The sequence below is a fragment of the Variovorax sp. LjRoot290 genome (genome assembly GCF_964253985.1).
In the GTDB taxonomy this organism is placed as follows: Bacteria; Pseudomonadota; Gammaproteobacteria; order Burkholderiales; family Burkholderiaceae_C; genus Variovorax.
Genome location: NZ_CAXURW020000001.1, coordinates 650840 through 862500, shown reverse-complemented (window position 1 = coordinate 862500; position 211661 = coordinate 650840). Strand labels below are relative to the sequence as shown.

The 211661-nt window shown below is 68.3% G+C and carries 184 protein-coding genes, 5 tRNA genes and 1 pseudogene (2 of these 190 running past the window's edge); 65 read left to right on the top strand and 125 right to left on the bottom strand.

Features of this window, described 5'->3' with window-relative positions; all coding sequences use genetic code 11:
* Both ACSQ9A_RS04385 and ACSQ9A_RS04380 read left to right on the top strand, forming a co-directional pair.
* On the top strand, positions 1 to 1791 hold the 3' portion of the coding sequence (locus ACSQ9A_RS04385; RefSeq protein WP_093111389.1) for an ATP-binding cassette domain-containing protein. Its footprint begins 117 nt before the window's first position; 1791 of the gene's 1908 nt are visible here — the last part of the coding sequence; its start codon lies beyond the left edge, outside the window; the stop codon is at positions 1789 to 1791.
* Positions 1792 to 1865: 74 nt separating this feature from the next.
* Positions 1866 to 3590 carry a phospholipase D family protein gene (locus ACSQ9A_RS04380; RefSeq protein WP_436302812.1) on the top strand — a complete coding sequence of 575 codons (1725 nt, stop codon included), beginning with the start codon at positions 1866 to 1868 and terminating at the stop codon, positions 3588 to 3590.
* Between the two features lie 11 nt (positions 3591 to 3601).
* On the opposite strand, the gene ACSQ9A_RS04375 is transcribed toward ACSQ9A_RS04380, so the two are convergent.
* Positions 3602 to 5029: a PLP-dependent aminotransferase family protein gene (locus ACSQ9A_RS04375; RefSeq protein ID WP_436302811.1), complete on the bottom strand. Its 1428-nt coding sequence runs from the start codon at positions 5027 to 5029 to the stop codon at positions 3602 to 3604.
* 102 nt (positions 5030 to 5131) lie between these two features.
* Here ACSQ9A_RS04375 and ACSQ9A_RS04370 point away from each other — a divergent pair, with 102 nt between their 5' ends.
* Genes ACSQ9A_RS04370 through ACSQ9A_RS04325 form a run of 10 tightly spaced genes read left to right on the top strand, consistent with a single transcriptional unit; the run spans position 5132 to position 13030 of the window.
* Complete coding sequence (locus tag ACSQ9A_RS04370) at positions 5132 to 5731, top strand: LysE family translocator (protein ID WP_093111383.1); 600 nt, start codon at positions 5132 to 5134, stop codon at positions 5729 to 5731.
* Positions 5728 to 6657 (top strand): DMT family transporter, encoded by a 930-nt coding sequence (locus ACSQ9A_RS04365; RefSeq protein WP_093111381.1) that lies wholly within the window; start codon positions 5728 to 5730, stop codon positions 6655 to 6657. Before ACSQ9A_RS04370 ends, ACSQ9A_RS04365 begins: the two co-directional genes overlap by 4 nt.
* Before the next feature lie 25 nt (positions 6658 to 6682).
* Positions 6683 to 7897 (top strand): PLP-dependent aminotransferase family protein, encoded by a 1215-nt coding sequence (locus tag ACSQ9A_RS04360; protein ID WP_093111379.1) that lies wholly within the window; start codon positions 6683 to 6685, stop codon positions 7895 to 7897.
* A 24-nt stretch (positions 7898 to 7921) separates the two neighbouring features.
* Positions 7922 to 8533, top strand: a complete 612-nt coding sequence (locus tag ACSQ9A_RS04355; protein ID WP_093111377.1) for a DJ-1/PfpI family protein — start codon at positions 7922 to 7924, stop codon at positions 8531 to 8533.
* Positions 8530 to 9168 carry a LysE family translocator gene (locus ACSQ9A_RS04350; RefSeq protein ID WP_436302810.1) on the top strand — a complete coding sequence of 213 codons (639 nt, stop codon included), beginning with the start codon at positions 8530 to 8532 and terminating at the stop codon, positions 9166 to 9168. Before ACSQ9A_RS04355 ends, ACSQ9A_RS04350 begins: the two co-directional genes overlap by 4 nt.
* Positions 9169 to 9170: 2 nt before the next feature.
* Positions 9171 to 9812 carry a glutathione S-transferase family protein gene (locus ACSQ9A_RS04345; protein ID WP_436295442.1) on the top strand — a complete coding sequence of 214 codons (642 nt, stop codon included), beginning with the start codon at positions 9171 to 9173 and terminating at the stop codon, positions 9810 to 9812.
* Between the two features lie 5 nt (positions 9813 to 9817).
* Positions 9818 to 10729 carry a PhzF family phenazine biosynthesis protein gene (locus ACSQ9A_RS04340; protein WP_436302809.1) on the top strand — a complete coding sequence of 304 codons (912 nt, stop codon included), beginning with the start codon at positions 9818 to 9820 and terminating at the stop codon, positions 10727 to 10729.
* A gap of 8 nt (positions 10730 to 10737) precedes the next feature.
* A complete protein-coding gene (locus ACSQ9A_RS04335) occupies positions 10738 to 11424 on the top strand; it encodes a VOC family protein (protein WP_436302808.1) in 687 nt (228 codons plus the stop codon).
* Between the two features lies 1 nt (position 11425).
* Complete coding sequence (locus tag ACSQ9A_RS04330; protein WP_436302807.1) at positions 11426 to 12061, top strand: LysE family translocator; 636 nt, start codon at positions 11426 to 11428, stop codon at positions 12059 to 12061.
* 3 nt (positions 12062 to 12064) lie between these two features.
* Complete coding sequence (locus ACSQ9A_RS04325) at positions 12065 to 13030, top strand: threonine dehydratase (RefSeq protein WP_436302806.1); 966 nt, start codon at positions 12065 to 12067, stop codon at positions 13028 to 13030.
* A gap of 12 nt (positions 13031 to 13042) precedes the next feature.
* On the opposite strand, the gene ACSQ9A_RS04320 is transcribed toward ACSQ9A_RS04325, so the two are convergent.
* Complete coding sequence (locus ACSQ9A_RS04320) at positions 13043 to 13681, bottom strand: protocatechuate 3,4-dioxygenase (RefSeq protein ID WP_093111363.1); 639 nt, start codon at positions 13679 to 13681, stop codon at positions 13043 to 13045.
* A 52-nt stretch (positions 13682 to 13733) separates the two neighbouring features.
* On the bottom strand, positions 13734 to 17645 hold the full coding sequence (locus tag ACSQ9A_RS04315; protein WP_436302805.1) for an autotransporter outer membrane beta-barrel domain-containing protein: 3912 nt from the start codon (positions 17643 to 17645) through the stop codon (positions 13734 to 13736).
* Positions 17646 to 17869: 224 nt separating this feature from the next.
* Here ACSQ9A_RS04315 and ACSQ9A_RS04310 point away from each other — a divergent pair, with 224 nt between their 5' ends.
* Positions 17870 to 18544: a histidine phosphatase family protein gene (locus ACSQ9A_RS04310; RefSeq protein WP_436295438.1), complete on the top strand. Its 675-nt coding sequence runs from the start codon at positions 17870 to 17872 to the stop codon at positions 18542 to 18544.
* Here the strand turns inward: ACSQ9A_RS04310 and cutA are convergent.
* From cutA to ACSQ9A_RS04295, 3 genes are all read right to left on the bottom strand, one after another.
* On the bottom strand, positions 18535 to 18867 hold the full coding sequence (cutA, locus tag ACSQ9A_RS04305) for a divalent-cation tolerance protein CutA (RefSeq protein ID WP_093111357.1): 333 nt from the start codon (positions 18865 to 18867) through the stop codon (positions 18535 to 18537). The two genes, ACSQ9A_RS04310 and cutA, sit on opposite strands and share 10 nt — an antisense overlap.
* 148 nt (positions 18868 to 19015) lie before the next feature.
* Positions 19016 to 19348, bottom strand: a complete 333-nt coding sequence (locus ACSQ9A_RS04300; RefSeq protein WP_093111355.1) for a hypothetical protein — start codon at positions 19346 to 19348, stop codon at positions 19016 to 19018.
* A gap of 15 nt (positions 19349 to 19363) precedes the next feature.
* Complete coding sequence (locus tag ACSQ9A_RS04295; RefSeq protein ID WP_093111353.1) at positions 19364 to 19609, bottom strand: GlsB/YeaQ/YmgE family stress response membrane protein; 246 nt, start codon at positions 19607 to 19609, stop codon at positions 19364 to 19366.
* Between the two features lie 115 nt (positions 19610 to 19724).
* Here ACSQ9A_RS04295 and ACSQ9A_RS04290 point away from each other — a divergent pair, with 115 nt between their 5' ends.
* Positions 19725 to 20354, top strand: a complete 630-nt coding sequence (locus ACSQ9A_RS04290) for a YbhB/YbcL family Raf kinase inhibitor-like protein (RefSeq protein WP_436302804.1) — start codon at positions 19725 to 19727, stop codon at positions 20352 to 20354.
* 6 nt (positions 20355 to 20360) lie between these two features.
* Here ACSQ9A_RS04290 and ACSQ9A_RS04285 read toward each other — a convergent pair whose 3' ends face one another.
* Positions 20361 to 21179 (bottom strand): creatininase family protein, encoded by an 819-nt coding sequence (locus ACSQ9A_RS04285; protein WP_436302803.1) that lies wholly within the window; start codon positions 21177 to 21179, stop codon positions 20361 to 20363.
* Positions 21180 to 21202: 23 nt separating this feature from the next.
* Positions 21203 to 22111: a LysR family transcriptional regulator gene (locus ACSQ9A_RS04280; RefSeq protein ID WP_436295436.1), complete on the bottom strand. Its 909-nt coding sequence runs from the start codon at positions 22109 to 22111 to the stop codon at positions 21203 to 21205.
* A 91-nt stretch (positions 22112 to 22202) separates the two neighbouring features.
* Between ACSQ9A_RS04280 and ACSQ9A_RS04275 the strand changes: the two genes are divergently transcribed.
* The gene (locus ACSQ9A_RS04275; protein WP_436302802.1) at positions 22203 to 23213 is read left to right on the top strand and encodes a zinc-binding alcohol dehydrogenase family protein; all 1011 of its coding nucleotides are present in this window, start codon (positions 22203 to 22205) and stop codon (positions 23211 to 23213) included.
* Positions 23214 to 23219: 6 nt separating this feature from the next.
* On the opposite strand, the gene ACSQ9A_RS04270 is transcribed toward ACSQ9A_RS04275, so the two are convergent.
* Complete coding sequence (locus ACSQ9A_RS04270) at positions 23220 to 24557, bottom strand: PQQ-dependent sugar dehydrogenase (protein WP_436302800.1); 1338 nt, start codon at positions 24555 to 24557, stop codon at positions 23220 to 23222.
* 134 nt (positions 24558 to 24691) lie between these two features.
* Here ACSQ9A_RS04270 and ACSQ9A_RS04265 point away from each other — a divergent pair, with 134 nt between their 5' ends.
* From ACSQ9A_RS04265 to ACSQ9A_RS04250, 4 genes are all read left to right on the top strand, one after another.
* A complete protein-coding gene (locus ACSQ9A_RS04265; RefSeq protein WP_436302799.1) occupies positions 24692 to 25435 on the top strand; it encodes an alanyl-tRNA editing protein in 744 nt (247 codons plus the stop codon).
* Between the two features lie 46 nt (positions 25436 to 25481).
* Entirely contained in the window at positions 25482 to 27662 is a 2181-nt protein-coding gene (locus ACSQ9A_RS04260; RefSeq protein ID WP_436302798.1) for a protein-disulfide reductase DsbD family protein, read from the top strand.
* Between the two features lie 93 nt (positions 27663 to 27755).
* Positions 27756 to 28448 carry a redoxin domain-containing protein gene (locus ACSQ9A_RS04255; protein ID WP_436302796.1) on the top strand — a complete coding sequence of 231 codons (693 nt, stop codon included), beginning with the start codon at positions 27756 to 27758 and terminating at the stop codon, positions 28446 to 28448.
* Positions 28449 to 28486: 38 nt separating this feature from the next.
* Complete coding sequence (locus ACSQ9A_RS04250) at positions 28487 to 28924, top strand: CoA-binding protein (protein WP_436302795.1); 438 nt, start codon at positions 28487 to 28489, stop codon at positions 28922 to 28924.
* Between the two features lie 15 nt (positions 28925 to 28939).
* Here the strand turns inward: ACSQ9A_RS04250 and ACSQ9A_RS04245 are convergent, their stop codons facing one another.
* Positions 28940 to 29944 (bottom strand): Bug family tripartite tricarboxylate transporter substrate binding protein, encoded by a 1005-nt coding sequence (locus ACSQ9A_RS04245; protein WP_093111335.1) that lies wholly within the window; start codon positions 29942 to 29944, stop codon positions 28940 to 28942.
* Between the two features lie 35 nt (positions 29945 to 29979).
* Complete coding sequence (locus ACSQ9A_RS04240) at positions 29980 to 31074, bottom strand: tartrate dehydrogenase (protein ID WP_436302794.1); 1095 nt, start codon at positions 31072 to 31074, stop codon at positions 29980 to 29982.
* A 106-nt stretch (positions 31075 to 31180) separates the two neighbouring features.
* Between ACSQ9A_RS04240 and ACSQ9A_RS04235 the strand changes: the two genes are divergently transcribed.
* The 3 genes from ACSQ9A_RS04235 to ACSQ9A_RS04225 all read left to right on the top strand — a co-directional run bounded on the left by ACSQ9A_RS04235 (position 31181) and on the right by ACSQ9A_RS04225 (position 35703).
* Entirely contained in the window at positions 31181 to 32107 is a 927-nt protein-coding gene (locus tag ACSQ9A_RS04235; protein ID WP_436295428.1) for a LysR family transcriptional regulator, read from the top strand.
* 23 nt (positions 32108 to 32130) lie between these two features.
* The gene (gene hemE, locus ACSQ9A_RS04230) at positions 32131 to 33234 is read left to right on the top strand and encodes a uroporphyrinogen decarboxylase (protein ID WP_436302793.1); all 1104 of its coding nucleotides are present in this window, start codon (positions 32131 to 32133) and stop codon (positions 33232 to 33234) included.
* A 369-nt stretch (positions 33235 to 33603) separates the two neighbouring features.
* Positions 33604 to 35703: a primosomal protein N' gene (locus tag ACSQ9A_RS04225; protein WP_436302792.1), complete on the top strand. Its 2100-nt coding sequence runs from the start codon at positions 33604 to 33606 to the stop codon at positions 35701 to 35703.
* A gap of 7 nt (positions 35704 to 35710) precedes the next feature.
* On the opposite strand, the gene ACSQ9A_RS04220 is transcribed toward ACSQ9A_RS04225, so the two are convergent.
* The 3 genes and pseudogenes from ACSQ9A_RS04220 to ACSQ9A_RS04210 form a co-directional block, all read right to left on the bottom strand.
* Positions 35711 to 35920 (bottom strand): hypothetical protein, encoded by a 210-nt coding sequence (locus ACSQ9A_RS04220; RefSeq protein WP_093111325.1) that lies wholly within the window; start codon positions 35918 to 35920, stop codon positions 35711 to 35713.
* A gap of 154 nt (positions 35921 to 36074) precedes the next feature.
* A complete protein-coding gene (locus tag ACSQ9A_RS04215; protein ID WP_436302791.1) occupies positions 36075 to 37094 on the bottom strand; it encodes an AEC family transporter in 1020 nt (339 codons plus the stop codon).
* A gap of 26 nt (positions 37095 to 37120) precedes the next feature.
* Positions 37121 to 38060: pseudogene (locus ACSQ9A_RS04210) on the bottom strand (phospholipase D-like domain-containing protein).
* 136 nt (positions 38061 to 38196) lie between these two features.
* On the opposite strand from ACSQ9A_RS04210, the gene ACSQ9A_RS04205 reads away from it, so the two are divergent.
* The 4 genes from ACSQ9A_RS04205 (at position 38197) to ACSQ9A_RS04190 (ending at position 43302) form a co-directional block, all read left to right on the top strand.
* A complete protein-coding gene (locus ACSQ9A_RS04205; protein ID WP_093111321.1) occupies positions 38197 to 40296 on the top strand; it encodes an ATP-dependent helicase in 2100 nt (699 codons plus the stop codon).
* Positions 40293 to 40724, top strand: a complete 432-nt coding sequence (locus ACSQ9A_RS04200) for a hypothetical protein (RefSeq protein WP_436302790.1) — start codon at positions 40293 to 40295, stop codon at positions 40722 to 40724. The genes ACSQ9A_RS04205 and ACSQ9A_RS04200 overlap by 4 nt, the downstream gene beginning before the upstream one ends.
* On the top strand, positions 40724 to 41881 hold the full coding sequence (locus ACSQ9A_RS04195) for a phospholipase A (protein WP_436295424.1): 1158 nt from the start codon (positions 40724 to 40726) through the stop codon (positions 41879 to 41881). Before ACSQ9A_RS04200 ends, ACSQ9A_RS04195 begins: the two co-directional genes overlap by 1 nt.
* Positions 41882 to 41970: 89 nt before the next feature.
* Positions 41971 to 43302 (top strand): MFS family transporter, encoded by a 1332-nt coding sequence (locus ACSQ9A_RS04190; RefSeq protein WP_436302789.1) that lies wholly within the window; start codon positions 41971 to 41973, stop codon positions 43300 to 43302.
* Between the two features lie 16 nt (positions 43303 to 43318).
* Here ACSQ9A_RS04190 and ACSQ9A_RS04185 read toward each other — a convergent pair whose 3' ends face one another.
* The 3 genes from ACSQ9A_RS04185 to araD are packed head-to-tail and all read right to left on the bottom strand — an operon-like array spanning position 43319 to position 46817.
* Positions 43319 to 44299, bottom strand: coding sequence for a Bug family tripartite tricarboxylate transporter substrate binding protein (locus ACSQ9A_RS04185; protein ID WP_436295422.1), 981 nt, complete (start codon positions 44297 to 44299; stop codon positions 43319 to 43321).
* Positions 44300 to 44335: 36 nt separating this feature from the next.
* Complete coding sequence (locus ACSQ9A_RS04180) at positions 44336 to 45046, bottom strand: ribonuclease activity regulator RraA (protein ID WP_436302788.1); 711 nt, start codon at positions 45044 to 45046, stop codon at positions 44336 to 44338.
* Positions 45047 to 45089: 43 nt separating this feature from the next.
* Complete coding sequence (araD, locus tag ACSQ9A_RS04175) at positions 45090 to 46817, bottom strand: L-arabinonate dehydratase (protein WP_436302787.1); 1728 nt, start codon at positions 46815 to 46817, stop codon at positions 45090 to 45092.
* Between the two features lie 85 nt (positions 46818 to 46902).
* On the opposite strand from araD, the gene ACSQ9A_RS04170 reads away from it, so the two are divergent.
* The 3 genes from ACSQ9A_RS04170 (at position 46903) to ACSQ9A_RS04160 (ending at position 50640) form a co-directional block, all read left to right on the top strand.
* Positions 46903 to 47595 (top strand): GntR family transcriptional regulator, encoded by a 693-nt coding sequence (locus ACSQ9A_RS04170; protein WP_436302786.1) that lies wholly within the window; start codon positions 46903 to 46905, stop codon positions 47593 to 47595.
* A 182-nt stretch (positions 47596 to 47777) separates the two neighbouring features.
* Positions 47778 to 48416 (top strand): LysE family translocator, encoded by a 639-nt coding sequence (locus tag ACSQ9A_RS04165; RefSeq protein WP_436302785.1) that lies wholly within the window; start codon positions 47778 to 47780, stop codon positions 48414 to 48416.
* A gap of 442 nt (positions 48417 to 48858) precedes the next feature.
* Positions 48859 to 50640, top strand: a complete 1782-nt coding sequence (locus tag ACSQ9A_RS04160) for an IS1634 family transposase (RefSeq protein ID WP_436302784.1) — start codon at positions 48859 to 48861, stop codon at positions 50638 to 50640.
* A gap of 292 nt (positions 50641 to 50932) precedes the next feature.
* On the opposite strand, the gene ACSQ9A_RS04155 is transcribed toward ACSQ9A_RS04160, so the two are convergent.
* From ACSQ9A_RS04155 to trpE, 28 genes are all read right to left on the bottom strand, one after another.
* A tRNA-Phe gene (locus ACSQ9A_RS04155) sits at positions 50933 to 51008 on the bottom strand.
* Between the two features lie 80 nt (positions 51009 to 51088).
* The gene (locus ACSQ9A_RS04150; protein ID WP_436302783.1) at positions 51089 to 51787 is read right to left on the bottom strand and encodes a response regulator; all 699 of its coding nucleotides are present in this window, start codon (positions 51785 to 51787) and stop codon (positions 51089 to 51091) included.
* A 71-nt stretch (positions 51788 to 51858) separates the two neighbouring features.
* Entirely contained in the window at positions 51859 to 54126 is a 2268-nt protein-coding gene (locus ACSQ9A_RS04145) for an ATP-binding protein (RefSeq protein ID WP_436306253.1), read from the bottom strand.
* 59 nt (positions 54127 to 54185) lie between these two features.
* Positions 54186 to 54731, bottom strand: a complete 546-nt coding sequence (locus ACSQ9A_RS04140) for a DUF4390 domain-containing protein (protein ID WP_436295420.1) — start codon at positions 54729 to 54731, stop codon at positions 54186 to 54188.
* A gap of 58 nt (positions 54732 to 54789) precedes the next feature.
* The gene (gene rsmB, locus ACSQ9A_RS04135; protein WP_244504094.1) at positions 54790 to 56148 is read right to left on the bottom strand and encodes a 16S rRNA (cytosine(967)-C(5))-methyltransferase RsmB; all 1359 of its coding nucleotides are present in this window, start codon (positions 56146 to 56148) and stop codon (positions 54790 to 54792) included.
* Between the two features lie 29 nt (positions 56149 to 56177).
* Positions 56178 to 56780, bottom strand: coding sequence for a lema family protein (locus tag ACSQ9A_RS04130; RefSeq protein ID WP_436302782.1), 603 nt, complete (start codon positions 56778 to 56780; stop codon positions 56178 to 56180).
* A gap of 72 nt (positions 56781 to 56852) precedes the next feature.
* On the bottom strand, positions 56853 to 61085 hold the full coding sequence (gene rpoC, locus ACSQ9A_RS04125) for a DNA-directed RNA polymerase subunit beta' (RefSeq protein WP_436302781.1): 4233 nt from the start codon (positions 61083 to 61085) through the stop codon (positions 56853 to 56855).
* Between the two features lie 19 nt (positions 61086 to 61104).
* Positions 61105 to 65229 carry a DNA-directed RNA polymerase subunit beta gene (gene rpoB / locus ACSQ9A_RS04120; protein ID WP_093111391.1) on the bottom strand — a complete coding sequence of 1375 codons (4125 nt, stop codon included), beginning with the start codon at positions 65227 to 65229 and terminating at the stop codon, positions 61105 to 61107.
* Positions 65230 to 65522: 293 nt separating this feature from the next.
* Entirely contained in the window at positions 65523 to 65900 is a 378-nt protein-coding gene (rplL, locus tag ACSQ9A_RS04115) for a 50S ribosomal protein L7/L12 (RefSeq protein WP_093111297.1), read from the bottom strand.
* Positions 65901 to 65938: 38 nt separating this feature from the next.
* Positions 65939 to 66472, bottom strand: a complete 534-nt coding sequence (rplJ, locus tag ACSQ9A_RS04110; protein WP_093111295.1) for a 50S ribosomal protein L10 — start codon at positions 66470 to 66472, stop codon at positions 65939 to 65941.
* A 3-nt stretch (positions 66473 to 66475) separates the two neighbouring features.
* On the bottom strand, positions 66476 to 66709 hold the full coding sequence (locus ACSQ9A_RS04105; RefSeq protein ID WP_139191792.1) for a hypothetical protein: 234 nt from the start codon (positions 66707 to 66709) through the stop codon (positions 66476 to 66478).
* Positions 66710 to 66716: 7 nt separating this feature from the next.
* Complete coding sequence (gene rplA / locus ACSQ9A_RS04100) at positions 66717 to 67418, bottom strand: 50S ribosomal protein L1 (RefSeq protein WP_093111293.1); 702 nt, start codon at positions 67416 to 67418, stop codon at positions 66717 to 66719.
* Entirely contained in the window at positions 67418 to 67849 is a 432-nt protein-coding gene (gene rplK, locus ACSQ9A_RS04095; protein ID WP_028252759.1) for a 50S ribosomal protein L11, read from the bottom strand. Before rplK ends, rplA begins: the two co-directional genes overlap by 1 nt.
* A 116-nt stretch (positions 67850 to 67965) precedes the next feature.
* Positions 67966 to 68562 carry a transcription termination/antitermination protein NusG gene (gene nusG, locus ACSQ9A_RS04090; RefSeq protein ID WP_093111291.1) on the bottom strand — a complete coding sequence of 199 codons (597 nt, stop codon included), beginning with the start codon at positions 68560 to 68562 and terminating at the stop codon, positions 67966 to 67968.
* On the bottom strand, positions 68562 to 68945 hold the full coding sequence (gene secE / locus ACSQ9A_RS04085) for a preprotein translocase subunit SecE (protein WP_436295417.1): 384 nt from the start codon (positions 68943 to 68945) through the stop codon (positions 68562 to 68564). Before secE ends, nusG begins: the two co-directional genes overlap by 1 nt.
* A gap of 144 nt (positions 68946 to 69089) precedes the next feature.
* Positions 69090 to 69165 (bottom strand) — tRNA-Trp (locus tag ACSQ9A_RS04080).
* A 10-nt stretch (positions 69166 to 69175) separates the two neighbouring features.
* The gene (gene tuf / locus ACSQ9A_RS04075) at positions 69176 to 70369 is read right to left on the bottom strand and encodes an elongation factor Tu (RefSeq protein WP_436296086.1); all 1194 of its coding nucleotides are present in this window, start codon (positions 70367 to 70369) and stop codon (positions 69176 to 69178) included.
* Between the two features lie 76 nt (positions 70370 to 70445).
* Positions 70446 to 70520 (bottom strand) — tRNA-Thr (locus ACSQ9A_RS04070).
* A gap of 40 nt (positions 70521 to 70560) precedes the next feature.
* Positions 70561 to 70634 (bottom strand) — tRNA-Gly (locus ACSQ9A_RS04065).
* Between the two features lie 54 nt (positions 70635 to 70688).
* Positions 70689 to 70774: transfer RNA gene (locus ACSQ9A_RS04060), tRNA-Tyr, on the bottom strand.
* A 102-nt stretch (positions 70775 to 70876) separates the two neighbouring features.
* On the bottom strand, positions 70877 to 71581 hold the full coding sequence (locus ACSQ9A_RS04055) for a uracil-DNA glycosylase (protein ID WP_436295935.1): 705 nt from the start codon (positions 71579 to 71581) through the stop codon (positions 70877 to 70879).
* A complete protein-coding gene (trpC, locus tag ACSQ9A_RS04050) occupies positions 71578 to 72378 on the bottom strand; it encodes an indole-3-glycerol phosphate synthase TrpC (RefSeq protein ID WP_436302780.1) in 801 nt (266 codons plus the stop codon). The genes ACSQ9A_RS04055 and trpC overlap by 4 nt, the downstream gene beginning before the upstream one ends.
* 16 nt (positions 72379 to 72394) lie before the next feature.
* Positions 72395 to 73420 carry an anthranilate phosphoribosyltransferase gene (gene trpD / locus ACSQ9A_RS04045; protein ID WP_093110870.1) on the bottom strand — a complete coding sequence of 342 codons (1026 nt, stop codon included), beginning with the start codon at positions 73418 to 73420 and terminating at the stop codon, positions 72395 to 72397.
* A 22-nt stretch (positions 73421 to 73442) separates the two neighbouring features.
* Complete coding sequence (locus tag ACSQ9A_RS04040; RefSeq protein WP_436302779.1) at positions 73443 to 74114, bottom strand: LysE family translocator; 672 nt, start codon at positions 74112 to 74114, stop codon at positions 73443 to 73445.
* On the bottom strand, positions 74107 to 75159 hold the full coding sequence (ltaE, locus tag ACSQ9A_RS04035) for a low-specificity L-threonine aldolase (protein WP_436302778.1): 1053 nt from the start codon (positions 75157 to 75159) through the stop codon (positions 74107 to 74109). The genes ACSQ9A_RS04040 and ltaE overlap by 8 nt, the downstream gene beginning before the upstream one ends.
* A gap of 5 nt (positions 75160 to 75164) precedes the next feature.
* Positions 75165 to 75749, bottom strand: coding sequence for an aminodeoxychorismate/anthranilate synthase component II (locus ACSQ9A_RS04030; protein ID WP_093110864.1), 585 nt, complete (start codon positions 75747 to 75749; stop codon positions 75165 to 75167).
* Entirely contained in the window at positions 75746 to 76135 is a 390-nt protein-coding gene (locus ACSQ9A_RS04025) for a GxxExxY protein (RefSeq protein ID WP_436302777.1), read from the bottom strand. The genes ACSQ9A_RS04030 and ACSQ9A_RS04025 overlap by 4 nt, the downstream gene beginning before the upstream one ends.
* Positions 76135 to 77637 carry an anthranilate synthase component I gene (gene trpE, locus ACSQ9A_RS04020; protein WP_093110860.1) on the bottom strand — a complete coding sequence of 501 codons (1503 nt, stop codon included), beginning with the start codon at positions 77635 to 77637 and terminating at the stop codon, positions 76135 to 76137. The genes ACSQ9A_RS04025 and trpE overlap by 1 nt, the downstream gene beginning before the upstream one ends.
* Positions 77638 to 77919: 282 nt before the next feature.
* Between trpE and ACSQ9A_RS04015 the strand changes: the two genes are divergently transcribed.
* Positions 77920 to 78510 carry a chalcone isomerase family protein gene (locus ACSQ9A_RS04015; protein WP_093110858.1) on the top strand — a complete coding sequence of 197 codons (591 nt, stop codon included), beginning with the start codon at positions 77920 to 77922 and terminating at the stop codon, positions 78508 to 78510.
* A gap of 98 nt (positions 78511 to 78608) precedes the next feature.
* On the opposite strand, the gene ACSQ9A_RS04010 is transcribed toward ACSQ9A_RS04015, so the two are convergent.
* From ACSQ9A_RS04010 to ACSQ9A_RS03905, 22 genes are all read right to left on the bottom strand, one after another.
* Positions 78609 to 79115 carry a MarR family winged helix-turn-helix transcriptional regulator gene (locus ACSQ9A_RS04010; RefSeq protein WP_436302776.1) on the bottom strand — a complete coding sequence of 169 codons (507 nt, stop codon included), beginning with the start codon at positions 79113 to 79115 and terminating at the stop codon, positions 78609 to 78611.
* Positions 79112 to 79888 carry an SDR family NAD(P)-dependent oxidoreductase gene (locus ACSQ9A_RS04005; RefSeq protein ID WP_436302775.1) on the bottom strand — a complete coding sequence of 259 codons (777 nt, stop codon included), beginning with the start codon at positions 79886 to 79888 and terminating at the stop codon, positions 79112 to 79114. Before ACSQ9A_RS04005 ends, ACSQ9A_RS04010 begins: the two co-directional genes overlap by 4 nt.
* Before the next feature lie 50 nt (positions 79889 to 79938).
* Positions 79939 to 80709, bottom strand: a complete 771-nt coding sequence (locus ACSQ9A_RS04000) for an SDR family NAD(P)-dependent oxidoreductase (RefSeq protein ID WP_436302774.1) — start codon at positions 80707 to 80709, stop codon at positions 79939 to 79941.
* Positions 80710 to 80714: 5 nt separating this feature from the next.
* Entirely contained in the window at positions 80715 to 82322 is a 1608-nt protein-coding gene (locus tag ACSQ9A_RS03995) for an ATP-dependent acyl-CoA ligase (protein WP_436302772.1), read from the bottom strand.
* Positions 82309 to 83040: an ABC transporter ATP-binding protein gene (locus ACSQ9A_RS03990; protein WP_093110848.1), complete on the bottom strand. Its 732-nt coding sequence runs from the start codon at positions 83038 to 83040 to the stop codon at positions 82309 to 82311. The genes ACSQ9A_RS03995 and ACSQ9A_RS03990 overlap by 14 nt, the downstream gene beginning before the upstream one ends.
* Complete coding sequence (locus tag ACSQ9A_RS03985; RefSeq protein WP_436306252.1) at positions 83037 to 84821, bottom strand: branched-chain amino acid ABC transporter ATP-binding protein/permease; 1785 nt, start codon at positions 84819 to 84821, stop codon at positions 83037 to 83039. The genes ACSQ9A_RS03990 and ACSQ9A_RS03985 overlap by 4 nt, the downstream gene beginning before the upstream one ends.
* Positions 84822 to 84904: 83 nt before the next feature.
* Complete coding sequence (locus ACSQ9A_RS03980) at positions 84905 to 85960, bottom strand: branched-chain amino acid ABC transporter permease (protein WP_436302771.1); 1056 nt, start codon at positions 85958 to 85960, stop codon at positions 84905 to 84907.
* 41 nt (positions 85961 to 86001) lie between these two features.
* Positions 86002 to 87159, bottom strand: coding sequence for an ABC transporter substrate-binding protein (locus tag ACSQ9A_RS03975; protein WP_436295337.1), 1158 nt, complete (start codon positions 87157 to 87159; stop codon positions 86002 to 86004).
* A 38-nt stretch (positions 87160 to 87197) separates the two neighbouring features.
* Positions 87198 to 87668: an aromatic-ring-hydroxylating dioxygenase subunit beta gene (locus tag ACSQ9A_RS03970; protein ID WP_436302770.1), complete on the bottom strand. Its 471-nt coding sequence runs from the start codon at positions 87666 to 87668 to the stop codon at positions 87198 to 87200.
* Entirely contained in the window at positions 87665 to 88981 is a 1317-nt protein-coding gene (locus tag ACSQ9A_RS03965; protein WP_436302768.1) for an aromatic ring-hydroxylating dioxygenase subunit alpha, read from the bottom strand. Before ACSQ9A_RS03965 ends, ACSQ9A_RS03970 begins: the two co-directional genes overlap by 4 nt.
* A gap of 7 nt (positions 88982 to 88988) precedes the next feature.
* Positions 88989 to 90131, bottom strand: a complete 1143-nt coding sequence (locus ACSQ9A_RS03960; RefSeq protein ID WP_436302767.1) for an ABC transporter substrate-binding protein — start codon at positions 90129 to 90131, stop codon at positions 88989 to 88991.
* Between the two features lies 1 nt (position 90132).
* Entirely contained in the window at positions 90133 to 91290 is a 1158-nt protein-coding gene (locus ACSQ9A_RS03955; RefSeq protein WP_093110839.1) for an ABC transporter substrate-binding protein, read from the bottom strand.
* 133 nt (positions 91291 to 91423) lie between these two features.
* Complete coding sequence (locus ACSQ9A_RS03950) at positions 91424 to 92155, bottom strand: SDR family NAD(P)-dependent oxidoreductase (protein ID WP_436302766.1); 732 nt, start codon at positions 92153 to 92155, stop codon at positions 91424 to 91426.
* Positions 92152 to 92964 carry a cyclase family protein gene (locus ACSQ9A_RS03945; RefSeq protein WP_093110835.1) on the bottom strand — a complete coding sequence of 271 codons (813 nt, stop codon included), beginning with the start codon at positions 92962 to 92964 and terminating at the stop codon, positions 92152 to 92154. The genes ACSQ9A_RS03950 and ACSQ9A_RS03945 overlap by 4 nt, the downstream gene beginning before the upstream one ends.
* Position 92965: 1 nt before the next feature.
* Complete coding sequence (locus tag ACSQ9A_RS03940) at positions 92966 to 94216, bottom strand: SDR family NAD(P)-dependent oxidoreductase (RefSeq protein WP_436302765.1); 1251 nt, start codon at positions 94214 to 94216, stop codon at positions 92966 to 92968.
* The gene (locus ACSQ9A_RS03935; protein ID WP_436302764.1) at positions 94213 to 95382 is read right to left on the bottom strand and encodes a thiolase family protein; all 1170 of its coding nucleotides are present in this window, start codon (positions 95380 to 95382) and stop codon (positions 94213 to 94215) included. The genes ACSQ9A_RS03940 and ACSQ9A_RS03935 overlap by 4 nt, the downstream gene beginning before the upstream one ends.
* On the bottom strand, positions 95379 to 97001 hold the full coding sequence (locus ACSQ9A_RS03930) for an AMP-binding protein (RefSeq protein WP_436302763.1): 1623 nt from the start codon (positions 96999 to 97001) through the stop codon (positions 95379 to 95381). Before ACSQ9A_RS03930 ends, ACSQ9A_RS03935 begins: the two co-directional genes overlap by 4 nt.
* A 7-nt stretch (positions 97002 to 97008) precedes the next feature.
* A complete protein-coding gene (locus ACSQ9A_RS03925) occupies positions 97009 to 97488 on the bottom strand; it encodes an aromatic-ring-hydroxylating dioxygenase subunit beta (protein ID WP_436295331.1) in 480 nt (159 codons plus the stop codon).
* Positions 97488 to 98801 carry an aromatic ring-hydroxylating dioxygenase subunit alpha gene (locus ACSQ9A_RS03920; RefSeq protein ID WP_436302762.1) on the bottom strand — a complete coding sequence of 438 codons (1314 nt, stop codon included), beginning with the start codon at positions 98799 to 98801 and terminating at the stop codon, positions 97488 to 97490. Before ACSQ9A_RS03920 ends, ACSQ9A_RS03925 begins: the two co-directional genes overlap by 1 nt.
* Positions 98802 to 98816: 15 nt before the next feature.
* Positions 98817 to 99800 (bottom strand): PDR/VanB family oxidoreductase, encoded by a 984-nt coding sequence (locus ACSQ9A_RS03915; RefSeq protein WP_436302761.1) that lies wholly within the window; start codon positions 99798 to 99800, stop codon positions 98817 to 98819.
* 18 nt (positions 99801 to 99818) lie between these two features.
* A complete protein-coding gene (locus ACSQ9A_RS03910; protein ID WP_436302759.1) occupies positions 99819 to 101318 on the bottom strand; it encodes an indolepyruvate oxidoreductase subunit beta family protein in 1500 nt (499 codons plus the stop codon).
* A 10-nt stretch (positions 101319 to 101328) separates the two neighbouring features.
* Positions 101329 to 103512, bottom strand: a complete 2184-nt coding sequence (locus ACSQ9A_RS03905) for a thiamine pyrophosphate-dependent enzyme (RefSeq protein WP_436302758.1) — start codon at positions 103510 to 103512, stop codon at positions 101329 to 101331.
* A 137-nt stretch (positions 103513 to 103649) separates the two neighbouring features.
* On the opposite strand from ACSQ9A_RS03905, the gene ACSQ9A_RS03900 reads away from it, so the two are divergent.
* Positions 103650 to 104129, top strand: a complete 480-nt coding sequence (locus ACSQ9A_RS03900; RefSeq protein ID WP_436306251.1) for a MarR family winged helix-turn-helix transcriptional regulator — start codon at positions 103650 to 103652, stop codon at positions 104127 to 104129.
* A gap of 91 nt (positions 104130 to 104220) precedes the next feature.
* On the opposite strand, the gene ACSQ9A_RS03895 is transcribed toward ACSQ9A_RS03900, so the two are convergent.
* The 9 genes from ACSQ9A_RS03895 to ACSQ9A_RS03855 all read right to left on the bottom strand — a co-directional run bounded on the left by ACSQ9A_RS03895 (position 104221) and on the right by ACSQ9A_RS03855 (position 111093).
* Positions 104221 to 105078 carry a quinone oxidoreductase family protein gene (locus tag ACSQ9A_RS03895; protein WP_436302756.1) on the bottom strand — a complete coding sequence of 286 codons (858 nt, stop codon included), beginning with the start codon at positions 105076 to 105078 and terminating at the stop codon, positions 104221 to 104223.
* Complete coding sequence (locus tag ACSQ9A_RS03890) at positions 105075 to 105875, bottom strand: alpha/beta fold hydrolase (protein WP_436295340.1); 801 nt, start codon at positions 105873 to 105875, stop codon at positions 105075 to 105077. Before ACSQ9A_RS03890 ends, ACSQ9A_RS03895 begins: the two co-directional genes overlap by 4 nt.
* Positions 105875 to 106879, bottom strand: a complete 1005-nt coding sequence (locus ACSQ9A_RS03885) for a 3-hydroxybutyryl-CoA dehydrogenase (RefSeq protein ID WP_436306250.1) — start codon at positions 106877 to 106879, stop codon at positions 105875 to 105877. The genes ACSQ9A_RS03890 and ACSQ9A_RS03885 overlap by 1 nt, the downstream gene beginning before the upstream one ends.
* The gene (locus ACSQ9A_RS03880; RefSeq protein ID WP_436302755.1) at positions 106869 to 107942 is read right to left on the bottom strand and encodes an NAD/NADP octopine/nopaline dehydrogenase family protein; all 1074 of its coding nucleotides are present in this window, start codon (positions 107940 to 107942) and stop codon (positions 106869 to 106871) included. The genes ACSQ9A_RS03885 and ACSQ9A_RS03880 overlap by 11 nt, the downstream gene beginning before the upstream one ends.
* An 84-nt stretch (positions 107943 to 108026) precedes the next feature.
* Positions 108027 to 108704 carry a phosphoglycolate phosphatase gene (locus tag ACSQ9A_RS03875; RefSeq protein ID WP_436302753.1) on the bottom strand — a complete coding sequence of 226 codons (678 nt, stop codon included), beginning with the start codon at positions 108702 to 108704 and terminating at the stop codon, positions 108027 to 108029.
* 91 nt (positions 108705 to 108795) lie between these two features.
* Positions 108796 to 109386, bottom strand: a complete 591-nt coding sequence (locus tag ACSQ9A_RS03870) for a DUF1266 domain-containing protein (RefSeq protein WP_436302752.1) — start codon at positions 109384 to 109386, stop codon at positions 108796 to 108798.
* A 183-nt stretch (positions 109387 to 109569) separates the two neighbouring features.
* Positions 109570 to 109947, bottom strand: coding sequence for a hypothetical protein (locus ACSQ9A_RS03865; RefSeq protein WP_436302750.1), 378 nt, complete (start codon positions 109945 to 109947; stop codon positions 109570 to 109572).
* 9 nt (positions 109948 to 109956) lie between these two features.
* Positions 109957 to 110268 carry a hypothetical protein gene (locus ACSQ9A_RS03860; protein WP_436302749.1) on the bottom strand — a complete coding sequence of 104 codons (312 nt, stop codon included), beginning with the start codon at positions 110266 to 110268 and terminating at the stop codon, positions 109957 to 109959.
* A 150-nt stretch (positions 110269 to 110418) separates the two neighbouring features.
* The gene (locus ACSQ9A_RS03855; protein WP_093110804.1) at positions 110419 to 111093 is read right to left on the bottom strand and encodes a response regulator transcription factor; all 675 of its coding nucleotides are present in this window, start codon (positions 111091 to 111093) and stop codon (positions 110419 to 110421) included.
* A gap of 237 nt (positions 111094 to 111330) precedes the next feature.
* Here ACSQ9A_RS03855 and ACSQ9A_RS03850 point away from each other — a divergent pair, with 237 nt between their 5' ends.
* Positions 111331 to 112656, top strand: a complete 1326-nt coding sequence (locus tag ACSQ9A_RS03850; protein WP_436302747.1) for a DotU family type IV/VI secretion system protein — start codon at positions 111331 to 111333, stop codon at positions 112654 to 112656.
* A gap of 24 nt (positions 112657 to 112680) precedes the next feature.
* Positions 112681 to 113772: a type VI secretion protein IcmF/TssM N-terminal domain-containing protein gene (locus tag ACSQ9A_RS03845; RefSeq protein ID WP_436302746.1), complete on the top strand. Its 1092-nt coding sequence runs from the start codon at positions 112681 to 112683 to the stop codon at positions 113770 to 113772.
* Between the two features lie 6 nt (positions 113773 to 113778).
* Here the strand turns inward: ACSQ9A_RS03845 and tssJ are convergent, their stop codons facing one another.
* A complete protein-coding gene (gene tssJ / locus ACSQ9A_RS03840) occupies positions 113779 to 114336 on the bottom strand; it encodes a type VI secretion system lipoprotein TssJ (RefSeq protein WP_093110798.1) in 558 nt (185 codons plus the stop codon).
* Between the two features lie 71 nt (positions 114337 to 114407).
* On the opposite strand from tssJ, the gene tssA reads away from it, so the two are divergent.
* From tssA to ACSQ9A_RS03820, 4 genes are all read left to right on the top strand, one after another.
* Positions 114408 to 115439: a type VI secretion system protein TssA gene (tssA, locus tag ACSQ9A_RS03835; RefSeq protein ID WP_436302745.1), complete on the top strand. Its 1032-nt coding sequence runs from the start codon at positions 114408 to 114410 to the stop codon at positions 115437 to 115439.
* A 33-nt stretch (positions 115440 to 115472) separates the two neighbouring features.
* Entirely contained in the window at positions 115473 to 115994 is a 522-nt protein-coding gene (gene tssB / locus ACSQ9A_RS03830; protein WP_212733719.1) for a type VI secretion system contractile sheath small subunit, read from the top strand.
* A 33-nt stretch (positions 115995 to 116027) separates the two neighbouring features.
* Complete coding sequence (gene tssC / locus ACSQ9A_RS03825) at positions 116028 to 117524, top strand: type VI secretion system contractile sheath large subunit (protein ID WP_093110792.1); 1497 nt, start codon at positions 116028 to 116030, stop codon at positions 117522 to 117524.
* Between the two features lie 126 nt (positions 117525 to 117650).
* Positions 117651 to 118133, top strand: coding sequence for an Hcp family type VI secretion system effector (locus ACSQ9A_RS03820; protein WP_436302743.1), 483 nt, complete (start codon positions 117651 to 117653; stop codon positions 118131 to 118133).
* A 45-nt stretch (positions 118134 to 118178) separates the two neighbouring features.
* Here ACSQ9A_RS03820 and ACSQ9A_RS03815 read toward each other — a convergent pair whose 3' ends face one another.
* The 24 genes from ACSQ9A_RS03815 to tssK form a co-directional block, all read right to left on the bottom strand.
* On the bottom strand, positions 118179 to 118955 hold the full coding sequence (locus ACSQ9A_RS03815) for a PP2C family protein-serine/threonine phosphatase (protein ID WP_436302742.1): 777 nt from the start codon (positions 118953 to 118955) through the stop codon (positions 118179 to 118181).
* Between the two features lie 22 nt (positions 118956 to 118977).
* Complete coding sequence (gene tagH / locus ACSQ9A_RS03810) at positions 118978 to 120588, bottom strand: type VI secretion system-associated FHA domain protein TagH (protein WP_436302741.1); 1611 nt, start codon at positions 120586 to 120588, stop codon at positions 118978 to 118980.
* A 23-nt stretch (positions 120589 to 120611) separates the two neighbouring features.
* On the bottom strand, positions 120612 to 121007 hold the full coding sequence (locus ACSQ9A_RS03805; RefSeq protein ID WP_093110786.1) for a DUF4150 domain-containing protein: 396 nt from the start codon (positions 121005 to 121007) through the stop codon (positions 120612 to 120614).
* A gap of 10 nt (positions 121008 to 121017) precedes the next feature.
* Positions 121018 to 121656, bottom strand: a complete 639-nt coding sequence (locus ACSQ9A_RS03800; protein WP_436302739.1) for a DUF3540 domain-containing protein — start codon at positions 121654 to 121656, stop codon at positions 121018 to 121020.
* Between the two features lie 5 nt (positions 121657 to 121661).
* The gene (locus ACSQ9A_RS03795; RefSeq protein ID WP_436302738.1) at positions 121662 to 122711 is read right to left on the bottom strand and encodes a pentapeptide repeat-containing protein; all 1050 of its coding nucleotides are present in this window, start codon (positions 122709 to 122711) and stop codon (positions 121662 to 121664) included.
* A 23-nt stretch (positions 122712 to 122734) separates the two neighbouring features.
* The gene (locus tag ACSQ9A_RS03790) at positions 122735 to 125386 is read right to left on the bottom strand and encodes a DUF2169 family type VI secretion system accessory protein (RefSeq protein ID WP_436302737.1); all 2652 of its coding nucleotides are present in this window, start codon (positions 125384 to 125386) and stop codon (positions 122735 to 122737) included.
* A gap of 18 nt (positions 125387 to 125404) precedes the next feature.
* Positions 125405 to 127777, bottom strand: coding sequence for a type VI secretion system Vgr family protein (locus ACSQ9A_RS03785; protein ID WP_436302736.1), 2373 nt, complete (start codon positions 127775 to 127777; stop codon positions 125405 to 125407).
* A gap of 20 nt (positions 127778 to 127797) precedes the next feature.
* Positions 127798 to 129165: a tetratricopeptide repeat protein gene (locus tag ACSQ9A_RS03780; RefSeq protein WP_436302735.1), complete on the bottom strand. Its 1368-nt coding sequence runs from the start codon at positions 129163 to 129165 to the stop codon at positions 127798 to 127800.
* 3 nt (positions 129166 to 129168) lie between these two features.
* Positions 129169 to 129978 carry a hypothetical protein gene (locus ACSQ9A_RS03775; RefSeq protein WP_436302734.1) on the bottom strand — a complete coding sequence of 270 codons (810 nt, stop codon included), beginning with the start codon at positions 129976 to 129978 and terminating at the stop codon, positions 129169 to 129171.
* Between the two features lie 20 nt (positions 129979 to 129998).
* Positions 129999 to 132671 (bottom strand): type VI secretion system ATPase TssH, encoded by a 2673-nt coding sequence (gene tssH, locus ACSQ9A_RS03770; protein ID WP_436302733.1) that lies wholly within the window; start codon positions 132669 to 132671, stop codon positions 129999 to 130001.
* Between the two features lie 43 nt (positions 132672 to 132714).
* On the bottom strand, positions 132715 to 133806 hold the full coding sequence (tssG, locus tag ACSQ9A_RS03765) for a type VI secretion system baseplate subunit TssG (protein ID WP_436302732.1): 1092 nt from the start codon (positions 133804 to 133806) through the stop codon (positions 132715 to 132717).
* Positions 133770 to 135674: a type VI secretion system baseplate subunit TssF gene (tssF, locus tag ACSQ9A_RS03760; RefSeq protein WP_436302731.1), complete on the bottom strand. Its 1905-nt coding sequence runs from the start codon at positions 135672 to 135674 to the stop codon at positions 133770 to 133772. The genes tssG and tssF overlap by 37 nt, the downstream gene beginning before the upstream one ends.
* Before the next feature lie 7 nt (positions 135675 to 135681).
* Entirely contained in the window at positions 135682 to 136197 is a 516-nt protein-coding gene (tssE, locus tag ACSQ9A_RS03755; RefSeq protein ID WP_093110766.1) for a type VI secretion system baseplate subunit TssE, read from the bottom strand.
* Positions 136190 to 136993, bottom strand: coding sequence for a type VI secretion system accessory protein TagJ (locus tag ACSQ9A_RS03750; protein ID WP_093110764.1), 804 nt, complete (start codon positions 136991 to 136993; stop codon positions 136190 to 136192). The genes tssE and ACSQ9A_RS03750 overlap by 8 nt, the downstream gene beginning before the upstream one ends.
* Before the next feature lie 8 nt (positions 136994 to 137001).
* Positions 137002 to 137556, bottom strand: a complete 555-nt coding sequence (locus ACSQ9A_RS03745; RefSeq protein ID WP_436302730.1) for a hypothetical protein — start codon at positions 137554 to 137556, stop codon at positions 137002 to 137004.
* A 9-nt stretch (positions 137557 to 137565) separates the two neighbouring features.
* Positions 137566 to 139536 carry a caspase family protein gene (locus ACSQ9A_RS03740; RefSeq protein WP_436302729.1) on the bottom strand — a complete coding sequence of 657 codons (1971 nt, stop codon included), beginning with the start codon at positions 139534 to 139536 and terminating at the stop codon, positions 137566 to 137568.
* Complete coding sequence (locus ACSQ9A_RS03735; RefSeq protein ID WP_436302728.1) at positions 139533 to 140624, bottom strand: hypothetical protein; 1092 nt, start codon at positions 140622 to 140624, stop codon at positions 139533 to 139535. The genes ACSQ9A_RS03740 and ACSQ9A_RS03735 overlap by 4 nt, the downstream gene beginning before the upstream one ends.
* A 28-nt stretch (positions 140625 to 140652) precedes the next feature.
* Positions 140653 to 141417 (bottom strand): hypothetical protein, encoded by a 765-nt coding sequence (locus ACSQ9A_RS03730; protein WP_436302727.1) that lies wholly within the window; start codon positions 141415 to 141417, stop codon positions 140653 to 140655.
* A 249-nt stretch (positions 141418 to 141666) separates the two neighbouring features.
* Entirely contained in the window at positions 141667 to 143301 is a 1635-nt protein-coding gene (mltA, locus tag ACSQ9A_RS03725) for a murein transglycosylase A (protein WP_436302726.1), read from the bottom strand.
* 54 nt (positions 143302 to 143355) lie between these two features.
* Positions 143356 to 145230 (bottom strand): serine/threonine protein kinase, encoded by a 1875-nt coding sequence (locus ACSQ9A_RS03720; protein WP_436302725.1) that lies wholly within the window; start codon positions 145228 to 145230, stop codon positions 143356 to 143358.
* A gap of 55 nt (positions 145231 to 145285) precedes the next feature.
* The gene (gene tagF / locus ACSQ9A_RS03715) at positions 145286 to 145936 is read right to left on the bottom strand and encodes a type VI secretion system-associated protein TagF (RefSeq protein ID WP_436302724.1); all 651 of its coding nucleotides are present in this window, start codon (positions 145934 to 145936) and stop codon (positions 145286 to 145288) included.
* Positions 145933 to 149532, bottom strand: coding sequence for a type VI secretion system membrane subunit TssM (gene tssM, locus ACSQ9A_RS03710; RefSeq protein ID WP_436302723.1), 3600 nt, complete (start codon positions 149530 to 149532; stop codon positions 145933 to 145935). Before tssM ends, tagF begins: the two co-directional genes overlap by 4 nt.
* Entirely contained in the window at positions 149529 to 150857 is a 1329-nt protein-coding gene (locus tag ACSQ9A_RS03705) for a DotU family type VI secretion system protein (protein ID WP_436302722.1), read from the bottom strand. The genes tssM and ACSQ9A_RS03705 overlap by 4 nt, the downstream gene beginning before the upstream one ends.
* Before the next feature lie 33 nt (positions 150858 to 150890).
* Positions 150891 to 152222, bottom strand: coding sequence for a type VI secretion system baseplate subunit TssK (tssK, locus tag ACSQ9A_RS03700; RefSeq protein ID WP_436302721.1), 1332 nt, complete (start codon positions 152220 to 152222; stop codon positions 150891 to 150893).
* A 195-nt stretch (positions 152223 to 152417) separates the two neighbouring features.
* On the opposite strand from tssK, the gene ACSQ9A_RS03695 reads away from it, so the two are divergent.
* Positions 152418 to 153875: a caspase family protein gene (locus ACSQ9A_RS03695; protein ID WP_436302720.1), complete on the top strand. Its 1458-nt coding sequence runs from the start codon at positions 152418 to 152420 to the stop codon at positions 153873 to 153875.
* 10 nt (positions 153876 to 153885) lie between these two features.
* Here ACSQ9A_RS03695 and ACSQ9A_RS03690 read toward each other — a convergent pair whose 3' ends face one another.
* The gene (locus ACSQ9A_RS03690; RefSeq protein ID WP_436295301.1) at positions 153886 to 154905 is read right to left on the bottom strand and encodes a Bug family tripartite tricarboxylate transporter substrate binding protein; all 1020 of its coding nucleotides are present in this window, start codon (positions 154903 to 154905) and stop codon (positions 153886 to 153888) included.
* A 68-nt stretch (positions 154906 to 154973) separates the two neighbouring features.
* Positions 154974 to 156059: a CAP domain-containing protein gene (locus ACSQ9A_RS03685; RefSeq protein WP_436302719.1), complete on the bottom strand. Its 1086-nt coding sequence runs from the start codon at positions 156057 to 156059 to the stop codon at positions 154974 to 154976.
* Positions 156060 to 156241: 182 nt separating this feature from the next.
* On the opposite strand from ACSQ9A_RS03685, the gene ACSQ9A_RS03680 reads away from it, so the two are divergent.
* Positions 156242 to 156517 (top strand): DUF4242 domain-containing protein, encoded by a 276-nt coding sequence (locus tag ACSQ9A_RS03680; protein ID WP_093110740.1) that lies wholly within the window; start codon positions 156242 to 156244, stop codon positions 156515 to 156517.
* A gap of 17 nt (positions 156518 to 156534) precedes the next feature.
* Here ACSQ9A_RS03680 and ACSQ9A_RS03675 read toward each other — a convergent pair whose 3' ends face one another.
* Entirely contained in the window at positions 156535 to 157170 is a 636-nt protein-coding gene (locus tag ACSQ9A_RS03675) for a LysE family translocator (protein ID WP_436295300.1), read from the bottom strand.
* A gap of 71 nt (positions 157171 to 157241) precedes the next feature.
* On the opposite strand from ACSQ9A_RS03675, the gene ACSQ9A_RS03670 reads away from it, so the two are divergent.
* A complete protein-coding gene (locus ACSQ9A_RS03670) occupies positions 157242 to 157616 on the top strand; it encodes a VOC family protein (RefSeq protein ID WP_436302718.1) in 375 nt (124 codons plus the stop codon).
* Positions 157617 to 157709: 93 nt separating this feature from the next.
* On the opposite strand, the gene ACSQ9A_RS03665 is transcribed toward ACSQ9A_RS03670, so the two are convergent.
* The 5 genes from ACSQ9A_RS03665 to phnD form a co-directional block, all read right to left on the bottom strand.
* On the bottom strand, positions 157710 to 158192 hold the full coding sequence (locus ACSQ9A_RS03665; RefSeq protein WP_436302717.1) for a DUF2846 domain-containing protein: 483 nt from the start codon (positions 158190 to 158192) through the stop codon (positions 157710 to 157712).
* A 143-nt stretch (positions 158193 to 158335) separates the two neighbouring features.
* Entirely contained in the window at positions 158336 to 158893 is a 558-nt protein-coding gene (locus ACSQ9A_RS03660) for a hypothetical protein (protein WP_436302716.1), read from the bottom strand.
* Between the two features lie 30 nt (positions 158894 to 158923).
* Entirely contained in the window at positions 158924 to 159349 is a 426-nt protein-coding gene (locus ACSQ9A_RS03655) for a hypothetical protein (RefSeq protein ID WP_436302715.1), read from the bottom strand.
* 185 nt (positions 159350 to 159534) lie between these two features.
* Positions 159535 to 160560: a phosphate/phosphite/phosphonate ABC transporter substrate-binding protein gene (locus ACSQ9A_RS03650; protein ID WP_436302714.1), complete on the bottom strand. Its 1026-nt coding sequence runs from the start codon at positions 160558 to 160560 to the stop codon at positions 159535 to 159537.
* 7 nt (positions 160561 to 160567) lie between these two features.
* On the bottom strand, positions 160568 to 161599 hold the full coding sequence (phnD, locus tag ACSQ9A_RS03645) for a phosphate/phosphite/phosphonate ABC transporter substrate-binding protein (protein ID WP_093105489.1): 1032 nt from the start codon (positions 161597 to 161599) through the stop codon (positions 160568 to 160570).
* Between the two features lie 236 nt (positions 161600 to 161835).
* Here phnD and ACSQ9A_RS03640 point away from each other — a divergent pair, with 236 nt between their 5' ends.
* The 4 genes from ACSQ9A_RS03640 (at position 161836) to ACSQ9A_RS03625 (ending at position 167679) form a co-directional block, all read left to right on the top strand.
* On the top strand, positions 161836 to 163728 hold the full coding sequence (locus tag ACSQ9A_RS03640; RefSeq protein WP_436302713.1) for an ATP-binding protein: 1893 nt from the start codon (positions 161836 to 161838) through the stop codon (positions 163726 to 163728).
* A gap of 168 nt (positions 163729 to 163896) precedes the next feature.
* On the top strand, positions 163897 to 164901 hold the full coding sequence (locus tag ACSQ9A_RS03635; protein WP_436302712.1) for an ABC transporter substrate binding protein: 1005 nt from the start codon (positions 163897 to 163899) through the stop codon (positions 164899 to 164901).
* Positions 164898 to 166883: an ATP-binding response regulator gene (locus tag ACSQ9A_RS03630; RefSeq protein ID WP_436302711.1), complete on the top strand. Its 1986-nt coding sequence runs from the start codon at positions 164898 to 164900 to the stop codon at positions 166881 to 166883. Before ACSQ9A_RS03635 ends, ACSQ9A_RS03630 begins: the two co-directional genes overlap by 4 nt.
* Before the next feature lie 16 nt (positions 166884 to 166899).
* On the top strand, positions 166900 to 167679 hold the full coding sequence (locus ACSQ9A_RS03625; RefSeq protein WP_436302710.1) for a hypothetical protein: 780 nt from the start codon (positions 166900 to 166902) through the stop codon (positions 167677 to 167679).
* Between the two features lie 73 nt (positions 167680 to 167752).
* Here the strand turns inward: ACSQ9A_RS03625 and ACSQ9A_RS03620 are convergent, their stop codons facing one another.
* Positions 167753 to 168133 (bottom strand): tautomerase family protein, encoded by a 381-nt coding sequence (locus ACSQ9A_RS03620; RefSeq protein ID WP_436302709.1) that lies wholly within the window; start codon positions 168131 to 168133, stop codon positions 167753 to 167755.
* Between the two features lie 83 nt (positions 168134 to 168216).
* Between ACSQ9A_RS03620 and ACSQ9A_RS03615 the strand changes: the two genes are divergently transcribed.
* Positions 168217 to 169074, top strand: coding sequence for a LysR family transcriptional regulator (locus ACSQ9A_RS03615; RefSeq protein ID WP_436302708.1), 858 nt, complete (start codon positions 168217 to 168219; stop codon positions 169072 to 169074).
* Between the two features lie 114 nt (positions 169075 to 169188).
* Here ACSQ9A_RS03615 and ACSQ9A_RS03610 read toward each other — a convergent pair whose 3' ends face one another.
* The 4 genes from ACSQ9A_RS03610 to ACSQ9A_RS03595 all read right to left on the bottom strand — a co-directional run bounded on the left by ACSQ9A_RS03610 (position 169189) and on the right by ACSQ9A_RS03595 (position 177777).
* Positions 169189 to 172905 carry a two-partner secretion domain-containing protein gene (locus ACSQ9A_RS03610; protein ID WP_436302707.1) on the bottom strand — a complete coding sequence of 1239 codons (3717 nt, stop codon included), beginning with the start codon at positions 172903 to 172905 and terminating at the stop codon, positions 169189 to 169191.
* A 1-nt stretch (position 172906) separates the two neighbouring features.
* Positions 172907 to 174577, bottom strand: coding sequence for a ShlB/FhaC/HecB family hemolysin secretion/activation protein (locus tag ACSQ9A_RS03605; protein ID WP_436302706.1), 1671 nt, complete (start codon positions 174575 to 174577; stop codon positions 172907 to 172909).
* Entirely contained in the window at positions 174574 to 176685 is a 2112-nt protein-coding gene (locus ACSQ9A_RS03600; protein ID WP_436302705.1) for a CHAT domain-containing protein, read from the bottom strand. The genes ACSQ9A_RS03605 and ACSQ9A_RS03600 overlap by 4 nt, the downstream gene beginning before the upstream one ends.
* Before the next feature lie 195 nt (positions 176686 to 176880).
* Complete coding sequence (locus ACSQ9A_RS03595; RefSeq protein WP_436302704.1) at positions 176881 to 177777, bottom strand: LysR family transcriptional regulator; 897 nt, start codon at positions 177775 to 177777, stop codon at positions 176881 to 176883.
* Between the two features lie 96 nt (positions 177778 to 177873).
* Between ACSQ9A_RS03595 and ACSQ9A_RS03590 the strand changes: the two genes are divergently transcribed.
* Positions 177874 to 179334, top strand: a complete 1461-nt coding sequence (locus ACSQ9A_RS03590) for an amino acid racemase (RefSeq protein WP_436302703.1) — start codon at positions 177874 to 177876, stop codon at positions 179332 to 179334.
* Positions 179335 to 179370: 36 nt separating this feature from the next.
* Here ACSQ9A_RS03590 and ACSQ9A_RS03585 read toward each other — a convergent pair whose 3' ends face one another.
* A complete protein-coding gene (locus ACSQ9A_RS03585) occupies positions 179371 to 180339 on the bottom strand; it encodes a 2-hydroxyacid dehydrogenase (RefSeq protein WP_436302702.1) in 969 nt (322 codons plus the stop codon).
* 121 nt (positions 180340 to 180460) lie between these two features.
* Between ACSQ9A_RS03585 and speB the strand changes: the two genes are divergently transcribed.
* Entirely contained in the window at positions 180461 to 181438 is a 978-nt protein-coding gene (speB, locus tag ACSQ9A_RS03580) for an agmatinase (protein WP_436302701.1), read from the top strand.
* Positions 181439 to 181456: 18 nt separating this feature from the next.
* Here speB and gcvA read toward each other — a convergent pair whose 3' ends face one another.
* The gene (gene gcvA / locus ACSQ9A_RS03575) at positions 181457 to 182398 is read right to left on the bottom strand and encodes a transcriptional regulator GcvA (RefSeq protein ID WP_436294481.1); all 942 of its coding nucleotides are present in this window, start codon (positions 182396 to 182398) and stop codon (positions 181457 to 181459) included.
* A gap of 175 nt (positions 182399 to 182573) precedes the next feature.
* Between gcvA and argH the strand changes: the two genes are divergently transcribed.
* The 10 genes from argH to ACSQ9A_RS03525 are packed head-to-tail and all read left to right on the top strand — an operon-like array spanning position 182574 to position 192418.
* A complete protein-coding gene (argH, locus tag ACSQ9A_RS03570; RefSeq protein WP_436302700.1) occupies positions 182574 to 184013 on the top strand; it encodes an argininosuccinate lyase in 1440 nt (479 codons plus the stop codon).
* Positions 184007 to 184882, top strand: coding sequence for an amino acid ABC transporter permease (locus ACSQ9A_RS03565; RefSeq protein WP_436302699.1), 876 nt, complete (start codon positions 184007 to 184009; stop codon positions 184880 to 184882). The genes argH and ACSQ9A_RS03565 overlap by 7 nt, the downstream gene beginning before the upstream one ends.
* Positions 184883 to 184884: 2 nt before the next feature.
* Complete coding sequence (locus tag ACSQ9A_RS03560; RefSeq protein ID WP_436302697.1) at positions 184885 to 185658, top strand: amino acid ABC transporter ATP-binding protein; 774 nt, start codon at positions 184885 to 184887, stop codon at positions 185656 to 185658.
* Between the two features lie 33 nt (positions 185659 to 185691).
* On the top strand, positions 185692 to 186522 hold the full coding sequence (locus ACSQ9A_RS03555) for an ABC transporter substrate-binding protein (protein ID WP_436302696.1): 831 nt from the start codon (positions 185692 to 185694) through the stop codon (positions 186520 to 186522).
* Positions 186523 to 186533: 11 nt separating this feature from the next.
* Positions 186534 to 187406, top strand: a complete 873-nt coding sequence (locus ACSQ9A_RS03550; protein ID WP_436302695.1) for a polysaccharide deacetylase family protein — start codon at positions 186534 to 186536, stop codon at positions 187404 to 187406.
* On the top strand, positions 187403 to 188311 hold the full coding sequence (locus ACSQ9A_RS03545) for a polysaccharide deacetylase family protein (RefSeq protein ID WP_436302694.1): 909 nt from the start codon (positions 187403 to 187405) through the stop codon (positions 188309 to 188311). The genes ACSQ9A_RS03550 and ACSQ9A_RS03545 overlap by 4 nt, the downstream gene beginning before the upstream one ends.
* On the top strand, positions 188308 to 189711 hold the full coding sequence (locus ACSQ9A_RS03540; protein ID WP_436302693.1) for an MmgE/PrpD family protein: 1404 nt from the start codon (positions 188308 to 188310) through the stop codon (positions 189709 to 189711). Before ACSQ9A_RS03545 ends, ACSQ9A_RS03540 begins: the two co-directional genes overlap by 4 nt.
* 12 nt (positions 189712 to 189723) lie before the next feature.
* Entirely contained in the window at positions 189724 to 190497 is a 774-nt protein-coding gene (locus tag ACSQ9A_RS03535; protein ID WP_436302692.1) for a class II aldolase/adducin family protein, read from the top strand.
* Positions 190498 to 190542: 45 nt separating this feature from the next.
* The gene (locus tag ACSQ9A_RS03530) at positions 190543 to 191412 is read left to right on the top strand and encodes a transporter substrate-binding domain-containing protein (protein WP_093105366.1); all 870 of its coding nucleotides are present in this window, start codon (positions 190543 to 190545) and stop codon (positions 191410 to 191412) included.
* A gap of 22 nt (positions 191413 to 191434) precedes the next feature.
* Positions 191435 to 192418, top strand: coding sequence for an NAD(P)H-quinone oxidoreductase (locus tag ACSQ9A_RS03525; RefSeq protein WP_436302690.1), 984 nt, complete (start codon positions 191435 to 191437; stop codon positions 192416 to 192418).
* 1 nt (position 192419) lies between these two features.
* Here ACSQ9A_RS03525 and ACSQ9A_RS03520 read toward each other — a convergent pair whose 3' ends face one another.
* Positions 192420 to 193880 (bottom strand): NAD-dependent succinate-semialdehyde dehydrogenase, encoded by a 1461-nt coding sequence (locus ACSQ9A_RS03520; RefSeq protein ID WP_436294474.1) that lies wholly within the window; start codon positions 193878 to 193880, stop codon positions 192420 to 192422.
* Positions 193881 to 194041: 161 nt separating this feature from the next.
* Between ACSQ9A_RS03520 and ACSQ9A_RS03515 the strand changes: the two genes are divergently transcribed.
* Positions 194042 to 195019 carry a tripartite tricarboxylate transporter substrate-binding protein gene (locus tag ACSQ9A_RS03515; RefSeq protein ID WP_093105484.1) on the top strand — a complete coding sequence of 326 codons (978 nt, stop codon included), beginning with the start codon at positions 194042 to 194044 and terminating at the stop codon, positions 195017 to 195019.
* Here ACSQ9A_RS03515 and ACSQ9A_RS03510 read toward each other — a convergent pair.
* From ACSQ9A_RS03510 to ACSQ9A_RS03490, 5 genes are all read right to left on the bottom strand, one after another.
* Positions 195007 to 196170, bottom strand: a complete 1164-nt coding sequence (locus ACSQ9A_RS03510; RefSeq protein WP_093105358.1) for an ROK family transcriptional regulator — start codon at positions 196168 to 196170, stop codon at positions 195007 to 195009. The two genes, ACSQ9A_RS03515 and ACSQ9A_RS03510, sit on opposite strands and share 13 nt — an antisense overlap.
* Positions 196171 to 196231: 61 nt before the next feature.
* Positions 196232 to 197008: an ATP-binding cassette domain-containing protein gene (locus tag ACSQ9A_RS03505; RefSeq protein ID WP_436302689.1), complete on the bottom strand. Its 777-nt coding sequence runs from the start codon at positions 197006 to 197008 to the stop codon at positions 196232 to 196234.
* Positions 197008 to 198195 (bottom strand): sugar ABC transporter permease, encoded by a 1188-nt coding sequence (locus ACSQ9A_RS03500; RefSeq protein WP_093105352.1) that lies wholly within the window; start codon positions 198193 to 198195, stop codon positions 197008 to 197010. The genes ACSQ9A_RS03505 and ACSQ9A_RS03500 overlap by 1 nt, the downstream gene beginning before the upstream one ends.
* Before the next feature lie 4 nt (positions 198196 to 198199).
* Positions 198200 to 199222: a D-xylose ABC transporter substrate-binding protein gene (xylF, locus tag ACSQ9A_RS03495; RefSeq protein ID WP_436302687.1), complete on the bottom strand. Its 1023-nt coding sequence runs from the start codon at positions 199220 to 199222 to the stop codon at positions 198200 to 198202.
* Between the two features lie 102 nt (positions 199223 to 199324).
* Complete coding sequence (locus ACSQ9A_RS03490; RefSeq protein WP_436294471.1) at positions 199325 to 201430, bottom strand: PQQ-dependent dehydrogenase, methanol/ethanol family; 2106 nt, start codon at positions 201428 to 201430, stop codon at positions 199325 to 199327.
* 129 nt (positions 201431 to 201559) lie between these two features.
* Here ACSQ9A_RS03490 and ACSQ9A_RS03485 point away from each other — a divergent pair, with 129 nt between their 5' ends.
* The 4 genes from ACSQ9A_RS03485 (at position 201560) to ACSQ9A_RS03470 (ending at position 205371) form a co-directional block, all read left to right on the top strand.
* Complete coding sequence (locus ACSQ9A_RS03485; RefSeq protein ID WP_436302686.1) at positions 201560 to 202747, top strand: helix-turn-helix domain-containing protein; 1188 nt, start codon at positions 201560 to 201562, stop codon at positions 202745 to 202747.
* Positions 202748 to 202844: 97 nt separating this feature from the next.
* Positions 202845 to 203864, top strand: a complete 1020-nt coding sequence (locus tag ACSQ9A_RS03480; protein ID WP_436302685.1) for a thiamine pyrophosphate-dependent dehydrogenase E1 component subunit alpha — start codon at positions 202845 to 202847, stop codon at positions 203862 to 203864.
* Entirely contained in the window at positions 203855 to 204859 is a 1005-nt protein-coding gene (locus tag ACSQ9A_RS03475) for an alpha-ketoacid dehydrogenase subunit beta (protein ID WP_436302684.1), read from the top strand. Before ACSQ9A_RS03480 ends, ACSQ9A_RS03475 begins: the two co-directional genes overlap by 10 nt.
* Complete coding sequence (locus ACSQ9A_RS03470; protein ID WP_436302683.1) at positions 204856 to 205371, top strand: MarR family winged helix-turn-helix transcriptional regulator; 516 nt, start codon at positions 204856 to 204858, stop codon at positions 205369 to 205371. Before ACSQ9A_RS03475 ends, ACSQ9A_RS03470 begins: the two co-directional genes overlap by 4 nt.
* Here ACSQ9A_RS03470 and ACSQ9A_RS03465 read toward each other — a convergent pair.
* Positions 205299 to 206060, bottom strand: coding sequence for an SDR family oxidoreductase (locus ACSQ9A_RS03465; RefSeq protein ID WP_093105334.1), 762 nt, complete (start codon positions 206058 to 206060; stop codon positions 205299 to 205301). The two genes, ACSQ9A_RS03470 and ACSQ9A_RS03465, sit on opposite strands and share 73 nt — an antisense overlap.
* A 110-nt stretch (positions 206061 to 206170) precedes the next feature.
* Here ACSQ9A_RS03465 and ACSQ9A_RS03460 point away from each other — a divergent pair, with 110 nt between their 5' ends.
* Positions 206171 to 207094 (top strand): LysR family transcriptional regulator, encoded by a 924-nt coding sequence (locus tag ACSQ9A_RS03460; RefSeq protein WP_436302682.1) that lies wholly within the window; start codon positions 206171 to 206173, stop codon positions 207092 to 207094.
* A gap of 77 nt (positions 207095 to 207171) precedes the next feature.
* On the top strand, positions 207172 to 208188 hold the full coding sequence (locus tag ACSQ9A_RS03455; RefSeq protein ID WP_436302681.1) for a Bug family tripartite tricarboxylate transporter substrate binding protein: 1017 nt from the start codon (positions 207172 to 207174) through the stop codon (positions 208186 to 208188).
* 174 nt (positions 208189 to 208362) lie between these two features.
* Here the strand turns inward: ACSQ9A_RS03455 and ACSQ9A_RS03450 are convergent, their stop codons facing one another.
* Both ACSQ9A_RS03450 and ACSQ9A_RS03445 read right to left on the bottom strand, forming a co-directional pair.
* Complete coding sequence (locus ACSQ9A_RS03450; RefSeq protein ID WP_436302680.1) at positions 208363 to 208686, bottom strand: DUF1840 domain-containing protein; 324 nt, start codon at positions 208684 to 208686, stop codon at positions 208363 to 208365.
* A 14-nt stretch (positions 208687 to 208700) separates the two neighbouring features.
* Complete coding sequence (locus ACSQ9A_RS03445; RefSeq protein ID WP_436302679.1) at positions 208701 to 209969, bottom strand: class I SAM-dependent methyltransferase; 1269 nt, start codon at positions 209967 to 209969, stop codon at positions 208701 to 208703.
* Between the two features lie 98 nt (positions 209970 to 210067).
* Here ACSQ9A_RS03445 and ACSQ9A_RS03440 point away from each other — a divergent pair, with 98 nt between their 5' ends.
* Positions 210068 to 211661 carry the 5' portion of a bifunctional salicylyl-CoA 5-hydroxylase/oxidoreductase gene (locus ACSQ9A_RS03440; RefSeq protein WP_436302678.1) on the top strand. It continues 770 nt past the right edge of the window, so only the first 1594 of its 2364 coding nucleotides appear in the window; the start codon lies at positions 210068 to 210070; the stop codon falls past the right edge of the window.

Genomic DNA, 211661 nt, shown 5'->3' with positions numbered 1-211661 from the left:
GCCGGCAAGTCCTCTCTTCTCAAGATCCTGGGCGGGCTGGAAAAGCCCGACGACGGCACGCTGCAGCTTCAACAAGGTCTGCGCGTCGCCTATGTTGCGCAGGAGCCCCTGCTGGACATGGACGCCGACGTCTTCACGGCGGCGAGCGCAGGGCTGGCAGAAGTGATCGCCATTCGCGACCAATACCTGTCCGGCGCCGCGGGACTCGACCTCGACGCGCTGCAGTCGCAGATCGAGGCCTTCGATGCCTGGAACTGGGAGCAGCGCGTCGACGAGACGCTCCATCGCCTGCATCTGGACGGCAGCGCGCGCATCGGCGCACTGTCGGGCGGAACCCGCAAGCGTGTGGCACTGGCGCAAGCGCTCGTGGCCGCTCCCCACGTGCTGCTGCTCGACGAACCCACCAACCACCTCGACCTCGATTCGATCGAATGGCTCGAACAGCTGCTGATCGACTTCAAGGGCAGCGTCGTCACCATCACGCACGACCGCAGCTTCCTGAACCGCGTGGCCACGCGCATCGTGGAGCTCGATCGGGGAAAGCTCGGCTCCTACCCGGGCAATTTCGAGCAATACCTGATCCAGAAGGAAGAGCAGCTGGCCCAGGAAGCGGTCATCAACGCCAAGGCCGACAAGCTGCTCGCACAGGAAGAGGTATGGATCCGCAAGGGCGTGGAAGCTCGCCGAACGCGCAGCCAGAGCCGCATCAGCCGCCTCGAGGCGCTGCGCTCCAACCGCGCGGCCAGGCGCGAAGTGATCGGCAGCGTGAACATGGACGTCGCCTCCGGCCAGTCGAGCGGAAAGATCGTCGCGGAACTCACGGGAGCCTCCAAGGCCTTCGGTGAGAACACCGTCATCCGGAACTTCACCGGCACCATCCTGCGCGGCGACAAGGTCGGCCTGATCGGCCCGAACGGCGCCGGCAAGACCACGTTGCTGAAGCTGATCCTCGGCGAACTCGAGCCCGACAGCGGCAAGATCCGCCGCGGCGCCAACCTGCAGGTGGCGTACTTCGATCAGATGCGCGATGCGCTCGATCTCGACGCCACGCTGGAAGACTTCATCAGCCCCGGAAGCGAGTGGATCGAGATCGGCAACCAGCGCAAGCACGTCAAGAGCTACCTCGCAGACTTCCTGTTCTCGCCCGCGCGCGCGCATTCACCGGTGCGCTCGCTCAGCGGCGGGGAACGCAACCGCCTGCTGCTCGCGCGGTTGTTCGCGCGGCCGGCCAATGTGCTGGTGCTCGACGAGCCGACCAACGACCTCGACATCGACACGCTGGAGCTGCTCGAAGACTTGCTGCAGAACTACGACGGCACGGTCTTCCTCGTGAGCCACGACCGCACCTTCCTCGACAACGTGGTGACCAGCACCATCGCCTTCGAAGGCGGCGGCCACTGGCGCGAGTACGAAGGCAGCGTGCAGGACTGGCTGATCCAGTCGAAGCGCGCACGAGAGTTCGCCGCCCAAAGAGCGGCCGCATCTGCGCCCGCTCCAGCCCCTGCGGCGGCCGCCGCGGCGCCCGCCGCCGAAGCCGCCCCGCGCGCGACGCCCCGCAAGAAGCTCAGCTACAAGGAGCAGCGCGAACTCGAGACACTGCCCACGCAGATCGCAGCCCTGGAAGAAGAACAGAAGCGCATCACCGAGATGCTCGAACTCGACGGCGGCGCCATCTACGCCAACGAGGCATCGCGCGCAGCTGAACTGGGCGAGCGCCATGCGCAGATCGACGACGAACTGCTGGCCGCGCTCGAGCGCTGGGAAGAACTCGGCGCGGCGCGCCAGGGATAGCCGGGCTTTCGTCCGACGCGCGGCGTGGCGCGGCTGCGCTATACATGTAGTTACCCAAACTCATCAATTGCTGCATGTTCGCATTCCGCGCTCTCGGACGATCCGCCCGCCGCTGGTGCGTGGCAGTGGGCATTGCGCTGGTACTGCCGGCTTGCGCCGAACTGCCCAAGGATGTGCAACGGCCGGTTTCGACTTCGCTGGCCTCGCCCGCCGGGACCCCGCTCGCAGCCTTGGTGCAGCAACGCCGAACCGCCGCCGGCGCCCGCTCCGAATCCGGCTTTCTGCTGCTCAACGGTCCGCCGGCCGCCTACGGCAGCCGGCTCGCGCTGGCCGAAGGCGCACAGAAGACCCTCGACCTGCAGTACTACGCCATTCATGCCGACGCCAGCACCGACCGGTTGCTCCAGGCGGTACGCGATGCGGCACAGCGCGGCGTGCGCGTGCGCATCCTTCTCGACGACTTTCACAGCACGGGGCGAAACGCGCTGGTGATGCGCCTGGCCTTCGTTCCGAGCATCGAGATGCGGATGTTCAACCCGCTGGCGGGGGCGAGGGGCTCGAGCCTGGGCCGCCTCTTCAATGCGCTCGACGATGCGTCGCGCATCCAGCAGCGCATGCACAACAAGCTCTTCATCGCCGACAACGTGCTCGGCGTGACCGGGGGGCGCAACCTGGGCGATGCTTATTTCGGCAATGGCGAAGCGGGCAATTTCGTCGACCTCGATGTGCTGGCCGCGGGGCCGGTCGTGCAAGACCTTTCGCGAAGCTTCGACGCCTACTGGAACAACGAACGCGCCTATCCGGTGCAGTCGCTGGTGACGCGTGAAGAACTCGAGGCGATTCGCAACGAGACCCGCGCCGAGCCCAAGACGCAAGAGAACGATAGCGAGCCACGCCCTCCCAATGCTGCGCCTGCGACCGAACGGCGCGCTCGCGCCTGGGACGAGAAGCCGATGGACCTGACGAGCGCGACCTTCGTCTGGGCACCCGCGGCGGTGCTGGTCGACAAGCCAGCCAAGATCCCGGCGGATGTGCCGCGCGGCAGTCCCGGCAATGAGAAGGCACCGGGCCTCGTCGTGACGCAGCAAGGCCGACGGCCTTCTTCGGCCGCAACGCGCGGCGGCAGCTCGCTCGCGGCCGCGGCCGATACGGCTGCCGACGGCGAAACGGTGGTCGAGGGCCTGCTGCAGCTGATCGGCCAGGCGAAGAGCGAGCTGCTCATCATCTCGCCCTACTTCGTGCCTGGGCAGGACATGAAGCAGGCTTTCGCGGCGGCACTCGCGCGCGGCGTCCGGATCCGCGTGCTGACGAACTCGCTGGCTTCCAACGATGCGCCGGTCGCCCATGTGGGCTATGCGCGGCACCGCGAAGAGCTGCTGTCGATGGGCGTCGGCCTGTACGAGATGCGCAGCGAACAGGCTGGGCTCGGCAGTGCTTTCGGCTCCGCGGGCGGCAGCGAGCCCGGCGAATCACGCTCGATGCTGCATTCCAAGGCGCTGGTGATGGACGGCCGGCTGCTGGTGGTCGGTTCGATGAACCTCGATCTGCGCTCGCAACTGCAGAACACCGAGATCGCGCTCCTGATCCGCAGCGACGAACTCTGCCGCGTCGCGAGTGGCCAGATCGAGATTGCCATGCGCGACGGCGCATGGCATGTGGAGCGCGGCGACAACGGCCTCGTATGGCGCGCCCCGCAGAACAGCGGACTGAAGGACAGCGCCACCGAGCCCGACGCCAGTGTCGGCTTGCGGCTGTTGTTGAAGCTGTTCGGCCCGTTCGCGCCGGACCGGCTACTCTGAGGCGCCCGGCTTCAGAGCTGCGTCTTCACCCGCGCGAACACCTTCCAAAAAGTCGCGTCCTGCGCCGTCGCGAAGTTGATCCGCATCAGGGTGCTCGGCGGACGACGCGCATGGAACAGCGAGCCCGGCGCCAGCAGATAGCCCTCGTCGAGCATGCGCTGGGTCAGCGCATCGGTGTCGACACCGGTGTCGACCCAGCCGAACAGCCCCGCCGGCTCCGAGGCCAGCGTGCAGCCGGCTGCGAGCGCCAGCTTGACAGTACGTCCACGTGCGCCGTCAAGCCGCAGCCGGATGCGCTCGGCATGCCGGCGCAACTGCCCCTGGTCGATACACCACGCCAGCGCGCGCTCGAACAGCGAGGGCGTGGTCAAGGTCGTGAGCAGCTTGGTTTCGAGCATGCGCCCCACCAAGGCCGGCGAGGCAGCGAGAAAGCCGATACGCCAGTTGGGCGCCAGGATCTTCGCGAAGCCGCTCACGTAGATGGTGCGCTGTAGTCCGTCGAGCGCGCTGAGCCGGGTGGCATGCTCGGGCGCGAGATGGCTGTAGGTGTCGTCCTCGACGATGTGGAAGTTGTGCTTGTTCGCCAGCTGCAGCACGCGGTGCGCGCTGCCCGGGGTGAGGCTGTAGCCGGTCGGGTTGTGCAGCACGCTCACGCTCACGAAGAGCTTGGGCTTGTGGCCGTTCCCAGCATCGCAGTAACGCTCCATCACTTCGAGATCCGGCCCTTCGGCCTTGCGCGGCACGGGCAGGATGCGCATGCCGAGCGCCTCGAGCCGCGCGAATTCCAGCGCCCAGCCGGGCTCCTCGACCATCACCGCGTCGCCGGCGCGCAGCAGCGTGCGGCTCACGATGTCGAGCGCGTGCGTCGCCCCGACGGTGGTCACGATCTGTTCCGGCCCGGCCGGCACGTTGATGTTCGCCAGCTTGGTCGCCAGGCTGCGGCGCAGGCCGCTGTCGCCCGCGGGCTCGCCGTACTGCAGCGAAAAATCCTTGAGCGCCCGGGTGCTCGTCACGCGGCGCACCGCAGCGGCCGTGAAGGGCGAGTCCAGCCATTCGGACGGGAACACGCCCATGCCAGGCTGCGGCTTGTCGCTGGGACGATGGAACATCCCGCGGATGAGGGTGCTCGCATCGGCGGGCACGGGCTTGGCGGCGGGCTGCTCGGAGATCGGGCCCATGGTCGACAAGGCCGGCCCGGCCTGTGCCGCGATCGAGTCGCGCACATAGAAGCCACGCTGGCGCCGGGCTTCGACCAGGCCCTGCGCGAGCAACTGGTCATAGGCCGCGACCACCGTGTGCGGGCTCACGCCCTGCTGCCGCGCGCACTCGCGCACCGAGGGCAGGCGCGCGCCGGGCGCCAGCAGGCGCGTGCGAATGCGCTCGGAAAAACGGTCGGCGAGTTGCTCCGTCAGCGACTGGGTCGAGGTCCGTGTCAGCATGCGCGTCTGTGTTCTGTGTCGATCGTTGGACCGATACAGGCTCGACTCTTGTCCGGCGATCTGTATCGGTACTGTAATGGTCCTCAGTTTAGAGTGTGTCCCATGAACTGGCAAGAATTCACCGCGCTGCTGGTGTTGGCCACGGCGATGAGTTTCTCGCCCGGACCGAACACCACGCTGTCGACCACGCTCGCCGCCAACGGCGGCCTGCCGCGCGCGATGCGTTTCGTCTTTGCAGTACCGGTGGGTTGGACCCTGCTGCTGTTGCTGTGCGCGGCCGGCATCGGCGCGCTGGTGCTCGCCGCGCCGTCGCTGCGCTGGGCCATCAAGGCGCTCGGCGTCGCCTATCTGCTGTGGCTGGCGTGGAAACTCAGCGGCAGCGCGACGATGGGCCAGGCCGACGGCCGGCGCCTCTCGGTCGGCTTCAAGCAGGGCGTGCTGCTGCAGTTCCTCAACATCAAGGCCTGGCTGCTGGCGCTGACGCTGGTGGCGGGCTGGATCGCCGGCCATGCCGATGCGCTGCAGCGTCTTGCGATCGTGGCGCCGGTGATGCTGGTCTATGCCTTCACCAGCAACTTCATCTATGCGCTGGCCGGCGCGCTGCTGCGCAACTGGCTGGCCCAGGGAAAGCGGCTGCTCTGGTTCAACCGCGCCATGGCCGCCGTGCTGGTGCTCACGGCCTGGTGGATGGCGAGCGTATGAAGATCAAGGACGAGACTCTGGGCATGTGGCTCGGCGTGCTGGGCGTCGCCTTCTTCGCGGTCACGCTGCCGATGACGCGGCTCGCCACCGGCACGCAGGACGCGCCGCAACTCTCGCCCTGGTTCGTGACGCTGGGCCGCGCGGCGCTGGCCGGCGTGCTGTCGGCGATCTTCCTGCTCGTCACGCGGCCACCCTTGCCGCAGCGCCATCAGTGGAAGCCGCTTGGCATGGCCGTGCTGGGCAACGCGATCGGCTACCCGCTGCTGCTGGCCTATGCGCTGCGCGTGGTCAGCGCGAGCCATGCGGCGGTGGTCACGGCGTTGCTGCCGCTGGTCACGGCAGCCTGCGCGGCCTGGGTGCTCCACCAGCGCGCGCGGCTCGGCTTCTGGCTCTGCGCGCTGGCAGGCAGCGCGCTGGTGATCGTGTTCTCCGTGCTGCGCGCGGGCGACCAGGGCGCCGCCTTCGGCTTCGCCTGGGGCGACCTGCTGCTGGTCGGCGCGGTGTTCGCCGCCTCGCTGGGCTACATCTACGGCGCGCAGGTCACTACAGCCCTGGGCGCGGAGCGCGTGATCTGCTGGGTCTGCGTGATGGCGCTGCCCGTCACGCTGCCGGGCACGCTGTGGTTGTGGCCCGAGCAGCCGGTGGCCGTCTCGGCCTGGATCGGCTTCGTCTACGTCGGCGTATTCTCGATGTGGATGGGCTTCTTCGCCTGGTACCGCGGCCTCGCGATGGGCGGTGCGCTGCGCGTGAGCCAGACCCAGCTGCTGCAACCCTTTCTCTCGATCCTCGCCGCGGTGCCGCTGCTCGGCGAGCCGATCGACATCGTCACCCTCGGCTTCGCGGGGGCGGTGGTGGCCACCGTGGTGGCCGGCAAGAAGCTCTCGCAACCGCGCACGCCCGCCGTGCTCGCAGCGGCATCACGATAACGACTCGCACATCCAAGGAAACGACATGAACTGGAAACTCGCCGCCCGCGCCGAAAAGATGAACCCTTCGGTGATCCGTGAAATCCTCAAGGTCACCGAGCGCCCCGGCATCATCAGCCTGGCCGGCGGCCTGCCCTCGCCCAAGACCTTCCCGATCAGCGCCTTCGCCGAGGCCTGCGCCGAAGTGCTGCACAAGGACGGCCAGGCCGCGCTGCAGTACGCCGCCAGCGAAGGCTACGCCCCGCTGCGCGAAGCGGTCGCGGCGATGCTGCCCTGGCCGGTCGATCCGGCGCAGGTGCTGATCACCACCGGCTCGCAGCAGGGCCTGGACCTGATCGCCAAGGTGCTGCTCGATCCGGGCAGCCGCGTGCTGGTCGAGACGCCCACCTACCTGGGCGCGCTACAGGCTTTCTCGCCGATGGAGCCCGAGCCCGTGAGCGTGGCCAGCGACGACGAGGGCGTGTCGGTCGACGACCTCGTGGCAAAAGCGAAGGACGCGCGTTTCGTCTACCTGCTGCCCAACTTCCAGAACCCCACCGGCCGCACGATGACCGAGGAGCGCCGAGCCGCAGTATCGGCCGCGGCCGCGAAGGCCGGGCTTCCGATCGTCGAGGACAACCCCTACGGCGACCTCTGGTTCGACGAAGCCCCGCCGTTGCCGCTGACCGCGCGCAACCCCGAAGGCTGCGTCTACCTCGGCTCCTTCTCGAAGGTGCTGGCGCCGGGCCTGCGGCTGGGCTTCATGGTGGCGCCCAAGGCCATCTTCCCGAAGCTGCTGCAGGCCAAGCAGGCGGCCGACCTGCACAGCCCCGGCTTCAACCAGCGCATGGTGGCCGAAGTGATGAAAGAGGGCTTCCTCGATCGCCACGTGCCGACCATCCGCGCGCTCTACAAGCGCCAGCGCGATGCGATGCTGACCGCACTGGCGCGCGAGATGAAGGGCCTGGGCGTGGAGTTCAACAAGCCGGCCGGCGGCATGTTCCTGTGGCTGCGCCTGCCCGAGGGCATGGACGCGGTGGCGCTGCTGCCGAAGGCGGTGGAACGCGGCGTGGCCTTCGTGCCGGGGGCGCCCTTCTATGCGGGAGCCAGCGATCCGCGTACGCTGCGCCTGTCCTTCGTGACCGCGAGCGTCGAGGAGATCGACACCGCGATCACCGCGCTGGGCGAGGCCGTGCGCGAGCAGCTGGCGCACAACGCGGCTGCCGAGGTCGAGCGCCAACTCGCCGCCAGTCCCGTGTAACGGGCATCGAATCAAGGCACGACGATGCACATCGCCATCCTCACCTTCGAAGGGTTCAACGAGCTCGACTCGCTGATCGCGCTCGGCGTCCTCAACCGGATCAAGAAGCCGGGCTGGCGCGTCAGCCTGGCCGGACCGAGCGCCTCAGTCACGTCCATGAACGGCGTGACGGTGAAGCTCAGCGCATCCCTGGCGGATGCCTGCGAGGCCGAGGCCGTGATCGTCGGCAGCGGCATCCGAACGCGCGAGATCGCGGCCGATCCGGCCATCCTCTCGGCGCTCACGCTCGACCCGTCGCGCCAGCTGATCGGCGCGCAGTGTTCGGGCACCTTGCTGCTGGCCAAGCTGGGCCTGCTGGGCGCCGTGCCGGCCTGCACCGACCTGACGACCAAGCCCTGGGTGCAGGAGGCCGGCATCGAGGTGCTGAACCAGCCCTTCTTCGCGGCCGGCAACGTGGCGACCGCGGGCGGCTGCCTCGCGTCGCCCTATCTCGCTGCGTGGATCATCGCGCGCACCGAGGGCCCCGAGGCCGCGGCCGATGCGCTCCACTACGTCGCGCCGGTGGGCGAAAAAGAAGCCTATGTCGCGCGCGCCATGAAGAACATCACGCCCTACCTCGAGACGCGCACGCCATGATCGACCTCGCGACCCTCTCGCTCTTCCTGGTGGCGGTGCTGGCGCTGTTCCTCTCGCCCGGGCCCAACATGGCTTTCGTGCTCTCGCACGGCGTCGCACTGGGGCCGCGCGCCGGCTTCGCGGCCGGGCTCGGCATCGCGGCGGCGGACCTGGTCCACACCCTGTGCGCCGCGACCGGCGTCACCGCGCTGGTGGCGGCATGGCCGCCCTCCTTCGACCTGCTGCGCTATGCGGGCGCGCTCTACCTGCTGTGGCTCGCCTGGCAGGCGCTCCGCTCGGGCGATGCACGCCTGCAGGCGCACGCCGATCGCGCCGGCTTCGCGCGCGTGCTGCGCATGGCCTGGCTCAACAACCTGGTGAATCCGAAGGCGCTGCTGTTCTTCATGGTCTTCCTGCCGCAGTTCGTCGACCCGGCGCGCGGCAGCGTGCCGATGCAGCTGGTGTTGCTGGGTGTCGCGCTCTCGCTGGCCGGGCTCGTCTTCAACACCGTGCTGAGTGCCTGCGGCGGACAGATCGGCCGCTGGCTGCAGCGCCGGCGCGGCTCCGCCGGCTTCCAGCGCGGCCTGCTCGCCACGGTGATGATCGCGATGGCCGTTCGTCTTCTCTTGATCGACCGCCCCTCGAAGGGATTCTGACCATGCTCAATATCTGGGGGCGCATCAGCTCCATCAACGTCCGCAAGGTGGTGTGGTGCGCGCAGGAGATCGGGCTCGATTTCCAGCGCACCGAGGCCGGCGGCAAGTTCGGCATCGTCCAGACGCCCGAATACCTGAGGCTCAATCCGAACGCGCTGGTGCCGGCCATCGACGACGGCGAGGGCGAGGGCCGCGTCACGCTCTGGGAATCGAACGTGATCGTGCGCTACCTCTGCGCCAAGCACTCGCCCGGCAAGCTCTATCCCGAGCCGCTGGCCGCACGCTTCGACGCCGAGCGCTGGATGGACTGGCAGCAGACCACGCTGAATCCGGTGAGCGCCGGTGCCTTCAGGCAGTGGGTCCGCGTGCCTTCGGGCCAGCGCGACCCGGCCGTGATCGCGCATTCGGTGCATGCCACCGAGCCGCTGTTCGCGCTACTCGACGCGCACCTCGCCACGCGCGCCTTCATGCTCGGCGATGCATTCACGATGGCCGACATCCCGGTGGGCTGTGAAGCGCACCGCTGGTTCGGCCTGCCGCAGACCGAATACACGCGGCCCGCCTGGCCGCATGTCGAGCGCTGGTTCGCCGATCTGCGCAGCCGCGCCGGCGCACGCGGCGTGCTCGACCTCGCACTGGAATGAAGCTCATGAAAACCCGCCCCTTCAAGCAAGTCGACGTCTTCACGGCGAAGCCCTATCTCGGCAATCCCCTCGCGGTGGTGCTCGACGCCACCGGCCTCGACGATGCCGCGATGCAGAGCTTCGCGAAGTGGACCAACCTTTCAGAGACCACCTTCCTGCTGCCGCCCAGCGAACCGTCGGCCGACTACCGCGTGCGCATCTTCACGCCGGGCGGCGAGCTGCCCTTTGCCGGCCACCCGACGCTGGGAAGCTGCCATGCCTGGCTGCAGGCCGGCGGCCGGCCCAAGGCGGCAGGCCGCATCGTCCAGCAGTGCGCCGCAGGCCTGGTGCCGATCCGGCACGAGGGCGAACGCCTCGTTTTCGCCGCGCCGCCGCTCAGGCGCAGCGCGCCGAGCCCCTCGCTGCTGGCCAAGGTGGCCGCCGCGCTGGGCCTCAAGTCGCAGCAGATCGTGGCTGCGCAGCAGCTCGACAACGGTCCGGTGTGGCTGGGCCTGCTGCTCGACGACGCGGACACCGTGCTCGCGCTCAAGCCCGACCACCGCATGCTCAAGGAGCTCGGCCAGAAGGTCGGCGTGGCGGGCGTCCCTGCGGCGGAAGACGATGCAGCCTCGCCCCTGATCTCGCGTTCCAACCGCGAGGCGCGCGCCTTCGCGCGCTCGAACGACGAAGGCATCGGCCTCGAGGTGCGCGCCTTCGCGGCGCCGATCGGCGTCGAGGAAGATCCGGTCACGGGCAGCCTCAACGCCAGCCTCGCGCAATGGCTGATCGCCGATGGGCACCTGCCCGAACGCTACCTCGCGGCGCAAGGCCAGTGCCTGGGCCGCGCAGGACGCGTCCATGTGTCGCGCGACGCGGAAAGCCAGGTCTGGATCGGCGGCGACTCGGTCACCTGCATCGACGGCAAGGTCACGCTCTAGGAGGCCTCGTGCAAGCGCGCATCGACCACCTTGTGATCGCCGCCGGCGACCTCGACGAAGGCGTCCAGTGGTGCGAAGCCACTTTCGGCATCGCGCCCGGCCCAGGCGGCGCGCATCCGCTGATGGGCACACACAACCGCCTGATGAAGATCGCAACCGTCGAATTCCCGCGCGCCTATCTCGAGATCATCGCGATCGACCCCAAGGCCAGGCCGACGCGGGCCGCCGGCACCCATCGCTGGTTCGACCTCGACGATGCCGAGCTGCAGGCCGGCCTGGCACGCGGCGGGCCGCGGCTGGTGCACTTCGTGGCCGAGGTGCCCGATGCCGGCGCGGCCGTGCAGGCCCTGGCGCGGCAGCGCATCGACCGCGGCCGCGTGCTCGAAGCCTCGCGCGAGACGCCGGCCGGCCGGCTCGCATGGCAGATCACGGTGCGCGACGACGGCCAACGCCTGATGTACGGCACGCTGCCCACGCTGATCGAATGGGGCCCGGTGCATCCGAGCGACGGCATGGCCGATTCCGGCGTCAGGCTGCGTTCGCTGACCGTCGCGCATCCGCGCGCCGGCGACCTGGACGCGGCGATGGAAGCCATCGGGCTTTCGAACGTGCCGGTGAGCACCGGCGCGCCCAAGCTCCGCGCGGTGTTCGATACGCCGCGCGGCACCGTCACGCTCGACTCCGAGGGGATCTGACATGCCGATGAGCTTCACCGAACTCGCTTTGTTCGCGCTCGCCGCGCTGGTGCTGGTGCTGACGCCCGGCCCGAACATGATCTATTGCGTCTCGCGCGCGCTGTGCCAGGGCCGCGCGGCCGGACTGATGTCGCTGGCCGGCGTGCTGCTGGGCTTCGTGGTGCACCTGATGGCCGCGGCGCTGGGGCTGACGGCGCTGCTGATCGCCGTGCCCTTCGCCTTCGACGCCATCCGTTTGGCCGGCGGGGCCTACCTGATGTGGCTTGCCTGGCAGGCGGTCAAGCCGGGCGGCAGCGCGCCTTTCGAGGCCCGGCTGCTGCCCGACGATCCGCCGGCCAAGCTCTTCAGCATGGGCTTCGTCACCAACCTGCTGAATCCCAAGGTGGCGATGTTCTACCTCTCCTTCTTCCCGCAGTTCCTGCATCCCGAGCGCGGCTCGGTGCTGCTGCAGAGCCTGATGCTGGGCGCGGTGCAGATCGGCGTCAGCGGTGCCGTCAACGTGCTGCTGGTGCTGAGTGCCGCGCGCCTGACGGCCTTCCTGTCGCGAAGCGAAGGCTGGCTGCGCGCCCAGCGCTATGTGATGGGCAGCGTGCTGGCCGCGCTCGCGGTGCGCATCGCGCTGCCGGAACGCAAGTAGCCGATGCGATTCACACGCGAAGAGATCGCCGCCGCGCGCCGCACCGTCTACGCGGCGATGCCGCCGACGCCGCAGTATGCCTGGCCGCTGCTGGCCGGGCGCCTGGGCTGCACGGTGTGGACCAAGCATGAAAACCACACGCCGGCCGGCGCCTTCAAGCTGCGCGGCGGGCTCACCTACTTCGAGACGCTGGCGCGCGACGAGCCCGGGGTGCGCCATGTGATCAGCGCCACGCGCGGCAACCACGGCCAGTCGGTCGGCTTCGCCGCGCGGCGCCACGGCCTGGCGGCGACCATCGTGGTGCCGCACGGCAACTCGGTCGAGAAGAACGCAGCCATGCGCGCGCTCGGCGTCACGCTGGTCGAGCACGGCGACGAGTTCCAGACCGCGAGCGAGCATGCCGCGCACCTGGCCGAGCGCGACGGGCTGCATCGCGTGCCCTCCTTCCATCGCGAGCTGGTGCGCGGCGTCGCGACCGCCTATGTGGAATTCTTCGAAGCGCTGGCCGATGCGCCGCCCGAGGTGCTGTTCGTGCCGATCGGACTGGGCTCCGGCTTCGCGGCCGCGGCGGCGGCGCGTGCGCATTGCGGCGTCAAGACGCGGCTCGTCGGCGTGGTGTCGGCGCATGCGACCGCGTACCTCGATTCATTCCGTGCCGGCCGTCCGATCGAAGCGCCCGTCAGCACGCGGCTGGCCGACGGCATGGCCTGCCGCACACCGGTGCCGGAGGCGCTGGCAGTGATCCGGCGCGAGGCCGACGAGGTGGTCGCGGTGAGCGACGAGGAAGTGGCCGTGGCGATGCGCGCGCTGTTCACCGACACCCACAACGTGGCCGAAGGCGCAGGCGCGGCGGCCTTGGCGGGCGCGATGCAGCAGCGCTCGCGCTGGCAGGACAAGACGATCGGCATTGCGCTGACCGGCGGCAACGTCGATGCCGCGATGTTCGCCGGGGTGCTGTCGCAGCGTTGAGAGCGGCCCGCCTCAGGCCGCGATGACGATCGGAAAACGCGCCCGCACGCCATCCGCCGCCGGCTCGAAAGGCACGGTGATCGCGGCACGCGAGGCCTCCGGCAGGTTGCGCCAGAGGAAGTCGCGCGCGTTCCCGGGGTCGCCCTCCACATAGAGCTGCGTCGTCAGCAACTCGCGTGCGCCCAACTTCACCTTCACATGGATGTGGGGCGTGCGGCCGCTGTAGGCCACGGGCCGGATGGTGCGAAAGCGATAGCGGCCGTCGGCATCGACCGCCACTCGGCCGAAGCCCTGGAACGCGGCATCGGCGCGGTCGCCGTCGCCGGGGTGGTGATAGTGGCCGTCCTGGTCGCACTGCCAGATCTCGACCTGGGCGCCGCGCAGCGGCCGGCCAGCCAGGTCGGTCACGCTGCCCTCGACCCAGGCCGGCTGGCCGCTGCGGTAGTTCAGCGTGCCGTTGCGCAGCAGGTCGTTGTCCACGTCCTGCGGCAGGCGCACGGGGTAGAACGGCCCTTCGGTCTGCGACGGCGTGGCGAGGCGCGCCGCCTGCGGCTGCGCGCGCGCGCCGAGCCAGAGGGCGGGCGCTGCGACCAGCGCGGCGGCGACCGTGCGCCGGGGAAGAGAACCGGGGGAGGTGGTCAGGACACGCATGGCGGTACGAGCCGCCCGGCGCACGCGAGTTCCACCCGCCGCGTTTTCTTTGCTACCAGCGCACGCGCACGCCGATCGCGCCCTGGATCGACGATTTCACCTTGGTGTCGCCGCCGGCGCTGAAGACCTTGCCGACTTCGCCGTACAGGCTCACGGTCTTGCTCAGCGACAGCGTGGCGCCGCCCGCCAGTTCCACCGAGGTGTAGTTGCCCGTGCTACCGATGGGCGTGACGAAAGGGCCGTTGACGAAGCGCGCGACATCGCTGCCGCCGCTGCCGCGAACCACGCCGACGCGTGCATAGGGCTGCAGCCGCCCGGCCGCGGTGGAAATGTCCCCCTTCACGCGCACGCCGAGGCCGGCGGTCCAGTTGCCGGAATCGTCCTGCTGCACCAGGGCGCCTGCGATCGCCAGGTCGTCGACACGCGCCTTGCGGTAGCTCAGCTGCGCCTGCGGCTCGATCGTCCAGCCGCCGCCGAGCGCAAAGGCCTGCCCGACTTCGACCGAGGCCGTCAGGCTGTTGCCCTTGCCCGAGGCCGCGAGGCCGCCGAGCGGACGGATGGTGTAGCGATGCGAGCCGTACTGCAGCACGGTGTCGACGTAGAAGCCGGTCGCGTTGGCATACGAGGCGTAGGCGCCGAGGTAGCGGGCGCGCAGATCGGTACTGCCGACCGGGCGATAGACGCCGCTGGCGAAGCCGCTCAGGTCGGCATCGCCGTCGAGGGTGCCGACATACACGCCGGCGTGCCAATCCCCGAGCTGTGAGACGTAGAGATCGGTGCCCGCCTGGACGCCGGCGACGTGGCCCTGCGTCGATGGGCTGACGACACCCGACTGGCGGATGTCGACATCGCTATAGACGGCACGTGCCCAGGCGCGGCGCTCGGCCGAGAGCGCACCGCCCACCGGCGTCAGGCTGGCGATCGCGCGCGCGCTCGCATCGTCGTCGCCGAGGCGGCTGCGCAGGCTGCCGATCATCGCGAGGTCGGTGCGGCGCAGCTGCGACGGCAGGGCCGCGAGCATCGGGGCCTCGGCGCGGTAGGCCGTGACCGGTACCGGCGCGGGCGCCGGAGCGGGTGGCGCCGGGGGAGCCGGCGGAGCCGGAGGCGCCGGCGGGCCGGGAGGCGGCGGGGGCGGTGGCGGGGGCGGAGGGGGCGGCGGAATCACTTCCGAGCGCAGATACCAGTTCTCCCCGGCGCCGCTCGCATCGGCGGCGTACAGGCGGTACTCGAAGGCGCCGGCATCGACGTGGCCCGCTCCGCCGAGCGCAAAGGCGCTCTTGGTCGTCTGCGCCGTGGTGGCGGCGCCGTTCAGCGCGGTGATCACCTCGATGCCGCTGCCCACGGTCTGGCCGCCGAGGCCGCCGAGGTTGGTGATCTGCAAGGTGGTGCTGCCGCTGGCGACGGCGGTGGCGCCGTCGAGCACCAGCCGGTCGGACGGGCCGCTGGCGCCGAGCATGGTGCCCAGGCGCAAGGTGCCGTTGTTGCCGACGTAGGGGCCGTTCACCGTCAGCGTGGTTCCGGGCGTGGCGCCGACCAGCGAGACGGTGCCATCGTTGTTGAGCGAGGCCATGCTCTGGCTGAAGCCCGCCAGGTCGAGCGTGGCGCCGGCTGCCACGCTGTGCGCCGACACGGCGCTCAGGGTGTTGGTCGCGCCGGCACGCAAGGTGCCGCCGCTGACGGCGGTGCTGCCGGTGTAGGTGTTGGCGCCTGAGAGCGTCAGGGTACCGGTGCCGGCCTTGACCAGCGAACCAGCGCCGGGGGGCGGCCCTGGCATGAAGACGCCGTTCGACATCGCGCCGCTGAAATTGCCGGCGCCGACCGTCAGCTCGCTGCCGTTCAGCCCGACCGTGCCGCTGCCGTTCAGCAGGGCGATGGTCTGGGTCGCGTTGAGCAATTCGACGCCGGACACGGGCTGCCCCGCGACGACATTGCCGGTGGAATTGACCGTGAGGTTCGCGGTCGGCGCCAGGCGGCCGTTGCCGTTCACGAGCACGCTGCCGTTGCCGTTGACGACGAGGTCGCCCGGCACGGTGCCCGCGGCTGCCAGCAGCAGGTTGGCGTTGCCCTGCACCGTGGTCGTGCCGCTGTAGGTATTGACGGCGTTGTACGCGTAGCCGCTCCAGCCGCCGCCGACCCCGTCGAGCGTGATGCCGTGCGCACCGCCGATGCTGCCCGCGAACACGATCGAGCCCAGCGGCGCGACGTGGGTCAGCGTGGCGTCTGCATTCAGCGTCACCGGGCCGGTCCAGGTGGAGGAGGCGACCGGCGCGACATTGAAGCTGTTGTTCACGACGACGGCGTTGTCCAGCTGGACCTGCGTGCCGAAAGTGCCGCCGTTGATCGTCACGGCGCCAGTGCCCAGCGCGCCAACGGCCGTGATGGTGAGCCCGCCGGCATTGAGCGTGGTGCCGCCGCTGTAGGTGTTGGCCGTGCCGATGGTCGTGGTGCCGGGGCCGCTCTGCGCCAGCGAGCCACTGCCGCTGAGCGCGTTGGTCAGTGTGATGTTGTCCGAGCGATTGACGATCAGCGAAGCGCCGCTGCCGATGGCGATGTTGCCTTGCACGCTGCCGCTGGCGGTGCCCGCCCCCAGCTGCAGGGCACCGCCGCTGATGGTGGTGCCGCCGGTGTAGGTGTTGTCGCCCGTCAGGGTCAGGGTGCCGGCGCCGACCTTGACCACGGCGCCGTTGCCGAGCATCACGGGATTGATGTAGAGCGACCCGTTCTTGTCCTGCGAGCCCGGGCCCGTGTTCGAGATCACCCCGCTGATGGTGTCGTTCTTGTTCAGCGCCCCCACTTGCAGCGTGGCGGTGCCGAGTACGACACTGCCCGAGCCCGACAGGGAACCTATCGCCGCCGCCGGCGCGCTGATGTCGTTGACGTAGACCTGGCCGGTATTGACGACGGTGGCACCGCTCAGGTCCGCCGTGTTCGCCATCTGGAGCGTGCCGCCGTTGTTGAGGGTGGCGGTGCCGCCGTTGCTGTTCTCCTGGAAGATCAGCCGGCCGCCGTTGTTGTTGAGGGTCGCCTGCTGCGCGCTGGCTCCTCCGCCGCCGAACAGCACATAGGTGCCTGCACCGTTGTTGGTGATCGTCGCCGTGCCGGCGTTCGCGCCGTTCTGGAACTGGAGGCCGCTGTTGCTGCCGTTGACGTTGGTGTTGACGCCGACCGGCACCGTGATGGCGAGGTTGCCGGCGCTCGCGGTGGCGTCCTGGAAGCGCAACTCGGCGTTCTCAAGGATGGTGATCGGGCCGCTGCCGAAGGAGCCCGTCGTGTGCGTCCAGACATTGAGGCGGCCGGCCGTCCCGTTGCCCTGCAGGACGGTTCCGCCCGTGTAGTTGTTCGCGGCGTTGTCGATGCTCAGGCGCTGGGTCTCGCTGCCTAGCGCATTGGTGCCGGTGTTGCGCAGCGTGAGCACGCCGCTGCCCGTGATCTGGCCGCTCAGCGTATTGGTTTGGGTGCCGGCCACATCGACGGTGCCGCCGGCGGCGCCGAGCACGATCGCGCGGCCGCTCGAGAAGTTGTCGGCGCCCAGGCGCAGCGTGCCGCCACCGAAAGCGATGGCTCCGCCGGTGCCGAGGTTGGCATCGGAATTCACCTGCAAGGCGCCCGCATTGATCGTCGTGGTGCCCTGGTACGTGTTGGAAGCGCCCAGGACGATGATGCCGGCGCCGGTCTTGACGATGCCGTTGGTACCGCTGACGACGCCGCTCTGCGTGGCCGTGCCCGCACCGAGGCTGTTGAGGGTCACGCCCGACGGCGTCGTGTCGATCGCAGCCGCCAGGTTGTCGCCGTCGTTGTAGTCGACGGTCTGCGCGGCGCCGGATGCCGCCAGGACGCTCAGGCCCGCCGCGACCAGCAGGCTGCCCAGGCCGCCGGAGCGCTTGCCGCGCGCGGCCGTGATCTCCGACACCGCGACCCATGCCCCGAGTGCGGGATTCCAGACGCTCCGATATGACTTGTTCATGCTCTGCTGTCCTCTTGTTATGAAAGCGGCGTCCCTGGACCGGCAGCTCTCGATCGGTGTTAACGAAAGTTTGCATTCTTACAGAATGAGAACTTTGTGATTCAACTCATTACATGATTTGTATGAAAAAGTTCACACTTCAGCGCCCATCACCCCACCCGTCCAGCGCAGAAAGGTCGCAGCAGTGACCCGCTTTTCCGGCGCGCGCCGGCAGAATTCCGCGCATGGGAACCCTCTATCTCGTACGCCACGGACAAGCCAGCTTCGGCGCGGCCGACTACGACCAGCTGAGCGAACTGGGCCATCGGCAGTCGCGGCGCCTGGGCGAGTACTGGCGCGAGCGCGGCATGCAGTTCGATGCCGTCATCACCGGCACCCTGAAACGCCATCGCCAGACCTGGGAAGGCATCGCCGAAGGATTGGGCCTCGCGCGCGACGACGTGCTGCCCTGGCCGGGACTCGACGAGTACGACGCCGAAGCGGTCATTGCGACCATCCATCCCGAGAAGCTCGAGAAGCCCGATTCACCCGAGAAGTACCGCCACCACTTCCGGCTGCTGCGCGACGGGCTGGGTGCCTGGATGCAGGGCCGGACGGCACCGGCCGGGATGCCGAGCTACGTCGACTTCCTGGCCGGGGTGACGAGCGCGCTGGACCACGTGCGCGGCAAGCACCACGGCGCCCGGGTCCTCGTGGTGTCGAGCGGCGGCCCGATCAGCACCGCGGTCGGCCACGTGCTGGGCACCAGCCCCGAGACCACCATCGAGCTGAACCTGCGCATCCGCAACACCGCCGTCACCGAATTCGCCTTCACGCCCAAGCGCCACATGCTGGTGACCTACAACACGCTGCCGCACCTCGACGGCCCGGCCTGGGCGGACTGGGTGACCTACGCCTGAGCGACGCCCGCGCTGCCGTCAGCGAGCCAGCGCAGGTAGTCCGCGGACCCGGCCGTGATCGGCAGCTGCACGATCTCCGGCATTTCGTAGCTGTGGCGTTCCCGGATGAAGGCTTCCAGCACCACATAGCGCGCGGCGAGGGTCTTGATGAAAAGCAGCCATTCGGGCTCGCGGTGCAGCGTGCCCTGCCAGACATAGAAGCTGCGCACGCGCTGCACCTGCACGCAGGCCGCGAGGCCCGCCTCGACGATCGCGGCGGCGAGCGCTTCCGCCTCGTCCTCGGTGCTGGCGGTGGTCATCACGATGCAGGCCGTACCGTCCATAGCGCCTCCTGTCGTTGCACGTCAAAGCGTTCCCGAGCTCCCTTCCAGGAACACCGCGGAACCGGCTTTGCCGGCCCGCTGGTGTTGCCCCCGGTGAGGGGGTTGGCGTAGCGACACAAAGTGCGCGAAGCCTGGGGGAGAGCTTATTTCAAGCTTGCCAGACGCCATAGCCGGCTTCGCGTAACGCGATGCCGAGTTCGACCTCCATCTCGCGCGCGGCCTCGTAGGGCATCGGGTTGTAGACCGCATAAAGGGCCGGCAACAGCCTGAGCCCATAGTCACGCACGAAGGCGTTGGCCTGGATGCCAGCCTTGTGCTTGTCGAAGCGTACGTCGGGATCAAGCCCCGTCATGCCGACGTAGACGAAGGGCTGGCCGAGCCGATAGTCGGGGTTGGCGCGCCGGAAGCGGGCGATGTTCCAGACCCGGTCGTCGAGTTCGACGACGTAGACATGGTGGTGCGCCCTGGATTTGCGGGCCATCGCTGCCCGGCACGCTCACTTGCGTTTGACGAGGCCCCAGATGAAGAGCAGCACGATCGCGCCGACCACCGAGGCGATGAAGCCGGCCCCCTGGCCCGCGGTGTACCAGCCCATCGCCTGCCCCAGGTAGGTCGCGATCAGCGAACCGGCGATGCCGATCAAGGTGGTCACGATGAAGCCGGCCGAGTCGTCGCCGGGCTTGATGGCGCGCGCCACGAGGCCCGCGACGAAACCGATCAGGATGGTCCAGACGATGCTCATACGCTTCCTTGGTATTGGAATGGGAGGGAAGAGGCGACCGCGGGAGCGCAGCGCCGTTTCATGATAGCGGAGCCTGCCTACACGCCTGCTGCCGCCCGCGAGCTATACAGGCGGGATGCTCGAAAAGCTTCCCGAAGCCATCGGCCACGCCCTCCACGGCGTGCGCGCCGGCCTCGACGAGATCGCCTTCAACACCCTGGGGCTGCGCCAGGGCATGGCCTCGATCTCGGTCGCCAGCCTGGCCTTCGTCGACCATGCGCCGCTGCCGCCGCGCTACACGGCCGACGGCGAGGGCCTGTCGCCGCCCCTGCAATGGACCGGCGTGCCGGCCGGCGCCGCTTCGCTGGTGCTGCTGGTCGAGGATGCCGATTCGCCGACGCCCCATCCGCTGGTGCATGCGATCGTGGTCGACCTTCCGGCGGAGGACGGCAACCTGCCCGAGGCCGCGATCGCCAGTGCCGGCAACGAGGGAACCGGCGTTCACACCGGCCGCAATTCCTACCTCCAGGCCGCCTGGCTGCCGCCCGATCCGCCGCCGGGACACGGCGTGCACCGCTATGCCTTCCAGCTCTTCGCGCTGGCCAGCGCGCCCGCGTTCTCGGCCAGCCCGGGGCGCGATGAGGTGGTAGATGCGCTGCGCGCGCATGCGGTCGCCAGCGGCTTGCTCATCGGCACCTGCGAGCGGCCCGACGGCACGATCAAGATCAAGGAAGCCGCGCCGGGCGGGCCGGCGGTGGCCGGCTGAGGCTGTTCAGCCCAACGGCCCGGTGTGCGCGGTCGACAGCGGCAGGCGCGATGCTTCTGCCAGCAGCGCCGCGAGCTGGCGCGCCGCGGCGTCGATCACCGCGCGGCCTTTCTCTGCGGTCGCCGCGGCGGCGTTGCCGGCGGCACCTGCGGGGTTGTAGTCCTCCATGGCCCAGCCCAGCCTGGCGCTCCTGCCGTTGCCGAGCACCGGGTAATCGGCCGCGCGCTGGCGCGAGCTGGAGCCGAAATCGCGCGCCGCCTGCATCGCCACCTGGCCCGGCGCCAGGGCCAGCATCATCGAGGTCTCGATCTCGCCGGCGTGCACGCCGAAACGGTGTTCGTCGGCGCTGAACTGCGCGCCCGCATCGCCCAGCGGCAGGTTGAACCAGCTCGCGCTGTAGACGATGAGACCGTGCGCCGCACGCAGCTCGCGCGCGACGATGTCCATCGCGCCGGTGTGTCCGCCGTGCGCATTGAAAAGCACCAGCTTCCTGACGCCCGCACGCGCGACGCCGGCGCCGATCTCGTTCCAGACCCGGATCAGCGTCTCAGCCGACAGGGTGAGCGTGCCCGCAAAGCGCGCGTGCTCGGGGCTCAGGCCGATCTGCTGGGTCGGCAGGAACAGCACCGGCAGCTCGGCCGGCAGCAGCGGCAGCGCGGCGGCGACGATGCCGTCGACCAGGGTCGAGTCCACGCCCAGCGGCAGATGCGGGCCGTGCTGCTCGGTCGCGCCCAGGGGCAGCACCGCGACGGTCGCGGCCGGATCGAGCGCGGCGAAATCGCGTGTCGTGAGTTGGGACCAGAAGCGGCTGGCAAGGGCAGTCATGAGGCAATCTTAGTGGTGCGAGCTTAGTGGTGCGAGGGCAGCGCCGCGAACTTGGCCGCCAGGAAATCGATGAGCGAACGCACCCGCGCCGGCACGAAGCGGCCGCTGGGCAGCAGGGCGTGCAGCGGATAGGGCTCGGTGTCCCAGTCGGGCAGAAGCCGCACCAGCGCACCCGAGGCCTCGTCCTGCTGCACGTCGAGCGCCGACTTGAGCGTGATGCCGCGGCCCGCGAGCGCCCACTGGCGCGCGAGCGAGGCGTCGTCGACGATGCGGTCGCCGTCGACGCGCACCTCGGTCCACTGGCCGTTGCGCGCAAAGCGCCAGACGCGCTGGCGCCGGCCACTGCGATGGAAGGTCAGGCAGTTGTGCTGCAGCAGGTCCTGCGGCACCTGCGGCGCTGGGTGCCGGCGAAGGTAGGCGGGCGAAGCGCACGGCACTGGACGCGAATCGGCCAGCTTGCGCGCCACCAGCCGCGAATCGGCCAGCGCGCCGTAGCGCAGCGCCACGTCGACCTCGTCGCGCGTGACGTCGAGCGGCCGGTCGCCGACCGAGAGCGCGAGCTGCAGGCCCGGATGCGCATCGAGGAAGTCGTCGAACCACGGCAGGAGCGCACTGCGCGTGAGGTCCGAAGGCGCGGCGACGCGCACCGTGCCGACCAGCGCGCCGCGATCGGCCGCCACCAGCGACTCGCCTTCGGCCAGCAGCTCGAAGGCGCGGCTGGCGTAGTCGAGCAGCGTCTGGCCCTGCGGCGTGAGCCGCATCGCGCGGGTCGAGCGCTCGAACAGGCGTGCGCCGAGCTGTGCCTCGAGCCGCTTCAAGGTCGCACTGGCCGCCGCGGGCGTGATGCCCAGCGCGCGCGCCGCCGCCGTGAGGGTGCCGCCGCGCGCCGTGTGCACCAGCACGTGGAGGTCCGCGATATTTTCAATTTTCATTTGAAACTGATGCGCTTTGCGGGCAGCTTATCAAAGCCGGCCGCGATGCCTACATTCGACCGCATCGATTCCATTCCTCCAAGGACACACCATGAAAGCCGTCGGCTACCGCCAATCCCTTCCCATCGACGATCCCGCCTCGCTCGAAGACCTCAGCCTGCCCGAGCCCACGCCCGGCGCGCGCGACCTGCTGGTGCGGGTGAAGGCGATTTCCGTGAACCCGGTCGACACCAAGGTGCGCAAGGGCGCGCGGCCGGGGGCGGCCGACGCGAAGGTGCTGGGCTGGGACGCGGCCGGCACGGTCGAGGCCGTCGGTGCGGCGGTCCAAGGCTTCAAGCCGGGCGACCGCGTGTACTACGCAGGCTCGATCACCCGGCCCGGCACCAACAGCGAACTGCATGTGGTAGACGAACGCATCGCAGCGCTCGCGCCGAAGCGCCTGGACGACGCGCAGGCCGCAGCCCTGCCGCTGACCACGATCACCGCCTACGAGCTGCTGTTCGACCGGCTCCGGGTGCCGAAGAACGGCGGCGCCGGGCAGACGCTCCTGATCGTCGGCGGCGCCGGCGGCGTCGGCTCGATCCTCATCCAGCTGGCGCGCCAGCTCACGCAGCTGCGCATCATCGCGACCGCCTCGCGCGCCGAAACGCGCGCCTGGTGCCTGGCGCTGGGCGCACACGCGGTGATCGACCACTCGAAGCCGCTCGCCGGCGAACTCAAGGCTGCCGGCATCGGCGAAGTCGACATGGTCGCCAGCCTGACGCAGACCGGGCAGCACTACGCGCAGATCGTCGAAAGCCTGAAGCCCCAGGGCCAGCTCGCGGTGATCGACGACATGGCGGTGTTCGATGCCATGCCGCTCAAGGGCAAGGCGATCTCGCTGCACTGGGAGTCGATGTTCACGCGCTCGAAGTTCGAGACCCCCGACGTCGCGCGCCAGGGCGAGCTGCTGGCCGAAGTCGCCGCGCTGGTCGATGCGGGCCGCATCCGCACCACGGCCAACGAAAGCTTCGGCACGATCAATGCGGCGAACCTGCGCCGCGCCCATGCGCTGATCGAGAGCGGCAAGGCGCAGGGCAAGGTGGTGCTGCAGGGCTTCTAGAGGCAGCTACTTCGCTCGCGCGACGCGCCAGACGGCGTTGCCCACATCGTCGGCCACCAGCAGCGCGCCGCTCTTGTCGAGCGCCACGCCGACCGGACGGCCCTGCGCCTTCTCGTCGGCGCTCAGGAAGCCGGTGACGAAATCGACCGGCGGCCCGCTGGGCCGGCCGCCGCTGAAGGGCACGAACACCACCTTGTAGCCCGACAGCGGCCTGCGGTTCCACGAGCCGTGCTCGCCGATGAACACGCCGTTGGCGAACTCGGGCGGCATGCCACGCGGGTTGGAGAAGGCCAAGCCCAGCGCTGCGACGTGCGAGCCCAGCGCATAGTCGGGCACCACGGCCTTGGCCACCATCTCGGGCCGGGGCGGCGTCACCCGCACATCGACATGGCGGCCGTAATAACTCCAGGGCCAGCCGTAGAAGGCGCCATCCTTCACCGAGGTCAGGTAGTCGGGCACCAGGTCGCTGCCGATCTCGTCGCGCTCGTTCACCACCGTCCACAGCACGTTGGTCTCCGGTTCCCAGGCCATGCCGTTGGGATTGCGCAGACCCGTGGCGAACAACCGCTTCTCGCCGCTCTTCACGTCGACCTCCCAGATCGCGGCCCGGCCCTCTTCGGCCGCCAAGCTGTTCTCGCCGATGTTGCTGTTGGAGCCGACCGTTACGTAGAGCTTGGTGCCCTCGCGGTTGGCGATCACGTTCTTGGTCCAGTGGTGGTTGATGCCGGCCGGCAGATCGGTCACCTTGGTCGGGGCGGCCGTGATCGAGGTCTGACCCTCGGCGTAGGGCACCTTGACCAGCGCGTCGGCGTTGGCGATTAAGAGCTCGTTGCCGACCAGCGCGACCCCGAAAGGAGACACCAGGTTCTGCATGAACACCTGGCGCACCTCCGCCGCGCCGTCGCCGTCGGCATCGCGCAGCAGAGTGATGCGGTTGGCGCTCGGCACTTGGGCACCGGCGCGCTTCATGATCTGACCCATCACCGCGCCCCTGATCATGTCCATCAGGCCGCCGCCGTTCGCGCCTTCCGGCTTCGGCGGCTTGTTGCTCTCGACCACCAGCACGTCGCCGTTGGGCAGCGGGTAGACCCAGCGCGGATGGTCCAGCCCGCGGGCCAGCGCCGTCACGGTGAAGCCGCTGGGCACGCTCGGGCCGGCGGTGTCGGTCCAGCCGGTGGCCGGGGCGATGTTGACGGTCGGGATCAGCGTCTTGTTGGGCGCGGGCAGTTGCGGCGTGGGGCCGATGCCGGCTTCGGGCGGCAGCTTGGCCGTTTCCCCGCAAGCCGCGAGCAGCATGACGGCGACCAGCAGCGCAGCGGCCGAAGAAAGCTTGAAATGCTTCATGGGTCGGATGTCCTTCAGGCGACTACAGGCCATGCAGCCACGAATCATCCGGATCGCGCAAGCTCCCGCTGTCGGTTGTGGGCGCTTTCTGGCGTGGGTGCACCCCGGCGCGGTGGCGCCGCTACCATCGGGCGATGACCGACGACCTGTTCCGCTCCGACGCCTACCTGCGCGAATGCCGGGCCCGCGTCGTGCGCGCCGACGAAGCCGGCATCGTGCTCGACCGCACGGTGTTCTATCCGCAGGGCGGCGGCCAGGCCGGCGACAGCGGCCACCTGCTGGTGGCCGACGGGCGCGAACTGACGATCGCCGACACGCGCAAGGGCAAAGACGCCGAGGGCCGGGCGACCAACGAGATCGTCCATCTGCCGGCGCCCGGCCAGTCCGAACTGCTGGGCACGCTGAAGCCGGACGATACCGTGACGGCCCGAATCGACTGGGAGCGCCGCCACAAGCTCATGCGCTTCCACACCGCGACCCACCTGCTGTGCCACCTGGTGCCGCAGCCGGTCAACGGCTGCTCGATCACCCCCGAGTACGCGCGGCTGGACTTCCACATGACCGATCCGCTGGACAAGGAAGCGCTCACGACCGGCCTGGCGCGCCTGGTCGCGGCCGGCCATCCGCTGGCCGTGAGCGCCATCACCGATGCCGAGCTCGACGCCAATCCCGCGCTGGTCAAGAGCATGAGCGTGCAGCCGCCGCGCGGCACGGGCACGGTCCGCACCATCCGGATCGGGGATGCCGAACAGATCGATTTCCAACCCTGCGGCGGCACCCACGTGGCGAACACACGCGAGATCGGCCAGGTCATCGTGACCAAGATCGAAAAGAAGAGCGCCACCACCCGCAGGGTGGTGCTGGGGTGGGCCGCATGAGGGCCACCCGGAACTTCGCCCCGCGCGGGCGCTCCGACTGACCGGCATGGCATTTCTCCCCTCCCTTCGTCTTGCGGCCTTCCTGGCCGCCACTCTCGCGGCCTGCCTGCCGGCTGCGGGCCAGCTGGCTTCCAAGGTCGGACCCGTCGTCACCACGCCCCATGTGCGGGCGGAACTGATCGCCCATGCGTCGCAGGGCGTCGTCGCCGGCGCGCCGGTCTGGGTCGGCCTGCAGATCACGCACCAGCCCGAGTGGCACACCTACTGGAAGAACGCCGGCGACTCCGGCCTGCCGACCGCGCTCGCCTGGTCGCTGCCGGCCGGCATCTCCAACGGCGACATCGCGTGGCCGGTGCCGAAGAAGATCCCGATCGGCACCCTGGCCAACTACGGCTACGAAGGCACGGTGCTGCTGCCGGTGCCACTGACCGTGGCGTCCGACTTCAAGCCCACCGCAAGCCTCGCCGGCGCCAACGGGCTCGACATCAAACTCAAGGCCTCCTGGCTGGTTTGCCGCAAGGAATGCATTCCAGAAGACGGCGAGTTCCTGCTCAAGCTGCCGCTGCAGGGCTCGACCGCACTGCACAAGAGCGCCTTCGACGCCGCTCTGGCCGCCCAGCCGGCCGCGCTCGCGAAGCCGGGCACGATCGCCATCGAGGGCGACAAGCTGCAGGTCCGCCTCGAAGGCCTGCCGGCGGCGGCGCGCGGCAAGACCCTGGAGTTCTTCCCCGAGACCGGCGAGGTGATCCACACGGCGGCCGTGCAGGGCAAGGACTGGACGCAGGCCTGGCAGGGCGACGCCTGGACCGCCACCGTGCCGCTCTCCGATCAGCGCAGCGCCAGCCCGACGACGATGCCGGTGGTGGTCGCCCTGGCCGAGGCCGATCGGCAAGCCGGCCAGCCCATTGCCTGGCGCGCCGAAGCGCCGGTTGCCGGCACCTGGCCGGCCACGGCCCCGCGGGCGGAGGTCTCGCCGGCTTTGCAGGCCGCGCTCGAAGCCAACACCGCGGCGCCCCTGCCGCAACCGGCAGGCAGCTTTGTCGCCGCGCTGCTGGGCGCGCTGCTCGGCGGCCTGCTGCTCAACCTGATGCCTTGCGTGTTCCCGGTGCTCGCGATCAAGGTGCTGGGCTTCACGCGCCAGGCCGAAGACCACAGCGGCCACCGGATGGCCGCCGTCGCCTACACGGCCGGCGTGATGCTGTCCTTCCTGGCGCTGGGCGGCGCGATGCTCGCGCTGCGCGCGGCCGGCGCCGAACTGGGCTGGGGCTTCCAACTCCAGTCGCCGGCGGTGGTGGCCGTGCTGGCCGCGCTTTTCACGCTGATCGGGCTCAACCTCGCGGGCGTCTACGAGTTCCGCATGCTGGCGCCGGCTTCGCTGTGCGGCGCCCAGGCCCGGCACCCGGTGGTCAACGACTTCCTGTCGGGCGTGCTCGCGGTGGTGATCGCCTCGCCTTGCTCGGCGCCTTTCATGGGCGCCTCGCTGGGCTTCGCGATCGGGCTGCCGGCCACGCAGGCCCTGCTGATGTTCGCGGTGCTCGGCTTCGGCCTCGCCCTGCCCTACCTGGCGGCGGGCTTCGTGCCGGCGGTGGCGCGCTTGCTGCCGCGACCCGGACCGTGGATGAACACGCTGCGCCGGCTGCTCGCTTTTCCGATGTTCGCCACGGTCGCCTGGCTGGTCTGGGTGCTGGGCCAGCAAAGCGGTATCGACGGCGCGGGCGCGCTGCTCGGCCTCCTGGTGTGCCTGGCGGCGATCGTCTGGGCGTTCACGCTGCGCGGGCGCACGCGCATCGTGGTGGCCAGCCTGCTGATCGCGGCCACCGCGGTGCTGGCGGGCGCCATCGGCGGCAACGTGATGCGCAGCGCGGCGCCGGCCGTGGCCGCGACCGGCGACCGCTGGCAGCCCTGGTCTGCGACGCGCGTGAGCGAACTCGCGGCCGCCGGTCGGCCGGTGTTCATCGACTTCACGGCCGCCTGGTGCGTGACCTGCCAGTACAACAAGCGCAGCACGTTGGCCGATGCGGCGCTCCTGGCCGAGTTCGATGCCAGGCAGGTCGCCATGCTGCGCGCCGACTGGACGCGCCGCGATCCGGCGATCACCGCCGCGCTGACCGCGCTGGGGCGCAGCGGCGTGCCGGTCTACGTGCTGCAGGCGCCGGGCAAGGCGCCCGTGGTGCTGACCGAAATCCTTAGCAAAGAAGAGGTACGCTCGGCCTTGGCGACGCTTTGACCCCGAGTCTCTACGGGTTGTCACAAGCAGGTGAGAAAACCGCTCTAAGCTGTGGCGGTTGTTGAATATATTGATTGGGAGTTCAAGCTGACCATGCCTTCATCGTCATCCTCCGACTCGCGTTCCTACCGTGCCGCGCGCAATGCCCGCGCGGCCCTGAGCCGGGCCTCGCGCCGCGCCGTGGTGGCCGCCGCGGTGGCGCTCGGCGCCACTTTCCTCATGGGCACCCACGCCATGGCCGCGCCGGCCGTGGGCCAGAAGGCGCCCGATTTCGTCGCCGTCGACACCAGCGGCAAGCAGCACCGGCTGTCGGATTTCGCCGGCAAGTTCGTGGTGCTCGAATGGACCAATCCGGGCTGCCCGTTCGTGCGCAAGCACTACGGCAGCGGCAACATGCCTGCCACCCAGAAGGCGGCCACCGACAAGGGCGTGGTCTGGCTATCGGTCAACTCGACCGAGCGCGCCGCCAGCGACTACCTGAAACCGGCCGCACTCGATGCCTGGATGAAGGAGCAGTCGGCCGCGCCCACGGCCGTGCTGATGGACGAAGACGGCGTGATCGGCCGCGCCTACGCCGCGCGCACCACGCCGCATCTCTTCATCATCGATCCCAAGGGCGTGCTGGTGTACGCGGGCGGCATCGACAGCATTGCGTCGGCGCGCGCCGAGGACATCAAGAGCGCCACCAACTACGTGAACCAGGCGCTCGGCGAAGCCGTCGGCGGCAAGCCGATCAGCGCGGCGGCCACCAAGCCCTACGGCTGCTCGATCAAGTACAAGGCCTGAGCACGGTACGGTTGCGCGCCGCGCCGCAAAATGGCGCGATGAAAGACGCAACCCCACCCACCGACATCGGAGCGCTGCTCGCGCGCACGCGCACCATCGCCGTCGTCGGCCTCTCGCCGAGCCCGCATCGCACCAGCTACGGCGTCTCGCAATACATGAAGGCGCGCGGCTTCCGGATCGTGCCGGTCAACCCGAACACCCGCGAGGTCTTCGGCGAGAAGGCCTATCCGACGCTGAGAGAGGCCGCGAAGCACGAGAAGATCGACCTGGTGAACGTGTTTCGCCAGGCCGAAGACGTGCCGCCGGTGATGGGCGAAGCCATCGCCATCGGCGCACCGGCGCTCTGGATGCAGCTCGGCATCATCAATCAGGCAGCAGCGGCCAAGGGTCGCTCGGCCGGGCTGGAAGTGGTGCAGGACCGCTGCATCATGGTCGAGCATTCGCGGCTCACCAGGGGCGCAACGCCCTGGCGCTAAGGGCCTGCTCAGGCCCTAATCGATCGCGACCTTTCCTTCTTTCACCAGCTTCGCGAACTTCGCCGTCTCCTCGCGGATCCGGCCTGCCATTTCCTGCGAGCTGCCGCCCAGCGGCTCCGCGCCGATGGCCTGCATGCGCTCGGCGAAGTCCGGCGACTGGATGATCTTCACCATCTCCGCGTTGAGGCGCGCCACCACCTCCTTCGGCGTGGCCGCCGGCGCCAGCACGCCGAACCAGGTGCCGATGTCGAAGCCCTTGAGTCCGGCCTCCTCGAGGGTGGGCACCTCCGGCAGCACCGACGAGCGCTTCGCCGTGGTCACGGCCAGCGCGCGCAGCTTGCCGCTCTTGATGTGCTGCAGCACCGGCGTGATGGTGTCGAAGGACATCGCCACCTGGCCGCCGAGCAGGTCGGTGGTGAGCGGGCCGCTGCCCTTGTAGGGCACGTGCAGCAGTTCGGCGCCGGTGCTGGCCTGGAACTGCGTGCCGATCAGGTGCTGCGCGGTGCCGTTGCCGTTGGAGCCGTAGGCCAGCTTGTCCTTCGCGGACTTGGCGAGCGCCACCAGTTCGGCGACGTTTTTGGCCGGCGTGTTGGCGGCGTTGACCACCAGCACGTTGGGCACCATGGCCACGACGGTGATGGGCGCCAGGTCTTTCTGGAAATCGTAGGGCAGCTTCTTGTAGACGCTGGTCGCGATGGTGTGGTGCACCGCGCCCATCAGCAGCGTGTAGCCGTCGGGCTTGGCCTTGGCCACGAAGTCGGCGCCCAGCGTCGCACCGGCGCCGGGCTTGCTCTCGACCACCACGGGCTGGCCGAGGCTTTGCGAGAGTCGGTCGGCCAGCGCGCGGGCCAGCACGTCGGTGGTGCCGCCCGAGGGGAAGGGCACGATCAGACTGATGGGCTTGGCGGGCCAGGGCTGCTGCGCAAAAGCCTGCGTGGACCCCAGCGTGGAGGCCAGGCCGAATGCGAGGGCGCCGGCTTGCACGAAGCGACGGCGGCGGGGCTCGAAGAGGAAGTTCATGCTGTCTCCATGTCGTTGTGTTCGGCGGCGCTCTCTCAGGCCGCGCGGCGCTGCGCCTGCGCGGCGGCGATGTGGCCGCAGACGGCGCGGGTCACGTCGTCGGTCGTCGCGCTGCCGCCGAGATCGCGGGTATGGAGCGCAGGGTTGGCGGTCACATGCTCCACCGCCTCCATCAGGCGCGCGGCGGTCGCGGCCTCGCCCAGGTGTTCGAGCAGCATCACGACCGACCAGAAGGTGCCGACCGGATTGGCCAGGCCCTTGCCCATGATGTCGAAGGCGGAGCCGTGGATCGGCTCGAACATCGAGGGGTAGCGGCGCTCGGGATCGATGTTGCCGGTGGGCGCGATGCCCAGGCTGCCGGCCAGCGCGGCCGCCAGGTCGCTCAGGATGTCGGCATGCAGGTTGGTAGCGACGATGGTGTCGAGCGTGGCGGGGCGGTTGACCATGCGCGCGGTGGCGGCGTCGACCAGTTCCTTGTCCCAGGTGACATCGGGAAACTCCTTCGCGATCTGCACCGCGATCTCGTCCCACATCACCATCGCATGGCGCTGCGCGTTCGACTTGGTGACCACGGTCAGCAGCTTGCGCGGGCGCGATTGGGCGAGCCGGAAGGCGAAACGCATGATGCGCTCGACGCCGGCGCGGGTCATCATGCTGACGTCGGTCGCGGCCTCGATCGGATGGCCCTGGTGCACGCGGCCGCCGACGCCGGCGTACTCGCCCTCGGAGTTCTCGCGCACGATCACCCAGTTCAACTGCTCGGGCGTGCAGCGCTTGAGCGGCCCGTCGATGCCCGGCAGGATGCGCGTCGGCCGCACGTTGGCGTACTGGTCGAAGCCCTGGCAGATCTTCAGGCGCAGGCCCCACAGCGTGACGTGGTCGGGGATGTGCGGGTCGCCGGCAGAGCCGAACAGGATGGCGTCCTTGTCGCGCAGTGCGGCCAAGCCGTCGTCCGGCATCATCACGCCGTGCTGGCGGAACCAGTCGCCGCCCCAGCCGAAATCCTCGAACTCGAAGTTCAGCTGGCCGCCCGAGGCGGCGGCCAGCGCTTCCATCACCTGACGGCCGGCCGGGATCACTTCCTTGCCGATGCCGTCGCCGGGAATGGTGGCGATGCGGTATGTCTTCATGAGTCAGCCCCTGTTGAAAAGATGGGCTGACTGTAGGAGCCGGACAGCTCTACGATGCGGGCCTGGATTCAAGCCATCGTTAACCTGCGTTCAACAATCGATACCCATGACCAGCGGCATCCAACCGGCCGAGCTCGGCTTCTTCTCGGCGCTGGCGAGCGCCCCCAGCCTGAGCGCTGCCGGCCGCGACCTGGGGATCAGCACGGCCGCCGTCAGCAAGCGGCTGGCGCAGATGGAAGGCCGCCTGGGCGTGACGCTGGTCAACCGCACCACGCGCCGCATGAGCCTCACGCCCGAGGGCGAGGTGCTGCTCGAACGCGCACGCAGCATCCTCGACGAGATCGCCGACCTGGACGAACTGCTGAGCCAGTCGAAAGGCAGCCCCAAGGGCCTGCTGCGCGTGAACGCGACCCTGGGCTTCGGGCGCACGCATGTGGCGCCGGTGATCTCGCGCTTCGTGCGCAGCCATCCGGAGGTCGACGTGCAGCTGCAGCTGTCGGTGAATCCGCCGCCCTTCAGCGACGATGCCTTCGACGTCTGCATCCGCTTCGGCGAGCCGCCGGACGCACGCGTCATCGCGCGGCGCATCGCGGCCAACCAGCGCCTGCTCTGCGCCTCGCCCGCCTACCTGGCGCGCTGCGGCCAGCCGAAAGTGCCGCGCGACCTGATGCGTCACAACTGCATCGGCATCCGGCAGGGCGACGAGGCCTACGGCCTGTGGCGCCTGAGCACCGGCCGCGGCGCGCGCCAGCGCACCGAGGCCATCAAGACGCGCGGCAGCCTCACGACCAACGACGGCGAGATCGCGGTCAGGTGGGCGCTCGACGGGCATGGCATCGTGATGCGCGCGGAATGGGACATCAACCGCTACCTGCGCAGCGGCCGCCTGGTGCAGGTGCTGCCCCAGTACCGCACGCCCGGGGCCGACATCTACGCGGTCTATCCACAGCGCTACCAGCTGTCGACGCGCGTGCGCGCCTTCGTCGACTTCCTCGCACAGGCATTGGGGCAGGCCGGGCGCGCCGCCGAATGAGCCTGCCCTGCGACAATCGCAGGATGCCTTTCGCGCCACTTCAGAACGACACTTTCCTGCGCGCCTGCTGGCGCCAGGCCACCGATCGCACCCCCGTCTGGCTGATGCGCCAGGCCGGGCGCTACCTGCCCGAATACGTGGCGACGCGGGCCCGCGCCGGCAGCTTCATGGGCTTGGCCACCAACGTGGACTACGCCACCGAGGTCACGCTGCAGCCGCTCGAGCGCTATCCGCTCGATGCCGCGATCCTGTTCTCCGACATCCTCACGGTGCCCGATGCGATGGGCCTGGGCCTCTCCTTCGAGGCCGGCGAAGGGCCGCGTTTCGCACGGCCGGTGCGCGACGAAGCCGCGATCGGCGCGCTCGCAGTGCCCGACATGGCCAAGCTGCGCTACGTGTTCGACGCGGTCGCATCGATCCGCCGCGCACTCGATGGCCGGGTGCCGCTGATCGGCTTCTCGGGCAGCCCCTGGACGCTGGCCTGCTACATGGTCGAGGGGGCAGGATCGAGCGACTATCGGCAGGTCAAGACCCTGCTCTACAGCCGCCCCGATCTCATGCACCGCCTGCTCGCGGTGAATGCCGATGCCGTGGCCGCGTATCTCAACGCGCAGATCGACGCCGGCGCGCAGGCCGTGATGGTGTTCGACAGCTGGGGCGGCGTGCTGGCCGACGGCGCCTTCCAGGATTTCAGCCTGGCCTACACCGCGCGCGTGCTCGCGCAGCTGAAGCGCGAAGGTGCCGACGGCCTGCCGGTGCCGCGCATCGTCTTCACCAAGGGCGGCGGACTCTGGCTCGAAGACATGCGCGCGCTCGACTGCGAGGTGCTGGGCCTGGACTGGACCGTCAACCTCGGCCACGCACGCGCACTCGTGGGCGAAGGTGCAGGGGCCAAGGCGCTGCAGGGCAACATCGATCCCAACGTGCTGTTCGCCGCGCCCGCGCAGATCGAGGCCGAGGTGGCGAAGGTGCTGCAGAGCTTCGGACGGCCGCACACCGATCGCGCTTCGACCGGGCCGACCCACATCTTCAACCTGGGCCACGGCATCAGCCAGTTCACGCCACCCGATCACGTTGCGGCGCTGGTCGCTGCGGTGCATGCGCAATCGCGCGCGCTGCGTGTCTGAAGCGACTGTTATAGGTTGTAAGTACCTAAGAACGACCGATTCGCATTTGTCAAGTCGAAAGGGTGAGGACCGACTGACTTATGCACAAAACACTTGCTGCGCTGCGCAAAAATATCTTTGGACCGCAAATCCCTGCTCCTAAAGCGATAGCGTCGCTAAGTCATTGATTTATATGGACTTTGAACTTTGCTTTTTTTGCGGGCATTCCAGCCGGAGCCTTGATTTTCAAGGGCTGGCGGCGAGTCGGGCCCGGATATCAACAAAGTTATCCACACAAACTCTGGATGGCTTCCAAAGCGCAGGCAAATCAACGACTTAAGCCGCATTGCTACAACTTGCTTTAACCAACGGCCGTAACAGGACCACGCCTTGAACTGGCGCATCGACGTCGCGGTCCAGACTCCTGCGCACAGCGCATTAGGGGATGTACTGAGCTACGCCAGCGCCGAAACGCCGGCCATCGGGTCCTTGCTGCGGGTGCCGCTGGGTCGTCGCGAGGTGCTGGGCGTGGCATGGGCGGTCCATGCGCTCGAGGACGGCGCGGCGCCCGCCATGGAACTCAAGCCCGTCGCCGCCGTGCTCGATGGGTTGCCGCCGCTGAACGATGCCTGGCGCGACCTGGTGGCCTTTGCCGCCCGCTACTACCAGCGCTCGCTCGGCGAGATTGCGCTGGCCGCGCTGCCGCCCCAGCTGCGCGACCTGAGCGCGGTGCAGCTGGCGCGGCGGCTCAAGCGCCAAGCCGTGCCGGCGCACTCCCCTGCCGCCGGCACGGCGCCCGACGGCCTGGCACTGTCTGCCGAGCAAGCCGACGCACTGGCCCGCTTCGATGCCGAGACCGGCCCCTTCCTGCTGTTCGGCAGCACCGGCAGCGGCAAGACCGAGATCTACCTGCAGGCCGTGGCGGCGCTGCTGGCGCGCGAGCCCTCCGCGCAAGCGCTGGTGATGGTGCCCGAGATCAACCTCACGCCGCAGCTCGAAGCACGCTTCAAGGAGCGCTTCGGCGACGGCACCGTGGTCTCGTTGCACAGCGGCATGACGAATCCGCAGCGCCTGGCCAGCTGGCTCGCGGCGCACAACGGCGCAGCGCGCATCGTGCTCGGCACGCGCATGGCAGTGTTCGCGTCGATGCCGGCGCTGAAGTTGATCGTGGTCGACGAGGAGCACGACCCCAGCTACAAGCAGCAGGAAGGCGCGCGCTACTCGGCGCGCGACCTGGCGGTGTGGCGCGGCCAGCGCGAAGGCGCGAAGGTGATGCTCGGCTCGGCCACGCCCTCGCTCGAAAGCTGGCACCAGAGCCGGCCGGCCGCGGGCGAGGATGCCGGCGGGCGCTATCTGCGGCTGGCGATGCCCTCGCGCATCGGCGCCGTGGCGCTGCCCGCCGTTCGGCTGGTCGACATGAACCTGCAGCCGCCCAGGACCGTGCTTTCGGCCGCGCTGCTCGATGCCATCGGCCAGCGCATCGCGCGCGGCGAGCAAAGCATGGTGTTCCTCAATCGGCGCGGCTATGCGCCGGTGCTGGCCTGCGGCGACTGCGGCTGGAAGAGCGAATGCCCGCACTGCAGCGCCTACCGCGTGTTCCACAAGATCGACCGCACGCTGCGCTGCCACCACTGCGGCTTCACCGAGCGCGTGCCGCGCGCCTGCCCGGCCTGCGGCAACCCCGACATCGCGCCGGTGGGCCGCGGCACGGAACGTCTCGAGGAGCACCTGGGCGAGCTGTTCGCGAGCGTGAAGCGGCCCGATGGCAGCGCGGTGCGCATCGCGCGCATCGACGCCGACAGTACGCGCCGCCAAGGCGCGCTCGAATCGCAGCTCGCCGCCGTGCATGCGGGCGAGGTCGACGTGCTGGTGGGCACGCAAATGATCGCCAAGGGCCACGACTTCCGGCGCATCACGCTGGTGGCCGCGGTCAATCCCGACGGCGCGCTCTTCTCGAGTGATTTCCGCGCGCCGGAACGGCTGTTCAGCCTGCTGATGCAGTCGGCGGGACGCGCGGGACGCGACGCCGCCTATCTTTCAGCGCAGGGCGCGACCGCCGAGATGTGGATCCAGACCCACCATCCGCAGCATGCGCTGTTCGCGGCGCTGCGCCGGCATGACTACCCGGCTTTCGCCCAGCGCGAACTCGAAGAGCGCGCCGCTGCCGGCATGCCGCCCTACGCCTTCCAGGCGTTGCTGCGGGCCGACGCCCGTACGCAGGAGGCGGCACAGGCTTTTCTGAATGCCGCCAGCGAGGCGGCCGATGCGCTGGAAGGGGCCGAGCGCGTGACCCGCTACCCGGCCGTGCCGCTGGCGATCCAGCGCGTGGCGAATGTGGAGCGGGCGCAGATGCTGGTCGAAAGCGCGTCGCGCGCGGCGCTTCAGCGCCTGCTGGCGGCCTGGCAGCCGCTGTTGCACGAACTGCGACGGCAGCCCGAGGGCAAGGGCGTGATCCGCTGGCTGGTCGACGTGGACCCGCACAGCATCTGAGTGCGGCTCAGGGCAGGCCCACGGGCTGCTTGCCCATCTCGATATAGCGCAGTTCCGACCGGCGCCGCCGGTGCGAATGACCCGGCCATGCGAACAGCAAAAGGCTCGCTGCGCCCGTCGCGAGCGCACTACCGATGCCCAGCGCACCCACGAGCCAAAGCCAACTGACGGTAGCGAGCCACGCTACCCAAAGCACCCAGCGCGTCAAAGTCGTCATGCCGTTCCCCCGGTATCTGGCGCCACTTTAGCAGCGCGAATGCAAACCTAAGCATTAGTCAAAAGCAATAGTTCACACTATCCACCGAGGAGTGACGGCTTCTTGTAGGAAATATTCTGAAACAGAGATTGCCGACGGCAATGGGCTTCCGAAGTTAGCCCCGACTAGCCATCCATCTCACCGCCAGGGGAAAGCTGAAGAAGGCTGCCACGGTGGTCCACAGAATGACGCGCGCAATGCGCCCGTTGTCGGCGCCGAAGCGCTCGGCCAGCATCGACACGTTGCTTGCGCTCGGCAGCGCGGCCACCAGAACGATCGCCATCAGCGCCGGTTGGCCGAGCGGCAGGCCCAGCGCGATCGCGCCTCGCGCGAGGCCATAGACCAGCAAGGGATGCAGCAGCAGCTTGATCGCCGCGACGCAGAGCACGTCGGCAAGCGGCGCCTTTCGCAGCGGCTGGGAGGCGCTGCCCATCGCGGCGGCGACGAGCGCGCTCGCCCGGTGCTTGCGCGCCAGCAGCGACGAGCGCGCCAGCACCGCGCCGATGGTGAACAGCGCCACCGGCGAGGCGGCATCGGCCAGCATCGCGATCGTGCGTTCGACCGGCGCCGGGAGCCCAAGGCGCGTGGCCGATGCCAGCCCGCCGAGCACGATGGCCCATGGCATCGGGTTCTGCACGATGCCGCGCAAGGCCTGTCGGGCTGCCTTGGCCGCACCGTGCTCGTCGGCGCCGGCCAGGCGCGACAGCGCGATGCACAGCGAAGAGGTCACGACCAGATCGAAAGCGATCGTGATGATCATCGGAGACGCCGCCTGCGTGCCGAGGATCGCGACCAGCAGTGGCACGCCCATGAAGCCCGTGTTCGGAAACGCCGCCACCAGCGCACCGAAGGCCGCATCGTTCCAACCGATGCGCTGCCTGCGCGCCAGGGCCACCGTGGCTGCAACCACGATCAACGCGCTCGCCCCCCACACCAGCGCCACGCCGGCATCGAGCAGCTGCGCGATCGGCGCTGCAGCGCCGAAGCGAAACAGCATGCACGGCAGCGCGAAATAGAGCACGAAGGCATTGAGCCCCGGAATTGCCGCGAGCGGCAGCGCACCGGTGCGAGCCGCTGCGTAGCCGGCCGCGATCAAGGCGAAGAAGGGGATGGTGACGAAGAGGATCTGCAGCACGCGGGCGATTGTCGTTGTCGCGGTACTCAGAGCTGCGGCCCCAGCAGCGCGGCCAGGTGCTCCATCAACTTCTCGCGCCATGGCCGGTCCTGCCACTGGGCGAAGCTCACCGCCTTGCTCTTCGCGAGATCGTCCTCGAACACCGCCACCTGCGCCCGGGCGAAGGCCTCGTCGTAGATATTGAGGTTGGCCTCGTCGTTGAGGCGCAAGGAACGGTTGTCGAAGTTGGTCGAGCCGACAGACACCAACAGGTCGTCGACCACCATCACCTTGCAGTGGTACATGGTCGGCTGGTATTCGCTCATCTGCACGCCGGCTTCGAGCAGCGGACCCCATCCGGCGCGCGACGCGCGGCGCACGGTCTGCGCGTCCCACCTTGTAGCGCGAGTCGCGCCAATGGTCGGGGTCCTGCGCGTTGCCGGTCCACTCGGGCGCGATGCCCACGCCGCCGGTGAAGCCCACCACGCCGTCGACCACCAGCAGCTTGCGGTGCGTGCGGTTGTTGAAACGCGCGATGTCGTACCAGCTCGGCTTGTGGAACCCGCGGATCTCCACGCCTGCTTTTTCCATCGATTGCAGAAGCTTCTCCTCGATCTTCTGGCTGCCTACCCAGTCGAGCAGCACATGCACCTTGATGCCGGCGCGGGCGCGTTCCGACAGCGCATCGGCAAAGGCGCGGCCGATGTCGCCGGACCAGTAGATCTAGGTCTCGAAGGTGACTCTCTTCTTCGCGCCGCGGATGGCCGCGAGCATCGGCGGCAAGATCCGGTCGCCGTTGATCAGCGCCTCGAACCGGTTGCCCTCCGTGACCAGCGGCCCGAGCAGGACGCCCATCGCACGGCGGAATTGCGCATCGTGCAGGCTGTACTCGCGCTCGATGTGCTGCTCGATCTTCTTTTCGCCGGGCAGGAAGTTCAGCACGACCAGCGTTGCCGCCACCGTGGCGAGCGCGGACCAGAAGGCGATGGTGAGCGGATGTCTTGTTTTCTACATGCGGCGGCGCCGATCACAAATGCGAACGGGTTTAACACCGCCATACATCTGAGGTCGTCCGACGGCGCCCCGTATCATTGCCCGCTTTGCGCCCCCTTCCCCTCGCCTCATGTCCTCCGGTCTCAACCTCGCGCAACAAGAAGCCGTCAACTACATGCACGGTCCCTGCCTCGTGCTCGCGGGTGCGGGTTCGGGCAAGACGCGCGTCATCACGCACAAGATCGCGCGCCTGATCCAGGCGGGGCTGGAGCCCAAGCGCATCGCGGCCATCACCTTCACCAACAAGGCAGCAGCCGAGATGCGCGAGCGCGCCAAGGGGCTGATCGGACGCGACGCGAAGCATGTGGTGGTGTGCACCTTCCACGCGCTGGGCGTGCGCATGATGCGCGAAGACGGCGCCGTGCTGGGCCTGAAGCCGGCCTTCAGCATCCTCGACAGCGACGACGTGACGAAGATCCTGAAGGACGCCGGCGGCACCACCGACGCCGCGACCGCGCGCATCTGGCAGTGGACCATCAGCAAGTGGAAGAACATGGGGCTCAATGCCGCCCAGGCCGAGGCCCAGGCTGCCGACGACAACGAGCGCATCACGGCGCGCATCATGGGGCGCTACGAAGAGCGGCTCGCTGCCTACCAGAGCGTGGATTTCGATGACCTCATCGGCATGCCGCTCAAGCTTCTGCAGCAGCATGACGAGGTGCGCGCCAAGTGGCAGGCCGCGCTCGGCCACGTGCTGGTCGACGAATACCAGGACACCAACGCCACGCAGTACGAGGTGCTGAAGGCGCTGGTAGGAGAGCGCGGGCGCTTCACCGCGGTGGGCGACGACGACCAGTCGATCTACGGCTGGCGCGGCGCGACGCTCGACAACCTGAAGAAGCTGCCGATCGACTACCCGAATCTCAAGGTCATCAAGCTCGAGCAGAACTACCGCAGCACCAGCGCGATCCTGCGCGCGGCCAACAACGTGATCGGACCGAACCCCAAGCTCTTTCCGAAGACGCTGTTCAGCGAACTCGGCGAGGGCGAGCCGGTGCGCGTGGTCGATGCCGACAGCGAGGCGCACGAGGCCGAACGCACGGTGGCGCGCATCCAGAGCCTGCGCGGCGGCGACGCCACCACGCAAGGCCAGCAGTACAAGGAGTTCCGCGATTTCGCGATCCTCTACCGCGCCAACCACCAGGCCCGGGTGTTCGAGCAGGCCTTGCGCAAAGCGCAGATCCCCTACAAGGTTTCGGGCGGCCAGAGCTTCTTCGACCGCGCCGAGATCAAGGACCTGTGCGGCTGGTTCCGGCTCTGGGTCAACAACGACGACGACCCGGCCTTCCTGCGCGCCGTGACCACGCCCAAGCGCGGCATCGGCCACACCACGCTGGCCAGCCTGGGCACCTTCGCGAGCCAGTACAAGCTGAGCCTGTTCGAGGCCCTGTTCTCGCCCTCGCTGCCGAGCGTGATGCCGAAGCGCGCGCAGGAAGGCCTGCACGAGTTCGGCCGCTACATCAACGACCTCGAATACCGCGCGCGCCGCACCATGGGCGCCGAGGACGCGCGCAGCTTCCTGGCCGACTGGCTGAAAGAGATCGACTACGAGAAGCACCTCTACGACGGCGAGGACAGCGAACAGGCCGCGGCCAGCCGCTGGACCAATGTGCTCGAGTTCTGCGACTGGATGTCGCAGCGCTGCGGCGGGCAGATCGACGATGCCTCCGGAGCGACGGTCGAGAGCGAACGCAAGAGCCTGCTCGAAGTCGCGCAGACCATCTCGCTGCTCTCCACCATCAGCGAACGGGAGAAGGACCAGAACGTGGTCACGCTCTCCACGCTGCATGCGGCCAAGGGCCTCGAATGGCCGCACGTGATGCTGATCGGCGTGACCGAGGGGCTCTTGCCCTTCAAGCTCGACGACGACGGCGGCCGGCAGGAGAAGGTCAGCGAGGACACGCTGCAGCGCCTGCAGGAAGAGCGCCGCCTGATGTACGTGGGCATCACGCGCGCGCAGCGCAGCCTGGCGGTGAGCTGGACCAAGCGACGCAAGCAGGGCCGCGAGATGGTGCCGGCGCAGCCGAGCCGCTTCATCGCCGAGATGGCGCTCGACAAGAAGACCATCAAGGAAGACCCGCGCGAGAAACTCAAGGCACTGCGCGCCGAATTCGCGCGCAAGGTCCAGGACAACGCTGCCGCAGCGGCGGCCGCCGCGGCAGCCCCATGAAGTGCCACGCGCTGCTCACTGCTTTGTGCATTGCCGCCGGCAGCGCCGGAGCCCAGCCGGCATGCCCCGCCAGCGGCCGCGACCTGCCGGTCGAGGCGCTCTATGGCCAATGGGAGGCACGCTTCGAAGGCGTGCCGGGCATCGCGCGGCTGCAACTCGCCAAGCATCCTGAATACGCCGGCGTGCGCGGCACCATCACGCGTGACGGCGGCGCGGCAAGCCGCTCGGTCGCGCAGCTCGCGGGCGACATCGACGACGAGGGCCAACTCAACATCGACGAATCGATGGACGGCCGCGCGATCAGCGGCGTCTGGCTCGGCGAGCTGCAGGCCGGATCCTGCGGCAAGGAGTTCAAAGGAACCTGGCGAAACGCCGCCGACGACAGCACACGTCCTTTTGTACTAACCAAGACGGGCAGTTGGCAATGATGAACACACGCACCACCACTTTCGCGGCGCTCTTTGCCGGCCTCGGCATCGCAGGCGCGCACGCGCAACCTGCAGAGAGACCGCAGAGCCCGCTGGCCGAAGCGCAGCTGACCTGGCAGCAGTGCCAGCGCCTCGCCGACAGTAAGGAGGCGCGGCTGGCCTGCTTCGACCGCTGGGCCCAGCAGCAGACCTTGCCTGCGGCCTCGGTACCGGCGGCGCCGCCCGTGCTCGCCAACACGCAGCCGCCCGCGCCGGTGGACGCCGCCGTGCCCGCCACGCGCGTGGTCTCCGTCGCCACCGAAGAAGGCTGCCGCGACCGCCAGTACTCCGCGCTCTCGCGTTTCTGGGAACTCGAGAATGGCACCGACTGCGGCACCTTCAGCTTCCGCGCCTACCGGCCGCTCAACGTGTCCGCCTCGGCGGCCAAGGACAAGCCGCAGACGCCGACCTCGCCCTCTGCCGGCCACAACGGCAGCGACATCGCCTACCAGGCCAACGAGATGCGCATCGGGCTTTCGGTGCGCACCAAGCTGATCCAGGGCATGCTGACGCTGAACGATCCGGTCAAGAAGGATTCGCTGTGGTTCGGCTACAGCCAGCAGTCCACCTGGCAGCTCTTCAACGGCGCGATCTCGCGGCCCTTCCGCACCACCGACCACGAGCCGGAACTGATGTATGTCTATCCCACCGACGTGCAGCTGGCGGGCGGCTGGCGCTGGCGCTATGCGGGCCTCGGCCTGGTGCACCAGTCGAACGGCCAGAGCCTGCCTTATTCGCGCAGCTGGAACCGCGTCTACCTGATGGGCGGCATGGAGCTGGACGACCGCTTCACCCTCACCGGCCGCGTGTGGCAGCGCCTGCATGAGGATGCTGCGAAGGACGACAACCCCGACATCTCCAACTACATCGGCCGCGCCGAGCTCACGGGCCGCTGGAATCTGAACCCCTACAACACGCTCGGGCTGACGGTGCGCAACAACCTGCGCGAGAGCGGGCGCGGTTCGATGCGGCTCGAATGGCTCAAGGACCTCGGCAACTCGAGCAGGAGCAACCTGCGCTTCCACACGCAGCTGTTTCACGGCTATGGCGACACGCTGGTCGACTACAACCGCAAGCGCACCGTGCTGAGCATCGGCCTGAGCCTGGTCGATTTCTAGGGACATCGCGGCGTCTGGCCGATGCCGGGTGGCCGGCGGCCTTAGCATGAGGGTTCTCCCGTACAACACACCAAGACACGGAGGCTCGCATGAGCGCAGTCACGCCCGTTTCGGGCATCGCCGCGGACGCCACGGTGCCGCAGCACTACACCGCCGAAGAAAAGCGCCACCGCATCTTCGCCATCGTCGGGGCCTCTTCAGGCAATCTGGTCGAGTGGTTCGACTTCTACGTCTACGCGTTCTCGTCGATCTACTTCGCGGCATCGTTCTTCCCGAAATCCGACCCCACCGCGCAACTGCTCAACACCGCGGGCGTTTTCGCGGCCGGCTTCCTGATGCGGCCGATCGGCGGCTGGCTGTTCGGCCGCATCGCGGACCGCAAGGGTCGCAAGACCTCGATGGTGATCTCCGTCACGATGATGTGCGCGGGCTCGCTGGCGATCGCCTGTCTGCCGACCTATGACAGCATCGGCGCCTGGGCGCCAGCGCTGCTGCTGGTCGCGCGTCTGTTTCAGGGACTTTCGGTCGGCGGCGAGTACGGCACCACCGCCACCTACATGAGCGAGGTGGCGCTGCGCGGCCAGCGCGGCTTCTTCTCGTCCTTCCAGTACGTCACGCTGATCGGCGGCCAGCTGCTCGCGGTGCTGGTGATCGTGGTTCTCGAACAGCTGCTGAGCGAGGCCGAACTCAAGGCCTGGGGCTGGCGTATTCCCTTCGTGATCGGCGCCATCACCGCCGTGGTCGCGATGCAGCTGCGCCGGCAGTTGCACGAGACTTCGAGCACCGAGAGCCGCAGCAACAAGGAGGCCGGCACGCTCGCGGGCCTGTTCCGCCACCACAAGGCGGCCTTCTTCACGGTGCTGGGCTTCACCGCGGGCGGCTCGCTGATCTTCTACACCTTCACCACCTACATGCAGAAGTACCTGGTCAACACGGTCGGCCTGCCGATCAAGACCACCAGCTACGTGATGACCTGCGCCCTCTTCGTCTACATGTGCATGCAGCCGGTCTTCGGCGCGCTGTCGGACCGCATCGGCCGGCGCAACAACATGCTGCTGTTCGGTGGACTCGGCGCGCTGGCCACCGTGCCGATCCTCACTGCGCTGCAAAGCGTGACGAGCCCGGGGCTCGCCTTTGTGCTGATCATCGTGGCGCTGGCGATCGTGAGCTTCTACACATCGATCAGCGGCATCGTGAAGGCCGAGATGTTCCCGCCCGAAGTGCGCGCCCTCGGAGTCGGCCTGGCCTACGCGGTGGCCAACGCGATCTTCGGCGGCTCGGCCGAATACGTGGCCCTGGGCCTCAAGTCGCTGGGCCACGAATCGAGCTTCTTCTGGTACGTGACAGCGATGATGGCGATCGCCTTCTTCGTGAGCTGGCGGCTGCCGCGGCAGGCGGCCTACCTGCACCACGATCACTGATCGCGGTTGATTCGGATCAGTCCGCCGTCGCGCCGGACTTCTTCACCAGTTCGGCCCAGCGCGGGATCTCGCGGGCCATGTGCTCGCGCAGTTCTTCGGGCGTGCTGCCCACGATTTCCATCGCCAGTTGGTCCGAGAGCTTGGCCTGCACGTCGGGCTGCTTGAGCGCCTTGACGATCTCGGCGTTGAGGCGCTGCACGATCGGTTTGGGTGTGCCCTTGGGCGCGTACACCGCCTGCCACGACGACATCTCGAAGCCGGGAATGCCCGATTCGATCATGGTCGGCAGCTCGGGCGCGAGCGCGATGCGCTTGCCGGTGGTCACGGCCAGCAGCTTGAGCTTGCCGCTCTTGACCAGCGGCAGCGCCGCCGTCACCTGATCGAACATGAAGGGCACCAGCCCCGCGGCCACGTCGGTCATGGCCGGCGGCGTGCCCTTATACGGCACATGGGTGAGCTTCACGCCGATCAGGTCGGCGAACATCTCGCCGGCCAGGTGGGTGGAGGTGCCGGCGCCGGATGACGCGAAGCTGCGCTTGCTCTCGTCCTTTTTCAAGAGCGCCACCAGTTCGGCCACCGAGTTCACGCCGAGCTGGCTGTTGACGATCAGCACGTTGGGCAGGCGCGCGACCAGCGAGACCGGCTCGAAGTCCTTCATCGGGTCGTAGGGCAGCTTCTTGTAGAGGCTGGCGTTGATGGCATGCGTGCTGATGGTGCCGCCGAAGAGGGTGTAGCCGTCGGGCGCGGCCTTGGCCACGTAGGCAGCACCGATGCCGCCGGCCTGGCCGGGCTTGTTCTCGACCACCACCGATTGCTTGAGGCTTTCGCTCAGCTTCTGGGCCAGCGTGCGGCCGACGATGTCGGTGGAGCCGCCGGCCGTGAAGGGCACGACGTAGACGATGGGCTTGGCGCCCGGCCATTCGGGTGCCTGGGCCCAGGCGGCCACAGGGGCGAGCGCGGCCAGAAGCAGCGCGGCGGCGCGGCGGGTGAAGCGCATGGTTTGTCTCCTCGGGGGTGAAAAAAGGAAAAGACCTCAGCGGCCTTTGGCCTGGCGCCAGGCTGCGAAGTCGGCGCGGCTCTGTTCGTCGGTGGGCGGGTACAGGCCGAGGATGGAGCGGCCTTCGAGCACCTTTTCCTGCACGAAGTCTTCGAAGGCCGTCATCTCGATCGCTTCGGCGGCGATCTCGTCGGCCAGGTGGGCCGGGATGACGATCACGCCTTCGGCATCGCCCACGATCACGTCACCGGGAAACACCGGCGCGTCGCCGCAGCCGATGGGCACGTTGATGTCGATGGCCTGGTGCACCGTGAGGTTGGTCGGCGCGCTGGGGCGGCAGTGGTAGGCCGGGAAGCCGAGCTTCGCAATGTCGGGGCTGTCGCGGAAGCCGCCGTCGGTCACCACGCCGGCGGTGCCGCGCTTCATCAGCCGCGTGACCAGGATGCCGCCGGCCGAGGCGGCGCGCGCGTCCTTGCGGCTGTCGATCACCAGCACGGCGCCTTCGGGACATTGCTCCACCGCCTGGCGCTGCGGATGGTTGCGGTCGAGGAAGACGCTGATCGGGTTCAGGTCTTCGCGCGCCGGCATGTAGCGCAGCGTGAAGGCCTCGCCCACCATGTTGGGCAAGGCCGGGTTGAGCGGTCGCACGTCCTGGATGAATTGGTTGCGCAGGCCGCGTTTGAACAGGGCCGTGCACAGGGTGGCGGTGCTCACCTTCATGAGCTGCTCGCGGGTGGCGGGATTCACGTAGGGTCTCCGTTCTCGAAAGAAGGTGGGGTTTAAAGGCTGATCAGAAGATGTCGGGCTCGGGCACCGGCTTGCCGAAGCCGGTTTCCAGGAAGTCGAAGTCGCAGCCTTCATTGGCCTGCTTGATGTGGCGGCCGAACATCCAGCCGTAGCCGCGCTCGTAGCGCGGCGGCGGCGGCGTCCATCCGGCCTTGCGGAGCGCGAGTTCCTCGTCGCTGACCTCAAGGTGGATGCGCCGCGCCGGCACGTCCACGCTGATGCGGTCGCCGGTCTTCACCAGCGCCAGCGGGCCGCCGATGGCCGCCTCGGGCGAGCAGTGCAGCAGGCAGCCGCCGTAGCTGGTGCCGCTCATGCGCGCATCGGACAAGCGCAGCATGTCCTTGACGCCCTGCTTGAGCAGCTTGGTCGGGATCGGCAGCATGCCCCACTCCGGCATGCCGGCACCGCGCGGGCCGGCGTTGCGCAGCACCAGGATGTCGTCGCCCGTCACGTCGAGTTCGGGGTCCTCCACCGCCTTCTTGAGCGCCGGGTAGTCGTCGAACACCAGCGCGCGGCCGCTGTGCTGCAGGAGGTGCGGCGCGCAGGCGCTGGGCTTGATCACCACACCGTCGGGCGCCAGGTTGCCGCGCAGCACGGCGAGTGCGCCTTCCGCATAGATGGGGTTGGCGAGCGGACGGATGACATCGTCGTCATAGACCTCGGCGCCTTCGATGTTCTCGCCGAGGGTGCGGCCGTTGACGGTGAGCGCCTCGGTGTGCAGGTGGCCGCGGATGCGCTCCAGCATCGCGGGCAGGCCGCCGGCGTAGAAGAAGTCCTCCATCAGGTAGGCGTCGCCGCTGGGCCGGATGTTGGCGATGACGGGCACGCGGCGGCTGAAGGCATCGAAGTCATCCAGGCTCACCGCATGGCCGGCGCGGCGCGACATCGCGATCAGGTGCACGATGGCGTTGGTGCTGCAGCCCATGGCCATCGCGCAGGCGATGCCGTTCTCGAAGCTGGCGCGCGTGAGCATCTTCGCGGGCGTGAGGTCTTCCCACACCATCTCGACGATGCGGCGGCCGCAGTCGGCGCTCATGCGGATGTGGTTGGCGTCGGCCGCGGGAATGCTGGAGGCGCCCGGCAGGCTCAGGCCCACCGCCTCGGCGATGCCCATCATGGTGGCGGCCGTGCCCATGGTCATGCAGGTGCCATGGCTGCGGGCGATGCCGGCTTCCATCTCGGCCCAGGCCTGCTCGCCGAGCCGGCCGGCGCGGCGCTCGTCCCAGTACTTGAAGGCGTCGGAGCCCGAGCCCAACACCTTGCCCTTCCAGTTGCCGCGCAGCATGGGCCCGGCCGGCAGGTAGATGAAGGGGATGCCCATGCTGAGGGCCCCCATCGTGAGGCCGGGCGTGGTCTTGTCGCAGCCGCCCATCAGCACCGCGCCGTCGACCGGGTGGCTGCGCAGCAGCTCTTCGGTTTCCATCGCCAGGAAGTTGCGGTAGAGCATGGTGGTGGGCTTGACCATGCTTTCCGACAGCGAGATGGCCGGCAGTTCCAGCGGGAAGCCGCCCGCCTGCAGAATGCCGCGCTTGACGTCCTCCACCCGCTGCTTGAAATGCGCGTGGCACTGGTTGGCATCGCTCCAGGTGTTGACGATGGCGATCACCGGCTTGCCCATCCAGTCGGCATAGCTGTAGCCCATCTGCAGCACGCGCGAGCGGTGGCCGAAGGAGCGGAAGTCGTCGGGCGCGAACCAGCGGGCGCTGCGCAGCGATTCGTAGGGGCGTTTCATTGGGGGTTGTCTCTTGGACCGCAGGTCGCGTCGACGGGATTAAAACATTAATATATTAGTACGTCAATGCCACAATCCGACCCCGATGAGTGCCCTCCCCAAGATCCGACTCGACCGCACCCGCCTGGCCGCGCCCCAGGTGCTGGAGCAACTGCGCGACGCCATCCTCTCTCTGGAACTGGCACCCGGCACCGTGCTGGCGCGGCAGGAACTGGCCGACCACTTCGGCGTGAGCCAGACGCCGGTGCGCGAGGCGCTGCTGCGCCTCAGCGAAGAAGGACTGGTGGACGTGTTCCCGCAGCACGCCACGCTGGTCAGCCGCATCGACATCGCGGCGGCGCGCCAGGCGCATTTCCTGCGCCGCTCCATCGAGCTGGAGTTGGTACACCAGCTCGCGCTGGACGCGCCCGCGGGGCTGGTCGAGCAGATGAAGGCCACCATCGCCCGGCAGGCAGCGCTGTCGGCGGCACAGCGCTACGGCGACTTCGTCGGCGCCGACCGCGCCTTCCATCGCCTGATGTACGAAGCCGGCGGCGTGCCCGACCTGTGGGAGCTGGTGGGCCGCGTCTCGGGCCACGTGGACCGGCTGCGCCTCCTGCACTTGCCCACTGCCGGCAAGACCGAGGCGATCCTGCGCGACCACCGCGCCATCGTGCGCGGCATCGAAGCGAAGGACCCGACCGCCGCCCAGGCCGCGTTACGCAAGCACCTGTCGGGCACGCTCAGCGCGGTGGACGAGATCTGCCGTCAGTACCCGGACTATGTCGCGGCCGAGTAGACCTCGCAGCCTTGGCCAGCTCCTGCGCCGCGCGGTAGATCTGCAACAGCAGCCCGCTGAAATTTCCCGGTTCGGTCTTAGGAGGCGAGAATTCGCACGTCGCATCGCGGCACTTCGATGCCGGTTGCCGCATCGCGGCCAGTTCGGGACGGAGAAGTCCTCTTCATTCGCTAGGAATCTGCATGTCCCTCCAAACATGGTTGCTGTATGTCGCAGCTGTCTTTGTTCTGACCGTAACGCCCGGCCCCAGCGTCCTGATGTGCGTCACCAACGCAGTCAACCATGGTGCGCGACGCACATTCTTTTCGGCCATCGGCAGCGTCACAGCGGTGGTCGGCATCATGACGTGCTCTGCCGTCGGCGTAGGCGCGGCGCTTGCCGCGTCCGAGACGCTGTTCCACGCGATCAAGTGGTTTGGCGTCGGCTACCTCCTCTACATCGGCATCGGCACGCTGCGGTCCACGACATCGAGTTTTGACCTTCCGTCCCAGGTCGCTAGCCGAGCAAGCCGCCTGGCGCTCTACGTCAAGGGTTTGCTGGTCGGCGCGAGCAATCCGAAGGCATTGCTGTTCTTCACGGCGTTCTTCCCTCAGTTCATCGATCCGGCCGCGCCTCAGCTTCCGCAGTTCCTGCTTCTCGGGGGCACATTCGTGTGCTTCGAGCTGTTCTGGCTCATGTTCTACGCCACGTTTGCCTCGCGTGTTGCGCCATGGTTGCGGGTCAAAGGGCGAGCCAAGCTCTTCAACCGACTATCAGGTCTCACCTTCATGGGTGCCGGGGCTCTTCTGGCTACTGTCAAACGCGCGGCCAAAGACGCCTGACTGAAAACGCTGGCCGCAGCGCCGAGTCGTCCAACGATTGGGGATCGTCAAACGGGTTGCGGGCCACCGACACCGCGACGCTTTCGTACTTCTTCGGCTGCGCGGGGCCTTGCGCTACACCTGTGGGGCGAGGAGACGCATCCGCGGCTTAACGCCGCCAATGCAATCCGTGTCGCATCCTTCCCAGGTAGCCGGCCCGTTGCAATGACGCTTTGAGCCAGCCAATTTCGATGGCTGACCGACGGCAGTGGGCCCAGGAATCGCGACGGCCCTCTACGGTCCGAACCCTAGCCCATCTTTCTCAACCCAACCCCGATTTCGACGATTTTGGGGGTGTTGAGCGACGCAAGTGCTTGATGCGTATAGGGGTGACGCCGCAAAACGCTTGTGGTGGAGACCTTGGTCCTTGGCGTGCAGGCGAGGGGTTCCTAAACTGCGGCGCATGTTTCTGCGCTGCAACCGACGCCTGAAGGACGGCAAGACGCACGATTACTGGAGCGTGGTGGAGAACCGCCGACTGGCCGATGGGCGCGTGGTGCAAAGGCAGGTGCTCTACCTGGGCGAGATCAACGCGAGCCAGCGCGAAGCCTGGCGCAAGACCATCGAAGTGCACGACGAGGGAACGAGGCGCCAGGTGGCGCTGTTCCCGGCCGGCTCGATGCCCGCGGACGACGCGAATGCGATTGGCATCCGTCTGGACGAACTGCGCCTCGAACGCCCGCGCCAGTGGGGCGCGTGCTGGCTGTCATGCGTGCTGTGGCAGCAACTCGAACTCGACGCCTTCTGGAGCGCTCGGCTGCCGCCCTCGCGCGAAGGCACCCCCTGGCTGCAGGTGCTGCAAACGCTGGTGGCCTACCGTCTCATCGACCCCGGCAGCGAATGGCGCCTGCACCGCCACTGGTTCGACGCCAGCGCGATGGCCGACCTGCTGCACGCCGACTTCGCGCTGGCCGAGAAGAACACGCTGTACCGCTGCCTGGACAGGCTCGCAGCGCACAAGGACGAACTGTTCAAGTTCCTGTGCCGGCGCTGGGGCGAACTCTTCGGGGCGAAGTTCGACGTGCTGCTGTACGACCTGACCAGCACCTACTTCGAGAGCGATGTGGAGCGCAGCGAACACGACAAGCGCCAGTACGGCTACAGCCGCGACAAGCGAGGCGACTGCCGCCAGGTGGTCATCGCGCTGATCGTCACCCCTGAAGGCTTCCCGCTGAGCTACGAGGTGCTCTCGGGCAACACGGCCGACGCCACGACGCTTGGCGACTTCCTCGATCGCATCGAGCAGCGCTACGGCCGAGCCAACCGGATCTGGGTGATGGACCGCGGCGTGCCCACCGAAGACAGCCTGGCGCAGATGCGCCGCATGGGAGCGTCCTATCTCGTGGGCACACCCAAGGGGCGGCTGACCAAGCTTGAGCAAGGCTTCCTCGCACAGCCGTGGCAGCGCGTGCGCGAAGGCGTCGCTGTCAAGCGCCTGGGCGCTGACGAAGACACCTACGTGCTCGCGCAAAGTGCGGCACGCATCGACAAGGAGCGTGCGATGCGGCAACGCCGCCTGCGCCGCTACGTGCAGCGCCTGCAGGCCTTGCAGGGCCAGATGCTCACGCGCGATCAACTGCTCATGAAGCTCGGCGCAGCCAAGCACGACGCCGGGCGAAGCGCCCAGCTGATCAAGGTTCATCTGCCCGAGGCCAGCAGCAGCGCCAAGACAGCGTCCTTCGAGTTCGAGCTCGATCGCGCCCGGCTGCGCCAGGTGCGCCGCCGTGAAGGGCGCTATCTGCTGCGCACCAACCTCGCAGCGCACGATCCCGCGCAGCTGTGGACGTTCTATATCCAGCTCACCGAGGTCGAGCAGGCGTTCAAGGAACTCAAGCACGACCTGGCCGTACGCCCGATCTTCCACTCCAGCGAGAAGCGCATCGAGGCCCACATCTTCGTGGCCTTCCTCGCCTACTGCCTGCAGGTCACCTTGAAGGCCCAACTCAAGCGCCTGGCGCACGGCATCACGCCTGCGGAGGTCATCGCCAAGTTCAAGACCATGCAGATGGTGGACGTGCACCTGCCCACCACCGACGGCAGAGAACTCGTGCTGTCGCGATACACCCAGCCCGAGGCCGATCACCGCATGCTGCTGGACCTGCTGCGGCTGAAGCTGCCCGATCAACCCCCGCCGAAGATCACCGCCAAACACGCCCGCATCACTGCCCAACCCATCCCGCTGTAGTGGAGACCTTCGAGGTCGTGCTGAATCAAATCAAGCACTTAGCCGGCTTCACACCTGTCAGTTGAGAAAGATGGGCTAGCTGCTGCGCTCAGCCAGCCGCAGCGACGTCAACTGCTCTCCAATGCGCGTTCACGTCGGCGCTTCGCAAGACAACATTGATGCTTTAGGCTCTCGCTGCGCAAGAAACGGGACGCTGTGGGATTTGACGATACCGCCTGAGCCGCCTTTTCAGGCTAAGTCCTCGATTTACAAGGACTCTTGAGCTGTCTTGGGATCGTACGAGAAGAGGGGGTGGTGGCCTGGGGCGGAATCGAACCACCGACACGCGGATTTTCAATCCGCTGCTCTACCAACTGAGCTACCGGGCCATGTACGCCTCGACTTGCGGCTGATCAGCTGGTCTTGTGTGACTCAACTGAGCTACCGGGCCTTGGTGTGCAGCCCGCAATTATACAGTGCCTCGGCGGCCTCTCGACAGGTCGACGCCAAGTTGCTTGAGCTTGCGGTAGAGGTGGGTGCGTTCGAGGCCCGTCTTCTCGGCCACGCGCGTCATCGAGCCGTTCTCCATCGCGAGATGGAATTCGAAGTACGCTTTCTCGAATCCGTCGCGCGCGTCGCGCAGCGGACGGTCGAGGTCGAAGCTCTGCGTGGATTGCGGGCCGGTGTCGACCGCAGGTATTTGCGGCGCCGATGGAACCAGCGCGTTCTCGCCGATCGTGGTGACCACCGCGGAGAGATTGTTGGCGGCGGCCGGCACCACGCTCGCCGCGGCGCGGCGTGCGCTTTCGCGCGCAAGTCCCTGCTCGACCGCTTTCAGCAGCTTCTGCAAGGTGATGGGTTTTTCGAGGAAGGCAAAGGCGCCGATGCGCGTGGCGTCGACCGCGGTGTCGATGGTGGCGTGCCCGCTCATCATGACGACCGGCATGCTCAGCAGACCGGCGGTGGACCATTCCTTGAGCAGCGTGACGCCGTCGGTGTCGGGCATCCAGATGTCGAGCAGGACCAGGTCCGGGCGCGCGCGCTGCCGTGCTGCGCGCGCTTCGGCCGCGTTCTCGGCGAGTTCCACGTTGTGGCCTTCGTCATTGAGAATTTCGAAGAGCAGGTCCCGAATGCCCAGCTCGTCGTCGACCACGAGGATGTTTGCCATGAATGCTTGTGTTGTGCGCCTGTGTAGATAGAGAGGGCTCGCTTGCCGGCCCGCGCGCACTGCAGGAGCGCTCAGGCGGACGGCGACCTCGAATCTTCGGTGTGTGCGAGCGCTCCCTGCGCCTCGCCTGCCAGCGCGAATGATAACGAGACTTGTGCGCCAGCCACAGCCCCATCAACGATGCGATTCGAAAGTTCGATGCGGGCGCCGTGCTCGTCGGCGATTTTCTTGACCACCGCGAGGCCGAGCCCGGTGCCCTTGGTCTTGGTCGTGACGTAGGGCTCGAAGGCCCGCTTGAGGATGTTCTCGGCGAAACCCGGCCCGTTGTCCTGCACCGTGAGGCGCACGCGCTGGCCCGAGTCGCCGAGCCGCGTGCGGATGACGACCTCGCCGGCCCGCTCGCTGCCGCTGGCGGCAGCCTCGGCCGCGTCCTGCGCGTTTTGCAACAGGTTGTGAACGACCTGCCGGATCTGCTGCGCATCGCCGCGGATCGGCGGGCAGCGCTCGTCCAGTTCGGAGCGCAGCGCGATGGGCGCGTTCTCCCCGCCATAGAGCTGCAACACGTCGGCCACCAGCGCATTGAGGTCCACCGGCTTCAGGTCGGCCGCGGGCAGGCGCGCATAGTCGCGGAATTCGTTGACCAGGCGCTTCATCGCGTCCACCTGGTCGACGATGGTCTTGACCGACTTGGCGAGCACCGCTTCCTCGGCCGGCGGGACCTTGCCGGTGAGCTTCATTTCGAGGCGCTCGGCCGAGAGCTGGATCGGCGTCAGCGGGTTCTTGATCTCGTGCGCCAGGCGCCGCGCCACCTCGCCCCAGGCCTGGGCACGCTGGGCCGACACGATCTCGGAGATGTCGTCGAACACCAAGAGCCTGGCATCGCCCGGCAGCTCCGCGCCGCGCGCGACGATGTTGATGGCGTCCTGCGACATGCCCTCCCCGCTCGCATGCAGCTCGAAGGCATGCTGCCAGTGGTCGAGGCCGTGCTGCAGGCGCTCGACCTGGAACTCGTCGAACTGCTGCTGCACGCTCTGCCCGAACTCGGCGAGGCCGGGCACGTCGGCCAGCAACTGGCCTTCGTAGGCCGCGAGCGGCGCGCGCAGCACGCGCGTGGCGCCCGGGTTGGTCGACAGGATGGTGCCCTGGGGATCGAGCACGATCACGCCCGAGGTCAGGTTGTCGAGGATGGTCTGCAGGTTGGCGCGCGCCGCATCGAGTTCGCCCATGGTCTTTTCGACCGCACCGCGCGCATCGGCCAGCTGCTGCGTCATGACGGCGAAGGAGCGCGTGAGGCCGCCCAGCTCGTCCTTGCCCTGCAGTACCGCGGTGGGGCGCAGATCGCCACCGGCCACCTGCCGCACGCCCTCGGCCAGCACCAGGAGCGGGCGGGCGAGCTGGTTGCCGAACAGCACCGCGAGCAGCACCGCGCCGAACACGGCGAGGAACAGCGTCAGCGTGAGCGTGCCGATGTACATGCGGCGTAGCCCTTCGCGCGCCAGCGCTCTTTCCTGGTACTCGCGGTTGGCTTCCTGCACGGCCAGCGCGTTGGCCACCACCGCCGGCGGCAGCGGCTGCGTGACCTGCAGGAAGCGCGGCTCGGTGTTGAATTCGAAGCCCGGCCTTTGCACCAGCGCGAGCGCCCGCACGCTGGCGGGCGGGGGCGGCGCGGCGCCGGGCGCGGGCGTCTCGTCGAGGCCTTCGATGTGCGCGATCGCGCGGTCGGCGCGCACCTGACGGAACTGCTGCGGCGTGGGCCGTTCGGGATTGAGCTGGAAGCGGGAAGCGCCCGCGCCGGCCACCAGTTGGCCGTTGCCGGTCCAGAGCACCACGTCGGTGGCGCCGAGCTGGTCGCGGATGCGTTCGAGCACCAGGCCCGCTGTCGCGTCGGGCACTTCGGCCAGCTGGTTGCTCGCGCTGCGCACCTTGCTCACCAGGTCGTCGGACAGCGAATCCAGCGTGGCGCGGCCCAGGTTCAGGCCGGCGTCGAGCGCACCTTCGACCTTGACGTCGAACCAGCTCTCGATCGAGCGCGCAACGAACTGGTAGGAGACGAGGTACACCAGCGCGCCGGGCACCACGCCCACGAGCGCGAAGATGGCGGCCAGCTTGATCAGGAGGCGGCTGCCGAACTTGCCCTGGCGCAGGCGCCGCAGCAGCCGGAACGCGACCCATCCGAGCACCAGCAGCAGCACCACCGCGACCACCACGTTGATGCCGAACAGACGCGCGTAGTTCTCCTCGTAGAAGGCACGGTTGTTGGTGGACTGCGCGAGCAGGAACATCAGCACCAGGCCGATGGCAGTGACCAGGAAGGCGCCGACCCCGATCGCCCAGCGCATGGCGCGGGAACGGCGGCGCGGTGGCGGCGCCCCTGCTGCGCCGCCGCGTGGATCGGTACTCACTTGGCCTTCTCCAGCGGCAGGCGTGCGCTGCGCTCGGCCGAGATGTTCCAGTCGGCCTGGCCGACCACGCCGATCTGGAAGGGCCGCGGCAGCTGCGAGGTGTCGAGCCGGAAGCGGAAGCTCACGGGATGCACGTGATCGTCACCGATCTCGGCGATGTCGCCCAGCCGCAGCCGGCCCACACGCCGCACGCCTTCGAGCGCGTCCTCGAGGGTGTCGAAATTCTGGTTCAGCGAAACGCCGAAGCCCGCGTTCGTGATCGGCACCGGAGAGACGTTGAGCCGCCAGCGGCGCGTGAGCGGCTGGTAGGCGAGCCGCATGTGGCGCGTGGCCTGCGCCACCTTGAGGTCGGTCCAGTACCAGCGCTCCCGGTAGAGCTCGGCGTCGGCCACGAAATAGATCGCGATCCCCTTGTCGAGCACCTCCTCGACCAGTCCCGGCAGTTCGAACTGCACCTGAGCGCTGAGGTAGACACCGTCGTCGGCCTGCTCGAGCCGGAGCTGGCTGACCGTGGCGCTGCGCGACTGCGCCAGGGCCGGCATCCACGCCAGAAGGAGGGCGAGGACCGCCAGCGCGGCGAGCCAGACCGAACCCCGCCGTTCAGCGCGGCTGCTTTTCGAGCAAGGCGTAGAAAAATCCGTCGTGGTCACCCAAGGCATTGTCCGGGACGCCACGGGCAATCCCCCCGCTTTGCGGCAGCAAATGCCCCGGCGAGGGCAGCAAACGGGCGTCGGTGTTGTGTGCAAGGAACGCATCGATCTGGTGCGTCCCCTCTTCGCGGAAGACCGAACAGGTGCAGTACAACAAACGTCCGCCCGACCGGACCAGGGGCCACAGGGCGGCCAGCAGCATCGCCTGCTGGAGCGCCAGCTGCTCGGTATCGCTCTCGCGCCGCAGCCAGCGCACGTCGGGATGGCGCCGCACGATGCCCGAGGCGGTACAAGGCGCGTCGAGCAGGATGGCGTCGAAGGCTTGGCCGTCCCACCACTGCTTCGGCCGCGCGGCATCGGCGACGAGGACCTTGGCAGCCAGGCCGAGCCTGGCCAGCGTCTCGTCGATGCGCCGGCTGCGCCCGGCATCGATTTCGAGTGCCGTGAGCTCGATCGCATCCGGTCCCGCCACTTCGAGCAGGTGGGCGGTCTTGCCGCCCGGCGCCGCACAGGCGTCGAGCACCCGCAGCGGCGCGGCGCCTTGCAGTCCTTCGAGCAGAAGGGGCGCGGCCAGCTGGGCCGCCGCATCCTGCACCGAGCATTCGCCCTCGGCAAAGCCCGGCAGCGCCTGGACCGGCCGCGCGCCCAGCAACTGCAGGCCGCTGGCCGCCACGGGAACGGCCTGCAGGTTCACGGCTTCCAGGGCGCGCCGGTAGGCGGCCACATCGGTCTTGCGCGTGTTGACGCGCAGCGTCATCGGCCCCTGGGTGTTGTCGGCCGCCAGCACGCGTTGCCAGTCGCGCGGATGGTCGCGCCGCAGGCGCTCGATCCACCAGCGCGGATGGTTCCATTGCGCGACCGGCTCGCGCTCGGTGGCCGCAACCAGCTCATCGCGTTCGCGCAGAAAGCGGCGCAGGCAGGCATTGATGAAGCTGGCCTGGGCACGCGTGCCGGGGTTGCGCTTGGCGGCCTCGACCGCCTGATCGACAAGCGTGAACGGCTCGTAGGGCGACAGCGCGGCATCCCAGGCCAGCGCGAGCGCGGTGCAGAGCAAGGCATCGGCCGCCGGCGGCGGCGTGCGCTTGGCCAGCTGGCGTCGCAGGGCCTCGGCCCGGCCGAGCCAGCGCAGCACCTGGAAGCCCAGCGCCTGGACGCCCGGCCGCAAGGCCGGATCGACGGCCTCGAAGGCCACCGAGCCCGAGACGCCGCTGCGGATCGAGGCGAGCGCGACGGCGGTGAGCTGCAACTGGCGCCACAACGGCGGCGAAACGGGCGACGGAGCGCGGATGGGGTCTGGAAGGTCTGCCAACTTGGTGTCGATGAGGAAAGAACGCAGGATCAGCGCAAGGGCGCTGCCGGTCGCAGCTGCATGATCCACGCCACCAGCAGCGCCGGGAACTGGGCGATGGCCGCGTTGTACTGCGTCACGGCCAGGTTGAACTGGTTGCGGGCGATTTCGGCCGCAGCCGAGGGCTCGGGCCAGGCGATCGGCGCCGAGCCGGCGGCCGCGTCTTCCCTGGCCGCGAGCGGCGCGGGTCGCGACAGGGTACCGTCGGCCTCGAAACTGACCACCGCATCGGGATGCAGCCGCTGCCAGGCGCCGAGCATGACATGCAAGGCGGTGGCCAGCGCGCCGATGCCGGCCGGATCGAGCGGCTTGAGGCGCGTGGCGGCAAGCAGGGTCACCAGCTGGCTGGCGGCCGCCTGCAGCGAGGCGTCGGCCGTCGCGCCCTTGGGCACTGCCGGCGCAGGCGCAGGCACCGCTTCGGCCACGCGCGCCTGCACGAAATCGAGCTGCCGCACCAGCGCCGCGTCGAGCGCCGCATAGGCCTGCAGCGCCGCCGAACGCAGGCGCACGATGCGGTTGTAGGCGCCGACGAACCAGAACAGCGCCACCGCGCCGACGATCCAATACGGCAGCGAATCGGGCATGTCGCTCATGAAAAAGCCCCCCATCCGCGGGCGGAAGGGGGGCGATGGGTACCGGTCATGCCGGTGATGCTAACCAGTTATTTATTCGGTCGCGGCGCCTTCGCTGGCGTCGGCCGTGGTCGCATCGTCGGTCGAAGGGCTGGCGGCCAGGTCGGCGGCTTCCGCCTCGGCGATCGCGCGGCGCTCGGCCTCGTCCATCGCGTCCTTGACCTTGCGTGCCTGGTGATACGCCATGCCGGTGCCCGCGGGAATCAGGCGGCCGACGATGACGTTTTCCTTCAAGCCGCGCAGCTCGTCGCGCTTGCCCATGATCGCGGCTTCGGTCAGCACGCGCGTCGTTTCCTGGAACGATGCGGCGCTGATGAAGCTGTCGGTCGAGAGCGATGCCTTCGTGATACCGAGCAACAGGTTGGTGAACGTGGCGGGCAGCTTGTCAGCGGCGCGCAGGGCGTCGTTGGTGTTGAGCATTTCGCTGCGTTCGACCTGTTCGCCGGCGATGTAGTTGGTGTCGCCCGGGTTCTCGACCACGACGCGGCGCAGCATCTGGCGAACGATCACCTCAATGTGCTTGTCGTTGATCTTCACGCCCTGCAAACGGTACACGTCCTGCACTTCGTCCACGATGTAGCGCGCGAGTTCTTCGGAACCCAGCAGGCGCAGGATGTCCTGCGGATCCGCCGGGCCGTCGACCACGCTTTCGCCCTTGTTCACCACCTGGCCTTCGTGCACCAGGATGTTCTTCTCCTTCGGCACCAGGTCTTCCCAGACCTTGCCTTCGGGGTCGGTGATCTGCAGGCGGATCTTGCCCTTGGTCTCCTTGCCGAACGACACGGTACCGGTCATCTCGGCCAGCATGCCCTTGTCCTTCGGCGAACGCGCCTCGAACAGCTCGGCCACGCGCGGCAGACCGCCGGTGATGTCGCGGGTCTTCTGGCCTTCGACCGGAATGCGCGCCAGCACCTCGCCGGGGCCCACGTCCTGGCCGTCGCGGATCTGCACCAGCGAACCGATCGGGAAGCCGATGGTCACCGAGTGGTCGGTGCCGGGGATCTTGACCTCGTTGCCCGTGGCGTCGACCAGCTTCACCTGCGGACGCACGACCTTGGCCGCGCCGCGGCGCTTCGGATCGATCACCACCAGCGTCGACAGGCCCGTGACCTCGTCGACCTGCTTCGCGACCGTGAGGCCTTCCTCGACGTTCTCGAACTTGGTCTTGCCGGCGAACTCCGTGATGATCGGGCGCGTCAGCGGATCCCAGTTGGCCAGCACCTGGCCGGCCTTGACCTGCTGGTCGGCCTTGACCGCCAGCGTGGCGCCGTACGGCACCTTGTGGCGTTCGCGCTCGCGGCCGTGCTCGTCATGGATGACGATCTCGCCCGAACGCGCGATCACGACCAGCTCGTTCTTGCTGTTGGTCACGTAGCGCATCGTGGCGTTGAAGCCGATCACGCCGTTGGACTTGGCCTCGACGCTCGAAGCCACCGCCGCACGCGAAGCCGCACCACCGATGTGGAAGGTGCGCATCGTGAGCTGCGTGCCGGGTTCGCCGATCGACTGGGCCGCGATCACGCCGACCGCCTCGCCGTTGTTGACCAGGCCGCCGCGGCCGAGGTCGCGGCCGTAGCACTTGGCGCAGATGCCGAAGCGGGTCGCGCAGGTGAGTGCCGTGCGCACCTTGACTTCGTCGACGCCTTCGGCTTCGAGCACCTCGATCACGTCCTCGTCGAGCATGTCGCCGGCCTTGGCCAGCACGGCACGCGTTTCGGGATGCAGCACGTCTTCGGCCGCAGTACGGCCGAGGATGCGCTCGCGCAGCGACTCGATGACTTCACCGCCTTCGACGATCGCGCGCATCGCTGCGCCTTCGTGCGTGCCGCAATCCTGCTCGATCACGACCAGGTCCTGGGTCACGTCGACCAGTCGGCGCGTCAGGTAGCCGGAGTTCGCGGTCTTCAGCGCGGTGTCGGCCAGACCCTTTCGGGCACCGTGGGTGGAGATGAAGTACTCCAGCACGTTCAGGCCTTCGCGGAAGTTCGCGGTGATCGGCGTCTCGATGATGGAGCCGTCGGGCTTGGCCATCAGGCCCCGCATGCCGGCGACCTGGCGGATCTGCGCGGCGGAACCGCGGGCGCCCGAGTCGGCCATCATGTAGATGGAGTTGAAGGACTCCTGCTCCACTTCCTTGCCGTGGCGGTCGGTGACCTTCTCTTTCGAGAGCTTGGCCATCATGACCTTCGACACCTCGTCGCCGGCCTTGCCCCAGATGTCCACCACCTTGTTGTAGCGTTCGCCGGAAGTCACCAGGCCCGAGACGTACTGCTGCTCGATCTCCTTCACTTCCTTGGCCGAGCGCTCGATGATGCCGTGCTTCTCGGCCGGCACCAGCATGTCGTCGATGGCGATCGAGATGCCGGCCTTGGTCGCCAGGCGGAAGCCGTTCTGCAGCAGCTTGTCGGCGAAGACCACGGTCTCCTTCAGGCCGCACTTGCGGAACGAGACGTTGATGAGCTTGGAGATTTCCTTCTTCTTCAGCGCCTTGTTGATGTTCGAGAACGGCAGGCCCTTGGGCAGGATCTCGGACAGCAGCGCGCGGCCCACGGTCGTATCGACGAGTTCGGTCTTGGGCGTGAACTCGCCCGATTCCTTGTCCTTCGTGTACTCGGTGATGCGCACGCTGACCTTGGCGGTGAGCTCGACCACGTTGGCGTCGAGCGCGCGCTGCACTTCACCGATGTCGGAGAAGATCAGGCCCTCGCCCTTGCCGTTGATGCGCTCGCGGGTCGTGTAGTAGAGGCCCAGCACCACGTCCTGCGACGGCACGATCGAGGGCTCGCCGCTGGCCGGGAACAGCACGTTGTTGGAGGCCAGCATCAGCGTGCGGGCTTCCATCTGCGCTTCCACCGACAGCGGCACGTGGACGGCCATCTGGTCGCCGTCGAAGTCGGCGTTGAAGGCCGCACAAACCAGCGGGTGCAGCTGGATCGCCTTGCCTTCGATCAGGATCGGCTCGAAGGCCTGGATGCCGAGGCGGTGCAGGGTCGGTGCGCGGTTGAGCATCACCGGGTGCTCCTTGATCACCTCTTCCAGGATGTCCCACACCACCGGCGTGCCGGATTCGACTTCCTTCTTCGCCGCCTTGATGGTGGTGGCGATGCCCATGGCTTCGAGGCGCGAGAAGATGAAGGGCTTGAAGAGCTCGAGCGCCATCAGCTTCGGCAGGCCGCACTGGTGCAGCTTGAGCGTCGGGCCGACCACGATGACCGAACGGCCCGAGTAGTCGACGCGCTTGCCCAGCAGGTTCTGGCGGAAGCGACCGCTCTTGCCCTTGATCATGTCGGCCAGCGACTTGAGCGCGCGCTTGTTGGCGCCCGTCATGGCCTTGCCGCGGCGGCCGTTGTCCAGCAGGCTGTCGACGGCTTCCTGCAGCATCCGCTTTTCGTTGCGCGCGATGATCTCCGGCGCCTTCAGCTCGAGCAGGCGGCGCAGGCGGGAATTGCGGTTGATGACGCGGCGGTACAGGTCGTTCAGGTCGGAGGTCGCGAAGCGGCCGCCGTCCAGCGGCACCAGCGGACGCAGGTCCGGCGGCAGCACGGGCAGCACGTCGAGCACCATCCACTCGGGCTTGATGCCCGACTTGCGGAAGGCTTCCAGCACCTTGAGGCGCTTGGAGTTCTTCTTGACCTTGACTTCGGAGCCGGTCAGGTCGCCGCGCAGCTTCTCGATCTCGCTGTCGAGCTCGATGCCCATCAGCAGGTCCTTGATGCCTTCGGCGCCCATCTTGGCGATGAACTCGTCGCCGTATTCCTTGCGCTTCGCGTCGTAGTCGTCCTCGGACATGATGCCGAACTTCTTCAGCGGGGTCATGCCGGGGTCGGTGATCACGTAGGCTTCGAAGTACAGCACGCGCTCGATGTCGCGCAGCGTCATGTCGAGCACGAGGCCCAGGCGCGAGGGCAGCGACTTCAGGAACCAGATGTGGGCGCAGGGCGCGGCCAGGTCGATGTGACCCATGCGCTCGCGGCGCACCTTGGTCTGAGTGACTTCAACGCCGCACTTCTCGCAGATCACGCCGCGGTGCTTCAGGCGCTTGTACTTGCCGCACAGGCACTCGTAGTCCTTGATTGGCCCGAAGATCTTGGCGCAGAACAGGCCGTCGCGCTCGGGCTTGAAGGTCCGGTAGTTGATGGTCTCTGGCTTCTTCACCTCGCCGAAGGACCACGAACGGATCTTCTCGGGCGAAGCCATGCCGATGCGGATGGCATCGAAATGCTCATCGGGCGTGAATTGCTTGAACAGGTCGAGTAGCGATTTCATTTGACTCTTTCCCTCTCAATTAAGAACGTTCCAGTTCAATGTCGAGGCCCAAGGAACGAATTTCCTTGACCAGCACATTGAACGATTCCGGCATGCCGGCTTCGATCGAGTGTTCGCCCTTGACGATGCTCTCGTAGACCTTGGTACGACCCTGCACGTCGTCGGACTTCACCGTCAGCATTTCCTGCAGCACGTAGGCGGCGCCGTAGGCTTCGAGCGCCCACACTTCCATTTCGCCGAAACGCTGGCCGCCGAACTGTGCCTTGCCGCCCAGCGGCTGCTGGGTGACCAGGCTGTACGGGCCGGTCGAGCGGGCGTGCATCTTGTCGTCCACCAGGTGGTGCAGCTTGAGCACGTGCATGTAGCCGACCGTGACCGGACGCTCGAACTGGTCGCCGGTGCGGCCGTCGAACAGGTAGGCCTGCGTGCGGGTGTCGGTCAGGCCCTTGGCCTTGGCGATCTCTTCCGGATAAGCCAGCTTGAGCATGCCGCGGATCTCTTCTTCCGAAGCGCCGTCGAACACGGGGGTCGCGAAGGGCACGCCGGTCGACAGGTTTCCGGCCATCTCGAGCACGTCGGCATCGCTCAGCTTGCTGAGGTCTTCCTTGCGGCCCGAGCCGTTGTAGAGCTGGTCCATGAACTTGCGCAGCTCGGCCACCTTGGCCTCGGCCTGCAGCATGTCGCCGATGCGCTGGCCGATGCCCTTGCCGGCCCAGCCCAGATGCACTTCGAGCACCTGGCCCACGTTCATCCGCGAAGGCACGCCCAGCGGGTTCAGGCAGATGTCGCACGGCGTGCCGTCGGCCATGTGAGGCATGTCTTCGACCGGAACGATCTTCGACACCACACCCTTGTTGCCGTGGCGGCCGGCCATCTTGTCGCCGGGCTGCAGGCGGCGCTTGACGGCCAGGTAGACCTTGACCATCTTGAGCACGCCCGCGGGCAGCTCGTCGCCCTGCGTGAGCTTCTTGCGCTTTTCTTCGAAGGCGAGGTCGAAGCTGTGGCGCGTCTGCTCGAGCGAGTTCTTGATCGACTCGAGCTGCGACGCCACGTCGTCGTCCGCCGGGCGGATGTCGAACCAGTGGAACTTCTCGATCGACGAGAGGTAGGCCTTGTCCAGCTTGGTGCCCTTGGCCAGCTTGTTCGGGCCGCCGTTGGCGGCCTTGCCGACCAGCAGCTTCTCGATCCGGTCGAAGGCGTCGGCTTCGACGATGCGAAGCTGGTCGTTCAGGTCGAGGCGGAAGCGCTTGAGCTCGTCGTCGATGATCTGCTGGGCGCGCTTGTCGCGCGTGATGCCTTCGCGGGTGAACACCTGGACGTCGATCACGGTGCCTTGCGAGCCCTGGTCGACGCGCAGCGAAGTGTCCTTCACGTCGGAAGCCTTCTCGCCGAAGATCGCGCGCAGCAGCTTCTCTTCAGGCGTCAGCGTGGTTTCGCCCTTGGGCGTGACCTTGCCGACCAGCGTGTCGCCCGGCTGCACTTCGGCGCCGACGTAGATGATCCCCGACTCGTCCAGGCGGTTGAGCTGCTGCTCGGCCAGGTTCGGGATGTCGCGCGTGATTTCCTCGGCACCGAGCTTGGTGTCGCGGGCCATCACCACCAGTTCCTCGATGTGGATCGAGGTGTAGCGGTCTTCGGCCACCACGCGTTCGCTGATCAGGATCGAGTCTTCGAAGTTGTAGCCGTTCCAGGGCATGAACGCGACCAGCATGTTCTGGCCCAGGGCCAGCTCGCCGAGGTCGGTGGATGCGCCGTCGGCCACCACGTCGCCCTTGGCGATCTTGTCGCCGCGCTTGACGATCGGACGCTGGTGGATGTTGGTGTTCTGGTTCGAACGCTGATACTTGATCAGGTTGTAGATGTCGACACCGACTTCACCGGCCGCCGCTTCGGCATCGTTCACGCGCACCACGATGCGGGTGGCGTCGACATAGTCGACGATGCCGCCGCGGGTGGCCGTGACCACGGTGCCCGAGTCGACCGCGGAGACGCGCTCGATGCCGGTACCGACGAAGGCCTTTTCGGGACGCAGCACCGGCACGGCCTGGCGCTGCATGTTGGCGCCCATGAGCGCGCGGTTCGCATCGTCGTGCTCGAGGAAGGGCACCAGCGACGCGGCCACCGACACGATCTGCGCCGGCGACACGTCCATGTACTGCACGCGCTCGGCGCTGACCAGGATCGATTCGCCGGTTTCGCGCGCCGACACCAGGTCGCCCGTGAGGCGGCCGTCCTTGTCGAGCGCGGCGTTGGCCTGCGCGATCACATACTTGCCTTCTTCGATGGCCGACAGGTAGTCGATCTCGTTCGTGACCTTGCCGTCGATCACGCGGCGGTACGGCGTCTCGATGAAGCCGTATTCGTTCAAGCGCGCGTAGAGCGCCAGCGAATTGATCAGGCCGATGTTCGGACCTTCAGGCGTTTCGATCGGGCACACGCGGCCGTAATGCGTGACGTGCACGTCGCGCACTTCGAAGCCGGCGCGTTCGCGCGTCAGGCCGCCCGGGCCGAGGGCCGAGACGCGGCGCTTGTGCGTGATCTCGGACAGCGGGTTGGTCTGGTCCATGAACTGCGACAGCTGCGAGGCGCCGAAGAATTCCTTCAGCGCGGCGGAGATCGGCTTGCTGTTGATCAGGTCGTGCGGCATGAGCGGCTCTTGCTCGGCCTGGCCCAGGCGTTCCTTCACGGCCTTCTCGATGCGGGCGAGGCCGGTGCGGTACTGGTTCTCGGCCAGTTCGCCGACGCAGCGCACGCGGCGGTTGCCGAGGTGGTCGATGTCGTCCACTTCGCCGCGGCCGTTGCGCAGGTCCACCAGGATCTTGACCACGGCGAGGATGTCCTCGTTGGTCAGCACCATCGGGCCGGTCGACTCGTCGCGGCCGACCTTGGCGTTGAACTTCATGCGGCCGACGCGCGACAGGTCGTAGGTGTCGGGGTTGTAGAACAGACGCTGGAACAGGGCCTGCACCGCGTCTTCCGTCGGCGGCTCGCCGGGGCGCATCATGCGGTAGATCGCCACGCGGGCGGCGAACTCGTCCACCGTCTCGTCGATGCGCAGGGTCTGCGAGATGTACGCGCCCTGGTCGAGTTCGTTGGTGTAGATGGCCTGCACGTCCTGCACGCCGGCGGCGCGCAGCTTCTTCAGGAGCGCTTCGGTCAGCTCGTCGTTGGCTTTGGCCAGGATCTCGCCGGAGTCGGCGTCGACGATGTTGCGCGCGATCACGCGGCCGACCAGGAAGTCTTCCGGCACACTGATGTGCGTGGTGCCCGTCTGCTCGAGTTCGCGCGTGTGGCGCGCGGTGACGCGCTTGTCCTTGGCGACCACGACCTTGCCGGACTTGTCGGTGATGTCGAAACGCGCGACTTCACCGCGCAGGCGCTCGGAGACGAACTCCATCTGCGCGCCGCTGTCCATCAGACGGAAGTTGTCGTTCACGAAGAAGTTCGCGAGGATCGATTCCGGGTTCAGGCCGATGGCCTTCAGCAGGATCGTGACCGGCATCTTGCGGCGGCGGTCGACGCGGAAGTACAGCATGTCCTTCGGGTCGAACTCGAAGTCCAGCCACGAACCGCGATAGGGAATCACGCGGGCCGAGAACAGGAGCTTGCCGGAGCTGTGCGTCTTGCCCTTGTCGTGCTCGAAGAACACGCCGGGCGAACGGTGCAGCTGCGACACGATGACGCGCTCGGTGCCGTTGATGATGAAGGAGCCCTTGTCGGTCATGAGCGGCACTTCGCCCATGTAGACCTCTTGCTCCTTCACTTCCTTGACCACCTTCGACTGCGAGGTCGACGATTCGCGGTCATAGATGATCAGTTGCACCTTGGCGCGCACGGCCGAGGCGAAAGTCAGCCCGCGGGTCTGGCACTCGCGCACGTCGAAGGCAGGCTTCGCGAGGTTGTACTCGAGGAACTTCATCTCGACGAAACCGTTGTGCGAGACGATCGGGAAGGCAGCGTCGAATGCAGCCTGCAGGCCTTCCACGGTGCGCTTCTGGGGTGCAATGCCGGCCTGCAGGAACGCGGTGTACGCGTCTTTCTGCATCTGCAGCAGGTAGGGGATTTCGACGACGCTGTCGCGATTGCCGAAATTCTTTCGGATGCGCTTGCGTTCGGTGTAACTGTACGTGGACGTTTGGGCCATGAGAGCTCCGGAGCTTGAGATCTTCAGCGACTTGGTCGGGTGCTTGAGCACCACTCTCCTTGGTGGCTGGCCACTACCAGCCCTGGCGGACGGTGATGCGTTGCACATCACCCGAACCAAGGGGTCTTCTGCAGTCGGGGTCAGAAGACACTCAAAAATCGTCTCGGTTTGGCTTTTCCGTCGACCTGAAGGTCTCCGGGAAAGCCGGCGCCAAGCCGGCTTTTGGGTGCGCTCTGAAAGCGGCAAAGGCTGGAGGGCCTTTCGGCACACTCCAGCCCTCCGGAAGAACCGAATTACTTCAGTTCCACCTTGGCGCCGGCGTCTTCCAGCTTCTTCTTGGCCGCTTCGGCGTCTGCCTTCGGCAGGCCTTCCTTGACGGCCTTGGGAGCGGCTTCCACCAGGTCCTTGGCTTCCTTGAGGCCCAGGCCGGTGATTTCGCGCACGGCCTTGATCGCCGACACCTTGTTCGCGCCTGCGTCGAGCAGAACGACGTTGAACTCGGTCTTCTCTTCGACGACGGCTGCAGCAGCGCCACCGCCGGCGCCGGCGGGAGCGGCCATTGCTGCGGCGCTCACGCCGAACTTCTCTTCGATGGCTTTCACCAGGTCGTTGAGTTCCAGGACCGTCATGCTGTCGAGCGCGGTCAGAAATGCGTCTTTATCGAATGCCATTTTTGATTCCTAAATAAGTTGGGTGAAAAGTCGCGCGCTTAGGCAGCGACTCCTTCTGCGGCGGGAGCTTCCGCCTGTGCTTCGCCACCACCACGCTTCTCGGCGAGCGCGGCCAGGACACGGGCCGTGCGCGAGATCGGGGATTGCATCAAGCCCAGCAGCTGCGACAACAGCACTTCCTTCGAAGGGATGTTGGCCAGTTGCTTCACGCCCTCGACGTCCAGGGCCTTGCCACCGAAAGCACCGCCGCGAATCACCAGCTTGTCGTTGGTCTTCGCGAAATCGGCCACCACTTTCGCGGCAGCCACGGCGTCTTCGGAGAAGCCATAGATCAACGGACCGGTCATCTGGTCGGACACGATCTCAAACGAGCTACCTGCGACAGCGCGGCGTGCCAGCGTGTTCTTGAGAACACTCAGGGTCACAGCCTTGCTGCGCGCATCGTTGCGCAGTTTGGTCATGTCGGCGACCGTGATGCCACGGTACTCCGCCATCACGAGCGTTTGAGCTTTTGCGGCGAGGCTGGTCACATCACTGATGACCGCTTCTTTCTCACTGCGATTCAGACTCAAGGTCTACTCCTTTTCAATGCGCCCCTCGGCCAGAGCCTCGAGACGCGCTTCATGCAGCGACCAACTGTTTTCGGAACCAGGTTCCTCTGCAGCGGGATCGCCATCTGCGCTGGCGATTAAGTGCGGGTTGCCCTGCACACCAGCGGTCTTGGATGGCCCGGGGAAGCGCTTGAACGCCGCCCCGACCCACCACATCGCCTCGCCGCCGTTTGACCGGCGATGAGGCAAATCCTTCACGACAAACTCAACCTTGCGCGGCGATGGTTTGCGTGTCCACGCGGACACCCACACCCATCGTCGACGACACGGCCACCTTGCGCAGGTACACACCCTTGCTGGTGGCCGGCTTCGCCTTGACAAGCGCCTCGATCAGCGCCGCCAGGTTGCCCTGCAGCTTGTCGGTGTCGAACGAACGACGGCCGATGGTGCCGTGCACGATGCCGGCCTTGTCGACGCGGAACTGCACCTGGCCGGCCTTGGCGTTCTTGACGGCGGTCGCGACGTCGGGCGTCACGGTGCCGACCTTCGGGTTCGGCATCAGGCCGCGCGGGCCGAGGATCTGACCCAGCGTACCGACCACGCGCATCGCGTCCGGTGCAGCGATCACGACGTCGAAGGGCATGTCGCCAGCCTTCACCATCGCAGCCAGGTCGTCCATGCCGACGATGTCGGCGCCGGCGGCCTTGGCTTCCTCAGCCTTTGCGCCCTGGGCGAACACCGCCACGCGCTTGGTCTTGCCGGTGCCGTTGGGCAGCACGACGGCGCCGCGCACGACCTGGTCAGACTTCTTGGCATCGATGCCGAGCTGCACGGCCACGTCGATCGACTCATCGAACTTCGCGGTGGCGGCTTCCTTGATGATGCCGATCGCGTCGACGAGCGGGTACAGCTTGTTGCTGTCGACCTTGCCCACGAGCGCTTTTTGCTTCTTGGTGATCTTGGCCATTACACGCCCTCCACATTCACGCCCATCGAACGGGCGGAGCCGGCGATGGTGCGAACCGCGGCGTCCAGATCGGCTGCCGTCAGGTCCTTCATCTTGGTCTTGGCGATCTCTTCGAGCTGGGCGCGCGTGATCTTGCCGACCTTGTCGGTATGCGGACGGGCGGAACCCTTCTCGAGCTTGATGGCCTTCTTGATCAAGGTGATCGCCGGCGGCGTCTTGATGATGAAGGTGAAGCTCTTGTCGGCGAACGCGGTGATGACCACCGGCAGCGGCAGGCCCGGCTCGACGCCTTGGGTCTGCGCGTTGAACGCCTTGCAGAATTCCATGATGTTCAAACCGCGCTGGCCCAGTGCGGGACCGATCGGCGGCGACGGATTGGCTTTACCAGCTGGCACTTGCAGCTTGATGAAGCCGACGATTTTTTTCGCCATGCTTTTCTCCTTGCGGGTGATGACGCCTTGGCTTGTTCAGCCGCAGCTCCCCGGGGTTGACGACTCTTCGAATAAAACCCAGCGCCGAGTCGGGAAGCGCCAGGCCGAAACTGTCTTCAGGTCTTTTCCACCTGGCTGAACTCGAGTTCGACAGGCGTCGCGCGGCCGAAAATCATGACCGACACGCGCACCTTGCTCTTCTCGTAGTTGACTTCCTCGACCGTGCCGTTGAAGTCGGTGAACGGGCCTTCCTTGACGCGCACGAATTCGCCCACGACGAACTCGACCTTGTGGCGCGGCTTCTCGGTGCCCTGTTGCATCTGGCTGACGATGTCCTCGACCTCTTTCTGCGAGATCGGGGCCGGCCGGTTCTTCGCGCCGCCGACGAAGCCCGTCACCTTGTTGGTGTGCTTCACCAGGTGCCAGCTTTCGTCGTCCATGATCATCTCGACCAGCACGTAGCCCGGGAAGAAGCGGCGCTCGGTGGTGCGCTTCTGGCCGTTCTTGATCTCGACCACTTCTTCGGTCGGCACCAGGATGCGGCCGAACTTGCTCTGCATGCCGGCGCGGTTGATGCGCTCGAGGATGTTGCGCTCCACGGCCTTTTCCATGCCCGAGTACGCGTGCACCACGTACCAGCGCAGATCGGGGTTGGCGGGAGGTGCCAGCAGGGAAGTGCTTTCCGGCGTGGTTTCGACAGCGTCGTCAGTCATTATTTTCTCCAGCCCAGAATGAGGTCGAAGAACACCCATTCGAGCGTCTTGTCGGTGAGCCAAAGGAAGACGGACATGATCGCGACGAAGCCAAACACGTAGGCCGTCATCTGGATCGTTTCCTTGCGCGAAGGCCACACGACTTTCTTGACCTCGCGCCACGAATCGCGGCCGAAAGCCCACAGCTGACGACCGCTCTCCGAGCTCGCGAACGCGCCGACAGCGGCGGCAAGGCCCACCAGCAGGGCGGCCCACTGCACGATCGCACCTTGGCGCGAGAGCAGATAGAACGCCACGATGGCGCCCACCGCGAGCACGACAGCCACGGCCAGCTTGGCCTTGTCTGCGCCCGTACTCACGGTTTCGATTTGAGAAGTGGCCATCTTGCGGCTTTATTCCTGCGGCCTTTCGGCCTTCAATTCAATACGTCTTCTTGAGACGCCGAAGCCCGTCAGGCTATGACGGGCTTTTTCTGCCTTTCCGTCAGGCTATGACGGGCTTATTTGTTCGAGAGCACCACCCTCAGGTGGCAGGGGCAGTAGGAATCGAACCTACAACCTTCGGTTTTGGAGACCGACGCTCTGCCAATTGAGCTATACCCCTGTGCAATCCTTTATACGTCGAGGATCTTCGCCACCACGCCCGAGCCCACGGTGCGGCCGCCTTCGCGGATCGCGAAGCGCAGGCCTTCTTCCATGGCGATCGGGTTGATCAGCTTCACGGTGATGCTGACGTTGTCGCCGGGCATGACCATTTCCTTGTCCTTGGGCAGCTCGATCGCGCCGGTCACGTCCGTCGTGCGGAAGTAGAACTGCGGGCGATAGTTGTTGAAGAACGGCGTGTGACGCCCGCCTTCGTCCTTGCTCAGCACATACACCTCGGCGGTGAAGTGCGTGTGCGGCTTGATCGAGCCGGGCTTGCACAGCACCTGGCCGCGCTCGACTTCTTCGCGCTTGGTGCCGCGCAGCAGCACGCCGACGTTGTCGCCGGCCTGGCCCTGGTCCAGCAGCTTGCGGAACATTTCCACGCCGGTACAGGTGGTCTTCACCGTCGGGCGGATGCCCACGATCTCGATTTCCTCGCCGACCTTGATGACGCCGCGCTCCACAGCGCCGGTCACCACCGTGCCGCGGCCGGAGATGGAGAACACGTCTTCCACGGGCATCAGGAAGGTGCCATCGACCGCGCGCTCGGGCGTGGGGATGTAGGTGTCCAGCGCGTCAGCCAGCTTCATGATGGCTTCCTCGCCCAGCTTGCCCTTGTCGCCTTCCAGGGCGAGCTTGGCCGAGCCATGGATGATGGGGGTGTCGTCGCCGGGGAATTCGTACTTGTCCAGCAGCTCGCGCACTTCCATTTCGACGAGCTCCAGCAGCTCGGCGTCGTCCACCATGTCGCACTTGTTCAGGAAGACGATGATGTAGCCCACACCGACCTGACGGGCCAGCAGGATGTGCTCGCGGGTCTGGGGCATGGGGCCGTCGGCGGCCGAGCACACGAGGATGGCGCCGTCCATCTGGGCGGCACCGGTGATCATGTTCTTGACGTAGTCGGCGTGGCCGGGGCAGTCGACGTGGGCGTAGTGGCGGTTGGCCGTTTCGTATTCGACGTGGGCGGTGTTGATGGTGATGCCGCGCGCTTTTTCTTCAGGCGCCGCGTCGATCTGGTCGTAGGCCTTGGCTTCGCCGCCGAACTTCGTCGACAGCACCGTCGCAATCGCCGCCGTCAGCGTGGTCTTGCCATGGTCCACGTGACCGATCGTGCCCACGTTCACGTGCGGCTTCGTGCGGGTGAATTTTCCTTTTGCCATTTTCTCGACTCCGAAAAATAACTAGATCAACACACTGATATGGGGTTGCAACCCGAAGACTGCAACCCCAAAAACCTGGTGCCCATTGCGGGAATCGGACCCGCGACCTCTCCCTTACCAAGGGAGTGCTCTACCACTGAGCCAAATGGGCGAAATTCAAAAAAACTGTGCCTTGCGTCGAACTGGACTTCTGGAGCGGGAGACGGGAATCGAACCCGCGTCATTAGCTTGGAAGGCTAGGGTTCTACCATTGAACTACTCCCGCATTCGCGGCGCGCCAACGCTTCGAGTTTTCGCTCTGCTTTGTCCTTTTCTTCGCTGGTGGAGAGGGCTGGATTCGAACCAGCGTACTCGTAAGAGGGCAGATTTACAGTCTGCTGCCATTAACCACTCGGCCACCTCTCCGGCGAACCTCGGAATATAGCACGGTTGGGAGGGCAGGTCGATGACAGCCCCCGCCAAAAGTTGCTGCGTCGCAGGTTGCGTCGCGCATTTTACCCGGGCTAATCAAAGGCCCTGCGATTCACGCCAGGCGCGTGCCTGGCCGAAGTGGCCGCAACCGATGAAGGGCACGGGCGGGCGCAGCGCCGAGAGCGGCGAGGGATGGTTCGCGGTCAGCACCTTGTGCCGACGGGTGTCGATCAGCGCCCGCTTGCTCTGCGCGTGCGAGCCCCAGAGCATGAACACGACCGAGCGCTCGCCCTCTGCCACGTGGCGAATCACCGCGTCGGTCAGCACTTCCCAGCCGCGGCCCGCATGGCTGGCCGGCTGGGCCTCCTCCACGGTGAGGCAGGTGTTGAGTAGCAGCACGCCGTGCGTCGCCCACTTGACCAAGCTGCCGCCCGGATCCGGGAACCTGGGCGGAGAGGTGCCCAGATCGCGTTCGAGCTCCTTGAAGATGTTGCGCAGCGAAGGCGGCAGCGCAACGCCCGGCGCCACCGAGAAGGCCAGCCCCTCGGCTTGGCCGCGGCCGTGGTACGGGTCCTGGCCCAGGATCACCACGCGCACCGTCTCGGGCGGCGTGAGCTCCAGCGCGCGCAGCGGCTGCGGCGGGAAGATCACCGCACCGGCGTCCAGCCTCTCGCGCAGGAAGCCGAGCAGCTTCTGCCCGACCGGCCCACCGAAAAAGCCGTCGACCAGCGGCTGCCAGCCTGGCGCGACGGGCCAATCGGCCGGATCGCAGCTCGCCAGCTGATTGGCCAACGCGCTCATTGGAAGAGTTCGGCGAGCGCCTCGCCCGGTTCGTCGGCGCGCATGAAAGCCTCGCCGACCAGGAAGGCATGCACCCCCGCCGCGCGCAGCTTCGCGACCTCGTCGCGCGTCGAAATGCCCGATTCGGTGACCAGCAGGCGCCCGGCCGGCACCTTGGGCATGAGGTCGATGGTGGTTTGCACCGACACCTCGAAAGTGCGCAGGTTGCGGTTGTTGACGCCGATCAACGGCGTCTTGAGCGTCAGCGCACGATCGAGCTCGGCGCCATCGTGCACCTCGACCAGTACCGCCATGCCGAGCCCCATGGCGATCGCTTCAAAGTCGCGCATCTGCGTATCGTCGAGGCAGGCGGCGATCAGCAGGATCGCGTCGGCACCCATCGCGCGCGATTCGTAGACCTGGTAGGCATCGACGATGAAATCCTTGCGCAGCACCGGCAGATCGCAGGAGGCGCGCGCCTGCTTGAGGTAGTCGACGCCGCCCTGGAAGAACTGGCGGTCGGTCAGCACCGAGAGGCAGGCCGCGCTGACCTTGCCGTCGCCTTCGGCATAGCTCTGCGCGATATCGGCCGGGATGAACTCTTCGCGCAGCACGCCCTTGCTCGGGCTGGCTTTCTTGATCTCGGCGATCACCGCCGCCTGGCCGGCCGCGATCTTGGCCCGCAAGGCGCCGACGAAGTCGCGCGTGAGCACCCGGCTTTCGGCATCGAAGCGCACGGCTTCGAGCGAGCTTCTCTTCTGCGCTGCTGCGACCTCTTCGCGCTTGACGGCAACGATCTTCTCGAGGATGTCGGACATGGTTCTCTGCTCTCCCTCAACTGGCGGCGGTCGCCTTGATCAGCTCGGCCAGCTTGGCCTTGGCCGCGCCGGAGTCGATGGCGGCGCGCGCGCGCGCCACGCCCGCGCCGATCGAATCCACCAGATTGGCCGCATAGAGCGCCGCGCCGGCATTGAGCACGACGATGTCGCGCGCCGCGCCGGGCTGGTTGTCGAGCACGCCGAGCAGCATCGCTTTCGACTGCTCCGGCGTCTCGACGCGCAGCGCGCGGTTGCTCGACATCTGGAAGCCGAAGTCCTCGGGATGCAGCTCGTACTCGAGGATCTCGCCGTTCTTCAACTCACCGACCATGGTGGCGGCCCCGAGCGAGATCTCGTCCATGCCGTCGCGCCCATAGACCACCAGCGCATGCTCCGCGCCCAGCCGCTGCAGCGCGCGCACCTGGATGCCGACCAGGTCGGGATGGAACACGCCCATCAGGATGTTGGGCGCGCCGGCCGGATTGGTGAGCGGCCCCAGGATGTTGAAGATGGTCTTGATGCCGAGTTCCTTGCGCACCGGCGCCACGTTCTTCATGGCCGGATGATGGTTCGGCGCGAACATGAAGCCGATGCCGACATCGGCGATGCATTGCGCGATCTGCTCGGGCTTAAGGTTGATGTTGATGCCCAACGACTCCAGCACGTCGGCGCTGCCCGACTTGCTGCTCACGCTGCGCCCGCCGTGCTTGCTGACCTTGGCACCCGCAGCGGCGGCGACGAACATCGAGCAGGTCGAGATGTTGAAGGTGTGCGAGCCGTCGCCGCCGGTGCCGACGATGTCCACCAAATTCGTGGTGTCGGCCACCTGCACCTTGGTCGACACCTCGCGCATCACCTGCGCGGCGGCGGTGATCTCGCCGATGGTTTCCTTCTTGACGCGCAGGCCGGTGATGAGCGCCGCCATCATCACCGGCGAGCATTCGCCGCTCATGATGAGGCGCACGATGTGCAGCATCTCGTCGTGGAACACCTCGCGGTGTTCGATGGTGCGCTGCAGGGCTTCCTGGGGGGTGATGGGCATGATGAAGTCTCCCTCGGTTGTTTCAGTGAGCGTGAGCTGCCGCGAGCGGATTCTCGGACAGTGCGAGCTTGATGCCAAAGCCGACAAACAGGGCGCCCGCGCCGCGCTCCAGCCAGTGCATGCCGCGCTGCACCGCGCCGACGCGGCGCGCCGTCCAGCCGGCCAGCAATGCCCAGGCGAAGTTCACGAAGATCGCGTTGAAGTTGAACAGTGCGCCCAGCAGGAAGAACACCAGCGGCTTGTTCGCGGCATCGGGCGCGATGAACTGCGGCACGAAGGCCAGGAAGAACAGCGCCACCTTGGGGTTGAGCACATTGGTCCAGAAGCCGCCGAGGAACACGCTCTTCATGCTGGCGGGGCCCGCCGCATCTGCATCGGCGCGCACCAGCGCCGACGGGTCTTTGTCCGGCCGCGACAGCAGCATGCGCACGCCGACCCACAGCAGGTAGGCCGCGCCCAGCCACTTGAGGGCGGTGAACAGGGTGGTCGATGCCGCCATCAGCGCGCTCACGCCCACCGCGGCGGCGGTGATGTGCACGAAGCAGCCGGCCGTGATGCCGATGCCCGCCACGATGCCGGCGCGCGTGCCCGAGCGCAGCGCGCGGCTCACGATGTAGAGCACATCGGGGCCCGGCGTGAGATTCAGCAGCAGGCCGGCGGCGATGAACAGCAGCAGGGAATGGAGTTCAGGCATGGAAGAAGCTCCGGATCGCGCCGATGGCGCGGTCGATGCCGGCTGCGTCGACATCGAGATGGGTCGCGAAGCGCAGCCGATACAAGCCGGTGGCAAGCACGCCGTTTTGCTTCAGGTGCGCCAGCAGCTCGGCCGAGCGCGCCTGCGCCTCGCCCCTCAGCTCGACGAACAGCAGGTTGGTCTGCGGCGTCTCGACCTGCAGCCCGGGAATCCCGGCCAGGCCGTCGGCCAGCCGGCGCGCGAGCGCGTGGTCCTGCTCGAGGCGGTCGATGTGGTGTTGCAGTGCATGAGAAGCAGCGGCCGCCAGCATGCCGGACTGCCGCATGCCGCCGCCGGCCATTTTGCGGATGCGGTGGGCGCGCGCGATCAGCTCGCGCGAGCCGCACAGTGCCGAACCCACCGGGGCGCCGAGGCCCTTGCTGAAGCAGACCGAGACGCTGTCGAAGCACTGTGCGATGCGGCGCGCTTCGGCGCGCGCCTCGGTGCCGCGCTGGGCGGCCTGTGCAACGGCGGCATTGAAGAGCCGTGCGCCGTCCAGATGGCGGCCCAGGCCCTTGCGCTGCGCCAGTTGCGTCGCCTCTTCGACATAGCTGAAGGGCAGCAGCTTGCCGCCGATCGTGTTTTCCAGCGCCAGCAACCGGGTGCGCGCGAAATGCGCGTCGTCGGGCTTGATGGCAGCCTCGATGTCTTTCAGCGCCAGCGAGCCGTCCGGCTGGTGCTCGAGCGGCTGCGGCTGCACGCTGCCGAACACTGCGGCGCCGCCGCCTTCCCAGCGGTAGCAATGCGCCAGCTGGCCGACGATGTATTCGTCGCCGCGCTGGCAATGGGCCAGGATCGCGCAGAAGTTGCTCTGGGTGCCGGTCGGCACGAACAGCGCCGCTTCGAAGCCCAGCATCTCGGCGATCTGCGACTGCAGCGCGTTGACGCTCGGGTCGTCGCCGAACACGTCGTCGCCCAGCGGCGCTTCGAGCATGGCCTGGCGCATCGCGGCGGTCGGCCGGGTGACGGTGTCGCTGCGCAGGTCCACCAGGGTCGTCGTGCTCATGCGGGTCACTCCAGAAAGTTCTTGAGCATGGCATGGCCGTGCTCGGTCAGGATCGATTCGGGGTGGAACTGAACGCCCTCGATGCGCACCGCGGGCGCAAAGCCCGTGTGGCGCACGCCCATGATCTCGCCATCGTCGGTCCAGGCGGTGATCTTGAGCTCGCGCGGGCAGGAGTCGCGCTCGATGGACAGCGAGTGGTAGCGATTGACGCTGAATTTCTCGGGCAGCCCGGCGAACACGCCCTCGCGCGTGGTCGTGATCTCGCTGGTTTTGCCGTGCATCAGTTGCTGCGCGCGAACGATCCTGCCGCCGAAGGCCGCGCCGATCGCCTGGTGCCCGAGGCAGACGCCGAGGATCGGCAGCTGGCCTGCGAACTCCTTGATGGCCGCCACCGACACCCCCGCTTCGGCCGGCGAGCACGGCCCCGGCGAAACCACCAACCGCGCGACGCCGGCGGCAACGCGCTCGCGCAGACCTTCGATCGTGATCTCGTCGTTGCGAAACACCTCGACCTCGGCGCCGAGTTCGCCGAAATACTGCACCAGGTTGTAGGTGAAGCTGTCGTAGTTGTCGATCATCAGGAGTTTCATGGCTTGGCTCCGATCCGATGCACGCCCTTGACCACCGGGAACACGTTGAAATTGATGAGCAGGCCCAGCGGCAGCCCCGACAGCCGCACCGCCGCCTGCGCCTGCGCGCGATGCAGGTCGGTCAATGCATCGACCGCTTTCACCTCGACGATGAGCGATTGCTCGACCACGAAGCCCGCACGGCAGACCTCACCGAGCGAGCGGCCCTTGTAGCTGGCCGACACCGGCACGTCCCGCACGAAGCCGATCTCGCGTTCGGCGAGTTCGATCTCCAGCGCGGCGGCGTAGACCTCTGCGGGCAGGCCGATGCCGAGCACCCGCTGCACCTCGACCGCGGCGCCGATGATCTCGTGCGAGAAGTCGTTGTTCTGAAATTCGTCGGCCATCACTCGAGCCCTTCCTCGACCAGTTCGGCGGCGCGCAGCAGCGCCCGCGCCTTGGCCTCGGTTTCCTTCCACTCCAATTCGGGCACCGAGTCGGCCACCACGCCAGCCGCTGCCTGCACATGCAGCATCTGGTCCTTCACGATCCCGGTGCGGATCGCGATCGCGACGTCCATGTCGCCCGCATAGCTGATGTAGCCGCAGGCGCCGCCGTAGAGGCCGCGCTTGGTCGGCTCCAGCTGGTCGATGAGCTCCATCGCGTGCACCTTGGGCGCACCGGTCAGCGTGCCTGCCGGGAAGGTGGCCTTGAGCACGTCGATCGCGGTCATGCCGTCTTTCAGCGTGCCTTCGACGTTGCTCACGATATGCATCACATGGCTGTAGCGCTCGACGGCGAAGGCCTCCGTCACCTTGACGCTGCCGGTCTTGGCGATGCGGCCGATGTCGTTGCGCGCCAGGTCGATCAGCATCACGTGCTCGGCGCGCTCCTTGGGGTCGTTGATCAGCTCGGCCTCGGCCGCGCGGTCGAGCTCGGGCGAGGCGCCGCGCGGGCGCGTGCCGGCCAGCGGGCGAATGGTGATCTTCTGCTCGCCCTCGCCGGTGTGCTCCTGCCGCACCAGGATCTCGGGCGAGGCGCCGACCACGTGGAAATCGCCCAGGTGGTAGTAGTACATATAGGGCGACGGGTTGAGCGAGCGCAGCGCGCGGTACAGCGACAGCGGCGACTCGGTATAGCGCTTGCTGATGCGCTGGCCCACCTGCACCTGCATGAAGTCGCCGGCCGCGATCAGCTCCTTGGCGCGCTCGACCGCCGCCAGGTAGTCGGCCTTGGCGAAGCTGCGTTCGGGCGGGTGTGCCTGCGTCGGCCTCACCTGCGGCGCGCTCACGGAGTACTTGAGCTGCTCGCGCAGTTCGCGCAGCCGCCGCTTGGCATTGGCGTACGCCTCGGGCTGGGCAGGGTCGGCATAGACGATCAGGTAGAGCTTGCCGGAGAGGTTGTCGATGACCGCCAGTTCCTCGCATTGCAAGAGGAGGATGTCGGGGCAGCCCAGCGTGTCCGGCGGGCAGCTCTGCTCGAGCTTCTTCTCGATATGGCGCACCGTGTCGTAGCCGAAGTAGCCGGCCAGGCCGCCGCAGAAGCGCGGCAACCCGGGCCTGAGCGCCACCTTGAAGCGCTTCTGGTAGGCCGCGACGAAATCGAGCGGATTCCCCTTGGCCGTCTCGACGACCTTGCCGCCGGTTACGACCTCGGTCAGCGCGTCGTCGCCGAAGCCGCTCGCGCGCAGCAGGGTGCGCGCCGGCAGCCCGATGAAGCTGTAGCGGCCGAAGCGCTCGCCGCCCACCACCGATTCGAGCAGGAAGCTGTGCTTGCCGCCCTCCTTGGTATGGGCGAGCTTCAGGTAGAGGGAAAGCGGGGTTTCGAGGTCGGCAAAGGCCTCGACCATCAGCGGGATGCGGTTGTAGCCCTGCGCGCTGAGGCTCTTGAATTCGAGTTCGGTGATCACGGTGGGGTCTCCGTCGGCCAGTGACGCTTCGAGGTCGCTGGCGGGGTCATTCAGGTGAGTGGCCGGGTCGGGATGACCGCGGGCCGCGGGCGCACGGCGTGCGCCATGCAATCAAACAGGCAACGACGATGGCGTGCGCCAAGGCCAGGCTCCCCGGCTGCCTTGACCTGTCTGAATGACGTGATGAATGAACATGGAAGCGTGAGTTTAGCCCAGCGACAAGGCCTGTACAAAAAGATACATTGAGGCACTTTAAATTTTTCGCTGACGGAGACAACCCCGATGACCCAGCCTGCCCTGCGGCGCGCGCTCGCGCTGACCACCCTCGCCCTCGCCTCGCTCGCTGCCTCGGCCGCCCCGGTCGAGATGGCCGGCGTCAAGCTCGACGATGCGCTCGATCTCAAGGGCAGCAAGCTGCAGCTCAACGGGGCCGGCGTGCGCTACAAGGCCGTGTTCAAGGTCTACACCGCCGGCCTCTACCTGGGCAAGAAGGCCTCGACCACCGAGGAAGTGCTGGCCGTGCCCGGCGCCAAGCGCATGGCGATCACCATGCTGCGCGACATCGATGCCAACGAACTGGGCAAGCTGTTCACGCGCGGCGTGGAAGACAACTCGCCCAAGACCGAGATGCTGCAGCTGATTCCCGGCCTGGTGCGCATGGGCCAGATGTTCGCCGACCAGAAGCAGTTGAAGGCCGGGGACGCCTTCACCGTCGACTGGGTGCCCGGCACCGGGACCGTGATTTCGGTCAAGGGCGTGGCCCAGGGCGAGCCGATCAAGGAGCAGGCCTTCTTCAATGCGCTGATGCGCATCTGGCTCGGCCCGAACCCGGCCGATTGGAAGCTGAAGGACGCGCTGCTCGGCAAGGGCTAGGGGGCGGCTTCGACAGGCTCAGCCCGAACGGGGTGGGGGTCCGTGGTCCTCGTTACCTCCCATTCGCCCTGAGCTTGTCGAAGGGCTCGCCTCGCCGGCTAGCGCACAAGGTGCACGCGCAGCGCCCCCAGCTGCGCGTACAGCTGCTGCACCGCTTTCGCGTCCAGGCCCGAGAACATCTCGAGCAGCCATTCCTCGTGCTCCTTGGCCATGGCCTCGAAGCTGCGGCGGCCCTTCGGCGTCAGGCTCACGATCCAGGCCCTGCGGTCTTCCGGGCTGGCCGAGCGCTGCACCACGCCTTCGCGCTCCAGCTCGTCGGTCAGGCCGGTGACGTTGCCGCCGGTCACCATCAGGTAGCGCGAGAGCACGCGCATCTTGAGACCGTCGCTGTAGCGGTAGAGCTGCGCCATGTAGTCGAAGCGGGCCAGCGAGATGTCGAAGCGCTCACGCAGCCGCTTGCGGATCTCGGCCTCGATCTGGGTGGTGCTGGCCAGCATTCGCAGCCAGAGCTTGAGCACCGCATGGTCGCCGGTGCCGGCCCGCGCTTCGTGGCCCAGCTCCTGAGCGTCGCTGAGCAGCGCGTGCGAGGCGTCGTTCTGCTTCATGTGACTTCGCCTCCAGACACCGAGATGGACTGGCCGTTGACCGAAGCCGCGCCATCGCCGCAGAGCCAGCGCACCGCATCGGCCACCTCCGCAGGCTGCACGATGCGCCGCTGCGGATTGACGACCGCGAACTCGGCCAGCGCATCGTCGGCGCTGCGGCCGGTCTTCTGGACCACGTTGGCCACGCTGTCGCGCAGGATGTCGGTGTCGGTGTAGCCGGGGCATACCGCATTGACGGTGACGCCCTTCCTCGCCATCTCCAGCGCCAGCGAACGCGTCAAGCCGATCACGCCGTGCTTGGCGGCCGTGTAGGCCGAGACGTAGGCATAGCCCTTCTGCCCGGCCGTGCTCGCGATGTTGACGATGCGGCCCCAGCCGGCCCCGAGCATGTCGGGCAGCGCGGCCTGGGCGCACAGGAAGCTGCCGGTCAGGTTGACGGACAGCATGCGCTGCCAGAGCTCGACCGAAGTTTTCAGGAACGGCGCGCTCTCCGCCGCACCGGCGTTGTTGACGAGGATGGCGATCGGGCCCCGCGCCGCGCGCGCCTGGGCGAACGCGCCTTGCACGGCCTGTACATCGGCCACGTCGGCCGCGACCACGCCGTGGCCGCTGCCCGCGAGCGAATCGACGACGCGCTGGAGCGCGTCACGGTCGCGTCCGAGCAAAGTCAGCACCGCGCCCTCGGCGGCCAGCGTGCGCGCGATCTCCGCGCCGATGCCGCGCGCGGCGCCGGTCACGAGGGCATGGCGCCCGGTCAGTGAATTTGTTTGCATGCCTGAATGGTTTAGTTCTGAATCATTCTAGTGGCGCGCCGTGTCATGCCTCAGCGCATGAGCCGCCCGCCGTTGAGGTCCAGCGTCGCGCCCGTCATGAAGGCCGCGGCCGGCGATGCGAGGTAGACCACGGCCGCGGCCACCTCCTCCGGCTCGCCGAAGCGGCCGAGCGGAATGCCGGCCGACACCGTGCGCTGCTGCATCCGGCTCATCGCATCGAGCACCGGACTGCGCACCGCAGCCGGCGCCAGCGCGTTCACCGTGACGCCGTGCGGCGCCAGTTCCTGCGCGAATGAACGGGTCAGCGCCACGATGCCCGCCTTGGACGCGGCGTAGTGAACGCCGGTCGCCGCGCTGGCCTGCTGCCCGGCGATCGACGACAGGTTGATGATCCGGCCCGCGCCCCGCTCGCGCATGTGGCGCCCGGCGATGCGGCAGCCGAAGAAACTGCCGCGCAGGTTCACGGCCAGCACCTCGTCCCACTCCTCGGTTGTGATCTCCCAGATCGAGGAGTACAGCGTGCGGGCGGCGTTGTTCACCATCACATCGATGCCGCCGAAGTGCTGCACGCCCGCATCGAAGCACAGCCAGAAGGCAGCCTCGTCGCGCACATCGAGCTGCATGGCGATGCAGTCATGGCCGTCTGCGCGCAGCGCCGCCGCGGCCGCATCGACCGCGCCGTCGACATCGGCGAGCACGACGCGCGCGCCCGCCTCGGCCAGGCCGCGCGCGATCGCGGCACCCAGGCCTTGCGCTGCGCCGGTCACGAAGGCGCCCTGCCCGGCCAGCGAGAACAGCGGTGCGTCCGGGTGCGCAGCCATGCGATTCAGCCCTTGGCCGGCGGGCGCGCCGCGGGTCCGCGGTCCCAGGTGATCGCGCTCACGCCGCGCTCGCGCAGCTTGTACTTCTGCACCTTGCCGTTCTCGGTGCGCGGCAGGTCGGGCAGCAGGTCGACATAGCGCGGCAGCGCGAAGTAAGGCAGGCGCGATTCGCAGTACGCCAGCAGCTCGACCGGATCGATGCGCTGCCCGTCACGCGCCACCAGTGCGGCCATCACCTCGTCCTCGGCCAGTTCGGAACGCACGGGGTAGACCGCGCAGCCCGCCACGGCCGGGTGGCTCAGCAGCACCTGCTCGACCTCGAAGGAGGAGATGTTCTCGCCGCGCCGGCGGATCGCGTCCTTGATGCGGTCGACGAAGCGGAAGGCGCCGTCGGCATCGCGCACCACGCGGTCGCCGGTATGGAACCAGAGGTTGCGCCAGGCCTCGACGGTTTTCTCGGGCATGTTGAGGTAGCCGCTCGCGAAGGCGTAGGGTTCATGAGCGCGCAACAGCAGCTCGCCTGCCTCGCCGTTCGGGAGTTCGACATCGTCCTCGTCCGCCACGCGCGCCTGGAAGCCGGGTCGCAGCCACCCCATCACGCCGCCGCGCGGCGAATCGGGCGCGGTGGCGATTGCGAAATTTGTTTCGGTGGAGCCGTAGCCTTCCAGCAGCCGGACGCCGGTGCGCTCGAAGAAGGCCTGGCCCGCCGCGGCCGGCACGCCGGGGCCGAGCCCGGTGCGCACGCGGTGCTCACGCTCGCCGGACCCCTCGGGCTGCGCGAGCAGTATCGGCACCATCGCGCCGAGCAGGTAGACCACCGTCGCACCCGAGGCGCGCATCGTGGGCCAGAAGCCCGAGGCCGAGAAGCGCGCCTCGAACACCACCTCGCAACCCGTGATCGCGGCCTGCGCGAAGGTGTTGAGTGCGTTGATGTGAAAGAGCGGCAGCGTGGTGCACAGCACGTCCTCCGCCTCGACGCCCAGCACGTCGGCACTGTTGACGCCCCACCAGTGGTACTGCGCATGCGGGCAGACCACGCCCTTGGCCGGCCCGGTGGTGCCGGAGGTGTAGAGGATGGCGAGCGGATCGCCGGGTTGCACCTTCGCCGGCGCGAGCGAAGCGGTTGCGGCGGGATACGGCAGCACGCGAATGCCCGGCCACGCAGCGCGATCGGCGTCCTCGCCCAGCACCCAGATCTCGCGCAGCGAAGTGCGCGCGAGGTCGGCCGCCTGCAAGCGCTCTACGAAAGCCTCTTCGATCACCAGCAGCTTCGCCTCGCTGTTGGAAAGGAAGTACTCGATCTGCGGCCCCATCGACGCGGTGTTGATCGGCACCGTCGAGGCGCCGAGCCAGCCGCAGCCGAGGAACACTTCGAGAAACTCGATGCGGTTGCCGCTCATCACGGCCACCCGGTCGCCGCGCTGCACGCCCGCCTCGGCCAATGCCGCAGCGCGAAGGCCCGCGGCCTGCGCCGCATCGCGGTGCGACCACGACCGCCCCGCGATGCGCAGCAATGGACGTTCGCCGAACAGCACCGCCTGCCGCTGCAGCATCGCGGGCAGCGTACGCTGGCCCGGAGGCAGCGGACTCGCCGCTCGCTCATCCGTCGCCATTGGTACCTCCGCCAAGGTAGGTGGCCTGCACGCGCGGATCGCTGGCAAGCTCCTGCGAGGCGCCCGAGAGCGCGATCTCGCCGGTCTCCAGCACGTAGCCGTGGTCCGAGCTCTCCAGCGCGGCGCGCGCGTTCTGCTCCACCAGCAGGATCGACACGCCGTCTTCGCGCAGCTTGCGCACGATGGCCAGGATGTCGCGCACGATCAGCGGCGCCAGCCCGAGGCTGGGCTCGTCCAGCATCAAGAGGCGCGGCGCCGACATCAGCGCGCGGCCCACGGCCAGCATCTGCCGCTCGCCGCCCGAGAGCGTGTCGGCGCGCTGCGCGCGGCGCTCGGCCAGGCGCGGGAAGCGGTCGTACACCGACTGCAGCCGGCGCTTCAGGGCATCGCTGCGGAGCCGGCTGCCGAAGGCGCCGAGCTGCAGGTTGTCGAGCACGGTCAGCTCGCCGAAGAGCTCGCGCTTCTCGGGCACCAGGCACAGGCCGCGCTCCACGCGCGCCTCGACGTCGAGCCCGTGCAGGTCTTCGCCCTCGAAGCGCAGCAGGCCCTTGCAGGGCAGCAAGCCCATCGCAGCAGCCAGCAGCGTGGTCTTGCCGGCGCCGTTGGGGCCGATCACCGAGATGATCTGGCCGTGCTCCAGGTTGAGCGACACGCCGCGCACGGCATCGACCTGGCCGTACGAAACGTGAAGGTCCCCGATCTCGAGCATCGCAGTCATACGACGCTCCCGAGATACGCTGCCTGCACGCGCTCGTCCGCGCGCACCGCCGAGGGCACGCCCTCGACCAGCTTGGAGCCGAAGTTCATCACCACCAGGCGATCCACCAGTTTCATGACGAAGTCCATGTCGTGCTCGACGATGAGGATGGTCACGCCCTCCTCGCGCAGCTTGCGCAGCAGGTCGCCGAGCGCCATCTTCTCCTTGCGGCGCAAGCCGGCGGCCGGCTCGTCGAGCACCAGCAGCACCGGGTCGGCCGCGAGCGCGCGCGCGATCTCCAGGATGCGCTGCGTGCCCAGCGGCAGGCTGCCCGCGAGTTCGTGCGCGCGGTCGCCCAGGCCGATGCGGTCGAGCTGCCGCTGCGCCTCCTGCAGGATCTGGCGTTCCTCGGTGCGGTCGAGCCGCAGCCCCGCCTTCAGCACGCCCGAACGCGTGCGCGAATGGGCGCCGAGCGCGACGTTGTCCAGCAGGCTCATGTGCGGCCTGAGCTTCACGTGCTGGAAGGTGCGCGCCAAGCCGAGCCGCGCGACCTTGCGCTGCGGCATGCCCGCGATGTCCTGGCCCAGAAAGCGCACCTGCCCGGCCGTCATCGGCAGCGTGCAGGTCAGCAGGTTGAACATGGTCGACTTGCCGGCGCCATTGGGGCCGATCAGGCCCATGATCTCGCCGGCCTTCACGTCGAAGCTGACATCGTTGACGGCCACCAGCCCGCCGAAGCGCTTGACCGCGCCGGTGACCGACAGGATCGGCGCGCCGCGATCGGGCAGCGTGCGATGCGTCAGCGGCGAAACGGGCGGCATGGGCTCGCGAGGCGCCTGCGATCCCGAAAACCGGTGCGTCCAGCGCCGCACGAAGCCCATCAGCCCGCCGCGCGCGAAGTGCAGCAGCAGGATGAAGAGCGTCGCGAAGGCCACCGCCTCGAGCTGCCCGGCGCGCTGGGTCAGCAGGGGCAGCACGTCCTGCAGCCCGTTCTTGAGGATGAGCACCAGCGCCGCTCCGACCAGCGCGCCCGTCAGTTGCCCAAGCCCGCCGGCCACGGCCATCAGCAGGTACTCGATGCTGGCGCGCACGTCGAAGGGCGAGGGGCTGACGAAGCGGTTCATGTGCGCATAGAGCCAGCCCGCGAGGCCGGCGAAGAGGGCAGCCGTCACGAAGAGCGTGAGCCGCACGCGATAGGCATCCGCGCCGACGCTGGCCAGCAGGATCGCACCGCCGCGCAGGCTGCGGATCGCGCGGCCCGGCCGCGACTGCAGCAGGTTGCGACTGAACAGGAAGGCCAACCCGACCAGGCCCCAGATCAGGTAGTAGATCGCGCGAGGATCGGCCAGCGACCAGGTGCCGATGGTCAGCGCCGGAATGTTCGACAGACCGGTGTGGCGCCCCAGCGCATCGACGTTGCCGAAGAGCATCGCGATCGACAAGCCCCACGCGATAGTGGACAGCGGCAGGAAGTGCCCGCCCAGCCGCAAGGTGAGCAGGCCGATGGCCAGCGCCGAGAGACCGGTCAGCAGCAGCGAGAACGCCAGCCCCAGCCAGGGCGACATCCCCTGCGTGGTGCTGAGCCAGGCCGTGGCATAGGCGGCGATGCCGACGAAGGCCGCCTGCCCGAAGGAGGTCGCGCCGCCGATGCCGGTGAGCAGCACCAGGCCCAGCGCGACCAGCGCGCCGATGCCGATGTCGTTCAACAGCGAAACCGTGAAGTTGCCGGCGAGCAGCGGCACCACGGCCAGCGCGACGACGACGAGGCCGATCCAGAGCAGGCGCTTGGAAGCAGCGTTCATCGACCTTCTCTCTGCGGGCTTGCGCGCGGCACCCGCGGCTTCATCGAACACGGGACGCACGACTTCGGGTGTGGGCGCGGCGCTCATTGGTCCACCTCCTCTTCTTCCTCTTCCGCATGCACGCTCAGGAAAGACCGCAGCATCAGCACCGGGATCAGCAGGCTGAAGACGATCACGTCCTTCAGCGCGCCGCTCCAGAAGGAGGCGAAGCTCTCGACCACCCCTACCGCCAGCGCGCCGATGGCGGTCATCGGATAGCTCACCAGCCCGCCGATGATCGCCGCCACGAAGGCCTTCAAGCCGATGATGAAGCCCGAGTCGTAGTACATGGTGGTGACCGGCGCGATCAGCACGCCGATCAGCCCGGCCAGCAGCGAGGCGCAGCCATAGGCCAGCAGCGCCGTGCGCGCCGGCCGGATGCCGACCAGCCGTGCGCCCACGCGGTTGACGGCGGTGGCGCGCAGCGCCTTGCCGGCCACCGTGCGCTCGAACACCAGGAAGAACATGCCGCTGAGCACGATCGCCGCGCCGACCATCAAGATCACCTGTCCGCTCACCGCGAAGCCGTCGCCCAGGGGCACAGAGCCGCCGGCCAGCGGCTGGGTGCGCGAGCCTTCGGGGCCGAAGAACAACAGGCCCAGGCCCGAGAGCAGGAAGTGCAGCGCGAGCGACACGATCAGGAGCACCAGCACCGACGCATCGGCGATCGGCTGGAACACCACGCGCGAGAGCAGCGGCGCGATCGGCACCACCAGCAGCACCGCGACCGCGATGTGCACCGGCGCCGGCACGCCGGGCCGGCTTGCCAGCCAGGCCAGCAGGCAGGGAATGAGCGGCAGCACGCCCCAGCCCAGCAGGGCCTTGGGGATGCGCGCCGTTTCGCCGCGGCGCACCAGGCTGCCGACCTCGGTCGCCAGCGCGAGCGCGGTGAGCACCACCACCATGCCGATGGTGGGCGGCACGCGCCCGGTTTCGAATGCGGCCAGCGACAGCGCGGCAAAGGCCGCGACGTCGCCGAAGGGCACGAAGACCACGCGGGTGACCGAGAAGATCAGCACCAGCCCCAGCCCGGCCAGAAGATAAACAGCGCCATTCGCCAGGCCATCGATGCCCAGGATCAGTGCCACGTCCGGTGTCATTGAACAGTCCTCCGCTTTGTCTCGCTCTTGCTAGTGCCGGCTCAGTTGGCGAGCTTCCACTGGCCGTTCTCCAGCTTGACGATCACGCGCGCGCGCTCGTCCACGCCGTAGAGGTTGCCGGGCTTGAAGTTGTAGACGCCGTGCGTGCCCACCACTTCCTTGGTGCTGGCGATCGCGTCGCGCAGGGACAGCCTGAACTCGGGCGTGCCCGGCTCGCCCTTGGCGCGCGCCGCGGCATCGGCGAACACCAGCCAGCCGTCGAAGGAATAGGCCGAGTAGGCGTCGCTGGTCGGCGCGTTGTTGACCTTCTGGAAGGCGGCACGGAAGTCCATGGCGATCTTCTTGGTCGGGTAGTTGGCCGGCAGCTGCTCGGCCACGATCACCGGGCCGGTCGGCATCAGCGCACCCTGCCCCGAGGCGCCGACGACGCGCACGAAGTCGGGGTTGATGAGCCCGTGCTGGCCGTACACCGGCCCCTTGAAGCCGCGCTCGGCCAGCGCCAGGAAAGGCAGCGCGCCCGGCGTGCCGGCGCCGCCCGTCATCACGGCATCCGGACGCATGGCGACCAGCTTCAGCACCTGGCCGGTGACCGAGGCGTCGGCGCGCGCATAGCGCTCGTTGCCCAACACCTTGATGCCGGCCGCGGGCGCAGCCTTCATCAGGGCGTTGTAGACCAGGTCGCCCCAGGCATCGGAGAAGCCGATGTAGCCCACGGTCTTGATGCCGTCCTTCTTCATGCGCTCGACCACGGCGTCGATCATCAGCTGCGTGGGCTGCGCGACCGTGAAGACCCAGCCGTTCTCGGCCGGGTCGAGCTGGATCGGCGTGAGCCCGATCATCGGCACCTTGGCATCGCGCCCCACCTGCGCCATCGCGATCGCGGCGGGCACGCCGGAGGTGCCCATCAGCACGTCGACCTTCTCCTCCTCGACCAGCTTGCGCGCATTGCGGCCCGCGGTGGTCGGGTCGGAGCCGTCGTCGAGCACGATCAGCTGGATCTTGCGGCCGTTGACCTCCGGCTTGTAGGCCAGCGCGGCCTGCATGCCCTTGGCGTAGGGCACGCCGAGCGAGGAGTTGGGGCCCGAGAGCGACACGCTCAGGCCGACCTTGAGGTCGGCCGCGAGCGCGGTCATCGCGAATCCGGCGGCAAGGGCCGTGGCCAGCGCGCTGTGCGCCAAGGTCTTCATCAAGCTCTTCATGTCGTGGCTCCTGGTGGGTGGAAGGGTGAGCAACTCGCTCAAATGAACAACTGGATGGCCGGCAGCGCGCGGCCGGCGTTGAGAAGGTCGATGCGCTTCTGCCGGATCGCGAAGCCCTCGGGCGTGCGCGCGAGCAGGTGGTGGCAGGTGCCGGCGAGCATCAATTGCTCCTCGCCGCGCGACTCGACGTAGATGAAGGGCGTGGCGAGCGCGACTTCGCCGGTGGCCTCGTCCTCGCGCTCCACGATCGAGCGCTGCAGCACGTGCTGGCAATGGCTCTTCGGATGCTGCGAGTGGGCGCGCGGGTTCTTCAGGCGGTCCACGCGCAGCTGCAGCAGCAGCCGGTCTTCGTAGGCCAGCGAGTTGTGCAGATGCGGATCGGCCTGCGCGGCGCCCTGCAGCGGCACCCAGTAATGGCCGTCCTCGGCGAACAGCGCGAGCCAGTCGTCGAAGCGGCCGGCGTCGAGCAGCGCGGCCTCGGCGGCGATGAAGTCTGCGGGGTCGGTCATGATGCGGGCTCCGCCATGTACTTCGCCCACGCGCGGAACTGGTTGCGCATCAGCAGCTCGTTGGTGCCGTTCGTGGTGATCGTGTCCTGCCCGAGCTCTGCGGAATCGAAGTTGCGATGCAGGCTCACCCATTCGTTGCCCTCGGCCTTCAGGCCCTGCTGAATGCTTTCGAACAGGTGCACGTCGTCGTGCGCCACCACCGACATGGGCGAGAAGACCAGCCGGTTGTAGGTCATCGCGCGCTCGAGCAGCAGGTCCGGCGCACCGGCGGCGCGGAAGCTCCAGGCCTCGATCAGCGTGCGGTTCGCGGCCAGCGGGCGGATCACGCGGATCGCCTGCGGCGAGCCCTTGACCGACAGGCTGGGGAAGAGCACCGAGTTCTGCGGCGAGCGCTGCAGGATCTCCATCGCCCGCTCGGCGCCGTGCGCCTCGCGCATCGCCGCCTCGTAGTCGGGCAGCTGCGCGTAATTCGAGTGGATGCTGAAGTTCACGCCCAGCACGCTGTGGCCGTTGGCGAACACGCGCCCGCCCATCTTGTCGAAGAAGTCGTAGCCCGAGCCGAAGGGCAGGATCTGCTCCATCGCCATCGGCTTGGGCTCGTCGGGCGCACGCCCTTGCCACAGCGCACCGGCCGCCTGCGTGGCCGACTCGTGGGTCGACATCGGATGCACCGTGTCGTTGATGTTCTCGAGGTACATCTTCCAGTTGCAATGGACGATGTTGCGCATCACGCCGCCGCCCGCCGTGAGCCGGCCCTCGGGCGAGCGATCGACCATGTTGTCGATGGCCTGCAGCACCTCGCCGAAGTAGGCCTCGAAGTCCGGTCCGCGATCGGCGATGCGCGTGAAGACGAAGTCGCGGTAGACGACCGTGTGCTTCAGTTCGGTCAGGCCCTGCCCTGATTCGCATTCCTTCAGTCGCGTGCCTTCGTAGCCGGTCTTGAGCGGGATCGCGAGCGGCGCGCCGTCGAGCTTGTAGGTCCAGGCGTGGTAGGGGCAGCGGAAGAACTTGCCGGTGTTGCCGCTCTCGTCGGTCACGAGTCGAGTGCCCTTGTGCGCGCAGCGGTTGTAGAACACACGCACCGCGCCGTCGGGCTGGCGCACCATCATCACCGGGCGGCCGGCAAGTTCGAGCGACCAGAAGTCGCCGGTGTTCGGCACCTGGCTCGCGTGGCCGACGTAGAGCCAGGTGTTGGCGAAGAAGCGCTCCTGCTCGAGCGCGAACAGCTCCTCGCTCAGGTAGAGATCGCGGTGCACGCGGTCGTCCTGGACGAGCGCGCGGATCGCTTCGGGCCGGTCGCGGTAGCTGGTCATCGTCGTACTAGGGAACCAGCTTCCACTGGCCCTTTTCCATCCGCACCACGACCACTGCGCGCTGGTCGGAGCCATAGCGGTTGTCGGGCTTGAAGTTGTAGACGCCGTGCGTGCCCACCAGCTCCTTGGTACCGACAATCGCATCGCGCAGCGCCGTGCGGTAGGCTGTAGTGCCGGGTTCGCCCTTGGTGCGCGAGGCGGCGTCGGCCAGCAGCAGGTAGGCGTCGTAGGTGTAGGAGGAGAAGGCATCGGTGGGCATCACGCCGTGCGCCTTCTGGTAGGCGCTGCGGAAGTTCATCGACACCTTCTTGATCGGGTTGTCCGCAGCGAGCTGGTCGGCCACCAGCACCGGGCCGCTGGGCACCTGCAGGCCTTCGATCGATGCGCCGCCGACGCGCACGAAGTCGGCATTGATCAGGCCGTGCGTGCCGTAGATCTGGCCCTTGTAGCCACGCTCGGCGAGTGCGAGGTAGGGCAGCGCGCCCGGCGTGCCGGAGTTGCCGGCGAACACCGCATCGGGGCGGCCCGAGACGATCTTCAGCACCTGGCCCGCCACCGACGAATCGCTGCGTGCGTAGCGTTCGTTGGCCACCACCTTGATGCCGGCGGCGTCTGCGCTCTTCACGAGCGAGTCGTAGGCCAGGTCGCCCAGCGCGTCGGAGAAGCCGATGAAGGCCACCGTCTTCACGCCCGACTTCTTCATGCGCTCGACCACGCCCGCCACCATCAGCGGGAAGGGCTGCGACACGGTCACGGTCCACGCGCCTTCGGCACCGGGAATGGTGACCGGCGTGGGCGAGATCAGCGGCGTGTTGAGTTCGCGCGCCACGGCCGCGATGGCCATCGCGCTGGGCACGCCCGAGGTGCCGATCAGCACGTCAACCTTGTCCTCCACCACCAGCTTGCGCGCATTGCGCCCGGCGGTGGTGGGGTCCGACGCATCGTCGAGCACGATCAGCTCGACCTTGCGGCCGGCCAGCATCGGATGCTCGGCGATGGCGGCGCGGATGCCCTTCTCGTAGGGGATGCCGAGCGCCGAGACCGGGCCCGAGAGCGAGCTGATGAAGCCGATCTTGAGATCGGCGGCCGCGGCATGCGCGGCAGCCAGGGCGATGGCCGTGAGGCCGGCAAGACGTGCGATGTTCTTCATCTCAGGGGACCAGCTTCCATTGACCCTTTTCGAGCTTGACGACCACGCGCGAGCGCTCGTCCGAGCCGTAGCGGTTGTCGGGCTTGAAGTTGTAGACGCTGTGCGTGCCCACCAGCTCCTTGGTGCTGACGATGGCATCGCGCAGCGCCACGCGGTAGGCCGGCGTGCCGGGCTCGCCCTTGGCGCGCTGCGCCGCGTCGAGGAAGAGCAGCCAGGCGTCGAAGGTGTAGGCCGAGAAGGCATCGGTCGGCGCCGCGCCGTTGGCCTTCTGGTAGGCCGCACGGAAGTCCATCGAGACCTTGCGGATCGGGTTGGAGTCGGGCAGCTGCTCGGCCACGATCACTGGGCCGGTGGGCGCCAGGAGCCCTTCGACCGAGGTGCCGCCCACGCGCACGAAGTCGGGGTTGATCAACGCATGCATGCCGTAGATCTGGCCCTTGTAGCCGCGCTCCGAGAGCGCGAGGTAGGGCAGCGCGCCCGGCGTGCCCGAGGTGCCGGTGATCACCGCATCGGGACGCAGCGCGACGATCTTCAGCACCTGGCCGGTGACCGAGGCGTCTGCGCGCGCATAGCGCTCGTTCGACACGACCTTGATGCCGGCCGGCTCCGCGCTCTTCGTCAGCGCGTCGTAGACCAGGTCGCCCCACGCGTCGGAGAAGCCGATGTAGCCGACCGTCTTCACGCCCGACTTCTTCATGCGCTCGACCACCGCGCTCACCATCAACGGCGCGGGCTGCGGCAGCGTGACCATCCAGGCGCCCTCCTCGCCGGGCAGGTTGGCGTTGGCGATCGAGATCAGCGGCGTCTTGGTTTCGCGCGCCACGGCCGCGATGGCCAGCGCGCCGGGCGAACCGGCCGTGCCGATGATGACGTCGACCTTGTCCTCGTCGATCATCTTGCGCGCATTGCGCGCCGCGGTGGACGGATCCGACGCATCGTCGAGCTGCACCAGCTGGATCTTGCGACCGCCCACTTCGGACTTGTACGCCAGCGCGGCCTTCATCCCCTTCTCGTAGGGAATGCCCAGCGAAGACACCGGCCCCGAGAGCGAGGTGATGAAGCCGACCTTGTAGTCGGCAGCCCAGGCACTCGCGGCGCTCAATGCACCGATGCCGAGGACGATGCCCGCCAGGGCGCGGATGGGGCTTGGAACTTTCATGACGATCCTCCAGGGGTTGAGCTGAGCCTTAACATGATTTATGAAATGTTTAGACCTAAACAATACTAGCGAGACGATGGTGCAATGACAAGGGAGACAACGAGAGGTTTTGCGTTTGGCGCGCGATGCACCGCTACAGCGCGAGACTGCCCACACTGGTGCCGCCGCACACATAAAGAACCTGGCCGGTGACGAAGCTGTTGGCCGGGTCGACGAAGAAACGCACGGCCCGTGCCACGTCGGAGGATTCGCCGAGGCGCTGCACCGGCACCGAGGCCGCGAGCGCGCGTTCCTTCTCGCTGCCGGCCTCCACCACGTCGTAGAACATGTCGGTGCGGATCGGCCCCGGCGCCACCACGTTCACCGTGATGCCGTCGGCCGCAAGCTCCAGCGCCCAGGTGCGCGCCATGCCCAGCATGCCGGCCTTGGTGGCCGAATAGTTCGTTCGCGTGGCCAGGCCGACCGCCGCGCGCGAGGACAGCAGCACCACGCGGCCGAAGCGTTCCGCGCGCATCGCGGGCAAGGCCGCCTGCACCAGCTGGATCGCGCAGCCCAGATGCAACTCGGCCAGCGCGTCCAGGTCATCGAGCTTCACGTCCGCGAGCAGCGCGGGCCGGATCACGCCGGCGTTGTGGACCACGGTCGTCACCTCGAAGCGACGCGCCATCTCGCGCGCGGCTTCGGCGGTGGCGGCACGGTCCATCAGGTCGACCTCGATGCTGTGCAGCTTGGGATGGTCGATCTCGCAGCGGCGCCGCGCCAGCGACACCACCTCGTAGCCCTGCGCGAGCAGGTCCGCACAGATGGCCTTGCCGATGCCGGCACTGCCGCCGGTCACGGCGGCGACGGGATGCGTGAGATTCATGGTGCCGCCCCCACCAGCGCCAGCACGCGCAAGGGGCTGCCGCTGCCCTTCTCGATCTTGAGCGGCGGGCAGATCAGCACCGCGCCGGCCGGCGGCAGCAGGTCGAGATTGCTGAGGCACTGCAGCCCGTAGCGCCCGGCGCCGTGCATGTAGTAGTGGCAGGGATAGGGCGGGCGCAGGTGGTAGCCCTGGCCGGCATCGGTGCCGATGGCTTCGGAGCCGAAGCCCAGCACATCGCGCTGCTCGACCAGGAAGCGCACGGCCTCGGTGCTCGGACCCGGCGTGTGCTGCCCGGTCTCGTCGAAGTTCTGGTACGCCTCGGGGTCCTGGCGCTTCGACCAGTCGGTGCGCATCAGCGCCCAGGCGCCTTTCGGGATGCGGCCGTGCTTGGCCTCGTAGCGCTCGATGTCTTCCACCGTCAGCAGGTAATCGGGATCGGTAGCCGATTGGGCGGAACAGTCGATCACGCAGGCCGGCGCCACGAAGTGCTGCACCGGAATCGTGTCGACCGAGTTGTTCGGCAGGTCGCGGCCCGAGATCCAGTGGATCGGCGCATCGAAGTGCGTGCCCGTGTGCTCGCCGCAGGAGAAGTTGTTCCAGTACCAGCCGGGTCCGCGCTCGTCGTACTTCGACACCTCCTCGATGCGGAAGGGCCAGCACTGGCCCATCTCGGGCGGCAGCGCGATCTGCGGGAACTCGGGCGAAAGCGTCTGCGTGAGGTCGATCACGCGGATGCGGCCTGTGGCCATCGCGCTCACGAGGCCGCCGAGGATCTCAGCGGTGGACATCAGTTCGGTGGTGGTCGTCATCTCATCCTCCAGCTGCGAGTTCGCGTTCGAGCACCTTGGGGTTGTCGCGCCAGCGCTCCAGCCACTCCTGCGCCACGTCGCCCGGGTAGACGTCCTCGACGCCGTCGCGCAGCGCCTTGACGATCGCATTGGCCAGCGCACTCGGCGCTAGCTTCGGCGGCGGCATGTGCTGGTTCCACTCGTCGTCGATCGGCCCGGGGAACAGGTTGATCACGCGGATGCCGGCCGGCCGCATCTCGGCGCGCAGGCATTGGGCGAGCGAGTAGGCCGCGGCCTTGGATGCGCTGAAGGTGCCGTGCGGCGGGAAGTTGGACAGCGCATAGATCGACAGCAGGTTGACCCAGGCCGTCGCACCGCTCACGCCGTCCGCCGAGCGCCCCTTGAGCGCCGGGCCGAACTCCTGCGCCAGCCGCAGCAGGCCGAAGTAGTTGATGTCCATCTCGGCCTTGGCGACGTCGGTGCCACGGCGCGCGCCGATGCCGAAGTTGCGATGCACCTCGGCGTTGTTGATCACGATGTCGACCTTGCCGCCGATCTCGCCGGCCAGCTCGCTCACCGAGCGGCCGTTGGTCAGGTCCAGCGGCACCAGCGTGACCTGCGGCAGCGCCGTGATGTCTTCCAGGCCGCCCATCTTCTTCCACGGTTCGGCATGGCCGACCCACACGATGTCGGCACCGGCCTTGACCAGCGCACGCACGATGGCCTGCCCCACTTCGGTCTTGCCGTCGGTGACCAGCGCCTTGCGGAACTTCGGGTCGCTGGTCATCTCGCGCAGCATCTTGTCGTCGGCCATATGGGCACTCCCTTCGTTCGGAAAACCAATGAGGACGGCCTGCCCCGCGCGGTCGAGCCGGGCGCCGACGCGCACGCGCGCCGGCGCCTCGCCGACCTCGCCGTGCAGGTGGACCATCAGCGTCGGGCCGGCATCGAGATGCACCAGGCCCAGCCGCCAGGGCAGGCGCTCGCGGAAGAACAGGTCGTTGCTGTGATGCAGCGTGGTGCTGCTGATGAGTTCGCCCTCTCCGCTCTGCTCGCGCCAGTGCAGGCGCGGCGAGAGGCACTTGTGGCAGGCCTCGCGCGGCGGGTACTGCACCGTGCCGCAGTCCTCGCAGGTCTGCAGCTCGAAGCGGCCCTCGGCCGCCGCGGCCGTGATGCCCAGCGCGACGCGGCCGCGCGCCCAGGGCGGCAGGTTCATCTGCCGCGTGCGCAGGACCGGGTTCTTGCGCTTGGGGCGCATCAGGGGCATGGTCATTCCGATCTCCCCAGGATCACGGCGCCGGTGCAAAGGCAGCGGTCGTAGGTCACCATGCCGAAGCCCGCGACCAGGCCGAGCTGCGCATCGGGCACCGTGCGCGGCCCGGCCGTGTCGGTCAGCTGGCGGATCGCTTCCACCATGCCGAGGAAGCCTCCCGCCGCGCCTGCCTGGCCGGCCGACAGCTGCCCGCCGCTGGTGTTGTTGGGAAAGCTGCCGTCGAAGGTCATCGTGTTTGCGCGCACGAAGGCGGGGCCCTCGCCCTTCTCGCAAAAACCCAGGTCCTCGAACTGCATCATCACGATGACGGGATAGTCGTCGTAGGTCTGGACGAAATCGAGCGCGGCGGGCCGCACGCCGGCCTGCGCATAGAGATCGTCGCGGTCCTTCAGCCAGCCGCCGCGCACCATCACCGGATCGTCGGCAAAGGCGTTGTGCCGCTCGATCGCGCCGCGGATCACGGCGTGCGCCAGCCCGAGGTCGCGCGCGCGCTCTTCGCTCATCACGAGGAAGGCCTCGGCGCCCGCACAGGGCATCACGCAGTCGAACAGGTGGATCGGGTCGGAAATCGGCCGCGCCGCCATGTACTCGTCGAGCGTGAGCGGCTTCTTGAACATCGCATCCGGGTTGCCCAGTGCGTTGGTGCGCTGGTCCACCGCGATGCGGCCGAAGTCCTCGCGCTTCGCGCCGAAGGTGCGCATGTAGTTGGCGGTGATCATCGCGAAGATGGAATTCGGCCCGCCCGAGCCGTAGGGGTAGCTCGCGTCGCGCGCGAAGTTGCTGAAGCTGCCCAGCGTCTGGCGGAAAGAGTCGACGTGGTTGGTGTCGGCGCCGACGCAGGCCACGATGTCGGCATCGCCGGCCTGCACCGCACGCGCCGCGCGGCGCAGGCACATCACCCCGGATGCGCCGCCGGTCGGCATGTGGTCGAGCCAGCGCGGCGAGAGGCCCAGGTGCTGCGTCACACCCACCGCCGTGTCCGGCACAAGCGAGAAACTGCTGAGGCACAAGCCGTCGATCTGCTCCTTCGGCACGCCGCTGGCTTGCACCAGCGCCTCGAGCGCCTGCCCGATGAACCAGTGCGCGGTGCGCGTCGAGTAGCGCACATAGGGCACGGTGATGGGCACGGCCACCGCGACGCCTTCGTAGGACTGCCGGCGCGTCATGCCTGCCTCTTTTTCATGGCGCGGGTGTCGATGCAATGGCCCTGCCCCGGCAGCGCCTGCGCCAGTTCACGCAACTGCCCGCGCTGGATCTTCTGCGAAGCCGTGAGCGGCAGCGCGTCGACGAAAGCCACGTAGCCCGGTGCCTTGTAGTAGGCCAGCTGCGCCAGCGCATGCTCGACGATGCTGGCCGCGATCTGCGCGCGCTCCGATGCGTCGACCTGCTCGCGCACCACGATGCAGGCCAGCACCTCGTCGCCGCGCACCGCATCGGGCGTCGCGGCGACGGCCGAGGTCTTCACGGCCGGATGCTGGTTCAGCACGCTCTCGACCTCGACCGCCGAGATGTTCTCGCCGCTGCGGCGGATCACGTTCTTCTTGCGATCGACGAAGAAGAAGTTGCCGTCCGCATCGCGCCGCACGAGATCGCCGGTATGGAACCAGCCGCCGGCCCAGGCCTCGCGTGTGGCTTCCTCGTCCTTCAGGTAGCCGGAGAAGAAATAGCGCCTCGGGTCTTCGCCGGCGGAGCGCACCAGTAGTTCGCCCGGCGCGTCGGCAGCCACGTCCTGGCCTTCGTCGTCGACCAGACGGATCTCAACGTAGTCCTGCTGGCGCCCGAAGCAGCTCGTGCCCACCAGCCGCGGCTCGCGATTCGCCATCACGCAGGCGGCGGCGCCGGTTTCGGTCATGGCCCAGGCCTCGACCAGCGGGAAACCGAAGCGGGCCTCGAAGGGCGCGTGGTTCTTGCGGTCGACGCCGGCGCCGAAGCCCCAGCGAATCGCGTGGTCCTTGTCGGCTGCCGACTCGGGTGCCGACAGCAGCATGGCCGGCATCACGCCCAGGTAGTGCGCGATGGTGGCGCCGCTTTCGCGCACGCTCGCCAGCCAGGTCTTCGGATGGAAGCGATCGAGCTGCACCAGGCAGCCGCCGGCGACCAGCACCACCATGGTCGAGAAGGCCATCGCGTTCATGTGATTGAGCGGCAGCGGCGTGATGACGCGCTCCGCATCGCGCCGGATGCCGCACACGCCGTCGAGCGCGGCATACCATTCGCCGGCGCGCAGGAAGTAGGCATTGCTCAGGATGCAGCCCTTGGGCCGGCCGGTGGTGCCCGAGGTGTAGAGCAGGCCGCATTCGGTCTCGGGGCCGATCGCTTCGTCGACACGCGGCGCAGCCGTCCGCGCGGGCGGCACTTCGTCGTCGGGCCCCATGGTTGCGAAAGCGACGCCGGTCTGCGCCGCTGCGGCGCGCAGATCGGCCGCGCGCTCGGGCAGGGTCACGGCCAGGCCGATCTCGCTGTGGCCGATCAGGTAGACCAGCTCGGCGGAGCGCATCTCGGCGTTGATCGGCACCACGCTCACACCCAGTGCGTTGAGCGCGAACCAGTGGAACAGGAAGGCCGGCCGGTTCTCCAGCAGCAGGCCGACGCGGTGGCCATGGCCATAGCCCGCCTCTGCATAGGCCACGCGCAGGCGTTCGACCGCTGCCGCGGCCTCGCCCCAGCGGATGGCACCGGCGGCGATGCCGTAGGCCTTGGCGGTCACCGATTCGGTGAACAGGAACTCGGCCTCCGGCGTGCGCGCCGCGGTGGCAGAGAAGACGTTGTGGACGGTGGCGTGCATCGCGTCCCTAGATGAAGAGCTGCACGGCCGGCAGGGCCGCGTCGCAGTTGAGCAGGTTGACGCGCTTCTGCGTCATGCGCAAGGCGCCGTCTACCACGCTGAGGTGATGGAAGAAGGTGCCGACGTAGAACTGCAGTTCGTCGCCCTGCGATTCGGTGTAGTGGAACTCGGTGCGCAGCACATAGCGATTGCCGGCCTCGTCGAACTCCTCGACCGTGGGCGTCTGCAGCAGGTGATGGCAGCGGCTCGGCGGCTGCTGAGAGAACGCACGCGGGCTCTTGAGACGCTCGACGCGCAGGTCGCGTAGAAGCTTGTCTTCGTAGAGATGCGATGTGTGGTTGATGCCGTCTTCCTGGTCTGGCACCAGCGGCACCCAGTAGTAGGCATCGTCGGTGAAGAGCGCATTCCACTCGTCGAAGCGCTTGGCGTCGAGCATGCGCGACTCGTGGACGACGAAGTCGATCAGGTCCTGGTGGGTGACGGCCATCACATGGTCTCCGTCATGTAGCGCGCCCAGCTTCTGTACTGGTTGCGCATCGGCAGTTCGTTGGTTCCGCCTGTCGTGATCTCGCCACCGGCCAGCTCGGCAGGGTCGTAGTTGCGGTGCAAGCTGACCCACTCGTTGCCGCTCGCATGCAGCCCGGCCTGGATGCCGCGGTAGGCCTGCAGGTCGTCGTGGCCGACGACCGAGAAGGGCGAGTTGATGAGCCGGTTGTACATGGTGGTGCGCGCGAGCAGCTCGGGCGGCGCGCCCTTCAGGCGGAAGGTCCAGCTCTCGATCAGCGTCTTGTCGACCGCGATCGGCTTCACCACGCGGATCGCCTGGATCGCGCCCTTGATCGTGAGGTTCGGGTAGTACACAGTGTTGTGCCGCGCCATGCCGAGGATCTGCGCGGTGCGCTCCTCGCCGTACTTCGCCTTCATCGCATCGTCGTAGGCGGGAATCGCCTTGTACTTGCTGTGAATGCTGAAGTGCACGCCCGTGAAACTGTGACCGTTGTCGTAGATGCGGATGCCCATGTCCTCGAAGAACTTGTAGTCCGACATGAAGGGCACGAACTGCTCGACGGCCATCGGCTTCGGCTCGTCGGCCGGCTTGTCGGCCCACATGCGCTTGGCGGTGCCGGCCGATGACTCGTGCGCCACCATCGGGTGCATGGTGTCGTTGAGGTTCTCGACGAACATCTTCCAGTTGCACTGGTGCATGAAGCGCAGGCAGCCGCCGGCGATCTCGAGCTCTCCCTCGGGCGAACGGTCGGCCATGTTGTCGATGGAGCTCAGCGAGTCGCCGAAGTAGTCCTCGAAATCCGGCCCCACGTCGTTGATCTTGACGAAGATGAAGCCGCGGTAGCTGCGCACATTGCGGATCGTGGTCAGGCCCTTGGCCGATTCGCACTCGTGCAGCTGCGTGCCTTCATAGCCGTTCTTGAGCGGGATTGCGAGCAGCGAGCCGTCGGTCTTGAAGGTCCAGGCGTGGTAGGGGCAGCGAAAGAACTTGCCGGTGTTGCCGCAGGGTGCCGTCACCAGCCGCGAGCCCTTGTGCGCGCAGCGGTTCATCATGGCGCGCACCGAGCCGTCGGTGTGGCGCACGATGATCAGCGGCCGGCCGGCGATCTCGTTGCTGATCCAGTCGCCCGGCTTGGGAAGCTGGCTTTCGTGCCCGGCGTAGTTCCAGGTGTTGGCGAAAAAGTGCTCCTGCTCCAGCTCGAACAGCTCCTGGCTGGTGTACAGGTCGCGGTGCACGCGGTCGGCCTGGACCAGCGCGCGCACGGCATCGGGGTTGCCTCGGTACGAAGTCATGTTCCTGCTGCTCCTTCAGATGTCCAGCACCAGCCGCGGCCCCTTGGCGCGCGAGATGCAGATCTGCATGACGTTGCCTTCCGCCTTTTCGCGCGCGCTCAGCACGTAGTCACGATGGTCGATCTCGCCCGCGAGCACGGCCGTCGTGCACACGCCGCATTCGCCGCGCTTGCAATCGAACATGGGATCGCAGCCGTGCTCGATCAGGCAGTCGAGGATGCTCTGATCGGCCGGAACCGTAAAGCGCTGGCCCGATTGCGCCAGTTCCACCTCGAAAGCCTGGTCGCCCTCCTCGGCCACCGAGGTGGTGAAGAGTTCGAAGTGCACGCGGTCGTGTTCCCAGCCGCGGGCCTGGGTGCGGGCCAGCACGGCATCGAGCATCACCTTGGGGCCGCAGACATAGAGGCGGTCGCCTGCCGGGCAGTCGTCGAGCAAGGCGTCGATGTCGAGCGGTCCGCCGGCTTCGGCGTCGGCGTGGACGCGAAGATCTTCGCCCAGCAACGCCCGCAGCTCCGGCAGGAAGGCCATCAGCTCCTGGCTTCGGCCCGCGTAGTGCATGCGCACTGGCGCGCCTTCGGCCCGGCGGCGTGCGGCCATGCTCGCAAGCGGCGTGACGCCGATGCCACCCGCGACCAGCACCGTGCCGCCAGGGCCGGTGTGCAGCGGGAAGTCGTTCTTCGGCGCCTCGATGGTGAGCAGCTCACCTTCCTTCACGCGCTCGTGCATGAAGCGCGAGCCGCCGCGGCCATCGGCCTCCTTGCGCACAGCGATCCGGTACTCGGCGGGCGCGTTGGTGGCGTTGCGCGCGGTCGCGAAGTTGATGAGCGAGTAGTGGCGCCAGTCCTGCGTGCCGTCGGGCAATGCCACCTGGACGCGGATGTGGGCGCCGGCGGCATAGCCCGGCAAGGCGCTGCCATCGTCGGCCTTCAGGCGCAGCATCCGGATCAGCGGATTCAGTTCGCGCGCCTCGACGACGCGCAGTTGGAGGGTGGCGGTCATGGTGTTCGCATCCCTTGTTCAGGCCAGCGCATGCTGCGCCAGCGCGGCTTGCAGTTTGTGCCCGTGTTCATCGGCGAGCGCGGCGTCGCGCAGTTCGCGCAAGGTGGCCGGCGCGAGCCCCGCGCCGGCGCGCTGGAAGGCGGCCATCACCGTGTCGTAGTTGCGCAGGCCGCGTTCGTGGGTGTCGCTGTAGCCCTTGACCAGGCGCTGGCACTGCGCGACTTCGACCGCGAGTTCGGGATGCCGCACTGCGGTCGCGGCGATGCGCTGCAGCCATTCCTCGATGCGGCGGTTCTCCTCGGCATAGCGCAGCGTGGACCGGCGCCAGCGCTTCATCGCGGCGACGGTGCGCAGCATCAGGTAGCCGTGCAGCGAGCTGGTCTGGATCACACGGCCCTTCCGCGTGAGCCGCTCCACCAGCTTGCGGGGCAGGCTCGAATTCATCAGCCAGCGCCCGATGCCGGCCGGCAGCGTCTCGCAGATCTCCTGCAGGCGGGGGTGCATGTACTCGTTGATCGCGAGCACCTGCCCGCCCTTCACGCCGGCCTCGCCGCGCACGCGCTCGAAGCGCGAGGAGCGGGTCTTGAGCGCCGCGACGCGGGCCGTGTCCTCGTAGGACATCCACAGCGCCAGGTGGCGCGCGGTCTCGCGCAGCAGGCGGTGATCGTCGTTGCTCGGCAGCGCGGCGATCGCGGCCGCGCGATCGAGGTAGAGGGCTGCGTAGGCCAGGTCCTGGTAGTCGATGAGCCGGCGCACGCCTTCCAGCAGCACTGGGTGCACAGAGGCGGGAAAGTCGCGCTGCACGCGCTCGACCAGTGCGCGCACGGCGGGATGTTTCGGCTGCGGCGCGGCGGCGGGCAGGTCCATCGGCGCCTCTTCCACCGCTGCACTTTGCGCACGCACGAAGGCAGCGCCGAAGGCCTTGAGGCTCGGCTTGACGCCGACGCCGCCGCGCTCGATGGTGGCCTCGAACTTCGCGCGGCTGAAGGGCAGCACGCCGGCGCCGGCGAGCGCGCCGAACAGCACCGCACTGATCACGCTGCCCGCGTCTTCGGCGGCCTGCGCCATGTCGAAACGGATGAAGCGCTTGGCGGCCTTGTCCGCATGCGCGAGCAGCTGCGCGCTGTCGACGCGCCCGTCGCCCATCGCGCTCTTCTCGGCGATCGAATAGACGCGGTGCGTCGACGCGACCAGCGTGGTGCGCTCGCGCGTGACCAGCCCGCGCTGCACCGCGCGGCCGGCTTCCATCAGCTCCGAGGCCAGCACCACGTCGACGTCGCCGGGCAACGGCATCAGCGCCAGCACCGGCCGGCCGCCGTCGGCCTGGGCCTGCGCCTCGGGGTAGAGCTCGACGTAGTAGATGGTCGCGCCGGTGCGCTGGGCCACGCCCGGCACCGAGGTGGTCTGCGCGACGTAGCCGTTGCCCTCGCCCATGTCGACGATCCAGTCGGCCAGCACGCCGCCGCCCTCGCCGCCCATGGCGAGGATCGCTATCTTGATAGGTTGTTGTTGCGTCATCGCGTGGCCATCAGAAGGCGTACTCGGCGCGGCGTTTCGCCTCGCCACGTTGGAGCCAGCCGATCACCGCGCCGCGCACGCGTTCGCGCAAGCGGTCCCAGCCGTTCGGGTTGCTGACGATCTGCGCCTTGTAGAACGACGGGCACAGCACCGCGGCATGCGAGACATCGCCGCAGTTGCCGCAACCGACGCAGCTGTCGAGCACGGTCGCGACCGGATCGGTGCGCAGCGGATCGGGATTGGCCTTGATCGACAGCGACGGGCAGCCCGAAAGCCGGATGCACGAGTGGTCGCCGGTGCAGGTGTCGGAATCGACGCCGAACTTGTCGCGCACCACGCGCTTGCCCTCGGCGATGGCCTTGCGCACCAGCGGCTTCTCGCGGCGCTGCTTGTTGAGCATGCATTCGGACTGCGCGATCAGCACCTTGGGGCCCTTCTCCTTGGTGGTCAGCGCCTCCTTGAGCGCGTCGCGCATGCCTGCGACGTCGTAGGTGCGGCGGATCGTCCGCACCCACTTCACGCCCACGCCGCGCACCGCGCGCTCGATCTCGTGGCCGGTGCTGCGCGTCGCGTTGCGCGCGGTGGACGACAGGATGTCCTGGCCGCCGGTGGCCGAGGTGTAGTTGTTGTCGACCACGATGGTCAGGTTGTCGCTCTTGTTGAAGACCGCGTTGGCGACGCCGCTGGTCAGCCCGTTGTGCCAGAAGCCGCCGTCGCCCATCATCGAGATCGCGCGCTTGCCCGCCGGCGCGTTGAGCGCGGCGGCGCCGGCGCCGCCCAGGCCGTAGCCCATGGTGGTGTTGCCGATGTTGAAGGGCGGCAGGATCGAGAACAGGTGGCAGCCGATGTCGGCGCTCACGTGGTGGGGCCCGAGCTCGCGCTCCACCAGCTTCATTGCGCTGAAGATCGGGCGCTCGGGGCACCCCGTGCAGAAGCCCGGCGGGCGTGCATGCACGTTCTCGTCCAGCGGCAGGGCCGGTTCGGGCGCGCCATCGACACCGACGTCGGCGACCTCGATGAGCGGGATCACCCTGCGCACCGGCGCGGACACCGGCAGCGGCTGCAACCGGCCGTAGCGCTCGCCGAAGCTGCGCGCGCCCTTGAGCAGTTCGGCCGCGGTGTATTCGCCGGCCACCGGCAGCATGTCCTTGCCGTGCAGCGCCGTGGTCGAGCCGGCCTGGCGCAGGATGGTCGCGAGGTTCTGCTCGACGAAGTTGGGTTGACCCTCTTCGACGATCAAGACCGCGCGCTTGCCTTCGCAGAAGCGCAGCACCTCGCTCTCGATGACCGGGTAGGCCACGTTCATCACGTAGAGCGGCACCCGGCTGTTGCCGTAGACGTCGGCCAGGCCCAGGCGTTCGAGTGCACGCACGAGGGTGTTGTAGCTGCCGCCCTGCACGATGATGCCGATGTCGTCGGCGTCTTCCGAGAAGAACTCGTTGAGCCTGTTGTCTTCGATGAAGCGCACCGCGGCGGGCCAGCGGTCCTTCACCTTCTCTTGCTCGTGCAAGAAGCTGGCCGGCGGCAGCACGATGCGGCTGACGTCGCGCTGCGGGTTCTCGAGCGCATCCTTGATCGTGAAGGCGGGCCGCCGGTTGGCGCCGGCCACGAACTGCCCGTGCACATGGCAGGCGCGGATGCGCAGCTGCAGCATCACCGGCGTGTGGCTGGCCTCCGAAAGCTCGAAGCCCTTCTTCACGGCGTCGACGATGCAGGGCAGGTTGGGCCGCGGATCGAGCAGCCAGATCTGCGACTTCATCGCGAAGGCGTGGCTGCGCTCCTGCATGATCGAGGAGCCCTCGCCGTAGTCCTCGCCCACGATGACCAGCGCGCCGCCGGTCACGCCGCCCGAAGCCAGGTTGGCCAGCGCGTCGGAGGCCACATTGGTGCCCACCGTCGCCTTGAAGGTCACGGCGCCGCGCAGCGGGTAGTTGACCGAGGCGGCCAGCGTGGCGGCGGCCGTGGCCTCGCTCGCGCTGTTCTCGAAGCGGATGCCCTGCTCGGCCAGGATGTCCTGGGCGTCGGCCAGCACGTCCATCAAGTGCGAAATGGGCGCCCCCTGGTAGCCCGCGACATAGGAAACACCCGATTCGAGCAGCGCCTTGGTGACGGCCAGAATGCCTTCGCCCCGGAACAGCTCCCCCTCCGAAAGTCGGAGTTTCTTGACCTCCTCGACGAACGATCGTTCAGCCATGATGTGCCTTGTTCCTCATGACGGCATTGGCCGCCTCATCGTGCAGTCCATATAATGTTGACAACTGAATGTATCCACAATCATGAATTACCCTAGACATGCAAGCTGCGTGCCTGCCGCAGACCCGGGGGCCCTTCATGGCGACGAAGCCCGCTAAGCCGCTGCGCTTCGTCGACGACTACCTGCCGGCGCTGCTGGCGCAGGCCAGCCAGCTGATCTCTACGGAGTTCCACGTGGTCGCGCGCCAGCACGGTTTCTCGGTCTCCGAGTGGCGGGTGATGGCCTCGCTGGCGGGCGGCGAGCCGATCAGCATCGGGCAGCTGGCCCAGGTCACGGTGACCAAGCAGCCGACGGTGACGCGCCTTCTGGACCGCATGGAATCCAAGGGCCAGGTCGAGCGCCTGCCCCATGACAGTGATCGGCGCATTACGCTGGTGCGCATCACACGCAAGGGCGCCAAGACGGTGGAGCACCTGATGGAGCTCGCCAGGGAGCATGAGCTGCGGGTGCTGGAGCCCTTCGGCCTGCTGCGCGCCGAGGAGCTGAAGACCACCTTGCGGCAGATGATCGAGCTGCATGCGCGCGTGCCGCTGGAGACGGATACGGACGACGAGTAGCCCCATCTCCCCTGACCGTTCGGGCTGAGCTTGTCGAAGCCTTGTGCGCGGCTTCGACAAGCTCAGCCCGAACGGGTGGTGATGGTGAACTTCACGGCACCAGGACCGCTCTGCCACGATGCCCGCGCTTCGTGATCCATTCGAGCGCCGTGGCCGCCTCGTCGAGCCGGAAGCGCTTCACATCGAGCTTCAGCCGCCCATCGCCCAGGCGCGCCAGCAGTTCGGGCGCAGCGGCCCGTCCCGCAGCCTCGCGCCTGAACATGTTGAGCGGCAGCAGCGCCACGTCGCGCTGCAGGAAATGCGCGATGTCCAGCGCCAGCGTGTTGCCGGCCGTGTAGCCGACCAGCACCGCGCGGCCGCCGGGCGCCACGCCGGGCAAAGCCGCTTCGAGCACCGGCCCGCCGACGGTATCGACCAGGAGCGTCACCGGCGCGCCGGCATCGGTGATCACTTCGGCGCCCGCATCGCGCGCCAGCTGCAACACCATCGACCCGACCGCGCCGGAGGCACCGGTCACCAGCACCCGCTCGCCGGCCTGGAGCTTCGCGATCTCATGCAGCGCGACCCAGGCCGAGGTGCAGGGCGAGAAGAAGGCCGAGCCGAGGGCCATGTCGACCTCGTCGGGAAGAAGGCCCAGCGCCTCATCGGGCGCATCGATCAGCTCGCACCAGGTGCCGTCGGCGGTGGTGCCGAGGCCTGCGCCGCGCAGCCAGACGCGCTGGCCCGCCGTGTAGCGTTCGCTCGCCACCACGATCCCCGCGGCCTCGACGCCCGGGACGTAAGGCAGCGGCGGATGCCGGAGAAAGCCGCCGCTCCAGACCGTGCGATCGATATGCCCCACAGTGGCCGCGGCCATACGGACGATCGTGCGGCCGGCGCGGGGCTGCGGGTCTTCCATCTCTTCGAGCACCGGCGCCGCACCGAAGCCGTGGATGCGCACGGCCTTCATGGCAGCGTCTCCAGGAAATCGAGCACCGCCGCGGCGAAGGCTTCGGGCATCTGGTCGGGCAGGGGCACCATGCCGCCGGCGATGTCGACGATGCGCGCATGCGGCAGATGCGCCTGCAGTTCGGCTGCGTGCGGCGCAGCGAAAGGATCCTCGGTGGCGCGCAGGATCAGCGTCGGCTGCGCGATCTTCGCGATGCGATCCTCCATCCGATAGGACGCGACGGCCCGGTGCCCCTCCTCCAGCCGCTCGCCGACCCTGAGCGCATCGCGCACGAAGGCTTCCAGCAGCTCGGGCCGGTTCGGCGGGTAGAAGGACTGCCGCTTCTGCCACAGCGCCGCGAGATGGCTGCCGTCGGTGCTCGGCGCCACCTCGTCGATCGGCGGCCGCTCGGCGCGGGCGCGGCGGAAGGCCGCATCGGTGTAGGGCGTGGAAGACAACACCAGCCCATGCACCCGGTCCGCGAAGGAGGCAGCCAGCTCGACTGCGATGACGCCGCCCGTGTGGTGGCCCACAACGTGCGCGCGTGCAATGCCCAGGGCATCGAGCAGCTCGACCGCGACGCGCGCCCACTGCTCGATGCTCGCGGGCGCCGGTCCGGCGTCGGAGTCGCCGAAGCCCGCGGTGTCCATCGCCACTGCCCGGAAGCGCTCTCCGACCAAGGGCAGCACGTGCCGGTACTCGGCCCAGCTGCGCGGGGACTGGTGCAGCAGCAGCACCGTCTCGGCGCGCGGATCGCCGCAGCTCGCGTAGTGCACCTGCCCGACCGACAGATCTGCGAACGCGCGGCGGACCTTCATCATGGCTGTGTCTTGTCGGCCGGTGGCTGCCAGAGCCCCGTATGCCGGAGCATGCCCAGCGTGCGCGCAAGCACGTCGCGCCGGTAGGCCGCGACATCGCGGCCGTCGTAATCGTAAAAGCCGCTGCCGGTCTTCAGGCCCAGCCGGCCTTCGGCCACCATGCGATCGACGATGGCCGGCGCAGCGTAGCGCCCCTTGTCGATCGATGCCGACATCTCGCGGCTCGCATGGTGCAGGATGTCGCAGCCGCCGAAGTCGATGAACTCCACCACGCCGAGCGCCGCGAAGCGCAGGCCCAGGCCGTAGCGCGTGGCCTTGTCGATCTCCTCGGCGGTGGCCGCGCCCTCCTCGATCATCCGCGCCGCCTCGTTCATCACCAGCGCCTGCAGCCGCGGCACGATGTAGCCGGGCGAAGCGCCGCAGACCACCGGCAGCTTGCCGATCTGCTCCATCAGTTGCTTGGTGCGCGCCAGCACCGCGGCATCGGTGCCCGGGTGACAGCTCAGCTCCACCACAGGGATCACGTAGGCCGGATTGAGCCAGTGCATGTTCAGGAAGCGCTCCGGCCTCTTCACCAGCGCCGCGAGCTGCGTGACCAGGATGCTGCTGGTGGTGGAGGTCAGGATCGCGTCGCCGCGGCAATGCCGGTTGAGCTGCTCGAAGGCCTCGCGCTTGGCCTCCAGCGTCTCGGGCACGCCTTCGAAGACCAGCTCGGCCTGGCCCAACGCGCGCGGCGCGTCGGCGGCCTTCACGAGCTCGACGCGGTCGGCAATCGCACTCACCTGCGCAGCCTCGACGACGCCAAGTTGTGCGAGCCCCGAGAGGCTGGCTTCGATCTCGGCCCGCGCTTCGGCGCGCAGCTTCTGCCAGGCCTCGTCGCTGCGCGGGCGCAGGTCGACCAATGCGATGCGATGGCCCGCATAGGCGAAGGCGATCGCGATGCCGCGGCCCATGCGGCCCGCGCCGACGGCGGCAAAGCGCGGCGCCGGCGTCTCATTCGCCATCATGCAGCCTCTTCTTCAGCTCGGCCTTGTCGAGGACGGCAAGGCCTAGTCGCTCGAAGGTGCGCGGGCCCCGGCGCAGATCGCGGCCGAGGAAGCCGCCGACGATGGCCAGCAGGCCGTGCGCAATCGGCGCATCGACGCCTGCATAGCGCGCCGCCGAGGCGAGGAAGGCCAGGCCCAGCTCGGTGTCTTCGGTGATGTAGCGGTGGGCGTAGAGGTCGATGTTCTCGCGCCAGTCGCCCGACTTGATAAGCTGCTTGTGCGCATCGCCGTACATCCACTGGTCGTTGTTGTAGTGGTCGGCCAGCGGATAGTGCGGCGCGCCCTGCCCGAAGGCCTCGCGCACGGCGATGCGCTCCTGGTCGAGCCGATCGGTCACGTCGCGCACCGCGCGCTGCGTGCCCTCGTTGTGGATGTCCCAGCGCTCGAAGTGCTGCAGCGGCGCGGCGTTCATCACCATCAGGGGCGGATGAATGACCGGCCCGGCGTTCATCAGCGCGCCCGACAGCGCATCGCCGCAGCCATGCACGCTCGGATAGGCCTGGCGGATCACTTCCAGCGCCTGCTGCGCGTTGCGCGCCGGGTACACGCCGGTCGGCAGGCGAATGGCGCGAATCGTGACGTTGACCTCGCGCTCGCCGTGCTTGCGCGCCAGGTAAGGCAGCGTGCCGGTCTCAGCCCAGGCGACATCGGCGCGGCTGCCGGCTTCCTTGGCGATGCGCGCCATCACGAAGCTGCCGAAGGTGCCGGGCGGCAGGAACACCACCTGGCCATCGACCAGATGCGGCGCCATGGCGCGGGCGATGTCTTCCTGCGCCACGGCCGGCGTCGGGATCACGATCAGAATCGCTCCACGCAAAGCCTCGCCGATGTCGGCGGTCGCCAGCGCGATCGGTACTTCGCGCGCGCCGCGCGCGTCCTTCAGCGTGATCGAACCGGCCAGCCGCACGGCGGCGAGCGCATCGGCGTCGCGGCGCCAGAGCCGCACTTCGTGGCCGGCTTCGGACAGGTCGGCAGCGGCGGCGTAACAGCCGTGGCCGCCGCCCAGGATGGCGATTTTCATGGTCGAGAAGAAGTTGTAGGCCACGGGCCGCCGATCCGCAAATCAACGGGTTCGCAGATACATTACTTTTCAACCATTCAATTGTCAACTATCAAGAACCCGACCCAGCTCTGCCAGCGAATCGACGAAGCCGTCGGCATCCACGCCGCGCACCGGCTCGCCGTGGTTGTAGCCATAGCTCACCAGCACCACCGGGCAGCCCGCCGTCCGGGCCGCGCGCGCGTCGTTGCTCGAATCGCCCACCATCAGAGTGCGCTCCGGTGCGCTGGCGAGCGCCTCGCAGGTCTTGACGAGCGGCAGCGGATCGGGCTTCTTGCGCTCGAAGGCGTCGCCGCCGAACATCACGTCGAAGTAGCCGTCAAGTCCCTTGGCGGCGAGCAGCGGGCGTGCGAAGGCGGTGGGCTTGTTGGTCAGGCAGGCCAGGCGCAGGCCATGAGCACGCAGCACCGTCAACCCCTCGACGACGCCGGGATAGACATCCGAATGCCGGCCGTTGATGGCGAGATAGTGATGCTGGTAGCTGCGCCAAGCCTCGTCGAAGAGCGCGTTGTCGGCGGCGCGGCCGTCGCGCACGTGGCGCAGCACCGAATGGATCAGGTGCTCCGAGCCCTTGCCGACCATGTTCGCGACGGCTTCGGCCGCGACTTGGCGCAATTCGAGCCCGTCGAGCATGCAGTTCAAGGCAACGACGAAGTCGCCGAGGGTGTCGACCATGGTGCCGTCGAGGTCGATGATCGCGGCGTCGAAGTTTGAAAGGTGCAAACGAGTGGTGGTCAAAGCGCGCGGTGGGAAGCCCGGAATCGCCTTGATTCTGCCGCGTCGCAATCAGGGCTCGCGGCGGCGACGGCAGGCCTCAGGCCTCGGCCAGCTGCGGGCTCGGTTCGAGCCAGCGGTTCGAAGGCACAGAGACCGGGGTGAAAACCTTCCAGCGCGCGGCATGCGCGAGCGTGCTGTACTGCACTCGAAGCAACACCTCGTGGCTGCGCGCTATCTTGCGCCAGTCAACCAGATCGAAGCTATCGATCGGGCTGCGCACGCCCAGGGCGATCAACCCCGACAGCGAGAAGTCCTCCCAGGACGTGTAGTGCGCGCGGGCTATCTCCTGCAGCCGCTTGAGCGCAGCTTGCGCGTTCAGTCTGGATACATATCCGGCCGAAAAACCCAGGCGCACCAGGTCGGACGCCTGCTGGATCTTCCAGGCCACCGGATTCAGGTGAACATCCTGGATCTGCTTGGCCTCGACCACGCGCGCATCCTGCACCAGGAATCTGCAGACCTCCTGCAAGGCCGCATACGCGGCGGAGTCGACGACGTGACCGCTGCGCCAGGCCGCATAGGCAGCTCTCTCCGCGGGAAAACCTGTTCCCAGGATCGACGCCGAGGCCGCCGCTCTCTCCCTCGAGCCAGGCCGCGACCCTGAGCTTCTCCTGCATGCTCTCGGCAATTGCCGTCAAGCTCAGGTCCGAACCTGCAGCCTTCCCGATATCTGTCGCGTCCTTCCGCAGAATATGCACCATGCCGACGAAGCTGGACCCATAGGTCGCGCCCGTGAGCAGGTTGAGTACCTTGCTCTTCCCATCTTCCTCGGAGATTGCCGCCGCCACCATGCTGGCCGGTTCGGCGAGCTTCAGCTTGTCTGATGGAAATGCCTGATTCCAGATCCTGGCCGCCTTGTCGGCTCGATGACGGTCGGCGCCAGAACGTTGGCCTTCTTGTGCGTGCAGGCAGCCGTAATCACCAGCGTCCCGGCAATGTTGTGCTCCTTGCGCTGCTTGGCGACCTGGCTGACGCCGGCGGTCGCCATCTCCGTCGCAGCGTCGACGCCGAGATGGCTGGACGAACCGGCTATGAGACCCTTGATGGCGGACAAGCTTGCTGCCATTCCTTCGTCGTTCTGCTCGAACGAGAAGTACTGCGACTCCATCTTGAGAGAATCCGTTGAAATTTCCATCATCTTGAGCGTCGTTTTCTCGAAGTCGATGGGGCCTTCGAGGCCTTGATGCACGCTGTGCACCTACGCCTTCAAAGGCCGGATCTTGGCCTCGTTCTCCAGCCGGATGGCGGCGTAGTCCGCCGCCGCCTTGGAGATTTCCTTCTTGATCTGCTCGCTCTTTGCCTTGACGTCGTGCGGATCGACTTCCATGGCGATCAGCTCGTGAACCGTCATGTCGATGCTGCGCTTCATCGAGATGAACAAGTTCAGGGTGTCCTGCGCAGCGTCGATCTCGGCGTCGAGTTCGGCGATCTCGCTCAGCGTAGCGAAGGCGGCGGGGTCGACGATAGCGCCCAGCGTCAGCGACGGATCGTAGGGAATGGTGGAGGGCATGGTCTCTCGATGGTTGGTTTGCCGTGAGGGCAGCTGCCGCGCGAACGCGCTCTGGAAACAGTCTGCGTGACGCGCGCCCTTGCCGTGCTGACCAAACAGCGACCAGGAAATGACCAGCGAATGACTCCGGCGCGACCGCCGGACGAAGGCTCAGGCTTCGGTGAGCGACTGGGCCGCCACCACCGCCTCGGTGCGGTTGCGCACGTTGAGCGCGCGGAAGATCGCCGCCAGGTGGATCTTGACCGTGCCCTCGCTGATGCCGAGCGCGCGCCCGATCAGCTTGTTGGGCTTGCCCTGCGACAGCAGCTGCAGCACCTCGACCTGGCGCTCGGTCAGCACGCTGCGCAGGTGTTCGAGGGTCTGCGCCGCCGCGGCGGCCGATCCGCGTTGCATGGCGTCCGCGGTCGGCACGCCGGCCACGATGCCGGGCGGCACAGCCGACAGCATCATCGGCGGCACGTAGACGCCGCCGGCCAGCACCAGCCGCACGGCCGACAGCATGACCTCGGGCGAGTAGGCCTTCGGGATGAAACCCAGCACGCCGCGCTCGAGCGCAGTGCGCATGATGTTGGGGTCTTCGTAGCCCGAGAGCACGATGACGGGCACGGCCGGGTGGCGGCGCCGGATCTCGTCCACGTGGGCCTGGCCGTCGGCGCCGGGCATGTTCAGGTCGATCACGGCCAAGTCTATGTCGTCGGAGGCGCCCGCGAGCAGCTCGTCGACGCTCATCGCCAGAACGAACTCGATGTCGGGCTCGATTTCCGACAGTTTGGCTTTGACCGCCTCGATGACGAGCCGGTGGTCGTCGGCGATCAGGATTTTCATGGCGGCCCCAACGTAGTGAATGAACTCAACGAATACCAAAGATAACGGCGATCGCGGCGCGCGGCAAGACTCGCCCGCTCCACGAACGACATAGTCCCCAAGCGATATGGCGGGCCCTGGGGGGCGTTGAAAGAATGAATTCCACATCCAACGAAGAACAGGGAGATCGGCATGTGCCATCGATGCAGGCGCAAACCCAAGGCTCCCACCGCCACCGAAGAATAGCGCGAGCGTTTCATGGCTCGCCTGTTCGACTGCTTCTGTCCCCTGTTCTCATTCGGCCTCGAACTCGACGCGGCAATCGCCGCCGGGCGCATGGGCCGGACGCCCGACGGGGTGCAGCGCCGCGCCCTGGACCTGCTCGAGGAGGCCCGGGTCACGGCCCGGGCCGCGGGCATCCCGGCCCAGCGCATCGAATCGGCGTCCTTCGCCATGGTCGCCTGGCTCGACGAGATCGTCGCGCGCAATCCCGGCTGGAGCACCGGCGTGACGCCGCTGCAGGTGCAGCTCTTCAATTCCAACAACGCGCACAGCGAGTTCTTCCATCACCTGTCGGCGCTGCAGGCCGACGACGGCGCGGTGCGCGAGATCTACTGGCACGCGCTGGTCCACGGCTTCAAGGGCCAGTACTACTTCGAGAACGGCGACAGCGGCGAGCTCGGCAAGCTCAAGGAGCTGCATGGTCAGCAACTGCCGGTGCAGCCTCTTGCACCGGGCACCCTGGCCGTAGAGCGCATCACGCCCCAGCCCTACAGTGTGCCCGACCCGCCGGGTCCGCGCATCCCGGAGCGGCGCGAGCGGGCACTGCTGCGCGCCGCCGGCGCACTCGCGCTGCTGATTCCGCTGGTGTACCTGCTGGGCTCGATGCTGAACGGCCCGCGCGAAGCGCCGCCCACGCTGGCCCAGCGGGTCGAGCAGCAGCTCCAGACCTACGCCTGCGCCGACCTCGCCGCCACGGTGGGCGCGGACGGCGCGACGCGCGTGAGCGGCTTCGTCTCGCTGCCGGAAGACATGGCGCGCGTGGAGCGCGAAGTGCGTGCCATGCCGGGCGTGAGCGCGGCGAGCTTCCAGCTCCAGCTGCGCGTTTGGCCGCATTGCGAAGTCGTCGCCATCCTCAAGCCCTACCAGGCGCGCAATCGCGACAAGCGGTACGGCCTGAAGGTCGCCGCACTCAGCGCGCAGAACGGCCGGCTGCGCGAGGGCGACCTGGTGCTGGTGCAGGCCACGAACGCCGACTACGACGGCTATCTCTGGGTCGACTACTTCACCGCCGACGGCGCCGTGATGCATCTCAACGCGGGCCGCGGCCAGGCCCGCCTGCGCGCCGGCGAAAGCGTCGAGCTGGGCCGCGACATCCCATCGAGCTGGCTTGTGAGTCCGCCTTTCGGCACCGTGCTGGTCACGGCCCTTTCCTCGCCCGTGCCCTTCAACGAAACCGCGGACAGACCTCCTTTCGAACTGGCCTCACCCTATCTTCAACGGCTGCGCGAATCGCTGGCCGCCAACGAAGCGGGCGGGCGGCCGATCGCCGATTTCGTGTTCCTCGAAACCGTCTCGCGCTGAACAGCGCCGCGACCAGCTTCTTCCATGAACGCCCTGCACCCGTTGCCCACTTACTACTGGCCCCTGCTCGCGCTGTGCCTGCTGGGGCTTCTCGCTCTCTGGTGGTTCATGCTGGGCTCGCGCTACTTCGCGCGGCGGCGGATGCTGCGGCGGCGCATCGCAGTCCTCGGCCCGCCGTCGAACCCTTCGGAGCAGGCGGCGCTCGCCGCCCTGCGGCAGGCCATCGCGCAGGCGCGCGAGCTGCTTCTTCGTTCGCCGGCGCAGCGCGCGGTGCGCAATCCGCTCTACGACCAGCCCTGGTTCCTGTTCATCGGCGACGAATCGGCCGGACTGCCCGGGCTGCTGGCCGCGGCCCGCCGCGCCTCGCCACCGCCGCTGCAGACGGGGCCCGATACCGCCGGCGATGTCTTCTGGCGCTGGCACTTCCTGCGCTCGATGATCGCGATCGAAACCAGCCCGGCCGCGGTGCGCGAGCCGGCCTCGCGGCATGAGCGAGGCCTTTGGTATCAAGCCTTGCTGGCGCTCGCCCATCAACGCGAGCGCCAGCCACTCAACGGCATCGTGGTCTGCGTGAGTGCCGCAGGTCTGCTCGGCGACACAAAGACGCTGGCATCCGATGCGACGCGGCTGCGGCAGCGCGTCGACGAAGCGGCCGAGCATCTGCGGCTGCACCTGCCGGTCTACCTGGTCGTGACCGGCCTGGAGCGGCTCGCCGGCTACGGCGTGCTGCGCTCCGCCTTGCCGCCGGAGGCGCTGGTCCAGGCGCTCGGCTACCGCCTGCCCGACAACGCGACAGCCGGCGCGCGGCCGGACGATCCCTTTGGTCCGATGGCCGACCGCCTGCATGCCTTGCGCATGGGCTTGCTGCGCAGTCAGCCGGAGCCGGCGCGCCGGCTGGCGATTCACAGCTTCGTGGAGCAGCTGCGCGCATTGCAGCCGGGGTTGCGCACGCTGGCGGAGCGCATGTTCGACAACGGCCTCGGCCGCACGCTCGCGCCGGCGCACTGGCGCGGCCTCTATGTCGTGGCCGCTCCCGCGGACGGCGAGGACGACGCCTTCGTCGCGGACCTGTTCCAGCGCTTCCTGCCGGCCGACCAGCCGCTGGCGCGCGGATAGAAAAGGCTACTTCGCCGGCGGCGGTGGCGGTGGTGCCGGTTCGATGCGGATCTGGATCTGGCGCGCGCCGAAGTTGACGCCGACCAAGAGCGGCTTGCCCGGCTCGATCGCGCGCACCTCGCGCCAGCGCGCGCGGTCGAGGTCACGGTAGGCCGCCATCACGCCGATCGCCTTGATGTCGGCGGCCAGCGTCATCTCGAGCTTCTTGCTGTCGCCGGGCCGCAGCAGCAGTTCTTCGCGCTGGGCCATCTCGGCACCGAGCGTGGCCTGGTCTTTCTCGAACAGCGAGAAGAAATCCGCCGCCTCGAAGGCGCCGCTGGTCTTGAGCGCATAGACGCGCACCGTGAGCGGCGAGGCCCGTCCGCGCGCATCGGGGTTGGCATCGGCACCTGCCGCCAGCGTCATCGCTATCGGCGTGACCACGGGCTTCGGCGGCGGCGGAGGGCTCGAACAACCGGCAACGAACGCGATCGCCAGCAGCATGCCCAGGCCCGCCCGTACGCGCCGAAGCCCCGCATCCTGAAGACGTCCATAGGGCGAACGGCGTGTACCAGGGTCTCTCATGCTATTTCCTTCGTTGCATTGACCGGTCAGGGAGCATCTTTGATTATCCCTAGTGAACTCGAACAGGCAACATGCTGACTCCCGAACTTGTCGAAGCCCTGCAGGCTCCCATCAGCGAAGCCTCGCCATGCGGTGACGACCTCGAGTACGACCCTGCATTCACCGCATTGGCCGCGGCCGCACAAGGCAAGCCCGAGCAACAGTTCGGGGACACCGTGATCCCCGCGGTGGAGCCCGAGTGGCGCTCCGTGGCCGAACAGGCGCAGGCCCTGCTGGGCCGGACCAAGGATGCCCGGGTCGCCGTGCTGCTGCTGCGCGCCAGCACCCGGATGCAAGGCATCGCCGGCTTCGTCATGAGCCTGCGGCTGCTGACCGGCTTGCTCGACCGCCACTGGGAAGGCATACATCCAAAGCTGGATGCCGACGACGACAACGATCCCACGATGCGCCTCAATGCGCTCGCGCCGCTGACCGACGAAGACATGGTGCTGCGCGACCTGTACGAAGCCAACGTCGGCGTGGCGCGCGGGGTCGGTCCGATCCGCGTGCGCGACGTCGCGATCGCGCACAACGCGCTGGCGCCGGCCGGCGCCGAAGCCGGCTACTCCGCCGCGCAGATCCACGGCGGGCTCGAGGCCATCCACGGCGAAACGCCCGAGGTGCTGCAGACGCTGATGGAAATGCCCACGCTCGTAACGCACTTGCAGACGCTGATCGTCGAGCGCACCGGCCGCACGGACCTGATCGATCTCGGGCCGCTGCGCGCGATTGCCACCGTATTGAGCAAGGCCAGCGCCGCCGTGGCCGGCACCACGGCGCAGGCCGAGGCAGAGGCCGAAGCTGCCGCAGATGCCGGCACCGGCAGCGCCTCCGCCGCGCGCGCCGCGGCACCCGGCGAAATCCGGACCCGGCAGGACGCGCTCCAGACCCTCGACCGCGTGATCCGCTATCTCGAACAGGCCGAGCCGGGCAACCCGGCACCGCTTCTGATCGCACGCGCCAAGAAGCTCATCGGCGTCAGCTTCTTCGAAATCATGGCCGATCTCGCTCCGAACGCGCTCGACACCATCGAGACCGTGACCGGCAAGCAGTCGGTCGAGTAAATCCCATCGCAACATCCACCCTCCCCAAGGAGCATGTCCATGTCCAAGAGCAGCCAGAAATTCATCGCCCGGAACCGGGCGCCGCGGGTCCAGATCGAGTACGACGTGGAGCTCTACGGCGCGGAGAAAAAGGTCCAGCTGCCCTTCGTGATGGGCGTACTGGCCGACCTCTCAGGCAAGCCAGCCGATCCGCTGGCGCCGGTGGGCGACCGCAAGTTCCTCGAGTTCGACACCGACAACTTCGACGTGCGCATGAAGGCCATGAAGCCGCGCGCCGCCTTCTCGGTGTCGAACACGCTGACCGGCGAAGGAGATCTCAAGGTCGACATCACCTTCGAGAACATGGAGGACTTCTCGCCCGCCGCCGTGGCCAAGAAGGTCGATGCGCTCAACAAGCTGCTCGAGGCCCGCACCCAGTTGTCGAACCTGGTTACCTACATGGACGGCAAGGGCGGCGCCGAAGACCTGCTGGCCAAGGTGCTGGAAGACCCGGCGCTGCTGCAGACGCTGGCCGCCAGCAAGAAGCCCGAAGAAGGCGCCGCGCCGGCCGCCTGACGCCCCATTTTTTGCACACGAGGAGAACCCGACATGGCTGAAGCACTCGAGCAGCAGAGCCCTCTGAAAGACGTTGCCTACGAAGGAAGCGATTTCTCGTCGCTCCTGCAGAAGGAGTTCAAACCGCGCAGCGACGAGGCCAAGAGCGCCGTCGAGGCGGCCGTGCTCACGCTGGCGCAGCAGGCGCTGGCCAACACGCAGGTCATCGGCAAGGATGTGACCAAGTCGATCCAGGCCATGATCGCCGCGATCGATGCGAAGCTCACCGAGCAGATCAACAAGATCCTGCACAACGAGGAGTTCCAGAAGCTCGAGAGCGCCTGGCGCGGCCTGCACTACATGGTGAACAACACCGAATCGGACGAGAACCTCAAGATCCGGGTGATGGACATCTCCAAGAAGGAGCTGCACAAGACCTTGAAGAAGTTCAAGGGCGCCGCCTGGGACCAGAGCCCGCTGTTCAAGAAGGTCTACGAGCAGGAATACGGCCAGTTCGGCGGCGAGCCCTTCGGCGCCATCGTCGGCGACTACCACTTCGACCAGAGCCCGCCCGACGTCGAACTGCTGGGCGAGATGGCCAAGCTCGCGGCCTCGGCGCATGCGCCCTTCATCACCGGCGCGAGCCCCAACCTGATGCAGATGGAGTCGTGGCAGGAGCTCGCCAACCCGCGCGACCTGACCAAGATCTTCGGCACGCCCGAGTACGCCGGCTGGCGCAGCCTGCGCGAGTCCGACGATTCCAAGTACATCGGCCTGTGCATGCCGCGCTTCCTGGCCCGCACGCCCTACGGCGCGAAGACGAATCCGGTCGAGGAGTTCGACTTCGAGGAAGAGGTGTCGGGCTCCGACCACGGCAAGTACAGCTGGGCCAACGCGGCCTACGCCATGGCCACCAACATCAACCGTTCGTACAAGCTCTACGGCTGGGGCTCGCGCATCCGCGGCATCGAGTCGGGCGGCGCGGTCGAGAACCTACCGCTGCACACCTTCCCGAGCGACGACGGCGGCGTCGACCAGAAGTGCCCGACCGAGATCGCGATCAGCGATCGGCGCGAGGCCGAGCTCTCCAAGGCCGGCCTGCTCTCGCTGATCCACCGCAAGAACTCCGACTTCGCCGCCTTCATCGGCGCCCAGTCGCTCAACAAGCCGGCCGAGTACGACGACCCTGACGCGACGGCCAATGCCAACCTCGCGGCGCGCCTGCCCTACCTCTTTGCCTGCAACCGCTTCGCGCACTACCTCAAGTGCATCGTGCGCGACAAGGTCGGCAGCTTCAAGGAAAGAGCCGACATGGAGCGCTGGCTCAACAACTGGATCATGAACTACGTGGACGGCGACCCCGCCAACTCCTCCGAGGAAACCAAGGCCCGCAAGCCGCTGGCCGCGGCGCAGGTGGTGGTCGAGGAAGTCGAAGGAAATCCCGGCTACTACAGCTCCAAGTTCTTCCTGCGCCCGCACTATCAGCTCGAAGGCCTGACGGTGTCGCTGCGCCTGGTCTCGAAGCTGCCGTCGGCGAAGGGCGGCAAATAAATTTCCGCGAAATCGTTGCAAACGCAGCGACCCGTTCGTTCTCTCTACAGCTGCCGAGCTGGCCCGCGGGGCGCACTGCGAGGAAGCTGATTTTTCTTGGTTCACACAAACTGAAAGGTGGGCATCATGGCCGTAGACATGTTTATCAAGATCGCCGACGTCAAGGGCGAGTCGAAAGACAGCAAGCACAAGGAGGAGATCGACTTGCTGGCCTGGAGCTGGGGTGCCAGCCAGTCGGGCAGCATGCACCTGGGGAGCGGAGGTGGCGCGGGCAAGGTCAGCGTCCAGGACCTGTCCTTCACCAAGTACGTCGACTCCTCTTCCAATGCGTTGCTGCTTGCCTGCTGCAACGGCAAGCACTTTGCCGATGCGACGCTCGTGGTGCGCAAGGCGGGCGAGGACGCACAGGAGTACCTCACGATCACGCTGAACGAAGTGCTCGTGTCGGCCGTCTCCACCGGCGGCAGCGGCGGCGAAGACCGCCTCACCGAGAACATCACGCTCAACTTCGCGAAGTTCAAGTACGAGTACAAGCCGCAGAAGCCCGACGGTACGCTCGATGCGGCCAAGACGGCGGCCTGGGATATCCGCGCCAACGTCAAAGCTTGAGCGGCCGGATCGAGGCGGGGCGCTCGGAGAGCGTCCCGCATGCGGTTAGGGCGGCAGCGGCTGCGTGACCTCGTCATCCATGCCGTCGGCGTGGGCCCACAGCGTCAACGCGGTGTAGTTGTCGTAGCCCGGCTTGGCGTTGGCCCTGACCTGCTGGTCGATCTCCTCCACCCATCGGCTCGCGTCCTTCGCCGCGCGCAGCATCTCGAGCAGGCGCTCGTCTCCGAGCGGCTCCCAGACCCCGTCGGTACAAAGCAGCAGCACGTCGCCCGCCATCAAGGGCATGGGCGCGGAGACCGCGATCTCCGGCTGCTCTTCGACCGAGCCCAGCGCCGACAACAGCATGTTGCGCTGAGGATGAAGGCGAGCGCCCTCCTCGTCGAGCATGCCGCCAGCCACCATCTGCTGGACCAGGCTGTGGTCGACGGTGCGCGCCACCGGCGCGCCGGCGCGAAACAGGTAGGCGCGGCTGTCGCCGCTGTGGGCCCAGGCAATCTGGTTCTCGTGCAGGTCGACCGCGGCCAGCACCACGGTCGAGCGCATCGCCGCCAGCGTGCCGCCCTCGGCCTGGCGCGCCACGATGTCGAGGTTGGCGCGCGCGATGAGCCGGCGCAGCATCTCGGCATCGAGCCCCGGATTTGCCGCGAAGCCCTCCAGCACGCTGCTGCGCGCGATGGCCGCCGCGACGTCGCCTCCGCCGTGGCCGCCCGCGCCGTCGGCCACCAGGCAGGCGACGAAGCGGCCGTCGTTCCAGTGGCCGAACACGTCTTCGTTGTAGCTGCGGCCGCCTTGCCTCGACAAGGTGACGATTTCTATGTCCACGGCCCCTCCTCTTTCGTTCTCTTCAACCGCCGCCGGATTTGAGGCGCGCCATCTGCTCTTCGTAGGCCTCGAGGAAGGCCTTGCCGAACAGGGTGTGGAAGTCGTCCTCTGCCTCGCTCGCGATGCCGGCATAGAGCGCGATGAACTGGTCCCACAGCTTGGCCTTGCGGTTGGCGGCGAACAGGCTGTCGAGTGCCGACTTGGCTGCGATCTTCTTTTCGAGCTCTTCCGGTCCGAAGCGCTCGATCACGTGGGCCAGCGCGGCCCGCATGCCGACCATCACGCCGAACTGGTGCGCGCGCAGATCGTCGAAGGCGTCGCGCATCGCGGCCTCGGCCGGCATGAAGCCGCGCACGCCGGGCCCCAGCAGATGCGCGAGCGCGACCTCGACGGTGGGCGAGAACTTCAGCGGGTTGTTGGCCTCCGCCGCGATCATCGTGACCTCGGCGCGCACCTCGCGCTTGAACTCCTGGCGCGTGAGCAGCAGTTGCAGCGTGCCTTCGGTCGCCGAACGCAGCAGGACGCCGACGCGTTCCATCAGTCCGGGCGTGAGCGCCTCGGGCATCGGGTGCATGCTGCCCAGGCCGCGCAGGAAGGCGGCCAGCAGCGCATCGGCCGGCACCGCCGCGGCCGGCGGCGATGGCGCGAAGCCCGGCGCTTTCGCGGCCAGCGGCGGGGGTACGGGTGCTTCGATCCGCGCGCCCGTCATGTCGTCGAAGCTCGGCGAGCCGAGCGGCGCATCCAGATCGTCCAGCAGCGACGAGGCTGCCGGCGGCGCGATCGCCACCGGCGGCACATAGCCGAACTGCCCGATCGGCACGTGATCGCTGCGCGGTGCCGGCGTCGCGGGCGCGCGGCCCTTCAATGCGGCGAGCGGATCGAGTCCGCCCGCCGTGTTCGGCTGCAGCAACGGATCCGCAAGCGGCGAGAGCGCCAGCGGATCGCCGCCCAGGCCGCTGGGGCCTGCGCTGCCGCCGAACAGCGCGTCGATGCCGGCGGCCTTGCCCGCCGGCGGCGCGGCCAGGTCCGAAAAGTCGTCGAGCGCGCCCAGGCCCGCCGCGGCCTTGGCTGGTGCGCCGGAGGGTGCGGGCGCCAGCAGGTCGGCAAAAGGATCCGTGTCCGCGGCCCGGCCGCCGGCAGCGCCGGGGCCGAAGGGGTCGGGAAGCGGCACCGGCGCACTCGCCGCCGGCGCCGCGCGGCCCGCGGGCGCGGCAGGCGTTGCAGGCGCCAGCCCCGCGAGCAGGTCGGCAAAGGGGTCGTCGTCGCTGGCCGCCGGCACGTGCAGCGGCGCCGGCCGCGAGGCAGCGCCAGGCGCATCGGCCGCCGCGTGCTGCACCGAGAGTTCGAAACTGCCGATCACCAGCCGATCGCCGTCCGCCAGCTTCACCTCGCTGCCCGAGCCCAGCGGCTGGCCGTTGCGCTGCATGGGATTGCTGCCGTGATCGGCGATGTAGAAGTCGCCGTTGCGAAACGAGATCTGCGCATGCATGCGAGATACCGTCCGGTCTGGATCCTGCAGCACCAGCGTGTTGGTGTCGGCACGGCCGATGGTGCCGCCGGCCGGACCGAAGCTGGCGGCGAGCGGCTGCCCGGGCGGCGCGCCCCGGACGTTGAGAACAGCGATCCGTATCACCTGGTGGCCTCTTTACTCTCTGTCTAGGGCGCGAGCAGCAGCACCTTGACCTGGCTCGGCGCGATCGACACACCAGGACAGTTCGTGCTGTTCTGCAAGGCCACGCTGCTGAGCCGCGTGGCCGGCTTGCCGCCGATCAGCACCGTGAACGCGCCGGTCAGGTTGCGCGCCGGGCCCATGACGGTGCCGGAGGCCACGCCGGTGGCGACGCCGGCGTTGTCGCCGTTGGTCATGGGGATGGTGGTTCCCAGGTTGTGTGCCGGCGCGTTGCTGAGCAGCACCGTGTAGACCGCATTGACCGCCATCGGCCGCGTGGCGATGTTCGGATAGGGCGTGGGCACCGGCCCGCCGGGCGTCGGCGTCAGGCAGACATCCGGGAAGCCGGTGTCCTGGCCGCCCATCTGGGTGTTCGCGAACATGGCGATCCTTTCATCCAACGTGAATCTGGGCGCCGTCGACCTTGGTCAACTCGCGCGAGGAAAGCAGCATCGTCCCGGCCCGGATGTTCGCCACGTGCTCGGCCTTCACGTCGAGGATGCCGGTGCGCACATGCTCCGCCTGCGCAATATGACGATAGCTGCGATCGGCCGACACCTGCAAGCGCGACAACACTGCCTCCGCGGCCTCTGCGAAGAGCCGCGCCGCCGCGGAACGCAGCACGAACTCGACGCCGGTCACGCGCATCAGGCGCGCGGCCCAGTGCGCGCTGTCGAACCGCCCGGTGAAAGTCGCGCCCTGCAGATGCACGGCCTGCTGCGCTTCGATCCGGATGTCCTTGTCCGACTTCAGCGCGAAGCCTTCCGGGGCATGGAGCGTCAAGGGGGCATCGCAGGCCCGGCTGAGCACCGCGGTCATGAAGAGACGACCGTCCGGCGCGCGAAACAGGCCGACCTCGTCGCCCGGCTCCGGAACCACCATGCAGCTGAATGCGCGCGTTGCTTCATGCACGCGCCGGTCGAAGCTGACGTACACCACGTCGGCAGCGGTCTCCACGACGCTGCCGACCACGTAGGCCGCGGCGGCGGACGACGCCGCGAGCTTGGGCTCGCGTTGATCGATGACTTCCATGGTGTTCACCTTTTTTGCGATGGCGGATCGAGGGGGCTCCATGCTTCGGCCGCGGCGAGCTCGGGATCCTCGTACAGGATGCTGGCGCCGGCAGGCAGGCGCACGCCGATGCGCCGCGCCTGATGGAATTTCGTGCGTTCCCAGCTGGCGCCGTCGAAGTCGGCGCCGGACACGTCGGCATGGGAAAAGTCGGCGTAGACCAGGTTGGCGCGTGCGAAGCTGGCGCGCAGGCACCTGGCGCGATGGAGCATCGCCTGCTCGAGCCGCGTGCCGGCAAAGCGGGCGTCTTCGAGCAGCGCATCGCTCCAGATGCTCTGGAAGAAATCCGCACCGCTGCCGTCCATGCGCTCGCAGCGCGATTCGATGAACAGCGTGTTGGCGGCCTTGGCCTTGACCAGGTTCGCGTCCGTCAACTTGGCGCCCTTGAAGTTGCATTGCTGCAGCTGCGCGCCCGACAGGTCGACGCCGTCCAGATCGGCCTCCATGAACTGGCTGCGCTGCCAGTCGGCGCCCGCCAGCCGCTGGCCCGCGAGGCGCACCTTGCTCATGACCGATTGATCGATGCGGCAGCCCCTCAGGTCGGCGGCCGAGAGATCGGCCTCCACCACCACGGACTTGAAGAACAGCAGGTCCGAGAGGTCGATCGCCTCGGTGCGCGTTTCGACCAGCGACAGTTGCACCGCCCTTGCGCCCGCGAGCCGGGCGCCAGCCAGCGACGACTTGATGAAGTTCGCTTCCGTCAGGTCGGCCTTGCTGAAGCTGCTGCCGTCGAAGCGGCTCTGGACCGCATTGAATCCCACGCAGGCGGATTCCGACAGATCCACATCGCACACGCTCGACTCATGGAAGGTTGCGCCCGTCATCACCGCGCCCTGGAGGCTGGCGCCGTCGAAGCGGCACTTGCTCAGGATGCTGTCGGCAAAGCTGGCACCGGCCATCGCGCAGCCGCGGAAATCGACGTTCTCGAACACGGCGCCGCTCAGCCTGGCGCCGGACAGATCGACGCCTTGCAGCGAAGCGCCTTGCACCGGGTCGGCATTCTCGATCTTTGCCATGAGTTCGCTCTTCTGCATCGGCGTCATGGCGATGAAGGCACAGGTGGGCGCCAGCGCGGATAGATGCGGGCTCGCTTCGTGAGCGAGCCCTCGAAGGAGGTGTGCTCATCGGCGCGGATGCGCGCCAGGTCTGCCGCGTACAGGTTGCAGTCGCACAGCTGTGCCGAGAAGGCTTCGGCGTTGCTCAGGATGGCGTCCATCAGGTTCGCACCGCTCAGGTCGGCGCGCCCCAGCAGCGCCTTGCGGAAGCTGGCCTCGCGCAGGTCCGCGTGCCTGAAGGTGGCACCGGCAAGGTTGCAGGCGGTGAAGTCCGCCTGGCGCGCCTGCACGCGGTCGAGGCAGCTGCCGCTCAGGTCGCTGCCCTGGCCGAAATAGGCGCCGGCCAGCGTGGCGCCGGCGAAGACGGCACCGGCGAGATCGATCGCCTCGACGAAACGAGCGCCTGGCAGGCTGGCATTCGAGAAATCGGCGCCGCGGCAGGCGAACTTGTAGAACACGGCAGTGCCGCCGGTGCACTGCAGCCACCGCGCGCCCTCGGCCTTGCAACTGATGAACTGGGCGCCGCCGAAGTTGGCGTGGCTGAAGTCGGCCGACGACAGGTCGCACTCGAGGAACTGGGCCTCGGCGAGCTCCGCATGCGAGAGGTCGATGCCGATCAACGATGCGCGATAGAACTGGGCAGCCCCCACGATCGCGCGTGCCAGCCCGGCTTGCTCGAGGCGCGCCTCCCACAGGTTCGCTCCGGCGAACACCGCGCCGGCGGCGTCCACGCTGTGCAGGTTCGCCTTCCCCAGATTGGCATTGCTGAAGTCGCAGCCGGCCGCGAGGGCTTCGCCCAGATCGGCGCGCACCAGCACGGCCCCGTCGAAGCTGGCGCCGGCGAGCTGCATGCCATGGAGATTCGCCGCTTCGAGCATGGCGCCGGTGCAGTCGACGCCGCGCAGATCGAAGCGGCGCAGATCGGCGCCCGTGAGATCGAGGTCGCGCAGGCCGTGGCCGGCCGCGAGCCGCTCTTCCACCCAGCGATGCTGCCGCTCGGCGAACCTGCCGGTCGCGGCGGGCGCGGGATGCATGTGCTGGGCATGGCGGACATAGATGTCGCGCAACTCGCGATCCTGCCGGTCCCAGCGTGCGTGCAGCTTCTCGTCGGCCAGCATCTCGTCCACTTCGTCCAGCGGCGTGTTGCTGCGCTTCGCCACGCCCTGGAGCTCGTTCAGCGTGGCCATCGTCTGTGGCTTCAGCGGCTTGGGCGGCCCGCCCTGCCCGACGCCCGCCAGCTCGTCGCGAACGACGTCGAACGAAAGGCCCTGTTGCGTGTACGCCGTCTCCGAGGCCTGCAGCATCGCGGCGGCCGCCTTCTTGCCCTGCTCGATCCGCTTCTGCCCGTCCACCGCGAGCTGGCGCATGAACTCGCCGAGCTGGGGCAGCGGCGGCATGGGCGGAAGCGCCCCGAGCGTGGCCGCGGGCGCATGCGCGTCGGGATCGAGTCCCAGGGCGATCACCTCGTCGCGGCCCGCCTTCAGCTGCACTTCCGCACGCCGGCGCAGGCGCTCGCCGTAGCTGTCGGCGGCCGGCTTGCGGTTGAGATCGAAATCGGCCGGCAGCAGGCCTTCGAAGGGCAAGTCCTCGGGCAGCAGCTGCTCGTCCATCAAGGACAGCAATGCTGCGTCCTCGGACTCGACGCGGTCCAGCAGCACCTGCTTGTAGTGCCCGCGCGCGCGCGGGCGGCCGATGTGTTCGGCGGCCACCATCACGGTCTGGATGTCGCCGGCATCGTCCTCCGCCACCTTGCACAGGCCTTGCCAGACCAGCACGACCCGGTCCGCCTCCGGCAGGAAGACCACCGTGCGCAACGCGGTGCTCAGCTCTTCCATTTCGTGCGCCGCGCTCTTGCGCTGGATGAAGGCGCGCACCGCGACGCCCGGCAAGGCACCGCGCAGCAAGGGCTCCGAGGCCGAGAGATGAGCCAGTTCGTAGCCTTCGTTGCCTGCGAAAGGCGAGGCGCTGCGCTGGTCGGCGGGCGCGATGTTGTGGATGCACAGGTCCGCATCGAGCGCCAAGCCGGGAAACTCGGTCTTCAGCCAAGCCTCGTCATAGGTGCCGGCGCAGGCGAGGCGTTCCGGATGCGCGAGGTCGAGCACGCCGAAGGCCATCGGCCGGTTGCGCGCCGGATCCCGATGCCAGGGCTTGTCCGCCGCCTCGATGCACGGCAAGGGCAGATAGCCATCGGGCCGCACGGACGAGGGATGCCCGCAGCCGCGCACGTTGAGCGGGAACTCCTTGCCGCCATAGGCATTCGCCCAATCGAGAGCGACGCGGGTGAGCGGCTCCTGATGGACGATCGCCTGGCCGTCGGTGAACCGCCGCCCGTGCGCCAGCGCGATCTTCTCGATGCCGGCGAAACGGATGCCAAAGGAGATGCTCGCCGCCTGCGAGCCTGGCGGCGCATGCACCGCGCCCGCCAGCAGGAACTCGCCGCCCTTCTTCGGCGCGCCCGCCTCGACGAATTCCGGAAAGGCCTGCGGCAGCACAGTCCACAGCTTCTGCTCGGAGCACAGCATGGCTGCCTCGCGCAGCGGAACCATCGCGAAGGTCGACACGCAAAGGAACAGCTCCCGCCTGTGCTCGATGCATCGTGGGAGCACGCTGAGGCAGTTGGGCTTGACGATTCTCATGACGCTCGGGCGGCCCGCTCACCCGATCAGGTGCAGGCCGGCCTTGTCCACCACCACGGCGGCCTTCTTCAGCACCGGGCCGGCGTTCTCGAGAAAGCTGCCCAGGTGCAGCAGCGCCACCCCGGCCTTCTTGTTGAAGAGGCCGCCCTCGTCGATCTTGATGCCGCAGGCCTCGGCCTTGAAACCCGTCCCCTCGATGCTCATCGGCGTCAGCTTGACGATGTTGTTGTAGTTCTCGAGCAGGTTGCCGCCCAGGCGGCTGAAGAAGCTGTCGATGTATTTCACGCCGCCCGGCGCGCAGACCGTCAAACCACCGGTCGCGGTGATGGTGTAGGCGCCGGCCGTGGTCGTGGTGATGCCGCCGGCCACGGTCTGCGAGAGCGAGCCGCCGATCGTCTGGGTCATCGACCCGCCGACCGTGTCGGTGCGCGAGGCGCCGATGGTGACGCTCTCGCTGGCGCCCACCGTCTTCGTGTCGTCGGCGCCGATGGTGTGATCCCGCGCCGCGCCGATCGAGACGGTCTCGCTGGCGCCGACCGATTCGGTCCGGTTCGACGCGATGGTGATGTCTTCGTTCGCGCCGACGGTCTCGGTGCGGTTGGCGCCGATGTCGATCTTCTCGTCCACACCGACCGTCTCGGTCCGGTTGTTCTTGATATGGTTGGTCTCGTCGTTGTCCACCGTCTTCTTGCGGTCGTGGCCCACCCAGTGCGTCTCGTCGCTCTCGACCTCGATGTCCTGGTTCTTCTCGGCGTGCAGGAAGACCTGCTCCGAGCCCTTCTTGTCCTCGAAGCGCAGCTCGTTGCAGTTCGAGGCGCTGCCCTTGGGCGTGGAGCGCGTGCGAAAGCCGCTTTGCGTGTGCGAATCGAAGGGCTTCGGCTGGTCGTCGTTGTAGACGCGCCCGACGATGATCGGCCGGTCCGGGTCGCCGTTCAGGAAATCGACGATCACCTCCTGCCCGATGCGCGGAATGAAATAGCCACCCCACCCCTTGCCGGCCCAGGGCTGCGACACGCGCACCCAGCAAGTGGACTTCTCGTCGCTCTCGTCGTAGCGGTCCCAGTGGAAATGCACCTTCACGCGGCCGAAGTCGTCGGCATGGATCTCCTCGCCCTTCGGGCCGACCACGATCGCGCTCTGCGGGCCGGGCATGGTCACGCGCGGCGTCAGCCGCGGCGGCCGGAACACGGTTTCTGCCGGCAGCACGGTGAGCAGGAAGACACCATTGCCGCGCACCGGCTGGTGCAGCTCCGGCGTCCCGCGCACGATGTCCTGCAACGCTTCGATCCAGTTGGCGTTGATCGGGTCCTCGCGCAGCAGCTCGAGCAGCAGCTGGCCCTGCCGGTCGACCTGGCTTTCGCTCTCGCTCATGCTCTCGTAGCCCGGATGCGTCACGACGAAGGCACAGCTCGCGATCAGGTAGTCGCCGTCGGCGCCGCCGGCCGGATGGCCCTTGAAGCTGAAGTTCATGCCGGCGGCCACGTCGGGCCAGCGCGTGATGGCCCAGTTCAGGCGACGGCGCGCGACCAGCTCTTCGGTGCGCACCTTGGCGGCGTCTTCGGTATCGGCTTCGCGAAAGTAGCCGCCGGGAAACTCGAAGGCCTCGAAATCGGCCAGCTCGTGCACGTCGGGATCCCCCTTGTCGGCGCTGAGCTTCTTGCGGATGGCCTTGAAGTCGCTGTCGCGCGAGGCGAAGCTGCCGGTGTCGAGGCGGCGCGAATCCACCCACAGGCTGATCTCGTTGAAGCGCGCTTCGCTCGCGCCCGGGGCCACGTAGTTCAGCGTGTCGGTCACCGGCAGCTTCTTGTGCGCCACGTCGCTCGCGTCGGCGAGGTGCATCGTGCCCGGCGCGTCGTGCGCGTCGAACCAGTAGTAGACGCCTTCGTCCTCGAGCAGCCGCGAGAGGTACTGGTAGTCGCTCTCCTGGTGCTGCACGCTGTAGCGCCGCGCATCGTGCGTGCCGATGACCTTGTCGGTCTTGATCTTCTTGAAGCGCTTGATCGGGCTGTCCTCGAACACGGCATCGAGCAGGTCCAGCACCGGCTTGTCCTGCAGGATGCGCGAGTTGCTGCGCTTGGTGAGCAGCCAGAACCACGAGCGCAGCGTGAAGCGGTATTCGAAATAGCGCCCCACGCTGCCCTTGCGCATGAAGCGCACCGCATGCCCCTGGCAATGGCGCTCGTGCTTGGCGCCGTCGGCATCGAGGAACTCGAACACCACGTCGAAGGCGCGGCCGAGAATGTCCTTGGCGTCGATCTTCTCGTTGGCCGACAGCACGGTCAGCTCGTAGGCCGCCGGACGCGACAGGCTTTCCTGGCCCACCACGCTCCAGAACATCAGGTCGTCGTTGACGGGCGAGTCGCTCTTGATGATGAATTGCGTGTCGGCCATGCGTATTCTTTCTGTGTTTTCTAGGACGAATGGGAGGCCGCCGCTTCGCAGGCCTGCGCCGACACGATCCAGCCGTCGACCGGCTTGCCGCCTTCGATGCGCAGGTGCGCGGCCGTCACTGCACCGACGGCCAGCCCCGCTTCCGCGAGCACCTCGCGCAGGTAGCTGTCGCGATGGCTGTAGCGGCCGTGGTGGTGCAGATGGAAGCCCGCCTCCTTCACATCCTCCGGCGCATCGAGCGCTTCGACGGTGAACACCAGCCAGCCGCCCGGCCGCAGCGCCCTGGCCGTGGCCTGGGCCACCCCACGCAGATCGCCGAAATAGCACAGGGTGTCCGCCGAGATGACGAGGTCGTAGGAGGCCGGCGCCGCGCCTTCGATAAAGGCCGTGAGTTCGGCCTTGGCCAGCGCGTCATAGACCTGGCGCACCCGGGCCCGCGCCAGCATCCGCTCGGACAGATCGACGCCTTCCAGGCGCCGCGCGTAGGATGCGAGCAGCGGGCCGCACAAGCCGGTGCCGCAGCCGGCGTCGAGCACGGCGAGCTCGCGCCGGGGTGCGCCCAGCAGCCCGGCCACGGTCTGCGCAATCAGCTCCGGCGCGCGGTAGTGCAGGTGCGCCAGCTTGGCATCGAAGCTGTCGGCGAAGCCGTCGAACACCTTCTCCACATAGTCGTCGGCGGCGCGCGCCGGCACGCCTTCGCCCGAGCAGGCCGCGAGATGATGGCGCGCCGCCGGGTTGCCGGGCTCGTCCTTCAGCCAGTCGCGGTACACCTGCGCCGCCTCCTCGAAGCGCCCGAGCGTGTAGTAGGCCAGGCCGAGCGCCTCGCGCGCCGGCGCATGGCCGGGCTTCAGCAGCAATGCTTCGCAGAAGCAGCGCATCGATTCCTCTTCGCGTCCCAGGCTGTTGAGCAGGCGGCCGAGATTGGTGTGGGCCTCGACGTTCTTCGGATCCAGTTCGATGGCGCGCCGGTAGGCGCTCTCCGCTTCTTCGGGCCGCCCCTGCTCGCGCCGCAGCACGCCGAGGTTGTTGTGGATGTCGGCGCGCGCAGGCGCCAGGCGCGCGGCCTCTTCGTAGGCATCCGCGGCGGCGTCGACCTGGCCGGTTTCGAGCAGCACGTTGCCCAGGTTGTTGTGCCAGTCGGGCACCGCGGCATTCAGCGCGATCGAGCCGCGGATCAGCGCGAGCGCCTCTTCGCTGCGGCCGCGCTGGTGCGCCAGCACGCCCTTGAAGTGCATCGCGTCGGCATTGGCCGGCGCCGCTTCGAGGAGGCGTTCATAGAGCTGTGCCGCATCGTCGAGGCGATTGGCTCGGTGCATGGCCATCGCCAATGCCAGCGCTTCGTCGAAGCGCAGATGGGTGGCAGGTTCGTAACCCGGTGGAAGCTTCATCGTTCAGGGCACCGCGACTGCCTGGTGGTGCGTGTCGTGGGAGTCCACGCCTTCGATGAGTGCCCCTTGGTCCAGCGAGAACGCGGCCCAGGCAAAACTGTCCGCGTTGTCGACAGCCTGCTCGCAATTGAGCCCACGGTAGGTCGCCAGGTTCCATGCATAGCAATGGTCCAATGCCGCCCAGTACTTGTGGAACGCTTCGTGAATGATCACTCTGGCGACGGCGTCGGCCGTGTATCCATCGGCCTGCATTTTTGCGAACGAGATATGGATCTCCCCGTTCCTGAACCCCGATAGAAGGCCCGTGTGAGGCTGGGTAGGACCGCCCCGCACATAGCCCTCGTCGGTGTTGTCGAAAAAGGTTGCCGCAACGGGAGAACCGGCAGCGATGGTTCTCACGCCGGCGTCGATATCGATCAGATAGACGCCAGTGTTCAGGTGAAACGAAACACTCAGCATGCCCATTCGGGCCTTGTTCAATATGCTTCGCCGGTCCTTCTGGGCGATGGCCTTCAGGCTGATCGACTTGTCCACCACGTTGCTCTTGAGCATCGGGTTGAGGCGATTGGCGGCCAGGCCGAAGTGGTAATTCATGATGCTGGTGAAGGGCTGGCCCTCCGGCCTTCGCAGGTACACGACGCGGTCCATCTCGGTGACGGCACTGCGCATGATCCGCCTGGCCGCTGCTGCGCCGTTCAGCAGCAGGTTCTTTTGCGCCGTCGTCGGATAGTTCGCGCGCGTGCCGTTGAGGTCGGAGTACGCAATGGCCAGCAGCGGGCTCAGCACTTTCACCTTGTTGGTATGGTGTGGCATGACGGTTCACCTCACGGTTGTTAGAACTGATAGCTGAACGCACCGTTGTCGACGCCCACCTGCACCCGCTCGATCGGCTTGCCTTCCATCATCCGGTTCAGGAACTCGCGGCTGATGTCGGGCAGCATGGTGTTGGTGAGGATGGCATCGATCATCCGGCCGCCCGATTCGCTCTCGGTGCAGCGGCTGACCACCAGCTTGACCACCTCGTCCGAATAGTCGAAGGGGATCTGGTAGCGCGCCTCGACCCGCTTCTTGATGCGCTTCAACTGCAGCTCGACGATCTTGCCGAGCATCTCGTCGGAGAGCGGGTAGTACGGGATGGTCACCAGCCGGCCCAGCAGCGCGGGCGGGAAGATCTTCAAGAGCGGCTCGCGCAGCGCCTTGGCCATGCCCTCGGGCTCGGGCATCAGCTCCGGGTCCTTGCACATGCTGGCGATCATGTCGGTGCCGGCGTTGGTGGTGAGCAGGATCAGCGTGTTCTTGAAGTCGATGCTGCGGCCCTCGCCGTCTTCCATGAAACCCTTGTCGAAAACCTGGAAGAACAGTTCGTGCACGTCGGAGTGGGCCTTCTCCACCTCGTCGAGCAGCACCACGCTGTAGGGCCTGCGGCGCACGGCCTCGGTCAGCACGCCGCCCTCGCCGTAGCCCACGTAGCCGGGCGGCGCACCCTTGAGCGAGCTCACGGTGTGCGCCTCCTGGTACTCGCTCATGTTGATGACGATCATGTTCTGCTCGCCGCCGTACAGCGCCTCGGCCAGCGCGATCGCGGTCTCGGTCTTGCCGACGCCGGAGGTGCCCGCCAGCATGAAGACGCCGATCGGCTTGCTCGGGTTGTCCAGCCCGGCGCGCGAGGTCTGGATGCGCTTGGCGATCATCTCCATCGCGTGGTCCTGGCCGATCACGCGCTGCCCCAGCAGCTTGGGCAGGTTGAGCACGGTCTCGATCTCGTTGCGCTGCATGCGCCCGACCGGGATGCCGGTCCAGTCGGCGACCACCGAGGACACGGCCTGCGAATCGACCGAGGGCAGGATCAGAGGGGACTCGCCTTGCACGCTGCTGATCTGGGTTTGCAGCTCGTGCAACTCCGCGAGCAGCGCGGCGCGGTCTCCGTCCCCTGGCGTCGACGCATCCACCGGCTTGTTCCCCGCCCGCAGCTTGCCGCGCAGTTCGAGCAGCCGGTCGACCAGCCCCTTCTCCTCCTTCCAGCGCGCATTGAGCTTTTCGAGCTCGGCATTGGATTCGGCAAGCAGCGCCTGCACCTGCGGCGCGCGCTTGCTCACGTCGATGCCGATCGCCTCTTCGCGGCCGATGATCTCGCTCTCGACCGTGAGCGCCTCGATGCGGCGCTGGCAGTCTTCCACCTCGGGCGGCATCGCATGCTGCGACACCGCGACGCGCGCGCAGGCGGTGTCGAGCAGGCTCACGGCCTTGTCGGGCAGCTGGCGCGCGGGAATGTAGCGGTGCGACAGCTTCACCGCCGCCTCGATCGCCTCGTCGAGCAGTTGCACGCGGTGGTGCTTCTCGAGCACGCTGGCCACGCCGCGCAGCATCAGGATGGCCTTGGTCTCGTCGGGCTCCGGCACCTGCACGACCTGGAAGCGCCGCGTCAGCGCCGGGTCCTTCTCGATGTACTTCTTGTACTCGGCCCAGGTGGTGGCGCCGATGGTGCGCAGGTTGCCGCGCGCGAGCGCGGGCTTGAGCAGGTTGGCCGCATCGCCGGTGCCAGCCGCGCCGCCCGCACCCACCAGCGTGTGGATCTCGTCGATGAACAGGATGATCGGCGTGGGCGAAGCCTGCACCTCGTCGATCACCTGCCGCAGGCGTTGCTCGAACTCGCCCTTCATGCTGGCGCCGGCCTGCAGGAGGCCGATGTCGAGCGTGAGCAGCTTCACGTCCTTGAGCTGCGGCGGCACGTCGCCGCGCGCCAGGCGCTGGGCGAAGCCTTCCACCACCGCCGTCTTGCCGACGCCCGCCTCACCCGTGAGCAGCGGGTTGTTCTGGCGGCGCCGCATCAGGATGTCGACGATCTGGCGGATTTCCTCGTCCCGCCCGGTCACCGGATCCATCTCTCCCTTCTTCGCCTTCTCCGTGAGGTCGACAGCAAACTTCTTCAGCGCATCGCCCTTGCCCATGGCGGCCGGCGCCATCGCGCCGCTTTCTTCGCCGGGGGCGCCGCTGCCCATGCCGGTGCCGTCCTGCGCGCGCATCTTCGATTCGGGCGAGGCATCGCAGACCTTGGCGAAGTTGTCGGCCAGGTCTTCGACCTTGACCTTGTCGAACTGCTTCGAGAGGCCGAGCAAGGGATTGCGCAGGCTCGGCGTTTTCAGCATGCCGACCAGCAGGTAGCCGGTGCGCACCTGCGCCTCGCCGAACTGCAGGGTGGCGTAGGTCCAGGCGCGCTCGATCGCGTTCTCGATGTGCGGCGAGAAATCGCTGATCGCGGTGGCGCCGCGCGGCAGGCGGTCGAGCGCGGCCGTCATGTCCTTGGCGATGACGGAGATGTCCAGCTGGTAGTGCTGGATCACGCGGTGCAGGTCGGAGTCCTGCGACTGCAGCAGCTGGGCGAACCAGTGCTCCAGCTCCACATACGGGTTTCCGCGCATCTTGCAGAACACCGTGGCGCCCTCGATCGCCTTGTAGGCCAGCGAATTGAGCTTGCCGAACAAGGCAGTGCGGCTGATTTCACTCATGAGCTTCTCCGTATGTAGTCAAGACGAACGGCCCTGGTTTTTTTTATTGAAGTGCTGCGCGCGAAAGAGCGGCATCGCCATCGATGCGGACATCGGGCGCATCGCGCTTGCGCTTGCACTCGCCGAGCCACGAGGACCAGCCCAGCCGGGGCGCGTTGCCCCGCTGCCGGCCCAGGCGCGTGGGCGGCACTTCATGTTTTTCGAGAATCAGCTCTGCATCCCAGTACAGCTCGTCGCCCAAGAGCTGCCGCATCCAGCGCTGCAACGCGGGCCGTGCCGAGCCGATCGGGAGGAACATGCGGTAGCGCTCGAGGCTGAGCGGACCGAGGTGCAGCCGCACGCGGTGCTGGCGATCCCAGGCGCGCCGGCCGAGCATCGCGCCCATGCCCAGCGAGCGCGAAGCTTCGCCGCGGCCCAGGCGCGTGAGTTCCTCCACGGGCAGCGTCATCCAGTGCCCGACCCACGGCTCGAGCCGCACCGGCACGCCGAAGTAGCTCTGCAGCACCGCCTCCACGCCCTCGGCGTTGTGCACGCGACGTGCGAGCCAGCCCGAGAAGTGCAGCCGCGCGTCGTCGTGGATCTCGTCGCGCTCCTGCCGCGCGGCGGTGCCGATGCCGACCAGCGCGCCCACCTGGCGGCGGAAGGCGTCCTCCTTCGGCCGGTCCAGCCCCACCGCCGGCCTGGCCTGGGCCCAGGCGCGGTAGAAGAACAGGCTGAAGCGGTGCGCGAAGCTGTCGAGAAAAGCGAGCCAGGTCGGATCGCCATGGTTGATCGTGCGCTCGCGGATGAAATCGCTCAGGTGCACCGGCAGCGGGCCGTTGGGCCCGAGGTAGCCGAAGAAATGCTGGCGCAGCCGCGGCGGCGAATGCGCGCCGGCCGGCTCGAAGCGGCTGAAGCTCGCGGGCGCGAAGGACAGCGATGGCTCCTGCCCCACGCGCACCGGCTCGGCGCCGGGCAGCAACGCGCGGCCCCAGCGCGGCGACGGCGCCGCGAGCGCCTCCAGCCGCCGCATGAGGGCGAAGTAGTCGTAGGCCCAGGGCTGGTCCGCGCAGGCCTGCAGGCGCTCGGCCACGCTCTCGGGCCGCGCCGCCGGCACGGCTACAGGATCGGGCGTGCCCCGCACAGCGGCCTCCATCGCATGATCTCGCCCTTGCCCGAGGCCGTGAGCACGGTCTCGACGAAGTGGTTGACCTCCACGTGGCGCGCCAGGTAACGCGCCATGACGGCCCCGAACAGGAAGGCACTGTGGCCGTGGAAGGCATTGCGGTCGACCTCGAGCGTGACCTCGAGCCCGCGGCCGAAGGCGATCGGCCCGGCCAGCGGCAGCCGGCGCGCCACCGGCCTGGCGCGCACCGACAGCAGCCCACGCACCTGGCTCTGACGCACCTCGTCGGCATGCGTGGCATAGAGCATCAGCATCTCGCGCAGCGCGGCGGCGCCTTCTTCGCGCGAACTGTCGGCGAGCGACAGGTAGTTGAGAGCCAGGTGGTCGACCACCCGCCAGCCCAGGCCCTGGCCCACCACCGGCGAGACCGGCCGCGAGGGGCCGCGAACCATGCGCACGCGCTGCACCGGGGACGAGTCGATGCAGTCGAAGTCGCTCTCGCGGCCCAGCGGCATCAGGAGCGGCAGGTCGCGGTTGGTCACCAGCGCGGTGACGGCCAGCTGCCGCAGCGCACCGGAGTAAGGCGCCTGTTGCGGATCGACGATCTGCATGTAGAGCTCGGAGCCGATGTGGCTGCTGCGATGCCCTTCGGTGCGCTGCTTGACCGACAGCATGCGCGGCTCGCGCGTGGTGGTGAAGTAGGCCGGGTGGCTGTGGCGCGCGCCGTGGAAGGCCGCATAGAAGGGCAGGAAGGGCTGTTCCAGCGCCGCGCCGGCTGTGCCCGAGTTGCCGTGGCCGACCACCTCGGTCACGGTGTGCACCTCGAAGTCCTGCGGGCGCGTGCGGTCGGGCACCAGGTGGAACTGGCTCACGCCCTCATTCACGGCCACGCGGTCGAGCCGCTTGCTGAAGAGATTGACGACCGGCACGCAATGCAGTTGCACGTTCTCGGCGCTGACCAGTTTTTCGAGCGCCGCATCGCCGCGCGAGAACAGCACCACGATCTCCACCTCGGTCACGGCCATCGACGCGAGCACGCGCTGCAAGCCGGTGATGCGCGCGAACTGGAAGCGCTGCGGAAAGGCGAAGTACTCCTGCACCAGCCGATGGCCGGAGAAGCCGGTGGCGGTGACGGGCAGCAAGGCCTCGTCGTCCTCGAATCCCGCGGGCTGCACCGCGCTCGCGGGCAGGTGGCGCACCGCGCTGCCGGCCGCACCCGTGGCCGCGCCGCCGGCGGCCAGCGGCTGCACCATCACGCCGATGGCTTTGCCGAGCATGCACTCGTGCAGCTGCCAGGCCACATCCTCGGCGCCGCCGAAGTGAATCAGCAGTTCGTCGAGCAGGATCTGGTCGAACTTGAGGCCGGCGGTGGCGCGCAGCGCGATGCGCAGGCCGCCGCGGATCTCGCGCGACTGCGCATGCTGGGCGAGCGGCAGGTCGGGCGCGTAGCTGAAGTACTGCGCCCGCAGCACTTCGACCGGCCAGAGGCGCAGCGCCCGCGCGGTGCGGAACTCGCAGTGCGTGTTCTGCCCCACGGCCTGGCGCGCGCGCAGGCCGCTGCCGCGCGGCAGCGCGGGCCCGGTCGCGAGATTGGCATCGTCGGGGTCGACCGCCATGGACACCACGGCCATCGATGGCGTGGGCGCCATGAAGTGCGGATAGACGATGTCGAGCAGATGCCCGGTGAAGCGCGGGTATTCGGCATCGAGCTTCAGGGCAACGCGCGCCGACAGGAAGGCGGTGGCTTCGATCAGCCGTTCGACGTAGGGGTCGGCGACCTCCTGGCCCTCGATGCCCAGCCGGTTCGCGATCTTCGGGAAGGCGCGCGCGAACTCCGCCGAGCTCTCGCGGAAGTAGCGCAGTTCCTGTTCGTACAGGGTCAGCAGGCGCGGGTCCATGGCTGGGCTACCGCTGAGGGCTTGTCATGTCCTCGATCTCGATACGACCTTCTTCGAGGTCGATCCGGCTGCGCATCAAGAACTCCAGCGGCACGGGCTGGGCCCAGAGCATGCCGCGGATCCGAAGGCCGATGCGGTTGTGGGAATCAAGTGCCGAGCCTTCCATGACAAGTTCAACTTCGAGTGTGCGAGGCAGGATGCGGGGCTCGAACTGCAGGATGGCGTTCTTCAGAGCCTGTTCCATGCTGACACGCTGAACGGAGGACGTGAACTGGCCGGACAGCATAGGCAATCCGTAGTTGAGCACCGAGCGCGCCGCATTCGGAAAGCGCTTGTCGTCGAAGGCCAGGCCATGGCCGGTGGCATTGAAGAGCCAGCTCAGGTCGCGCAGCACGGCCTGGCGCAGCGCCTGCCGGGTCAGCGTGCGCTTGTCGTCGCTCTCGCGCTGCTCGCCGGGCGCATGGTCGACCAGGCGATCGAGCAGCGAGGGCTGCAAGCGTTCCTGTGCGGTGAGTTCAGGCATCGCCGGTCGAGAACAGGATCTCGCGCACGTCCATCAGCGCATGCTCGGCGCCATCGCTGCTGCTCAGCATGCGCTGGCCGAGCCCGGCCCAGACCTCGGGCTGCAGCTCGCGCCACTCGGTCTTGCGCGCGAGCTGCAATGCGCCGTCGCCGCTCTTCTCGGTGCCTTCGTAGCGCACGGGCACCAGCGCCAGCGTCTCGCCGCCGTTCTCGAACTGCAGATGCGCCGGCAGCCACACGCAGTCGCGCAGGTCTTCGGGTGGATCGAGCTTCACGTGTGCCAGCCGGGCATAGGGAATCCAGTAGTAGCGGCCGTTCACGAAGGCCTCGAGCACCGGGCCCAGGCGCATGTCGGCGTCGGCCAGCCATTCGAAGGGCTTGCCGTCGAGCGTTCCCGGCGTGGCGGGCGCGGCGTCGAAGGCGCGCTCGCGCAGGTCTTCGGCGAGCTGCGCGTCGCCCGCACCCTGGCGCAGCAGCGATTCGATCAGGAGCGCCAGCCATTCGTCGGGCTGGCCGAAGACCATCGGCGTGCGCGTGCCGGCGAACACGTCGGCGCGCAGGCCCTCGCAGCGCACGGCCTCGCCGTAGACCTGCTTCATCGGAATGGCCATCGCATCGAGCTCGGCCGCGACGTTGAGCTGGTTGAGCGCACGCTCCCACTGGCCGAGCACGCACAGCAGCTGGGCCAGGAAGACGCGCAACTTGCTGTCGGCGGGCTTAGCGCGCACTTCATCCGTCAGTGCCTTGAGCGCGGCCGCGGGGTCGGCGGCCTGGAGGAATTCGGCAGAGTTCGTCATGTCCGGCCTCACTTTTTGATGGTGCAAGTGCGTACGGCGCCGCGCAGGCCCGTCTCGCTCTGCGGCGCGGAGCGGATCTCGAGCCCCTGGTATTCGATCTGGATGATTTCGCGCGGCCGCGCCGACTTGGCGGCGGTCAGCATCGTGTGGTTCAGCAGGCGCGCCTGGGTCAGCTCCAGCTCCAGGTGCGGCTGCAGGTCTTTGGAGGTATCGCCGCCGGCCTTGTACACCGAGATCACCACCTTCAGGTCGTTCACCTGGTCGCGCAGCAGGCTCGCGATCGAAGCGCTCGCGGCATCGCAATCGCGAACGACGAAGACCGCCGCTGCGCGCAGCTGCCCCTTGGTGGAACCCGGCGGCGAGAACACGTCCAGCTGGTAGCGGAAGCCGCCGACCTCCAGGCGCGACTTGCCGTCCGCGAAGGGGCGCGTCGAATCGCCTTCGATCGCCTTGCCCTTGGATTCGAGCAGCATCCAGTAGTCGTCGCCCGCCTCTTCGGAGACCAGGTCGAGCAGGCGCAGGCCCTCGTCCGGGTCCACCGAGCCATCAGAAGTCCAGCCCATGTCGATCTCCTAGAAAAAAATCATCGCGGCAAAGACCTGCCGCTCTTTCGGTGCACCGAGTTGCCCGCGCACGCGCAGATCGGCCAGGGCCGGATCGACGCCCGCGCCGAACAGGCGCGGCGCGCTGTGCGGCGCGGCCGGCGTCGCCAGCACGAAGAGGCGCGCACCCGGGCCCGCCAGCCAGGGCAGTTCGAAATGCTTGGCCGCCGGCAGCTCGCGCGTGCCGCGTTCGAAACGGTTGCTCGCGCCGGAGGCATCGGGGTACACCGGTCGCAGGCCGCCTTCCGGGTCGATGCCGACGATCACCATGTCGAGCGAAGTCCCGCCGGTATTGCGCACGCGCAGCACGCGTCGCTCGCCCGCGAGCAGCGGGCCCGGCGTGGCGCTGCGGGCGAGGGGCTCGCTGCGCAGCATGCGGTCGGCACGCCAGGTTTCCAGCGCGGCCTCGAAGCCGTCGAGGCGCGCGCCGCCGGCCAGCCGGTTCAGCTCGCCGAGCCACTTGAGACGCGCGAAGCCCTGCAGCCGCTCGCGCAAGGCTGCGGGGTCGGCCGCGACCTGGCCCGTGCCGGTTCCGAGCGCGGGCGAGAGCAGCTCCAGCCGATGGCCGGCGGGGCCGAGATCGGTCCAGCGCAGATCGGCTTCGCTCCCGTCCTCGCCCGCGCGCGCCAGGCGAATGGAGGCGGGGTAGTCGAAGCTCAGTCCCGCGGGCAAGGGCTTGTCGGCGCGCACGCGCAACGCGAAGGCGGCCGGCTCGGCCAGCGGCGTCACGCTCCACAGCGCGCTGCCCGGCACATCGCGCAGCGCGGCCGGCACCGGCAGCTGCGCGCCGGCCGGATCGAGTTGCGCCAGCACAGCGGCCGCGCTGCGCCGGGTGCCGTCTTCCAGGCTCGCGAGCACGCGCAGCTCCTGCCGCGGCACCAGCCCGTCGAGCTGGCCGGCCTGGATCGCGAGGCTCGCGCCGCTGCGCTGCGCACGCCACACCGGACGCGTGCCGAGCGGCTGAGGGCCGTTGGCGAACAGCGGCGCATCGAGATTGCCCTCGGCCACGGGCGATGGCAGCTCGCGTTGCGGAAAGCGCGCTTCGAGTTCGGAGATCACCGGCGGGTAGAGCGCAAGCACGCCGTCGAAGAGCTCGCGCCAGGTCGCGGGCCGGCGCTGCAGCGCCTCGGCCACGGCCCAGGTCAGCAGGCCCTGCGGCTGCGCGTCGCGGCCCTTGCGCGGCAGCCGCAGCTCGGGCGTGACCTGGTGGCTTTCGGATGCGAAGAAGGCCACGTAGCGGGCTCGAGGCACGGCCGGGGCCGCGGGTGCCGTCGGTGCGGCGGCGGAGGCGCCGGCCGCGCCTTGCGCGAGCAGGTCGGCGCGGATGCCGCGAAAGCGCACCTCGTCGTCCGGCGGACCCACAACAACCTCGGCGCTCGCGGGCGCGCGGCCGCGCGTCATCGAGGCGGCCGAGCAGGTGTCGAACACCGACCACACGAACACGTTGCGCGCCAGGAAAGCCTGCACCCAGCCGTCGAAATCGACGTCGCGCAGGCCGCCCGGCAAGGCGCCGCTGCCGCCCACCGCGCCGCGCACATCGCGCGCGAGGAAGTTCTCGGCCAAGCCGTCCGGCTCCTGGTAGCGCTTGCTCGCATCGCGCCAACGCGTGCCGTGGCCCGAGAAATAGAGCAGCACGAAGTCGCCGCTTTGCGACTGCTCCAGCAGCCGCCCCAGCGCCTCGTGGATGCGCTGCGCCTCGGGCAGCGCGGCGCCGCTCACGCCGTCGGCCACGACCGTGATGTCGGTGGCCGCGAAGCCCTGCTTCAGCAGGGCCTCGCGCATCAGCATCACGTCGTTGCGCGGCGCCTGCAGCCACAGCGACGCAGGCTGGTTGACCAGTTCCGACACGCCCACCAGCAAGGCGCGCTGCGCCGCACCCGCGCAGGTGGCTGCGGCCAGCATGGCCAGCAGCAGCACGGTGCGCAGGCGGCGCCTCGTCACGGCGGCCCCACCGATTCGACCAGCGGCGAACCCGCCAACATGGCGCGGCCCTGCGCCGCATCGGCCAGGAAGCGCAGGCGCCAGCGGCCCTCGGCATCCGGTCCGCCCACCAGTTCGGCGCCGGCCGAGCGCAGCAGCGCGTTCGCATCGTCCATGCCGACGCCGGCCTTCCAGCGCAGGCTCAGCTCGGCCGGCGCGGCGGAAGTGACGGGGCCCTGCACCGAACGGAACCGGACTGAGTCGTCTCCGGCGCCGGGCCGCATCAGGGTCGCGTTCTGCACCACGACCACCAGTGCCAGCAGCGCCAGCGCGGGCCGCACCACCCGGTCGGCGCCGAACCAGGCCTTCACACGCGACCACCAGCCCTCCCCGGCCGGCGCCGCGACGGACAGGCTGCCCGGCTTCGACGTGGCCTGCAGCGGCGTGGCGAGCCGGGCGGCGGCTTCGAGGTAGAGGCTCTGATAGTCGGCACGCGGATCGGCCACGCCCAGCGGCGTGCCCGAGAGCACGGAGAACACGCCGCCGGCCGTGCGCAGCGCGATGCGGCCGGGCTCGGGCTCGATGGCCAGCGGCTGCTGCACGGCCCATTCGTCGTGCACCGCACGGATGGCGGCCAGCCGCGTGGCCGACACCTCGCCGAGCACGCGGGCGCAGAGCTGCGGCGTCTGTTCGATCGTGAGCACGTTCCAGGTCTGGATCAGACCGAACATCGGCTCGAAGGGTTCGTCGCCGGGCTCGAGCAGCACGTCGTAGGCGCTGGCCCAGTCGGCTTCGCTGGCGGCCATCCAGCCGCGCCACAGCGTGCCGTGCAGGCACTTGTCGAGCAGCACGCCGAGCAGCCGGCCTTCGTGCAGCACGCTCACCAGGCGGCCCGGCGCCCAGCGGGCCGGAAAGGCGCGCTGGGCCACGGCCTCGCGGCGGCGGGCGAGCTCGGTCAAGGGCAGCAGAAGGGTCTCGTCGAATTGGCGGGCCGGCATCGCGGCGGGCTCGGCCAGCGTTGCCGCGCCTTCGCCCGCAGGGGCGAGATCGCCGCCGCGTCCCAGGGTGCCGCGGATGAGGCTGAGCGGGGGCCAGAGATCGATGGGCATGGTGCGTGTTCCTGAAAGTCTTATGTCTTCAGGCATAAGACGCTTCAGCGCCCAGGATTTTGAAAACCTGCAGGATCGCGCCCATGTTGCCGGCCTCGATCGCGATGCCCAGGGTCTGCGTGATCCACTGGCCCAGCGTGGTGCGCGCATAGTCGGCCGGCAGGCCTTCGCGCTTGTGCACGAGGCCGAGCCGGCCGGCGCGGTAGTGGTAGGAGGCGATGGCGTGGCGCGAGGCCACGCCCGACAGCCCGCCCGCCGCCTCGCGGCCGAAGCCTTCGCACAAAAGGATGCGCTCGGGCTCGGGCAGACCCGCGATGAAGGCGCGCGCCGCGGCATGCACCGAGGGCGCGTTGAGGCCGTGCTCGGCCAGTTCGTCTTGCGCGTTGTCGGCCGCGCCAACCTGCGCCTCGAGCTGGCTCTCGGTGATCTGGTCGCCGATCGAGAGCTTGCGGCGGAAGGCGCTCGCGCGCGTGCAGTCGATCAGGTAGCGCCGGAAGTAGGCACACAGCGCGAAGGCGCTCGACGGCGCGCTGTGGCTTGCGGCCTCGCCGCGCGCGGCATCGTCCGCTTCGTCCGGATCGGCGTCGAGCCGCAGCACCTTGACGTAGATGAACTGCGCCACCAGTTCCTGACGGCCCTCGCTGAGCACGCGCAGCTCGGGCGGGTTGCAACTGCGCAGCGCGCCGCCGACGATGCGGTACATCTCGCCCATCTCGTCGGGGGACAGCGTCTGCCTGCGCCGCCAGAGGCGGACGAGTTCGACGCTTTGTTCCGAGGACAGGGTTTCCTGCATGGTGTGTTTCGCGACTACGGTGTCTTTGCCCGTTGGGCTGTCCGCCCGGTATGCGGCGGCTGCGTGCGCTTCGAAGGCCCGGCGCCCTCACCCCCGCCCTCTCCCGGAGGGAGAGGGAGAGGGAGTAAGACCTGCGCGTGAAGCGTTCTGCCTTGTTCCCTCTCCCTCCGGGAGAGGGCTAGGGTGAGGGGTCGGCCGGCGGCACAGGGCATACCGCCCGCCGACACGCCCATCAGCCTTGCGGCGTTCCTAGTCATCGACGCACGCGCCTTCTTCAGGCACAAGGCATTGCGGCAAGTCAGCACCGACCGCCGCGCCACGCGTGCGAATGGTCGAGGTCGCGGCCGCCGCCACCGCGAGGCCGCGCGGCAGCAGGATCCACAGCTGGCCGCGCTCCTTCATGCGCCGGGCCTGGGTCGCGGCCTGCTGGCCGTTGCCGAAGAAATAGTCGGCCCGCACCGCGCCGCGGATCGCGCCGCCGGTGTCCTGGGCGATGGTGAGGCGCTGCATCGGCGTGCCGGTGCCGGGCGCGCGCGTGGAGACGAAAACCGGATAGCCCAACGGCGTGCTGCGCGGATCGACGGCGATCGAGCGGCCGGCCGACAGCGGCACGCCGAAGGCACCGACCGGCCCGCCGCCGCTGCCCGGCGACTCCTTGAAGAACACATAGCTCGGGTCCTTGATGCCGGTGCCGATCACCGGCCCGGCCACGCGCCGCCCCGGCACCATGACCGCGCCGCTGTTGACGGGACGCGCGAGCGTGAAGCCGCGGGTGCGGATCACCGAGGTGTCGTTGCTGTCCTCGTCGTCATCGCCGTCGTCGAGTTCGAGCTCGATCGCGCCGCCGCGCACCTTGACGGGACTGCGAGTCTTGCCCGAGGAGGACTGCGCCAGCGTCGGCCGGAAGGGCTGGCCGTTCTGCTCGGCATAGGCGACGCGGATCACGTCGCCGTTGGGCAGCCGGATTCGGCCCGAGCCCTGGATCTGCATCTCGTAGAGCGCTGTGGCGCTGTTCACGAAGGCCAGCACGCGCGCGTTGGGCGCGCCCTTGGTCTCGATCTCTTCGCGCGTGTAATAGGGCAGCAGGCGCCTGCCCTCGATGCGAAGGCGTACCTTGCGGTCCAGCGTGTCGCGCGTGATGGCCGAGAGGTCGAGCGCATAGAGGCCCGGCGCGCCCATGTCGCGCGTGCTGAGGCCGCTCTGCACCACCACGTTGCGGCCTTCGACGCGCGCCGCCACCGTGCCGCTGCCGGCCGGCAGCTTGCGCGCATCGGCGAACAGCATGTCCTCGGGCTGGCCGTACACCGGATAGATGAAGGGCGGCGCGTACTGCCGGCTGCCGGTGATCTCGGGCTCGAAATAGCCGGTGACCACGCCGTCGGGCCGACGGTCGTCGTCGCGGATCTGGTAGGCCGAGAACTCGCGCTCGAAGAAGCCGCGGATGGCCGGATTGCTCTTGTCGTCGACGGCGCGCGCGCGATCGCAGACCTGCCGCCATTCGGTGCCGCGGCCGGTCAGCACCTTGCAGCTGCCGAGGAAGGCAGGCCAGCTTTCGGCGAAATCGTCGCGGCCCCAGCCCGGCACGGCGTCGAAGCCCACCGAGGTGTAGGTGGCAAGCTGGGTCGAGAAGGTGCGCGACTGGCCGGCCACGCTGGCGCCGGCGCTGGTCGAAGCCGGGCGCGAGGCGGAGGGCGCGGGCGTGACCTGCGCAGCCGCGGCTGCCGCGGGCGCGGCGGCGGGGGCACTGGCCGTGGCCGTGGCCGGTGTGGAGCTTGTGGAGCTGACCCCCGGCATCGTGCCGCAGGCCGCCAGCGCGGCCATCGCGACGGCGGCGGCACCCCAGCGGGCGGGTGAAGCGAAGGGCAGTGAGGAAGGCTTGTTCATAAAGAACTCCTGGTCTGGGGGGCGGGGCCTGACGGGCCGCTGCCCCACAGACGATTACTTCTCGGTGATTTTGAAAAACGCGCTGCCATAGACGTCGTTGCACGGTGTGTTGGGCGCGCACACCGGCTTGCCCGCGAGCGGCGGCGGCCCGCTGCCGCGCGCGGCCTCGAGCGCTGCCAGCACGGGCAGCGGGAACTGTGGGAACACGCCGTCGTTCTGGATGCCCGAGGCGCTGAAGTCGCGCTCGTGCTCACTGACCAGCACCGCGAACTGGTTGATGCCGGCCGGCCCGCCCGCGTCCATCGGCCACGAAGCGCGCGGCAGCGACAACGCAGCACCGGCGCCGATCTTGTTGTACTTGTCGAGCAGGTTCGGGAACAGCAGGAACAGCTCGCCGCCGCTGGACAGCAGGTAGACGTAGACGAAGCCTTCGCGCTTGCTGCGCACTTCGAAGCCCAGCCTGTCCTTGCCGATCGCGACCTCGGCCTTGCGCGGGTTCGCCGTCACCTCGAAGCCCGGCGCGGCGCCTTCGGCCAGCGACTGCAATGACTCGCCCGGCGTGCGCACCTTGGGTGGTGGCGGGGGCGGTGGAGGTGGAGGCGCCGGCGTCTGCGCGACTTCGGTGGACGGCGGCGGCGCTGCGCCGGCCGGCGTCGTGTCGGCCGGCTTGCCCTGGAACCACCACCATCCGCCCGCGGCGGCAATGACGGCCACGGAGGCCACGGCGGCGATGGCCGCGCCCTTGCCCTTGGGAGCCGACGCGGGCGCGGGTGCCGCAGGACTCGCGCTGCCGGTACGTCCACCCGGTGCCGCCGCGGGTGCCGGCGCCGGCGCACGGATCACCGTCCGGTCGCCATCCAGACCCAGCGCCGCACGCAGCGCTTCCATCGACTGCGGCCTCGATTCGGGCCGCACGCCCAGGCCGGCATCGATGGCCGCGAGCAGCCCGGGGCTGTAGCGCTGCAGCAGCGCCTCGTTGCCTGCCAGCGGCACATAGCTGTCGGCCAGGAGGCGCGCGACCGAGGGCGGCGGCGCGCGGCCGCAGACGGCCACGTGCATCACGGCCGCGAGCGCATAGACATCGGTCCACGCGCCCTGCGACATGTCGGGCATCTCGGCGTACTGCTCGATCGGCGCGTAGCCGGGCTTGAGGATGACCGTGATCGCCTGCGTCTTGTCGGTGATCACGCGCCGCGCGGCGCCGAAGTCCAGCACCACGGGACGGCCCGAGCCTTCGAGCAGGATGATGTTATCGGGCGCGATGTCGCGGTGGTAGCAGTGGGCGTGGTGCATCACCGCGAGCGCCTGCGTCACGCCGTCCATGATGCGCATCAGCCAGGCTTCGTCGACGCCTCCCGTCATGGCAGCCAGCGCCTGGCGCAGCGTGTCGCCGCGGTAGAAGGGCATCACCATGTAGGTGGTGCCGCGCTCCTGCCAGAAGCGATAGACCTTGAGCAGCGAGGGATGGTCGAACTGGGCCAGGAGGCGCGCCTCGTTGATGAAGCTGCGCATGCCGAGCTCGAAGGTCTCGCGGTGCCGTTCGGACAAGGGCGCGACCGTGCCGTCGAGCTGCCGCGTCGAGAGTGAGGTCGGCAGGTATTCCTTGATCGCGACCACGCGTTCGAGCGTCGGGTCCCAGGCCTCGTAGACGACGCCGAAGCCGCCCTGCCCGACGATGCGCGTGACCTCGAATTCGGCGAGCCGGCTGCCCACCGGCAGCAACCCGGCCTCGGCGTTGCTCGGCGCCTTCTCGGCGCGCGTGATGCCGGCCACGGTGGGCATCTCGCTCGCCGGCAGCGCGGCGCCGCCGGAGATGACGGTCGCGCCCTCGTCCGGCGTGGGCGCAGCAGGCCGGCCGGTGACGACCTGCGTGCGGTCGTCGCCTTCTTGCGGCGGTGTGCCTGGCGGCCGGTCGTCGTCGGGGCTCATAAGGCAACCTCCGCGCTACGCGCTACGGTATTCACCTTGGGAGCGGCCCGGCGGCTCATGCTGCCCCCCCTTCCTGCGCCGCGGCATCGGGTCCGAAGCCGAACAGCGCATCGAACTGGTCATCCTGCGGCAGGCCCTGACTGGTCATGCCCGGGCCTCGTTCGGCCACCGGATCGGTGAACCACAGCGAGTGGCGCGCCACCGGCAGCGCCAGCGACGGCCCGTCGCCCTCGCCCGCCTCGGCCGTAAAGCCCGCAAACAATTCCTGCAGGCGCGCATCGAAGCGCTGCGCATCGAGATCGTGCTCCAGCCCTTCGAGCGCGGCCTGCGCGGCCAGCGTCCACCAGTGCTGCGTGCGCGCCAGCACAGCGCCATGCAGCTCGGGGCGCGAGGACACCAGCTCGGCTGCGATTGTGAAGGGAAAGTAGCGCCCCACGCCGTCGACCGAGGGCATCATCACGCCGAGCCAGCCGCCGGCGCCGATCACGCCCTCGCCAAGCACGAAGCACCAGAGCGGCGCCTGGAGATAGCGCTCGGTCCAGTCTTCGCGCCGCGCGCGCAGCCGCGTGAGCCCATGCTGCAGCCAGCGGTCCCAGGCGTTGCGGAAGGGCTCGGGCAGACGGCGGCTCGCAAAGTCGCCCATGCCGGGCAGCTTGCCGAACCAGCCCGGCGCCATGTTCGAAGCGGCATCCTGTTGCGAATTCACAAGCCCTCCGGACACGCGAACTCCCGCAGCTCGCGCAAGCGGATCGGATGCTGCACGCTGTTGGTCGTCACCTCGAAGCGCGTTTTGCGGGCACCGATCTGGAAGGTGATGAAGAATTTCTCGGGCGCGTCGCCGGCTTCGAGCTGGCCGTCGTCGAGCACGCGGAACAGGGCCCACGGCCCGTCGACCGCCATGCCCGAGCTGCCGCTGGTCGATGGCGGGCTGACCTGCACGCGCACCTGGTTGCTGCCCTTGGGGCCGGGCCATTGCACCGCCATCGGCACCACCGGGCCGTGCGCGTATTTCACGAGCTGGCCGTCGACGTCGAGGATGAACTGCGTGATGCCGGCATCCATCTCGACCGGCTTGAAGTCCAGCCGCATGGCGGGCGTGCGGCCGGCGGCGCGGAAGAAGATGTCCTTGATGCGCGCCGCGCGCTCGAACTGCGCGATCGCCTGCGCCGTGATCGCGCCCTGCTCCGCCACCGGCTTGTAGCGCCAGGGCCGCGTGCTGGTGTCGACCAGCGCAGCCAGCCGCTTCTGGAAGAAGTCGTCCATCAGGCCGCCGGGACCGAACATCTGGCCGAAGTCCTCGGGCAGCACGTCGCGCTTGCTGCTGGTGACGAAGGGATAGCGCCCGGCGATCGCGCGGGTGCAGAACTCGGTCACCGGACGCAGGTCCTGGCTCAGGCTGCCGCGCTCGGCCACGCGCGCCTGCGTGGCGCCGGCCTGGCTCAGGTTCTCGACCATGGTGCGCACCGGTTCCGGCAAGCGCCCGGCATCGGACTTGAGCTTGCCGGCCACGTCGCCGGGCGGCGGCGAGCTGCGGCTCTTGACCGCGGTGTCGACTGCGTTGAGGTAGACGTAGACCTCGTTGAAGAGCTTGAGCGCATCGTCGATCGGCGCCGGCCCGTTCGGCGTGGGCGAGGTGACGAGGCGGCGCAGCGGCTCGAAGCGGTCGTCGACGATGCTCTCGATGCGCCTGGGCGCGGCCGCCGGCTTGCTGGGATCGCCGCCGAACAGGTCTTCCAGGCCCTTGCGCGTGTTGCGCACGGTCTCGGTGGCCTTGCTCACCACGTCCTTGCTGGTCTCGGCCGGCGTCAGCGTGGTCTCCTTGACCACCGCGCGCAGGAAGCTGGCGAGCGGCGAGCCGGTGCCCGAGAGGATGCGCGCGGTCTCGATGTTCTTCTCCAGGCCGGTGGCGCGCACCAGGCGCACATCGGACAGGAGCGCCTCCCACACCTTGACGTACTCCTCGAGGTAGAGCCTGCGCACGCGGTCGGTCAGTGCGCCGAGCGCGGCGGCGTCACGCAGGCGGTCGGCCGTGCCGCGCTCCTGGCCGAGCACCCACGGGTCCTCGTTGGCGAGCAGGCCGGTGAGCACCGTGACCTCGTTCTGGAAGCGCTTGTGGTAGCCGTCGTAGGTGAACATGCCCGGCACGCCGTCGGCGAGCGGCTTGCCGCTGATGCGCTCGAACACCAACGGGCCCGCGGGGCCGGCGGCGGTCGCGACGCTGAAGGGCGGGATGTCCTTGCCGAGGCGCTGGCGCTTCAAGCGGCTGAACACGCGCTGCTCCAGCGGATAGCTCGCGAGCACCGCGCGCACGTTGCGCACCAGGTTCTCGTCCATCTTGAGCGGCGAGCGCGGCGGGCCCTGGGCGATCAGCACGTCCAGCTGGTCCTCGAGCAGCTTGCGCTGTTCTTCGGGAATGCCGCGGTCGAGGCTGCGCGCCCAGTCGAGCGTGATCCAGGCCTTGAGCGCATCGGCATCGAAGCGCTCGGGCTGGTGCAGCATCAGGTAGGTCTTGAGCGCCTCGTAGCTGAACTCGAGGTTGTCCTTCTGCGCGGTGCGCAGCTGGTCCTCGATGCGCTTGGCGAGCTGCGGCAGGAAGGCCTCGTTGAGCGCGCGCTGGTGCGCCAGCATCGCGGCGGCATCGAGCTTGTCGCCCTGGTAGAGGCCGAGCGTCATCGACAGCGGCTCCTCGCCTTCGCGGTTCTCGGGCGCCTTCCAGATGTTGCGCAGCGCCTGCAGCACCGGCGCGACCTCGACCAGGTTCGACACGCGCGAAGGCAGCGCTGCCAGCGTCTGCCGCGCCGGCTCGACGCGCGCCTCGACGGCCTTCAGGTAATTCATGTTCTGCCAGGTGCTGTAGCCCCAGCCCGCGAGCAGGGCGACGGTGATCAGCGTCATCGCGGCCACGCCGGCCAGACGCAGCGTGTTGCGGCGGCGTTCGAGCTTGACGTCGGCGCCGGCGAGGCGCTGCTCGGGAAACACCACGTCGCGCAGCAGCGAGGTGAGGAAGTAGCTGCGCCCGCTGCTCTTCTGCGGCGGGAGCATGGCGCGTTCGAGCCCGAAGCTGCGCGCGAGGCTGCCCATCACACGGTCGATCGGGCTGCCTTCCTGCGTGCCGCTGGTGAAGTAGACGCCGCGCACCCACGGCGGCTGCGCGAAGCGCGAGCCGGTGAAGACCTGCTCGAGCAGGTCGGACAACAACGGCCCGATGGAGCCGAACTGCGCCGGAAAACCGAAGATCGCGGCGCGCCGCGTGCCGTCGGTCTCGCGCTGCATGCGCTGGATCAAGGCGTCGTTGACGCGATCGTGCAGCAAGCCGAACTCGCGCTGGAAGGCGGTGGCGAGCCCCTTCTCGTCGACCTGCGCGCCCTCCTCGGCCGGCAGCGTGAAACCGAAGACCTGCGCGCGCTGCTCCTTGCCCAGATCGGCGAAGTATTCGCTGAAGCCGTAGAGCAGGTCGCTCTTGGTCACGAACACGTAGACGGGCAGGCGCGTCGTGAGCTTGGCGTCGAGCTCCAGCAGCCGCGCGCGGATCGAGGCCGCGAGCGTGCTGCGCGCCTCGGTGCCCTGGCTCAGCAGGTCGGCCACGCTGACGGTGAGGAACACGCCGTTGAGCGGGCGCCGCGGCCGCACTTTCTTGAGCAGGCCGAGGAAGCCTTCCCATGCGCTCTTGTCTTCCGTCTGGTGACTGTCTTGCGTGGTGTAGCGGCCGGCGGTGTCGATCAGCACCGCGTCGTCGGTGAACCACCAGTCGCAGTTGCGCGTGCCGCCGACGCCGCGGATGGCGCCGGGGCCGAACTTGTCGGCCAGAGGGAACGAGAGGCCGGAGTTGATCAGCGCCGTGGTCTTGCCGGCGCCGGGCGCGCCGATGAACAGGTACCACGGCAGGTCGTAGAGGTAGCTGCCGCCCGAGAGCGAGAGCCAGTCGCGCCAGCCGGGCTTCTTGCCGGCCGCGTGCAGGCGCATCTGCTTCAAGGTGGCCACGGCCTCGGTGAAGCGCGTGTTGAGCACCTTCTGCTCGCCGTTGTCGGCGGCCGCCGCGGGCTGCGCGGTGGGCGCCTTCATGAGGCCGTCGGTCAGATGCTGGCTGGCCTTGCGCGTGCGCCAGCGGCGGTAGACGGCGCGCAGCACCACCAGCAGCACGATGATGCCGATCAACACCGCGCGCGCGAGCTCGCTTTCGAGCGGGGCCAGCGCGCCGATCTTGATCAGCGGGCCGATCCACCAGATCAGCAGTGCGACGACGACGAGGGCCAGCGCGGTCAACAGGAGGGGATGGAAGAGCCATCCGAAGAGCTTTTTCATCGCTTCGCTCCCGCGAGTTCGGCGGCCACCTGGTCCGGCGGGCTCAGGAGCACGATGTCGACGCGACGGTTGCGCGCGCGGTTGGCCGGCGTGTCGTTGGCCGCGACCGGCTCCGCATCGGCCTTGCCGTCGGAGCGCATGCGGGCCGGCTCGATGAAGCTGGAGAGCGCGCCCTTCACCGCATCGGCGCGCGCGGCCGAGAGATGCCAGTTGGACGGATAGCGCATCGAGCGGATCGGCTGGTTGTCGGAATGGCCGGTGATCAGCACCTCGCCCTTGACCTCGGCCAGCGCTTCGCCGATGCGCTTCAGCACCGGCAGCGACTGCGCCATCGGGTCGGCGCTGCCGGAGCCGAAGAAGCTGTCGCCGCGCAGCCGCACGGTGCTGCGGTCGGCCTCGTCGGTGACGGTGACCAGGCCCTGCTTGATCTCGGGCTCGAGGAACTTCGCGAGCCGCGGCGACTTGGCCAGGATGGCGGGCGGCGCGATCTGCAGGTGGGGCACGCGCAGGCTGGAGACCGCCGCGTAGGTGGTGTCGGAGCGGTGGTTGAGCGTGAGCCGCAGGCCGAACCATGCGAGCGCCAGCAAGAGCGCGAAGCCGGCCGCGAACACCCACATCGGCAGCGACTCGCGCAAGCGCGCCGAGCCCGTGCCCTGCCCGCGCCAGTGCGGCGAGAGCTCGGCTTCGACCGGCGGGCGGTCCTTGGCGATCAGGTCGGCCAGGCGCTGGCGCACGGTGTCGAGCTGCGCGCGGCCGTTGTCGATCACGCGGTAGCGGCCTTCGAAGCCGAGCGCGAGCACGCTGTAGATCAACTCGAGCAGTTGCCGATGCGTGGGCACGTCCTGCGCGAGCTTGGCCAGGAGCTGGAAGATCTTTTCGCCGCCCCAGGTCTCGTTGTGGAACTGCACCAGGAGGCTCTGCTTGTTCCAGCCGCCCTGCACGCCCCAGGGCGTGTTGGCCACCGCCTCGTCGAGTGCGGTGCACAGGATGTAGCGCGCGGCCAGCACCGTTTCGTTGGAGATGCCGGCGCGGCGCGCGGCGGTGTCGAACTGGTTCACCGCATCGGCCGTCGATGCCCGCAGCGACTGCACGTTGGGCGCTTGCGCCAGATTGCGCAGCTTGCCTATCAGCACCAGCAGCTTCGCCGCGGACGACACCAGCGGATTGAGCAAGCCCAGCTCGCCCACTTCGGCCGGCAGCGGATCGGCGCCACCGCCCATCGACGTGGGCGGCGCGGCCGGCGTGTTGCCCCCGGGCGCGCGCGGCTTGGGCTTGATGACCGTGCGCTCCGACTCGAAGGCGGCGAAGGGGTCCGGGGTGGTCATGGTGGTGCTCCGGCAGGGGCGCGGGCGAGACGATTACGAGCGAATGGCCCAGAACGCGAGGTCGAGGCCGGGGAAGTCGCCCGCGATATGCATCGCGACGCCGCCCGACTGTTCGAGCTGGCGCCAGAGATCGCTGTTGCGCGTGTCGAGTTCGAAGTAGTTGGCGCCCGAATGAAAGGGGATCTGCCGCGGCGCCACCGGCAGCGGCATCAGCGTGACGCCCGGCAGCGCGAGGTTGACCAGGTCGCGGATGCGCTCCACCGGCGCGATCTTCACCTGTGTGGGGAAGCGCGCACGCAGCGCCTCGCTCGGCATCTGGGCGTTGACCGCGAGCACGAAGGTGGCGTTGCGCTGCAGCTCGACATCGGGAATCACCGCCACGCGCACGCCGTGCTTGCGGTCGTGCAGCTCGATGCGGATGGCCGATTGCTCCAGCACCATCGACAGGCTGCGCCGCAGGTCGTCCATCACCGGCTTGAAACTCATCGCCAGGTCGTCGTGGATGTAGGGGCCGAAGCGCGCGACGCGGCGCGAATCGCGAAAGCTCGCCAGGTCGCCGGCCAGCGCCAGCGCGTGTTCGTAGAAACGCTGCGGGTGCAGCATGGCGCTCTTGGCCAGGTGCGCGAACACGGCCTCGTTGCGATTGACCGTCTGCAGCAACATGAAGTCCGCGATCTCGGCCACGCCGCCGGTGCCGCCCTGGCTCATGCGCCCGGCCAGCGCCTCGCCGCGCTGGCGCAACAGGCCCAGCAGCTCGTCGAGCCACGCGCGGATGACGGCATGACCCGCCACGTCGAGCAGCGGCGGCAGCAGCACGCGATCGAGCTGCACCTGGTTGTCGACGCGCCGCTCGACCACACGCGAGACATTGAGCGTGGTCCAGGCATCGGTCGCGTCGCCGGCGCGCATCAGGCGGGTGTGCAGCTGGCCCAGTTGCAACATCGCGGTGCGTTCGCCGGCGGTGTTGGAATCGGGCACGTCGGACTCCAGCACGCGATGGCGCACCAGGTCGTCGTACGCCTCGGCATCGGCCTCGCGCGCGCCCGCGCGGCGCAGCGGCAGGGCCAGCACGACGGCCTCGTCGCGCATCGTGCTCGAGATGTCGATGGGTTCGGGCAGCGGATCGACCGACGGCATGTCGAACACGGTGCCGTCGCCGAACACGCCTACTGCGCGCACCAGCGCCAGCTTGCCCAGCGAGAGCGCGGCCTGGTCGATCTCGAGCTCGGCAAAACCCCAGGCATATGGCGTGGTGCTTCGCAACAGAAGATGCCGCGCATGATCGGCATGGCGCTCGCTTTGCTGCAGGTGCTGAGGCTGCAGCAGCATCCCCTCGCTCCAAACCACTTTAGTTCGCCAACTCATCCGCGCTCCGTCGACGGCGGGGGCTCCCGCCTGGGTGGAAACATCTAGTTTCCGGCGCACCGGAGGCCAGGCAAATCTGGCTAATGGCCTAGGCGCAGCTACCGGGATAGTGCTAAGGGGCTAGGCGCAATGAAGCACGAGCCCCTGCAGAAATACGAATTGCCATGGCGATGGCGCGGGCGGATATTCGTTGGCATGTCCGCCCCACGTGCCGCCGACGATCCAGCCGACATGGGCGCGGTCGTGTGCCGGCTGCTCGGGATGCTGGTGGTGGGGTTTGTCCTATTTGCACTGACGGCGGCCGCCCCTGCGCAGGCCCAGCCGGCCGACAAGCGCATCGCGCTGGTGATCGGCAATGCGCGCTATCCGAAGGTGCCGCTGGACAACCCGGAGAACGACGCGCGGCTGATCGCGAACAACCTGCGCAAGCTGGGCTTCGATGTCAACGAGCAGCTCAATGTCAACGTGCTGCAGTTCAGGCGCGCGCTGCGCGAGTTCGCGCGCCGGGTGCAGGAGGACGATGCCATCGCGGTGCTGTACTACGCCGGCCACGGGGTGCAGATCGACGGCCGCAACTACCTGCTGCCGGTCGACATCAACCTGCGCGACCAGGAGGAGGTCAAGGACGAGTCGGTCGACATCGAGGAGCTGTTCCTGAGTCGCATCGAGAAGGCACGCTCGCACCCGCGCATCGTGATCCTCGATGCTTGCCGGGACAATCCTTTCGCCGGCAAGACGCGCAACATCCGCTCCGCCGGCGGGCTGGCGGAGATGGGTGCGCGCGGCACCTTGATCGCGTTCGCCTCGGCGCCCGGCGCACCGGCCGAAGACGGCCCGAGCGGCCGCAACAGCGTCTACACCAAGCACCTGGCCGTGGAGATGATGGTCCCCGGCCTCGAGGTCGAGCAGATGTTCAAGAACGTGCGCGTCAAGGTGCTGCGCGACACCCGCGAACGCCAGCTGCCCTGGGTCAACACCTCGCTGACCTCGAACTTCAGCTTCAACCCGCAAGGCAACCCGCCGCCGGCCCAAGAGCAGCCGGGCCGCGAGGCGGCGCGGCAGCCTCAGGTTCGCGAGCCCGCGGGTCGGCGCTTCGAGCCGAACGAACTCGAGAAGCAGCTCGAGCGCGCGCAACGCGAACTCGACGCCGGGCGCGCAACGGCGCCGCCATCCATCCCGCCACCGGCGCCGCCGCCACAGCCGGTCGCAAAGCCGGCCGCACAGCCGCCAGCACTTCCGGCCCCACAGGTGGCCGCGCTATCGCCCCCCGCGAGCAGCACCACGCCCGCCTCGGCAGCGCGCAAGTTCCTGGACCGCGCCGAGGTGGCGCAGCTCCTCGTCGGCAAGACGCACACCCTCAAGGACAGCACAGCGGGCTACCTGATGCGCTGGGACATGCGAAGCGGCGGCCTTATTTATTACAACAGCCAGAGCATCGGCAACGCGAGCAGCAACGGCTCGGGCCGCTGGGAGCTGAAGAACGACGGGAGCCTCTGCGCCAGGTTCAACCCCGTGCCGCCGAGCCGGCTGACCGACGCGCGCAGGCCCGACGACGGCTGCTGGTATTTCTTCCGCGAAGGCGAGAAGCTCATGCGCGCCGGCGCGGCGGCGCCCGAGGCGCAGCCGCAAGCGGAGATCGTGAAGATCCAGTGAGCGAGGCGCCTCACTCGGCGCGAATGTCGTTGGCCTTGACCACCTCGCCCAGCAGCTTGTAGTAGTCGCGCGTCAGCGCCCCCAGTTGCTCGGGCGTGCCGCCGCCGGCTTCGTCGCCGCGGTCGGCAACGGTCTTCTGCACGCCCGGGTCCTTGAGGGCGCTGTTCATCGCCGTGTTGACCTTCTTCACGATGTCGGCATTCAGACCGGCCGGGCCGTACAGGCCGATGAAGGAGATGACCTGGAAGTCCTTGATGCCTCGCTCCGCGGCCGTGGGCACGTCCGGGAAGGCCGGCACGCGCTTGGGGCCGGTCGCCATCAGTGCCTTGAGCTGGCCGGACTTGAGGAAGGGCGCGACCACGGACGAGGCATCGAACATGCAGGGGACGCGCCCCGCGATCAGGTCGGTCATTGCCGGGCTGCTGCCCTTGTACGGCACATGGCTCATCTTTGGCTTGCCGATGCGCTCGCGGAACAGCTCCATCGCCGTCTGCACCAGGCTGCCGGGCCCGCCGGACGCGTAATCGACGGTCTTGCCCTCCTTGTCCTGCGCCTTGACCCAGGCGATGAATTCCTCGAGGTTCTTGACCGGCAGGCTGGCCGGCACCACCAGCATCAGCGACGAGGTCAGCGTGAGGCCGATGGGCGTGAGCTTCAGCGGATCCGCCACCGGCGTGTTGCGGTAGGTGTGCGGGTTGAGCACCATGTTGCTGCCGTTGCCCACCAGCAGCCTGTAGCCGTCGGGCGCTGCCTTCGAGATGAAGTCGGTGGCAATGTTGCCGTTGACGCCGGGCTTGTTGTCGATCACCACGCTCTGGCCCAGGCTGCTCTGCATGCCGGCGATGAGGATGCGCCCCGCGAAATCCGTCTGCCCGCCAGGCGGATAACCCACCACCAGCGTGACCGGCTTGGCGGGCCAGGCGCCCTGGGCGGCGGCGAATCCGGGCAGCATGCTCGCGCCGAGGCCACCCAGCCCGAGCTGCAACGCGGTGCGCCGCGAAAGAGAGACGTTCGACTCGATCGGCATCATGGTCTTCTCCAGACGTTGGCAAATTCGACCCGGCCCATCTTAGGATCGTGCCGGGTGCCTCACAAGCCTCACCGGGCCGCGCCGGCGCCGGTCGAAAAGTTGAAGCTCCTGGCGAAGGACACGCCGTCGTTGGTGCCGGCGATCCTCACCGCGTAGGCAGTGTTCGGCATCAAGGAGGCGTCGGGAATGATCAGCGCCTTGTTGGCAGCCAACACGCCGTTCGGATCGTTGTCACTGGTCATGGCCGGCCGGAGCACCACGGGCACGTTCCCCGACAGCGTCTGCATCGATGCCGAGGAGATCGCGAGCGTCTGTCCGGTTCGCACGGCCACCAGCAGGCCGTGGCCAAGCGGGCTGGCCCGCAGGTCGCGGCCCGGCACCGGATTGGGGGTCTCGTTGGTGATCTCGAAAAAGACGCCGCTGGTCCCTTCGCAGGGATAGGTGAGCACCTGGTCGCTGGCAGGCTCCTGGCGGCCGGCGGCCGGCGTGAAGCCCAGGTTGAACTGCTGCACGGTGCGCGGGCCGAAGATGGCAGTGGTGCCGAGTTCATCGCTGCCGCGCAGCGCGATCCCGATGTCGCGAAAGCCGCCCAGCATGCCGACCTGGTGGTACGGCAGCGCGAGCAGCGCCCGCACGCCGAAGACGCCCGTGCCCGCGATCGAGCCGGAGTAGTACAGGCTGGAGATTTCGTCGCCCACGCCGCCGGCCGAATAGCCCGCGGCCGAGACCCTGTCCGCCGGGTTCACGCCCGTGAAGCCGGACGTGCCCGGCGTCTCCTGGTGGGTCAACTGGTTGTTCACGATCTGCCAGTCCGCGTGCGCTTTGGCAGCGGCATCGAGCTGGGCGTTCTGCGCGAGAAGGCCGAATCCGCAGCGCTCGCGCTCCGCGTTCAGCAGTGCAAAGGCCTGGTGGCCCTCCGAAGAAGCGCCGTAGGTGTCGGGGGGGACGGAAGTCACCAGCGTCGAGGGCAGCGCTCCGTCGGCCGGCGCGCTCGGCGGGGTCTGGGTCGACGCTGTAGAGCCCGGCGGCAGCACCGCCACGCCCCCGCCCCCGCCGCCACCCCCGCCGCAGGCTGCGATCAACGCACAGAAGATGGTTGCGAGCGCATGGCGCCAGCCGTAAGCGGATATGGAAAAGGAAAGCGAATGCGTCATGGCGCCATGACGTCACGAAATCGCGAACCTTCCTGTCAGAGCGCGGCCATCGTTGACGTAGGTAGGCCGAACTCGGAGCGATGCCAACGCTAGGCAAGTCCCGGGCAGACGCGAAAGGCATGGCCGGCTAAGCTGAGACCGACGGCGCATTCCTGCCGTAGCCACTCAACCAAGGAGCAGACATGCCTCGCTATCTGGTCGAACGCACCTTTCCCGAAGGCCTCGAGATCCCGGTGACCGATGTCGGCGCGCGGGCCTGCGGCATGGTGATCGCCAACAACGCCAAGAGAGGCGTGACCTGGGTCCACTCCTATGTGAGCAAGGACCATCGCAAGTCCTTCTGCGTCTACGACAGCCCGAACCCGGAGGCGATCCGCGAGACGGCGGGCGACAACAGCCTGCCGGTGGACACCATCACGGAAGTCACCGTGCTCGACCCCTACTTCTATCGGGCCTAGGCGCGCACTCTCTTGATTCAAACCTCCCGCGCGGCAGACAGGAGCTTGGCGCCGAGCAGCGCCATGATGCCGCCGGCCGCGCGGTCGATCCAGGTCTTGTAGCGCAGGTAGGCCGAGCGCGGCGCGGCCGATGACAGCGCCAAGGCCACGATGGCATACCAGCCGGTCTCGATGCAGAAGATGACGACGGGCAGCGCGAGCGCCAGCGACAGGGGCACGTCGCGCGGCAGGAAGGCCGCGAAGATGCTGGCGTAGACCACGGCCGTCTTCGGGTTGCTGATCTGCGTGGCCAGGCCCAGCAGCAGCGCACGCCGGCCGGGCTGCCGGTTGCCGCCCGGCGCCTGCGCCTCGGCGACGTCCAAAGGTTGCTTCGCGCCGCGCCAGATGCGGATGCCGAGATACACCAGGTAGAGCCCGCCGAGCAGCTTGATCGCGAGGTACAACGCCGGCACCGCCAGAAAGGCCGCCTGCAACCCGACCAGCGCGGCGACCGCGAAGGCGATGCCGCCGAGCCCCATGCCCAGCGCCGCGGCCAGCCCATCGCTGCGCGACGCAACGGCCGTGCGCGCGACCATGACGAAGCTCGGGCCGGGGCTCATGGCGCCGACGATCATGGCGCCGGCGATGCCGAGCAGCGGGAGGGTGATGTCCATGGTTGTGCTTTCGCTCCAAAAGCGCGATGGTAGGTGCTTGTCTTCAGGCCCGCGGATCACAGGAGAAAACCATGCTTCAGAAGTCACCGATGTACGCGTACATCCCGGCGCAAGACGTCGCCCGTGCGAGGCAGTTCTACGAGCAGAAGCTCGGCTTCAAGCCCACGGCGGAAGTGGACGACGGTGTCGTCTACGAGTGCGCAGGTGGCACCAGCTGCTTCCTGTACCCGACGCCCAACGCCGGCACCTCCAAGGCCAGCCAGGCTTTCTGGCAGGTCGAGGACATCGAGAGCGAAGTGGCCGAACTGAAGACGCGCGGCGTCGTGTTCGAGGACTACGACATGCCGGGGAAGGACGAGAACGGCATCGTGAACCAGGGCGGGGCGAAGGCTGCTTGGTTCACGGATACGGAGGGGAACATCATGGCGGTGATACAGGGCGTTTGAGGGGCGCCGATTGGCTTCGCTCCTGCCCCGCCATTGCACAAACTGAGTTGCACATGGCGCCCCGGTGATGCAATCCCGTGGGCGCAGAACGACCTACTTTGCGGTCTTGATGACGGTCCCGACAGGCAGGTTCTTCACGTGGTACTTGCCTGGCAGCTCATCGAGCTTGACCAGGCTGTTGCGCGCCATGATGACGCCCATGGACGGCTCCTGCTCGATGAACACCACTTCGCCCGCCTTGACCGAAACAGGTGTTTCTGCCCAGTTCTCGGCCTTCGAGTAGATCTTGTGCTGCCCCGGCGGCAGCGTGAAGTAGATGTACTGGTTGCCTCGCGTGAAGCCCATTTCGGAAGCGGGCTCCTGATCGTCGACGAAGACATTGAAGCGGATCATGCTGCCCACCGACGAGGGGCGCACGACATAGACCATTGCCTCGCCCGCGACGGGCAGCTTCGGAAGCTGGTAGTTGGCGGTCGCAGCCTTCATGGCCTCCGGCGAGGGCAAGCTCGCGCAGCCGGTGAGGACAACTGCCGCACATGCCAGCGCGGCGATGGTGATTGACTTCTTGATATTCATTCGATGCACTTTCTGGTTGTTGAAATCGATAGGCCAGGCTGTACGAAGCCCGGCAGAGGTGGGGTTGTCGTCAGCGAAAAGCACTGACGCAAAGGTCGCAGGGACCGTTCAGCTTGAGTTCCACCGAGCTAGCGGAAGGCGATTCAGAACTCACCAAGCGCCGCTCCGTCGATGGGCTTTTGCAGCCATTTCGCGATATCGCCGCCGAGCGCGTAAGTCACCACACCTACCATGCTGCAGGTGCTGCGCGGCAGCCCGAAGTACATGAACATTTGTCGTTGCGCGGTGAACCCGGCGGGTGCATGGCCCCGGCGCTCCAACGTGCCACGCAGCTGCACGATCTTGGGGCCGCCATAGAGGCCGCCAGCGTTCGCGAGGATGTCGGTGATCTCGATTTTCAGCACAGGTGCGCCGTCGACACTGGATGCGGGAGGCGAAAGCAGGTATTCGTACGGCGTGAGCAGCTGGTCTTGCACAGACTGCTGCAACGATGTCGGCACATCGCATGGATCGTCTGCCTTCGACAATCGGATGCCCTTGGCGGCTGTGCCATACGCGATGGCGGGCATCACTACGGTGTTGTGCACGGCGGCAGCCGCTGGCGCTGCCTCGAGTCCCGGCGGTTGACGCGAGCCGCAAGCGGTCAATAGCGCCCCGACGATGAGCAAGGCGCCCATTTGTGCGGATGTTTGTTTGTTCATGATCGATCGCTTACCCACGCTCAGAACCAATCAATCGAACTCGAACCGCTGGTCTCTCACCACGTGATGTCTGCCCCAGTGAAAGTTGCAGAGCCGAGCGACCTCCGCGCCGTCCTTGCTCTCAGGGATGCAGCCTCCGGTGATCTTGACGGTCTTGGTGCCTTGCCTGGACAGCGGGTATTCGATGCCCGGGCCTTCGGGAATCGTGTGCTGGAGCTCCACCTGCTCCACATAGTCGTCGGTCAGCGCGAAGATCAAGGCGCCATCCAGCCGAAGCATGTAGGTGTCGTGCTGAAAGGCGGCGCCTCGAACCAGACAGAAGTCGACGCGCGACGCTTCTATTTGCTGGCCTCGGCACTCCGGTGCTTGGGGCTTGGGCTGCGCCATGGCGCAGAAGGCTGCGCCCACAAGGACACAACCGAGGATGGCTCGAACAAGGTTCATGGAATTGACCATGGGTTGACTCATGGAGAGGCGTGTGACTGATGTGGGAGTACCGACGCTTCAGGTATTGGCGCGGCAATTTCTGCTGCAGAAGCTGCGCGGCAAGAATCTCCGCGCTTTCGTGACCGAATGCGCAGCGGCGGGATCCCGCGTGAAAACTCGCTTAGGTCGTTCGTGTTATGAGGCCGAGGCCGCGCTCAGGGCCTGCCGTCGCGCAACACCGCCACCTGCTCCGCATGGCTGCGCTCGATGCGTTCCAGCCGGGCCGCGCGCGCTTCTGCATTGACCCACTTCGCGGCGAGCGCGCGCCGCTTCGCAAGCTGGTAGTCCAGCTCGGCCGCCGCCAGCAGCGCCGTGTTGTCCGCCGCAACGTAGCCGAAGGGCGCATGCAGCGACTTCAGCACCTCGCGCTCGCCGTCGCCGCGCGGCCCCTTGGTGCGGCCGTAGTCGACCAGAAAGTCCTGCAGCTTCTTCTGCAACGCGAGGGGATGGGCGCGCCGCATCACGAACACGGCCGGAGGAATGGGCTCGGACTGCCAGATCACGTGGAGCCGATCGGCCTCGGCCGGAAACTGCTGCCTGAAGCGCTCGAAGTCGATCGTGTTGTTGGTGGCCACGTCGGCATCGCCATTCGCCACCGCGAGCGCGGTGGCCTGGTGCGTGTCGACGATCTCGCTCTGGAAGCGCGTCTCCATCGCGATGCCGTTCGGCAGGAAGAGCTGGAGCTGCGGCACGATGAAGCCCGACACCGAGCGGCTGTCGCCGCGCGCCAGGCGCCAGCGTTCGGGGCGGGCCAGCAGCTCCTTCAGCGAATTGTGGGCGCCTGTCTTGCGCGCGAGCAGCACGGCGCGACTGTCGGGCAGGCCGTCGACCCGCGCCACCTGGGCCACCACGTTCATGCGCCGTTCTGCGACGTCATCGAGCGCCAGCTTGGCCGACAGCAGCGCGAAATCGACGTCGTCGCGCCGGAGGGCCTGGGCCAGCGATTCGTAGGAGGTCACGGAGAGCACGCTCACCGGCCGGCCGAGCGCGCGGCTCAGGTCGTTAAGGAGCGGCGTCCAGTTGCCGCGCGACTCGATCGCGCCGCCGACCGGCAGCACGCCGAAGCGGATGGCCGGCGGCGGCTCGGCGCGAAGGCTTTGTGCGAGCGCAGCAGCGGCTTGCCAGCCCAGCGCGGCAGCCAGGGTGCAACGCCACGCCGCGCGCAGCACGCACCGCCTCATGCGAGGCTCAGGGTGCGCCGTTGCGCAAGGCCGCCACCTGCTCGGCATACCCGCTCTCGATGCGCTGCAGCCGGGCCTGGCGTGCTGCCTCGTTGACCCACTGCGAGGTCATGGCGCTCTGCCTGGCGAGCTGGTAGGCCAGCTTGGCGGCCGGAAGCAGCGAACTGTTGTCGGCCGCGACGAAACCGGCGAGGTCGTGCAGCGACTTCAGCACGGCGCGCTCGGCGTCGCCGCGCGGCCCCTTGGCGCGCGCGTAGTCGACCAGGAAGGCCTGCACCTTCTTCTGGAACTCGGGGCTGTACTCGCGCCGCACCACCAGTTGCGCATGCGGGATCAGTTCCGACTCCCAGATCACCTGCAACCGATCGGCCTCGGCCGGGAACTGGAGCTTGAAGCGCTCGAAATCGGCCGTGTTGTTGGTGGCCACGTCGGCCTCGCCGTTGGCCACCGCCAGCGCCGTCGCCTGGTGCGTGCCCACCACTTCGCTGGCGAAGCGCGTCTCCATCGCAATGTGGTTCGGCAGGAAGAGCTGGAGCTGCGGCACGATGAAGCCCGACACCGAGCGGCTCTCGCCGCGCGCCAGGCGCCAGCGCTCGGGCTGGGCCAGCAGGTCTTTCAGCGTGGTGAACTTCCCGGTCTTGCGCGTGAGCAGCAGCGCGCGGTAGCCGGGCAGGCCGTCGTGGCGCGTGACCTGCGCCACGACGTTCATGCGGCGCTGCGTGACGGCATCGAGCGCCATCTTGCCGGACAGGAAGGCCATGTCGACCTGGTCGCGCTGGATCGCCTGCTCGAGCGCTTCGTAGGAAGTGACCGAGAGCACGCTGACCGGCCGGCCGATGGCGCGGCTCAGGTCTGCGAGGAGCGGCTCCCAGTCGTTGCGCGATTCGAAGGCGCCGCCCAACGGCAGGATGCCGAAGCGCAGCGGCGCCGTCTTGGCGGCGGCAGCCGTGCCCGCGGTTTGCGCCGCGGCCGCGAGCGGCGCGCCCAGCAGCAACGCCAGCGCGCAGCGCCCCAGCAAGGCGGCGGCGCGCCGTGCCATCATCCGCAAACGCCCGGAATGCGGGGCGGGAGAAGCAAGGGGAGCACCGGCGGCGCAATGGACAGGAAATTGCATCTTCTTCTGGAACGCGTCGGCTGGGGGCCTTGGGGCTGGTCAAAGCGGTTCTGTCGAGAACACAATTAGAAACCAACTTCGATCAGATTCGTGACGTTTTTCTCTAGACATGTACTTAAGTCGGTGGTTGACACACAAGTCGCCAGGCGTCTGATGCGCCCATGAACTGGCCCTTTCGCGCCCTCCGCCTGCTGATGCGCCTGACGCTGGCGCAGCAGCTCGTGCTGCTGGCGCTCTTGCCCGCCATGGTGGCGACGCTGGGTGCGATCGCGGTGCTGACGCGCCAGCACCTCGCGAGCGTGACCGAGCTGATGCGCGCCAATGCGCAGACCGTGGCGCTGCAGGTGGCGACCGTGGCCCAGATCCAGCTCCACAGCATGGACCGCCGCGCGCTGCAGCGCACCGCGCAGTCCGGCAGCTACCAGCCGCACGTGCAGCAGGTGCAGATTTGGTCCGAAGACGGCGAGATCCTCGCCAATTCGGAAACCACCGACCGCGAGCGCAGCGAGGGCTTGCAGGTGGTGGCGCCGATCATCGGCGACGACGGCAAGCACACCGGCAAGGTGATGGTGGAGATCAGCCTCGACGCGGTGCAGCGCGCCAAGCGCTCGGTGTGGATCAACGTGGTGCTGGTGCTGGCGGCCAGCCTGGTGGGCGTGGGGCTGGCCGGCTGGTGGGCGGCACGCCGCATCAGCGCGCCGATCCGCGCCCTCGGCGAGGCGGTCGACCGGCTGGGCGCCGGCGAGGACGCGCAGGTGGCGGTCCAAGGCACGGCCGAGGTGCGGCACCTGCAACACGGCTTCAACGAGGCGGCGCGCGCGCTGTCGGAAAGCCGCGGCGAGCTGGAAAGCCGCATCGCCAACGCCACGGCCGAACTGGCCAGCAAGAACCAGCAGCTCGAGGTGGCGAGCCAGGCCAAGACGCGCTTGCTGGCCGCCGCCAGCCACGACCTGCGCCAGCCGCTGCACGCGCTGACGCTGTTCTCCGACGGCCTGGCCAACGGCGAGACCGACCCGGTGCGCCTGCAGCGCATCGGCCATATCCGCGAATGCGTCGAATCGCTGGACCGGCTGTTCTCGGAGCTGCTCAACCTCTCGCAGCTCGATGCCGGCGTGCTGCAGCCGCAGTGGGCGGACTTTGCGCTCGATCATCTGTTCGACGAGATCAGCCGCAACTTCCGGCCGGTGGCAGAGCAGCAGAACCTGCGGCTGGTGGTGCGCAAGACCGAGCTCTGGGTGCGCAGCGACTACGTGATGCTCTCGCGCATCCTGAACAACCTGGTGTCGAACTCGCTGCGCCACACCACCGAGGGCGGCGTGCTGATCGGCGCGCGCCGGCGCGGCCGCGGCATCCGCATCGACGTGGTGGACACCGGCGTCGGCATCGCGGCGCATCACCAGTCGCGGGTCTTCGAGGAGTTCTACCAGGTCGAGCCGCACGGCCGGCAGGGCCGCGACGCGCGCGGCATGGGCCTGGGCCTCGCCACCGTGCAGCGGCTGGCGGCGCTGCTCAACACGCGCGTCGAGCTGAGCTCGCAGCCGCACAAGGGCACCTGCGTGCGCGTGATGGCGCGTGCCGCCGAGCCCGCGGCAGCGGCGCCGGTAGGCCCGGCAGCCCTGCCCCATGGCGCCGGCGGCGAGGACGAAGCGAGCCTGCGCGGCGTGCGGGTGCTGGTGATCGACGACGAGCGCACCATCCTCGAGGGCTTGCAGGTGGTGCTCTCGAATTGGGGCGCCGAGGTGATGGCCGCGCAGACGCGCAACGAGGCGCTCGCCCTGGCCGACGAGTGGGACCGGCCGCCCGACCTGGTGGTGAGCGACCTGCTGCTGCAAGGCGGCGACAACGGCCTCGACGTGCTGGCGGCGCTGGAGCGCCATCCGCGCGGCATCGGCGAGGCGACGGCACGCCTGCTGGTGACCGGCGAGACCAAGCCCGACCGGCTGCGCGAAGTGGCGAACTCGGGCGTCGCCGTGCTCTACAAGCCGGTGTCGCCGAAGCTGCTGCGGCAGGCGATCAATGCCCAGTTGGCGGCGGTGCGTCAGGCGGTGTTGTAGGAAGGTCCCGCCAGGGATACGACGTCGGAGATAGGCCGACAGGCCGCGAAGCCGTGCAGTCTTCCACGGCAATCCGGTGCCGTGCAGGCCGACATAAGCCCTCTGCCTTATCGCGCGAAGCAGGCCGCGTCCGTACATTGGGTCCATCACCCACTGCAGGTGCAGTTCATGTTTGCGAATCGATCTCCAGCGCTCTTTCAAGGGCTGCGCACCATCGCGGGCATGGCCATCGCCGTCCTGCTCGCCGGCGGCGCGAACGCGGCCGGGCTCACGGTGCTGGTGGCCGACGAGCTGGCGGCCCACACGGAGTTCGTTCGCCTGCTGCGCGAATCCCAGGAGGCCGGCAGCCGTTTCGATCTGGTCCGCCTGCCCGCCGGCGGCCCCGTCCCGGAGCTTGCGGGCGCCGGCGAAGACCGCGTGATGGCCGGCGTGCGCACCCGCGGCATGCGCCCGAGTGCTCCGGCGGAGGTTCCGGTCACGATGGCCGTCGGGCCGGTGGCGGCGCGCGCCGCCATCGAGCGGCCGGGCCAGGACCCGCTGGTGCTCGTGATGCTGAGCCGGCTCGACTACGAAAGCCTCAAGACAAGCCCCGCGCTGCGGCGCACCGACCGCCATGTCGGCGTGCTGCTGCGCGAGCCGGCAATGGCCGACCAGCTGACGCTCATCGACGCGGTGCTGCCGCAGAAGCGCCGGCTCGGCGTGGTGGCGACGGCCGAGTCGGAGCCGATCGTGCGCGAGCTGCAGCGCGCGGCCCAGGGCTGGGATCTGCAGGTCGAATACGCACCCGACGCGACCTCGCTGGCCTCGGTACTGCGCGTGCTGGTGCCGCGCAGCGATGCGCTCATGGTGCTGCCCGACCTGATCGGCGACAGCCAGGCCGCCACGCTCTCGGTGCTGCGCGCGGGCGCCGGCGCCGGCCTGCCGGTGTTCGGCACCAGCGACGGCCTGGTCCGCTCGGGCGGGCTTGCGGCCGCCGTCTCGACGCCGGGGCAGCTCGCGCTGCAGGCGCGCGCGCTCGGGCAGAAGGTGGCCGCCGCGCCGGCGGGCGCGGGCGTGCTGGTCGAGGCGGCGACGCCGGCCACGGTGCGCATCAACGCCACCGTCGCGCGCGGTCTGGGCCTGCGCATTCCGGAAGAGCGGGAACTGACCGAGCGGGTGACCGCCACCCGATGACCGCCCCGAGCCACGGTCTGGCCGTGCCCGCCTCCGCCGCACGACCGACGGACCCGCCCGCAACGGACGGCCGCACCGTCGTGGTCGGCGGCAGCCTCCAGCGCGACCTGTTCCGGCTCGGCGTGGTGCCCTGCGCGGCGGTGGCCATCGCGCTCACCGCCTGGTTCACCCACAGCCGCCTCGAGACGCTCGAAGCTGCCTTCAATGCCGAAGGCCAGGCCGTGGCGCGCCAGGTGGCCGCGATGTCCGACCTGAGCCTCTACGCCGGCGACCTGCCCGCGCTGCAGAACGTCGCCAACGCGGCGCTGCGCGGCGGCCAAGTGACGCGGGTGGAGATCAGCAACAGCGCCGGCGTCTACGTGACGGCCGGCCCCAAGACCGCGCCTCTGGCGCAGCTGCGCATGTTCACCGCGCCGGTCACGCTGCGCGAGGCCTCGCGCGCCAGCGCCTTCGCGCCCGAAGGCTCGACCGCCGCCGGCGAAACGCCCATCGGCCTGGTGCAGGCCTTCCGCGACACCACGGCCTATGCGCGCGAACGCACACGCTCGCTGATGGCGGGCATCGGCATCGCGATGATCGCGCTCCTGGCGGCGTGGGCCTGGGTGCGCCACACGGCGCGTGCGGTCGCACAGCCGCTGCGGCGCATCTCGCGCACCGTGGCGGCGCTGGAGGCGGGCCGGTTCGATGCGCGCTGCAACGTCGTCGCGCGCAACGCAGGCGAACAAAAGGGCGAAGCCGGCAAGCCGCGCGCGCGCCATGAGCTCGCCAACCTCGCCCACGACATCAACCGCCTGGCCGAGCGCCTGCAGCGCAACCGGCAGCAGAGCGAGGAGCAGGTGCGCGAAGCCACCGCCGTCGCGCTGCAGCGCATGGCCGAGGCCGAGCAGGCGGCCTTGTCGCGCGCCCGCTTCCTCGCCGCGGCCAGCCACGACCTGCGCCAGCCGCTGCATGCGATGGGCCTGTTCATCGACGGCCTGCTGCCCACGGCCACCGAAACGCAGCGGCCTGCCGTGCTGCGCCTGCAGGAGGGCGCCGAGTTCATGGGCGTGCTGCTCGACGATCTGCTCGAGATCTCGCGCCTCGATGCGCAGGTGCTGACGCCGGCGATCACCGACGTGTCGCTCGCCACGCTGTTCGACCAGCTCGATGCCCAGCATGCGGCGCGCGCCGCCGCCGCGCGCGTGCGGCTGGTGTGGATGGACCGCGGGCTCGCGGTGCGCACCGATTCGGCCCTCCTGCTGCGCATCGTCGGCAACCTGGTCAGCAATGCGATCCACCACACCTCGCCCGACGGCACGGTGCTGGTGCTGGCGCGACAGCGCGGCGGCAAGGTGCGCATCGAAGTGCGCGACAACGGCGTGGGCATCGCGCCGATCCACCAGGCGCGGATCTTCGAGGAGTTCTACCAGGTCGCGAACACCGAACGCGACCGCCGCCAGGGCTTCGGCCTCGGCCTCGCGATCTGCGCCCGCATCGCCGCGCTGCTCGGCACGCGCATCGCGCTGCGCTCGGCGCTGCAGGCCGGCAGCAGCTTCGCGCTGGAGCTGCCGCGCGCGAACCCGCGCGACGTGCTGCCGCTGGCTCCCGAGCCGCTGGCCGCGTCGCCGCTGGCCGGGCTGCGCTGCCTCGTGGTGGACGACGACCCGGCCATCCTCGATGCCAGCCGCGCGCTGCTCGGGCAATGGGGCTGTCTGGTGGAATGCGTGGCCACCGGCAGCGAGGCGCTGGAGCGGCTTGCCGACGCCGGCACGCGCTTCGACGTGCTGCTGTGCGACCTTCAGCTGGCCGGCGACGAGGACGGCATGGAAGTGATCGACGCCGCGCGCCGGCTGCAGCCCGACGCGCTGGCGGTTCTGGTCTCGGGCGCCACCGGGCCCGAGGTGCTGCAGCGGCTGCGCCAGGGCGGCGTGATGCTGCTCACCAAGCCGGTGGCGCCGGCGAAGCTGCGGGCGCTTCTGTCGACCCGCCGCAGCAACGCATGAGTTCAATAATGCAGCAATGCTCGACATCTCCGCCCTGAAAGACATCCGCCCCTTCATCGCGACGCCGAGCTACAACGGCGCGATGAGCTCGACCTACGTGCGCAGCCTGCTCGGCCTGGTGAACCTGGCCTGGAGCCACGGCTTCGCGATGCAGACCCGCTTTCTCGACGGCGACAGCCTGATCCCGCGCGCGCGCAACCGCCTCGTGGCGGAGTTCATGGCCGATGCACGCTGGACGCACCTGTTCTGGATCGACGCCGACATCGGCTTCGAGCCCGAGGCCGCGCTGCGGCTTCTGCTCGCCGGCCGCGAGGTGGTGGCCGGCGTCTACCCGCTCAAGAGCGACGGCTGGCCCGCCGAGGGCCTGCGCGCGCCGCTGCCCGCGGGCAGCACGCGCGAGGAGTTCGAGGTCCGCCATGCACGCTTTCCGGCCAACGCGCTGGAGGGCGATCGCACGGTGGACGCGGACGGCTTCGTCGAAGTGCTCGACGCGCCCACGGGCTTCATGCTGATCGCGCGCACGGTGTTCGAGCGGCTGGCCGCGGCCTGCCCCGAACTGCGCTACACGCCCGATGCCGCCACCGGCGACCTCGCCTCGCGCGCCTGGCCGCACTACCGCTTCTTCGACGTGATGGCCGAGCCGGACAACGGCCGCTACTTGAGCGAGGACTATGCGTTCTGCCGCCGCTGGCAATCGGTGGGCGGCAAGGTCTTCATCGATGCGCGCTCCCGCCTCACGCATCAGGGCCTGCGCACCTACACCGGCGACTTCGGCCGCGCGCTGGCGGCGCGATGAGGCGCGCGTGCGGAGGTGTAGGTGGGCCGCTCGTGCTCCTGCGCAAACTGCGGCCGCGTTCAACAGAATCGCCTCAAGCGTATTGCGCGAGGCCGTGGCCGAGGGACCAATTCTCTTTCGCGACCTCAACAAGGCTCACGAACACGTCCTCCGGCCGGATGCCGGGGCTTTCGCCGAGCAGCTCCGCGATCCGCCCGAACAGCGCCTTCTTCTGTTCCACGGTGCGGGTGTTGTTCACGGTCATCTGGATCAGCACGAGATCGTCGCTCCGGGCGATGCCAAGATAAGACGCGCCGTAGCGGAAGTTCGTAGCGTCATGCTCCCTGATGGTCATGAACTGGTTGTCTAAGGGCACGTTGAACGTTTCGTGCATCGCGCGGTAAAGGCTGTCGAAGATCGCCTGCCGGTAGGCTTCCGGCTTTCCGGCGCGCAGTGAGATGTGAGTGAGCGGCATGCAAGTCCTTTCCATGTTGTCCTGGTTTTATGTTATCTATTTTGATATGCTATTTATATTTATATCAGCGATAACAAATAGAAATGATGGAACGCCCCCTCGACTTGGATGCCGTCGAGGCTTTCATCCGCATCGTCGAGCTTGGCAGCTTCACGCGCGCGGCTGAAGCCATGCAGACGACGCAGGCCGCGGTCAGCTTGAAGCTGAAGCGGCTCGAAGAGAGGCTCGGCTGCCGGCTCGTCGAGCGGACGCCCCGGTCGGTGCAGCTTTCGGCGCGGGGCGCAGCCTTCCTCGAACACGCCCGCGAACTCCTGGAGGTACACGACCGCGCGCTCGCCGAATTTGCCGGAGCCCGGCAGCGCCTCACCATCGGCATCAGCGACCATGTTGCGGGGCCGGAGCTCCCCGCGCTGATCGCGCGCATGAACGCGCAAGACCCGCAGCTGTTGATCGAAATCCGGATCGGATCGTCGGGCGACCTGCTTCAAAGCTTCGACCGGCGGGAACTCGACACCGTGATCGTCCGCCTGCATGTCGGGCGGAGCGACGGGGAAATTCTTACCGAAGAAAAATTCGGCTGGTTCGCAGCGCCAAGCTGGCAGCATCGCGCGGGCGAGCCCCTGCCGCTTGCCACGCTTGCCGAGCCCTGCGGCGTGCGTGTGATGGCCGGGCAGCTTCTCGATGCGGCAGCCGTGCCCTGGACAGAAATTTTCGTCGGCGGCGGCGTTGCGGCGGTCGCTGCGGCCGTCATGGCCGGGCTGGGCGTTGCTGCATTGGCTCCGCGCATGCTGCCATTTGGCGCAGTTGACGTGGGCGCCAAGCTCGGGCTTCCCGATTTACCGCGCTTGCCAGTTCTGCTTCACTCAAGGGTCAAGGACGGCCGGCCGCGCGATGCGCTTGCCGCGCTTTCGGCTGCCTTCAGGAGCGCGGTGCGAGGCTAACGAAAGCTCACGAACTGTGAGCAGGCCAGGTCAGCAACTTGTCCAAGGCTCACCCACTATGACTCCGGACAGGAGGCTTCGACAAGCTCAGCCCGAACGGATACGCAAGGTGCCTCAGAAGTCGGCGCAGCCGTTGCGGCGCTCCGTGTCGATGCAATTGGTGAGATTGGGCCGCGAGCGCACGCGCGACCATTCGCGCGCCAGCACGTCGCCGCCCTGCGCGGCGCGGTCGCCGCCCAGCGGCCCGGTCGCGAGGCAGATCGGCGCCGGCCCGATGTTGCGGTCGTAGAGCCAGGTGCTCTGGTTCTCGCGCACCACGTCGGGCTTGATCAGTTCCACGAGTCCACCCACCGTCAACACGCCCGGCACCACGCTGACCGCATAACCCTCGGCCGAGCTGAAGCTGCCGTTGATCGGGTAGCTGCCCGGCAGGCTGAATTGCGTGGCGGGGCTCGACACGGCGCCGGCAAAACCGGCGCCGGTGTCGCCGAGGATCAGGCCGGTGATGCTGTAGGTGAACAGCGGATTCGGCACGCCGCCGGGCCGCGCGGCGTTGTGGACGAGAACGACGGCGCTCGGCTGCTGCGCGTAGATGAAGTGGTTGGCACCGGCGGGAATCGTCACCGTGCAGAGGCCCTGGTAGGCGCAGTGGTAGAGATTGGGCAGCAGGCCCGAGCCTGCGAGCCCGCCGCGCGTCTCGCCGACCCAGGTGTCGGCCCACACGCGCCAGGGCGCCCCGGCGATGGTGAAGGCCCCGAGATTCTGGAAACGCGCTGCCGCCACCAGGTCGGTGCCGCTGCCGCTCGTGACGTTGGTGCCGAGCGAGAGGTCGCCGGCGAGCGTGCGCACGAACACGGTGTCGGCCGCCATCGAGGTGGTGGAGACCGGCTGCGGCAGGTTGCTCGCGGCATCGAAGCCGGTCACCGTCACCGGCCCGACGGTGACCGCGTCTGCATCCACGTAGGCGAAGCTTCCCGCCGCGCCGCCGCCGACCGTGCCCACGTTGTTCTGCGGATTGCGCAACTCCACGCTGCCGCCGGTCGAGCGTGCGAGCAGGGTGCCGGCCGCGATCGCAGCAGCAGCCGCCTGCGTGATGTTGCCGGCGCTCAAAAGGCCGAGCTGCGGCGTCGACACCGCTGCGCCGAGGGTGATGTTGCCGCCCGCGCCGTTCTGCAGCGTGAGCGCCGAAGCCAGCGCGAGCGGGCCCACCACATCGATGTTGGCCGCATGCGCGTTGCTGCCGGCCACGATGGTCGGCGTGGTGAGGCGCGTGAACTCGGCGGCCGAGACCGCGAAGCCGGTGGCCGCCGTGCCGCCGAGCGTGATCGGCACGTCCGGGCGGTCCAGCGCGTTGCCCGCGAGGTCCACGCCGCCGGGCCGCAGGTCGAGTGCATTGCCCGCGCGCACCGTGCCGCCGATCGCGAGCGCATCGGTGCTGCCGTCGTTGACCGCGCGCAGCACCACGTTGCGGTTGCCGTCGATGCGGCCGGCCGGCGGTGCGGTCGCCGATGCCGCGGGCGCGATGTTCACGCCCGCGGCACCGCCGTCGGACTGGCCCGTGACGATGATGTCGCCGCTGCCGGTGGTCTGCAGCAGCGCGCCATCGCGCAGCAGCACGCCGTTGCCGGCCGTGCCGCCGGCCAGCCGGCGCCCCGTGACCGTGATGTTGCCGTCGACGGTGGTGATCGTTTCGCCGTTGATCACGACACCGTGGCCCGGCGGCTCGGAGCTGTTGCTCGAGAAGCTGCCGATGCCCGTCACCGAGACGTTGCCGCTGGTGGTGATGATGGTGGTGCTGGCGTCGAAGCTTTCGAGCTGGACGCCGCTGCCCTCGCTGCGGCTGCCGAACATCGTCACGTTGCCTGTGGCGGTGATGATGGTGCTGTTCTGCATGAACACCGCGCCGTCGACGAAGCCGCCGCCCGTGCCGGTGTCCACGCCGGTGAGCTGCACCGATCCGCCGATGCCCGCATTGTTGCCGCCGGTGTACACCCCGGCGGCAAGAGGATCCACCCGCTTGTTGCCGGTGCGGGTGTCGATCAGCGCCGTGGGTAGGCAGATGGTGCAGCCGGCATCCACGCTGGCGCCCGACATGGCGACATTGCCGCCGTTGCTGTAGATGGCGCCGCTGAGGGTGACCGTGCCGCCGCCGAAGGGCGCGGAGGTGCCGTTGGCGTCGGCGTTGAAGATCACGTTCAGCGGATCGCCGACGGAGGCGATGACCGATGCGCCGTTGACGAAGATGTTCCGATGGGCGTCGAGCTGGAAGGTCAGCGCCCCTTTGTTGCCGCTGTATTCGATCTGCACATCGTCCAATGTGATGTTGCCGTCCGTCGCCGCTCCGGCCGCAGGATTGCCGGTGGTGATGCGCACGCTGGTGCCGCCGTTGAGGGCGTTGTTGATGTCGCCGTCCTGGATGGTGGAGTCGGCGATCGGGGCGAAAGGATTGCTCGTGAGGCCGCCGTCGGCCGCGCCGTTGACGATGGTGACGTTGAAGGGATCGATCAGCCAGGTGCCCGCGGTGCCGCGCGGTGCCGAGGCATCGGTGCGCAGGCCCGCAAGATCGATGCCGCCGTTGCTCTCGCCCGCCGGCATGGCGTAGCCGCCCGAGGTCTCGATGTAGCCGCCGTCGCCGCCGTTCGGCCCGCCGCGGGCCGTAAGCGTCCCGTGGGCGCGCAGCGTGCGCTCGCCCATCAGGCGGATGTCGCCGCCATTGCCGGCCACGGTGGCATCGGCGCTGATGCGGCTGCCCGCGGCGACGGCGATCGCGCCGGTCTGCGGATCGCCGCCGACCGCCGCGGCCTGCAGCCGGATGCGGCCGCCGCCGGCGCCGCCGCTGGCGTCGATGACTCCGCCATCGTCCGGCGCACCGGGCTGCAGCAGGATCGTCCGCCCCTTGACGTCGACCGAGCCGCCCGTCAGACCTGCGCCGTTGCCGGCGGCGGACAGCAGACCGCCGCTGATGGTGACGCCCGCTGCCGAGCCGCCGCTGTCGAGCACGATCTCGCCGTTGCGCGAAGCCAGCGAATCGGCGCGCAGCACGCCGCGCGTGTTGACCACGCCTTGCGCGAGTTCGCTGCCCGCGGTCGCCATCATCACGACGCGCCCGCCATCGGCCTGCACCACGCCGCTGTTGGCGACGCCGCTGTAGAGGCCGGAGGAGACCTTGAAAGTGGTGAGCCCGTCGCCCGCGAAATCGACCGTCACCGTGTCGCCCGACACCAGCCCGGCGGTGCCACCCTGCGCGACGATGCTGCCGCTGTTGCTGACCTGCGCGCCGACGAGCGCGATGGTGCCGCCGCCCTGCGCCGTGATGCCGCCGCGGTTCTCGACCGTGCCGAAGGCAGTGCCGTCCTGCTTGAACTCGAAGCGCTCGGTGCCGCTCATGAAAGCGCTGTCGCTGGTGCTCATCTTGAGCGTCGACGCGACCAGCCCGCCGACATTCACGCTCGCGCCGTTGCCGAACAGCACGCCGTTGGGATTGACCAGGAACACGCGCCCATTGGCATTCAACGCGCCCGCGATGGTGGAAAGCTCGTTGCCCGTGACGCGGTTGAGCAGCACGCTGCTGGCGCCCGGTTGCGCGATGTTGACCGCATGGCCCGGGCCGATGGAGAAGCCCTGCCAGTCGACGATGGCGCGCTGCGTGCCCTGCACGATGCCCAGCTGCGTGCCGCCGGCCGTCGGCGTGCCGACCGCGACGGCGCCGCCGCGCACCTGGAAGTTGTTCCAGCTCGGCAGTTGCGCGAAGGCCGGTGCGGCGCCCATGCACGCCATGGCCAGCGCCACGGGACGCATGCTGAAGCGCGCGGAGTTGCGGGGGTGTTTCATGTCAGAAGGCCTTTTGCGCCTGCACGTAGAGGCGCGGATTGCGGCCGCCGCCGTCGGTCTGCGCCGCGCGGGTGCCGTCGCGCCAGGCGAGCGTCGCGTTGATGGCGAAGTTGCCGGGCCGCGCCCACGAAACGCCGATGCCGTAGCCGCGCAGGCTCAGGCGGTTCTCGCCGTCGAAGGGCGTCGGGTCGCGCGCCAGCTTGCCGCGCGCCGCGTCATAGAACACGAAGGGCGTGAGCTCCTCGTTGTAGGACCAGCGCCATTCGACGATGCCGATCACGCCCTCGTCCGCCAGCACCTCGCCGGAGGGGTAGGCGCGCACCGCGCGCGCGCCGCCGAGCGCGAGCTTTTCCGAGGCATCGAGGTTCTTGCTGGCCCACTGGCCGCCGAGCGACAGGTAGACCGAATGGCGCGGCACGATGGCCTGCAGCCGCGAGACCAGGAAGCTCAGCTTGGTGAAGCCGCCTTCGGTGCGGTGGCCGCCGATGCTCTGGTCGAACGCGAGGGTCTGCGGATCGCGGATGTCCAGCTTGCCGCGGTAGAGCGTGCCGGAACTGGCCCAGTAGCCGCCGCCCAGCACCTCGTCGCGCCGCTCCCAGGTCCAGCCGAGGCCGAGGCCCTGCACCCGCTTCTTCGTGGTGAAGCCCACCGCACCGAACTCGTCCTCGAGGTCCTTGACGTCGGCGCCCAGGCGCAGAAAAAGGTTCTGCTGGCGCTGGCGGATCAGCGGGTAGTTGAGCGAGAAGTCGAGCACGTTGGCCGTGCCCTGCGCATCGAGGTCGGCGAACTGGCCGCCGAGCTCGTAGTTGACGCGCGCCAGACCCACGCCGGCGCGCCACCCGTTGCTGCCGATTGGCGCCTCGTAGGCCACGCGGCCGAACACCAGCCCGTTGTCGTTGGACACCATCGCGCGCATGTCGAGGTTGTCGCCGATGCCGAAGGGACTGAGCCAGCGCGCGCTGCCACCGACGCGGTAGCGGCCGGACTCCTTGGTGCCGTGGTTGTCGGCCTCGGCGGTGAAGACCCAGCGCCGCGCCGCCGTCACCTCGACCGAAAGATCGGTGGTGCCGGGCTGCGTGCCTTCCTGCAAGCCGGAGGCGACACGGATGCCGGGCTGGTCCGACAGCAGCAGCATCGCGCGTTCGTAGCTTTGCGCACTGACCGCGTCCCCCGGCTGCACCGGCGCGAGGAAGGCGCGCACGCGGGCCTCGGCGATCGGCGCATCGGGCGCCACGATCACGTCGATCTTGCCGAGCCGGCCTTCGATCACGCTGATCTCCACCACGCCGCCCTGCACGGTCTGCACCGGCACCACCGCCTGCGCGAGGAAATAGCCGCGCTCGCGGTACCTGGCGGTGATGGCCTGCGCCAGCGCCTCCAGATCGCCGAGTGTCACGTCGCGGCCGATGTAGGGCTGCGTGATGCTTTGCAGCTCTTCGTTGCTGAGCGCCTTGACGCCGTTGAGGCGCAGGTCGTTGAGGCGGAACGCGGCCGCCGGCACGGGCGGCGCGGGCAGGCTTTGCGGCGCGGGCGAGGCCTGCGCGACCTGGCGGTCGCAGCTGCCGCACGGATCCTGGGTGGGCAGCAGCGTCGTGGCCTCTTCGTCCGCGGCCTGCGCGACCTGCGCGGCCAGCGCCAGCGCGACAGCTACCACCGAGCCGACGCCCCTCATGCCGGGCTCCCCACCTTCAACCGCCAGTTGCCGATCAGGTTGAACGGGGCCCAGAAGAACGGATGCGACATGCGGGGTTCCTTCAATACGGCCAGCTGCCCGGCCTGCATGGCCTGCTGGATGTCCCTGCCCTTGGCCAGTTCGGCATAGAGCGTGCTCATGAGAATGGCGGTGGCGTCGTCCGACACCGGCCACAGCGAGGAGATCAGGCTCGACGTGCCTGCGGAGAGGAAGGAGCGCGTGAAGCCCAGCACCTCGTCGCCCTGCGCGATGCGGCCCAGCCCCGACTCGCAGGCCGACAGCGTGACCAGCGCAGTGCCCTGCATCGGCAGGCCAAGGATCTCGTGCGCTTCCAGGAAGTTCTGCTTGCCGCCTTCGTTGGCCAGGAGGATGCGCGAGTAGAGTGGATCGACCTGGTCGGCTTCGGCATGGGCCGCCACGTGCATCAGCGGTGCGCGCGAGGCCACGTCGCGAAACTGCGTCTTGGTGGCGGCGGCGCCCATGTAGACGTTGTTGCGCGGGAAGAGCTGCGCGAGCTGCTTGACCTCGACCTCGGCGCCGGGCAGGTCGTACTTGTCTTCGATGCGCGGATTGCCGAAGGCGATGAGCGCGGCGTCGACGCGCGGCGAGCGCTGCGCGAGCTGCACCGCGATGCTCATCGAGGGCGCGACCGAGACCGGATGCGTCTCGATTACGTAGCGCCCGTTCAGCCGCAGCGCCTGGAAAGGCAGGTAATGCAAGGGCCCGTGCGGCACGATGATGAGGCGCTCGCCCGGTTTCAACGCGAGCGGACCGAGCAGCGCGGCGCCCAGCTTGTCGGCATTGGCGATGGCGGCGCGCCGGCCGCGCACCACCGAGTTGCGGAAGGTCTCGACCAGTTCGGTCAGGTCGTCGCGCTTGATCGCGATGCTCTTCGCCTCGATGCCGGAGGGGCTGACCACCCAGGCCTGCAGGCGGTCGGGCAGCGCATGGAACTGCAGCACGCGTTCGTCGGGCGCCAGCGTGCGCTGCAGGGTCGCGAGGTCGACGGTTGCGGCCGCCTCGCTGCTCACGCGGGCCCGGCCGCGCACCGCGTCGAGCAGCGCACGCGAGCGGCTGCGCTCGCTGAGTTCGAAGGCCTGGCGCGCATCGCCCACCTCGCTGTAGAGGCCGACCCCGCGCTCGAACACGGCCTGCAGATCGGAGAACAAACCCATCTTGAATTCTTCGCTGCGGAACTTCGCGCGCACTGCATCGACGCCGCCGAGCGCGCGGCCCACCGCCTCGGCCGCGGCCTGCTTCTGCCCCAGCGCGAGTTCGCTGCGCGCCACGCCGTCCCAGGCCCAGAGCTGGTAGTAGCCGCTGTCGGTGCCGACCGAACGTGTGGTCAGCTGCAGGTACAGGTCGCGCGCCTCGGCCGGCTTGTTCTCGGCCAGCAGCAGCCGCGCGCGCGTGCGCTCGAGCTGCGCGGCCAGCGGCGCCTCGCGCGGCGGCGGCAGCGTGCCGAGCAGCTGGCGCGCGCGTGCCGGCTCGCCCGACTCGATCAGCGCATTGACGAGCGAGGACTGCACCAGCGGCGCATAACGCTGCGAGCTGTTGGCGAGCGCGGTGTCGTAGCTCTGCACCGCGCCGGCATAGTCGCCGCGCCGGGTCTGCACGTCGCCGATGACCTTGTGCACCGGCCCGACGACCAGCTTGGGATCGCGCGCCGGATGCTTGAGCGCCTCGCGCGCAAACTCCTCGGCTTTCTCGAGCTGGCCCGAGTAGCTGTAGACGATGGCGAGATCGCGGTTCGCCATCGCGAGCAGGTTGGGGTCGCGCGTGGCGTTGGCCAGGTGCAGCGCCTTGCTCGCGGCGCGCACGCTCTGGCGGAACTCGCCCGCCTCGGCCAGCGCCACCGCCTGGCTGCAGTATTGATAGCCCGAGAGCTTGGGGCTGTCCTGCGCATAGAGCACCGCGCCGTCGTTGGTGAGCGCGAATAGCGTGTCGGTGTCGGCGAGCCGCGCCTGCTCCTGCTTGCTGGCCGCCGCCTCGGCATCGGGTGCCTGCGCCATGGCCCACTGGCAGCCCACGAGCGCCCCGAGTCCGAGAGCGCCTGCGATCCACTTGCGCGCAGAGTGCGCCCACACGAACCTCGAAGAACCTTGCATTCGACCCCCGCGCGCAGTCTGTAGGCCCGCTTGGCGCAAGCCGCGACGCAGCGGAAGTGCGCGCCTCTCAGACCTCGTCGCGGGAGTCTAGGAGTGGCCTCTGGGGTCGCCTATTCGCAATACGGTCTAGCGCGAAGGGCGTAGGCCTTGGGCCTTGCTCCTGGCGCGGGAGGCTCAACCGGACGGGGCGCTGACGATGACCGCCTTGAAGGCCTCGATGAAATCAGCGGCCTGTTTCGGCGATCGTTCTCCTTGCGGCAACAGCGCCTGAACGCTGACCGGTACTTCGGGCAGCAGCGTGCGCACCTGCAAGGCATCGCTGGTGGTGGCGGCTGCCGTGAACGAGTCGACGATGGCCGGCCCGAGCCCCTGTTCGGCAAACACCATGGCAATGTGATGCGTCTGCGCGGTCAGGCCGCCTTCGGGCTCCCCGCCATGGTGGGCACACTGCTCGGCCAGCATGGCGCCGATCGGATCGCGCTCGTCGATGCGGATGAAGCCGCTGCGCATGAGCTCGGTCAATTCCACCGTGGTACGCCGGTCGCTCGCGCGCCCGGACTTCAGGGACACGCAGACCAGACGGCCCGCGGCGATGGGGACCTGCTGGACGCCGGGATGCTGGATGGCGCCATAGACGATGCCCACATCGCCTTCGCGCAGCGCAATCGCCTGGGTCACCTCGTGCGAGTGCAGCATTCGTATCGCCACGGCCAGGTCGGGGTAGCGCTTGCGAAACAGCTTCAAGGCATCCGGCAGCGCGCGAACGGCCAGGGAGGGAACGATCAGCAGGCGCAACTCGGTGCGGCCGCCCCGGCGCAGGCTGGTGGAAAGCCGCCGCACGGATTCGAGCCGCGACACGAGCAACTGCACTTCCGGATAGAGCGCCTGGGCCTCGCTGGTGGGCACCAGCCTGTTGCGCTGGCGAGTGAACAGTGCATAGCCCAGCTGCAGCTCGGCGTGCTGCAGCGTCAAGGTGACGGCGGGCTGGGTGACGTGAAGCAGGCGAGCCGCGCCGCTCACCGTTCCGGTCAGCATGATCGCGTTGAAGACCTCGATGTGCTTGAGCCGCATGATCAATCTTGTGCAGTCAGGGTATTAGATCACTTAATGGTTTGCAGCCATCTTTCAATGCGACAAAGGGCGTCTCGCCAACCAGAATCTCCATCCATGACACCGAGGCTCCGATCACTTCTCGTCGTCGGTCGGCCCGAGCATCTCGGGGCGGCCGATATCGCCGCGAAGATGGAAGCGATCTGCGCTGCCCAGGCGCCCCGGAAGTACCGGGTCGTGCTCGATCCGGACTCGGCATTCGAGGATGCACCTGCGACCTGCGAAGCCGAGATCGAGCGCGGCAAGATCGCCCTCTTCGACTCGATCTGGCGGATGGACGATACCGATCTCGCGGGCGTGTTGCTGCCGACGATCGAATCCCATCGATTCGCGTCCGAGCTGGCACCGGTCTCCGAAACGCCGATCGTGAGCATGCTTGACGCCTTGGCGAAGCATGTGTCGAGCCGATACCCGCGCGTGCGAAGAATCGGCGTGCTCGCATCGGCTTCGGTCAAGTCGCTGGGCCTGTTCGAAAGCCGTTTCGACGGCGGAGCCCTGGAATTGATCTACCCGCGCGCCACGGCGTTGCGGGAGCTCACCGCAACGATCGAAACACTGAGTGCCTCATCCCTCGGGGAATATGCAGTGTCGGCGGCGGATCTTCAGGCTGTCGAGCGCGCGTACGACGACCTTGCGGATCAGGGCGCTGAACTGGTTCTGGTCGGAAGTACCGTGCTGTGCGTCGCAATGGACAGCTTGCACAGCAAGGCCGCGGCGGCCGGCCTTGCGGTCGTCGACTCGAACCAGGTCTACGCCGAGTTCGCAGCAGAAGCCAACCATGCCTCCGGAACGCGGCCGTTCAAGATCGGTGTGCTGGGCGGCGTCGGGCCGGCCGCCACGGTCAGCTTTCTTGACAAGCTGGTTCGGGCCACACCCGCGGCACGGGATCAGGACCACCTCAAGTTCGTGGTGGAGCAGAACCCTCAGATTCCAGACCGCACCGAATACCTGATTCGGGATGGTCTCGATCCGACGCTGGCGTTGTATGCCACGTGCAAGAAGCTGCAGGATGCCGACGCCGACATCATCGCGATTCCCTGCAATACAGCCCATGCGTTCGTGAAATACATCCAGCCGATGCTGGACATCCCGATCGTCCACATGCTGCGGGAGACGGTCGAATTCATCACGAGGGAGTACGCGGGCCTCAGGAACATCGGCCTGCTCGCGACCACCGGGACCGTTGCGAGCCGCGTCTATCACGACGAGATCGAACGCGCGATGCGGCAAGTGACAACGCCTGAGCCTGTCGTCCAGCAGCAGATCATGGAGGTCATCTACGGACCCGGAGGCGTCAAGGCAGGCTTCCTGGACGATCACTGCCGGGCCGCGGTAGAGGACGCGATCGGGCACCTGGTGCGTAGCGGTGCGGAGGTGGTGATTCTGGGATGCACCGAGCTTCCGCTGCTGATTCAGCAGAACCTCGACTACGAGGTCCAGGGCAAGCGGGTCCCCGTCATTGACCCGGCCCAAGTGCTGGCCCGGCGATGCATCGAATTCAGTCAATCCGCACGTTAAAACTCTCATGCGCCCGCGCGCGCGGGTCGACCTGTTCTAGTAGCCTCGCGCCCAGTCGACCTGATTCAGCAAGCCTTGGCCTCGCATCGCACGGCGTATGTTCTCCGCGATCTGCGGCGCGGCCGATTCCGGCGAGGTGATGCCGGCGATGTGCGGCGTGATCAGGATGCCGGGGTGGGCCCAGAACGGATGCCCCTCGGGCAAGGGTTCGACCTGGACGACATCGAGCGTGGCCGCGGCGATGCGGCCCTCGTCGAGGGCCCTCAGAAGATCCTGTTCGACAAGGTGCCCGCCTCGCCCCATGTTGATGAGGAAGGCGCCCTGCCTGAAGCTCGCGAACAAGCGCCCCGAGAGGATGCCCTCGGTGGCATCGGTCAGCGGCAGGACATTGATGACGATGTCCACGCCGGCTGCCATCGCGTGCAGGCCGGCGTCGCCGGCGTGGGTCCGGATGCCCGGCAGATCTCTCGCCCTGCGGCTCCAGCCCTGAACGCCGAAACCATCGGCGGCCAGCGCGCTGGCGACGGCGCTGCCGAGTTCGCCCAGGCCCAGGACGCCCACGGTGGTCTCGGCATTCGACTTCGGCAGCTCGAAGCGCCATGCGCTTTCCCGCGAATTGCGCTCGAACACGTGGAACCTGCGGTGATAGCGGTACACGGCGGCCTTCGCATACGCGATCATGTGCTGCGTGAGCGTCGAATCGATCGACCGCGACAAGGGCACGCCCGCAGGCAGCATCGCGGGGGAGAACTGGTTGATGCCGGCCGACAGCGAAACCACGGCACGCAGGTTCCTGAACGCCAGCAGGCCCTCCTTCGGCGGCTTGTAGACCAATGCGACATCGATCGCGGCCGGATCCGCGCAATGCGGCCCGACCGTGAAGCTGAAGTCGCCGAGGTGCCGCGCCAAGGCTTCGCGCCAGGCTTGCGGTGAATCGAGGTTGCTGCTGAAGAAGATATGGGGTGCGGTGGCGGTCATCCGGTAGGGAGCGTCGGGCGAATCCACCAATGCTAGGCAGCAGGGAACCAAGCCGGCGCAATAAATCTAAGCCGAGATGCTGAGATTTTTGAAGTCCGCTGCGCGCGCGTCTTCCTATGATCGTTCGATCCCATCGCCCGGTTCGCTCATGCCATCCTCGCACCTCCATCCTGAACGCACAGGCTTCAACCAGCCGCTCAGCGGCGACGCCGTGCCGCGTTTCGCGGGCATCGCGACGATGATGCGACTGCCCTTCCAGGAAACGACCGAAGGCCTCGACGCCTGCTTCGTCGGCGTGCCCTTCGACCTCGGCACCTCCAACCGTTCGGGCGCCCGCTTCGGCCCGCGCCAGGTACGCAGCGAGTCCGTGCTGCTGCGGCCCTACAACATGGCAACGCGCGCCGCGCCCTTCGACTCGCTGCAGGTCGCCGACATCGGCGACGTGGCCACCAACGCCTACAACATCTTCGACTCGATCGACCGCATCGCCACGGCCTACGACGCCATCATCGCCAACGGCTGCCGCCCCATCAGCATCGGCGGCGACCACACCATCGCGCTGCCGATCCTGCGTGCGATGCACAAGCGCCACGGCCCGATCGGCGTGGTCCACGTCGACGCGCATGCCGACGTGAACGACACCATGGGCGGGGAGAAGATCGCCCACGGCACGCCCTTCCGCCGCGCGGTGGAAGAGGGCCTGCTCGACTGCCGGCGCGTGGTGCAGATCGGCCTGCGCGGCACCGGCTACCACGCCGACGATTTCGACTGGTGCCGCGAGCAGGGCTTTCGCGTGGTGCAGGCCGAGGAGTGCTGGCACAAGAGCCTGGTCCCGCTGATGAAGGAAGTGGCGGAGCGTGTGGGCAAGGGGCCGGTCTACCTCAGCTTCGACATCGACGGCCTCGACCCCGCCTTCGCGCCGGGCACGGGGACGCCGGAGATCGGCGGACTGACGGTGCACCAGGGCCTGGAGATCATCCGCGGCCTGCATGGCCTCGACCTGGTGGGCGCCGACCTGGTCGAGATCTCGCCGCCCTACGATCCGCACGGAACGACGGCGCTGGTCGGCGCCAACCTCGCGTTCGAGATGCTGTGCGTGCTGCCCGGCGTGGTGTACCGCGACTGAAGCCGAGGCGTGGCGCGCCTATTCGCCGGTTCGCACCTTGCCGAGGATCCAATCGGTGAAGCCCGCGACCAGCGGGTTCTCGCACACTTCGTGGCGGCACACGAGGTAGTACGCGTGCTTGGCCGGAATGCGGTTCTCGAACAGCCGCACGAGCCGGCCTTCGGCCAGGTCGTCGCCCACCAGAAGGCTGTCGCCCAGGGCCGCGCCCTGGCCATGAAGTGCCGCCTCGATCGCGATGTGCGCGTTGCCCATCTCGGTCATGCGAAAGCCGCTGGCCGGCATGCCGGCCGCGAGCAGCCAGCGCGTCCACTCGGTGCCGCCGTCCTCGCACAACAGCATGTGATGCTTCAGGTCGTCGAGCGCCCGCACTCCCACCGGCCCGTTGATCATCGCGGGGCTGCAGACGGGGAACAACTCGACATGGCTCAGCAGCCGCACCTGCCGCTCGGGCCAGATGCCCGTGCCGTAGCGGATGCACAGGTCGACCGAGGGCAGGTAGACCTCCTTGTCCTCGTTGGAGGCGATCAGCTTGAGCCGCACGTCCGGATGCGCCACCATGAATTCGCCGATGTGACGCGTCAGCAGGCGCGAGGCGAGCCCGACCGGCACCGACACCACCAGGTCGCCCATCATCACGCTGTCGCCCAGCCTGGCGGCCGCGGAAGCAATCATCTGGAAGGCCGCACGGATCGAGGGCAGCAACGCCTCGCCGTGGGGAGTGAGTTTCAGGCGCGTCTTGTTGCGCGTGAACAGCTGCACGCCGAGTGCGTCTTCCAAAGTGCGCAGCTGATGGCTGACAGCGCTCGGCGTCACGCTCAATTCGTCGGCAGCCTTGACCACGGTCAGGTGGCGGGCAGTGGCATCGAAGGCTCGCAAGGCATTGAGCGGAGGCAGCCGGCTGCGCACCGCCAGGCGCTTCGCGATGTCGTGCACGGAGTGTTCTTCTGTGGGTTTGTCCATGGGGGGATGGGATGCCAGCAAGGTTCAGGCCACAACCCTCGTTTCCCCGCAGTTTCGGCAGGGCCGTGTCCTCCGGATGCTGAGATTTTTTGCAGGCAACCCGGTTCTTAATCTCGTTTTCCAGCGCTGGTCATTCTTACTACGATGCAGCCCATTGTCACTTTGTGGTAACGATATGGAAGCGCAAGAAGCGAGTGCCACGCAGCGTCTTTGGGGAGCCCGTTTCAGGTCGGAACCGTCGGCGGCACTAAAGGCGCTGTCGCGATCGGAGCCGAGTTTCTTCAGGCTCGTGCCCTACGACCTGGCCGGCTCCCGCGCCCATGCTCGCGAGCTGCAGCGCGCGGGCGTGCTGAAGGTCGACGAACTGGCCCAGCTCCTCGCGGCCATCGATGCCGTCGAGCGCGAGTACGCCGCCGGCGACCTGCATCCCTCCGAAGCCGACGAAGACGTGCACACCTTCCTCGAGCGCGTGCTGACCCTGCGGCTCGGCGCCATCGGCGGCAAGCTGCGCGCCGGCCGCTCGCGCAACGACCAGGCCGCCAACGACCTGAAGCTGTACCTGCGCGACCGGGCGCGCACCCTCGCCAGCGCCGTGCTCGAGCTGCAGCACGCGCTCGTGGCGCAGGCCGAGCTGCACATCGGCACGCTGTCGACCGGCTTCACCCATCTGCAGCCCGCGCAGCCCATCGTGTTCGCGCATCACCTGATGGCGCATGCCCAGGCCGTCGGCCGCAACATCGACCGGCTGGTCGACTGGGACCGCCGCAGCGCACGTTCGCCGCTCGGTGCCGCCGCGCTGGCCGGCTCGGCGATCTGCCGCTCGCCGGAGCTGTCGGCGATGGAGCTCGGCTACGACGCACCGTGCGAGAACTCGATCGACGCGGTCGCGGCGCGCGACCACGTGTGCGAGTTCCTGTTCGTCGCCAGCATGCTCACGGTCGAGCTGTCGCGCCTGTCCGAAGAGGTGGTCCTGTGGTCATCGCGGCAGTTCCGGTGGGTGGAGCTGGACGACGGCTACTGCACCGGAAGTTCGATCATGCCGCAGAAGAAGAACCCCGACATCGCCGAACTGAGCCGCGGCAAGGCCGGCCGCCTGATCGGCAACCTGACGGGAATGCTCTCTGCCCTGAAGTCGCTGCCGCTGGCCTACAACCGCGACCTGGCCGAAGACAAGAGCGCGGCCTTCGACAGCATCGACACCCTGTCGCTGGTGCTGCCGGCCATGGCCGGAATGATCCGGACGATGCGCGTCGATGTCGAGCAGCTGAAGCGCCAGGCGCCGCTGGGCTTCACGCTCGCCACCGAGGTGGCGGATTGGCTGGCGGTGAACGGCGTGCCTTTCAGCGAAGCGCACGAGATCACCGGCGCGCTGGTCAAGGCCTGCGAAGCGAAGCAGATCGAACTGAGCGATGTCTCCGCCCTGCTGCTGGCCGAGGTCGACCCGCGGCTAAAGCCCGCAGTGCTCGAGCACCTGACGCTCGAAGCCGCCGTGTCGGCGCGCCACGGCCAGGGCGGCACCGCGCCGGAGCGCGTGCGCGAGCAGATCGCACGTCTGAAGACCCGGCTCGCGGAACATGGCGCGTGGATCGCCGACTACACGGGGCCGCGATGCTGACGGCCGCAGCCACCGCACCGCCGGATGCGTCCACGCCGGCCGGCATTTCCCATCTGAAACATGTGCCGCGCCGCTACTGGGGGCGCTACATCGCCACCACGCTCATCGTGGTGGCGCTGCTGTTCGTGCTCAACGCCTTTGCGCGCGGCAAGATCGAATGGCAGTACGTCGGCAAGTTCCTCACGGCGCAATCGATACTCACCGGCCTGGTCAACACCATCGTGATGAGCGTGCTGGCGATGGGGCTGGGCATCGTGCTGGGCGTGATCACCGCGGTGATGCGCGTGTCGGCCAATCCGGTGCTGAGCTGGGTGGCACGCGGCTACACATGGCTGTTTCGCGGCACGCCCGTGATCCTGCAGCTGCTCCTGTGGTTCAACCTGGCGCTGGTGTTCCCGACCATCGGGATCCCGGGCCTGTGGGAGATGCGCACGGTCGAGCTGATGACGCCTTTCCTCGCCGCGCTGCTGGGTCTCGGCATCAACCAGGGCGCCTACACCTCCGAGGTGGTGCGCGCGGGCCTGCTGTCGGTCGACGTCGGCCAGTACGAGGCCGCCAAGTCGATCGGCATGCCGCGCCTGCTCGCGCTGCGCCGCGTGATCCTGCCCCAGGCGATGCGCGTGATCATCCCGCCGATCGGCAACGAGTTCGTCGGCATGATCAAGCTGACCTCGCTGGCCAGCGTGATCCAGTACGCCGAGATGCTGCACAACGCGCAGAACATCTACTACGCCAACGCCCGCGTGATCGAGCTGCTGATCGTGGCCGGCATCTGGTACATCGTGGTGGTCACGGTGCTCTCGCTGCTGCAGTCGCGCGTCGAGTCCTACTACGCACGCGGCGCAGGGCGCGCTGCGGCAAGGCAGTGAGCATGCGCCATACCGATCCCATCGTGCGCGCGGTCGACGTGCGCAAGAGCTTCGGCGACTTTCAGGCGCTGCAGGGCATCACGCTCGACATCGCCGCCGGCGAGGTGCTCTGCGTCATCGGCCCGTCCGGCTCCGGCAAGAGCACCTTCCTGCGCTGCATCAACCAGCTCGAAACCGTGACCGACGGCGCGCTCTGGGTGAACGGCGAACTGGTCGGCTTTCGCCAGGTGGGCAACAAGCTCTACGCGCTGTCCGAAACCGAGATCGCCCGCCAGCGCCTGAAGACCGGCATGGTGTTCCAGCGCTTCAACCTGTTCCCGCACATGACGGCGCTGGAGAACGTGATCGAGGGCCCGCTGCGCGTGCAGCGCCGCCCGCGCGAGGAGGTGCTCGCCGAAGCGCGCGCGCTGCTCGATCGCGTCGGCCTCGCCCACAAGAGCGAGGCCTTCCCGATCGATCTCTCGGGCGGCCAGCAACAGCGCGTGGCGATCGCCCGCTCGCTGGCGATGCGGCCGCAGCTGATGCTGTTCGACGAGCCCACCTCGGCGCTCGACCCCGAGCTGGTCGGCGAGGTGCTGTCGGTCATGCGCGACCTGGCGACCAGCGGCATGACCATGGTCGTCGTCACCCACGAACTGGGCTTTGCCCGCGACGTGGCGACCCGCGTGATGTTCATGGACCAGGGGCAGATCGTCGAGACCGGCACGCCCGCACGGGTCCTGTCCGCCCCGCAGCATCCGCGCACCCGCGAGTTCATTTCCGCCGTTCGCGGCTGACTTTTTTTCTTTGACCACCTCCGGAGCTCCCGCATGACTTGCCGCCCACTCACACGTCTCAGCCTCCTCGCCGCAGCCTTCGCGCTGGTCCTGCCGCTGGCGCAGGCACAAACCGCGCGCGCCAAGGGCGCGCCGATCTCCGCCGCGGTGGTCTCCAACTACCCGCCGCTCGAGTTCAAGGACCCGGCCAGCGGCAAGCTGAGCGGCTTCGACATCGACCTGGGCGAGGCACTCGCGGCCAAGCTCGGCACCACGATCAAATGGGAAGAAACCAGCTTCGACCAGATGATGAGCTCGCTCGCCACCGGCCGCGTCGACATCATTCTTTCCGGCATGACCGACTTGCCGGAGCGTCGCGACGCGGTCAAGTTCATCGACTACCTGAAGACCGGCCCGCAGTTCTACGTGACGAGTGCGCGGGCGGTCGAGTTCTCCAGCATGACCGCGCTGTGCGGCAAGAAAGTGGGCGCGAGCCGCCGCACCTCGTTCCCGGTCGAGATCGGCAAGTGGAGCGACGCCCAGTGCGTGAAGGCCGGCAAGCCGGCGATCATCGTGACGGGCACCGACGGCTCGGCCGACGCGCGCACCCAGCTGCGCCAGGGCCGCCTCGACGCGGCGGTGCAAGGCGGCGAAACGCTGCCTTACATCATGGGACAGGAGCCGAACACGTACGCGACGGTCGGCAAGCCCTTCGCCTTCCAGTACGTCGGCCTGGCGATCGGCCGCAAGAACGAGGCGCTCGCGGCCGAGCTGAGCGAGGCCATGACCAAGCTCATCGCCGACGGCAGCTACGCGAAGATCGCCGCCAAGTGGGGCCTCGCCGACTACGCAGTGCCCAAGCTGATCATCGACAGCGCCAACTGAAGCGCATGCCCGTGCAAGCGATCGGCGACGCCGCACCGCCCCGTCTCTGGCCCGAAGGCGTGCAATCGAGCGTTGCGCTCGCCTTCGATGTCGACGGCCCCACCGGCAACGCGATGCTCGACAGCTCGATCTGGCGCAATCCTTCCTTCTTCACGCTCGGCGCCTACGGCCCGTGGCGCGCCGTCGGTTATCTGCTGGACATGCTCGACGAGTACCGCATACCGGCGACCTTCTTCGTGCCGACCTGGGTGCTCGAGAACTGGCCGGCGCAGATCCGCGCCATCGTCGAACGCGGCCACGAGATCGGCTACCACGGCCACCGGCATGAGGCCTTCTGGCAGCTGACGCGCGAGCGCCAGCAGGAAGTGATGGCGCTGTCACTCGCGCTGTTCCGCAAGCACCTGGACCTCACGCCCGCCGGCTTTCGCACACCCTCGGGCGACTGGGGCGCGGACACGATCGAGATCCTGCTCGACGCCGGCGTGCGCTATTCGAGTTCGATGCGCGGCGATGACCGGCCCTACTTCATCGAGCATGCGGCCAGCGGCCGCAGCCTGGTGGAGATCCCGGGCCGCTGGGAGCTGGACGACTACGCATCGCTGGCCTACCAGCGCAACCCTGACTATCCCGCCGGCCTCGACCGCATCGCGAGCTACGACGCCACCTTCGACAACTGGCGCCGCGAGTTCGACGGCTCGCACCGCGACGGCCTGTGCATGACGACGCTGTTCCATCCGAAGGTCTCGGGCAAGCCCGGACGCATCCTGCTGCTGGAACGCCTGTGCCAGCACATGCGCAGCCGCGAAGGCGTGTGGTTCGCCCGTTGCGGCGAGGTCGCGCAGTGGTGGCGCGAGCAGCATGCCGGCGCGAGGGTCCTCGCATGAAGCCGCCGGCACGCAGCCACTGGCCCGAGGGCAAGCGGATGGCCTTCGTCGTCACGGTCGACTTCTTCGACGCTGCCGGCATCCTTGCGCAGGAGCCGCGGATGGCGGGGCGCGAGAAGAGCCTGTCGGTGTGGCAGTACGGCGCCAGGCGCGGCGTGGACCGGCTGCTCGGCGTGCTGGAGGAGTTCAAGCTCGGCGCGAGCTGGTTCGTGCCCGGCAGCGTCGCGCTCGAACATCGCGCGACGGTGCGACGCATTCACGAGGCCGGTCACGAGATCGGCAACGCATCCTTCGGCTGCGAGAACTTCGACGCGCTGAGCCTGGCGCAGCAACGCGACAGCCTGCTGTCCGCGCAGGCCGTGCTGGCCGAGGTCATCGGCGAGGCGCCGGTGGGCTTTCGCTCGCCCTTCGGCAACTGGGCGCCAGGCTTCACGCAGCAGCTGCGCGCGGCGGGCATCCGGTGGTCTTCGTCCTGGCGCGGCGACGACCTGCCCTATCTGCATCCACCCTCGGGCGATGCCGCGCAGGCGCTGGTTGAGATTCCGCTCCACTACGAACTGGAAGACGAGCCCTACTTCGCCTTCAACCTCTATCCGCCGGTGCCGGTGGGCCAGCCGCGCATCGCGTCGTACCGCGAGGTGCTGGGCAACTGGCAGCAGGACTTCGCGGGCTTCCGCCGCTTCGGCCTGTGCCTTCCCTTGCGCCTGCATCCCGAGATCATCGGCACGGCGGGGCGCATCGACCTGCTGCGCGAATTCCTCGCCGGCGTGCTGGCGCACGACGACGTGTGGGTCGCGACGGGGCGGGATGTTGCCGCGTGGTGGAGCAGCCGTCACACCGGGAACGAGGCCGGCCATCCGGTCGACGTCTTCTCACCGCTTCACGAAGCTTCCGTCGCGCCATGAGCGACAGCATTTCCCTGCAGCTGGCGCACTTCTGCGCCGGCACGCGCTACGACGACCTGCCTGCCGAGGTGGTGGCGCGCGCCAAACGCCACATCCTCGATACCTTCGGCGCGACGCTGGTCGGCGCTGCCGCGTTCGAGCCGCGCCAGGTGCTGCAGATGCTCGGCGCTGAACCCAGTGCCGGAACATCGCCGGTGTGGGGCACGACGCGTTCGCTGGGTGCACGCGACGCGGCCTTCGCCAATGGCGTGGCGGCGCATGCGCTGGAGCTCGACGACACCGGCGGTTGCGACCATTCGGGCGCCGTCGTGCTGCCCGCGGCCATCGCGGCCTTGGCCGTGCCGGCCGGGCACGCGCGCCCCCGGCCCGTCTCCGGCCGCGATCTCATCACCGCCGTCGTGCTGGGATACGACATAGGACGGCGCGTGCTCGAGGCCTGCGGCGGCTATTCGGCGCACAACGGCAAGGGCTGGCATTCGACCGCCACCTGCGGCACCTTCGGCGCTGCTGCAGCAGCAAGTCATCTGCTGGGACTCGACGCGGCAGAGACCGCGGCCGCATTCGGCCATGCCGCCAGCTTCAGCAGCGGGCTGTGGGCTTTCATTCACGACGCATCGCAAACCAAGCGCCTTCATGCCGGGCGGGCGGCGGAAGGCGGGCTCACGGCAGCCTTGCTCGCGGCACAGGGCGTCAGCGGTCCGACGCAGGTGTTCGACGATGTGTGGGGCGGCTTCTTCAACGCCTTCGCGTCCGCGTCGAAGCAACCCGAGGCCTTGCTGGCCGAGGCGGGCAGCGTCTGGAAGCTGATGCGCTGCTCGATCAAACCGCATGCTTCGTGCCGCAGCAATCATTCGACCATCGACGCCGTGCTGCATCTGATGGCGGCGAATCCGGGGCTGGCGCAGCAGGTGGGCCGCATCGACGTGCGCCTCAGCGCGTTCGTGCACGACATGTGCGGCGGGCGCGACCTGGCCTCGCTCTCCAGTGCGCAGATGAGCATGCCGTACGCGATCGCCATCGCCTGGGTGTTCGGCGACGCCGGCCTCGCGCGCTATCTCGCGCCGGCACGCAAGGATGCGCGCCTGAGTGCCGCGATGTCACTGGTCCGCCTGCACGTCGACCCGGAGATGGCCGCGCTGGACGAGCCGGTGGTCAGCGTCACGCCCCAGCGTGGCGCGAGCGTTTCGCATCACGTGCCGATTGCGCTCGGCTCACCCGCCAACCCATTGAGCGATGCCGCGCTGCGCGCGAAGTTCAGTGAACTGGCCGCCATTGCGCTGCCGGCCGAGCAAGCCGATGCGCTGGCCGATCGCGTCCTTCACCTCGACGAGCTCGACGATGCCCGCGCGCTGCTGCCTCTCCTGGCCGGCCAGTCCGAACGACACGAGTTGATTCGCTGAGAGGAACACCCCATGAATAACCCTCCCGAAGGAATCGGCCACGAGGAATGGGCGACGCGCTGCGAACTCGCGGCGCTGTACCGGCTGGTCGCGCACTTTCGCATGACCGACCTGATCGACACGCACATCTCTGCGCGCGTGCCGGGCCCGGAGGCGCACTTTCTCATCAACCGCTACGGCCTGCTGTTCGAGGAGATGCGTGCCTCCGATCTCGTGAAGATCGATCTCGACGGCAACGTGGTCGACGGGCGCGCGCACGGTGCGCCCGATGCGCGCTTCCGCATCAACAGGGCCGGCTTCACGATCCACTCGGCCGTGCACGCGGCGCGCGCCGACCTGCACTGGGTGATCCACACCCATACCGCTGCGGGCGCGGCGGTGTCGGCACAGGAAGCGGGCCTGCTGCCCATCAGTCAGCACGCGCTGAAGTTCCACGGGCGGCTGGCCTACCACGACTACGAGGGCATCGCGCTCGAGCTCGGAGAACGCGAGCGCCTGGTCGCAGACCTGGGGCGCTGCAACGCAATGATCCTGCGCAACCACGGCTTGCTGGTCGGCGGCGCCGCCGTGGCCGACGCCTTCCATGAACTCTGGTTCCTGGAGCGGGCGTGCCAGATCCAGGTGAACGCGCTCGCGGGTGGCATGCCGATTCGCACACCGCCCGTCGAAGTGCAGGCCTTGACGGCCGAGCAGTTCGAAAGCGGGGAGTCCGCCGAGATCGTGCAGTTGACCTGGCAGGCGGCGCGCCGGCTCATCGAGGCCCAGGCGGGCCAGTACCAGGCCTGAAGAAGCGAACCCATCGAACCCATCCACAGAAAGGAAATCGCAGCAATGAAGCACTCCTCCCTTGTCCACGCGCTTCGGGCATGCACGCTGTGCGCAGGCATCGGCCTGGCGCTGTCGGGACCGCCGGCCGCCCTGGCGCAGATCGCAGCAACGCCTCTGTCGGAAAAGATCAAGGCCACGCGCACCCTCGTCGTCGGCATCGAGTCGACCTATCCGCCGATGGCTTACAAGGATCCCCAGTCCAACAAGCGCATCGGCGTGAATGTCGAGCTGGTGGAAATCATCGCCAAGGAACTGGGCGTCTCGGTGCAATGGGAGGAGATGAGTTTCGAACAGCTCTCGCCCTCGCTGGCGACCGGCCGCATCCACATGATCGGCACGGCGTTCACGGACCTGCCTTCGCGGCGCGAGAAACTCACATTCGTCGACTACCTCGCCACCGGCGCGCAGCCTTTCACGACCAGCGGCAAGAAGGATTCGCTCAAGGCCGCCGGCGATCTTTGCGGCAAGACCGTGGGCGTGCCGCGGACCACCAGCTACTACCCGGTGACCATCGCCTGGAGCGACAAGAACTGCGTCGGCGCGGGCAAGGCCGCCTCCACGGTCAACGGAACCGCCGGCGCCACGGCGACGCGTCTCGACCTCAAGCAGGGCCGGCTGGACGCGGCGGTTCTCGGCCCGGAGTACGTCTCCTATCTGATGAATGAGGAGCCCGGCGTCTACGCCCTGGTCGGCGAGCCCCTGAACAAGACGCTGTTCGGCTTTGCCTTCGACAAGAACGAGCCCGCCCTGCGGGACGCGGTCGCGACAGCCGTGACTGCTGCCATCAAGAACGGGAGCTACAAGCAGGTGCTGCAGAAGTACGGCATCGGGCGGCAGGCGCTCGCGGAAGTCACGATCGACGCGGGCAATTGATGGTATTGCAGCAGGAGCGAAGATGCGTGCGGTAGTTCTTGATCGCACCGGCGAGCCGGAAGTCCTGTCGCTTGCCGGGCTTGCGGATCCTCGTCCGGGCGCAGGGGAGGTCGTCATCGATGTCCATGCGACGGCGTTGAACTTCGCCGACCTGCTGCAGCGGCGCGGAAGCTACGGCACGCCGACGACCTTGCCGGCAGTTCTGGGCATCGAGTGCTCCGGAACGATTCTCGAGATCGGCCCGGACGTGGCGGATTGGGCGGTCGGAGACCGCGTGTGCGCGCTGGTTGCAGGCGGGGCCTACGCAGAGCGTGTCTGCGCGCCGGCAACCCAGCTGCTGACCGTCCCGCCGATCGTGGATCTGGTGGATGCGGCGGCATTGCCCGAAGCGGCCTGCACGGTGTGGTCCAACCTGCTCGACATTTCCGGGCTCTGCGCCGCAGAGGTTCTTCTGGTTCATGGCGGGGCGGGAGGCATCGGCACCTTCGCCATTCAAACGGCGCGGGCCTTGAATGCACGCGTGTTCGCCACAGCGGGGAGCGCCGACAAGCTCGAGCGCTGCGTGGCGCTCGGCGCCGAGCGCGCCATCTCGTACCGAACGGAGGACTTCGTCGCCGTGGTGAAGAAGGAAACCGGCGGCCGGGGCGCGGATGTGATCCTCGACAACATGGGCGCCTCGTACCTGCCGAGGAACATAGACGCCCTCGCGCCCGATGGCCGCATCGCCATGATCGGCTTGCAAAGCGGCCGGGATGGACAGATACCGCTCGGCAAGATGATGGGCAAGCGCGGCTCTCTTTTCACCACCTCCTTGCGCGACCGGCCGCTGGCGGCCAAGGCACGGATCGTCTCAGGCGTCCGGCGCGCGCTGTGGCCTCATGTCGCGGCAGGCCGGATCTCTGCCGTCATCGACCGCATGTTTCCCCTGGACCGCATGAGCGATGCCCATCGATACATGGAAGAAGGCCGGCATGTCGGGAAGATCGTCGTGCGCATGAAGGATTGAGCTACTTGTCCAGCCCCGCCAGGCACACGTACTTGATCTCGAGGAACTCGTCGAGCCCGTACTTCGAGCCTTCGCGTCCGAGCCCCGACTGCTTGACGCCGCCGAAGGGCGCCTCGGCGGTGGAGATCAGGCCGGTGTTCACGCCCACGATGCCGGCCTCCAGCTGCTCGGCCACGCGCATGATGCGGCCGACGTCGCGGCTGTAGAAGTACGAGGCCAGGCCGAACTCGGTGTCGTTGGCCGCGGCGATCGCATCGGCCTCGGTGTCGAAGGCGAAGATCGGCGCCAGCGGGCCGAAGCTTTCTTCGTGCGCCACCAGCATCCCGGGCGTCGCGCCGCCGATCACGGTGGGCTGGTAGAAGTTGCCGCCGAGTGCGTGGCGTTTTCCGCCGGCCAGGACCTTGCCGCCCTTCTTCACCGCATCGGCCACATGCTCCTCGATCTTGGCCACCGCCTTGTCGTCGATCAGCGGGCCCTGCGTCACGCCGGGCTCGGTGCCGGCGCCGACCTTCAGCGCATGGACCTTGACCACCAGCTTCTCGGTGAAGGCCTCGAGCACGCCGCGCTGCACGTAGATGCGGTTGGCGCAGACGCAGGTCTGGCCGGTGTTGCGGTACTTGGAGACCATCGCGCCTTCGACCGCCGCATCGATGTCGGCATCGTCGAAGACGATGAAGGGCGCGTTGCCGCCGAGCTCGAGCGAGAGCTTCTTGATGGTGTCGGCCGACTGCTTCATCAGCGTGCGGCCGACTTCGGTGGAGCCGGTGAAAGTGAGCTTGCGCACGATAGGGCTTCTCGTCATCTCGCCGCCGATCTGGGAGGCGGAGCCGGTGAGCACCGACAGCAGCCCCTTGGGCAAGCCGGCGCGGTCGGCGAGCTCGGCGAAGGCCAGGGCCGAGAACGGCGTCTGCGTCGCGGGCTTGACCACCATCGAGCAGCCCGCGGCCAGCGCCGGGCCGGCCTTGCGCGTGAGCATGGCGGCCGGGAAGTTCCAGGGCGTGATGGCGGCCGTCACGCCGACCGGCTGCTTCAACGCGAGGATGCGGCGATCGGCCTGCGGGGCGGGGATCGTGTCGCCGTAGACGCGGCGCGCTTCTTCGGCGAACCATTCGATGAAGGAGGCCGCGTAGGCGATCTCGCCCTTGCTCTCGGCCAGCGGCTTGCCCTGCTCGGTGGTCATGATGAGCGCCAGGTCGTCGACGTTGGCCAGCATCAGGTCGTTGAGCTTGCGCAGGATGGCCGAGCGTTCCTTGGCCGGGCGCCGGGCCCAGTTGCGCTGGGCCGTTTCCGCGGCGGCGATCGCGCGCACGGTTTCGGCGGTGCCGCACTTCGGCACGGTGCCGATCTGCTCGCCGTTGGCGGGGTTGGTGACGGGGATGGTTTCGCGGCTGTCCGCGTCCGCCCATTCGCCGGCGACGAAAACCTGCTGGCGCAGCAGGGTCGGATCCTTCAGTTTCAGCATGCCTGTGCTCCTTGTCTCGGGTTCCAGGGACCACGATAACCACGGCGGCTGCCTGTAAACAGGTGGACGGCGGTATCCCTTAAGGGCAATCCGGTATTCGTCCGGCCATCCGCACCCGATAAGATCGCGGCCCTTGAACTCGGATTGAACATGGAATGACCATGAAAAAACTGCTAGCCTTCACGGCCATTGCCGCCGCGGTCGTCGGCGTCCACGCCCAGGATTTCCCGGGCAGCAAGCCCATCAGCATCGTGGTGCCCTTCTCCGCCGGCGGCCCGACCGACCGCGTCGCGCGCGACCTGGCCGAGGCGCTGCGCAAGCCCCTGGGCGGCGTCAGCATCGTGGTCGACAACGTGCCCGGCGCCGGCAGCTCGATCGGTGCCGCCAAGGTGGCGCGCGCCAATCCGGATGGCTACACGCTGCTTTTGAACCACATCGGCATGGCGACCGTCCCGACCCTGGTGCGCAACGTGCCCTTCAAGGTGGAGAGCGACTTCGAATACCTGGGCATCGTCAACGACGTGCCGATGACGCTGATCGCCAAGCCCAGCATGAAGGCGAACAACTACAAGGAGCTCACCGCCTGGATTGCGGAGAACAAGGGCAAGATCAACCTCGGCAACGCGGGCGTGGGCTCGGCGTCGCACCTGTGCGGCCTGCTCTTCCAGAGCGCGACCAAGACCGAAATGACGCCGGTGCCCTACAAGGGCACGGCGCCCGCGATCACCGACCTGATCGGCGGCCAGATCGACCTCTTGTGCGACCAGACCACCAACACCTCGCCGCAGATCGAAGCCAAGAAGGTCAAGGCCTACGCCGTGACCACCTCGAAGCGCCTGACGACGCCGCTGCTCAAGGACCTGCCGACGCTGCAGGAATCGGGGCTGAAGGACTTCCAGATCACGATCTGGCACGGCCTCTACGCGCCCAAGGGCACGCCGGCCGCGGTGACCAAGAAGCTCAACGATGCGCTCAAGGTCGCGCTGAAGGATCCGGACTTCATCAAGAAGCAGGAAGGCCTGGGCGCCGTGGTGACCGCCGACAGCCGCGTCGAGCCGGGCGAGCACAAGAAGTTCGTCGCCGCCGAAATCGCCAAGTGGAGCCCGATCATCAAGGCTGCCGGCGTCTACGCCGACTGAAATTGATTCCCTCGCACGGCGCGCTCGCGCCGTGCCTTCGAATCCGGATGGAGCGGCCGCAGGTACTCGTGCAAAGCGAGTGCTGCCGCTCCAACCGCCGGCGCCCATTCCCCATGGCGCGCGCCGCGCACCACCGGTGGCGGCATGCCGGCACTCTCGGCATAGCGCCGCACCACCTCGATCGCCCCGTCCAGCAGTTGCGGATTCGCCTGGCATGACTGGCCGCCAACCACGATCGCGCGCGGCTCGAAGGTGACCCAGAGGTTCTGGAGCAGCACGCCCAGGAAGGCCGCGCCGCGCCGCGCGGCGTCGGCGCCCCTGCCCAGCACGCGCGAGCCGAGGAAGGCCTCGGCGCAGCCGCGCCGGCCGCAGGAGCACAGCGGCCCTTCCACCTGCAGGATGGTGTGGCCGATCTCGCCCGCCATGCCGTGCGCGCCGGTGAAGAGGCGGTCGTTGAGCACCACGCCGGCGCCCACACCCACATCGCAGCTCACGAAGACCAGCGGGTCCTCGCCCTCGCCGCCCGCGAACTCGTACTCGCCCAGCGCCGCCGCGTCGGCATCGTTCTGCAGCTGGACCGGCACATCCGCGATGCCCTCCTGCGCCAGCGCCTCGACCAGGCCCGGCAGCAAGCTGACCTCCCGCCACCCGAGGTTGGGGGCGAAGCGCACCTGGCCGGTCGCGTCGTCCACCGCGCCGGGCACGCCGACGCCGATGCCCGAGGGCTGAAGCCCCGCGGCGCTCAGGTGCCGGTGTGCGGCGGCCACCATGCGCGCGACCTGCCGACATACCGCGCGCGGCGCATGCTCGTGCAAGGGCCAGGCTTCCGAATGGAGCAGTTCGCCCAACAGCGAGACGCACACCACACGCAAGGTCTCGACCGCGATCTCGACACCGACCAAAGCCCGCACGCCGGCGTGGATCTGCAGGGGGATCGAGGGCCGCCCCAGTCCGTCGGCGACGGCCGCGCCAGCCTCGCGCAGCCAGCCATCCTCGAGCAGCTCGCGCACGAGCAGGCTCACAGTGGACTTGGTGAGCCCGCTCTCGGCCGCCAGCCGCGCACGCGACAGCCCTGGCTTGGCGCGCAGGAGGCGCAGCAGCACGCTGCGGTTGATGCGCCTGACCAGCTGCTGGTCGCCTATCGTGGTCATCAAGTAACCTTCGTGCTTCGCACTGCGGTGCGAGCTTGCTTGGGGCGGCCCGGCGCGGCGCTCATCCGGCGTGTTCGGCCTGCACCTTGCCTTCTGGCCGCTTGCCCGCAATGATCATTCCCAGCACCTCGTCCTCGGTCACGTCGGCCGTGCGGTAGGTGCCGACCAGGCGGCCGTTCTTCATCACGGCCAGCCTGTCGCTCAAGCCGAACACATCGGGCATGTCGTGGGTGATCAGGAAGATGCCCACGCCGTCGGCCTTGAGCTGCTTCACCAGCCTGCCGACCATCGCGGTTTCTTCCGGGCCCAGCGCGGCGCAGGGTTCGTCCATGATCAGGATGCGGGCGTTGAAGTACAGGGCCCGCGAGATCGCGACCACCTGCCGCTGGCCGCCCGACAGGCGCCGCACCGGCACGCGGATGTTGGTGAAGTTCTTGTTCAGGCGCTGGAACACCTTGCGCGCCTGGTTCTCCATGAAGTGGTCGTCCAGCGTGCGCCAGGGCGTGAGCTTCTCGCGGCCGAGGAAGAGGTTGGAGATCGAGTCGAGGTTGTCGGCCAGCGCGAGCGTCTGGTAGATGGTCTCGATGCCCTGCGCCTGGGCCTCCGAAGGCGTGCGGATGTGGACCTGCTCGCCTGCGATCAGCGTTTCGCCCGAGTCGACCGGGTAGGCGCCGGCGAGCATCTTCATCAGCGTGGACTTGCCGGCACCGTTGTGGCCCAGGAGCGCGACCACCTCGCCGGCATAGAGGTTGACGCTGACGCCGTCCACCGCTTTAACGCCGCCGAAGGCCTTGTGGATGTCGCGCAGCTCGACCAGGGGTTGTGTCGCGGCGCTCATCAACGCTCTCCAAAGTATTTGCGGTAGAGCACGTCGAAGACGACCGCGACGATCAGCACCTGCCCGATGATCACCATGCGCTTGCCGATCTGCACGTCCAGCAGCAGCATGCCGCTGTCGAGCGACTGCATGATCAGCGCGCCCAGCACCGAGCCGAAGATCGAGCCGCTGCCGCCGGCCAGCGCAGCGCCACCGATGACCGCCGCCGCGATCACGTAGAGCTCCATGCCGCTGCCGAGCGAATTGGTGCCGGCGTTGAGGCGCGCGATGGAGACGATCGCGGCCACCGTCACCAGCACCGCGAGCAGGGCGAACAGCAGCATCGTCACGCGCTTGACCGGGATGCCGACCAGCGCGGCCGCGTCCGGGTTGCCGCCCATCGCGAACACGTAGCGCCCGAAGCGCGTGCGATGCACGATGAAGGACAGCACGACCGCGACCACGGCCCAGATCAGCACCGGGATCGGGATGCCCTGCGGCTCGGTCTTCGACGAGATCTGGTAGCTGTTCATCGTTGCGGCGAAGGCGAACACGACGGCCACCGGCACGGCCGTGAGCAGCAGGTCCAGCCACAGCGGCTCGACCGGCATCTCGTGGCGCTGGCGCGCGCGCCGCTGCTGCAGCTTGCGCGCGAACAGCACCACGCCCACGACCGCAGCCAGCACCCAGGTGGCCGTGGTGCCGATGCCGCCGTCGTAGCCGCCGCCCAGGCGCTGGAAGAACTCGTCGTTGACCGGCTGCGTCTTGCCGTCGGCCACCAGGAAGGCGGCGCCGCGGAAGGACATGAGGCCGCCCAAGGTGACCACGAAGGAAGGCACGCCCAGCATCGCGGTGAGCCCGCCCTGGTAGAGCGAGACCAGGAGCGCGACCGCCAGGCCCGCGAGGCAGGCCGCCGGCCAGGACCAGCCCGACGTGTACTGCAGGTAGGCGACCAGCACGCCGACGAAGCCCATCACCGAGCCGACCGAGAGATCGATGTGGCGCGCGACGATGACCAGCACCATCACGGTCGCGACGATGCCCACCACGGCGGTCTGCTGCGCGATGTTGTAGAGGTTCTCGGGCGACAGGAAGACGCCGCCCGAGAGCACGTGGAAGACGATGGCCATCACCACCAGCAGCACGCTCATCAGGAGCAGGCGCAGGTCGATGCCGCTCCTGCGCCACAGCCCCGGGGACTGACTCATAGCCCTATTTGCAGGCGGCCGGGGCTTTGTCGCCAGACACGCCCTTGCAGAGCTCGGCCTTCTTGATCCAGCCTTCCTTGACCACCACGTCGAGGTTGTCGCGCGTGATCGGCACCGGCGTGAGGAGGCGCGACGAGATCGCGACCTTCTTCTCGCCGCCGCTCCAGTTGGCGGCCTTCTCCGGCGTCTTGCCCTGGGTCAGGGCGATCGCGGCGGAGGCGGCCTCGCGGCCGAGCTCGCGCGAGTCCTTCCACACCGTCACGGTCTGGGTGCCGAGCGCGACGCGGTTGAGCGCCGCGAAGTCGGCGTCCTGGCCCGATACCGGAATGCCGCGAATGCCCTTGGCCGTGAGCGCCGCCACCGCGCCGCCGGCGGTGCCGTCGTTGGCCGCCACCACCGCATCGACCTTGTTGCCGACCTTGGTGAGGATCTGCTCCATGTTCTTCTGCGCGACTTCGGGCTTCCAGCCATCGGTGTATTCGTCGCCGACGATCTTGATGTCGCCCTTCTTCACGGCCTCGGCGACGATCTCCTGCTGGCCGGCGCGCAGGAAGTTGGCGTTGGGATCGGTGGGCGAGCCCTTGATGAACACGTAGTTGCCCTTGGGCTGCACCTTGTAGACGGCGCGCGCCTGCATGCGGCCGACCTCGACGTTGTCGAAGGTGATGTAGAAGACGCCGGGCGCTTCGATCAGCCGGTCGTAGGCCACCACCGGCACCTTCTGCCGGGTGGCCTTGTTGACTGCCGGCAGGATGGCGTCCTTGTCCATCGCGAGCACGATCAGCGCCTTGGCGCCCTTGGACATCAGGCCTTCGATGTCGCCGAGCTGCTTCTCGGGCGAACCGCCGGCGTCGGCGCTGATGTACTTGGCGCCCAGCTTCTCCAACTGCGCCTTGATCGCGGCCTCGTCGGTCTTCCAGCGCTCCTCCTGGAAATTGGACCAGCTCACGCCGACCACCGTTTGCGCAGAGGCGCCGAAAGCGGACAGGGCGAGAGCCAGGGCGGTCAGGGTGCGGTCGAGCTTCATGTGCAGGGTCTCCGAATTAGTTCGAGGGACGAACTATGTCCACCGCGCCGGACGGCGGCCATCCGGGGAATCCCTGCGGGCAAATGGACTAGCGGCCTTGTCCTACTTGGGCCGGATCGCGTCCGCCGTGCCCTGGATGAAGGCCTTGATCTTCTCCACGTCTTCGGCGCTCAGCTTGCCGCTGAAGTCGGGCATGCCGCGCTCGACGGCCGGGCCCTTGTAGACGAACTTGTCGAGGTTCTCGATGTAGCTCGGGTTCATGTAGCCCAGGTTGGGGATGTTGCCGCCGCGGTCCACGCCCGGCACGCCGTGGCAGAAGACGCAGTTGCTCACGTAGAGCAGCGTGCCGTCGGGCACCTTGGCTGGGTCGTACTTCACGCCCTGCAGCAGCTTGTCCATGCGGTACTGCACGAACTCCGGCTTGGGCGCATTGCCGCCGACCACGAAGGTGTAGACCGTGCCCGGCCCCTGGCGCTCGGTGGCGCGCGCGGCCAGGCCGTAGACGCCGCCCCAGCCGACCGCGATCGAGACGTACTGCTTGCCGTCGACCATGTAGGTGGCGGGCGCCGCGACCACGCCGGTGCCGGTGGCGGTCTCCCACAGCTTCTCGCCGGTCTTGGCGTTGTAGGCCGCGAAGCGCCCGTCGGCCGTGCCCTGGAACACCAGGTTGCCGGCCGTGGTCAGCGTGCCGCCGTTCCAGGGCGAGACATGCTCGACGCCCCAGGCTTCCTTCTGCGCCACCGGGTCCCACGCGACGAGGCGGCCCATGGGCTTGCTCTTGGGCGGCTCGGCATTGATGAACATGGCGGTGTTCCAGCCGAGCGCTGCATGCGGCCGGGCCGGCATGTTCTCGTTGAACTTCCAGGCCTTGTCGTCCATCAGGCTCAGCGGGATGTTCTGCGCCGGCAGGTAGACCAGGCCGGTCTGCGGGTTGAAGGACATCGAATGCCAGTTGTGCGCGCCGAAGGGGCCGGGGATGCTGTCGCCGGGCTTCTCGTTCTGGCGCGCGGCGGCCACCTCGATCGGCCGGCCTTTCTTGTCGTAGCCGGTGGCCCAGTTCACCTCGACGAAATTCTTGGCCGAGATGAACTTGCCGTTGCTGCGGTCGATGACGAAGAAGAAGCCGTTCTTCGGCGCATGCAGGATCACCTTGCGCGGCTTGCCGTCGATCTTCAGGTCGGCCAGGATCATCGGTTGGGTCGAGGTGTAGTCCCAGTTGTCGCCTGGCGTCTGCTGGTAGTGCCAGACGTATTTGCCGGTGTCGGGGTTGAGCGCGACGATCGAGGCCAGGTAGAGGTTGTCGCCGCCCTTGGGGCTGCGCTTGCTGCGCGCCCATGGCGAGCCGTTGCCGGTGCCCACGTACATGAGGTTGAGCTCGGGGTCGAAGGCGAGCGTGTCCCAGGCGGTGCCGCCGCCGCCCGCCTCCCAGTATTTGGCCGAAGGGTCCCAGGTCTTGGCGGCCTTGGCCATCGAGGCGTCCTCGAAGGGCTTGGACGGGTCGCCCGGCACGGTGAACCAGCGCCACTTCTGCTCGCCGGTGGCCGCGTCGTAGGCCGTGATGTAGCCGCGCACGCCGTACTCGGCGCCGCCGTTGCCGATGACCACCTTGCCCTTGAAGACGCGCGGCGCGCCGGTGATGGTGTAGGACTTCGAACGGTCGACGATGGTGTCCTTCTCCCAGACCGGCTGGCCGGTGGCGGCATCGAGCGCGATCAGGCGCCCGTCGTAGGCCCCCACGAACACCTTGCCCTGGTAGAGCGCGACGCCGCGGTTGACCACGTCGCAGCAGCCCTTGAAGCCCTTGGACTTGTCCACCTTCGGATCGAAGCTCCAGATCTTCTTGCCGGTGCGCACGTCGATGGCGTGCACCACGCTCCAGGAGGCGCTGACGTACATGATGCCGTCGACCACCAGCGGCGTGGCCTCCACGCCGCGCGTGGATTCGAGGTTGTAGGACCAGGCGAGGCCGAGCTCCTTCACGTTGCCGGCGTTGATCTGGTCGAGCTTGCTGAAGCGCGTTTCCGCGTAGTCGAGGCCATGGCTGGGCCAGTCGGCCGTCTTCGCGGCGTTGCTGCGGATGAAGTTGCCGTCCACGCGCTGCGTGACGGCCTTGATGTGCTCGGCGGAGCCCTTGGTCTGGGCCGAGGCGGGTGCTGCGGCCAGGCACAGCAGCGCGCCGAGCGCGAGCGCGGCGTGGGTCTTGTTCATCGTGCGTCTCCGGTCGTTGTGTATCGAAGAATGGTGCGCGCGCACGCTTTGTTCACCCTCGGGATTTCCCTAGACCTCGACTGTTCCATTGCGGAACAAATTCAGCCTCCTCGATCACAGGAGACGGCCATGCCCCTGTCCCCCTTCGCCAATACGCGCGCCGAGCGCGTGGCGCTGGCCCGGCAGCAGTTCTTCGAGGAAGGCGTGCGCCCTTCCGGCCTGGTCGGCGAGGCGGTGCTCCAGTCGTGGATGCGCTGCACGCGCGCCCATGCGAACACGCGCCGCGTCATCGCCTTCGACGCCGTCACGCCGAGCCGCCTGCACGGCACGCTGGGCCGCAACCGCGAGCTGCTCGAGGCCGCGCGCCACGAGCTGGCGAGCATGGAGAGCTCGCTCGCCGGCACCGACTGCCGCGTGCTGCTGACCGATGCGCAGGGCGTGATCATGCACGTCACGCATCATCCGGCCGCGGCGCAGCAGCCGATCTTGCAGAAGACCGCTCGCCTGGGCGTCAACATCGCCGAGAGCGTGGTCGGCACCACGGCGCCGGGCATCGTGGCGACCACCGGCCAGGCCTGCACGGTGCAGGGCGCCGAGCACTACTTCGAGTACCTGCGCGAGATGCAGTGCGCAGCGGCACCGATCCGCGACGTGCACGGCCGCCTGGCCGCGGTGCTCGACATCTCGGTCGAGATGCGGCGCTTCGGCTTCGATGCCGCGTCGATGGTCGCGCTCTACGCGACGACGATCGAGAACCGCCTGCTGCAGGCGCAGTCGCAGGACCGGCTGGTGCTGCGCTTCCAGGCCAGCCCGGCGCTGCTGGGCACGCCGCTCGAGGCCCTGGCCGGCATCGCGCCCGATGGCACCGTGGCCTGGCTCAACACGGCCGGCATGCGGCTGATCGGCCGGCTGCCCGAGTCCGGGGCCTGCGATGCCGAGCAGCTGTTCGGCCTCGACCTCGAGGGCCTGCTGCGCATGACCCGCCACGAGGCCGCGCAGCCGGTGCGGCTCGCAAGCGGGCTCGGCGTCTGGCTGCAGGCCCGGCTGCAGGCGCACGACGGGGTCGATTTCCGGCATGCGGTGAACGTGCCGGCCGAAGCGCCCATCGACTCGACGCCGCTCGACGAGGTGCAGCCGGTCGCGCCGACCCAGCCGCCCGCCAGCGACGGCACGCTGCGCGGCCACAGCCGCAAGCTGATCGAGGAGACCCTGGCTACGCACTACGGCAACATCTCGCATGCCGCGCGCCAACTGCGGGTGTCGCGCGGCACGCTCTATCGCCGTCTCAAGAGCTGGCAGCAGAACGCGCCTGAATGAAGGTCGGCCTCGCGGCCGGGTTAGCCCGCTCACGCGCATTGGTCACGCCCGATACGATTTTCGGCAAAGCGCAGATGTGTGCTGCGCTGGAGCCGATATGGATTTGCCGATTCCCGAGCCCGCGCGGCGCGCGCTCTACCGCACGATGCTGCGCATCCGCGCCTTCGAGAATGCCGCCGAAGCGGCCAGCCAGGGTGGCGTGAGCGCCTACGGCCAGGAAGCCGCCGGCGTCGCCAAGGTGCGCGGCCCGCTGCATCTGTCGACCGGCCAGGAGGCGGTGCCAGCCGGCGTCGGCGCCCATCTGCACCCCGCCGACTACCTGACCTCGACTCACCGCGGCCACGGCCACACGCTGGCCAAGGGCGCCGACCTCGTGCGCATGATGTGCGAGCTGTTCGGCAAGGCCAGCGGCTTCAACGGCGGCAAGGGCGGCTCGATGCACATCGCCGACTTCTCGGTCGGCATGCTGGGCGCCAACGGCGTGGTCGCGGCCGGGCTGCCGATCGCGGTCGGCGCGGCGCATGCCCAGAAGCTGCAGAAGAAGGACGCGATCACGGTCTGCTTCTTCGGCGATGGCGCGATCAACCGCGGCCCCTTTCTCGAGTCGCTGAACTGGGCGCGCGTGTACCGGCTACCGGTGCTCTTCGTCTGCGAGGACAACCGCTGGAGCGCAACCACCGCCAGCGGCCCGATGACCGCCGGCGAAGGCGCCTCCGCGCGCGCCGAGGCGATGGACATCGCCGCCACCCGGGTCGACGGCAACGACGTGTTCGCGGTGCATGCGGCCGCGGGCAGGCTGGTCGCCGAGGTGCGCGCCGGCGGCGGGCCGCGGCTGCTGCACGCGCTCACCTACCGCGTGAAGGGCCATGTGTCGGTCGACCTCGCCGCCTACCGCGACCCGGCCGAGCTGGCTGCGGCGCTGGAGACCGACCCGGTCGCGCGGGCGCGCGGCCGCCTGATCGCCGACGGCATGGACGCCGCTCTGCTCGATGCGATCGAGGACGAGGCGGAGGCAGAAGTCGCCGCCGCACTCGCCGCCGCCGATGCCGCGCCCTGGCCCGAGCCCGGCGCCGCCTTCACCGATGTGCAGACCACCGGAGCGGGCCAATGGACATGACGAGCGACATCGCGGGCGGCCGCGCCGCCGGCAGCACTGTGCGCGAACTCAGCTATGCCGAAGCGGCCGCGCTCGCGGTACAGCGCGAAATGGAAGCCGATTCGCGCGTGGTCGTGCTCGGCGAGGACGTCGGCCGCGGCGGCATCTTCGGCCAGTACAAGGGGCTGCAGCAGCGCTTCGGCGCCGAGCGCGTGATCGACACGCCGATCTCCGAGGCCGCGATCATGGGCGCCGGCGTCGGCATGGCGCTGGCAGGGCTCAGGCCGGTGGTCGAGATGCGCGTGGTCGACTTCGCGCTGTGCGGCATGGACGAGCTGGTGAACCAGGCCGCCAAGAACCGCTTCATGTTCGGCGGCCAGGGCCGTGTGCCGATGGTCGCGCGCATGCCGGGCGGCATCTGGGATGCCTCGGCGGCGCAGCATTCGCAGTCGCTCGAAGCCTGGTTCGCGCACCTGCCGGGCGTGGTGGTGGTGTGCCCTTCGACGCCCCAGGACAACCATTCGCTGCTGCGCGCCGCGATGCAGTGCGGCGACCCGGTGGTCTACATCGAGCACAAGAACCTGTGGGCCTCGCGCGGCGAGGTCGACGAAACGCGGGTGGTGCCGCTCGGCAAGGCGGCGCAGCTGCGCCGCGGCAACGCGCTCACGCTGGTGAGCTGGAGCCGGCAGATGCAGGCGTGTAGCGCCGCCTGCGACACGCTGGCGGCCGAAGGCATCGAGGTCGATCTGCTCGACCTGCGCACGCTGTGGCCCTGGGACCGCGAGTCGGTGCTCTCCTCCTGCGAACGCACGGGCCGCCTGCTGGTCGTGCACGAGGCGGTGCAGGCCGCCGGCTTCGGCGCCGAGATCGCGGCCAGTGCGGCGGAGGCCACCGGCTGCAGGGTCGCACGCCTGGGCGCGCCGCGCATCCCGGTCGGCTATTCGCCGGTGCTCGAAGCGCAATCGCGCGTCGGCGCCGAGCGGATCGTTCAAACTGCCAGGGCCTTGTGCGGATGAACACCGAGGCTGGCTTCGAGGACTCGGTCTTCTTCAAGCTGGTCCGGGTCGTCAACCTGACGGCGCGGCCTTTCCAGCAGCGGGTCGGGCGCCAGCACGCGCTCACGCTCAACGAGTGGCGCACGATGGCGGCGCTGGGCACGCAGCCCGGCCTGACGGCCACGCAGCTTTGCGAGCTCACCGGCCTCGACAAGATGGCGGTGAGCCGCGCACTGGCGGGGCTGAAGCGCCACAAGCGCCTGCACCGCCACGAAGACCCGACCGACCTGCGCCGCAGCCGCCTCCACCTGAGCAGCGCCGGCAAGGCGCTGTTCGAGACGGTCCGCGTGCAGGCGTGGGAACGCGAGGCCGAGCTGTTCGCGGGCGTCGGCGCCGAAGATCTGAAGCACCTGAGTGCCACCCTCGACCGGCTGATCGCGTCGGTGGCCGGCCCGGACGCTCAGGCTGCAAACCCACCGTCGATGTTGAGGCCCGCGCCGGTCACGAAGGCCGCTTCCGGGCTCGAGAGGTAGGCCACCATGCCCGCGATCTCTTCGCCGCGGCCGTGCCGCGGGATGGCCATGAAACCATGCATGGCCGAGGCCATCGGGCCGTCCTTGGGGTTCATGTCGGTATCGACCGGGCCGGGCTGCACGTTGTTGATCGTGATGCCGCGCGGGCCGAGGTCGCGCGCGAAGCCTTGCACGAGCCCGGTGAGTGCGGACTTGCTCATCGCATAGACGCCGCCGCCGGGGAAGGGCATGCGCTCGGCGTTGGTGCTGCCGATGTTGATGATGCGGCCGCCCTCGCCCATGTGGCGCAGCGCCGCCTGGATGGCGACGAAGACGGCGCGCACGTTGACGTTCAGCGTGAGGTCGAAGTCTTCCAGCGAGATCTGGTCGGCGGCGCCCAGCTTGAGAACGCCGGCGTTGTTGACCAGGATGTCGAGCCGGCCGAAGGTGCGCGCGCTTTCGTCGATCGCCGTGCGCAGCGCATCGGCATCGGCGCTGTCGACGCGCAGCGCGATCGCGCGCCCGCCCGCGGCTTCGATGCTGCCGGCAAGCTCCTTGGCCGCAGCCTCGTTGCTGGCATAGCTGAAGGCGACGGCGGCGCCGTCCTTGGCGAGACGCCGCACGATGGCGGCGCCGATGCCTCGCGAGCCGCCGGTGACGAAGGCCGTCTTGCCGGCCAGAACGGGCTTGGAAGAAGTGCTTGGGGACATGGTGCGCTTTCGAAGTGGTTGTGGAATGCCTGTAGTTTGGGGATTGCATTGCATTGCCGGTAGCCATAAAACTGCCCTATCAATCTCAACCCGTGGTTGAAAATGCACCCATGCAGCCGCTGAGCCATCTCGAATCCTTCGTCCGCAGCGCCGAGGCCGGCAGCTTCTCCGCCGGCGCCCGACAACTCGGCCTGACGCCTGCCGCGGTGAGCAAGAACGTCGCGCGCCTCGAAGCGGGTCTGGGCGTGCGCCTGTTCCAGCGCAGCACGCGCAAGCTGACCCTGACCGAGAGCGGCGAACGGCTGCTGCTGCAGATCGGCGGCGCGCTCGGCACGCTGGCCGATGCGATGGCGGGCGCCGCCGAAGCCGGGGGCCAGCCGGCCGGCACGCTCAAGGTCAGCATGGGCCAGGCCTTCGGGCGCACGTACGTGGTGCCGCTGGTCGGCGAGTTCCTGGCGCGCTACCCGGCGGTCGTACCCGACTGGCATTTCGACAACCGGCAGGTCGCCCTGGTCGGCGAGGGCTTCGACGCCGCGATCGGCGGCGGCATCGAGCTGACGCCCGGCGTGGTGGCGCGCGAGCTCGCGCGCATCCACATCGTGGCGGTCGCGGCGCCCGCGTACATGGCCGGCAAGCCGGTGCCGGAGCACCCGTCCGACCTGGCCGCTTTCGACGCCATCATGCGGCGCTCCTCACCCACCGGGCGGGTGCGGGCCTGGACGCTGCGCAACGCGGCCGGCGACGAAGGCGCGGCGGATGCAAAGCCGCGCCTGATCTTCAGCGACCCCGAGGCGATCGCCCACGCCGCGATGATGGGCCTGGGCATCGCGTTGCTGCCGATGGCTTTCGCGCTGCCCGGCTTGCAAAGCGGCGAGCTGGTGCGCGTGCTGCCGGGCTGGTATGCCGACTCGGGGCCGATCTCGCTCTACTACCCGAGCAAGAAGCTGCTGCCGGCGAAGACGCGCGTGTTCGTCGACTTCGTGGTCGAGAAGTTTCGCGAGCAGCGCTTCGCGGCCCGCATGCAGGGGATCTGAGCACACGGGGTTTCACCCGCGACGAACGAGGCGCTTCGCCTGTCAAACTCGATGCCATGCATCAACAGGAAACACGCATGACCCTCTCGTTCCAATCCCGCCGCCGCTCTGCACTGGCCCTGGGCGCGATCGCCGCCCTGGTGCTGGCTGCCGGGCCCGCGGCGGCCCAAGGCAGCTGGCCGACCAAGCCGGTGCGCATCGTGGTGCCCTTCGCGCCCGGCGGCACCACCGACCTCCTTGCGCGCGCCGTGGCGCCGGAGCTCTCCAAGGCCTTCGGCCAGCAGTTCATCGTCGACAACCGCGCGGGCGCCGGCGGCAACGTGGGCGCCGAGATCGTGGCCAAGGCGCCGAACGACGGCTACACGCTGCTGATGGGCACGGTGGGCACGCACGGCATCAACCGCGCGCTGTACCCCAAGCTGCCCTACGACCCGATCAAGGACTTCGCGCCGATCACGCTGGTGGCCGCGGTGCCCAACGTGATGGAGATGAATGCCGACAAGGCGCGCGCGCTCAACATCAACAGCGTGGCCGACTTCGTGAAGTACGCGAAGGCGAATCCCGGCAAGCTCAACATGGCTTCGAGCGGCAGCGGCACCTCGATCCACCTGGCGGGCGAGCTCTTCAAGACCATGACCGGCAGCTTCATGACGCACATCCCCTATCGCGGATCGGGCCCGGCGCTGCTGGACCTGGTGGGCGGCAACGCCGACGTGATGTTCGACAACCTGCCCTCGTCGATGCAGCAGATCAGGGGCGGCAAGCTCAAGGCGCTGGCCGTGACCAGCTCGAAGCGCTCGCCGGCCTTGCCCGACGTGCCGACGGTCGAAGAGGCCGGCGGCCCCATGCTCAAGGGCTACGAAGCCAGCTCATGGTTCGGCCTGCTGGCCCCGGCCGGCACCCCGCCCGAGATCGTGAACCGCATTCAGCAGGAAGTGGCCAAGTCGCTCGGCACCGCGGCGATCAAGGAAAAGATGCTGGCCCAGGGCGCGATCCCGAGCGGCAACTCGCCGGCCGAGTTCGCCAAGATGATCGACAGCGAACACGCCAAGTGGGCGAAGGTGGTCAAGGCCTCCGGGGCCAAGGTGGACTAAGCCCCTGGCGTTCCTGATCCATTGGTACGCGCAGCGCACCGGACCGTGGGCCGCCGCGGAACCGGCTTCGCCGGGCCGCAGGCGGCGCCCCCGGAGAGGGGGTTGGCCCTTCGACAGGCTCCCTTCGACAGGCTCAGGACAGGCTCTACGCGAAGCGAGCAAGCCTGGGGGTGATCACACCTCCCACATCACGTCCTTGCGATCGGCCAGCGACGCCTTGAGCATGTGCAGCAAGGGCACGGCGCGCTGGTGCAGCGTGATGTGCTGCTTCTCGGCCGCCTCGTCATGGCCTTCGACGGCGAAATCGTCGTTGTTGTGGGCGTTGTGGGCTTCACGCGCCATGGCCGCCTCCAGCGCCACGATGGCGGCCGGCATCTGCTCCACCGTCACGATGCCCTTGCGCTCCGGCGCCTTGCCGATGATGTCGAACAACTGACGCGCGTGGGTTTCGAGCATCACGAAGGGGGGGCTGGCCCGCGATTTGAATCGATACAGCATGGTGCCTCGCTCGGTTATTTGTAGATGTAGTCGCGGACAAAAGGGTACACCGATTGCGCGCCGCGCAGCGCGCCGCCCTCGACCTTTCCGTCGGGCCGGGTGGCGAGCATCTGGTGCAGCGAAATCCAGCCCTGTTCGAAGCACATCGCCGAACCGGCCAGATACAGGCGGTAGGCACGCAGGATGCGCTCGGCATTGCCGCCCTGGTGGCCGCCGGCGCGCTGCAGGACCTCGCGCGCCTCGTCGAGCCGGGACTCGAGCGCATCCGACCAGGCCCAGAGCGTGCGCGCATAGTGCGGCCGCAGGTTTTCGGTGTCGACCATCTCCAGGCCCGCGGCCACCGTCTCGCGCAGCACATGCGTGACGTGCAGCAGTTCGCCGCCCGGGAAGATGTATTTCTCGATGAAATCGCCCATGCCGGCTCCGAGCTGCTTGTAGTCGAGCTGGCCCGAAGTGATGCCATGGTTCATGACCAGGCCGCCCGGCTTGAGCAATGAATGGATCTTGCGAAAGTAAGTCGGCATGTTGACGCTGCCGACGTGTTCGAACATGCCGATCGACGAGATCTTGTCGAAGGGCTTGTCGCTGTCGAGTTTTCGGTAGTCGAGCAGTTCGACGCGTACGCGGCCCTGCAGGCCCTTCTCCTCGATCATGCGCGTCACGTGCGCATGCTGGTTCTTCGACAGCGTGATGCCGGTCGCATCGACGCCGTAGTGCTCGGCCGCCCACAGCAGGAGCGCACCCCAGCCCGAGCCGATGTCGAGGAAGCGCTCACCCGGCTGCAGCATGAGCTTGCGGCAGATGTGGTCGAGCTTGGCCTCCTGGGCCTGCGCCAGCGTCATCCCGGCGTCACGGAAATAGGCGCACGAATAGACGCGCCGCGGGTCGAGCCACAGCGCATAGAAGTCGTCCGACACGTCGTAGTGGAACTCGATCTGCGCCGCATCCTTGCCCAGCGAGTGCGAGCCGCGCGACTTGGTGCGCCGCTGCAGCCGGCTCCACCAGTTGGTGTTGGTTTCCGCCGGATTGCCGGGCAGCAGGCTGACCGCGACATCGATCAGGTCGCGCATCTTCCCTTCGATCTGGACCCGTCCCTCGACGTAGGCCTCGCCGATGGCACCGATCTGCCGAGCGGTGAGCTTGGCGAGCGCCGACCACTCGGAGAAGGCGAGCGTGACGCGTGAGCCTGGCTTTGCGACCTTCCGCCCATCGGGCAATTGCAGCGTGATGGGAACCGGCAGCGTGGAAAGCTGGGACTCGATCTTCGGCAACAGGCTTGACATGGCTGATTTTTGCCAGCAGCGGCGAACTTCGTCAACCGACCTCGGCGAAAACCCTTGCCGGGTTGACAACAGATTGTTTAGGCCTAAACTATTGATCCATGAATAGCTTCGCAACAGATCTGCAGCGCGTGCTGTGCATCGGCGGCGGTCCCGCCGGCCTCTACTTCGCGCTCCTGATGAAGGCCCGGCGACCGGCGCTCGAGGTCACGGTGATCGAACGCAACCGCCCCTTCGACACCTTCGGGTGGGGCGTGGTGCTGAGCGACCAGACGCTCGACAACCTCGCGGCCGCCGATCCCGAAACGGCCGCGCTGATCGGCCGTGAGTTCCATCACTGGGACGACATTCAGGTGTTCTTCAAGGGACGCCAGGTGCGCTCGGGCGGCCACGGCTTCTGCGGCATCGGCCGCAAGCGCCTCTTGAACATCCTGCAGGAGCGCTGCCTGGCGCTCGGCGTCAAGCTGGTGTTCGAGACCGACGCCACGGATGACCAGGCCCTGGCGGCGCAGTACGGCGCCGACCTGGTGATCGCCAGCGACGGCCTCAACAGCCGCATTCGCCAGCGCTATGCGGACGTCTTCGAGCCCGACATCGATCTGCGCCAGTGCCGCTTCGTCTGGCTCGGCACGCACCAGACCTTCGATGCCTTCACCTTCGCCTTCGAGAAGACCGAGCACGGCTGGTTCCAGGCCCACGCCTACCAGTTCGACGACAAGACCTCGACCTTCATCGTCGAAACGCCCGAAGCGGTGTGGCAGGCCCATGGCCTCGACAAGATGGAGCAGCCCGAAGCGATCGCCTTCTGCGAAAAGCTCTTCGCCAAATACCTCGGCGGTCACGAGCTGATCAGCAACGCCACGCATCTGCGCGGCTCGGCCAACTGGATCCGCTTTCCGCGCGTGGTCTGCAAGCACTGGACGCACCGCGTCGAGGTGAATGGCAAGAGCGTGCCGGTGGTGCTGATGGGCGACGCGGCGCACACGGCGCACTTCTCGATCGGCTCGGGTACCAAGCTCGCGCTCGAGGATGCGATCGACCTCAGCGATGAGTTCGCGCGCGGCGGCAGCGTCGACCATGTGCTCGAAGCCTATGAGGCGCGGCGCAGCGTCGAGGTGCTCAAGATCCAGAACGCGGCGCGCAATTCGACCGAATGGTTCGAGAACGTGCACCGCTACACCGGCATGGAGATCGAGCAGTTCGCCTACTCGCTCATGACGCGCTCGCAGCGCATCAGCCACGAGAACCTGCGCCTGCGCGACACGCAATGGCTGGGCGGCTACGAGGCGTGGCTCGCGGGCGGCAAGCCGCTGCCTCCGATGCTGATGCCGCTCACGGTGCGCGGCCTCACGCTCAAGAACCGCATTCTGGTTTCGCCCATGGCGACCTACAGCGCGGTCGACGGCGTGCCGCAGGACTTCCTGCTCGTGCACCTTGGCGCGCGCGCGCTCGGCGGCGCCGCGATGGTGTTCGTCGAGATGACCAGCCCGACGCCCGAGGGCCGCATCACGCCCGGCTGCACGGGTCTCTACAACGATGCGCAGTCGGCCGCCTTCAAGCGCATCGTCGACTTCGTGCACACGCAGACCACGGCGAAGATCGGCATGCAGCTGGGCCACAGCGGGCCGAAGGGCTCGACCCAGCTGGGCTGGGAAGAGATCGACGAACCGCTGCCGCAAGACAACTGGCCGCTGA

Bases quoted from the DNA above. Each gene is read 5' to 3' on its own strand.
- ACSQ9A_RS04380 (WP_436302812.1), top strand. From the start codon at position 1,866: ATGTTCGCATTCCGCGCTCTCGGACGATCCGCCCGCCGCTGGTGCGTG.
- ACSQ9A_RS04375 (WP_436302811.1), bottom strand. From the start codon at position 5,029: ATGCTGACACGGACCTCGACCCAGTCGCTGACGGAGCAACTCGCCGAC.
- ACSQ9A_RS04370 (WP_093111383.1), top strand. From the start codon at position 5,132: ATGAACTGGCAAGAATTCACCGCGCTGCTGGTGTTGGCCACGGCGATG.
- ACSQ9A_RS04365 (WP_093111381.1), top strand. From the start codon at position 5,728: ATGAAGATCAAGGACGAGACTCTGGGCATGTGGCTCGGCGTGCTGGGC.
- ACSQ9A_RS04360 (WP_093111379.1), top strand. From the start codon at position 6,683: ATGAACTGGAAACTCGCCGCCCGCGCCGAAAAGATGAACCCTTCGGTG.
- ACSQ9A_RS04355 (WP_093111377.1), top strand. From the start codon at position 7,922: ATGCACATCGCCATCCTCACCTTCGAAGGGTTCAACGAGCTCGACTCG.
- ACSQ9A_RS04350 (WP_436302810.1), top strand. From the start codon at position 8,530: ATGATCGACCTCGCGACCCTCTCGCTCTTCCTGGTGGCGGTGCTGGCG.
- ACSQ9A_RS04345 (WP_436295442.1), top strand. From the start codon at position 9,171: ATGCTCAATATCTGGGGGCGCATCAGCTCCATCAACGTCCGCAAGGTG.
- ACSQ9A_RS04340 (WP_436302809.1), top strand. From the start codon at position 9,818: ATGAAAACCCGCCCCTTCAAGCAAGTCGACGTCTTCACGGCGAAGCCC.
- ACSQ9A_RS04330 (WP_436302807.1), top strand. From the start codon at position 11,426: ATGCCGATGAGCTTCACCGAACTCGCTTTGTTCGCGCTCGCCGCGCTG.
- ACSQ9A_RS04325 (WP_436302806.1), top strand. From the start codon at position 12,065: ATGCGATTCACACGCGAAGAGATCGCCGCCGCGCGCCGCACCGTCTAC.
- ACSQ9A_RS04320 (WP_093111363.1), bottom strand. From the start codon at position 13,681: ATGCGTGTCCTGACCACCTCCCCCGGTTCTCTTCCCCGGCGCACGGTC.
- ACSQ9A_RS04315 (WP_436302805.1), bottom strand. From the start codon at position 17,645: ATGAACAAGTCATATCGGAGCGTCTGGAATCCCGCACTCGGGGCATGG.
- ACSQ9A_RS04310 (WP_436295438.1), top strand. From the start codon at position 17,870: ATGGGAACCCTCTATCTCGTACGCCACGGACAAGCCAGCTTCGGCGCG.
- cutA (WP_093111357.1), bottom strand. From the start codon at position 18,867: ATGGACGGTACGGCCTGCATCGTGATGACCACCGCCAGCACCGAGGAC.
- ACSQ9A_RS04300 (WP_093111355.1), bottom strand. From the start codon at position 19,348: ATGGCCCGCAAATCCAGGGCGCACCACCATGTCTACGTCGTCGAACTC.
- ACSQ9A_RS04295 (WP_093111353.1), bottom strand. From the start codon at position 19,609: ATGAGCATCGTCTGGACCATCCTGATCGGTTTCGTCGCGGGCCTCGTG.
- ACSQ9A_RS04290 (WP_436302804.1), top strand. From the start codon at position 19,725: ATGCTCGAAAAGCTTCCCGAAGCCATCGGCCACGCCCTCCACGGCGTG.
- ACSQ9A_RS04285 (WP_436302803.1), bottom strand. From the start codon at position 21,179: ATGACTGCCCTTGCCAGCCGCTTCTGGTCCCAACTCACGACACGCGAT.
- ACSQ9A_RS04280 (WP_436295436.1), bottom strand. From the start codon at position 22,111: ATGAAAATTGAAAATATCGCGGACCTCCACGTGCTGGTGCACACGGCG.
- ACSQ9A_RS04275 (WP_436302802.1), top strand. From the start codon at position 22,203: ATGAAAGCCGTCGGCTACCGCCAATCCCTTCCCATCGACGATCCCGCC.
- ACSQ9A_RS04270 (WP_436302800.1), bottom strand. From the start codon at position 24,557: ATGAAGCATTTCAAGCTTTCTTCGGCCGCTGCGCTGCTGGTCGCCGTC.
- ACSQ9A_RS04265 (WP_436302799.1), top strand. From the start codon at position 24,692: ATGACCGACGACCTGTTCCGCTCCGACGCCTACCTGCGCGAATGCCGG.
- ACSQ9A_RS04260 (WP_436302798.1), top strand. From the start codon at position 25,482: ATGGCATTTCTCCCCTCCCTTCGTCTTGCGGCCTTCCTGGCCGCCACT.
- ACSQ9A_RS04255 (WP_436302796.1), top strand. From the start codon at position 27,756: ATGCCTTCATCGTCATCCTCCGACTCGCGTTCCTACCGTGCCGCGCGC.
- ACSQ9A_RS04250 (WP_436302795.1), top strand. From the start codon at position 28,487: ATGAAAGACGCAACCCCACCCACCGACATCGGAGCGCTGCTCGCGCGC.
- ACSQ9A_RS04245 (WP_093111335.1), bottom strand. From the start codon at position 29,944: ATGAACTTCCTCTTCGAGCCCCGCCGCCGTCGCTTCGTGCAAGCCGGC.
- ACSQ9A_RS04240 (WP_436302794.1), bottom strand. From the start codon at position 31,074: ATGAAGACATACCGCATCGCCACCATTCCCGGCGACGGCATCGGCAAG.
- ACSQ9A_RS04235 (WP_436295428.1), top strand. From the start codon at position 31,181: ATGACCAGCGGCATCCAACCGGCCGAGCTCGGCTTCTTCTCGGCGCTG.
- hemE (WP_436302793.1), top strand. From the start codon at position 32,131: ATGCCTTTCGCGCCACTTCAGAACGACACTTTCCTGCGCGCCTGCTGG.
- ACSQ9A_RS04220 (WP_093111325.1), bottom strand. From the start codon at position 35,920: ATGACGACTTTGACGCGCTGGGTGCTTTGGGTAGCGTGGCTCGCTACC.
- ACSQ9A_RS04205 (WP_093111321.1), top strand. From the start codon at position 38,197: ATGTCCTCCGGTCTCAACCTCGCGCAACAAGAAGCCGTCAACTACATG.
- ACSQ9A_RS04200 (WP_436302790.1), top strand. From the start codon at position 40,293: ATGAAGTGCCACGCGCTGCTCACTGCTTTGTGCATTGCCGCCGGCAGC.
- ACSQ9A_RS04195 (WP_436295424.1), top strand. From the start codon at position 40,724: ATGAACACACGCACCACCACTTTCGCGGCGCTCTTTGCCGGCCTCGGC.
- ACSQ9A_RS04190 (WP_436302789.1), top strand. From the start codon at position 41,971: ATGAGCGCAGTCACGCCCGTTTCGGGCATCGCCGCGGACGCCACGGTG.
- ACSQ9A_RS04185 (WP_436295422.1), bottom strand. From the start codon at position 44,299: ATGCGCTTCACCCGCCGCGCCGCCGCGCTGCTTCTGGCCGCGCTCGCC.
- araD (WP_436302787.1), bottom strand. From the start codon at position 46,817: ATGAAACGCCCCTACGAATCGCTGCGCAGCGCCCGCTGGTTCGCGCCC.
- ACSQ9A_RS04170 (WP_436302786.1), top strand. From the start codon at position 46,903: ATGAGTGCCCTCCCCAAGATCCGACTCGACCGCACCCGCCTGGCCGCG.
- ACSQ9A_RS04165 (WP_436302785.1), top strand. From the start codon at position 47,778: ATGTCCCTCCAAACATGGTTGCTGTATGTCGCAGCTGTCTTTGTTCTG.
- ACSQ9A_RS04160 (WP_436302784.1), top strand. From the start codon at position 48,859: ATGTTTCTGCGCTGCAACCGACGCCTGAAGGACGGCAAGACGCACGAT.
- ACSQ9A_RS04150 (WP_436302783.1), bottom strand. From the start codon at position 51,787: ATGGCAAACATCCTCGTGGTCGACGACGAGCTGGGCATTCGGGACCTG.
- ACSQ9A_RS04145 (WP_436306253.1), bottom strand. From the start codon at position 54,126: ATGCGCTGGGCGATCGGGGTCGGCGCCTTCCTGGTCACTGCCATCGGC.
- ACSQ9A_RS04140 (WP_436295420.1), bottom strand. From the start codon at position 54,731: ATGCCGGCCCTGGCGCAGTCGCGCAGCGCCACGGTCAGCCAGCTCCGG.
- ACSQ9A_RS04130 (WP_436302782.1), bottom strand. From the start codon at position 56,780: ATGAGCGACATGCCCGATTCGCTGCCGTATTGGATCGTCGGCGCGGTG.
- rpoC (WP_436302781.1), bottom strand. From the start codon at position 61,085: ATGAAATCGCTACTCGACCTGTTCAAGCAATTCACGCCCGATGAGCAT.
- rpoB (WP_093111391.1), bottom strand. From the start codon at position 65,229: ATGGCCCAAACGTCCACGTACAGTTACACCGAACGCAAGCGCATCCGA.
- rplL (WP_093111297.1), bottom strand. From the start codon at position 65,900: ATGGCATTCGATAAAGACGCATTTCTGACCGCGCTCGACAGCATGACG.
- rplA (WP_093111293.1), bottom strand. From the start codon at position 67,418: ATGGCCAAGATCACCAAGAAGCAAAAAGCGCTCGTGGGCAAGGTCGAC.
- rplK (WP_028252759.1), bottom strand. From the start codon at position 67,849: ATGGCGAAAAAAATCGTCGGCTTCATCAAGCTGCAAGTGCCAGCTGGT.
- nusG (WP_093111291.1), bottom strand. From the start codon at position 68,562: ATGACTGACGACGCTGTCGAAACCACGCCGGAAAGCACTTCCCTGCTG.
- secE (WP_436295417.1), bottom strand. From the start codon at position 68,945: ATGGCCACTTCTCAAATCGAAACCGTGAGTACGGGCGCAGACAAGGCC.
- tuf (WP_436296086.1), bottom strand. From the start codon at position 70,369: ATGGCAAAAGGAAAATTCACCCGCACGAAGCCGCACGTGAACGTGGGC.
- ACSQ9A_RS04055 (WP_436295935.1), bottom strand. From the start codon at position 71,581: ATGAGCGCGTTGGCCAATCAGCTGGCGAGCTGCGATCCGGCCGATTGG.
- trpC (WP_436302780.1), bottom strand. From the start codon at position 72,378: ATGTCCGACATCCTCGAGAAGATCGTTGCCGTCAAGCGCGAAGAGGTC.
- trpD (WP_093110870.1), bottom strand. From the start codon at position 73,420: ATGCCCATCACCCCCCAGGAAGCCCTGCAGCGCACCATCGAACACCGC.
- ACSQ9A_RS04040 (WP_436302779.1), bottom strand. From the start codon at position 74,114: ATGCCTGAACTCCATTCCCTGCTGCTGTTCATCGCCGCCGGCCTGCTG.
- ltaE (WP_436302778.1), bottom strand. From the start codon at position 75,159: ATGAGCACGACGACCCTGGTGGACCTGCGCAGCGACACCGTCACCCGG.
- ACSQ9A_RS04030 (WP_093110864.1), bottom strand. From the start codon at position 75,749: ATGAAACTCCTGATGATCGACAACTACGACAGCTTCACCTACAACCTG.
- ACSQ9A_RS04025 (WP_436302777.1), bottom strand. From the start codon at position 76,135: ATGGCCGACGAATTTCAGAACAACGACTTCTCGCACGAGATCATCGGC.
- ACSQ9A_RS04015 (WP_093110858.1), top strand. From the start codon at position 77,920: ATGACCCAGCCTGCCCTGCGGCGCGCGCTCGCGCTGACCACCCTCGCC.
- ACSQ9A_RS04010 (WP_436302776.1), bottom strand. From the start codon at position 79,115: ATGAAGCAGAACGACGCCTCGCACGCGCTGCTCAGCGACGCTCAGGAG.
- ACSQ9A_RS04005 (WP_436302775.1), bottom strand. From the start codon at position 79,888: ATGCAAACAAATTCACTGACCGGGCGCCATGCCCTCGTGACCGGCGCC.
- ACSQ9A_RS04000 (WP_436302774.1), bottom strand. From the start codon at position 80,709: ATGGCTGCGCACCCGGACGCACCGCTGTTCTCGCTGGCCGGGCAGGGC.
- ACSQ9A_RS03995 (WP_436302772.1), bottom strand. From the start codon at position 82,322: ATGGCGACGGATGAGCGAGCGGCGAGTCCGCTGCCTCCGGGCCAGCGT.
- ACSQ9A_RS03990 (WP_093110848.1), bottom strand. From the start codon at position 83,040: ATGACTGCGATGCTCGAGATCGGGGACCTTCACGTTTCGTACGGCCAG.
- ACSQ9A_RS03985 (WP_436306252.1), bottom strand. From the start codon at position 84,821: ATGAACGCTGCTTCCAAGCGCCTGCTCTGGATCGGCCTCGTCGTCGTC.
- ACSQ9A_RS03980 (WP_436302771.1), bottom strand. From the start codon at position 85,960: ATGACACCGGACGTGGCACTGATCCTGGGCATCGATGGCCTGGCGAAT.
- ACSQ9A_RS03975 (WP_436295337.1), bottom strand. From the start codon at position 87,159: ATGAAGAGCTTGATGAAGACCTTGGCGCACAGCGCGCTGGCCACGGCC.
- ACSQ9A_RS03970 (WP_436302770.1), bottom strand. From the start codon at position 87,668: ATGACCGACCCCGCAGACTTCATCGCCGCCGAGGCCGCGCTGCTCGAC.
- ACSQ9A_RS03965 (WP_436302768.1), bottom strand. From the start codon at position 88,981: ATGACCAGCTACCGCGACCGGCCCGAAGCGATCCGCGCGCTCGTCCAG.
- ACSQ9A_RS03960 (WP_436302767.1), bottom strand. From the start codon at position 90,131: ATGAAGAACATCGCACGTCTTGCCGGCCTCACGGCCATCGCCCTGGCT.
- ACSQ9A_RS03955 (WP_093110839.1), bottom strand. From the start codon at position 91,290: ATGAAAGTTCCAAGCCCCATCCGCGCCCTGGCGGGCATCGTCCTCGGC.
- ACSQ9A_RS03950 (WP_436302766.1), bottom strand. From the start codon at position 92,155: ATGAATCTCACGCATCCCGTCGCCGCCGTGACCGGCGGCAGTGCCGGC.
- ACSQ9A_RS03945 (WP_093110835.1), bottom strand. From the start codon at position 92,964: ATGACGACCACCACCGAACTGATGTCCACCGCTGAGATCCTCGGCGGC.
- ACSQ9A_RS03940 (WP_436302765.1), bottom strand. From the start codon at position 94,216: ATGACCATGCCCCTGATGCGCCCCAAGCGCAAGAACCCGGTCCTGCGC.
- ACSQ9A_RS03935 (WP_436302764.1), bottom strand. From the start codon at position 95,382: ATGACGCGCCGGCAGTCCTACGAAGGCGTCGCGGTGGCCGTGCCCATC.
- ACSQ9A_RS03930 (WP_436302763.1), bottom strand. From the start codon at position 97,001: ATGCACGCCACCGTCCACAACGTCTTCTCTGCCACCGCGGCGCGCACG.
- ACSQ9A_RS03925 (WP_436295331.1), bottom strand. From the start codon at position 97,488: ATGGCCGTCACCCACCAGGACCTGATCGACTTCGTCGTCCACGAGTCG.
- ACSQ9A_RS03920 (WP_436302762.1), bottom strand. From the start codon at position 98,801: ATGACTTCGTACCGAGGCAACCCCGATGCCGTGCGCGCGCTGGTCCAG.
- ACSQ9A_RS03915 (WP_436302761.1), bottom strand. From the start codon at position 99,800: ATGACCGCCACCCTCCAACTGCGCGTCGTCGAGGCGCGCGAACTGAAT.
- ACSQ9A_RS03910 (WP_436302759.1), bottom strand. From the start codon at position 101,318: ATGACGCAACAACAACCTATCAAGATAGCGATCCTCGCCATGGGCGGC.
- ACSQ9A_RS03905 (WP_436302758.1), bottom strand. From the start codon at position 103,512: ATGGCTGAACGATCGTTCGTCGAGGAGGTCAAGAAACTCCGACTTTCG.
- ACSQ9A_RS03900 (WP_436306251.1), top strand. From the start codon at position 103,650: ATGGCGACGAAGCCCGCTAAGCCGCTGCGCTTCGTCGACGACTACCTG.
- ACSQ9A_RS03895 (WP_436302756.1), bottom strand. From the start codon at position 105,078: ATGAAGGCCGTGCGCATCCACGGCTTCGGTGCGGCGCCGGTGCTCGAA.
- ACSQ9A_RS03890 (WP_436295340.1), bottom strand. From the start codon at position 105,875: ATGAAGGTCCGCCGCGCGTTCGCAGATCTGTCGGTCGGGCAGGTGCAC.
- ACSQ9A_RS03885 (WP_436306250.1), bottom strand. From the start codon at position 106,879: ATGGCGAATGAGACGCCGGCGCCGCGCTTTGCCGCCGTCGGCGCGGGC.
- ACSQ9A_RS03880 (WP_436302755.1), bottom strand. From the start codon at position 107,942: ATGAAAATCGCCATCCTGGGCGGCGGCCACGGCTGTTACGCCGCCGCT.
- ACSQ9A_RS03860 (WP_436302749.1), bottom strand. From the start codon at position 110,268: ATGCCCTCCACCATTCCCTACGATCCGTCGCTGACGCTGGGCGCTATC.
- ACSQ9A_RS03855 (WP_093110804.1), bottom strand. From the start codon at position 111,093: ATGAAAATCCTGATCGCCGACGACCACCGGCTCGTCATCGAGGCGGTC.
- ACSQ9A_RS03850 (WP_436302747.1), top strand. From the start codon at position 111,331: ATGGCTCGCCTGTTCGACTGCTTCTGTCCCCTGTTCTCATTCGGCCTC.
- ACSQ9A_RS03845 (WP_436302746.1), top strand. From the start codon at position 112,681: ATGAACGCCCTGCACCCGTTGCCCACTTACTACTGGCCCCTGCTCGCG.
- tssJ (WP_093110798.1), bottom strand. From the start codon at position 114,336: ATGAGAGACCCTGGTACACGCCGTTCGCCCTATGGACGTCTTCAGGAT.
- tssA (WP_436302745.1), top strand. From the start codon at position 114,408: ATGCTGACTCCCGAACTTGTCGAAGCCCTGCAGGCTCCCATCAGCGAA.
- tssB (WP_212733719.1), top strand. From the start codon at position 115,473: ATGTCCATGTCCAAGAGCAGCCAGAAATTCATCGCCCGGAACCGGGCG.
- tssC (WP_093110792.1), top strand. From the start codon at position 116,028: ATGGCTGAAGCACTCGAGCAGCAGAGCCCTCTGAAAGACGTTGCCTAC.
- ACSQ9A_RS03820 (WP_436302743.1), top strand. From the start codon at position 117,651: ATGGCCGTAGACATGTTTATCAAGATCGCCGACGTCAAGGGCGAGTCG.
- ACSQ9A_RS03805 (WP_093110786.1), bottom strand. From the start codon at position 121,007: ATGTTCGCGAACACCCAGATGGGCGGCCAGGACACCGGCTTCCCGGAT.
- ACSQ9A_RS03800 (WP_436302739.1), bottom strand. From the start codon at position 121,656: ATGGAAGTCATCGATCAACGCGAGCCCAAGCTCGCGGCGTCGTCCGCC.
- ACSQ9A_RS03795 (WP_436302738.1), bottom strand. From the start codon at position 122,711: ATGGCAAAGATCGAGAATGCCGACCCGGTGCAAGGCGCTTCGCTGCAA.
- ACSQ9A_RS03790 (WP_436302737.1), bottom strand. From the start codon at position 125,386: ATGAGAATCGTCAAGCCCAACTGCCTCAGCGTGCTCCCACGATGCATC.
- ACSQ9A_RS03785 (WP_436302736.1), bottom strand. From the start codon at position 127,777: ATGGCCGACACGCAATTCATCATCAAGAGCGACTCGCCCGTCAACGAC.
- ACSQ9A_RS03780 (WP_436302735.1), bottom strand. From the start codon at position 129,165: ATGAAGCTTCCACCGGGTTACGAACCTGCCACCCATCTGCGCTTCGAC.
- ACSQ9A_RS03775 (WP_436302734.1), bottom strand. From the start codon at position 129,978: ATGCCACACCATACCAACAAGGTGAAAGTGCTGAGCCCGCTGCTGGCC.
- tssH (WP_436302733.1), bottom strand. From the start codon at position 132,671: ATGAGTGAAATCAGCCGCACTGCCTTGTTCGGCAAGCTCAATTCGCTG.
- tssG (WP_436302732.1), bottom strand. From the start codon at position 133,806: ATGGAGGCCGCTGTGCGGGGCACGCCCGATCCTGTAGCCGTGCCGGCG.
- tssF (WP_436302731.1), bottom strand. From the start codon at position 135,674: ATGGACCCGCGCCTGCTGACCCTGTACGAACAGGAACTGCGCTACTTC.
- tssE (WP_093110766.1), bottom strand. From the start codon at position 136,197: ATGCCTGAACTCACCGCACAGGAACGCTTGCAGCCCTCGCTGCTCGAT.
- ACSQ9A_RS03750 (WP_093110764.1), bottom strand. From the start codon at position 136,993: ATGACGAACTCTGCCGAATTCCTCCAGGCCGCCGACCCCGCGGCCGCG.
- ACSQ9A_RS03745 (WP_436302730.1), bottom strand. From the start codon at position 137,556: ATGGGCTGGACTTCTGATGGCTCGGTGGACCCGGACGAGGGCCTGCGC.
- ACSQ9A_RS03735 (WP_436302728.1), bottom strand. From the start codon at position 140,624: ATGCCCATCGATCTCTGGCCCCCGCTCAGCCTCATCCGCGGCACCCTG.
- ACSQ9A_RS03730 (WP_436302727.1), bottom strand. From the start codon at position 141,417: ATGCAGGAAACCCTGTCCTCGGAACAAAGCGTCGAACTCGTCCGCCTC.
- mltA (WP_436302726.1), bottom strand. From the start codon at position 143,301: ATGAACAAGCCTTCCTCACTGCCCTTCGCTTCACCCGCCCGCTGGGGT.
- ACSQ9A_RS03720 (WP_436302725.1), bottom strand. From the start codon at position 145,230: ATGAGCCCCGACGACGACCGGCCGCCAGGCACACCGCCGCAAGAAGGC.
- tssM (WP_436302723.1), bottom strand. From the start codon at position 149,532: ATGAAAAAGCTCTTCGGATGGCTCTTCCATCCCCTCCTGTTGACCGCG.
- ACSQ9A_RS03705 (WP_436302722.1), bottom strand. From the start codon at position 150,857: ATGACCACCCCGGACCCCTTCGCCGCCTTCGAGTCGGAGCGCACGGTC.
- tssK (WP_436302721.1), bottom strand. From the start codon at position 152,222: ATGAGTTGGCGAACTAAAGTGGTTTGGAGCGAGGGGATGCTGCTGCAG.
- ACSQ9A_RS03695 (WP_436302720.1), top strand. From the start codon at position 152,418: ATGTCCGCCCCACGTGCCGCCGACGATCCAGCCGACATGGGCGCGGTC.
- ACSQ9A_RS03690 (WP_436295301.1), bottom strand. From the start codon at position 154,905: ATGATGCCGATCGAGTCGAACGTCTCTCTTTCGCGGCGCACCGCGTTG.
- ACSQ9A_RS03685 (WP_436302719.1), bottom strand. From the start codon at position 156,059: ATGACGCATTCGCTTTCCTTTTCCATATCCGCTTACGGCTGGCGCCAT.
- ACSQ9A_RS03680 (WP_093110740.1), top strand. From the start codon at position 156,242: ATGCCTCGCTATCTGGTCGAACGCACCTTTCCCGAAGGCCTCGAGATC.
- ACSQ9A_RS03675 (WP_436295300.1), bottom strand. From the start codon at position 157,170: ATGGACATCACCCTCCCGCTGCTCGGCATCGCCGGCGCCATGATCGTC.
- ACSQ9A_RS03670 (WP_436302718.1), top strand. From the start codon at position 157,242: ATGCTTCAGAAGTCACCGATGTACGCGTACATCCCGGCGCAAGACGTC.
- ACSQ9A_RS03665 (WP_436302717.1), bottom strand. From the start codon at position 158,192: ATGAATATCAAGAAGTCAATCACCATCGCCGCGCTGGCATGTGCGGCA.
- ACSQ9A_RS03660 (WP_436302716.1), bottom strand. From the start codon at position 158,893: ATGAACAAACAAACATCCGCACAAATGGGCGCCTTGCTCATCGTCGGG.
- ACSQ9A_RS03655 (WP_436302715.1), bottom strand. From the start codon at position 159,349: ATGGTCAATTCCATGAACCTTGTTCGAGCCATCCTCGGTTGTGTCCTT.
- ACSQ9A_RS03650 (WP_436302714.1), bottom strand. From the start codon at position 160,560: ATGAGGCGGTGCGTGCTGCGCGCGGCGTGGCGTTGCACCCTGGCTGCC.
- phnD (WP_093105489.1), bottom strand. From the start codon at position 161,599: ATGGCACGGCGCGCCGCCGCCTTGCTGGGGCGCTGCGCGCTGGCGTTG.
- ACSQ9A_RS03640 (WP_436302713.1), top strand. From the start codon at position 161,836: ATGAACTGGCCCTTTCGCGCCCTCCGCCTGCTGATGCGCCTGACGCTG.
- ACSQ9A_RS03635 (WP_436302712.1), top strand. From the start codon at position 163,897: ATGTTTGCGAATCGATCTCCAGCGCTCTTTCAAGGGCTGCGCACCATC.
- ACSQ9A_RS03630 (WP_436302711.1), top strand. From the start codon at position 164,898: ATGACCGCCCCGAGCCACGGTCTGGCCGTGCCCGCCTCCGCCGCACGA.
- ACSQ9A_RS03625 (WP_436302710.1), top strand. From the start codon at position 166,900: ATGCTCGACATCTCCGCCCTGAAAGACATCCGCCCCTTCATCGCGACG.
- ACSQ9A_RS03620 (WP_436302709.1), bottom strand. From the start codon at position 168,133: ATGCCGCTCACTCACATCTCACTGCGCGCCGGAAAGCCGGAAGCCTAC.
- ACSQ9A_RS03615 (WP_436302708.1), top strand. From the start codon at position 168,217: ATGATGGAACGCCCCCTCGACTTGGATGCCGTCGAGGCTTTCATCCGC.
- ACSQ9A_RS03610 (WP_436302707.1), bottom strand. From the start codon at position 172,905: ATGAAACACCCCCGCAACTCCGCGCGCTTCAGCATGCGTCCCGTGGCG.
- ACSQ9A_RS03605 (WP_436302706.1), bottom strand. From the start codon at position 174,577: ATGAGGGGCGTCGGCTCGGTGGTAGCTGTCGCGCTGGCGCTGGCCGCG.
- ACSQ9A_RS03595 (WP_436302704.1), bottom strand. From the start codon at position 177,777: ATGCGGCTCAAGCACATCGAGGTCTTCAACGCGATCATGCTGACCGGA.
- ACSQ9A_RS03590 (WP_436302703.1), top strand. From the start codon at position 177,874: ATGACACCGAGGCTCCGATCACTTCTCGTCGTCGGTCGGCCCGAGCAT.
- speB (WP_436302701.1), top strand. From the start codon at position 180,461: ATGCCATCCTCGCACCTCCATCCTGAACGCACAGGCTTCAACCAGCCG.
- gcvA (WP_436294481.1), bottom strand. From the start codon at position 182,398: ATGGACAAACCCACAGAAGAACACTCCGTGCACGACATCGCGAAGCGC.
- argH (WP_436302700.1), top strand. From the start codon at position 182,574: ATGGAAGCGCAAGAAGCGAGTGCCACGCAGCGTCTTTGGGGAGCCCGT.
- ACSQ9A_RS03565 (WP_436302699.1), top strand. From the start codon at position 184,007: ATGCTGACGGCCGCAGCCACCGCACCGCCGGATGCGTCCACGCCGGCC.
- ACSQ9A_RS03560 (WP_436302697.1), top strand. From the start codon at position 184,885: ATGCGCCATACCGATCCCATCGTGCGCGCGGTCGACGTGCGCAAGAGC.
- ACSQ9A_RS03555 (WP_436302696.1), top strand. From the start codon at position 185,692: ATGACTTGCCGCCCACTCACACGTCTCAGCCTCCTCGCCGCAGCCTTC.
- ACSQ9A_RS03545 (WP_436302694.1), top strand. From the start codon at position 187,403: ATGAAGCCGCCGGCACGCAGCCACTGGCCCGAGGGCAAGCGGATGGCC.
- ACSQ9A_RS03540 (WP_436302693.1), top strand. From the start codon at position 188,308: ATGAGCGACAGCATTTCCCTGCAGCTGGCGCACTTCTGCGCCGGCACG.
- ACSQ9A_RS03535 (WP_436302692.1), top strand. From the start codon at position 189,724: ATGAATAACCCTCCCGAAGGAATCGGCCACGAGGAATGGGCGACGCGC.
- ACSQ9A_RS03530 (WP_093105366.1), top strand. From the start codon at position 190,543: ATGAAGCACTCCTCCCTTGTCCACGCGCTTCGGGCATGCACGCTGTGC.
- ACSQ9A_RS03525 (WP_436302690.1), top strand. From the start codon at position 191,435: ATGCGTGCGGTAGTTCTTGATCGCACCGGCGAGCCGGAAGTCCTGTCG.
- ACSQ9A_RS03520 (WP_436294474.1), bottom strand. From the start codon at position 193,880: ATGCTGAAACTGAAGGATCCGACCCTGCTGCGCCAGCAGGTTTTCGTC.
- ACSQ9A_RS03515 (WP_093105484.1), top strand. From the start codon at position 194,042: ATGAAAAAACTGCTAGCCTTCACGGCCATTGCCGCCGCGGTCGTCGGC.
- ACSQ9A_RS03510 (WP_093105358.1), bottom strand. From the start codon at position 196,170: ATGACCACGATAGGCGACCAGCAGCTGGTCAGGCGCATCAACCGCAGC.
- ACSQ9A_RS03505 (WP_436302689.1), bottom strand. From the start codon at position 197,008: ATGAGCGCCGCGACACAACCCCTGGTCGAGCTGCGCGACATCCACAAG.
- ACSQ9A_RS03500 (WP_093105352.1), bottom strand. From the start codon at position 198,195: ATGAGTCAGTCCCCGGGGCTGTGGCGCAGGAGCGGCATCGACCTGCGC.
- xylF (WP_436302687.1), bottom strand. From the start codon at position 199,222: ATGAAGCTCGACCGCACCCTGACCGCCCTGGCTCTCGCCCTGTCCGCT.
- ACSQ9A_RS03490 (WP_436294471.1), bottom strand. From the start codon at position 201,430: ATGAACAAGACCCACGCCGCGCTCGCGCTCGGCGCGCTGCTGTGCCTG.
- ACSQ9A_RS03485 (WP_436302686.1), top strand. From the start codon at position 201,560: ATGCCCCTGTCCCCCTTCGCCAATACGCGCGCCGAGCGCGTGGCGCTG.
- ACSQ9A_RS03480 (WP_436302685.1), top strand. From the start codon at position 202,845: ATGGATTTGCCGATTCCCGAGCCCGCGCGGCGCGCGCTCTACCGCACG.
- ACSQ9A_RS03475 (WP_436302684.1), top strand. From the start codon at position 203,855: ATGGACATGACGAGCGACATCGCGGGCGGCCGCGCCGCCGGCAGCACT.
- ACSQ9A_RS03470 (WP_436302683.1), top strand. From the start codon at position 204,856: ATGAACACCGAGGCTGGCTTCGAGGACTCGGTCTTCTTCAAGCTGGTC.
- ACSQ9A_RS03465 (WP_093105334.1), bottom strand. From the start codon at position 206,060: ATGTCCCCAAGCACTTCTTCCAAGCCCGTTCTGGCCGGCAAGACGGCC.
- ACSQ9A_RS03460 (WP_436302682.1), top strand. From the start codon at position 206,171: ATGCAGCCGCTGAGCCATCTCGAATCCTTCGTCCGCAGCGCCGAGGCC.
- ACSQ9A_RS03455 (WP_436302681.1), top strand. From the start codon at position 207,172: ATGACCCTCTCGTTCCAATCCCGCCGCCGCTCTGCACTGGCCCTGGGC.
- ACSQ9A_RS03450 (WP_436302680.1), bottom strand. From the start codon at position 208,686: ATGCTGTATCGATTCAAATCGCGGGCCAGCCCCCCCTTCGTGATGCTC.
- ACSQ9A_RS03445 (WP_436302679.1), bottom strand. From the start codon at position 209,969: ATGTCAAGCCTGTTGCCGAAGATCGAGTCCCAGCTTTCCACGCTGCCG.